We start from the raw sequence: 230686 nt of genomic DNA on the forward strand, positions 1-230686 counted from the left end.
TATAAGAGCCTTTTACTGTTATGGTGTACACACCGCCGGCCTTGGGTGTTTTGATCATTGTTTCCCATTTGGCCAGCGAATTACCTGCAGCATAATAAGTGGTGGTATCCCAGCTGGGTTTGATACTTACTTTTTCTTCCACTTCGCTCCAGCCCCATATTTTCACGGTACTGTTTTGCTGCAGCACCATGTGATCGCTAAAGATGGCAGGAAGATAAACAGTAGCAAAACAAGTAACGGAACATACAATAGAGACTACCGAAAGCAGGAATATTTTTTTCATAACAGTAATGCAAAAGTTAATTAAGATGGAAACAAGATGGCGATAAAATTATGCAATTACTGAAAACGTCAAAGTATTTTTTTATTGTAACATCACTGTTACATCTTTTTTTCTTTCTTCAGGTGTTACTCTTAGGAGTGTGATTTCCCCGTGTTTTATTTCAGCTTCCACTGTAGTATTGTAGGGTGCGTTCAGTTTAAAATGTATATCCGTATTTTTTGGCCATGCAGGGAATAAAAATATTTTCCGGTCGTCCACCTGCAACAACATTTCCTGCAAACCGATCATCGCACTGCCGCCCCAGTTATGATCGGGCACCCAATCAAAGCCCGGTCCCCAGAATGCAGGAAATCTTCTGCCGGAATTCTGCAGTTTCAAGGCGGTGTATTTCCATGCAGAATCAGCTAATCCCAATCTTGCTGCCCATATATTATCCTGCTTCCAGCCAATATAACTCCTGAATTTTAAAGCGAGTGTATCATATTTAAAAGTGTTGACCGCTGTATCCAACCCGGGTTTACCAACACCATAAATACCCCAGGGAAATACCGGATACAATTGGGTGGGCTCTGTATTATTAATTCTTTCCCATGTTTTTGCAGGAGCAATGATGGGCTTGCCATTGTAGGTTGTAAAATTCAATGGAGGGATTCTTTGTGAAAATTCTTCCAGGTATTTTTTATCTTCTTCATTAACGTATTTTGATGACAACAGTACTTTAGTGATCGTATGCAAAGCGGCAATAGTGGAGGTGGAATTATTCGCCATCTTAAAAGTCTCTGCACCACTACCGGGATACAATACCAGTTTACCATTTCCATCCAGCGCTTTTGCACCACGCTGTTTGGCTAAATACTGGTAATGCTCATCAAAAAACTGCAAACAACTTTTTATAAAAGGAATGCGGTCACTGATATCTTTACCGGTATATTTTTCTTCTTCCAGCATCATTAAACAAAATTCCAGCACCGTATCCCATTCGTATTCCAGCCAGGCATTATACTCCAGGCCCTTATCAAAATCAGCAGGACGTTTTTGTCCATACTCTGCAAAATCGGGCAAGCCATAATTTTCCATTTGCTCTGTAAAGCAGGCGCCGCCATGGTTCCAGTAAACCTTGCTCCGCAGTGCTGCATTTTTCAATAACCGTACATAAAAATTCAGCTGTGGTTGCAACAGGTCCCAGTCGCCATTTTTTATCATGGGAAAATAAACGAGTCGTTGGTTTTGCGCAGTATGCAAACCACCGCCCCAGTTACGGTAATCGGGTGTTAATTTATTAGCTGTATCAGTAAAAACAGGATCAACAGTAAACAATCCTCCATTGAATTTAGTAGGCCATTGCCCATTGGCATTACAGGCCAGCATGTACCGGAACAGTTGAAAATTCCTGCCTGCCTCCCATGCTTTTGAATTTGTATTGGCATTGTCGATCTGCACAAAACTTCTGTCCCAGAATTGCTTCCACCATTGTTGTGTTTTTTTAAATCCCACTTCATCGGATACGGTTGTGGTGACCATCGAGTCGATTGAACGTTGCCATAGTTGAATATGATCTACCTGCGAAGTATATAAAAATAAACTGAGTGCATGTTTCTTTGCTGCTTTATTACTTTTTAATACCCATGCTTTAAAATCTGTGCTTACATAAACTCCTTTGCCAATTCCCGCAGGAGAAAAATTATCACCATTGAAAAAGCCACCGAAGGCCAGTTGTTTTAATGGATTGTACAGCTGATCTTTTACAGCATCCATCCCTTGTTGGGCAACTGTTGCATCAAAAATAGTTGGCTCGGTATTGTAATGATAAAATTGTACCCCATCTTTAATAAAATCAATGCTGTCTTTTTTGTACACATTATTCTTAGGGGCTGCCCACTTCCAGGAATTAGCAAAATTCTCTCTCGCTTTAACAACCCTGTCCTGGTAACGCCAGCTTTCATAAGCCGCTTCCACATGTATCTTTTTATTCGCAGTAATGTCAAAATGCGCTACCGAACTGAATATCTCCGTCCATATTTTCACGGTTGCCTTTACACCATTATTTTCTCCCTCTACCGTTACATAACCATCCTGTAAATGCAATTGCTGCCTGAATATTTTTCCATCGAATGGATTAGGCGATAATTTTATTTTTATCCTCCCCGTTTTCATCAGCGCATTGTTCTCATCAAAATTGCCACTTTTAGCTACATACACGTACATGCTACCATCTTCCACCCACACATTCATACCAATATCGCCACCGCCGCAGGGCATCGATTCGGAAGAATTTTTGCTTGGCGTGTTCCATATAATATCATAACTATTGTTGTTTGTTTGCGCAAACAATTGCGGCATACAAAAAACAAGCATTAAAAAAAGAAAGAGAATATGCTTCATTGCAGGAACTAAGTATTGATTATTCGCTCTTCTTTAAAGTGCGGTATTTTTTAGGCGATACGCCAATGATCGTTTTAAAACGTTTGGAAAAATAATAAGGATCATCAAAACCCATACTAAAGGCGATCTGCTTGATGGATTCATTCGTAAAATCAAGTTGCTGGCAGGCTTTCTGCATTTTCATCTGCAAAAAATAATCGATCGGCGCATAACCTGTTTTCTGTTTGAACAAATTAGAAAAACGGGAAACTGAATAATTATAATGCTTGCTCAGGTCATTCAATGAAATATTTTCATCGAGATGCTGCTGCATGTACAAAATGGCGCTGTCTACACAATCAGGTTTATCTGCTTCAACCGCTTCGGTATGCCTGGCATTGTATATGAATAAGGTAAGAAAATGCGTAAGGCACATATTAGCGAACAGTAAATTATCGATACTATAGCCCAACTGCAGCGCTTTGTATATCTTGGTGAATATCGAAATGGTCTCCGCATTATTTTTTATATGAAAAGGCTTGAAGTGTTTCTGCACCGCAAAAGTTTCATTCAATGCTGGCAAGGCATCGCCGCCAAAATGTATCCAGTAAATACTCCAGGGATGCTCCGGGTCATTGCCATAGGCATGCGCTTTGTTTTGCGGCAGTATAAAAAATTCATTCGGTCCCACTTCATAATGCTGGTCTTCAATTTTATACCAGCCATGGCCATCCACGCAGTAAAAAATAAAATTTTCGGGCAAACCTTTTTTGCGGTTGGTATAATGCTCTTTTGCTTTGGGATAATAACCAATGGAACAGATATGCAGGTGCTTGAGCAAAGGGTTGTTCTGCACCCTCGATTTAAGAATGGTTTTGGGAATTTCTATCCGCTGGCGGCCCAGGCCGTACCAGATATTCTTATGCGATCCTTCCTTATTGTCTTTATTATCTTTCATAAATCACAAGAACCGGTTTAAAGAGGAAAATTACATAAATATTCCCGAAGAAAACACTTTGCCGTTGCAGTTTAAATAACAGTACCAGACAGTATGAACCCTGTTTTTTGTTACATTCGTCATTCATAAAACAACCTCTCCAATGATTGCGTGCAAAAAACAATTCCGGGCATTTTCAATTAGCTTTTTAATATTTTTATTATGCTCCGGCAGCCTTTCTGCCAAAGTGCAGTTACCCTCCTTTTTCAGCGACGGCATGGTATTACAGCAGCAGGCCAATGCAGCCATCTGGGGATGGAGCAAGGCAGGCGGCGCCGTTAAGATCACCACATCATGGAATAAAAAAACCTATAGCTTTATTGCGGATGATAAAGGAAAATGGGCAGGCAAACTAGCCACACCAGCAGCCGGTGGCCCTTATACCATCAGCATTTCGGACGGCGAGCCGGTAACGATCAATAATATTTTAATTGGAGAAGTTTGGTTGTGCAGCGGGCAAAGCAATATGGAAATGCCAATGAAGGGTTTTAAAGACCAGCCCATTTATGGCTCCAACGACGCGGTCTTCAATTCCACCAACGATCAGATAAGGACCTATGTTGTTCCCCGTGCGGTGGAACGGTTTACAAAAGACACCAGCAAAACCTCTTCCTGGAAGACGGCTAATCCTGAAAATATCAGCAACTTTTCTGCCACCGCTTATTATTTTGGGCGACTGTTGCAGCAACAATTAAAAGTGCCGGTAGCATTGATCCTCAACAGCTACAGTGGTTCCCCAGCCGAGGCTTTTATGAGTGCGGATGCATTAAAGGCATTTCCTGAAATTGCCATCCCTTCACCCACCGGCACCGAAAAGCTGAGCAATAAGAATGCCACCACTTTATACAATGGTATGATACATCCTTTTGTGGGCTATACCATTAAAGGTTGCCTCTGGTACCAGGGCGAAAGCAATTATGACCGTCCCGACCAGTACGAAAAATTATTCCCTGCTATGGTACAGGAATGGCGTACAGAATGGGGACAGGGCAATTTTCCTTTTTACTTTGCACAAATTGCGCCTTATGCTTACAGCAGCTTACCTGCAGGCAACCGCAACGAAAAATTGAATTCTGCTTATTTAAGAGATGCACAGCGAAGATCATTAGCGTCTATCCCTAACAGTGGCATGGTGGTATTGATGGATGTAGGTGATGAAAAGACCATTCATCCTTTTAATAAAGAGATCGTGGGGAAACGTTTTGCCTACCTCGCTTTGGGTGATACTTATTCTTCCAAAGGGTTTGCTTATCAAAGTCCCTTGTACGATTCCATCAGCGTGACAGGCAATGTAGCCACTATAAAATTTAAAAATGTCCCCAATGGTCTTACGAGTTATACCAAACCACTTACGCAATTTGAAATTGCCGGTGCTGATAAAACATTTTATCCTGCGCAGGCCGTGATCGCAAAAGGCATGATACAGGTATCATCGCCTTTGGTGGCAACCCCCGTTGCAGTGCGTTATGCCTTTAAGGATTTTATTGTAGGGGAATTATTTAGTGTAGAGGGATATCCTGTTTCTTCGTTCAGAACGGATGAATGGTAGAGGCCCTGTCCCCCTCCCGTTTAGGGCAGGATAAATTCCGGGGGACTTAGATTGAAGCAGTTTCCGCTCATTCAACATTCAAAATTATTAACTGTTAATAAACTACAATTTTTACATCTCCTATTATTCCTGCAGGCAACAAAGGTTTATCTTTTAAGCGAAATGGTGCGGTAGTATAAGTTATCCTTTTCTCAACTGGTAATAAATTGTCGCCAATTAAACGGTTGTGCCATGTATTGGAAACTGCAATCTCAATTTTATTTTCGCCTTTTTTTAAAACCTTACTGATATTTAAACTATAAGGAGGCGTCCACAATGTACCACAATCGACACCATTTATTTTTATAGTAGCAATGTTATTAATAGTTTTAAACATGATAAAAGCCGTGTTAAATTCAGCTTCATTTTTTATACTGAAAGTATTGCTGTATACTGCGGTTCCTGAATAATATTTAATACCGGCATCTGTATTATCTGTCCAACTTTGCAATGAGTCAAAAATCACAGGTTGACCGGGTCCTCCATTTTCTTTTTTAAACGCTACCTTCCATTTTCCAGTGAACAAAATATTTATTGATTTACTAACGGGCTGTTTTTTATCTGTTGTACCAGTATCCTTATTTCTAAAAATCAGGAACATTGATTGATTAGGGAATAAAATATCCGATACCTGGGTCTTGTAACTAATATTGCTCCATCCATGTGGTTCGGTTATTTTACCAGTAGCTGGATCCCATATTTCCGGGATACGCCCTGTATTAGGCAAAGAAATTTCCAGCTGCTGTGTGCTGTCTCTCTGGTTGCTAATAAAATAAACATCGTCTTTCCCCACTTTACGGTGTGCGTAGGCAAAATCATCTCTTTTATCAGCAACGATCTCTATATCTTTTGACAGTTGTAATGCTTCAAAATCGTCTGCCCAATAAGGCGTCAAAATAAATTTCCCCTGTCCCCATTTGGATACCATCATACCTTTATCTTCTTTAAAACGAAGTTGGCATCCATTTAAAGCAAAAATATTTTTGTACGCTGAATCTATTAAAACTGTTGCACCATCTCCCGCCAGTGCAATTATTTTCCGTACAGATAAATTACCAATACGGTTGGCAGGATTCATTTTCATATTAGCAGGGATCACTAAAATTTTATAAGAAGCGCCCCCAGGCAAAACCACGCTGCCGTTTTTCACACTCATCATCAGCAGTGCATCGGGATTGAAAGAATCATACGCATACCCATTCAACGGATCTACCCAGTTCTCAGGGTCGGCCATGTTGGCGGAATGTGTAACACCATCGGGAATTTGTCTTAACGGCTGTCCGGTATTTTCCAGGCGTTTATTTTCGGCTTCCACTATTGTTTTACCGAATATACCAGGCAATGTATTCACCAATCTGTCCGGCAACACAGAACGCCTGGGCACTTCCTCTCCTGTAAACACTGCGATATCAACCACCGGCTTTCCTAATTGCAGTAAAGCGCTGCATCTTGTTAAATAATCGATCCATGCTTTACTTTGCTTGAACCAGGTCTGGTCACGTTGAAAATACAAGCCCACACCATCCAGTGTTACACCGGGTTTTTTATCCATGAAAGGATTGTGCGCAAAAACATGCAGCACCATTTTATTGATACCCAATGCAAAATTCCGGTCACCCAATGCTTTTAAATTACCCGGATGTTCGCCCCAGTTCATTCTTACAGAAGTAAAAGATTCTGAGCCGATAATGTTTTTTCCATAGATATGTGCACCGTTGATCGCATCCAGCATATCGTTGGGTTTATCATGTGTAGGACTGTTCAGCCAGAATTCGCCCATGGGCAGGTCCGCATTTTTATAATGCAGCAACCCGTCACTCACCATGGTGGGCGCCACTGATTCTGCACTGAACTGGCAACCCTTTTTATGCGCCAGATCTTTCAGTGTAACATAAAAAATATCGTTGATCAGTTCAGCAATGGTTTGCCGTACGTCCAGCAATACTTTTTCCGAAATAGTGGCATTCTCTACAGGCACACCTGTCATCGTTAAAAGATAAGGCGTAAGGTCATAGCCCCTTCTCTTTTTAAATTCTTTTGTAAAATTATCGCTCCAGTTCTGGCTGCCGCACTCCCAGCTGTCTACATGAAAAACTTTCAGCACTTCTTTTGCAACAGCCGGGTCTGTATTGCTGAATGCTTTTGCAAACCAGTTATCAAACTGCATTTTAATAGCAGCAATATTGAACTTATCACACTCTAAGCCCATGCCGCCTCCACCTGTTGCGTTGGTATGGCCGGTGGATGTATGCCCGATCCTTACAATGGTCCATTGCCCTGCAGGTGGCGCCCAGTCAAGGTTTCCGGATGCGTCCATTTTATTTGTAAGATCGATAATGTTCTTTAATGGAACGGCAACAGTTGCAGGCACTTCATCTTCCGTTGTACTTTTACTGATACGCCACACCGAACCATTCTTACTTTCGTACTGATCGATCACCGGTTCATCCGATAAATAAATCCCTCGTACAGTTAAAGAAGGTTTCCACTTCGCAGCATCCAGGTCTTCCGATCCGGGCTCACTGCCTACCTTATCATACACAAAGCGAAAATAAATTGCAGTAGTGGCGGGAATAGCGCTGGTAACATCTTCATCCGTATCCTGCCAGCCATGGCGTGGCGGCTCCAGTTGTTTGATAGTAGTGAAATGAATACCGTCGTTACTGGACTGCACGATCAGTCGCTGCGCTTCGTAATTATTGCCGCCCACATGAATGGTAACCGAGCGGCAGGTAAATGCCGCAGCATATTTATATTGTATCCAGCAGGCGGTATCGCTTTTAAAACTTTGTTTATTGTTATTATCTGCTGCTGCTAAAAACTGTGGACCGGTACCATTACTCGCCGTTACTGTTGGAGTTATATTTTCCTTACTGAATGCGTTACGACTGTTAGCCGGGTAAGCAAACACAGCAATGTCTTTATAATAACCTTTATAAGATTCCGGTTGCGCCAGTAGTATTTTTTTATCCGCAGCACTCACATAGGTTTTGGTCCACACCAGTTTTTGCATGGAGCGCTCGGGTGTTATCCATGGTCCGCCTGCCAGCGCAAACCCATCACTAACGTGCATGGCTAACTGCAATTTTAAACGCCTGGCTTCCTGCATTGCAAATTTCACCATGGCCCACCATTCGGGTGTTAATTGTCTTACCTGCGGCTGAAATGGAATAGATGAAGTGGTATCCTGTATCGGCATTAAATAAGCGCCGCCAATGCCCACCTCCTTCATCGCTTCCAGATCTGCAGTAATACCCGCTTTGGAAACAGCCCCGTGCATCCAGTACCAGAACACCCAGGGCTTCGCAGACTCAGGAGGGTTTTTGAAAGCATTTTCAATAGCGTTCTTTTGAGCAACAAGTGCATTACTCAAAAAAATAATCCCTATGATTGAAAATAGCTTTTTCATCTTTTGTCTTTGTGTCACTTCGTGCCCTTCGTGTCTTTATGGTTCATGTCTTTAGATGTTGCCACCGCGATACCCCTCACATCTTTCTTATCCACTGCACAATAAAAATGATACACCACACCCTTCCATTTTACCACATAACTTTTGTGTGCATATTTCGCATCGTACGTTTCAGAAGATCGTATAAGATCACCCCCATTCCAGTCCGTCCAGTTTACCAGGTCGTAACTGCAGGCAAAACGGTTAAAGGTTTCATTCTTCCTGTTTTCCCAGAATGCACCGAAGTAGAACATCACCCACACATCCCCGATCTTTTGTATCACACCATCACCGGTAATGCCAATTTTATGATGCACCACCGGGTCTGTTTCAAAACGTTTCCAGTGTATCATATCATAACTAACAGCCATCCCTATACGCTCAAACCAGCGCCATTTCGGCGTATTATGACTAGTATCGCCATTAGCATTATAATACATCACGAAAGGATAGCCGGTTGCTTTTTGCTTGTCCCAGATAATGGAGCTCTTGAACAATTTTTTATTCTCCCACCAGCGTACGGCTGTATCCGTTGCTGTTAAAACCGGGCGATCTACACGGTCCCATTCATGCGGATCAGTAATGCTGCCCTTTGTATAGGCAATACCTATAGCCAGCGGCCCAGCTTCATATCCTTTATCCTTGCCGCCAATATAACTCATCCAGTATTGATCATTATATCGCTGCCATGTATAACTGCCGCCCCATTTAGTATCCTGCAAAGCAATATAACCTGCTTTCTGATTAGCGTCCCAGGGAGTGTTAGCAGCATCAGTGGTATCGCTGAAGCTCATAATGCGGCCCAGTGTTTTCCATGCTAATAAATTCTTGCTTTTCGCCAGCCATGTTTCATAACCCCTGCCGGTAAATTGTATGTAGGTCATATACCAGTTCCTTCCCTTGCGGTATACAGAGGGGCAATCGATCTTTTTCAAACTGTCTGCAGGCGTGATCACCATACCATATTTGTAAGGCGTTTTCACTTCTTCATACACCTGTTGCATTACAGTTTGCGGTACTTGTGATTGAACCACAAAGGCACTAAGTACGCTAAGCAACACGAAGAGGAACTTCATGACACTTCCTGCCTTCGTGTCTTGGTGGTTAAAATTTAATTTCCTTCGCTCTTTCAGCAGCTCTTTTTTCTTTTGCATTATAAGGAACAAAATAAAATGTATAATGATAGTCTTTTGCTTTTACCTGGTATTTTTCCAATGGCGCAGCCACATCACTCCAGCTATCGTTGCCACCTACGCCCATTTGTACCAGGTCAATATTCAATGTTATAAATCCTGCATCCACCAGCTTATTGGTATGTTTTGCATCCTGTATATTCTCTTCGGTATAAGGCCATGCATTCATGCTGAGTAAACTATCGCCCACTACCAGCAGTCCGTCTTTAAACCGGTCGCCTAAAAACATCCAGCGTACATCGGTACGATTACCATTCTCCTGCGGCACCACGTAGTTCTCCATAAATTGCTCCATCGGCAATTTGTACACGCCCTCATCCGCTCCATAATTCTTGTCAATATAATTTTCCATATGCCCCTTACCAAACCATTCAATAGTAGCATATCTTCTTTCAATGCCCATTTGTGCACCCACTTTAGGCATATTCGGTAGCCCTGGCTTTACCTTTAAAGTATACTCTGCTTTTATCACACCTTCATTGCTGATAGCATAGCTCATTTTTACATTGGCGCTGTCATTGATCAAACTGTACATACAGTTAACAATTACACGGTCTGCTTTTTTATCAACAGTTGTATTTACCAGCTTAATATCATTATTATACCACTGTTTCAATTTACGTTGTGGTTTCCATCCCCGCTTATCATTATCTGTTAATGGCCTGGTAAAATGCGGCAGCAAAGTTTGCTTTATTTGTTCCTCACCATTATACACATAAGAATTCAGTCCTCCTTTTTGCTCTTTACTAAACCCTATCGTAAAACCATTGCCTGATACAGTCAATTTATTTTTTTCGTTATTCACTGTAAGCTGTGCCGGCGGTAAAACTATTTTTTGTGGTTGTGCTTTTTGCAACTGCAATTGCTCCGACGCAATATCAAAACCTTCACCAGCCCAGGCAACATCTTTTTTAAGATCGAACAAAAGATCGACATGATATTCCGCATCCGGTTTCAGCTCCGGCAGGTATTCGCCAATGCTGATCACAGAATCTTTGCCCGCTGCTATTGAAAGCGAAGGCAGTTCTTTGGTAAGCACCACATAACCATCTTCTTTTATCAGCAATACAATATTATATGCGTTCGTATTTTTTACCGCACTGCTGTTGCTAATACGTAACATTCTCTTCTCCTGGTTGGCCCAACTGCAATGTATGGTTTGAAAAACTTTCCGGCATTCATTCATTACACCCTTCACTGTACCGTCGGCATTCACAATACCCTTGATGGTAAAATTGTCAAAATATTTTTCACCGAAATCGCCGCCATAAGCGTAGTACTCAACACCGGCAGAATCTTTTTTTAACAAAGCCTGGTCTTTGAATTCCCAGATACAACCACCAATGATACGGGGTGTACTCTTCCACTGATCCCAGAAATCTTTGATATTGCCACCACTGTTACCCATGGCATGTGCGTATTCGCAAAAGAAGATCGGGCGGTGATCACCATTAGGTTGATTGGCCAATAGCGGTGCTGTATAATCGGATGGATACATGCGGCTGATCATATCTACATAATATTGATCCAGCGGGTTCTGAATGCGGTGCGAATGATCATTACTTTTTAAATACCTCGGGTCAGAAGGATCGATATATCCATCTTCTTTCGGTGAACCCATCGCCGGTTCGTAATGCAAAGGCCTTGTAATATCAAAATCATGTATCCAGCCTGCCATAGCTGCATGGTTGGGACCACTGCCTGCTTCATTGCCCAGGCTCCAGAAAATAATGGAAGGATGGTTTTTATCCCGCAATGCCATACGGCTGATGCGTTCCAGGTAAGCGCCGGTCCAGGAAGGATCATGATCAAGCTTGCCACCCAGCCCATGCGTTTCTAAATTCGCTTCATCTATCACCATGATACCAAACTCATCGCAAAGGTCCAGCAGATAAGGATCGCTGGGGTAATGGCTTAAGCGGATGCAGTTGAAATTATATTGCTTGATCGTGGTAACATCTCTTAAAATAATTTCTCTCGTCAGTGCCTTTCCTTTTACAGGATCATGGTCGGGACGGTTAACACCATATAAATACGTGAGCCTGCCATTGATGAGCAACTTGCTGTCGCTCTTCCTGAATTCAATAGAACGGAAACCGAGTTTACAGGTTTTTACTTCAACGATATTTCCAATGCTGTCTTCCAGCGTCAATACCAGCTTGTATAAATTCGGTTCTTCGGTACTCCATTTTTTTGGATTGCTGATCTTTGTTTCCAGTAAGCCAAATTTTACCTGGTCCAGCCGCGGGTGTATCTCGTTGATGATATCATCCACCGGTTTTTGCAAAGGCTTTGCCAATACAGGCTGATCATTTTCATCATACAATTGCGCTTTCAGTTGATAACCCGGCATGGCTTTGCCCGTTAAATTCTCCATGCGGGGCCGTATGCTCAGTGTAGCGTCTTTATACTCTTTATCCAGTCTAGTCTGATAAAAAAAATCAGCGATACGCAGTTTAGGCTCCGCCAGTAAATACACTTCCCGGTGAATACCGCTCATCCGCCACTGGTCCTGGTCTTCCAAAAAACTGCCATCACTCCAGCGTATAACCCACACCGATATAACGTTCTCGCCATCCTGCAGATAAGGCGTGATATTGAATTCACTCGGTAAAAAACTATCTTCTGCATAACCGGTAAACTTACCGTTGATCCATAATTTGTAAGCAGAACTCACGCCACCAAAATGCAGGGTGATGTTTTTATTCTTCCAGTCTGCCGGAACGCTGAATGACCGTTGATAGCAACCCACACCATTATAGTCCTTCGGCACATACGGCGGGTTCACCGGGCGAAAAGGATATACGGCGCTTTTATAAATTGGTTTATCATAACCTTCCATTTCCCAGTTAGAGGGAACGTTAATCTTCTTCCATCCATTTACTTTTGTTTTATAAAAATCAGCAGGCTCATCACCAGGTTTTAAAGCAAAAGAAAAATCCCACTCACCATTCAGCGATATATATCTTCTGCTGCTGTCCCGGTTATTTTTTAATGCAGCCTGTACGGTAGCGTAGGAATATGCCGTTGCCCTCGACGCATCCCGGTTGATACCACTCACCAATGGATCTTCATAAGGCTCTCTGTTATAAATGGAAGGCGCTACAGGAACTGCAGCCGGTGTCTTATCTACCAATTGCGAAAAGGCGGGAACCACCAAGCCACTAAGAATACTAAGTAACACAAATACCCTTCGTGCCCCTCCGTGCCTTCGTGTCTTCGTGGTTCTTATACTATTTTGTTTCATCATTTTTTTTATCATTATCAACCGGTCGTTTTCTCCAGTAATTAGCTAAAATACTACCGCTGATATTCATCCAGGGACTGAACACTGCCGGCGCCAAACCTACTGTACCCAGTTTACCCATGCTGCCCGCAATGCCACTGGCCATACCACCGTTCTGCAAACCTACTTCAAAAGCGATGGTCCTGCTGGAATTTTTATCAATACCAAACAGGCGGCTGAGCCAGTAGCCAAAAAAATAGCCTGCGGTATTGTGTATCACCGAAGCCACAAATAACAGCAGTCCCACTTTCAACAGGTTATCACGCCCGGCTGCCGTGGTAACGGTGGTAAAATAAATAATACCACACATCGATATCAATGGCATTATTTGATCCAGTGCAGGAAATTTTTTATGCAGCCAGTTGTACTGCACACCGGCAATAATTGCACCCGCAAAAAAGCCCGACAGGTTGATGGATTGCAGCACAGCCGCATCACTGATATTTTTTTGCAGGAAGATCACCATACAGGCGATCCAGGCTGCTGCAAGTACTGCTATGATATAAATATTTCTTTTTTGTACCGTTGTTGCCCGTTTTAAATAGTCGTGCAATAAAGCTGCCCCAATCGGCACCAGCACGATCTTTACGATCTCCAGCATCATGTCCACAAATTTTATCTGTATCAGTGTACCGGCAAATGTCTTCATCAGCAAAGGAGTGAGCAAAGGCGCCATTAGTGTAGCCATGGCTGTTACTATCACGCTCAATACCAGGTTGGCTTTTGCTAAATACACCATTACATTACTGGCCAGCCCGCTGCTGCAGCTGCCTATTAAAATAATACCTGCAGCTATCTCCGGTTCAAAATGAAATATCTTTGTCAGCAGCAAACCCATCAGCGGCATTACGGAAAAATGGCAGAACAATCCTACCAGCACACCCTTACCGGTTGATGCAATACCTTTAAAATCTTTCAGGCTCATGTGTGTACCCATGCCAAACATCACCAGCTGAATGATCACCAGTATCAAGGTTTTATCCCGCAGGTTAATACTGCCCCAGTTCTTAAATGCTTCCGGATAGATCATGCCCGCCACCACGGCACTCACGATCCATGCGGTATATTGATACCCCTTCAGCGAGGGAACAGCTGCCAACCCCAATGCAAAACAAACGGCCGTTGCCAACGCCAATGGTTTATATAAAGTTGACTGTTGCAATACAACAGTCACCACCAATGCCAGCGCCAGCAAACCCGACAAGTATAAAAAAGATTTTTTCATATAGTTGTGTAGTACAGCCCTACAGCAATTAAGCCAGTAGCAATTCTTTCAAATATTCCACTGCAATTACCGGGCTCGCCAGTATCGGCACTTTTTTTTCTTCCGCTGTTAATGTATCCACCACCCTTGCCATGCTCGCCTGCGCCAGTACGATCACATCCACTTCTGCTGATAATTGTTTCAACGCATCGCCTACTTTTTTATCATGCGTAGCCGCATCTCCACTCATCAGTGCATCAAATGCACCTTCGCATAACACCGCTTTCAATTCAATTTCTTTATTAGCAACAATGGCCCTTCTTCTTACTAGGTCGCTGGTTGGCTCCAGTGTGGTGGATAAGGTTGCGATCACCCCGATCTTTTTCCCGGTTTGCACTGCCTTATCAGCCATCGGTTGATCCACCCGCAACACCGGCACACCGGTCAATGCAGCCGCAGCCTCTACCGCAGGGCCAATAGAAGAGCAGGTGAATAAAATATAATCCGCACCCGCTTCTTCCGCAGAGCCTGCATAGTTCACCACACGTCTTGATGTCGAAGCAGTCAGCTCACCGCATGCGATCGTATTCTTAATCAAACTGTCATCCACAATATTGAATGTTTTAACACCCGGCAGATATTTATTGCAGAGTTCAGCAAATACCGGCACCAGCGTTGCAGATGTGTGTACCAGTCCTAATGTTTTTTGTGACATATTCTTATTGTATATTTTTATGTTTTACAAACACACCAAACGTTCCTACGGAACGAAACCCCTCCCACATTCCTTTGCTACCTACGAGATGTCCCTACGGGACAAAATACAACCGGTTAATTTGTATCTTGCACAGCCAAATTTCTCACGACTCACGACTCACGACTCACGACTCACGACTCACGACTCACGACTCGCCATTCAGCAACACCTCAAAATAATTCTCACTCCCTACCTGCCCACCTTTAAAATTCACTTCAATTCCATGCATGTATTTATTATCAGAAATTGCTTTACATAATGGCGCACCAATGATGATCGGCGCTATCATTTCTACCGCCTCTATTTCCATCGCCCTTGCAGCATAACTGCTCGTGTCTCCACCTGCAACTACAATTCTTTTTACCAATGAGCCTTCTGCTGCTTTCTTTGCAATAGTCCCCAACGCAGTACCCAGCTTTTCAGAAGAGAGATTATCCGTTTGTTTTTCCCCTGTATGAACGATCACATTTTTTTGTTGCTGCAATAATGCATTAACATTTTTAAACACCGCTTCTTCAACTATACCGTCATTACAAATTTTCACCGCATCAATGATCACTTCCTCAAACCCATTCGCCTTTGCATAAGCGATCTGTGCAGCCGTTACAGGCGAACAGCTTCCGGATATCACCAGCAAAGGATGCACTTTCCCAGGTGCTTTCCATTCATCAACAGGTTGCAGCAATTGTTTTTCATTCCAGTATTTTCCCAATGCCATTTCTACTGACGAACCACCAACAGAAAATAAAATATTGTCTTTCCGCTGCAGCTCCATCCATTCACCCGCTTTCAATAAATGCGCTTCATTCAAAGCATCCAGCAAAACCACTTGCTCCTCCCAACAAATATCCGTTGCTGCTTTTTTCAGTTCAATGATATCGATCAGCCCTATCTTTTTATCCGTTTGCTTTCCTAAATGTAAACGCAGGTCGCTTTCATCAGCAGGCGTAACAGGATGTTTGCTCATCGAAGGATGTCTGTCCAAACGATAGATCTTTCCTTCGCTGCCGATACCCATCTTCGCAAATAAATTTCCGAATACACAAAAACGGCCCAATGCCGGCATACCACCAAGTACAGGAATTGTTTTATTATTAAATACCGTGGCACCGCAATCAATTGCTTTACCTATACTGCCAATTACTGGTGAAGAATCAAATGTGGAACATACTTTATAATGTACATGCCCGGCACCGGTTACTTTCATCTTTTCAAAAGCATCCAGTAAAATACCTTCCATTTCTTTGGGTGGCAGCGAACGTGTTTTACCCGCCACGCCATAAGCATCCAGGTCAGGATATTTTTTTAATTGCTCCGTTGTGGGTGGTTCAATAAATAATATTGCTTTAGCCCCCGCACGGCAAATAAATTCCAGCGCATCCGTGCTGCCCGTAAAATCATCGCCGTAAAAAGCTAACAGTATTTTTTGCATCGCAAATAAGATCCATTTAAATCCGTTTGATCAGTGTCATCCGTGTTCTACTTCCCGAATTTCTTTACCGATCTATTAAATTCCGGGTACATCCTCGCTGCTTCCTCCAATGTCATCCCATCCACTGCACCCTTCCATGCCTGCTGCAAAGCCATCACGCCGGCCGCAGCGCCCATCGGGTGCGCCATGATGCCGCCACCGGCCATGTACAACAGGTCCACCGTTTTTGTTCTTGCATAAGTTTCAAAAGCCTGCCCGCCCCATTGCCCCGATGATACCACCGGCAATACTTTTTTATGATCGAACAACGGCGTTAAACAGGCTTCAATCGAACGCACCACACTGTCATCACTCTCCCAGAATTTATTTTTGATACCATTAACATGCAATTGATCTACACCTGCCAGCCGCCATATTTTTTGATAGGCCCTGAAATCTATTCCTAATAAAGGATGCCTTGTAAGCATACCCCAGCCATTGCGGTGTGCATGAATAGCCAGTTGTTTTTGATCGCATATTTTTTTAGCAGCCGATAATCCAACACTGTTAATGCTGATCATTGCACAGGTACCACCACTGTTCACAATTTTTTCATACCGTGCTTTCATTTCATCAATTTCGCCGCTGATATTAAAAGCAAACATCACTTTCTTACCCGTCTTATCCGCATGCGTATTGATCACTTTCATCACTGCATCCACACGGTCATTAAAAGAACTATTGGCAGAAGAAGATAATAGCTCATCATCTTTTACAAAATCAATTCCCGCTTCGGCCAGCGTTTTTACAATAGCGGCAGTTTGATCAACTGATAAACCAATGGATGGTTTAATAATGGTGCCGATCAATGGCCTGTCGCTTACACCGGTTAATTTTCTGCAGCCCTCAATACCAAAAGCAGGGCCGCTGTACTGTGTACCAAAAGATGCCGGCAATTCAATATCCATTAATTTCAATCCCGTGAATTGCGTGATCTCGTACAAATTACCCTGCAGAGTGGAAACCATCACGGGTAAATTGTACCCGAAGTTTTCAATACTCCAGGAAACTTTTACTATCGCTCGATGATATTTACCATCCTTACTGGTTGCTCCGGGTATGGCAGGTTCTGTAACTGTTTCCAGCATTTCCACACTTTCCACCCTCGCTGCAAAGCGTTGCTTCAGTTCTTCCGTTTCTCCCGGCACTGCTACAAAAGTGCCCGACGATTGTTCGCCTGCCAACACCTGTGCCGCCTGCTCCGGTGCATAAGGCGTTTCAATAAAATAGTTTGCTATTATCCGTTCCATATCCAGTTTTACAAATACTAATAAACAAATTAACCAATCAACTAATTAACCAATTAACGCATTAAATCCATCCACACCGTCATATCCGTCTGCCCCCTGTTGGCCCATGCATAGTAAGGGATCAGTTTTAATTTTACAGGCTTAGTCGTTGTGTTCAGTTCTTTATACAAAGTATTTTTCCAGCTCTTATCTGCAGCAATCCTTGCTTCCCCAGTTAAAGCCATCACATTACCAATATCGATCTTCATTGGCACTGGTTGTAATTTTATTGAAGCAGGAACAATTACATCAAAAACATTTTCATTCGGCAGATCAGCAGATTCCAGGCAATACACAACAGGCCCACGTTTTACCGCCACCTGGTTCTTTGTTTCTTCCACCATGGGGTTGCTTTCCAAAAGTGTCACCGGCATATTCAGTTCCAGTTCTATTTTATCACCCGCTTTCCATTGCCTGCCGGCGATCACATAACCCTGTTCCATATCCCTCACTTTAGGAGAACTGTTATTGATCTTTAAAGTATAACCCTTGCACCAACCCGGTATCCTTAAAAAAATATTTTCCGCTTTCGCAGTTGCTTCTTTTATGGTCACAGTGATCTTTCCATCCCAGGGATAATTGGTCGTCTGCTCAATTTTTATTTTCTGCCCGTCGTGCAATTCCGTATTCAACACATTCCCACCATACAAATTAATATACAAACCCTTTTCACCAATGCTGTACATATAATCACTCACTTCCGCAATAGTGCGGATGGTATTCGGCGGGCAGCAATTACTCTTGCTGATATATTTTTGCCTGCCACCGCTCCATCTCAGGTCGTAAGGATAAGCTGCAGAAGCCGCCAGCGGGTTGGTATAAAAGAATTTATTCCCATCTATACTGATGCCGCTCAGCACACTGTTATACAATTCCAGTTCCACCACATCCGCATATTTCGATTCGCCTGTAAGCTGCAGCATACGCCAGTTCCACAGCACATTGCCAATATTAGCACAGGTTTCATTATGCGCTGTTTTATTCGGCAACTGGTAATCCTTGCCATAAGCCTGTTGTATCTTTTGTATCGAATCGGGTTTATAAGAGATCCCTTCCTGCGACAAACCATCATACAAAGCGCCACAGCCGCCGGTAACATACATTTTATGATTCACCACATCATCCCACATCAAATTCAATGTATGCAATAAACTTTCATCACCAGTTTCTGCATACAGATCAGCAGCGCCTGCAAATAAATAATTCGCCCTTACAGCATGGCCATTCACCGTGGTCATTTTCCTGAAAGGCAAACGGTCGCTGTTATCATCACTGCCTTCCGTTTCGCCCCGCAGATCGATAAGTTTGTTTACCAGCGCTAAATATTTTTTATCCCCGGTGGCACGGTACAATTCTGTTAAGCCCATATAATGCGAGGGACATATAGCATTCCTTGCCTGCTCCGGCGTAGCGGTATTATAAAAACCAATTAAAAAATCAGCCGCCTTTTTAGCCACATTCAGTAAAGTGGTTTTGCCCGTTGCCCGGTAATGCACACAGGCCGCCGTCATCAAATGCCCGAAATTATAGGCTTCAAAACTCAGCTTATCATCAAACATTTTCGTTTGCCCGCTTTTCTTTTGTTCAATAATGGCCTTGGTATAAATATAACCATCATCTTTCTGCGCCTTTGCTATCACAGCAATAGCTTCGTCCATCATCGCATCCAGTTTTTTATCCTGGGTAGATGCGTACAAAGCAGCCACTGCTTCCAGCGTTTTATAAAAATCACCATCATGAAATGAAGGACCACGGAACTTCCCCGTATCCAGCCCCGCCGCTATCCGGAAGTTTTGAAAAGAATAACAAAAGTCCTTACTGGTATACGTTGCCCACAAATGCGGCACCATCGAATCTCTGCACACTTCAAAGCGCTCCGCCCAAAAACCTTTGGTCCATTGCACATCACTCATACCCACGCTGTTCAGCTTTGCATGCGGGCTCTGCATCGTATTGGTCAGCCCATTCTGCGCCAACACTCCCTGCGACAACAAAACATTTATTATGATCAAGTATTTCTTCATGCAATTTTTTTTCACCATTAAGACATTAAAGGATTAAGAGTAGTTAAGCTTAACTATCCTTAACTTCTTAATGTTTATTACTTATATGCAACAACATAACTCTTACCCTTCTCGATCACCAATTCATAATTCCCATTGCCCTTATCAGCTATCACGCCCTCCTTACACACTGGTTTGTTTTTGCTTTTAAACAACAGCGTACCTGTACCACAAGCACCGGTGATCTTAATTTCTTTAACACTCATATATACATCAATATCACCATCCGGTGTAGGCACTTTGCCCTGCATCCATTGCAGGCCGCCCAATTGCGGTTGCACAGTATACGTTTCATAACCCGGCTTAGTGGGGATCACACCCAAATAATATTTTCCCAATAAATAAATAGGGCTGGCACCCCAGGCATGGCACAGGCTCTTGCCAAATTTTCTGCCATACATCGCCAAATGCTCTGCACCCTTCTTATCAGGATTGTACTCCTCCCAAAAACTGGTGGCGCCTAAATTCAGCATACCACCCCAATACGATTTCATCTGGTTCAGCACATACGGTTGTTCTCCCATGGCGCACAACGCTTCCAGTTCATAAAAGCGCATATACGGTGTAGTTATCTTTTGTATAGAATCATTCAGCAGCACATGTTGCTTCACGGCCTGCTTTTGCCCCTCGGTAAAATAATTAAAAAAGATACCAAACATATTGGCATAGCGGGTAACATTTTCCGTTTGTTTACCATCCACACGGCTGTGCACCAGCGCCTGCTTCTGATCGTTCCAGTACAGCGAAAAAACCTTTTGCTTAATATCCGCCGCCAGTTTTTTATACGCCTCCGCATTATTCTTATCATTGGCAATATCCGCACACAACGACATGGTTTCCAAACTTCTTGCAAACAGCATTTGCTCAAAACTTATCTCCCCCTTCTTGCTCAATCCCGCTGCCCAGTCAATAAAGGTCCAGTCGCCGGATAAGCCTTCCATTAAGCCGTTCTTATCGCGTCGGCTCAAACAATAATCCATCATCGACTGCATGCGGGGATAGAACTGCTCAATGAACTTTTTATCTCCCGTGTACAAATAATAATCATACACACTGATGAACCAGTAAAAAGTATAATCGAGTATGGTATTGATATGCGCCGTGACAGGGTCCTTGCCCCGCAGCGCCATCATCGTCCTGGTAACAGTGGGATTATCGAAGTAAGAATAATAATTCATCAAATAACTCTGGTACGCATCACCACTCCATACCCAGCGGTCACGTTTAATACCATCAATAAAAAATTCCCGGGTGTTCAACTCCAGAGTATATTTTGATATATCATAGATCTTATTGATCAATGTATCGGAACAGGTAAAAGCGCCTCTTTGTTTTACATCCGCATATTCATACAGCATGCTCACATCATCAAACGAAACCGATCCTTCTTCCCGAACAATGTTCACATATCGAAAAGCTTTTGATAAAGGCATCACAGAATCTTTCGCTTCTTTTTGATTAATGAATAACCTGTCCAGCGTCATAGCATCCGTTTCGCTCAATGCTTCTTCTTTGCTTTCACCATAATAGATAACCAGGTCGCCAATACCTTTAAGGTTATGCAGTTTTAAAAAGCCAAAAGTTTCTTTTCCAAAATCTACAAGTGTTGAATTCTTGTTTACCGTTTTACTTACTGCAGCAATAAGCCTGGTAGGTAATTTAAATTTAGAAGGCGGCTGCGCAGGATCATTAAAATTCCAGCTGCCGGCATTCAGCCATTTGGTGGCAGAAATATCCGATGTCTTGCCGCTTTCATCTATCCATTCTTTGTCTTCAAAAGTAACCAACCAGCTATTATCACTCACAATGGTTTTTCCCTGCACAAAAATGGCGGGGGCGCTCGCTTCGTTCCACACTTTTACATTGATCTTGTGTTTGCCTGCGGGCACATATAATTGGTGCACCCAACTTTCAACTGCCTGTCCATCCAGCTTCAGGTTAAAAGTTCCTTCGGCATGTACCGTGATCGTTTCCGGTTCTTTCAGATCTACTATTGTATGAAAATCCATCAGCACATAATGCGCATCCATCTTCCAGAAGGGTGGAAAAAATGTATTGCGGTCTGTTCTCCGGTTCTGCATCTTATTGGCCAGGTCAATTTCAAAATCCCCGGGATACCATATCCACGTAGCTTTTTGTGCAAATGCAAACTGTCCCAGTAAAATTGAAAGCAATAATAGCAAGAGGGGTCTTTTTACCGCTGAGAAAAAGAGAAAAGGAGTTTTCCCTGAGTATCTCTGCGAAAACTCATGTCTCTCCTGTTCTCTGCGGTTGTCATTACAACCTTTGATAATAAAAGTTATTCTGTTCATAGATTAATGTCCATTAAAAATGATATATAAAGCAGCGATCACCAAACCCAGTAAAGCAAATAATATTTTTACCTGCTTACTTGTTTTCGGCAGTTCACCTTCTTCAATTGTTGCCTTTACTTTATTCCTGTCCACCAGCGATATCACCACCGCCAGTACAAACAATAAAGCAAACAAATAAAACGATACTAAAAAATAATGCGGCCACCAGGTATTCTCGCCCGTATCCTTATTCGGTGGCAATATCCATAAGTTCAAGGCCCCTGTAAAAAGGCTGATAGCCGAACCAACTGATAAAATAAAATTCACTGCCAGCTTAGTGGTACCTTTCCAGAACACACTCAGCAAAAAAGTAACGGCCAGCGGTGGCGCCAAATAACCCAGTATCGATTGAAAAATATCAAACAGCGTTTTGCCCTTCACGTTATCCAACGCAATGGCCATCAGCACCGCCAGCACACAACCGCCGATCACCACCATACGGCCTACATTTACCTGCTGCTTTACCGTAGCATTTTTATTGATGTTGTTTACATAAATATCTTTAGTGAACACCGTACTCAACGCATTCAAAGAAGAACCGATCGTAGCCACCAGCACCGCTATCAATACACAAATCACCAAACCATTCAGCCCCGCCGGAAATAAATTCGTCACCATCGTCATATACGCCAGCTTATCATCGCCGATATTAGGGAACAACACAAAGCAAATGATCCCCGGCAAAATAAACATCGGCAACGCCAGCACCTTCAGCCAGCCAATAAAATTAATACCCAGTTGCCCTTGTTTTAAATTTCGTGCCCCCAATACACTCTGCACCATACTTTGATCGGTACAAAAAAACGCCACCGCCGAAACAGGATAGCCCAGCAATATCGCCTGCCAGGGATAAGATGGATCTGAGGCAGGTTTGGTCAAATTCCAGAAATGCCCCGGCGTTTTAGCAGCCAGCCCACTCAGCCCGCCAATTTTTTCCAGGCCTAAATAGGTCAGCGTAAGCGACACAATGATCAGCAATATCATCTGGAACACATTCACCTTTGCAATTGCCTTCAATCCGCCCATGTATGTAAACAAACCCGAAAAAGCCACCAGCACAATAGTTGATTGCCACATGGGTATCCCTAATATCTGCCGCACCAAAATACCACCGCTGAACAAACCCAGCGATAGCCAGCTGATCAATATTTTTATCAACGCGTAACCCGCCAAAATATCCTGCGTGCTCTTACCATAACGTTTACCCATATACTCCGGCATCGTACTCACCTTACTGGCAATATACCGCGGTGCAAACACCATGGCCAGCAGTAATAAAAAAACAAAGGCATACCATTCAAAATTGCCGCCCACAATACCTGCCGTGTACCCGATACTGGCAAACGCCAACAATGATGAAGGCCCCACATTGGTACCCCACATATTAAAACCGATATTGTACCAGTTCAATGAATTCTGCGCTAAAAAAAGTGTCTCGTCTTTCTTTTTATTCCTGAAACTGGCAATATATCCTATCACCAATAACGCAACAAGGTATATTGCAACAATTGCAAAATCAAGCGTAGTGAGTTTATCGTAAATCTTATTCAAATTATAAATTATGAATGATGAGTTATGAGTTTTTACGTTTATTTTTAAGGGTTAAGATGCTGCTGCGTATCATTTTTAATAACTCCACTGCATCACCGTAAAGCGAATCGAATTCCTTTGTCGTCAAAAGGCCAATAGAACTTAATATTTCAAGCCAGTACAATGTTTCGTCTGCTTCCTTTTGTGCTATTGCCAGCTTATGAATAAAATCGGCAGCACTCTCCGCATTATTGGCCTCTCTTATATTGGCACCAACTGAAGTTCCGCATCTAAGTAATTGTTTACTTAAAACATATTCCTTTTTTAATTCAGTAAGATGTTTATACAACTTTGCAATTCTTACCGCAAACGCAAAAGACTTATCTTTTAAAACATTTTTTCTTTCACTCATAATTCATCATTCATAGTTCATAGTTCATCATTCATAATTCATAACTCCAAATTAAATTCCCTCAATACCTCTTTCACCTTCACCGGCATCCCCGTTTCCAAACTCTTATCCATCGCCTGCAGCAAAGCCACGGTACCAATACCTTCCTTCAGGTCAGGATAGGCCGTAAAGCCCTGCTCAATACTATCTACAAAATATTCAATGTAATTCTGGTATTCGCCCGCATGATGGCTCTGCCCTTCAAAACGGAAATAATATTTTAAAGTAGCATCCCCCCAGTGAATGATCTTTTCTTCACCTTCCTTAGTTGTTACCGCATACCGCAGTTCATGATAATCCGCCTGCGAAGCGCCCTGCGTGCCCCGGAGGATACAGGTCATACCACTATCCCGCTTTACCGGTTGCGTAGGGCTGGTATAAGTGCCGCTCACTCTGGCAATACGGCCATCGGTGGCTTTAAAAATAAAATGCATGGTGTCTTCATTCTTCAATCCCGCATTTTTACCATTACTGCTGATCATCCCGTAGCCCATCACTTCTTCAATATCCGGTAAATAATATCGTATAAAATCCACCGGGTGGCTCAAGCCACCATACAACCATTTAAACGATTTTTCCAAAGCCCATTTCTTTTCTAAAAACCAGCGGTGATCGGCATTATAATGGCTTTCAATGGTGATCAGGTCGCCGATCACACCGGCCTCAAAATCTTTGCGCTGCCTTTTATACGGCTCAAAAAAACGGGAGCTTTGTCCTACAAAAATTTTCTTGCCCGTCTTTTTTTGTAAATCAATTAATTCCTTGGCCTTGCTTAAGTCATCAATAAAAGGCTTGGTACAGATCACATGTTTATCGTGCAGCAAAGCCTGCTTAATATGCTCCGCATGCAAATGATCGGGCGTATAAATAGCAATGATGTCGATCTCTTTATCATCCAGCATTTCCTGGTAATTAGTAGTATAATCATACATCTTAAATTCATCTGCCCGCTGCACACACAATTCCTTATTGGCATCGCAGATCATTTTAAGATGCACTTTATTACTTTGTATGGCGGCAGACATGGTACTGCGGCCCTCACCCAATCCTAAAATTCCGATGTTCAAAACAGAACCCCTGTCCCCTAAAGGGGAACTTAATTTTGAAGTTGCTACTTTTTTCTCTGCCATTTTTCTAATTATAAAGTCATAAATAATTACGCCATCTTCGCTTCGATCAGCCCCCCCCCTAGGGGGCTAGGGGGCTTAAAAACACCCAACTTTCCCCTTTCTTCGTCCCCTCAATCCCTTCTTGATATTTCGCCATCATCTTATTCCACTCCACCACCCTCGGATTACCCTCCATCGTCTTCGGATTTAGTTTATCCAGGCTCTCCCCCTTCGGTATACTGATCACCAACACCAGCTGCCTGCCATTCCTAAAAATCAATAATTGCTGAAAACTCGCATTACAAAAACCCTTCGACAACTCCGGCCATTTTTCAAACTGCGTGGCATGATAGTTCAGATACTCATCCTGCATTTTTTTATCTGCCACCAAATTGCAGGTAAGTAAAATATGGTCCCACTCCTTCGCTACATTTTTATCATCACAACGGCTGCGGTTAAATTCGTAAAACATATCTGCATACCATTTCACTTCCGCCTGCGGAAAAGCGGCCTGCAGTTTTCCTTTAAAAGCCAACGCGTCTTTCAGTTTATCAAATATCACATAGTGGTTTTTCCATTGGTACACAGCAGTCGTATCCATTTTGTTCTCCCGCAAAAAAGCCTGCAGTTTTTTTACATCCAAAGTATCACCCGCTTTGGTGATCAGCTCAATCACTTCACTATGCTCGGTATTGATAGGTAAATAATGCGGCGCAGTTTTTTCTGCGGCTAAAAATTGAAAGTTGCTTTGCAGCCCTGCATTTAGTTTGATCTTTTCCTTAACCATCGGCCCGTTGTTGATCCATTGATTGCCGGGGCCATTAGCATTCTGCAAATATTTTTGCGAAGGCGTCCAGTTATCCTTCACCGTAAAATAAGAGGAGCCTTCATCCGTATACAGGTAAAACCAATGCGAAGGCAAATGCGCATAAGGCGCTTTGTAAATACTGTCCACATAATTCTCAACAATCCAGGAGTTGGGTTGCGCACTCAAAGTATAAATACCGGCGCAATCGTAATTATGCTTACCGTAATGATGTACTTTATTGGCCACAATAAAATTATTCTTCATGGCATTGGCCGTGGGGCTCCAGCCCCAGCCCATGCTGATGCCCGTGTACGACACATTCTCTACTTCATTATGTTCAACAATAGAGTTTTTCGTGTACCCCAGCCCGATACCCACACAACTCCAGTCCTCATTAGCCGCATCGGTAATAAGGTTATTACTGATCAGCAATTTATCGCACACTTCCCTTGTATCTTTCGGGTTATAAGGCAAATGAATTTCGGTGGCCGCATCGGCAAACACACCGGCCAGCAAAGCCGTACCGCCAATATCTTTAAAAAGATTTCCTTTAATGCGGTTATCCTGCACGCCGGTATTATAATCCAGGCCGGTGCTGGCCAGGTGTTCAAAGCGGCAATTTTCAAAATGAATGTTGTTGGCAAAATTAATTTCCACCGCGGCAGCCGGGCGGCCGATCCATGCCTGGTTCTCCAGTGTTTTTTTATCAGGCGTGCCTGCCGGTTTAAGTTTGTAAGCCTCCGTCATATACATGCCTGCCTGGTGCGGCACATGGCCCTGCTGGCCCGGGCGCAGCCAGCCGGTATACATAAACGCAATGCCGTTAAAGCTGATATTGCTTACCGGAGCATCTGCCGAACCCTGCACCTGCACCAGTGTTTCCAAAAGCGGCGCCACCACGTTGGCGGTGGACAGATCTTCATTGCTGCGGGGCCAGTAATAAATTTTATGTGCATCCATATCCAGGTACCATTCGCCCGGCTCATCTAAAAAAGCAATATCGTTGGTTAAATAAAAAGCGGAGTTGCCGGTTTCTTTATTGATCCACGGTGCAGGCCAGGGATGTTCGTTTTGTATCTTACTCTCCGGCTGCATAAAAAAAAGTTTGGTGCTGTCGCCATGCATCTCCATTTTTTTAATGCGCAGCACCGCAATGGCCCACCATTGATGGATGAACATTTCAACGGTATTATTGCCGGCCAGTAAGGGAAGCCGGGTACCCCGCACCCAGCAGGCCGCATCCTTTTTATCCCAGCTTACAATGCGGTCCATGCTATCACCAGCCGTATTTTTTGCCCGGGTGGCCTTAACACCATTCACCCACAGTTGGCGAAAAGCCAGCTGCCTAATTTCGCCCATGGCGAGCGCCGGTACAGATGCCTCCCATACATTGCCAATAACTTTGGCATTCATCCCTGCCACACCCTTGGTCTTTTTCCAGTTAGTAATGTTGATGCCGCCGCTCAGAATGGGTTGCTCGCCCGGCGCGGCCTGTATAGTGGTGGGGCCATCGGCCGTGCCCGCATCTTCTGGTCTTATGTACAGGGGTTCAAATAAATTGTAAATGCCGCCACTTAGAATGATGCGTATAGTCTCAGTCTCGCCTTTGGCGAGAAGCCGCCGCAGCTCCCTGGCTTTGCGCAGTGCAGCCGCCACGGTGGCCAGTGGTGCATTTTTACTACCATCATTAATATCGCTACCATTGGGGGCCACGTAAATATCCGCCGCCCATGCAGTAAGGTTTAATAGCAATGCCAGCAGGCACAGGGGCAATCGTTTCATTAGCGCTTGTAATTAGTAATATCCTGCTAAAAATTACGCTCAAATTACCCCTGTTTATCAAGCAGAACAAGGTAGGGTATTACTGAAATGATGGAAGATTTTACTACCCTGAGCGGAGCCGAAGGGAAAGGGGCTATAGCCGGGCATAGTCGAGATAGGACAATTTGCTACAATTGAAAAAGGGAAACCGTAATTCAGAGAAATCCAGCTTTCTAACTTGCTGCGTAAACTGAAAATAATTATAGATATTTTGAATATCAAGTTGAATTAATATCTTTAGAAACCTAATAAATCTCTTGTATTAAATGGACTAATGATTTTTTTTATCCGCTTAAAAAATCCATAGTAAAAATAGTGAGAGTTGATTAGCATAAGTGCTTCAAAAATTCAATATTGAAATTGAGATAATCATTTATTCACTTCTACTTGTAAACAATTCAAGACACATTGTTTTAATGAGTATGAACTGTAATTATTTATTTAAATCACTTCGTAATGACTAAAAGAAAATAATATAAGTCAATATTAAAGCCGTTTAAAGGATGGTCTAAAGACATAATTATAAAAAAATGAAAAAGAAAAAGAGAGTTAAAAATTTACAAATTGAAAAACAAAAACCAGTCATAAAGATAAAGTCAGATATAGTAGTGGGTTCTCCCGATGCCGAAACTGATAATATTTTAGGCGATGTATTCATAGATAATGGATCATTTGATGCTTTAATCAATATGAATAACCCTAAATGTATTATTATCGGTAGGACAGGAACAGGAAAATCTGCCTTAATAAAACGGCTAAATGAGTCTGAAGAATATGTTAAGGTAATTGATCCAGAAAGGATGTCGTTATCATTTCTTTCAAATTCTACAATACTTACATATTTAAGATCAGAAGGTGTTAATTTAAATTTCTTTTATAAATTACTTTGGAAACATGTTTTTATTGTTGAAATTATAAAGCTATATTTAAGTGAAAGTGAATCTAAAAAAACAAGTTTTTTTCAAAAGCTCTGGGAAGCTGTATCCAATGGCTCAAAAAGGAGATATTGTAAAAAAGAAAGCCATTGACTACGCTAAAACATGGTCTGATGAATTTTGGTTAAAAACTGAATATAGAATTAAGTCCATTGAATCAGATTTAGAGGCAAAAATTGTAAATGAACTTGGAATTGAATTTCAGGCTGTCAAATCTGGCACAAATATATCTGTAGCCGCAGCAGAAAAAACAATAATAGATGTAAAAACTAAAGCAGAAAATATAATTAGTCAATTACAAGCAAATGATTTGACAACGTTGATTAATATTTTAAGCGAGAATATTTTCAACAACACTCAACGAAAATTTTTTATCGTAATTGATGACCTTGACAAAGAGTGGGTTTCGAGACAACTTGTGTATGATTTAATTGCTTCTATGGTTGAAGTAATCAAGGAATTTCAGCATAAATTTAAAGGGGTAAAAGTGATCATTTCGTTGAGAGAAAATTTACAGATGAAAGTCTTTAGCGGCACCGTTAATCGAGGAGGGCAACGTGAAAAATTTTCTCCTTTATTCTTGGATATGAAATGGAGTATGCAAGAATTAAGAAAAATGATTGATCTAAGAATCCAAAATACCACAAATAAAGAATTAAAATTAGATACACTTTTCGAAAAGAAAAATCAAACTAAATCTATTCTAGATTATATTCTCGAAAGAACGTTTCTACGTCCGAGAGACGTAATTTCTTTTTTTAATAAGATATTCGAGAACGCAATTCAAAGAGACACCATTTCCCTATCAATTGTTAAGCAGGCTGAATTGAAATATTCTATCGAACGCTTAAATGCGATAGAAGATGAATGGAGTGAAAATTATGGTGAGATCGCAAGGATAACAAATTTTTTAAACGGTATTCACGACGGATTTAATTTAAGAAATATAAAAGATGACTCTTTTGCTGAATTATTGATAGAACAAGATTTTATAAATCACTTTAAAGGGGAACTTTATGAAGCATGTTTCAAATGGAAAAATGCAAAAAGCGATAATATTAATTTTCGAGCATTCCTATCTGAACTACTTGAGATATTATATAGATTAGGTATAATTGGTATTAAAAGAAAAGCAAACACTCCTATAGAATTTTACTATAATGAACTTTCCCCATGCTCAAAATCTGATTTTCTTAGCGATGTAAAAATTTATGTCCACAAGGCCTTCCATTCCGTATTTAGGATTAATCACAAAGAAATTGGAGAATAAGAGAAAGTAAAAAAGCAAGTACATTAAAATATAAAACATATACCCCATTTTGAGATCACTTAGAAAGTAAAAAATTCTAAATTGATAATTTATGAAAATAAAACACTACGAAATAGAAATTCCTTCCAATCAACCATTTTCCAACTGCAGGCTACATAGAGAACAATATGCCAAAGTTCTTACGCAAATAGTTAAAAGCTATTCAGATGGTTTTGTTTTAGCTATTAATAATGAATGGGGAACAGGAAAAACTACTTTTGTGAAAATGTGGCAGCAGCAATTAATTAATGAGAATTTTCAGACAATCTATTTTAATGCCTGGGAAAATGATTTCAACAATAATCCGCTAGTAGCCATAATATCCGAATTAAAAACTCTAACCAAAGGAAAAATTAAAATTGAAAGCGCTTTTAAGTCTGTACTTGAGAAAGGAGCTGTATTAACAAAAGAAGTGGCGCCAGTCCTATTGAAATCACTAGTCAAAAAATACCTCATCGACACAGAAGTTATTACTGACGCAATTGAAAATACGACGAAAGCTGCAACAGAAATATTAGAAAAAGAGATAAAAGAATACTCCGATAAGAAAAAGACCATAACAGAATTCAGGCAAGAATTGGAGAAATTTATTGAGAAAAGGGAAAACAGCCAGCCCCTTGTTTTCATTATTGACGAGCTAGATAGATGCAGACCAAACTATGCAGTTGAGACTCTCGAGCAATTAAAACATTTCTTTTCCGTAAATGGGATTATATTTGTTTTATCAATAGATAAAAAGCATTTAGCCAGTTCAGTAAAAGGATTTTATGGTAGCAATGAGATTAATGCAGAAGAATATTTAAGACGCTTTATTGATTTGGAATATTCTATCCCCAAACCCTCCAACAAACAATTTTGCAAATATTTGTTTGATTATTTTTCACTCGACGATTTTTTCTATTCTCAAGAGAGAAGAAAAATTAATGATTTTCGAAATGACGCCCAATTATTATTAGAAATGTCGGAATTATTATTCGATAAAACTTATGTCACATTAAGACAACAAGAAAAAATATTTGGCCAGACTAGGTTAGTTTTAAACTCTTTTCGTTATAATCAGTACACTTTCTCTTTCTTACTTTTTATTTTAATTTACTTAAAAACAATTCAAAATGAGCTCTACCAAAAAATAGAAGATAACATTCTTACAATTCAGCAACTATATGATGAAATTACTAACGTTATACCAATTGGCGTTAGAAATGAGTATGGATTCAATACAATAACCACCGTTGCATTATTATTGCATTTCTATAATAATAATAGAGAGTCTCAAAATAGGTTTAAACTCTTGAATCATACAAATGATGGAATAACTACTCCAATTAAAGTTAAACTAGGAGGACATGTTGATAGCAATGAACTTGCTAGGGCATTTAACAATATTGAGCAACAAAGTAATTTTAGCAATATAAGTTTAAAATATTTGATAAATAAAATAAATCTAACTGAATCCGTCATTCTAAGCTAGGAATAATCATTTTTATTCGCCTCTATTTTTTCATAAAAGAACCTTATATCTCCTAGTTGCTACACCTACCCCAAATCCACCAGCTTCCCCAACCCCACTTCCAGCGCCTCCGCAATCTCCAGCAAAGTAAAAAGGGTGGGGTTCACTTTACCGTTTTCCAGTTTTCAATCGCCTGCCGGCCTTTACTGCATGCCCGGGCCAGGTCACTTTGGCACCAGCCTTTTTGCTCCCGGAGTTGTGCGATCCGCTTGCCATTGAGTTTTTTAATTGATCCCACCTGCTTAGTTTGGCACCACAAACTAAAAAATCATTGCAGGTATTTTAAATACCAAATTGAAATAATATCTTTAATTACCTGATTAAGCCCTTGCGCATTGTGAGTGAGGATAGCGGAGCTTTGGTTTTACTATTGTCATTAACGCAATAAACAATACGAAATGTAGAATAACAAACAATTGATTTTCAATATTACATTTTGACAATACAGAAATAGGATATCGGATATTTATGTGTTGGCAACAACCTTTACCAACCAAGCATCATGACAACTAACAAGCCAGAAACTGAACCTAAAGTTTTTATTATCGAGAGTCTTGAATTTGAAGATGAAGACAAAAATTATTTTGAAGGTGGGATAATTTCAGAAATCTTACGTCTTAGCGAAATTGAAACTAAGTATTATTATGTAAGGACTAAAAAAGAGTTTAAAAAAGTGCTTAGTTTCTTTAAAGAAAGTAATTATCGTTATTTACACATTTCCTGTCATGGTGGCGACAATTCTATTTGGACAACTTTCGATGAGATTAATAATGATAAATTGGGTCTTTTACTTAAAGACCTTCTTTATAAAAAAAGACTTTTTCTTTCTGCATGTTCAGTAGTGAATGAAGAAATTGCTAAAAGCATCATTCCATCAAGTCAATGCAATTCAATTATAGGCCCTAAAAATAACATCGCCTTTAGAGATTCAGCAATAATGTGGGCAGCATTTTATCATTTAATGTTTAATGATGACCAGGACGATTCTATAGTCATGTCAAGAGCAAAACTTTTAAAAAATTTGCAAAAAATCGTTAACACATTTGAGCAGCCGCTTGAATATTTTTCAATTAGCAAAAGTAAGGGTATTAAGAATAGTCTAATAAAGCCAAAGCAATAATTCATTAACAATAAATCGATGGGACAAATAAAAAAAATATTTATTATTCAATCTTTAAAGACAACAGATATTTTGAAATCAGGTGAAGAACTTAATAAAAAGCTATCTACAAAAATCCCAACTGACTTTAAAAATTTAGAAACTAATATTGAGCTTCTTGAACAAATTGACAAAATTAAAGATGATATAACTCTATCGAAGGACACTTACGTCATACATTTTGATTGTCATGGAAATGAAGATGGTATTGGGCTCTTTGACAGGAAGGATAATTTGACTTTTATAAAATGGGAAGACCTTAGAGACAAGTTTAGAGAAATTTATTTAGCAACAAAACGAAAACCAATTATTAGCTTTTCAAGTTGCGAAGGACTTAACGTAGTTAAATTAATAGCAGAATTCAAACCTTGTCCTTACTATTTGATTACAGGCTCATTTAGGAAAATTGGATTTCTAGATAGCGTTAACGGTTACGATGTATTTTACGAATACATCGATAATGGAGAAAGTGCTGACAAAGCAATGGAAGTTACAAGACAGAGGTACCCGAAACTTGAATTTGCCGCATTTACAACAGAAAGACTTGTAGAAATTGGCTGGAACGGCTATTTTAATACTCAACTTACACAAGCAAAAGTAAAAGAACGTAAAGCAGATATTATTTCCCAAATAATTGACATTAAAGGTTCAGTTAGTAAAGAAGAAATAGCGTTTATTGATAAAGGCCTTTCAAAAGAATCTGCAGAAGAAGACCATAAACGCTATATAAAAATCTTCTTTTCATAATGACCAAGGCTGCTGCTAACATTGGGTTTTATGCAAGTTGGGCTTGACCTTGTAACATCAGCTATTTGCAAATCCCAGCTGTAGTTCGAGCGGGACAAACACCTTTCAACTTTAGTTCTTAAATTCAACTTTATATTTTCAACCTACCGGCAGGCAGACAGGTCAGCAGCGGTTGTGTGCAGACGGAATACTAATTCCGAACCTGCATAAAGCCCTGCTCGTTAGTGGCAAGCAAAGCGACACCTCACAATATCTGAACATTCAAATAGACTCAATTTACCTAAAACTAAAAATAGATATGCCCTCATTACTAAAACAAGACTTAACCGAGCAAGACGTTTTATTTCTTATTGAAAAATCTATTGAAGAATCAATTGCAAATGCATCTGTAAAGCCATCCGATATGCAAGTAAGTTATATTAAAGATGTTGCAGCTTCTCTTGTTAAACCTTTTTTCGACCTTACACATTATCACATTCAAAATGATGGAAAAGTTGATGAGGGCATATACACTCAATTCTTTGTCGACAAATTTTATGTGTTTTTAAGCAGCGCTAAGGAAGCTTTACAAAAAACAAGACAAGAACGGTTAGCCTGGTTAATAATAACGTTTGCAATTTTAGCTCCATTTCGACAATTCCAAAGAGACGCTGAACAATTGCAGCAAGAGGATTTGATATTTGCTCTTAACAGATTGGAGTTAGATTTGTTAAAGATGATGAATGAAAGTCGAAAAATGCTTTGATTAGTAACCAGTACTGCTAAAAATCATGGGTGACACATCAAAATATGAAGATTATGAATTTGACGACTATTCTGCTGACGAGGCTTATAGGAAATATTTAAGGGACGCACCCAAGAGGCAATATGAGGAACATTTAAAAAAGTATCCGAAGCCGACTAAAAAGGACGATGAACAAAGTTTCGGTTGTCTTCTTTCTGGAATAGGTGTTATTATTTTTACAGCCGTATTAATCCTTATCATAGCGACAATAATCGGTCAAATAGCCAAAAACGGACATTTATAATAATTGCCATGCTGCTAACATTGGTATTTGCAAAAGCTGGGTGGACGGAAGCCGTGTTTCAACTTTTTGCTTTTCAATTTGGCTTCATATCGGGCTGGCCGTTACTAATTTAGTTATGTGCAAATCATCAACATTTATTTATAAATTTAGCTTCAGGTAGCCGGGGCGGACGGAAGATTATTTCTTCAACTTTAGTTCTTAATTTCATCAGCAGTTTTTCAACCAGCAGCGTTATCGGCAGACGGAATACTATTTCCCAAACTGCATAAAACCCTGCCTGTTGTGCGAAATTTTCTTGGCTTCTGTAAAAAAACTATCTTATAAAACATGCCTAAACCTGATTATCGAAAAGAAATAATTTTCAGCATTATTTTATTTGGGTCATTTTTTATTTCCTACATAAAACTCGGCCCCCTCTCAATATCAGGGTATGAAATTGCTGATAATGCTAAGAGCATTTTTGATTTTGGTAATTTATTGGATGCTAAAGTTTCTGATGAAGCAAAGATTTTTATTTACAAAGCCTACAGCCTTTATTTAATTCCGGTTCTTTCTGGTCTAACAATAATACTTGCGCTGTTAGACGTCAATCCAAAATTCACTGCTGCTTTATCTGGGCTATATGTGGTTGTAGCATTTACTTATTGCTTATTTACTTTCGACAAATTTTTGAACCTCGCAGGCATTGGGACATATATAGGCACAATTTCAGCCATCTTACTTTTAATATTCTCTCTCGCGTCTCCAGTTCAAAAGCAAAACTCAAACGTTATTCAAGGTGAAAAACCTATTTCAGATGAACCTAAGAATACCATTCAAAACGAACAAATAAATACAAAGGGGAAAATGTCTCTTCAAGAATGGAAAATTCAAAATCCAACTAAATCACTTAACGATTACTATAAAGAATTCGGGAGCTAAAATTTCGCACAACAAGGAGTTTACCACAACTAACTTTAACCCTTTCAATATGTAAAAATGAAAAGAAGAACTTTTGTTAAAAACACATCGTTTACCGCATTAGGGATAAGTGTATTTGGAAACATTAGTTGGAATGGTAAACAATTTGTTGGGGACAGCCCAACAACAACAGACATCCTGGGTCCATTTTATCGACCGGGCGCACCGCTTAGAGATAATTTGGTATTACCTGGTAGTAAAGGAACAACATTGGTCCTGAAAGGGGTCATTTTTAAAGAAGATGGAAAGAGCCCGGTTTCAAATGCACTGGTAGAGATCTGGCATTGCGATGAAAATCAACTGTATGATAATACCTCTGATAAATTCAACTATCGTGGAGGACAGATCACGAAGGCCAATGGCGGTTATAAATTTAAGACCATTATACCCGTTCCGTATAAAGCAGACCCTGCTAGCGAAAGCTCCTGGCGTCCGGCGCACATTCATATGAGGGTATCAGTAAAAGGACAACAAGACCTGGTAACGCAGATCTACTTTAAGGAAGGAAAATATGTAGACACGGACAAATGGTCTTCCTCCCCAGGCGCAAAAAACAGGGTACTGGAAATTACAAATTTGCATGGAGTAGATGAAATTACTTTTAATGTGGTGCTTCAAAAAGAATATAAGCTTTCAAAAAACTATTACGACAAAATTGAAGGCGTGTTCGATATAGGTAACGATAATAAAGTGGAATTTAAAATGAATGATGATCTGCTGTTCACAAAATATAATGGACAGCTGTATTCGAGTTTGTCATACAAGGGCAACAATAAATTTGAAGGAGGCCTTGAAGACCCGGTTGTAGAGTTTATACTGCAGGAAAAAGGGGAAACAACTGTAAATATCCAGGTTGATGGAAAGCTGTATAAGGGAACAAGGGTGCTGAAATATTGATGAATTTACCTGTAGCTAACATTGCATTGCCGCCATTCGGCGGCTTCGCATACCACTTCCCGGCATTGGGTCCCGGCCGGGCTGGAAAAACAACTTTCAGCTTTAGTTCTTAATTTCACCGTCAGTTTTTCACTCAGCAGTAGTTGTGGGCGTACGGAATACCAATTCTCAACCTGCGTAAAGCCCTGCCCGTTGTACGCTATTAGACAAAACCTTTTTAACAAAAAAGTTATATAACTATTCAGAAGATTTTCTAAATAATTATAATCCTACCCAATGATGAGAAATTATTTTTCAAATATTTTAACCAACCTTCTTTTTTTATTATGTTTCTACGATAGTCAGGCACAGAATTGTATTTTAAATCAACCTGCACATCAAATAATATGCAATGACAGCATTACCAACCCTGTTAATTTCACCGGTGGGGGCATTGGGACAGTTTATAACTGGACTAATAATACACCATCTATTGGGTTGACAAGTAGTGGATCTGGTAATATTGCTTCATTTGCTGCGATAAATTCCGGTAATTCACCGGTAACAGCAACAATAAACGTAACAGCTTCATCTATTTTGGGGGGCAGTTTCGCTTATATTCCACTAACATCTTTTACTTCCGGAGTATCTGTAATTAGTCTTGCTACAAATTCAGTTGTAACAACCATTCCTACTCCGGTTGGCCCCCTGGGCGTTTCATTAAACGCTGATGGAAGCAGGGCTTATATTACTTGTCGAAATTCGAATGTTGTTTTAATAATTAATACAATTACTAACACTGTACTCAATACTATTAATGTTGGCACAGACCCGATTGGTGTATGGCCAAGTCCTGACGGCAGTAAGTTATATGTTAGTAATTCAACGGCCAATTCTTTGTCAGTGATTAACCTCAACTCCAATTCTGTGGTAGCAACCATCCCTGTTGGAACAAATCCTTGTGGTGTTAATGTGAGCCTTGATGGAGGTCGGGTGTATGTAGCAAATCGGTTTAGTAATAATGTAACGGTGATCGATGCTGCCACCAATTCAGTTTTGACAAATATCATTGTGGGTGCAACACCTATTGGGATATGTCTAAATACTGATGGCAGCAGGCTATATGTTTCAAATCAGCAATCCAATACAATATCTGTTATTAATACAGCAACAAATCTTGTCGTAGCAACAATTAGTGTAGGAACTAATCCTACAGGCTTAGCAACCAGCCACGATGGAGCGAGGCTTTATGTTGCTAACCAAAATTCCAATACCTTGTCAGTAATCAACACAACCTTAAATACAGTAATAGCCACAATTCCTACAACGGGCCTATCGGCTTATGGAGTTTCAGTAAGTCCAGATGACAAGATAGTATTTGTAACTAGTTTTAATTCCAACAATATAAGTGTTATAAATACGGTTACCAATTCTCTCGTTACAACTATATCCCTTTCCTCAAGTCCGTGGGGATTGGGTAATTTTATTACTCCTGGTTGCACGAGTTCCACAACATCTTTTACAATAACAGTTAATCCCAAAAATCATGCAGCCTGTAACAACAATACTATAAACGGAGACAGCCTTTATATAAAATTATTACCCAATGTAATTTCGGGCAATACTATTCTCAGAGTAACCTCAAATTACGCTGCTCAAATTAATTGGAATATTTATGACGCAATCGGTAGAAAAGTAATGCAATTTTTACAACCAATTAGTCCAGGTCAAAATAACCAGGTTTTAAGATTAGATTTTTTAGCTAAAGGCGCCTATTTTCTTCGTGGAACAACAAACAGAAACAAATATTTTACTTTGAGACTTTTACGTCTCTAACTGTAATAGCGGACAATATAGGCTTTTGCACAAGTGTGGCTGAACGAACAAACATCAACTAATTGCAAATCCTGGCTGCGGTTCGAGCGGGACAAACAACTTTAAACTTTAGTTCTTAATTTCATCAAAATATTTTCAACCTGCCGGCAGACGGTCAGCAGCGGTTGTCGGCAGACGGAATAACAATTCCCAACCTGCCTAAAGCCGCGCCCGTTGCTTGCATTTTTTAAAAGCCTAATTCTATAAAAGATAAAATTAAACTAATGGGCTACGACATAAGTTATCATCCAATCTCTGAAGCAGAAATAAACGATTGGTATTTTGACATATTAAACAACGAAGGTAAAATCGACAAATTCGCAACTGACTTTGAAATTGATTTGCAAAATAAAGAACAATACAAACTGGTTATCAAAATAGCCAAAGAAGTGCCTGTGACAGATTTGTTTGACACAAAACATGGCTATTATATCGCCGTAACGCAGGGATTTTTTAGGAAATATTTTTTTACCAGGGGATCTTCTTTTTCATTCCTGATCGACGAAATTCCAGGCTTTAATTCATACACAAAAAAGTGGCAAGACATTGTACACTTTGAGATAAAGAATCCCTTAAATAATAAATTGACCTCAAATTACAGCGCAGGGGTTTATCTTCCATTAAATAAAATAATAGAACTCCTGAATGATTATAAAACAAATATTGAGATAAAGACACAACTCGACAACTGGTTTTCTTTTGGAAGAATTGCTGTATTTTTAAAAGCTTTGAATTTTTGTATAGAAGCCAAAACTGGCTTACTAGAAGCGTCAGAGGTTGTTGAAATAAATCCTTTTGATCTACAAAACTCAGCCTCATACTCAAACTTAGGAAATTGTGACTTAGACGGCCCTTTTTTATATAGAGAGGCTGCATTAGACCAATTAAAAGCTGCCTACAACAATCCAAAATAGCTTAAATCTTTTCTCGCCAAACTGCAGGCAACATAGGGTTTTGCCTCAGTGGAGGCTGAACCCCGCACTCTGGCGCCAGTGTTCCTGCCAAAGGCGGGATCACTGGTGTATATTAATTCCCTCCACATTATCTTTGCTGCAATACTAACAGCATATAACCCGGGAGTAAGTGTAATAACACTCCGCCTTCCGTAATGATGAAAGATGTAATTAAATCAAAGATCACAGCCTATTATAACCGGCAGATCTCAGCAGCAGAACTGCGGGCTAGCCTGAGTGAATATTACCCGGAAAGGAACAACCTGGTGAGGAACACATTTGCGGAGCTCCTGGAGTCAAAAGACTCGAAGGAGGTATACTATGCCCTGGACTTACTCTGGATTTTTGAAGAAAAAAAGGATGAATACATAGATCTTTTACACACCCTGCTGCTGGAGCCATGGCACAGCCAGTATGAAAACCTGGCGCATAACCTGCAATACAGAAAAAATCCATTGAGTATCCCTTACTTAAAAGCCGCCATGCAAAAAAAGTACGATTCCCTGGAATCGTATGGTACCGGAACCCGGCAATTCATCAATCAATGCGGGCATGCGCTATGGAGCATTAATACCAAAGAAGCGATAGATACGATAAGGGAATTGAGTACTGCTGCCGACCCTGTTTTAAAAGACGAAATGTTGTACAGGCTTTCAAGAATTGAAGGCAGGAATGATTACGAAAGAGATTATGACCTAGAATGATTGCCTTGCTCCCAACTTATTAGCAGCAAGCCAAAGCACAGGCACAACCGGAAAATGCGGAAAACCATAATGCAGGCAAACGCAACCTGCTTACATTACAGCACAAACTAAAAAATCATTGCAGGTATTTTAAATACCAAATTGAAATAATATCTTTAAAGACCTAGTAAGCCCTTGCGCATTGTGAGTGAGGATAGCGGAGCTTTGGTTTTAATACTGTTATTGACGCAATAAACAATACGAAATGTATATTACTAGCTTGTTGGTTATCTGCATATATTTAGTTTGATGAATTACGTGTAATAACAGCAATGCTAGTGTTAGCTGTAAATCAGTAACGCCCTTCAATCATGGAAATAACATACAATAGCCAAAATTTTCCCAGACATTACGGACCTTCTCTACGAGGAAGTAATCGTATTACTTTCTCACCACAAGAATTATTTTGGTCAGCAATAACTGTAGGTAGAGCAAATGTTATTGACGTAATTAGTAACGGTATTTATTCTGAATATGAAATTTTATATAGGTCGTCTATTGTTGCTGCTAATATCGCACAAAATGGTAATAACCTAATTAAATCGTCTGCTTACCAAAGCTTAAATCCATCAGAAAAAAGTGCTGTTTCATATTTCCTTGGGCTTACATTTTGCAAATTGCTTTCACATAGACTCCTTAATGTGCCATGGCTACTCCATATTGACGTTTATCGTTCCCATTTCAGAGCTACAGGGCAAGCATTTCGTTTTGGGTCAAGTAGATTAAGACCTGATATGATTGGTTTAGATAACAGAAGACGATGGGTTGTAATGGAAAGCAAAGGAAGGACAAATACATTTGCTCCAAATTTACTTGCTCATGGAAAGTCTCAAACTAGAAATTTAAGACAAATTGGCGGAAGCTATCCAAATCTAAGAGTCGCGGCAGTAACTCATTTTACAAATAACTTTCTGACTGTTGATTGGGAAGACCCGGAAGGAGTTAATGAAGAAAATTTTGATTTAGAAACATCGCTTGGAGATTATCTATTTTATTATTACAAACTCATCGTTAACATCCTTTCAAATAATGAAACAAGAAGAGTAAGTGGTTATACGGTCTATACATTTCAAAATGTAAACTTGACAATTGGACTAGAAACATCAATATTCAATGCGTACAGAAATCGCTCATTAGAAAATGTCCAAAGACAACAGATAGTACCATCAGTTAAATTTCAAGAATTTCCAGAACAAGATTTCTATGCAGGGGCAGACGGAATAATTGTAGGTTTAGGGCAGAATTGGCGAGATTTAATTCGTACAAATGAAAAGTAAAAGCCCTACCGATAACGTTTTATTGGCAATAATTTTAAAGTAACATCCTACTTCTATTTCATAACAGCCAAATACACAAAATGAATAATGAAATTTTACAATCAAAAACAAAAGAAGAAGTTTTCAATTTTATCAGAGAACGACTCACATTTACTAATGGCATTGATAGTCAACTTAGTCACACCGACAAAGAAATTTTTAAAAAAGAGTACAGACGATTTGAAATGTCAGGTTATGAAAGTAAAACAGGGCAATGCACTAAACATAACTTAGCAATCGTAAATAAATTTGCAGACCTTAGCATATATGACTATACGAGTTATTTGTTTCTTGACTTTTACAAAGGACACGGAATTCTATATTTGAAGTATTTCAATGACAATGAAAACTTAGAGTTTGAACTTAGCGGCTATGGGACAACTGAAATAATTTATGAAATATTTCAAAAGAACAATTTTCACGAATAAATCTACAAGACGAAGATTATAATTTATGCCAACACCTAAACGAGAAATTACATTTTCAATTGACACATTATTTGATATGCAATTCAATAAACATCTACATAAATACTTTGGTTTTTTTTGCGAATTAATTGATGACGGGTTCATTTTATCATTTGGCAGACGAGATGAAATATTAACGACAATAAAGGACAAAGATCATTTAGCAAATTTCAAAAAATCGCTACGTCTGACAATTGACTAAGTGTAAGAAAAACTACTGCCAACATTGTATTGCCAATAGTAGGGCTAGACATTAGCAATCAGCATTGGTTACAGGCGGACGGAACACAGTATACCGCCACATCTCCAATGCTTAATCTTGTACGGAATAGGCAAATCCTCAATAAATAAAAGCACATGAACGAATTTAAACCAGAAGAAATCCTTAACAATGATATTGACTTGGCTACCATAGAGTCGTTACCCTCATCATATATTCAGGAAAAAGTCGTTCTTGGCATTGATATATATAAGTATAGTCAATACCCAACTATTGAACAAATATATATTCCTGTTGTATTCGATTGGTTGTATCATATGGCAGCTATAAATACTATAAAACATGAAAAATATTTTTTTGATGGCTACGGAGCAACCGAAGTTGATTTTAAGAAAAAATTTATTAGTACTGGAGATGGAGGTTTTCAAATTTTTGATGATGTTTTGCAAGCAGTAATATTCGCCACTTATTTTCAAACAGCTCTAAGGCGCTATGTTACCGGTGGAGCAACTGGCCCACTTGAAAAAAATCTATACAAAGTTGTAAGCTCTTTAGAATTGAGATATGCAATTTCCAGAGACAAAATATATTCTTATAAATCAAATTATTTTGGACCGGCAATTATTAATAACGCTAGAATACTATCAAAAGACAATCTCAATCGCCTGTTAATAGATTTAAATTCCATATCATGGCTAACTAAGAATCTAAACGCAGCAGAAAATTTATTAGATATTGACAAAGAATCTCTAGCCAAAACAAGTTACTTTAAAGGCCATGACAAGTCGAAAGGCTCTCGTTTATTCGACACATCAGGAAAAATACTTTCCGTGGATTTGCAAAAGGTTGGAGCATTAAAAGCAAAAGAAACCATGTTAGATATATTCAATATGCATTTGCAAGCAAAACTCGAAATAATTGTAGGTCATCACGATTATAAAATTTATGTTGTGACTTTGGGAAACTTGAATACTTCAGGCATAAACACGTAACTGCGTACAAAAAAAGTATTTTCTTCACCGCAGGTGTCACTGCAATCTCCGCCATCGTCTGGTTTTTGACCAACGACTTATACATCAAATGGGTAATAGTCATTTTGGGTATGCAGTCAGGACGATGTACTTAACGTACCAACAATGACAGAAACCTCACTCTGGCACCAGTGATCCCGCCAAAGGCGGGATCACTGGTGTCTGTTAATTCCCCCGGTCTGCGACCGCAGCGTAACATTGCATAAAAAGTACAACCCTCCAACACCACCGCCCGCATTGGCGCCAGTGTTCCCTCATCACTCCCTCATACCCTCCCTACACTTACTCTATACATCCCCCGTACATACCCAGTACATGCCCCTTACCAACTACATACCAACAGCCATCATCTTTCGGACATCCTTCGGACAACCTTCGGACATCGCTCGGATACCTCCCGGTTTATCATCGCTTAAAAAGTCCCGCTATACACAAGCTTAACATTACCAGCTCCTGCCCTACTCTACCACTTTCCGTAACAGTCTGTGTTCCTGTTGAAAAATCTCCGCATTAATGCTTACATTCAATTTTATAATTTACCTGGCACCAAATGGACATTGCACAAATAAGGAAATACTGGATGGACAGCGACGAAGATTTATGTACCTATACCGCTCCACAATTACAAAACCCCGGGCTTTTGCAACAAACCATTGTATACCTAACCGAATGTGGCTTGCCGCAAACCTGTGCACCATTTTTATCCTTTCATGAAAATGATGCACCCGAACTGCAAACGCCTAACCAGGTATACCATATTGATTGGGAAGAACTGCATAACTATTTAGTGATTGGCGGTAACGGCAGCGGCGACCCTGTTTGTATTGACCTGGACAAAGATAACGAGATCGTGTTTTTAAACCACGATAATTTCTTTCAAAGAGTTTTTATTAATACAGATATACATAAGCTGCTGCAGTGTTTAATAATTTACAAAGATTTTATTGAATTGATCAATGCTGCCGACGATTCCAATTTTCTCAATGCTGTGTTTAATGATGCAGATTTTTTAAAGTTAAAGCAAGACCTATATAATGCAGATAGCCACTGCCTGGATGAAAATACGATGTGGCGTTGGGAACTGGATGGATTATTGGCAGAACGGGCTAACACCTAAAGCGCTTTGGACATTGTTTATCTCCGCCGTAGTCCGGGCTTCAACCAACGACGTACGCTGCCACTTAAGATCACCTGTCCAATTCAAAAAATCCTCCCGCCATCAACTTTCAACTTTCAACTTTGAACTTTCAACTTCTAGCTTTCAACTTCCCTAAGCTTTTGTATCTTTAAACCGGCACTGGCGCAAAGCAGCAGCCTGTGGCAATTTTAAAGTAACCCGTAATCAATGACACACCAGGAAATTTTACGAAAAGTGGAGTGGAAAGACTTAAAAAAACTGACCCTCAAAGAAATGCTGATCGAAAACAATCTTACGGTTCCCTGGTTTGCAATTTCATTAACATTGGCGTATTTCGGTTATTACATTTTTGCGTTGCCCTTTTCAGCCCTCTTCTTTTTAACAGGATTGAGACAGGTGCACAATGGTTTTCATAATTCGCTTGGCACAAACCGGTTTCTTACCTGGCTCTCTCTTTACATCAACAGTATTTTCATGATGGTTTCCATTCATGCGGTTAAGTTCAATCATATCCGACATCACAAATATTGTTTAACAGAGGAGGACTACGAAGGCAAATCGGCAGGGATGAGTTGGTATGGCGCCATTTTGTACGGACCTATCCATATTTTTTTAATTCACAAGGTTACACTGCAGCTCGGAAATAAAAATTATAAGCGCAACGTTATTTTAGAATTGGTATCCATCGCCATTTTTGCAGCAATAGTTTGCTGGTTCAACATTCATTTTTTGATCTATCATATCATCGTAATGATCATCGGGGAATTCCTGATGGCATTTTTCGCAGTCTGGACAGTGCATCACGATACACACGATAGCCCGGATTTTGCAAGAACACAGCGAACAGGCTGGAAAAATAAAATAACGTTCAGTATGTTTTATCACCTGGAACATCATTTGTTCCCTGCTGTTCCTACCATTAAGTTACCCGAACTTGCAAAGCGAATAGATGAAGTGCTGCCCGAAATAGACAAAAAGAAAACATTTTAGTAATTAAATCTCCGTCGTCGTCTGGCCTTTGGCCAACGATGTATGATCAGCCACGAAGACACGGAGACACGAAAATAAATCTTAGTGTTACTTCGTGTCTTTACGTCTTCGTGGTTTATCTCGCCCGGCCTTCGACCAACGCCGTACACCGCACCACTAAGCGACGAAAGCAAATAATATATCTTCGTGTTACTTCGCGTCTTCCTGCCTTCGTGGTTTCAAAAACCTGCCTTTCGAGGTACACACTTCTCACCAATTTTCCTTACCTTTTACAGCACCATTATGAAAAATTTATTCCTGTTTTTAATAATACTGAGCTGGCAGACAATAAAATCGCAGAATATCATCCAGCTTTGGCAACCATATACGGTGAATATATTACCCAATTGCGGAGCCCGGGATTTCGAAAAAGAATTCTCCATTACCACTAATTCCAATGAAGCAATTAAGCTATATAACTTTAATACGCACGGTACTGAATACCGTATATTTTATGAAGGGAAGAAGGTGGAAGAAAAAGACAGCATCAGCTTAACCGCTTTAAAGCCGGCAGTATTTAAAATACGGTTTGATACAATGCCCCGGAACCAGGATTCATTGCACCTTACCTACACAACCAGTATTGATAGTATGGAGATATTTAAGCAGGGATACATTCATTTTCTTTTTAAGGGATTTATTATCTCCCGTTTCCCATTTACCGAAAAAGACTATGTGGTTGAATTATCCAAAAGCTGCCTGGATAGTATAAGGGTATATTTTCCCTCTGGCGGAACTGAAACCGGTACCAGGCTGTACAGGTCCGGCAACCTAAAAAAAATGTTCCGTTACATTTGGTACAATTGGGGCGATGATAAAAAAAGTTTTATCACCTTTTACAGAAAGGACATTGGCCGCTATTTGGTACAGCAGGCATCCTGCTGGACAGCCGACTCTTTTTGGTTAACCATAAAATAAACGCCTCCGCTACAGGAAAGGCGAATTTCAAAAAAACACCTTACTAACCCTAAACAATACACGATTTTTTCTTATCTTCACAACAGCTCACAAAACACAATAAAAGCCTGCGCCGTACAGCTTTCACCCACAGAATATCCGCAGGACACTAACAGTACACTCACAGGACATATACGGGACACTCATAGGACCCTTACAGGACACTCACGGGACTTTTGCAGGACTCTATAGTACCGAGAATCCGGGCAGCATTGGGCTACAACAGGCAGTTGAGCCGTACTTACTTTACTCCATCTCTCTACCATACCGGTATCATCCCCGTATCATACCGCTTATATCCTTATACCATCCCCTACTCTACTGGCGCCAGTGTTCCTGCGAAAGGCGGGATCACTGGTGTCTATTAATTCCGCCGGTCTGTCCAAAGGACTCCTTAGGAGTGACCGCAGCATAACATTACATAAAAAGCACAACCCTTCACCACCACCAACAACTCACTGCTTCTGCCTGCTATCCCTTAACTTTGAATAAAACCATCATGCGCATTTTACTACTATCAATATTATTTTTTACTGCAGCCTGCTCCGGCAATCAGTAACCTGCCAGCGAACATGATCAATCCGTTGCTATTGATACTGCTAAACTTTTCGATCCCCAACCCGGTACCCCCGATGAAGTGGGCAACGTATTGACCAACTGTGTAATGCTGGATGACGACAGTATGACCGTTGTTACAGCAGGCGAAAAATATCCCGCAGGTGATAATAATAAAATGAGGGAATTGCTGCAACAAAACAATGCAGCCATCAGCAAACAAAAACTGTACATTGTATATGCAGGCAACGTAGCAACAAAAAAAGATCGTGGATATTATTGATATTGTAAAAGCTGCCAGCATTAATAACTACAAAGTAGTAAAACTGGATACGCTTTTTAAAATGAACGTGCCGAGGTAAAAACAGAATCGGCGGCGTTGCAAATATTGCAAACTTCGATTTACCGCAGAGAAAAAGAGAGGCAGAGTTTACGCTGAGTATCTCTGCGAAGACCTCCATTTTCTCTTTTCTCTGCGGTGTATGCTTACCTCTCAATCAAAACACTTTACAAAACCAAAATACTCACTCCGCAACCAAAGTCATTACAAAATAAAGTACATCTTCCAACTCACTATTCACCACTCACCACTCACTTTACTTTCACCCCCTTTTTATTAATAAAAAAAGTAGCTGTTCCCTTACACACTTCCGCCCTGCCCTTTTCAAAATAAGCAGCGCAGTCATAAATAAAAGGAATCACGGTATTATTTTTATTATCAATAAAGCCCCATTTATCACCTTTCTTAACACTGGCCAGTCCTTCAATAAACCACATGGCATCATCATACATAAACGGCACCACCGTTTTATTATTCAGGTCTATAAAACCATACTTGCCCTTGTAATTTTTTATATCGCCCTTGGCCGCCTGGAAGTAGCCCTCCGCAAAATTATTCATGACGGAATATTCCATCGGTATCACCAGCTCGCCTTTTTTATTAATGGCGCCGTACAGGCTGTTATCATTGTACATATCGGTAGAAGCCACAATAGCATAGCCATTCTTAAAATTATTGGCAATATCAAATTTGTAATCGATCAGCAGCTTGCCGGTTTTATCAATATAACCGTATATCATTACCGCACCGTATACATTTTTTTTATCGCCGGGTTTACCCACGCTGGCCAGCCCTTCCGAAAAAGCATTGGCCACATCAAACTGCGGGGTTATCTGCATCACACCCTTTTCATCAATATAGCCCCATTTATCATCCAGGCTCACAGCGGCCAGCCCTTCGCTAAAGCGCTGAATGGCTTTAAACTGCGCCGGGGCAATAACCTTACCTGACTTATCTTTAAAGCCATAGCGTTTGCTGTCTTTATCAAAAAAACTTTCCGGTGCCTGCGCCAGTGTAATGGTACAGTATAATACAGCGGCTATCAATAACAGTGTTTTCATTTTTTTTGTTTGTAAAATAGTGCAGCAGCGTTGAGCAAACAATACCCAATGGCACGGAGGCGGAAGCTGTTACTGGCGCCAGTGTTCCCGCCAAAGGCGAGATCACTGGTGTCTATTAATTCTGGCGGTCTGTGACCGCTGCACGACCTTTTTAGAAAGCAAACTGTAACTAAGCTTTTTCCCACTTAGTGCCGCACAATTATATACCCAGCTTCAATATCTATTTTAATTTTAACCTTTATCTTTAATAAACAAACTATTAAACATCCTTACACCTGTAAATTTTTCTCATGGCCGTATTTTATAAACTTCTCCCGCTCCTTATCACTATCGCCGTGGCGGCGCTTTTTATTAAAGTGCTTAGTCCATGGTGGTTCAGGTATAAGCTAAAGAAATTGATGAAATTCAGGCCGTCCATTTCGGTTACAGACGCAAGTGGCTTTTCAATATTTGAAGCCGACAACGTAGTAAAAAAATTTCACTGGAAGGATATTGATAAAATAGAATTGACAGGTAGTGAAGTATTGAAGCTGTATTTTAAGGACACGAGCATGCTTACTATGTGGAAAAGGGATTATACAGGATGGTTGGCGCTTATAAAGACTGCTCCCGCAACCCTGCCGGTAAATGATGCATTTGCAAAATACAAAGACGAATATTTCAGTAACCTGTCCTGCTGCAAAGTATGCGGCAAGATTGCGGTAAAGAATGACGAATGCCCGAATTGTATTGCAGATACTTATGAAAAATATTGTAAGGACATGGAAAGTGATGGAGAAAAGATACAAACTGAAAGGGAGTTCCTTAGAGAAAATCAACTGGACTGGTTCACCGCTTTTATTGATGAAGGAAAAGTAGATTTCCATTCCAAAGAAATATTGTATGATGATTGCCCGAACTGGACGCCTTTGGTTACAGCGGCCGAAGTGATACAGTATGATAAGGAAATGGAAGCATAATATTCCTGCGTCTTTCCCATAACATTTTAATATACTTACTATGATAAAACATTTTCATACACTCTTCAAATTTTCTTTATTACTATTGATTTGGAGTTGCAATTCTTCATCTTCTGATTCTAATTTTTCTGTCTACCGGGCTTTATCTGGCAGCCTTATACAATCGAATCGTGAGATTGAAAGAGAGATTAAAGTTCTGCAAGCAGGTTTTGAAAGAGATACATCGAACCCCACTATTTCGTATCATGCAAAGTTATGGCTGCCTAAAGTGCTATTAATCCAGTCAAACTCTACGCAAGTACTCGAATATATTAATACCCTTAAGGTTGATTTGAAAAAAGAAGCAGGTCTTAAACTGGTAGACATGAAAGAGCAATGGGACGAAAATGATATGCAGGCCGTTGATAAGCTTTTTAAAAAAATGGGTAAAGGCGAAGCACTTAAACAAACGATACAAGAATACGAGGCCAAAGTCTTAGCAGTTGACAGAAATATGGATTCTATTTTCACTAGTTCAGTTAACGAAATAATTCGGCTAAAGGATCCACATCAGTCAGAACAAAAGACATTCACCAAAACTTTTTTCACTAATATTCCCGCCGTTGCTGCATTCGCAATATTGCAGAAATTTGAGAATGATATTCGAAACTTAGAAATACAGCTAATAACTTATTGCTACCTTCAAATACCAAGGTAATTTTTTTTCATTGATTTCAATTTTAATGATTGCTTTTCTTCCGAACTCCTCTATTTTTAATTTAACCATAATAATGAAAGCATATACATTTATAAAAACCGGCAACGAATGGTACATCGACCTTCCCGAATACATTGCACAGGGTGGCCACAAAGGCGACCTGCAAATGGTGGAAGGCGCGGATACAATGCTGGATCTTATTGCAGGAAATAACAATTCGGTTGTACTCAATATCGACGCTGTTCAATTTGAAGGTGCAGATGTACTTTTATTAACTGAAAAATGCGATCCCACTATCGGCGGAGGTTATTATTTTTTACAAACTTTCGAGGGGCAGGAAGTAAATATCAATATGTGGCTATGCGGCGTAACGGAATTTGTTTTTGAGGAGATACCGGGGCGGATATTTATAAAGAGGAATTGAACTGCATTTAAGATTCACAGCGTGTATACTATAGCTGCCGCTGTCTTTTCCTTCCTTTTTTATCCCATAGCAATAAAAAGGTTGCCACCAGCATAAATAATATGCCCAGCGCAATAGTACCCCTGTCGTCAATCCTTTGACCGTTTAAACCTCCCACATAAGACTTCTTTCCGAAACCTTTTCCAAATGCCGCTTCACTACTTAATCTCATACATATGCCTATCAATACCAAAATAACGCCACACACAAACAGGCCTTTCAAAGGAAATGTCCAGCGTTTATCTTTTACAGGCATCTATAAATTATTTTAGTCTAAAGCGATCTTAATATTACTAAAACGATGTTTTGCTTTTTAATGCTGCATAAATTTTATCAAACCTTTCAGCAAGTACATAGTATTCAGCCACCCAATCATTGGCAATAGAATGCTCCTGGTAAGCAGCAGTAGGCAAAAAATGCATATTTACCTCGTCTAAATATTCCCGGCTTCCCTTTTCGAACGACGCTATGTATTGATCGATTTCGTTACGCATGTCCTGAGCGGTCTCGTAATACACCCAGTCAAAATTTGTATCATCACGGGCATGAAATTTCACAGCAGTTAGAATTGCTGCAGCTTCTTTAAATAATTTATCATCGGAAGAGCCCATAAAATATTAACTGATATATTTCTTACCTGAAGATAATCCAAAAGCGCTTTTGTTTTATCTTGGAGATCAAAATAAGCATGTAGGTTTTATGCAATCACTTGCGGCAAAAAATATGGAACCTTACCTGGAGCAGGATGAAACTTTATTATGGGCTGGTCAACCCAAAAAGGGTATCGTGTTTGAACCTGCAGATATATTGAATATAATATTTGTTATTGCCCTAATCATCTTTACTTATTTTGCCTGCCATGCATTAGCCAAAATATCTTTACTGCTTGCAATTGTTATCGCGGTGATATTCGGCTCCATTTGTATACTATTGGGATTTGTACGCTTTTTTATTGACGCATCATTGCGCAGTAAAACTTTTTACGGGTTGACCAATAAGCGCATCATCATAAAAGCGCCGGGAAATTATACAACTGTGCAGTCTGTATATTTCAGTTCAAAACCGCGTATAGAATTCTTACCAAACATAGATGATACCTCCACCATTGATATTGGCCTTAAATCACCATCCACGGGCAAAACGGGCATTTCATGGATACCCAATGAAAAAGCCACTATCTCCTTGTACAAGTTAACGGATGCTAACCTGGTACATCAAAAAATAAAGGAGTTGATGAGTGATCTATAACAGCAGCGTAATTTTGCTTAATTTCAATCAACTAAATACAGCACAGTAATTTTATACATCCGTTTATGAAAGTCAGCAATTTGTCTACAAATATTTTTACGATCGATAACTTCTGGACAAAACAGCAGTGTGAAGATTTTATTTCTAAAAGCGAACTGATCGGCTACGAACCTGCTACTGTAGATACTGAAAAAGGACAAATAGTGGTAGACACGGTAAGAAATAATAACCGTGTCATTTACAAAGACCCTGCACTGGCAAACATCCTGTGGCAACAAGCCGAACCATTCGCACCTACACAGATCGGTAACAGCAAAGCGATTGGCCTGAATGAGCTGTTCCGTTTTTATAAATACCAGCCGGGCCAGGAGTTTAAAAAACACCGCGACCAGAGTTATATCCGAAATGAAATTGAAGCCAGTTATTTTACCTTTATGATCTACCTGAATGATGATTATGAAGGAGGCGAAACAAGTTTTACCGATATCATCATTCAACCCAGGCAGGGTATGGCGCTGATCTTTTTTCACGACCTGGAACATGAAGGCAGCCCGGTGCGCCAGGGCATAAAATATGTTTTAAGAACAGATATCATGTACAGGCTGCAGGATGAAAAGGAATGATAGTTTTTACTGTTACACGCTTACACAGGAATAATACCGGAAATAAATTCCGGCACACTGCAAAAATCCCTTTTTTACAGGATAGGTTCACTGGTTGCATACCTGCATTTTTACAGTAAAATTTTTTCCATGAAAAAAGTATTTTTACCCCTTGCAGGTATTATTTTTTCAAGTAGCAGTTTTGCGCAGGTACAAAAAATTGAACGTCCTGAGATAATAAAAAAATTACCGGCCACCACCACGCCTTCCGGTCTTGTACAGGGCAAGGACCTTACCATTCGTATCGCCAGCTTTCAGCTCGATCCCGCCAATGGCTGCGCCATACATGTGAACTACGTGGTAAAGAACAACGGCACCGAAGCGGTTGACCTGAACAATGTGTCGGTACAGGCTTATCTTGATGACCCGCAAACCCGGCCAACAGTTACGCCGCCTACTTATCTCTTCAATGGTAAATACTGTTACGCAGCCGGCGGTCATGCACTGGCTTCGTTTTCCACCATGCTGGGCCCGGGGCAGGAAAAAGAAAACACCCTGCATTGCTTTAACCTGGACAGGGAGCATTATTTTAATACTTCCGACAACTACACGTATACGTTAGTAGTAGATAAAGCCAATATTATAGCAGAAGCGAATGAGAACAACAACACTGCTGTTTCCACTTTCCGCGGTTACCTGGGCCAGTATCCTGCTGCCCTACCGGCAGATCAATACTATCTTTCCAATGCTTTCCTGATCTTAAAAACAGGTGCAGATAACAAAGAAAAAGAATCGGAAGTGAATATCCGTGTTATCCCAAGCACCACAAAAAATCTTACCGATACTTATAACGAGTTCATTAAAAAAGTAGCCAAGAACGAAACCGAATTTTATAGCAACGCATCGCAAACATTGCCACTGGGACTGTTCATGTCCGGCACTTCTTATCTCACCAATCCTGCAACCAGCATGGCTGCTTTTAATCAAAACGGTTTAGGTTTAGTGGTGGAATACAAAGCTAATTTTTTGCTGGATGCCTGGAAGATAGAGCAGGCGCAACTGGTATTGTATTTTAAAGATGTCAATGGTTTGGTGCATCCCACACAAGGCGTTAAAATCATTACATTCAACATGCCTGCCAATACTTTTTTGGATGGCTTTGCAAAGCATTATCTTGTTTGTAAAACAGATAATGCGCTGAATCCGGTTAATATTAAGGTGATAGAGAAGCTGACATCTTACTAAAATGCCTCGCCGGGGTCTTCACAGGAAAGCCGTGAGCGAACAGTGAAGACTCCGACGGTGCCAACCCTTCAACATTAACTGAATATTAAATCTTCGGGCTTAACCCCTGCTTAACATTTGCGTGGTTCTTTTGCACAAACTACAATCATGAACCTACGCTCCATCGCTGCTACTGCTGCAGCACTGGCAACTTTATACAGTTGCAAAAAAGATAAGAACACCGGTACACAGGAACCCAACTATCCTGCTATTGCAACCGACAAACACCCCAAAACATTGACCACCACACCCAGTGGCATTGTATTAAATAATGGTGGTTATGGTTCCTCTATGGCGCAGGACCCTAACGATCATTCCATATTTTACCTGCTGACCGACCGTGGCCCCAATGTAGCAGAAGCTGCCACCAACAGCATCATGATCGCCACACCCGATTTTGTACCACAGATCGGCAAGTTCCGTTTGCAGGGCGATTCATTAACACTGGAATCCGTGATATTATTAAAGAACAGCAGTGGCGCTAACCTGAATGGATTGCCCAATCCTGTTGGCGCAGGTTCTACAGGCGAAAATCCTTTCGATCTTAATAACAACCCGCTGGCACCGAGTGCAGATGGCATCGATTCTGAAGGAATGGCATTGGCATCGGATGGCAGTTTCTGGATCAGTGATGAATATGGTCCGCATATTATTCATGTTGATAAAACCGGCAAAACTTTAGAGAAGATCAATCCTTATACTACCGGCAGAAAATTGCCCTTGGTATTGGCAAAGCGCCGCCCCAACCGTGGCATGGAGGGACTAACGATTACGCCTGACGGAAAAACGCTGGTGGGTATTATGCAATTCCCGCTGTACAATCCTTCGTCAGCTGCTACCAGCGGTTCGCTCGTGATACGCATTGTTACCTTTGATATCGCTTCCGGCGCTACCAAAGAATTTGTGTACATGATGGACAACACCACATTACAGGCCGTGAGTGAGATCACCGCTATTGATAATAATAATTTTTTAGTGCTGGAAAGAGATGGACTCTTTGCAACGGATGCCAACAGGGCAACGGTGTTTAAAAAGATATTTAAGATCAGCCTTACAGGTGCTACCGATATCTCTGATGCAACCAATGGCGCCAATGGAAAATTATTTGGCGGTAAAACGGTGGAAGAATTGAAAGATGCCGCAACACTGGCTGCTAATGGCATTGTACCCGTTACCAAAACACTGGTGGCCGACCTTATGAAAGATATTCCAACTTTATATCCGCATGATAAAGCGGAAGGCATGGCGATCATTAACTCCACCACCATTGCCGTATCCAATGATGATGACTTTGGTATTACCGGCGCTAATAAAGTATACGAGCAAAAGGTTCTGGCCGGTACCGGCAAGGTTGACAGGAACGGTATTTACTTTATCAAACTGGCGACTCCACTTTTTTAAAAATACAAGAACGATGCGTTACCCGCCTGCAATAAAATGCAGGCGGTTTTTTATCGCCATCTTTTAAACGGATACAAAGTGAGGTTGGAATTATAATATTTAGCATCACCTGTAACTTCTGTGCTGGCCCATTCCGGCAGTTCAAATTCTTCATCTTCACTGGCCAGTTCAATTTCTGCAACAATTAATCCCTCATTCTCATCATGAAAAACATCCACTTCCCAAAGCTTTCCTTTGCAGGGAATTTTGTACCGCGTTTTTGATAATTCACTTTCTGCAAGTGTATTCAGCATTTGTATTGCATCTTCGGCAGGAATGCTGTATTCAAATTCACTGCGGGTAGCGCCTGTTGTTTTGCCTTTAATGGTAAGCCAGGCATCAGTACCAGCCAGCCTTATACGGATGGTTTTATTTTCATCGGTGGAAATATATCCTTGCCGGTATAATTTTCCAGCAGATTTATCAGCAGCATTCCATGTCTGATGATCAACAAGATATTTGCGTTCAATTTCTAAGCCCATAAGTAATTTGTTTTACTTTCAATAGTTACACAAAATTACGTTTCTTTAGGTTCTACGAAACTTTGCATCACTTCCTGCAACAATTTTACTCTTTGTAATATTAGTTGCAAATTTTCTTCCGGTTCCGGGCAGCCCGGTTTATACCTGCTGGCAACATAGGCTTTTTGTAAAAGCTGCAAAAGTTGCTTTTCCTTATCATTTTCAAGATTGAACACCTGCTCCACCCCGCAACAAACCATGGAACAATACCGGATGAGTTTATCAATATTGTGCGTATTGATATGCAGCCCGGCGCCTTTTTGTAATACCAGGTGCAAAGCCTGTTCGGTGGCCTGGTGCAGCATAAACAGGGCCATATTGTTTTGCCTTCGCTCTATATATAATTCTGCACCGGCAATAAATTCATTCACCACCTGCTGTTGATGATACAAACTTTTACTGTCACATACATACGCAGACAGATCAGTATTGACGGGTAACCGTATGGGTGTTTTATTGCCATCGTAAATAAGCGTTGCAATTTGGGTCACCGTCTTTGCAAAACGATGGCCTTCATTTAACCAGGTAGTGAACTGCTGCAGGTTAAGCGCAATAATGGTTACCGAAATAAAGGAACGGCAGGTGTTCTCAATCTTATCCTGCACCTGGTTATTATTATAACCGGCATTTTTATCGGTCAGTATCAGCAGGTAATAATGATCTGCATTGCTGTTGCAGCATGCATTGTACATAAAGATAGAATGTACAGGCTGTTGCTGCAGTCTGCTGCCAAGCAGGTATATCTTTTGTACAGGAAGTATACCGGTGATCACGTTCACCAGTTTTGCTTCCTTGGTTTTAAAATCTGCTGTTGGTAAATGCATCCATCATTGTTTAACTGCAGTACAGCAGGCAGCATTCATTGAACCCGCTTACTTTTTTTGCTGTTGCTGCAACAGTGCGTACACGTTTTTAAAGAAGGCTATCGTGTGCTCATACACGAAGATCATGTTGGCACGCATTTGAGAGTTGTTCTCTTCATCATCGGCGATAAGCGCCAGTTTTAAGAGTTGCCATAGGTCATCGGCTGGCCCGTGTTCGCCCATTACTTCAAAGAAATAAGCAACCTGGTCCCATTCGGCAGGTAATGTATTGTTTTCAGTTGTTGGATTTGCGTTAACAGCATTGGCTGTTTTGTTGTTGGAGCCCGACATAACGTACATGTTTTTGTAAACGTTTAAGAATTTAATTATGCCGTTCATTTACTGGCTTATTACCGCATTTTTTATACAGCAGTAAGATGCTTTCAATTAACCGGCAGTGTCAGAAACTGGCCTGGTGGTTATATTCGCGGATGTGGGAGATGTTGCAGCGGGCTGTATAAAGATGTATGTCGGTGTATATTGATGTAATGCTGCTTGCCTTCCAGGTTTTGGTGTTATCGTTTATTTTCGATTACTTTGGCACGTTTCCTTTACTCAGTAAAGATAAATCAACTATTTGACGTTCACAAAATTATTGTCTATTTAGTTATCCACATTTGTTACTAATGCAAAACTATTTTAGTCAGAACCTGCAGATATTAAGAAAGCTTGTTGGCAAGAGTCAAACGACAATCGCCAAGCATACAGGTTTTACACGTACCCAATGGTCTAATTGGGAGTCGGGACTATCCACTCCAACTCTGCAGGATGCTTTGACACTAGCCAAATATTTTGGCGTTACCCTCACTACACTTATTGAAATAGATCATACACAAAATGCATGGCTGATGGAACGGGTAGGCACTATCCGCTACACTTTTAAAAAGCCTAAACCGGATGAATCCAAAGAACCTGCCAACAGTGCCGACCTGGATGAATACCTGAATGTACTCAACGATCCGCAAGCCCCTTACGAAACGGCCATCGACGCACTTAAGAAAAGACTGGAAGAAAAAGAAGAGATCATCGGTGCCTTACGGGGACAAGTAGACGCACTTAAGCTGGCTACCACGCAGATGGAGTTGAGATTGGGAGGTAATGGTAAGTGATCGTTTTAATTGATTTAAAGTAATTACAAATAATACTTAAAAAAAAGATCTCGCCTTTCAGGCGAGATCTTTTTTTACTTAAACCAGGTTCTTTATCCGTAATGCTTTTATTATGGATTAGCATGACTCTCTTTTTTGGGATTTATTTCCCAAACCAAAAATCTATTTCCTTTTTACTGCTGCCTTTATCAAACCAGCCCTGCCATACATCACTTCTTTTAAGCCCTTTCCATTTGGGTGTATTATCTTTTTCGTTGCCATCCTTATCGGTTACTTTGGAGCGGTAAAATCTCCAGCGGTAATGATGGTATACCGACAGCATGTGTACTGCATAACTTTGTGCAAGGGCGCTGTTGCCGGTAATGATATTCAAATTATCATCATTGCTCTCGCTGGCTTTTTTGCCCATATTGTTTGAGCCGGTGATCACCACAGGGTTTTTACCAAACGGATCTATCACGATGGCCTTACTGTGTATCGTTACCGTAGGCCGTGCCAGTTCTGTTTTCCAGAAACCAAAATCCTGTTTGATATTGGCGGGTGTTACAATCGTCATATCACCATCTTCTCTTTTCCCCTTATTCATAAATTGAATGGAAGGTGTTTTAGAACCACCGGGATCGATATTGATAACACCGTTGATAAAGATGGGGTTTTTCTCTTTTGTTCTGTCATAAATGGCTTTGTATAAAAGCGCTGTTTCCATTGAGCCGGGCTGGAACATTAAAAAAAGTATGCCCTGTTTTGCTTTATTGATCAGGTCGATCGCGTCGTTAAGATCAGCAAGCTCTTTTGTAGGATCGAACCAGGTACGAATGTCACCCTTGGTATTTTTTTTAACTGTTGCATTAGCAGTTTTAAATGGCTTGGCATATAAGCCTTTTCCATTAGCGTCACAATCTTCCGATATCTTATGCCATTCCTCCAGGTAATATTTTGCCACAGACACATCATCAATGATCAAGGCATTATTGGCCTGTTTAAATAAACCATTGTGTGTCCAGTTGGTACTGCCCGTTAATACTTTGTAGGGTGAAAATGTATTGCCTTTTTTAGTGGCCAGCACCACAAACTTATTGTGTGCAAAATGGCTGCCGCTTACTATACGCCGTTGCAGGTCTACCTTAGTAAGTTGTTTGGCATTTTCCTTTTGCGGATCAGGATCGCCCGGATCATCTTTGGATGGCTTTTTAAATGCACCGTTAGCCAATATCACATGGGCCCTTTTGCCAAGTTTGTTCAGCTTCTTTATCAACACAGCATCATTCAGTTCATACAGCGCTGTAAAAAGATGTACATCTTTTTTTCCTTCCAGTGTTGGTTCATCCAGTATGCTGTACACAGCTGGTAGCAAAGTGCCGCCCATAAATTCCCGCAGGGGAGATTTTTCATCATTCAGGTGTTCATCCAGTGTTTTTTGTTTTTCCTTTACGGGTAAATTCATTAAGCGCTTTGCCACAAATTGCGATGCCACGGCACCACGGTTAAAATAAGCATCCGTTTTTTTAGAGCTCAGTGTTGTCCAGTTACTCCAGCGGCTTGCATTAGCCTCATCTTTTTCCAGCTTATCATTCTTATGTATCATGGGAATTACCTTGTAGCGCACCGTATCCCCGTTATTCACCAGGTAATCCGTCCAGTTGTATTTCTGTATGGGCCACATAGTGGTATCATGAAATTCAAAATCCTTGTGCGGTTCATCTTCAAAACCTACACTGGATTTAACCCAGTCTGCTGCGGCTTCGCTCTCACCTTTTTTCTGGCGCAGTATGGCAAAACCCCAGCAGTCTTTTATTTTATAATTATACGACCAGGCTATTTCTGCATCGTCGCTGCTGGCCACAGCTACGATATCGATCTTATTAGGCATAACATTGGTTTTTATTATTTTAAAATAGTTGATATAAATAATTTCACAACATCAGCTATACTAACGGCAATGAATAAACTAAAACAGATACAGCAATACTTTTTAAAGCGGCTAAGTGTTGTGCAATAAGAAAATGAATATGCCTGAAGTCAGTTTGGAAGGGGGCGGGCTTATAAAGGTTATCTAAAGTAAACATTTGCCCGAAATAAAAAAATACGTATTTCCCGCAATTTGCGGGGTGTTTTCACCTTTTTAAACAGTTTTACTAAACTGGAATCCTCAAAAGAACAAGAGAGCGCCTTGCGGCACTCCCTATTCATTTAGTATTGCTATATGGGTATAGTTCTTTACAGGCGTATAGCGCCGTTTGTGATTATTTACTGAAATACTTTTTTAAGGTAGGCCGTATTAGCCCCGTAATTATATTTGGTATCCGATGGCTTCTTTGCGTCACGGCTGCGTTCTATTACCAGCCAGCCCGTGTACCCCATTTCATCCAGGCATTTTTTTACTTTGTACATATCTATCTGCGGATCGTTCTCCAGCCACACGCTGTCTTTATTGGTGGCATGTATCATGCAGATACGGTCTTTACCCAATGTCTTTAATTCACTGATAAGATCGCGGCCTTCTTTTAACGGGTTGGAGAAGTTGAAGTAAATTTTTATTGCAGGAGAATTGATCTGTTTCAGCAGCTGCACTTCTTCTTTTGCAGACAACGCCGTTTCTATCCCGATCACCACACCTGCATCCTGCGCCATTTTACCGGCTACTTTTAATCTTGCTATTACAGAATCCCGTACAGCGGGGTTCTTCTTCAGATCGCATTGTACACCCAATGGAAGAAAAGCTGTTTTTACATGCATCAGTTTCATAGTGGTAATGCAATCTTCAATGGATCTTTTATACTCTTCCCGGCCACAGAAAGATTGTGCATAATAACCCGTCATGGCCAGCAAGAATATCTCTACATTATTTTCCTTAGCAGTTTTTAAAAATTGTTCTCGCACCGAATCAGTAAGCAACTGGTTATCGAATGTTGGCCGGGTGCCCAGGCCGCCCATATCCACTTCCACACCATCGGCTTTTAATTGAGCGGTCAATGTTATGGCGCCCAGTTTTTGGCGCTTCAGCAACATCAGGTCTATCAATCCTATTTTATAACGCTGATTTTCTTTTGCTTTTTTTACTTCATCTGCAAATAATTTTTCTACATTCTCGAATCCTTTTACCGCTCTTGCAGGCAGGTTTTCGCCATTATCGCCAAATACATAAAAAGCTTTTTCAGGTTCCACGGTGATAGTGGTATCTACAATACTGCCGTCTGAAGCCTGTATTGCTTTTAAATTAAGATTCAGGTGTTTTGCAAAGAACTCGTACACTGCCTTGCGTTTATTAAAGCCAAAATCATGCTTATCATTGGGTAAATGTACATTGGCGAGATTATCGCTTTTATTGTACCAGCTATACATTTTTTGCAGGTATAACAGGTCGTGTTCGGGCATGTGATCGGTCCAGTCGCCGCCATCACTTACCACCAGCTGTGGTTGTGGCGCAGCCAGTGCAGCAATTTCCACATTATCGGTGCGGCCACCGCAGGCATGCACATCCTCACCGCTTTCGCAGGGGCAGCCACCATAAAAATAAGAGGAAAGGCTTACCACCGGCGCCGATACTTTAATGCGTTTATCCAGTGCCGTTACAAATATGGTATGTGTACCGCCGCCACTGCCCCCTACTATTGCTACGCGGCTGGTATCGGCATCTTTTTGTGCCAGCAGGTAATCCAGTATGCGTATGCTTGCCAGTGTTTGCAATGTCATAGACAGGCTGCGGCGATGATCTTCTCCTTTGAACTGCAGCAGCGATTCGCCCCAGGCAAACATATCATAGTTAAAGAGCATGGCGCCCATTTTAGCGATAGCAGCTGAGGTGTACTGGCAGTCCGCACGGTAGCGGTGTTTATCCCAATGGCCCTGCGGATGCAACACTACGGGTATCTTTCCTTTAAATACTGCAGGTTTGTATAAAGATCCGTTTACCCATACACCCGGCAATATTTCGATGGCCATATTCTCGATGGTATAGCCATTCATTTTGCGGAGATTGGTTTTGATAGGCGCTGTTCCCGGCGAGGCCGGTAATGTGGTTAGTTGCAATGCTTCCCGCAGGCAGGGCACGAGGGCGGCTTTGCGTTTTTCCCATTCTTCCACTGTTTTATATTGCGCTGCGATACGGTCCAGTTCAGCCCATCCTTCGTCTACTGGCCAGCGGTAGTATTCAAATGTGCTGAGTTTATATTGCTTATCTTTTTCTTTTTTTACTTTTAGTTCCAGCGGCTTCAATACATTGTCCAATGTTACTTCCACATCGGGACGGTATTTCCATTCGGCATAGGTAACTTTTTTGTTGGCTACCATGGTATCGGCAAATTTTATTACTACCCCGTATTTTTTTTGTATATCGTTGAGTACTTCTTTGAGAGGTTTGGTGTATTGGTTGTCGCTGTTCACTTGTGAAGCGGCTGTAAACCACAAAGACAGGAAGGCGCAAAGGAGCACGAAGGATTTTCTTAGTGTCGCTTTGTGCCTTAGCGCCTTAGTGGTTCTAAAATAAGCTGGCTGTGTCATAATATTTTTATTAAACATTTTCTGTTTTACGATTCATTTTCCAACTGCTGTACAATAAGTTTTTTTCCAGCACTGGTTTGGGAAAGAATAAGCTGGCTATATATCCCACAATTATCACTACTAAATGACTATATACGCCCAGCATCAATTTATGATGTGTGAAATTAAAATTACCCAGGTCCAATAGTAGTTTAGGATTTTTTATACCAATGGGCGTGCTCGTTAAAAAAGCCCAGGAGGTAAATAAAATGCAGGCGATGATACCGATATTGATACCCTGCCTGTTGGCCCTTGCGCTAAACACACCCAATAAAAATATACCTACAATGCCTCCGGAAAAAATGGCGTATACGGTAAAGATCAGGTCGATGATGCCACCATTGCTGAACTTTAAATAAAAATACCCCATGCCGATGGCGAAAAAGCAAGACAACAGCACCATGATCTTACTTGCAAATAAATTTTCTTTATCCGATCTGCCGGGGCGTATCTTTTTATAATAATCTTCCATGCCTACTGCTGCATTGGAATTGATATCGGCGCTCAAACTGCAGATAGCAGCGCTTATCAATGCTGCAACAATAAAACCAATTACGCCGGTGGGCAGATTGGTCATCATGAAATAGGGAAAAACTGTTTTGGCGCTAACATCGGGTGGTAATGGATTCTGTTTATAGAATACAAACAATGCAGTGCCAATGAACATAAAGATCGTCCATATCGGTACCGTTAAAAAAATACCCATTAAAGATGCTTTGATCGCTGATTTATCGGATTTAGCAGTAAGATAGCGTTGCACCACTGTTTGATCAGTAGCATATTTTTGAATGGCATAAAATGCGCCATTGATAACGAGCACCCAAAATGTAAGCCTGTCCAGTTTAAAATCGTAAGGGCCAAAACCGGTACGGTTATTTTCTCCCGCAACTTTTAATGCTTCGGGTATACCACCTTTTATAGAGAACAATAATATTCCTAAACAGATAAAGCCGCTTGCGAATAACATAAAGCCCTGGAAAACATCCAGCCATATTACTGCCTGCATGCCACCTTTTAAGTTGAGGATGATGAGCACTAACCCTACACATAATAAAATATAAACGGGATCGATATTGGTGAGTTTATAAATTGCCAGTGCCACTAAGGTTAATACCGAGCCCATACCTGCAAACTGCCGGATGATGAATGAGGAGGAGGAATAATAGCGGGCAAATTTTCCGAAACGTTTTTCAAAATATTCATAAGTACTCAGCCCGATCACTTTGCGGAAGAGCGGTACAATAAACCATATAGAACCCAATAATACGATCGGTACCATGTATCCCTGTAACAGGTATATCCAGTTAGATTGATAGCCCTGTTCGGGATAGCCTAAAAACGTATTGCTGCTTATTAATGTAGACAATAACGACAGCCCCAATGCCCATGAAGGAAAATTACCTTTTGATAGAAAATAATTTTCGGTAGTGGTTTGTTTATTGGCAAAACGAAAACCAAGGTATAGTGTAACACCTAATACCAGCAATATGATAAGGTAATCAACAAAATGTAAATGACTCATGTGCAACCGTTAATTTCTGCAATAATTTTTCCCACAAGCGTTAAAAGTCCTGCGAAAGCTTATGAATACAATTGAATTATTTCGTTGGATAATGGATAGCTGCCAGGTTTTACAGTGATGAACAGGCCACCTGCTTTCATACGCACTACGCCGCGTTGCAATTCATTCACCGGTATCAATGTTGTAATTTGCAACTCCTGTAAAATAGCAGCTGCGGTAGATCCTCCTTCAATAAATATTTCCTGTACTTTTTCATTTTCCACTATTTGCTTTACAGCTGCTGCCATTGCAGTTCTTAATGCAAGGGCATCTGCTTTCGGTTCGTCAATTGCCAGCAGCAGTTTTTTTTGTTGCCCCAATTGCTTACCAGCCTCATCTATCCATTCTGCTGTTACTGTTTCAGGCAGGTATGCTACTAAACCGGTTTTATCGTGTAATTCTTTTACAAACGCTTTCCGTTCTGCGTAAGCAGTGCCGCATACATACAGGTGCGGCGATTGTAAGGTTGCTTCCGGTTGCTGTTTGGGTTCATATTGCTTTTGCAGCAATGCATTAAAAAAATCGCCAGCTCCTGCCAGCATCCATGATGTATCGATGGCATTGGCCCAGGCTGTTACATCTTCATTGGTAACCGCCTCTCCCACTACAATGCCTTCAAGCGGCAACCAATCATCGTGTTTTAATACCACTATTGTTTCATCGTGGAGCATGCCTGTTATGGAGGCGCTCTGCACGGGAAATTCAGGATCATTTACAAAACCGGTTGCAGTGATCTTCTCATTTCCAATAAAATATTCTCCCTCCTTTATCGTGCGATGTAATGATGGATTGGCAGGCAGTATAAATGCTTTGCTTTGTTCGCAAAGCTCCATCTGCACTTTTGCTTCATCCAGTACATAGCCTCTTAATACCGAATCGATCTTTTTATACAATAATGCCGGTTGATATTTCAGTACCGCTTCCACCACATCGGCTGTACAATAAATGGCAGCTGCTTTCTGCATGGAACGGCTGTCGGTAGAAATGATCAGTACTTCCGCTTCAGTGCCGGTTACATTCTCCAGGCACACTTCCACAGTCAATCCATACCGCAGGCAGATACCAGCCAGTTCGGCGGCACCTGTAAAATCATCTGCGATCACGGCTATCATCTTGCAAATTATGAGTGATGAGTTATAAGTGATGAGTTTTGTGCCTGTTTAAAAAATTATAACTCATCATTCATAACTTATAATTGATTTTTACTTAATTGTACAGCGCTTTCAATTGCCAATATCATCGCGTCGGCACTGGCAATCCCTTTCCCTGCAATTTCAAATGCAGTTCCATGATCTACTGATGTGCGGATGATCGGCAAGCCCAAGGTAATGTTCACGCCTTTTACACTGTCCATCTGTTGTTTTTCTGCATTCCACTTAAACCCAGCCAGCTTAAATGGTATATGTCCCTGGTCGTGGTACATGGCCACCACGCCGCCGTAAGCGCCCATGGCTGCTTTGGCAAACATGGTATCTGGCGGCACAGGGCCCTCAACGGTATAGCCCAGGCGCTTTGCTTCTTCCACAGCTGGTAATATTTCTTCATCGTCTTCTGTACCAAAAAGGCCACTATCGCCTGCATGCGGATTTAATCCTGCCACACCTATTTTTAAATTTGTTTTACTTAATCTTTTTAAACCATCCACGATAAGCTCTATCACCTGTACAATGCGTTCTTTCTTTACAAGATCACATGCCTGGCGCAGGGATACATGCGTACTCACATGTATCACATTGATATTATCCTCCACCAGAAGCATCGCATATTTTTTTGTGCCAGTGTAATGCGCATATATTTCAGTATGCCCTGCAAAATGATGCCCCGCTTCGTTGATAGATTTTTTATTGATAGGTCCCGTTACAGTTGCATCCACTTCTTTTGCCAGCGCCAGTTCAATTGCTTTTTTTACGGCCTGGAAAGAAGCTTCGCCGCACATGGCATCAACTTTTCCAAACTGCAGTTTGCTGATATCTGTAATTTTCAAGTCAAATACATCTATCACCCCTAATTCAAATTTTGCATCGGCTACTTTGCTAACTGCATTCACTTTGGCATGCAATTGCAGCAATGTGATGATCTGCTCAAATACTGCTGCATCCCCTACCAATAATGGCTGGCATATCTCATGTATCTCTTTCTGCAATAATGCTTTCACGGCAATTTCCGGCCCGATACTGGCAGGATCACCCATGGTAATTGCAATTGTTGGTTTGTTGTTCATATTTTTTTATTACAAAGGTGGCATTACCACCGCTTCGCATAGTCCTTTTTTATGCATTAATCTTTTTAATTCATGCAGGCTTTCCCCCAATGTACGGTTGCTTTGATATAACGCACCGTAATCATCGCTGAGTTTCTGCATGGCGTATAATTTTTCTTTATCGCTGTTTTTAAATGCAGTCATCATATCTGCATAAATTTCCGGATACAAATTTCCTGTACTGGGCACCAGTCCATCGGCACCGAGCAGTAAAGCATCTGCACTTTTTGCTGCCCATCCCAATATGTAATGAAAATCATCCCTGTCTTTCCATAATTGCAATGATCGCTGCATCCGTTCTTCGCTACGCTCGCTGTCTTTGATGCCTACGATATTTTTATGCCTGCTCAATTCATCAATTACGGGCAATGTGATACTCATGTGTGTGGTGGCAGGGATATTATAAATGAATAAGGGTAGCGCAATATTATCTGCCAGTGTTGTAAAATATCGCAGCATTTGCTTTTCCGTAAGTGCATAGTAAGAAGGCAAAGTTGCCACCACCACATCCACTGCATGCAGGCAACAGAATGCAGCAAACTCAATGCTTTCTGCCAATACATTCGAACTGATACCGGCATACAACAACGAGCCCATCTTTTTATTTTTTTCTGCAGCCTGCACGTAATCTTTTTTTACCTGCAGGGGTAAAGATGCTGCTTCGCCCGTTGTACCTAAAATAAAAGGCGCAATATTATTTTGATAGAAAGCAGCAAATATTTTCTGTACTGCCGTCTCGTCCAGTTGTAGCTTTTCTGTCAATGGAGTTACCGCCGGAACGATGACGCCTGTATATTTTTTTTTGTTACTCATTAATACGCTGCTTTATAAATCCCGATCGCATCCTGTTCGGTAATTTCTCTTGGATTGTTTTTTAATAACCGTTGAATCTTCATGGCATCTGTTGCCATTTGTGGTATGGCGGATTCCGGCACATTTACTTCACGCAGGGTAGCAGGTATATTGCAGGCACTGATCAACTGCCTTATTTTTTGCACGCCTGCATAAGCCGTTGCAGTATCATTCGCCTGTCTTTCGCAACCCAGTGCAATCGCTACCTCTGCATATTTTCTTGGAGATGACGGAATATTAAACTGCATCACATAAGGTAATAACAAAGCATTGGATAAGCCATGTGCCAGGTGAAACATACTACCCAACGGGTAGCTTAACGCATGCACCCCGGCCGTATTTACAGGCCCTAAACAAAAACCACCCAGCAAACTGCCCATGGCAACTTTTTCTCTTGCCTCCATATTGTTACCGTCTCTTACAGCGGTTTCAATATAAGCAGCGATCAGGCGCATGCCTTCATAAGCATACATATCAATAAATGGCTGTGCAAATTTATTGGTGTAAGCTTCCAGGCAATGTGTCAATGCATCCAGCCCTGTTGCAGCTGTAATTGCAGGTGGAACACTTATGGTTAACAGCGGATCTACATACACAATATCAGGTACGAGGTAAGGACTGATGATGCCTTTTTTCTGGTTTTCATCATCCACCAGTATGGCATTGGGAGACACTTCGCTGCCGGTGCCGCTTGTTGCAGGCACACAGATCAATTTTTTCTTCCTGCCTTTTAATAAGCCGATGCCCACATAATCTTTTAACTGCTGTTCATTTTCCAATTGTGCGGCAACTAATTTAGCAATATCCAATACACTGCCGCCGCCAATTCCAATCACAATATCAGGATTGAATGGTGTCACCTTCTGCATCAGCTCTTCAAAATCGGCAAAGGAAGGTTCGTTCACAATGGATGTATCGGTCAGTATTTCTATCCGGTTATTTTTTAATGCCGTTGTCAACTCTGCCAATGCCTGCTGCAAGGGCGTTATAGTGGCAATAAAAACACGGGATGGCTTAAATTGCAGTACTTCTTCTGCCAGTTGATGTAAAGTTCCGTTCCCAAAAATTAATTTGCCGGGGAATATTATTTGCAATCGTTGGTTCATTAGTCTTTTACTATCTTATAATATATCTTTCTCTTGGTGATCCTTTGCGCCCTCTGTGCCTTCGTGGTTCAAACGCATAAAGCTTATATCGCTGCATCCAATGGATATTTTGGCAGCATTAACTCTTCTGTATCCACCGGTTTTATCTGCAGCTTTTCGCACCACATTTTAAAACTATCATGTATCTCATCCAGTGTTTTTTTTTGTTCCGGCGTAAGTTCCAACGCTGTTGCACGGCTGATGGTGCGTACCGGCAAACCTCTTTTACGCAGAAAATATTTTGCGCTCATCGGGTAGGCAATATGTATCAACGGGTCCACCCTGCTGATCTCGCCCTGCAACCATTTTACTTCTTCCTGTTTTGCAGGATTGTTGGCATTGTTCACCATCCATACCAATATCTCGGGGTAAAAATTACCGCTGATGGATGACATTCCTTTTGCACCCATCTGCAGGCTGTACATTGCATTGGGAGAATGTGCATCATAAAATTCAAATGAAGGGTTGGCAGTTTTTACCACGTCCAGTTTTGCTTTTACACTTTCCAGACTAATAGAAGTGTCTTTATGATATACAAAACGGTTCGAGGACAACAATGAACGGAAAACTTCTGTGCCCAGTATTCTTTTATAAGGAGCCGGGCACTCATACATACCCAATGGGATATTGCCGGTAAGTTTGAACATGCGGTCGAAGTTCTTCAGCAGTATATCATCACTGTCTTCTATATTGGCATAATGACCGGTGATCAATATTACTGCATCTATTCCTGTATCGTATATTTTTTTGGTGAACTCTGCTTTATCGTTGATGGTTAAACCAAATGATCCCGTGGCAACCACCGGTACACGCCCGTTCACATACCGTACGATATGTTCGGTTAATTCCAGTCTTTCATCTTCGGTAATGCTGTACATTTCGCTGCTGAGGCAATTGGCAAAAAAACCTTTCACTCCTGCAGCCAGGTAAAAATCAACCAGGTTGCTTACCACATCCAGGTCAACTTTTGCTTTTAAATTGAACGGTGTGATCATCACCGGCACAAATTTTTTATCGTTCATATAGTGGGCTTATTTGTTCATCGAAATGCTATTTCGATCATTATCAAATCAGGTTAAGATCTTAGTATTGCAATTTGGCCGAAATACAATTCCGGCGCACTATAAAATTCAATATTCCGGTATAAATAAAAATGTATTATACTACTATTATCCTGTACAATTTTACTGTTTTGACCCTCTTAAGCGGGCTACCAGTATACCTGTTAAAAATATGGTAAGTGTACCCACCACGATGATCATATTACTGTGCAGGCTGCTTTTTACTACGCTGTATTTATCACTGATATTTTCGCTGAATGTCATCCATAAAATTACCAGTACGCCAATGATTGTTGCAGTTATCGCCGCCGCATTTTTCGCCTGCCTGCTGATCAATCCCAGCAGGAACAATCCCAGCATTCCACCTGCAAAAATACCGGAAAGCTTCCACCAGGTATCCAGCAAACTTTTGGCGCCGATCATGGCCAGGCCAGCGCTCAAACCTATTAATCCAAATACAACAGTGGCCAAATGCAGTGAATATAATTGCTGCTTATCGGTGATGCGCGGCTTAAAATACTTTTTATAAATATCCATTGTAAAAACAGTGGCGCTTGCATTCATATTGCTGCTGATGGTGCTCATAGCCGCTGAAAGAATGGCTGCCACAATAAGCCCCAGCAACCCTGTGGGCACTTTGGTTACCATAAAATAGGGCAGCACTTTATCGGCATAATCTACCGGTTTAAAATTAGCAGCCAGGTTTTGTATTTGTTCCTGTGTAGCCAATGCACCTAATTTTTCTGCAGCCAGTTTTAATTTTACCGGCTCAATCATTTGCGGCTGCAGTTGATAAAATGAATACAATGATGTACCAATGATCACAAACAGCAATGATACGGGCACATACATCCAAACGCATAACCATACAGATTTTGCTGCCTGCTTTTCAGACGCTGCTGTATGATACCGCTGGATATAATTCTGGTCCATTCCAAAATTATTCAGGTTAATAAAAAACCCATACAGCAATACCACCCAGAATGTTGGCGTTGTAAAATCAAACGCCGTACTACCCAGGCTGAATTTATTATCTGCTTTTGCTATTGTTATTACTTTATTGAATCCGCCGGGTATTTGTTGGATCACTAAATAAAGGATCAGTAGTGCACCCAATGTTTTAATAATACCTTGTGCCACTTCTGTCCATATTACTGCTGACATGCCGCCCAACACGGTATAGATGATGATACATATCCCCATTACGATCATGATGCTTTGCATCGAAAAGCCGGTGAGTGCCTGTAGGCTTAATGCCATGCCGAAAAATATGGTGCCCATCCTTGCAAACTGTGTTAGTAAAAAACAAACCACCGCATAAGTTCTTGCCCAGGGGCCAAAACGTTTTTCCAGGTTCGTATAAGCTGATATTTCTCCTGTCTTCCTGTAAAAGGGCACAAAATATTTGGTGGCCACCCAGGCGGCCAATGGCATGGAAATGCTGAATACAAAAACGTTCCAGTTGCTGCCGAACGCTTTACCTGGATTGCCCAAAAATGTATTGCTGCTTAAAAAGGTGGCGTAAATAGATAATCCAATGGCCCATCCCGGGATTTTGCCGGATGCTTTGGTGAATTGCTCGGCATTTTTATTTTTTCTGGAAAAATAAAAACCGATCCCCACCATCAACAGGAGATATATAACGATGATGATAATATCGGTGATGGGAAGATTATTCATTTATTACAATCGTATTTTTTTGTTACCGGCTATTGTACCTTGATTGAACTTCATTGGTCCCGATCTTATCGGGACTCCGTTCAACTTCAAATCTTTACTGGGCTTAAATTATGTTTTGCACATACACCAAACGTTCCTACGGAACGAAACACTGTCACATCACTACGTTCTACCGATGAGTCGTCCCTATGGGACGGAATGCAGCCGAATAATTTGAATGCCCAGAATAATTAATACCTTGCACCGCCAATTTTCTCACGTCTCACGTCTCACGTCTCACGTCTCACGTCTCACGTCTCACGTCTCACGTCTCACGTCTCACGTCTCACGTCTCACGTCTCACGTCTCACGTCTCACGTCTCACGTCTCACGTCTCACGTCTCACGTCTCACGTCAATCATCCGTCGTTTTCGCTGCCACTTTCACTGCTCCCGGCCATTGCTTATCCTTGATCTCTTTCAATTTTAATTTTGAAGGATCAACTTTTACATATTTTATCTTTTCTCTTCTCCAGGTATACACGATATGTACCATTCCATCCTTACTTTGTATCACCGAAGGATATGAATACTGGCTGATCGGGGAATCTTCCAATATTAATGCAGCATACCATTTTTTGCCATCTTTTGAAATAGCAACGTTCAATGGTGTGCGTGGCCCCTTGCCTTTCACCCAGCTGGAATCGGGCAGCAGGTGATTATATACCAGTAACTGCCTGCCATCTTTTAATGTTACTGCATCTGTACCGGAATTATTATTGGGCAATGCCGAGGCTTTCATCTCACTCCAGGTTTTACCGCCATCATTACTCCAGCTTTCGTTGAGCGTGGTGTTACGGCTGCGGCAGAGTATCTGCAAACTGCCATCTTTATACTTTAATATGCTGGGCTGTATGGCTTCAATTATTTTGCTGTCGTTGATGTCTGCGCTTTTGGTCCATGTTCTGCCATAATCTGTAGTGTATTCAATATGTGCTTTCCACCCCGTTTTTTCCGTACTGGAAGGGCAAAGCAATACCCCGTTGATCATAACAGGTTTGTTTTTAATCGGCCCCAAGATGCCATCAGGTAATGCTTCCCGTTTACTCCATGTTTTTCCATTATCGTTACTGCGCATCATCCAGCCAGTCCAGCCTGCTACATTTGGTCCTATCTTATAAAACAGCAACAATTCTTTATTATCAGCATAGTATAACACAGGATTATAACAAGCATACCTCGTGGTATCATTGATAATTCCTTCTGCAACTTTTTCTGGTGCGGTCCATTTATTTTTCACCAGGCGGCTTGTCCAGATACAAACATCTTTATTACCTTCTTTTGTACCGCCGAACCAGGCTGCGATCAATCCCTCCGGTGTTTCTGCTATGGTACTGGCATGGCATTGAGGAAAAGGAGCGGTATCATAAATAAATTCATCTACCAGTATCCCTTGCTTCCATTTGTTTTGTCCAGTAACTTGGTTGATACACAGGGTTAGTAAAAAAATAAAAAACAATTTATATTTCATTGTATAAGATTTATTGAGGTTGTTTTGCCGCTTCTTTTTCCGCTTTTACTTTATCTACATAAGCTTTAAATAACTGGCGCCAGTTGCGGCCATTGTTGTTCAGGTATTGTTCGCATTTGGTTTTATAAATTTCAAATATAGCAGATACCTCTTTGATGCTTTTGTAATCAATTGCCTGCTCCCTGGCCTGCTTCAAATTCCTGAGTATCTCAGCTTCTTCTTTTGCAGTAAGATCAGGCACTATTGCACGGTATCCCTGCAAAGTAAAAGCTACTTTACCAATGGTATATTTATCCAGTATCATTTCCACCTGGTTCGAATCCAGTTCTGCTTTCAATACAGTCATCAGGTTTTCGTGAATAGACTTTGGTTTTGCAGAACAAATAATCACCTGCCGGTCCATTTCGGATAATTTATTCCCTGTGGCAGGGTTAATGCCTTCGGGCACCATTGTAAAGGGGTTATTATTGTGCCAATCCCTTACTGCGGTAAGATGTGTAAGAATTGCATCCTGTACTTTTTTTGCTTTTGCCGGGTCGCTTAACTGCAATGCCGCCGTCCAGCTGCGGGCTTTGTTCTCTAAGGCTGTATCTACCTGTGCAGATGCCATAATCGTCGTCAACAAGAAGGCAGTAATTATAAAGAATTTTTTTTTCATTTTATTTTCGATTTGAAATGATAAGCACCGCTGGGTATCTCAATTGTGGCAATACCATCTTTAAACTGTACCAGTTTTATATTTTCTACTTTGGATAATATCGTTGCGGACTCCTGCACATCATCAACACTAAGAGCGGGTATGTATATTTTTGCTGAACTGTTCGCAGGCACTTCTATATCCCATTCAAATGTGGAAGCGCTTTTTTTCCACCTGCTTTTTATGGTGCCATAAGAGCTGTTATAAGATGCATTTACAAACTGTAATCCTTCCGGCAATGATGGCTTCATGATTATTTTTTTAAACCCAACATCTGTTTTATCAGTTCTTATACCGGCAAGATTTTCGTAATACCATATCAACAGGTCGCCCAACATCATTACATGGTTCTGGCTGTTCATATTAGGGTCTGCTGTATTACCATTCCAAAGTTCCCATATTGTAGTGGCGCCATTGGCGATCATATAGCCGTAGCTGGGATAAGTGGTATTGGATGCCAGTTTAAAAGCGAGATCGGCATTGTTGTATTCTGTCAGGCCCCGCATTAAATATTGTGTTCCAATCAACCCAGTACTGATATGATCGTTACTCTCAACGTGTATCTTCTGGTAAATATTTTCAAATACTTTTTCTTTTACAGAATCAGGGCAAATGCCGAAGTACAGTGGTAACAGGTTTGCAGTAATGGTATTATTGGAATAACTATGTTCCTGCGGATCATAAAATTTCTTTTGAAAAGCCTTGCTGATCATATCAGCCCATGAGCTGTATTCTTTTATATCGGCTTCATTACCGGTCAGCTTTGCAAAGCGTTGCATATAGCTGAGTAGTTTATAATAGTATGCCGTAGCGATCAGTTTGCCATCTGTTAACCTTGAAGAATCCTTTGCATGTATGAGTTGTAAATTTTCGGGTGGCACACACCAGTCGCCGTACTTATCTTTTGTCATGATGCCATCCACTAAATATTTATCTTTCATATACAGTATCCATTTTTTCATGGCTGTATAATTCTTCTGTATCGGCTTTATATCTCCGTACTGATTGTATAAATGATTACTGATGGTCATAAATGCAGCTGGCCATGTTACATCATCAGAATAATAATTCCAGAACGCAGGCGCAACATCCGGGATGGCGCCATTTTCTGTTTGTGATTGTTCTATATCATCCATCCATTTGGCATACAATGTTGCATTGTCAAAGAGAAAACTTTCTCCCTGTGCACCGATCACCCTGTCTCCCAGCCAGGGTTGACGTTCGTTACGTTGTGGGCAATCTATCGGCATACCTTTATAATTGGATGCAATGCCCCACCAGGCATTTTTATAGATTGCATTGATGGTTTTGTCGGATGTTTCAAATACACCCGTTGTCTGCAGATCGTCATAGATCAACTGTCCCTCAAAATTATTCAGTGTGGGTGTGCCGGGAAAGCCACTTACTTCAACATACCGAAATCCATGGTATACAAAAGATGGATGCCACGATTCCGTTCCGGTACCCTTTAGTGTGTAACAATCAGTAACTCTTGCATCCCGTAGATTAGCTGTAAATAATTCCCCGTTTGTCTTCAGGCTTTCAGCAAATCTCAATGTGATCTTTGCGCCTTTTTTCCCTCTCAAGTCCTGCAACTTCAACCATCCTGCAAAATTCTGTCCCATGTCCAGGATATATTTTCCATCACCCATATTTTTTATTGACAATGGTTTTATCAGCTGCTTCACCTTCATCGGTTCAGAAAATTGCGCTATCATTTTACCTGCCGGAGCCTGCACTATTTCAGGTTGCATCCATTTTTTATCATAAAACCCCGCATTGATCCAGTTACCCAATTCTTTTGTTGCATCATATTCTTCGCCATCATATTCATTGTTGGTTCTGATCGGGCCATCTACATTCAGTTTCCAGCTTTCATCACTCGCTATTATTTTTTTGGTACCGTTGGCATATTCAATTTCTAATTGCACTAACAGTTTAGGATAACCGAAATTATTTATTTTATAGGTTTTATAATTCTGCCGCATAGTAAAATAACGCCCGTTACCCAATACAGCAGCGATGGCATTGCTACCATTTTTTACCTGTGCCGTTACATCGTAGGTATTATAAAAAAAAGACTTCCTGTAATCAGTTGGATTGGGCGCCAGTACCTGGTCGCCGACCCTTTTCCCATTTACATACAGCTCATACATACCCAGCCCGGCAAGATAAACCGTTGCTCTTTTTACGACGGTAACACTTTGAAATTCTTTTCTCAAATACCTCGCAGATAATCTCGACCATGTAGTGATACTGTCCCATGGAGAAGCTTTATCATAGCCGATCCATTTTCCTTTCCAATCAGTTGCCTGTAACAATCCCGTAGAAAAAAAGGCTGTTGCAGTCGGGGTCGCCTCTCCTTTATTGGTAATTACCTTTACTTTCCAGAAGTATTTTGTAGCTGATCGCAATGGTTTACCGGAATAACTAACCAGGAGTGAGCGGCTATCATTAACAACACCTGAACTCCATATATCCCCTTCACCAGCCTTTAGCTTGTCTTCGCTGCTGCTTACTATAAGCTGGTAAGATTGCTGTATTACATTGCGCTGGTTGCTTTCCAGTTGCCAGCTGAATCTTGGTTGCGGCACATCAATGCCCAAAGGATTATCCAGCATTTCGCAACGCAGGTTTTTTATATTTACCTGGGCTTGCGTACTTATGATAAGTAGCAGGCAAAGGATATGTAATATTGTTTTTTTCATTCTTAAATCCTATTTCAATAGTTTTTTCAAGGCTATTTCATCCGGTAATATGCCTTTATATTTCCTGGGTAATGCCTTACTCGTTTTATATGTAGCAACACCCATTGCTTTATTAAAATCCCTGAAAGAGTATTCAACCACTTTATCAGTTTTATTGCTGCAAAGTATAATACCGATCGATGGATTTTCATGTGGTTGTTTCACCATTTCATCCAGTGCCGATAAATAGAAATTCATCTTACCCAGGTATTCCGGTTTAAATTTACCTCTCTTTAATTCAAAAACCACCAGGCATTGCAGCCTCCGATTATAGAATAGCAGGTCAATAAAATACTCTTCGTCTTCCACAACCAGCCGGTATTGATTTCCTATAAATGCAAAATCAGTACCGATAGACAAAATAAATTTTCTTATGTTCCGGATGATTCCTGCTCAAATTCCTTTTCGTCTGCGTTATCTTCATCTTTGATATTTATAAAATCCAACAGGTATTCATCTTTAAAAGATTGTAACGCTTTCTCTCTTAATTTTTCATCAGTAATTGCTTTTGAAAAATTATTCGGCAATTTTCCCTGCCTGCGAAATAAACGGCTTTTTATCTTATGCTCCAGAGTTGCCAAACTCCAGATTTCTTCCGCAGATCTTACAATATAAAAACATCTTTCTTCTATACTTTTTGCCTTTGCAAGTATCTCGGAATGATGCGAAAAAGATAAGGATAAAAATGCTTTCTTTAATTCGTCCGACAGTGTCGGACGAATTAGGGAATTGGCCTTTCTTTTTACCTTTTTAGAAGCTTTTTTCAAATCGTCCGACAGTGTCGGACGAAATTCAAAATCGGCTTCCCAGGCCTCATAAAAAATGCGCATCCGCTTTAAATTTGTTGAACCAAATCCGCGTAAGCCGGGCAATTCTTTTTGCAGATCATCTGATAGTTTTGTCAATACACCTGCTCCCCATTCTCCCTTTCTTGTTTTATCGCTGATCAGTTTTCCGACCGAAAAATAAAGCGTCAAAAGTTCCTTATTGGCCAATGCAGCTGCCTTGTAGCGGCTTGCCAGGATCATCGACTTCAACTCTTTGATAGCACCCTTGTAATACTTTAAGATCATAAAAGCGTTTACTATCAAGACTGGCCGGGGACTGAAACGGTTGCGCTTTTATCGCTATCATTTACTAAAATCAAAATACAAGACCATTTTCAAGGCCCTTGCCGGGTCTTTTTCATAATCGTAAAATATATTTTTCATTCCCATGGGACCAGTAGTTTCATTACGCTGTGTCTTGGTTCCAATACTGCTGATGCCCTGCATAAAAGAGATATCTCCCGATGGGAAGATGGGCTCATAATTATGCCATTGATCTGTTTTCCAGGCTGGAGTAAACAGGCGTAAAAACATATCTTCTGTTGCTGTAATTACCGTAAAACTATTATTTGTCGTAATGAACTGGGCCTTGTAAAAATTGCTGTAATACCCTTTAAATTCGGGATATACCCATGGAGCTTCGCCTGTTTCTGTATTGTTGTATGTTTTATTCCATATACCGAATTGTCCTCCCTTCATGCGATTTTTCCAAACACGGTAAGGGCCATTACCCATGTAGTTGACGGATCGTATTTCTTTTTCAGGAAAAGAAAAATTAATACCGTCAAAGCTCGTAAAATAGGCTCCTGGAAAATATTGTATTTCCAGTTTGATCCAACCGGAAGGATAGATCGTCCATTTAAGTGTATTGCAGCTTTCTTTTTTATCAAAAGTGGATTCAATTATAAAATTAGCTCCATCATTATACCTTTTGATGCGCTTGAAATTATTTTCTCCTTCCTGTACTACAGGGCCATTGCTAAAAGGTAGGGCTCCATTCTTGTTACGTACACTGGTAAGCATTCCGTTAACTTCATTAAAGACAAGTTGCAGATCTTTTACATTTACCAGGATAGCTGTCGTATCTGCAATGGGCACCTGTATCGCATCTTTTCCTTCGCGTACAATGATCCTTTCACTCATTTTGTCAGGACTGGTTACAGGAAAACTCCATGTAAATATTTCTTTCCCAACTTTATCTTTTACTGTTATATACAATACATCAAAATCCATCCAGTTGCTGGGTAAATTCAGTTGCAGTACGCCTTTTGCTCCCGGTAAAATATCAGGGGCCGCAGCAGTTCCATTTATTTCATTTGTAGCATCAAAGCGTTTCAGTTTCCAGGCAAACGAGCAAGTATTTATATTAGTAAAATGATAGCGATTCTCAATATGTAGTTTTCCATCGAAGGCACTGGTCAACTTTCTTTTTTCAAAATACACCGGGCTCCATATTTCTTTAATGGCATAAAAGCTACCCTCCTTTTCATGATGAGGCCCCAATATGCCATCAGCTGCACGAAACTTATCAGTGTCCAGTGAATCATTTTTATCTTTCCGCATTATACCCTGGTCAGTAAAATCCCATAAAAATCCACCTGCACTTAAAGGATCATGCCACATCTTTTCCCAATAATCTTCCAGCCCTGCACCATGCCCGCCATCAAATTGTCCGTGTAAAAATTCTGTTGGCATTACGATCTCATTTCCATTTTCATAATTACCAATACCATAATTGTATTCACGGTAATGTTGTGTTTCAATGCCGTTAAATAATTGCCAGGGATGTATTACGGGTCTTTTTTGTATATCAAATTCTGTAAAATATTTATCCAGGTCAAGATTATGGCCACCTTCATTGCCATTAGCCCACATAATGATAGAAGGATGCAACCGGTCATGATCGATCATTTCTTTCACCAATTTTATTCCGGTGGGTGTATCGTAATGTCCATGCCAACCCGCCAGTTCATCTATCACAAATAAACCCAAAGAATCGCAGGCATCTAAAAAATGATCGTCAGGAGGATAATGACTGCAACGTACAGCATTCATATTCATTTCCTTTATCAGCGCCACATCTTCAATGCTGTTCTGTTTACTTAAAGCTCTCCCCGTTTCTGGTCTAAAAGGGCTGCGGTTCACTCCTTTCATTTTTACTTTTATGCCATTCACATAAATACCGTCGCGTTGTTTCACTTCAACGGTACGAAAGCCGAACTTTTTTGTGACCGTATGCAATATTTTTCCTTTATACGAAATCGTGAACACAGCTTTGTATAAAGCGGGAGATTCAGGAGTCCATAATTTTGCCTTGGGAAATTTTTGCTGCGCTAAAAAACTATTCCATGCATTATCATTGAGATTTTTTGCCTTTATACTTCCATATATTTTTCCTTTATCATCATAGATGTTTGCGTTTACATCAAACTTTACATTAGCATCAGTGGTATTTATCCATGCCGCAAAACCTCCTTTTGCATCCGCATCAATGCTGATATCGGTAAAATGAGTTCCGGGCAAGGCTTCCAGGTACACCGGCCTGAAGATTCCGCCAAACAACCAAAAATCAGCTTTGCGTTCTGCTTCATTCACTGATTGATTGGCTGAATGCTTTGCAACAGTGACTTCGAGTAAATTCTTTGCATCATATTTCAATAACTTACTCACATCGTATTTAAAAGCATAGAATGCTCCCTGGTGGATTTCACCAGCGGAAATACCATTCACTTTTACTGCTGCATCTGTCATCACCCCTTCAAATACAAGATTCACGTTTTTATTTTTCCATGAAGGATCAACCGAAAATTCATATTTATACAACCCCTTTTCTTTTCCTCTTATGCTGTCTTTAGCAAAGCCGTAATCATATTTTCCAAAGCCCTGCAATTCCCAGCAGGAAGGAACTGGGATGCTGGTCCATTTATTGGCATTCATTCCACCGGTACAAAAGAACTGCCAGTCTACAGTATGATCACTTCCGGTGCCGGACAAATATTTTATCTCCGTTTGCTGGCTGTACACTGCAAATGGTAACGATAAAAAGAAAGCCAATAATATTTTTTGCAACTGGTGGTTCATTACTGTTTAAACTTTTCTGCAAGCGGGTTATTGGTTCTGAAAGGCAATGCAGGTAATCCATTCTTATTATACAGGTTGGAGTGATCCGCTTCGTTCCATCCAAAACGTGCTGCAACAGGATGATCTACACCTGCAGCAAATACTTCTACTGTATTATTTTTTATTGCCGCTGTGGCAGGAACAAATTTTCCATCTGCAGCAGCAATTTCAAAATTACTCAAAGGTTTATTGTCATTGCTTATCAAGCCATTGCCAGTGTATTTAAAACTAAGCACTATTTTATTCTGCTGCAGTTTCATTTTATCATACACTGGCCCCATCGGTACCAATTCTTTTTTACCATACACATTTGATAAAGCTGCAATTGCTAAACGTTTTCCTATTTCCCATTTAAAATGCGGATGCAGGTCATCAATTTTAAAGTTCAGATCAGTGGTTGTGATCATTGCTGTATGCGGTATTTTTAAAGCCAATGCCTGCGCCTCCCAGAATTCCGGCTCACTTTCTTCTGTATAAGGCACCTGTCCTTTTTGCTTGGAATACGCAAAAGGTGCGATCTGCACATAATAAAAAGGCATAGTTGTATTGTTCCATATTTTTCTCCACTGATCCATCAATGCTTTCATCTTATAGCTGTATTGCAAACGTTCGCCTAAAAAACAATTCGACTCTCCCTGGTACCATAAAAAACCTTTGAGTGCAAATGGCGCCAACGGAGCGATCATTGTTTCATAAAACTTGCCGGGCTCACCATCGATCTTATGAGTAGTATCGGTTTGATCACGAAAAAAAGGCAATGCAGTAAATGCTTCTCTTGGCATCCAGGGCTCTATCCTGCTGCCGGGAATAGAGGAGGCGATGACACCAACCGGCACCTGTAACTCTTCATAAATTTTCTTTGCAAAAAAATATCCCACGGCAGAAAATGAGCGCAACGCAGAATCTTCTGCAATATCCCATCCGGAATGCGTGGGATTGGGTTTCATTTTTTTTCTGTCCACTAAAAAAATACGGATATTCTTATTGTGAGCAGTTTGTAATTCATTCACTGGCCAGTCCTTTACACTGTCCGGCATTTCCACCTTACTGTTTTTTCGCATGGTATATTCCATGTTCGATTGACCGGAACATAACCACACTTCACCTACCAGGATATTCTCCAGAGTAATGGAATTATTGAGTGTTTTAATGACCAATTTTTGTGGTGTGGCAGAAGCAGGCATTGCATCCAGCATCACTTTCCAATTGCCTGCTGCGTCAGTAGTTGTTTTTTCTCCTGCCCGTTAAACATTACAGTAACCCCATCGCCTGCATTTGCATAGCCCCATATGGGTACCTGCTGGTTACGTTGCAGCACCATATCATTGCCGATCACTTTAGGTAATGATAATTGTGCAACCCCACTCATACTAATGAGCAGTATACATTGCAGTAACCATATTTTCTTATTGCCGTTCATTTACAATTTGCCGGTTATTTTTTTCAGTTTAGCATCGGAAGCAACTTTCTTCCCATTTGCCCATACGCTTAAACCTTTCCCTTTTTTATATTTTGTCCCGTTCTTGTCCCATATAATCGTAATGAGTTTTCCGTGATACAGAACATTATCAAGACAGAACCAATCCCATTTGTTTGCTGGCAACAAAGGATTTACTTCGATAACATCATCTGCCCTTGGACGTAATCCAACCAATCCTGTAATAATGAGATCATTAAATGTAGAGTGATTGTAATAGCGGCTCCGTTCTTCTCCTTTTAACCATACGCCGGTCTTTTCATCCAGGTATTCACCGATGTAGGGCTTGCCATTTACGTATTGAGATTTTACCAACGTCTCCAATTGATCAAAATAATCTTTGCTGCTCACATATTTTTGCGGTGAATTATTTATCAGGTTAGCCATTGCCGTTAGTGTCTGTGCAGTGGCAAATGGCCATACAGCACCATCCCATTCGCATTTGCAACAACCGTGTGTGCGGAATAATGGATGGCTCCTGTCGGCTGTGGTAATGCCGTAAGGTGCACAAAAGGTTTTAATATCGGTCAGATTTCTCCAGGCCACATTAAAGCTGCTGTCGGGCATATTGAAATACCAGGGTATAAATCCTATCTCCTCTCTTACATTTGCCAGCGTATCGCCCTGCTCTTTTCTTACTTCAAAAAAATTATGCCCGCTGTTCCATAGTTTATCCTGTACCAATTGTTTTATACTATCTGCTTTATCATTATACAATTTTGCTGCATCATTTTTTTCTGCCAGTTTTTCTATAGTAGCTATTGCCTTTGCATTACCGTACATATACCCGTTAATACTGGGCCTGGGATTTTTTTCTTTCCTCCCACCGCTGATCGTTTCTTCCATCGCATCCCTTACGTCATATTGCCAGAATAAACCATTCGCTGATTTCTTTTCCTGTTCCCAACCAGCATAATCTGCTTCCAGGTCGGGTATGAGATCAGTAATAAATTTTTTATCCGCATTTACAAGGTAGCGGTTATAAACAGCATCCTCATTCCAGCCACTATAAGCACGAAGTTTTTTCATTGCCTTGCCTTCATTGCCACGGAACCAGATGTGCAGGTTATCATCCAGGTATTTTTGATCATGCAGCCATCTTGCCTCATAAATGTGATGCCCCAGTGCACTCGAAATCAAATTATATTTATCAGCATATGTGCGTTGCACCAAAAATTCAGTGAACGCAAAACCTTGTTCTGTTTGTTTAATATGCTTGCGCAGCGTCCACCAGCGGTAATAAAAAAGTTCTTCGAAATTTTTCTGCGGGCATTCAAACAGCGGAATATTTTTTTGCATCCATGACCATGCACTGTCATTGGGGACGGCCTGTTTGATGTTCTCATCTTCCATTGTATTAAAGCGATCAACATAATGTTTAAAAGAAGCCTGCTTTAATACCAACGGTTTAACTTGTGCTAATATAGAATGCCGCATGAGAACGCACCATGCAAAAAAAGAAATATACCTGGTCAATCTATTCATTGTTTATTTATTGCTTTACACCAGCCGTTATAATATGTATTTACTTTTACAGTATCAGCCGCCGGATGGTATTTTGTTTTTGTTGTATTTAAATCACGAAGGGCGTTGATGCTGTCATATACTCCCGCTTTCAATCCCGCCAGGTAAGCAGCGCCCAATGCAGATACATCCGGCATACCAATGGCAGCTACCTCCTTATCCAAAACATCTGCTGTAAACTGCATTACAAATTTATTGGCAGTTATGCCTCCATCTGCATTCAATGCTGTTAATGATATTGCGGCATCATTCTCCATCGCCACTATCACATCTTTTACCTGGTAGGGTATCGATTCGAGTGCGGCCCTTATTATATGCTCTTTAGTGCTGCCAAAGCTGATGCCTGTTAAAGAAGCCTTGCGCTCCATATCCCAATGCGGCGATCCTAAGCCGCTGAATGCGGGCACCAGGTACACGCCGCCATTATCAGCTACAGCATTAGCCATTTGTTCTGTTTGTTCACTATTGTTAAAAAGACCCAGTTTATTCTTCAACCATTCAATGGTAGCGCCGCAACTCACTATCACTCCTTCCAGTGCATAGTCTATGCGGCCATCCATACTCCAGCAAATAGTGGTCACCATTCCATTGGTAGAGGCAACCGGTTTATCACCAATATTCATTAATATACTGCACCCTGTGCCCATCGTAGCTTTGGCGGTTCCCTTTTCAAAACAACCTTCACCAAATGCAGCCGCATGCGAATCGCCGATCAATGCGGTAACAGGTACTTCGTTATCAAACAGGCCATCCAGGGTTGTTGTGCCAAACATTTGCGATGATGATTTGATCTCCGGCAGGTTGATACCTGTCAGGCCAAATATGTCGACCAGGTCTGTATCCCATTGTAGCGTATGCAGGTTAAATAATAAAGTGCGGGAAGCATTGGTATAATCCGTTGCATATACTTTTCCATTGGTAAATTGATACAGCAACCAGGTATCGATGGTACCGAAATATGCTTCACCATTTTGTATAGCAGATCTTACCATTTCGTTGTTGCGGAAAAGCCAGATCAGTTTGGTGGCAGAAAAATAAGGATCGATGACCAATCCCGTTTTTTGTGAGATCATCTGCGAAAGCCCCTGTTGTTTTAATTCCTCACATACCTGTACGCTTCGTTTACATTGCCATACTACCGCATTATACAAAGGCTTACCATCCTTATCCCATACCACAAATGTTTCCCGTTGGTTAGAAATACCAATGGCAGCAGTATCATTCCTGTTCATTCCTTTTTCTGTAAACTGCTGCAGGCATTTTTTTACCGATGCTATTACATTCTCCAAGATCACCATAGGTTCCTGTTCCACAAATCCTGCTGCGAAGTAATGTGTATGCAAATTTTCAGTGCCTTTGGCAACAGCCTGTCCCTGGTCATCAAATATCAATGACTTGGTAGAGCTGGTGCCCTGGTCGATGGCCAATATGTATTTTTTGTTTGACATTTTTATTATCGTTCAGGCCGCTTGGAGCGTCCCGATCTTAATCTCTCTTCTCACCTATTTTATCAATGATCACTGCCAGTAATATCACGGCTCCTTTTACCACCTGTTGCCAGAATGGTGAAACATTCAGCAGCACGAGGCCGTTGTTCAGCACCCCGATGATGATAGCTCCTATAACGGTTCCCCATACACTACCTTTTCCACCACTCAATGATGTACCACCGATCACTACCGCCGCTATCGCATCCAGCTCATAACTCACACCCGCATTGGGTTGGGCAGAATCGAGTCTTGCCGTCACTATCAAACCGCCCAATGCCGCCAGCGCCCCGGCAATGGCATACACCGTAAGCTTTACTTTTTTTATATTGATACCCGAAAGCTTTGCAGCCTGTTCATTACCGCCAATTGCATAAATGTATCTGCCCAGTTTTGTTTTTTGGGTAATGAATACCGCGATCAGTGTTACCACTACCGCCATCCATACCGGAACAGGAATGCCGAGCAATGAGCCGGAACCGATAAATGCAAAATCTTTCCCCAGATTACTGATAGGATGTCCCTTTGTGTACAACATCGTAAATCCTCTTGCGATGGTAAGCATCGCCAGTGTTGCCACAAATGGCGGCACATTGAATTTAGTTACTGTAAATCCATTGAACCAACCCAGCACTGCACCCAATAACAAACCTCCTATTATTGCACCGAGTACGGTGAAGGTAGCGTGAAGATCAAGTGATACAAACGACAGCCCATTTTTATACAGCCCGGCAGTTACTGCACCGCATAAGGCCAATACAGAACCTACTGACAGATCAATGCCGGCCGTCAACACCACCAGTGTCATACCAGTGGCGATACAGATATTTACGGCCACCTGCCGTAATACATTCAGCCCGTTGTCAGCAGTAAAAAATTTATCGGTAAGCACACTGAGTACAATACACAGCAACAGCAACGCAATAAGCGACTGAAATTTCTTAATGTCGAATTTTTGAATAGCAATTCCTTCTTTCATGCAGCAGGTTCGTTTTAATTTTTATGTATCGCATGTTTAAGTATCCCGGCTTCAGTTGCTTCTTCAATTGGCAGCGAAGCTGTTAATTGCCCTTCGCACATTACCAGCACACGGTCTGATACTGCTAGTATCTCGGGCAATTCAGATGACACCATTACAATCCCCATGCCCTCAGCTGCCAGCGATTTCATCAGCTTATATATTTCTGCTTTGGCATTCACATCAATGCCCCTGGTAGGCTCATCCAGTAATAATACCTGCGGATGCGTGGCCAGCCATTTTGCAAGTACTATCTTTTGCTGGTTACCCCCGCTCAGGTTCTTTGCAGCAGCTGTATCCGACGAGGTTTTAATGCCCAATTGATTGATAAAACCTTTCGTAAGTTCTTTTTCCTTTTTGGCATTCAATAGCAATCCCCATTTTTCCAGTTGCTTCAGTACGGTGATACTGATATTCGATTTAATGGTTTGATTCAAAACAAGGCCATGCAGTTTCCGGTCTTCGGGCACCAATGCGATGCCTGCATTGATGGCTTGTGCAGGTGACTTGATCTTTACCGTTTTATTGTTCACTGTAATATTGCCGCTGCCATTTTTGGGATGCAGTCCGAATATCACTTCCATTAATTCTGTGCGACCAGCTCCCATCAACCCATACAGCCCGATGATCTCGCCTTTATGTAAATTGAATGAAACATCTTTTATAATATTGCTGAAGCGGAATAAAGGATGCTTCAGGTTGCAATTTTCCACTGATAATAAAACCGGGGCATCACATATTGTTTTGCCGCTTTTTTCAAAACCCAGTTGCCTCCCCGTCATTTTCTGGATCAACACATCGGGTGAAACTGCTCTCAGTTCTCCTGCATCAACAGTTTTCCCATCACGAAGAATTACATAGTTATCAGCGATGGTAAACAATTCTTTCAGCTTATGTGAGATGTATACAATTGTTTTTCCTTCTTGTTTTAATTGTGTGATGATAGCAAACAGGTTGTCCACTTCTTTATCACTGATGGCGGATGTTGGTTCATCCATGATGATAACAGCTGCATTGCAGTACAGTGCTTTGGCAATTTCCACCAGCTGCTGTTGTCCCACTTTCAATGCCGCGATCTTTGTAGCCGGATCAACCTGTAGATTTACTTTATTCAACAGCGCTTGGGTTTGCTGTTGCATGGCAGCTTTATTTAGTATACCTAAACTATTGGTAATTTCTCTGCCTAAAAAAATATTTTCTGTTATCGATAAGTAGGGCACTAAATTCAGTTCCTGGTGAATGATGGCGATACCGGCTGCTTCAGCTTCTTTTGTATTTTTAAATCGTTGCACTTTCCCATCCAGTACAATCTCCCCTTCGTATTGCGTGTGCACACCGGAGAATATTTTCATCAGAGTGGATTTGCCGGCGCCGTTCTCCCCGATCAAGGCATTTACTTTACCCGGATACAACATCATGTTCACATCACTTAATGCAGCAATGCCGCCAAAGTTTTTACAGATATGCCGGGCTTCCAGTATCATGGTTGCATGCTGATTCGTAAGGGTAATAGTTCCAGTCCCTGCCAGTGAATATGTTTTTATTCAGTTCCACCGCTGCAACAATATTCAGCTGATCTCCTTTTTTAACGGTTGATCTAAATGAAGGCAGCAATTCTGTTCGTACTATTTTATTCAGCGATTCTGAAATATTATTCAGGTCGCTGGTGTTGGGATAATCTTTTACCTGCACCAATCCTGATGCATCACGGATGGCATTGCCATAGATATATTCGGTAGCAAGTGTTGCTGTTCCGGATGTGTCTCCGGGTTGATCAGCACCATAATTTACTTTCAGCTGGATATCGTCTTCATTTACCTGTGCTACGGTGCCTGTAACTTTTACCAGGCAATAGCGGTAATTGCCAATGCTGAGCGAATTGCCTAATTGATCTATTGCAGAGCTGCCCTTAGCTTCAACAGCGGCTTTGAGTTGTTGCAGGCTGATAGCACTATCGAGCTTTACAGGCATTTTTTCTTTCCACAATTTCTGACTGAATGCGGTGGCGTCAAATTTTTCTGTCACAGCATTTTTCATGGCACTTAATTTTTCAAAATGCACGGACTTGTATGCAAGTAATGCAACTACAGCGATGATCAAACAGTATTTAATGTATTTATTCACGCCTGTTATTTTTTTCCGTAAGCAATATAATCGTTGATATTTTTTGCAGTTACCAGTTCCACAGCCACGGGTACTTTCTGCGGAAAATCACGACGGCCTTTTATATATTCATCTGCATATTGCGCTGCTGTTTCCGCCATCACTTTTGGGAACTGCATGCCGGTTGCTGCCACTTTATTTGCTCCTATAGAAGTGATCACATCTTCTGCACCATCAAAACCAAACACTTTTACTTTATTGGCTTTACCAGCAGCCAGTAATGCCTGGTAAGCGCCCAGGGCCATGCCATCATTACCGCAAAACACGCCGTCAATATCAGGATGTGCCTGCAATATCGACTCCATTACTTCCATCGCTTTGTTCTGATCAAAATCGGCACTTTGCTGCGCCACCATTTTAAATCCTTTGTAATTATCCACCACGCTGTGAAATCCTTTGCTTCTTGCCCAGGTATTATTATCGCCTACAATGCCCAGTATCTCTACATAATTCCCTTTTTTATTTAATTGTTGTGTAAAATATTTCCCTATTGCAACAGCACCGGAATAACTATCACTCAGTATCTGCGAAGTAGCCGTGGTCAATGAATTGATCTCCCGGTCCATACAAAACACCGGTATACCTGCATCTTTTGCTTTTTGTACATTGGCGATAGAACCGTCTGCATCGGTGGAGTTGAATAATATTGCATCAAAGCCTGCTACGATTATATTTTCAAAATGATCGCTTTCCAGCGCCGTGTTATTCTGCGAATCAAAGATCTTGGCTTCGTAGCCCAATGCTTTTGCCTTGGCTGCTGCTGTTTCTGCCAAAAAAACGAACCAGGGATTATTGAGCGTAGATACGACTACGGCCATTTTCCCCGTCTTCTTTTTTTCCGGCGCTTTACTGTTACAGGCATATAGTGCAACTGCAACGAGTAATAGCATTGAAATTATTTTTTTCATCAGCAAGATGTTTTATACGTTTTGAACCACTAAGACACTAAGGGCACAAAGAGTCACGAAGTTTTTTTCTACCTATTTAATAGCCTTATCGCTTCTGCAGCAATACCTTCTCCACTGATGCCATAATGTTTAAAAATATCCATCTGAGGACCGGTAACGGTATACTCATCCGGGATACCCATTATTTTAAATGGTTTTGCTATTCCTTCCTGCATTAAAAAGGAGGCTACAGCTTCCCCGAGGCCACCGTACACACTGTGCTCTTCCACGGTTATAACTGCTTTGCATTTTTTGGCGAGCGATGAGATCAATGTCGTATCAAGCGGTTTAATGGTATGCATACTTATCACTGTTGCGGCAATACCATTTGCCTGTAATTTTTCCGCTGCCTGTATTGCGGGCTGTACCGTTTCCCCGTTAGCAATAATCGCAATATCGTCGCCTGTTGTAATTATACGCCCCTTGCCAAATGCAAAACCATCACTGTTATCTTTTTTTAAAGCCGGCATTATTTTTTTTCCAAAACGCAGGTATACCGGCACATCGCTTGCCGCAGCAAGTTCTGTTGCCTGCTGTGTTTCAAAATTATCAGCCGGGGCAACAATGATGATATTATTGATAGCACGCAATACTGCAAAATCATGCAGGCTGTGATGCGTACTGCCGAGTGCACCATAACTTACGCCTGCGCTGATGCCCACTACAGTTGCAGCATTATTGCTGTAACAGATATCGTTCTTTATCTGCTCCAGCGATCGGGCTGTTAAAAAACAAGCAGGCGATACCGCAAATACTTTTTTGCCACAACTTGCTAATCCTGCAGCCACACCTACTAAATTCTGTTCTGCAATGCCTACTTCCACGATCTGTTTTGGAAACTTTTTTCCAAACGGCACCAGTTTACCGGAACCTCTTGAGTCGCTGGTAACTGCTATGATGCTTGTATCTGTTTCAGCCAGCCGCTGCAGTGTTTCCGAAAACTCATCCTGGTTCGGTTTATCTGCATCTGCGCTGTACTTAACTTCCTCTGCCATTATTTGTAATTAATTATTGGTAATTGTTTGCATTGCAGCATCCAGTTCCTGCTGCGCCTGTTCGTATTGCTCTTTATTCGGCACACCATGGTGCCATTTCAATTCATTTTCCATAAAGCTTACACCTTTGCCTTTTGTTGTGTGTGCAATGATGACGGATGGTTTATCTTTTTCAAATGGCAATGCCGCAAATGCTGCACGCAGTTCATCAATATCATTGCCATTCACTTCTTTTACAGCCCATCCGAATGCTTTCCATTTTTCATCCAGCGGATCGGTATTCATCACATCTGTTGTTGCAGCTGTTATCTGCAGACTGTTCTTATCCACGATGGCGCACAGGTTATCCAGTTTATAATGCGCCGCGCTTAACGCTGCTTCCCAGTTGCTGCCTTCGGGTAATTCACCATCACCCATCAGTGTAAATACTTTATAATCTTTAGCATCCATTTTTGCAGCAATAGCCATGCCTGTGCATATTGGTAATCCATGTCCTAATGCGCCGGTATTTTGCTCTACACCTTTTACTTTTTTGGTTGGATGACCAATATAATGCGATTGATACTTGCATAATGTTTCCAGGTCGCTCTCAGGAAAAAATCCTTTATCCGCCAGCACTACAAATAATGCTTCGACGCAATGCCCTTTACTTTGTACATAACGGTCACGGTCATTCGAAGTAAAGTTTTCCGGGGAAACATTCAATACATCATTATAGAGTACATTCAAAATATCCGTACAGGATAAACTTCCCCCGGTATGCCCGGCGTTGGCACCAACGATATATTTGAGTATCTTTTTGCGATACTGTATGGATCTTTGTTTCAGTTCTTTTGTTGTCATACTAATTGTGACTATAGGTTTCCCATCCTAAGTAATTTTCAAAAGCTTCTCTTAATATGCCGGCCGTTTTACTGGCGTTCATCACCACGTGATGCTCAAAGCCGTTGCGGCATACATAATTCATCAGGCCCTGCAGGTTATTGATCTGTGCTACTGCACGGTTACCAAATGTATCCAGTGCATCATTTGTCAGTTCACCTTCTCCCACATAAGCTTTAACAATGCCTTTATTATCATCGGTACTGATGCGGCCATAAGTCAGTGGCATTGCCGGTGTTCTTCCATCCAATGCACCATAAGTATTTTCGGTTCCAACACTAGTGCCCAGTATCGGCGCTGTGCTGATCGTGATATCAGGCAAAAACGATTTGGCCCAGTTGCCACAATGGAACAGTACACACTTGGTATCATCATCTGCATAATTATTATTCCAGTCCACTAACGCTGACGGAGACCCGCTGGCCAGCTGCATGGCATACATACTTAATGTTCCCGTTACATCCACTTCGCAGGCGCTGGGCAGCATGTTCTCACTCATCATACTCATGCTGGTGCATACATTGCAGCCATAATTTTTTTGCAGCGATGTCCAGCATTGAATGGCAGTGGCATCCAGGCAATTCTCTTCCATAAAGTTTGCCAGCACCACATCCAGTTTTGCAATTTGAACCAGGCGGTCAGGCGGTGTTTTGCCGGTGCTGGTATAAGCATGTATCTTCTCCAGCTTTTCTTTTACCGCTTTATCATCTGCAGTGAGTTTATTGGCATTGCCTAATATTTCTGACAGATCAACTGTAGTTACAGAAATGCCATTACGTTGTAATAATTTTTCACTGTAACGTACCGTATTAAATGCTGTTGGCCTTGCGCCTACTGCGCCAATACGTACTTTGCGCAATCCATTCACCACCCTGCAGGTTGCAATAAAATTCGTAAGATCAGTAATGAATGATACATCTTTTGGACTTACCACATGCTTTGTGGTAAGTGAATATTTTATACCGTATTGATACAAATTATTGCATACCGATATCTTGCCACACCATGCATCCCTCCTGTTCACCACATCCATTTTTCCAAGATCATCGGGGTAGCCCTGTATTAATACCGGCACATGCAGTCCTGATAATTTAATGGTATCCGCTACTCCTTTCTCATCGCCAAAGTTGGGCAATACCACCAGTATGCCATCGATCTCATCTGCATGTTTTCTAAACAGCGCTGCACATTTCTGTGCTTCCGCAAATGTTTCCACACCGCCCAGCTTACTATCTGCATCACTTAGCATTACGGGAGTAATGTTCAATTTTTTAAACAGGTCCAGTATCTCTGTTCTTGCTTCGGCAACCAGTTTATCAGGAAAAAAATCCCTGTTACCAATGATCACGCCTAACGTGCTGTTCTTTATTGCTGGCATAGTATTATAATGAGTTTGTTGTTAAATAATGAATGTAGTATACGGCTTCTTTATCTTTCCTGTTGGGATTGGGCAGATCATAATCCTGGTCGGTAGGTGTATCTGCATCCGGGAAACGACGCACATCCCCTGTGCGGAATGTGATACGTTCCACACTTTGAACAGGCGCAAAGCATAAATTACTGGAAGGTTTGCCACCATTGATGGTTACTGTATAAAACCGGGTCGCAGTATTCAATTCAATCTTAAAAGCAAGTACTTCGCCTGCATTGTATTTTCCGAGCGATTTATTACGGTAGCCTTGTTTGGTAAGTATACTACCGGTTGAATCGAGCATGATGCGCAGGCAAGGTGTACCTTTCGCATCTATTAATTCTATTTCCAGTTCTCCGTTGCTGGTTTGCTGTGGCGTAACAGAAAAAGAAAGATTTACTTTTTTTGCAACAGGAAAAACACGTTCTGCTTTTGCATAATCAAATGGATCACTGTCGTGCAAAGCCACCGCATCAAGATTCTTATACTGTTCAGTAAGCACTTTGCATAATAAAGGGCTATAAATGTTCCATGACTTGAGTTGTTCGCCATGATTCATCAATGCAAATGTTTCATTTACATCTTTAGTTTCTTTTTCTTTTACCGGCACCGGTATTTCACTGATCCAGATATCTTCTTTATTCATGCTATAGGTAACCCACATATTACCGCCTGGCACAACGCCATCCATTTCCTGTATGCCACGTACGTATTGCGGTCCATAACTTTTATAAGCACCTCCGTAACGAAGCGAAGTGATCTCTCCATTTACCAGTAATAAATTTTTATAGTTCAATCCGTCATCGCTTACACTGATGGCCAGCGGCCAGCGGAATTCGGAAGGATTATACACGGTTGCATATCTTCCATCGCTGGTTTTTTGTCCCCATATCTTTGCATTAGCATTTACAAATCCCGGCGCTCTTAATGGTCCATACTGCCATGTTTTGCCTTCGTCTTTACTGATACTTGTTAACGCATATTTCCAAAGTCCAACAACATTGCCATTGGGTAAATGATAATAATTAAAAGCTTTAAAATCTTTTTGTAATGGAATTAAAGGATCGTTACGGTCCGCTTCCTCCACCATCTGCTGCATCAGCAATGGTGTGGCAAGTATCTCTTCGCAGGCTTTTACAAATGCTGCATCTTTGGCGGTTTTATAAAAAGGATATAAAGTATTTTTTTCGTTAAACGCATGATTGTAGCGTAAGAAATAAATGGGCCCAAAACTTCCGTCTGCTTTAATTTCCCTGATCACCCTGCCGATGCCATTGCCATCATTCGGATCATCGTGTGCGCCCAAAACAATCCCGTAATATCCCAGGGCAAAGAGTTTTTTACTTTTGGATGTATAGAATCCAATGCGCTGGTGCATTACCGCAAAAGTATTTTTAGCAGTATCCTTTCTTCCTTCTTTTACTGTTCCATCCGGAATTTTATATTCAGGAAATATCACAACAGGCGCATCCCAGTTATACCCATCTTTTGAACGCTGCAACACAGTTCTTCCCGGCGGCACATGCTCGCCCACAGGTGTACATAAATATTCCAGGTAAAAACTATTGTTCCAGTAAGCCAGCATGGGCTGATGGTTGTAGGTCCAGTTTGTAGTGCCGGTGTCCCCACGGTTGGCACGCATTACCTGTATATTGTGCACGCCAATAGCGGGAGATAATTGTCCATGATGATAATCTACATTGGATAATGTATTGCCGGTATAGTGCACCGTATCCTGGGCAATTAATAATGAATAATTGATAATGAATAATATGGTAATGACAATCCTCATTTGTTTATTTTTTTGCTGCTCATTTTGCCGGCAGTATTTTTTGAGCTGCTTTTCTTTTTACAATTAGAACTGTTCCGTGCTTATGGCCTTCCGGTATACTCACCAAACTATCCGCTTTTATAAATGTTTTAAAATCTTTTGTAAATGATGCTTCGTAAGTTTTCTTTTGATAAGCATCATAATAAATAAGCCAACCTTTTTTTACTTTGGCTACTGAAGGCCCTTCTGTGAATTTTTCTGTAAAGGGCGCCGACATATTTTCATAAGGGCCTAGCGGGTCTTTTGCAAATGCCACTTTAATATTTCTTTCCGGCCTTGTATTGTCTTTCACCACTAATACATAATCTTTTGATCCTCTCTTTATAATTTCGGCATCGATCGAACTGAATTTTGGATCGAGGAATAATTTTGTATCACTGTATGTTTTAAAATCTTTTGTGGTGGTATAATACAGGCGGTGATTATTGTTCTCATCTTCAATGCCTTTTTCAAACCGATTGGGAATGCAGGAGGCAAATACAATGATGTATTCCTTCTTTTCATCATCATAAAATAATTCCGGCGCCCACACATTTTTCACCGTTGGTTCATTTTGCATTACAGGTACATATTGCTGTTCGCTCCAGTAAATGAGGTCTTTGCTGGAAGCATAACCAAACCCATTGCCATCTTTCCATTCCGTTGTCCATACCAGGTGAAAAGTGCCATCGGGTCCCTGCAACATGGATGGGTCCCGCATTATTTTATCTTTCCCTATCAAGGGCTTTAAATAAATACTGTCAATTGCCTTCCAGTGATAACCATCTTTGCTGTACAGCATTCTTAGCCCTTCGTTGGCCGGCTCATGAAATGAAGTGAAGAGATATACTTTATGGGAACAGGCGGTTAAAAGAACAATAAGGCTCAATATGGTGTATACTTTCCGGTTCATTATTTTTCCAGTATTAATACCCAGTCATTACCATTTCCTTTTTCGCCGGGTGGAGTGAATGTGCTGGCCAGCGGATTGAATTTAAAATCCTTTACAGGGATCACCTGGCTGTCTGATGGACTGAACCAGGTTGCTTTTGTTGGTTTGAAATTCAGTTTTTTTGTTAACACATTTATGTTCCTCGCATTGTACACATAGAACATGGCATAGCCTTTTCCTTTGGTGGCCAGTACCCGGTTGTATTTATCGCCATTGTCAATCACCAGTTCCTGCGCAGGTGTGCGGTCAAAATAACTTTTGCTAAGTATCAGTTCTTTTAAATATTGCATTTGTCCTGCACCGGGTGCATTGATCTCATCATCCCAGTTTTTATTGGCGCCAAAACTTGACCCTTTATCAGTCGTTCTGTAAAACTGCATTACAGAATTATTACCATAAGTAAAACCACATCCGCCTGCAAATACACTCCAGTAAGCGTAGCGGCGCACATCAGCTGCCGTCCATCTTTTTTCTGATGAATCATGCAGGCCATGCGGAATATTTTCATAAGATGGTTCTCCGTCTAATGTTGGTTTAACAGGTGTCAATTTATAATCATCATTCACATATTTCCAGTTATCCTCTCCGTAGTGCAATGTTTCTGTTGACACAGTATCCTGTTCATAACGCTTATGGCCGCTCTGGAACATATTAAAATCCAGCCATGCTTCATTGTGAAACCAGGCAGAAGAGGAATTCCTTCCCCGCGGGTGAAAACCAATTAAATGATCTTTATCGATAGAACGGAGTGTATTGCCGATCATATTCCATTTATCCAGTGCATCACTACCCTTGATATCACCGCCATTCAGCCAGATGATATTGCTGTGCTGTTTATAGTGGTTCGCCAAAAAGGTAGCATAAGCCTTACATTGATCTACTGAAACATGCTTGATGTTTCCTCCCCAGATAGGTACCAGTGCTATATAAATTCCCCGCTTAGCTGCTTCTCGAATAACAAAATCTGCATTGGTCCAGTAGTTGTTGACAAAATTCTGATTGGGTTTCGAAATATCTTTATTTACCAAAGCCGAATCTCCATAAGCATTGGTGATATTCAATTCGTGCAACAGCATTACCTGTATCACATTAAAACCCTTGGCCTTTCTATCGTCCAGGTATTTAATAGCTTCTTCCCGCTTGCATTTTTTAAACAGCAGCCAGCCGGTATCTCCCATCCAAAAAAATGGTTTGCCATCTTTGGTTTGAAAATATCTTTTATTGGCAGATATCTTTAACTGCTGCAGTTGCGCATGGGAAGCAAATACAACCAATAATAATGCTATGGTAAAATACTTTTTCATTATTTTATTTTTCACGCAAAGGCGCAAAGCAAGAATAGGCAAAGGCATTCGCATCTTTGCCTGAAAATTCCCGGTTTATTTTTTCTCCAGTTTTTTTGTTTCGGTATTATAAATGATACTATTCTTTCCGTCACTCAAAATATACTCATTCTTATTTTCAGACGCAACAGGTTTCATCGTAGCTGCTGCTTTTAATAAACCTGCATCAATTGTTGCAGGTAATACCGGCAAACTTCCCCCGGCCATAAATGCAGCCATACCAAAATCAGTATAGCTATCTCCTGAATAACTTACTGCCTTCGTGGGATATTTTTCCCGGTATTCTTTTACAGCCCTGTATACCTGTTCAAAAGAGGCTTTCTTAGGTTTTAATAATCTTGCATGCTGGCGGGGTGCTAAATTCTGTCCGCCCTTTGGTTCGTAAGTAGTTCCGTCTGCCTGGTAATGCCAATAGCGGATATCGATCAGGTCAACTACAGCTGCATAAGCGGGATTGCTTAATATCGAATCCTGTACATCTTTTGTAACGCATAATCCAATGATAGGATGTTTACCGGTTTCTTTTTCCCAATCCTTTACCACATCCAGCCAGAATTTTACAAAATGCAATGGCCCGGTAAATTCTTCACCAATGAATTGTATCACACCATTGTTGTCTTTAAAATTATTCAGACATTGGCGGATGAATTTTTTATGCAGTTCCCTTCTTACAGGATTAGAGATATCATAGAACTGTTCTGCCAAAAATATTCTTTTATCACCCGCAAATGGTGGTGGCTCAGGAAAACCAGTATTATTAATATTGTTGGCAGTGCGCCAGGGAAAATCAACATAGTGTGCGCCTGCTTCAATAATATTGTGCTGAAAATAATCCTGGTGCACCAGCACTAATCCTTTCTGATCTGCCAGGTCCGCAAATTGTTTTAAGCGGGTCCAGTAAAATAAATTGTATTTGGTAAGATCGTATTTGCTCAATCCATCCCAGGCAGTATCCTTACCGCTTCTTGCAAAAGGCAATTCATAAAACGGTGGCCATACATCTCCATCCATCCTTCTTATGCGTTCATGATTGTCCCTGCGCAGGTCGTACCATAATCCATAATTATGTTCCATTGCAATGATATGTTTTGCCTTCATATCATCTGTTACTTCATTCAGGTCATCTGTCAACCCATTACCTGTTCTGCCCGGAACAAAACGGGTGATATGCGGTTTGGCTGTTACCAGGTCGTTACCTTGTACACCGCCATTCCACCAGGGCACAATATTCCTTGCTCCCGCCAACACTTCATCACCCCGTATCAGCCAGCCATTCTTTACCTGCATGGGTGGTGCCAATACGGGTACCGGTATCTTTTTTATTCCAACTTCGTCTACAGTCTTAACATTTGCAGCGTTAGTGGGAATATTGTTTCTTTTATACGCTTCGTCTATCCATTGCTGTAATAACACCCGTGGTTTCGCTGATTGTTTTGTCAACTCTGCCGCTACTTCCACCGAAGGACTGCTGGATGCATCCGTAGGTACATTTAATATCTGCGCCTGTGCATCCACGTTTTTATTGAGCCTTGCTGCCAGTTGCCCGTAATACAGGCTTCTTGGATTAATAGCATTGTTCGATTCTGCCCAATATCCATCACCGCTGAACTGCGCCCAACTACCGAAGGACCAGTTTTGCGCTGTTGGCGGTTTATAACAATCTATCACCGCAGCAGTACAGTTCCAGAACAAACTGTTAGCAGCTGACCAACCGGCGCCATTACCATACTGGCCACGGTTGCCAAAACGCAATGCATTGCCATCTACATTCACAATATCAAATAAAACGCCGGAAGCCCAGCTATCGATACCGCCGCTGAAATTATAAGGCCTGATGGATTCGCATTGCACAAAAGCATTCGGACCCGGTGCACAATAACCTACCGCAAAATCATGATAGCCATATTCTGCATAGCAGCGTTGAAATAATGTCTGCTGGCCCGTAGTTAAAAAAGTATAACGTCTTTGTCCTCCTATTTCCGATACAGGATGCAATGATTTACAATCCTCCACCGTAATCCTTTTGGATGTTTCCAGCACACTCACTGCTGAGCCAGCAAAATTCTCGAAGCTTATTTGCCTTACCCAGCAATCTTCGGCAGCTTCCACGTTAATGGCGTTCCAGCGATGATCTTCGTCTTTTACATTTGCTTTATCATAAGTGGATACACAACGGATATTTTCAATACCACAGTTATTGATCCTGCCATTACCGGTATAAAAATAAATAGTAGCACCACCGTAAGTAGTATCCAGCGCAGTAGTAATCGGCGCATCAATGGTGATAGTAGTGCCTTCAATTTTTGTAATCTTTCTGTCGAAGAAAATATCTCGGTCGCCGGGTTTCCAACCCAATGCAGAAATACCGCCACCAAACATATCGGTACCGAGCGTTTCGATCCATTTTTTTGTGGATGGACGACGGATGATTATTTTATCAGAATGTTCTTTAGTTAAAATAGCATCACTTACATTAAAGCTGGTGCCGTTCACCGGCACATAAGCATCTGTAATTTTTAAACCATATAGGTCTTTTGGAATATCGTTTTTACCAATAATTTTAATCAAGGCCAATCTTCCTGTGCCAGCTCCAATCAAAGTGGTACCGTTACTACCGGCACCGCATCCACGAAGTACAACTCCTGATGCAGTAATTCTTAATTGTTCGTACACTTCATAAGTGCCTTTCTGCAATAACACCGCACCGCGAAAGCCATTGGCATCAGGTGTTAATGAAGCCACATAATCCAGTGCTGATTGTATGCGCAATGTGGCATCGCCTTTTGTTACCGGTACGGTGATCTTTATGTCAACATTGGGGATGGGCTGTTCGGATGCTTTATAACCGCAGTAAGAAAAATCAGGAATGCGGTTGCCCAGGGAGTCGGGCGTGTAGATGATTTTTCCTTTGTCGACAGCTAAAGGAGCAGGCCTTAAAGGTTTTTGCGCCAATAAAGCCTGCTGTACACTAAAAACTACTGCTGATATGAGAAAAAATCTTTGATATATTTTTTTTTGTTCACTGCAAAGCCGGTATTATTTAAGGATGAGTAAAGTTACTGATTACAGTAATTTTCACCCGGTTAATAAAGTTAATTCCGCACCACTACTGGCCTTACGTTCTTAATATCCACCACACTGTTCAGGTACACTTCAATATTGCTATACCCGCTCTTGGTGATCTTTACTGCATCGCTGGCATCATGCGGATTCAGCTTGTTTTTCACTTCATATTCATCCGGCATACCATCATTATCACTGTCTTTATAAGGGTTGCCTTTATATGCAGGATAACCGCCTACCTGGCTGATATCCGAAATGATACCGTCTTTATAAGAATCTGCCGGCAAACGGCGTTTTACATACTTTGCTACGTAAGGCACTGCATCGGGGCTGTAAGTGATCTTGCCCGTCTTTACTTCTTCCACGATCCTTTTATCCACCGCATCACGTACCGGTAAAGTAGCCCCAGCATTGCTCAGTACATAAGCATAAGCGTCTTTTGCATCAATGATAGCTACCGGAGCCATTGGAAATGGTTGATCCACTTTTATCTGGTCGGTAAATTTTCCTGCATCGGGCCCATCCTGTACCTGTACACCACCTGCCCAGTTATCGTTGGTTACTTTTTCGTTGCCTTCTACAATATTACCATGCACATAGGCTTGACCAAATACCAATGTATCCTTATGCGATCTGCCGGATTCAGGTTTTAAAATACGGTAACTGATCGGTTTATCTTTTGGTGTGATGGGCCCGGGCTTATAATAGTTGTTGATAAAATTGAAAAATGATTTATCATCACCACCATCCGCACTACGGTTCCACCAGTTGAAAACAACATTATTGGCAAAACCAAAATCACCATCCATTCCTATCGACGGGCTTCTTGCTACATTATTGGCCCAGAGGTTACGCATAAAAGTACTGTTCCTTCCACCGATCGTACTTCCGAATGCATGGTTATAAGTATCCAGTCCTTCAGAAAAAATGGAATTTTGTATCGTAACATTTACGGTAGGTAATTTCTCCCCTTTGCCATCACTCTTCCGGTCGTATACATGGCGGTAGATGGACATATTCTCATCCAATCCCCAGCTGCCTGACACATGATCGATGATGATATTGCCTACAGGGTTACCACCCAGGCCATCATCTCTTCTCGTAACTTCTGTTTGCCCACGGCGGAAACGCATGAAGCGGATAATAACATCATGTGTGTCTATCAATACAGATTCGCCTGCTACACAAACTCCATCGCCCGGTGCTGTTTGCCCCGCAATGGTAATATACGGTGCCCTTATATTGATCGGGCTTTTTAAACGAATGATACCTGCCACATTGAAAACAATGATCCTTGCACCGCCCTGTTCGCATGCTTCCCGCAATGTACCCGGTCCACGATCTTCTAAACTTGTAACCACGTATACCTTACCCCCACGGCCACCCGAAGTATAAGCGCCACCACCTTCTGCACCCGGGAACGCAGGAATTTTTGCCTGCGGCAGGTCCGAAGATTTGGAAGCCCATGGCACAAACGGTTTGCCATTTTTTTCATCCGCTTCAATAATGGGCAATGCTTTTTTCCACGCTTCGTCGGAAATATCCTGGAAGCGTTTCATTTCTTTATTGGCAGAATCTTCCATTGCCGGTGGAATGGTGGGATATTGCGCCGCAGCATGCTGCACCGAAGCAAGCAATATGCCTGTAAGAATGTATGACGAAATTATTTTCACTTTTATTTTTTTATTGCAGCTGGTGTTACATTTTTAATATCCACCACGCTGTTCAGGTATAATTCAATATTGCTGTAGCCACTTTTAGTGATCTTTCCTGCATCGGCTGCATCATTTGGATTTAATCCATGTGCAGTTTCCCATGTATCAGGTATACCATCATTATCACTGTCTTTATACGCATTGCCTTTGTAATCGGGATAACCACCTACCTGTATTGGATCGGTAATGATGCCCTGCTTGTAAGAATCGATCGGCATACGGCGGTGCTTGAATTGTGTTTCAGGTAATTTTACATTGGGATCAAATTCGATCTTGCCGGTTGTAACCTGTTTTACAATTCTTGTATCTACTGCATCTCTTTTAGGTAATGTAGCGCCGGCATTGGCCAATACATATTTTCTTGCATCTGTTGCGCTGATGATGGTGAGCTGTGGCATCGGCAATGGCTTAGGCCATTTGATATTTGCTGTATAGGCACCGGCATTTTCTTCTTCCTCCACCTGTACGCCGCCATTCCAGTTATCTTTTGTGATGGCAGGATATCCTTCCATGATATTACCGTTCACATAAGCACGACCATAAAATTTTTCTTTCAGTTTGCTTCGGCCACTTTCAGGTTTCAATATGCGGTGACCCACATTATTTTTTGGTGTGGCCGGACCAGGTTGAAAATAGTTATTGATGATGTTGAACTGCGCCCTGTAATCGCCCCCATCTATTGAACGATGCACCCAGTTAAATACAACGTTATTGGCAAAATTAAAAATACCATTCCAGCCTACAGATGGATTGCGGCCTGCATTGTTGGCCCAGAGGTTACGTACAAATGCACAGTTCTCCCCACCCAATGTACTACCGAATGCATGGTTCCATGTATCGAGTGATTCACCAAAGATTGAATTCTGTATGGTGATATTTACCGTAGGAAATTTATCTTCTATCTTACCGGTACTGTCATTATACATGTGTCGGTACATGCTCATGTTCTCATCCAGTCCCCAGCTGGCACTTACATGATCGATCATGATATTGCCGATAGGATTACCGCCTATTGCATCATCCCTTCTGCCCACCCATGTTTCACCACGGCGGAAACGCATAAAGCGGATGATCACATCATGTGTGTTGATCCACACGGTTTCGCCGGCGATACAAACACCATCGCCTGGCGCCGTCTGCCCTTCAATAGTAATATAAGGCGCCCTGATAATTAACGGAGATTTTAAACGTATGATACCTGCTACATTAAAAACAATAATTCTTGCACCACCCTGCTCGCAGGCATAGCGCAAACTTCCGGGGCCATCATCATTTAGATTAGTTACTACAATTGTTTTTCCGCCACGTCCGCCAAATGAAAATTTACCACCACCTTCTGCACCGGGAAAAGCAGGAATATCCGACTGCGGTAATTCATCCACTCTTGAAGCCCATGGAATAAATGGTTTTCCTTCTTTGGCTTCTTTTTCAATGATGGGTAATGCTACCAGCCATGCTGAATCAGAATGTTTGTTAGCCGCCGCGATCAACGAATCGGAAGATTTTTTTACATCGGCAGGGATATCGGGATATTGTGCATTTGCAGATGCGACAATATTTAAAACAACAACCGCACAGAATAATTTTTTAAAGACACTTTTTCATTATGATGATTATTTGAATACTATTAGACGACAGTTGTTAAAAATATTGTTGGTTATTTCTTACTATTTTGATGTACAATTTCTTTATTTTTTTGATAAAAAAAGAGAAAGCGAATAACTCTCTCTTTTCCCATTTAAAATTCAATGACCACTAAACTTAACTGCTGTATTCCGATGCCCCATTCAAACAAAACTTCCCATTTATTGATCCAAACTTTTGGTTTTTCATTTCAAATTCCGGGAAAAACAGGGGCCCAATATATACAGGTATATGTTGTATGTATTGGGCCCGGGTTAGTGTAAATCTTATTCAGTTGGATTGAATGTACCGGCAACGCCGCTATAATCATTCCAGCCAATATTTTGTTTTAACCATGGATTGCTGCTTAATGGAGAAGCTGCAAGACCTGACAGGTAATAGTTAGGACGGAAAAGTATTCCACCTAAATTTATCAGGTCGGTGCTATTCACCCTGTCAAGCCCCTGGTCTAATTTTGTCATCACCAATTTATTTTTATAGACAGTTTTCAAACTTGCGATCTGTGTTGCAAAGTTTGCAGCATCCGGATCTACCAGGATGTTCCTGTCTGCCGCAGTTAATGGATCTGCACCATAGGTCAAAGACTGCCAGTAATATCCATTGCGTACAGAGCCGTTCAATGGTTTAACACCGAGTTTTGTTACAGAATTACCGCTGTTTGCGTCATCTGCATACAACATCCAGCGTTGTACATCCCAAAAACGTTTTCCTTCATACGCCAGTTCCACACGGCGTTCGTATAAGCAGGCTTCCAGCGCTGCATATTTATTTGCTAATGTTCCAATACCATAATTATTGGCAGAAGGGATACCTACACGTGCACGTACTTTACCAAGATAAACAGTTGCATTGGCAATATCACCTTTAGCAGCATAGCATTCTGCAATATTCAATAACAGTTCTGCATAGCGGTATTCAAAAATGCTGGTGTTAGAGTAAGCATATCCTACTGCACTATCCGCATTCGGGTTCGACATTTTTGATACGATAGCCGGGCTGGTGGTTTGGTTATTACCATAGTAAGTAACAGTACCTGTAGCGCTTGCCCTCCACCTGTACAACCAGGTAGATTTATTGGCATTTGATTTAATAGGCCATTTAGAACCTGAGAATACAAAGGTGCGGTAGAAACGTGGATCCCTGTTCTCAAAGAAGAAGGTATCTACATATCCATTGGCCGGCAGCGGACGGGCTCCGCTTGCCAGTGGGAACAGGTCTAACATTTCTTTAGTTGCAGAAAGACCACCGGTGCCTTTATAATCAACCGGCCTTAATGAGTTTTCCCAAGTATTGTTATACCCTGCAGATGTTGTAGAAGTAACATTGAACAGGAACACCATAATAGCTTCCTTATTGAAAGTGGTATTACCGGTTGCATAGGTCATAGCTCCCCAGTCTTTAGCGCTGCTGCCATACAAACCGTAACCTGCTGTGGTCAATTTGGTTTCTGCGTCTAGCCCTGCCTGTAAGGCAGCCTGCCATTTGGCGCTACCCTGGTTATCCCAGTCTTTATTATACAAAGGACTTGCAGCTGTCAATAATACACGGCTCTTCATAGCCAGTGCAGCAGCTCCGGTCATCCTGCCATAATTCGTGGTTGGGTTATCCCATATCATCGGAAGCAAGGCCGCAGCAGAATCCAGGTCTTTTACGATCTGGGTAAAGCATTCAGATGCTTTGGCACGTGGCAACTGGATGGTTTCATCTGTAGTGCTTGCATTTTGTACAGTTGTTACAATGGGCACACCACCATATACCCTTACCAGGTCAAAGTATTGTAAAGCTCTTAAAAAATACATCTGCCCTTTTGCAGTCTGACGGAATGCAGCGGATAAATTAGCCGCAATAGGCTGATCCATTTTTGCTATCACGTCATTTGCAAAGCGGATACGTGTGTATGGATAGTTCTGTACACTGGATGCAGTAACACCATAATAAGTATCAGCATCAGTAGCCAGCTGTAAAGTTTTGGTTGGATCAAGATAATTGATGATAGTACCGCCACCCAGTTCTTCTGTCATATACGACCTGTTGGTATTGTACAATCCAACCACCTGTTTCAACGGGCTGTTGTAGGTTACAAAATAATAGTTGTACAACCTGTCGATATATTGACCGGCGAGTGTTTCGTTTGCATATACTGCATCCTCACCATATTGGTTATACGGCTTCGTATCCTCCAAGAAGTCTTTACTGCACCCGGTGGCTGCAAGCAGCGTTATTGAAGTAATGAGATATAATATTTTATTTTTCATATAGTTTTTTTATTGTAATAAGATTATACAGTTTTTAGAATCCTACGTTAAGGCCGATCGCCCAGGTTCGCATTGTTGGATAAGCCGCTTTAGGATCATCATACATATTGCGGTATTTGTTGGGATAAGGATTATACAGATCCCACAGGTTGTTTCCTGAAAGATAGATCCTTGCACTTTCGAATTTTGCTTTTTTAACCCATGCTGTAGGTACTGTATAACCAATACTCAGGTTACGCACCACCATCCTGAAAGATGGTAACAGGAAGAAATCTGAATTGGTACCACCGAAGTTATCGTAGTAAGCCAGGTTAGGATATTTTCCGTTAGGATTGCTTGCTGAATCGTACATATCAGTCAGGTAAATTGGCTGAGACCATGTAGCACTTGTACTTGAAGTAGCTTGTTTTACATAATCCAGGTAGTTTGCACCGCCCCATGATGTAGCGATCTGTGCCAGCATGGTGATACCTTTATAACCAAAGCTCAGGTTGGTTGTAAAACCATAGGTCCTGTTTGATTTTTTCAACTTCACATAATCTTCACTTGCTGCGATCCTGCCATTAGCACCTGCGATAGATTTAGTATTTGCATTCAGGTCTCCTGCCACATCTTCATATACCAGCATACCTTTTTTAAGACCTGATTTTGTAGTAACACCCAGGAAGTTTGGTGTAGCACCGGATACACCTGAGTTAGCTGCATTCTGGGTTAAGTAATTCCAGTAGTTATCAATATCAGCATCGGTACGCAACATACCATCGCCGGCTGAAGTTTGTTTCCATGTTCTGAAGCCCCATACCGGTGCAAGCAGGGTATTACCCAATGCTCTCCTGGTAGTGCTGGTAGATGGATAAGTGAAAGGCAGATCAAAATAAGTGGTTGTTTTATAATTGCTGAAGCCGGTATTTACGCCTACAGAATAAGTGAAATCTTTACCGATCTTATCTCTCCAGGTAAGTGATATTTCTGTACCCCACTCCTTTACAGCTGAATAGTTTTGTTCAGCAAACGCACCACCAACACTAATTGGAGAAAGTAATGCGCTTGACATATCGGTCAGCATGTTAGTGTGTGTATTGAAATATTGATCAAATGAAACAGAAAGACGGTTCTTTAAGAAAGACACATCAAAACCCATATTTCTCTGCAGATCCTGGTCCCACTCAACATTGCGGTTAGGCGTAACACCTGGTGTAAGACCAGTAGTGTACAGACCACCGTTGCTGCCGAAACCAAAACCTTTATCGGTTGCTGCTGTATATAACTGTAACCATTTCCATGCAGTGATGTTGTTGTTACCTGTTTTACCAACGTTAGCTCTTAATTTCAGGTAATTAACCCATGGAACATTAAAGAATTTTTCGTCAGAAATTATCCAGCCTGCAGAAAGTGCAGGGAAGAAACCCCAGTAGTTTTCAGGAGCAAATACGGTTGACGCATCTGAACGGAAAACAAATTGCAGGAAGTACCTGTTCTTATAATTATAACTCACCCTACCCAGGTAAGATAAAGAACCACCTGCATAACGGTAAGTGATGGTGTTACCCGTATTCAATGTACCTGCAGATACTGAAGTTCCGTTATAGATATCCGCAGTTGGGTTATCATATATCTGGTACCTGTCTTCCAGCATATTGGTAGCTTTTTCTACAGAAGCCATTGCAGATATGCTGTGTTCACCAAACTGGTGATAGTAACTAACAAAGAAGTTGGTCTGTTCGTTCTTTGAAGTAGTGTTATCATAAGTAACCCTGGTATTTGATTTGTTGGTAGTTGCTACCCAGTCAGCAGCGGCTGTTTCAGAATACAAGTGTTTACCCACTGCATTGATCTTGCTTGCCTGGTACAACAGTTGCGGGAACATATTTGCTTCTGTGTTAGTAGCAGCCTGGGATAAGCCGTAGTTCAATTTAAATGATAAACCTTTTACAAAAGGCACATCATATTGTAATGTAAAAGCTGCATTGTAGTTGAAGTTCTTGTTAGTAGAAATAGATCCGTTATTCAACAATGCATAGTAATTATAGTTACTCAATGAGTTGTTACCGGAAGCACTTCCCACCCTGTTTGAACCCAGTGCTGGAGAAATATACCTGTCTACACCATTGATATTATATACCCATGGAATGTATTTAGGCATGTGTAATAAAACGCTGTAATCGTTCTGTTCACCACCCACTGCATAACCATCACTGAAGTTGATCTTAGTAAATGATTTTGCAACATTGGTATTAGATGCAGCAAGTGTAGCTGAAAAACGCAGGCCACTTAATAACTTCACATCAGTACCGGCCCTGTAGGTCCAGCGTTTAAAATTTTGCGTACCTAAGTTAGCGCCTTGTGTATAATAAGAAGCACCGGTAAAATAAGTAGCCCTTTCAGAACCGCCACTTACTTCCAGTGAATGCTGCATTACATTGGCCGCTCTCCAGTCGTTGCCTAACCAGTCGTAATTTAAAGAATCCATGCTAGCCAGTTCAGCAGCAGAATACTGGTAATCCACACTCTGTCCCAATGCTCTCTGGAATATGTTAGAGAATTCGCCATACTGCCTTGCATTCATTACTTTACCATGGCTTACAGCGTTATTGGTTTCAAATTTTGCACTGTAGCTGATGCGTGGGGCACCTGCTTTACCTCTTTTGGTTTTTACGATGATAGCTCCCTGCGATCCACGTGCACCATAAATGGCAGCAGCAGCATCACGTACTACAGTGATACTTTCTACCTCAGATAGATCCAATTGATTGAACCTGTCCAAAGAAGACCAGCCAGTTTGCGGATCAACCTGTATCACATCATCTATCACGATCAGCGGTATCACGTTACCATTATCTTTACCCCAGTTAAACTGCTGACGTATATTCAATGATGCCATCAGGCCGGGCCTTGTAGCACCACCGGTCACGTTCAATCCCGGTACCTGTCCTCTCAACATTTCTGTGATGGAAGCAACCGGGAGGTTTTCAATTTTTTTGGTGTCAACAGTAGTAATAGCACCGGTAATGGCCCTCGTTTTTTGCGTACCATAACCTACTACCACCACATCTTCCATTTGCTTGGTATCTTTTTGCAGGGTGATTGCAAAAGTGGTTTTGGTACCCACTATGATCTCCTGGTAAAGAAAAGTGGCGCTTGAAATTTTAAGCACCGATTGATTGGCAGGAACAGAGATAGAAAAATTACCGCTTGCATCTGTAACAGTAGTAACGGTAGTTCCTTTAATGCCAATATTAACCCCCTGCAATGGTTTACCATCAGCATCCGTTACCTTACCGGTAACAGTTTTTTGCTGTGCAAATAATATGCAGCTGAGCAGTAAGGAAAATTGAAGGAGCAATGCCTTCTTTAAGATTTGCTTTATCATATAGCGTTGGTTTTGAAAAATTATAACAGTTTTTATAGCTTAGTTCTGGTTTTGCTTGGCCTCTTTTGCTGCAGCTATTCTTTTAGCCCATTCCTCACCTTCTTTTTTCATATCATAACCGGCAGCAGATAAATAATTATTGATCCGTCCTTTATACTTTCCAAACACAGCATGTTTCTTATCGCTCGAATCCTTCATCCATTGCCAGTTCCCTTGCTTCTACCAGCCATGCATACATCTGGTCTTTTTGTTCTTTGGTAAGATGTTGCAGCATGTCCAGGTAAGCCGTCCAGGTAACAGGAAGGATATTATAGGTCATGCCATCTTTTATTTTTACGATCTGGTCTTCAGACAAATGCTCTTTTAATTGAGCGATAAAATTTGCATGCAGCTGCTTCAGTGCGGCAGATTTTTTATTTTCTTCTTCTTTTACTGCGGCATCGGTCTCTTCTTTCGACAGGCCTTTTGCTTTAATGCCTGTTACTACAGCCTTGCTTTTATCCTGTATATCATTCAGGTTAAAATATTGATCTGCTAATTGTTGTTGTACTTTTTTATATACTGCTGCATCGGTAAGATTCAATGTATTAACGATCTTGGCAGTACGTTCTGCTATCACTCTTTGATAAGCAGTATCGGTTGCAGATTGTGCATGAGTATTAATGCCCCAGAATAATAAGGCGATGAACGAAAGGAAACGCATATTTAAAAAACCGGAATGAATGATGGAAGAAAAAGACAAAACAGGCTGAATATCACCTGCAAACAAACCATTCTCATTAACAAGCCTGAACCTTTTCATGAAGTGCATTTTAATCGTTAGACAAATGAGCGGGTAGAACTATCATTTATCAGACTAAAGGTACAGGTACCCTATAGGCACAACAATGTAAGGTTTTGCTAAAATGATGTAAGATTTTACTATTTGGGGAAAATAAATAATTGCTTTTCAAGGGGCAAAAACGTTCTCAATCAGCTATTTTCAGCCGGATGCTGGCAGCAGGTAAACCGGCACTGCGAACGGTTAATGTACTATTTCCCTTTTTTGCACCTGTTTTTATGATAGCCAGGGCCATACCTTTCCAGGCAGTTCGTTTTGTACTGCCAAAAGAAACCGTATCAGCCTCATATCCATTATCGGTGGCAGCAATGCCTGCGTTGCCTGCAATGGAAAATTGCAGCAGATTTTGTGCACCGGGTACAATATTGCCTTTACTGTCCACTATCGTTGCAGTGATGAATGCAAGATCATCACTATTGGCTTTCAACACATTCTTATCCGTACCCAATACGATCTTTGCAGGCGCTCCTGCTGTTTGTATTTGTTTTACCAAAACAGTTGCTCCATTTTTTTTAGCAACAGCTTTTACGATACCTGGTTCATAAGGCACCCGCCACATTACATGCAATGCCTCACCTGTTTTTTTTCTGCTGCCCAGTGATCGGCCGTTTAAGAACAATTCCACTTCATCGGCATTATTGTAATAAGCCCATACATCCACGGTGTCGCCTTTATTCCAGTTCCAGTGCGGAAAAATATGTAGTACAGGTTTTGTAGTCCATTCACTTTGATACATATAGTACACATCTTTTGGAAAACCAGCCAGGTCGATGATGCCATAGTAACTGCTGCGTGCAGGCCATTGATAAGGCACAGGCTCTCCAATAAAATCAAAACCGCTCCATACAAAAGTACCTGCAATAAAATCGCGTTTTTTTACAGCGGCCCATGCTTTTTCATGCGTATTACCCCAGTAAGCATAGGTATTATCATAAGCTGCACAGGTAAGATCTTTATTGGCTTTAAAAGTATCCTGCACTTTGTAATTGGGTGGCCATATACGATCCGTATCCGAAGTAAATTGATAAACACCCCTGGTTGCCAACCCTGATACCGTTTCGGATGCGATCAATTTCTGTCCGGCAAAACGCTGGGGCAAACTGTCGTAATCATAATCCTTGTAATTAAAACCCAGCACATCCAGCGCATTGGATTGTGCAATAAAATTCTTTGCAAAAACAGTTTCCGTCATAGCCGAAGTAACAGGTCTTGTTGGATCATTTGCTTTAACAATGCTTACCAGTTCTTTGGTAAAGTTTACCGCGGCAGAATCAAACTGTTCTCTTATCTCGTTACCAATGCTCCACATAAAAACAGAAGGGTGATTCCGGTCTCTTTGCACCATATCTGCAAGATCTGTTGCATACCATGCTTTAAAATCTTTGCTGTAATCAAACTTGTTTTTCTTTTTATTCCACATATCAAACGCTTCGTCCATCACTAAAAAACCCATTTCATCACAAAGGTCTAAAAACTGTGGCGCCGGCGGATTGTGTGCGGTGCGGATGGCATTGCAACCCATTGCCTTCAACAATTGTAATTGCCGCTTCGCTGCTGCAATATTGAACGCAGCCCCTAAAGCGCCTAAATCGTGGTGCATACAAACACCTTTAATTTTATAGTGCTGTTCATTCAGAAAAAAGCCTTTATCGGTTTTAAACTCCGTGCTCCTGAACCCGATCGAAGTGGTTACTTCATCCACCATTTTATTTTCAAAATATATTTTTGCAATTGCTTTGTACAGGTAAGGATTTTCCGGCGACCACAAAATTGGTTTGGGCACTCCCCACAATCCATCTGTTCTGTCAAACCTGATTAGGCTGCCCCAGCCGGTATCTGCACGCACGGTATATTTACAGCTGTTCAGCAGCTGGCCGTTTGCATCTTTTATAAGGAATTCAATTTGTACCTTTTCATTTTTATGAGAAAAATTACTGATAGCGATCGTACCCATATGCACATCACCATAGATAACCCCGGTATCTGCATATTCATATTTTTTCCATTGCCCGTGTTCGGGAGTAAATAAACCAGTAGTGTAAAAAGGTAACTGTTCAAAAGATATTACATTCCTGCAGGTCAATCGCACATCCCTGTAAATACCACTGCCACTGTACCACCTGGAATTGGGTTGTTGCGAATTGTCTACTTTAACCACAATTACATTTTTCTCATTACCGGGTCTTAAATACCTGGTAAGATCATAACTGAAAGAAATATATCCATAAGGCCGCTTACCGAGATAATGTCCATTGATCCACACTTCACTGTTCCTGTATACACCATCAAACTCAATGCTTACATTTTTATTTTGATCAGCAGCGGGCAGCGTAAACGTTTTACGGTACCAGCCAATGCCACCGGGCAATGCACCACCCTGGTTAGTAGCAGGATGCTCCTTCGAAAAATTGCCTTCAATACTCCAGTCGTGCGGTAAATTCAGTGAGCGCCATTTGGTATCATCATAGTTACTATTTACGGCAAGACTATCATTACCTAAATTGAATTTCCAGTCTTTATTAAAGTTAATGGTAGCACGTTGCGCCTGCAGCAGTTGAGTGAGCAGGATGAGGGCTATAAGAAGGTATTTTTTCATTTCGAATTTCGTTGTTACAAAAGCACAAGTCGTGCCTACAGCACGCTGTTACCTTTTATAGTTTGTTGTTACCAACAATTTGTACCTACGGTACAGAAAGACCAGTTTTCCTTGTTACCACAAATGATGCACAGCAGGTTTTATATATTGTTCATATACTTCCTGCACCGCCTTCAACTGCTCTTGCATTAAAGCAGGTATATCCATTGCACTGAGATTGGAATCCACCTGGTTTACAGTAGATGCTCCGGGAATAATGCAGCTCACTGCATCAAACTGCAGTATCCACTTTAATGCAATGGGTGCTAAATTGGTTTGTCCCGGGAATATTTTTTTAAGCGCTTCCACAGCAGCAATCCCTTTTTCATATTCAATACCGGAAAAAGTTTCGCCTTTATCAAATGCTTCGCCATTGCGGTTGAACTGGCGGTGATCGCCGGATGCAAAATCTGTGGATGCAGAAAATTTTCCGGTAAGCAACCCGCTGGCCAATGGCACCCGTACAATGATGCCGACATTTTTCTTCTTTGCTTCATTGAAAAATAATTGCGCCGGTCTTTGACGGAACATATTGAAGATGATCTGCACCGTTGTTACATTATCATATTCAATGGCCTTCAAAGCTTCTTCTACTTTTTCAACGCTCACACCCAGGTGTTGTATCTTTCCTTCCTGTTTTAATTTATCAAACAGTTCAAAAATTTCGGGGCGGTAATACACCGCTGTAGGCGGGCAATGCAATTGAATAAGATCAAGGGTTTCCAATTGCATATTGGCAAGACTGTTCTCTACAAATTTTCTTAACGCTTCAACCGTGTATCCTTCGTTCACATGCGGCTGTATCTGCCGGCCACATTTGGTAGCCACATAAATTTTTTCTTTGCGGTTTTTCACCAACCTGCCGACAGCTTTTTCACTTAGTCCATCACCATACACATCGGCCGTGTCAATAAAATTGATGCCGCTGTCAATAGCCTTATTCAATATCTCATCTGCATTATTATCGCTGAAAGCAGCGCCCCATTTGCCGCCTACCTGCCAGGTTCCTAAACTGATGGCGGAAATGTTGAATCCCGTTTTTCCTAATGTTCTGAATTGCATAGTTATTTTATTTTGACATGGTCAGACGAGGCGTCAGACCATGTTTATGATAACTTTCAAGGTCTGACGCCCACGTCTGACCTTGTTACTGAATATCCAAACCTGAAACACCCACACCAACCGCATCATCTGCAATCATCCCACAAGGTCTGACGCCCACGTCTGACCTTGTTGCTGAATGTCCAAACCTGGAATACCCACACCAACCGCATCATCCACAAAAATCCTCACAAGGTCTGACGCCCACGTCTGACCTTGTTACTGAATATCCAAACCCGAAACACCCACACCAACCGCATCATCTGCAACAATCCTGATCACATAATTCCCCGCATTGATCATCGATCCACTATTAGTAGCAATATAATTCCACTTGCCTGGTTTAGAAGGCGTAAAAATAATTTTTTCGCTCTTCATAACCGTACCGTCTGCCATAATTATTTGCAGGGTACCGTTTAAATTTTTCTCCGCAGGATTCGCATAACGGATGTTCAGGGAATAAATATCTGCGGCACCGATATTGATATTCCAGTCGATGGAAGTTTTATTTTGCTTAAATGTGATCGTTTCCTTTTCATTAACGGTCGATCTTACAAATCCATCGCCATTCAATTTTGCTTTATCAGGACGATAAGAAGCCGTTGGTTTAAGATCGTAAGCAGGCTGCATATTATTTACCGCCTGCATGCAAACGAGCACATGCTCATTGACGGAAAAAGATTTCTTTTCAGTATCTGCAAACCGTTTTGAATATACCCGGTACCTCGTGCCTCCATTTTGATCTGTTACAATATAATTTTTTTTATCTGTAAAACCTTCCAATAATAACTTGTCCTCATATCCATCTTCTATGCCAATAAACAATTCCGTTTTCCCTTCAGAAACATAGGACAGTTCTTTTACAGCTTTCAGCGAATCCAGTTGCACCCAGTAAGCGCCAAACAATTCCGGGGGTAATGAATTGAACTGAATATCGTTATGCGCAAAAACGGCATCACCGATATCCAGCCATGCATTCATTTCAGCGCCTCTTTTAACATCTATTTTAATTCCCTCGTGATTTATTTCAGCGATCGCGATTGCTGAAATGAGACTTTCGCCTGCTTTACCCGGTGGAAAGTCAATATTCAATATGCCGTCCTTCACCTGTACTTCAACAGTTTTTTTCAATACGGTATTATTACCTGCTTCATGCCATATATCAAGGTCTTTAATAACCACCTTATTATTTATTGTCACATCAAACAAACGCATTCCTGCAGCATCAACAGTTCCGCCAACACCCAGCCAGGGCTCAATAAAATATAACTCTACCAGGTAATCCCCATTCTTTACTTTAAAGTTGTACCTGAGCTTTTTTCCATAACGAAAAGATTGAAACAGCTTCCAGTCCTTCGTTCCTTTTACCGGTGTAAAAACCCTTCGCTGGTTAGCAAAATTCTTTGGCACCTCCGGAAAATCATTTCCCCACGACTGGAGATTTTCTATATCCGGCCACCATTGATTCCCATGCTCGTCAAAATAAATACCACCACCGCAATTCAACCTGTACATATAATTATAAGAAGCAGAAGTTCCCTCAACGGGTTTTGTAACCGGTTTTGTGCCTGTATATAATTTATCAAAGCCCGGGGCCTGCGGTAAATGAAATAAGGTGAGCGTATCTCTTGCCACCGCTTTACCATCTATATATCCAACAGCATACAAAACATTGTATTTTATATCCGCTTTATCCCATTGAAAATGCGTACCGATGCCATTTCTTTTTCTTTTACCCAGTGAAGCATTATCAATATCATTAAACAGTTCCACTTCATCACAATTGGAATACACAATGATGCTGTCTTTGATCCCCGGCCGCATCCAGCGGTTGGGCCATGTATGCGAAACAATATAGACCATCGGGTCTTTTTTACCCGGCACATAATTACTGCGGAACATGTAATAAGCATCGGTGGGTTCTTCCCAGGGCGTCAGCAAACCTTTATAGTTCACCGGGCCAACCCTGTCCAGTTCCCGCAAACCTTCGCCGCCCTGTGCCCTGCCCGGGTTATCGTGCGAAGTAAGCAACCAGAAGAACTGGCCCGCAACACTGTCTCTAACGCTTTCGGCTAAACGAATTTTTTGTTCTATCAGCAAGGTCATCCGGTCTTCGCTTACAGGGCCGTTTTGCACAAATCCACCTTCGGTATGCAGGTCTAATGTACGCCAGGCGCCATATTCACCCACTAATACCTGTTTCTTCAGATCATTGCCATAAGTACCCGGATTACCACCATAAGTGCCCGTCCAGTTCTGCGGCACATCCCAGTCAGTACCTTCGCCGCCATTACAGGTGGTGATCAAGCGTTGTGATGATGCAGTAGGATCGAGCGAGCGGATGATGGCAGTACATTCCGCGGCAAAATCTTTGGGTAGTTTGCTTTCATTCTGCAATCCCCATAATATCACTGCAGGGTCATTCCTTCTTTCTATTACCCATTCCCTCAGCAGCGTTTTAAAATTTTCGCGGAATGCTTTTGTATCATACCAGATATGTGCAGAAAATTGTGTCCACCACAGTATCCCTTTTTCATCGCACAATTTTCCATATAATAAATTATGCGGCTGATGTGCATCTCTGAAAGCGTTAAAGCCCGCCGATTGTATCCATTTCATTCTCGCAACGATCTCTTCATTGCTGAACGCATGGCTTCCCCCCAGCAAATGTTCATATTCAGCTATACCGTTTATAAAAACCGGTTTATCGTTCAATAAAAACTGGTGCGACGCCGTTTTCCAGTTGATAGTTCTAAAGCCGAAATCTGTTTCCGCTTTATCAACGATCAGGTTATTTTCTTTAATGAGTGAAATAATTTTATAGAGATAAGGATTACCCACGCTCCATAAGTTGGGGTTTGTTACAACAATTTCATTTTGTAAAACAGTAATGGAATCTTTTATTTTTAGTTCTTGTTGCATGGCAACTTCTTTCACAAGTTTTCCCGTTGCATCAATCAATTGCTGTACAATTGTAAGTTTTCTATTTTGCTGCGAATAATTCTTTATCGTTGTGTTGACAGATAAAATGGCGTTATTATTTTTTATCTCAGCCCATGCATGAACACCAAATGGTTCTATACGTACATCATTGGTTACAATTAAATGCACCGCACGAAAAATGCCCATCGGCTGTGAACCTTCCGAAAAACCTCTTTCATCACTGCAGCCGCCGCAAACCCAGGGCAGGTCTTTAATATTTGCAGGATGTTTGGCTTCCACTAAAATTTCATTATAAGTGCCATTGGTTTTTAATATCTCGGTTACATCAATAGTGAATGTTGTTCTTCCTCCTGCATGTTCACCAACCAGTACGTCATTCACATATACTTTTGCATAAGAACCTACGCCTTCGAAAAATAAAAAATTTCTGCGCTTTTTATTCGGCTGCACTATCCGTAACATTTTTCTGTACCAGACAGTGCCGTGCTCGTTACCATGTAATAATCTCCTGTAACCTCCATAGGTATCCTTGTTATCGGGCAAATCTACCGGCGACCAATAGTAGTTACCGAGATCGTATGGAAATTTTTTCAATGGCTGTGTTGGCGTAGTTGTATGCCAATCTTCGTTAAGCAAAATATCTTCGCGGATATTTTGTTGTGCATGTATTGATGAGCAGAAAAAGAAAAGTACAAGTGTGGGTATCACACAAAGACGCAAAGAAGCAAACAAGCAAAGTTGGCGAAATGTATTTCTTTGCACCTTTGCCGCTTTGCGTGAAAAAAATTCGTTATAATTTATTAAGCGCCTCATCAAATGTATAAACCCCGTTTTTAACTGTTACCAGATTTTTCTCTTTACCTCTATATCGCAACAACAATGGCATCCCCGCTTTTGATGTTACTTTAAGTTTTTCAAGCTGACCGTTCTTCCATTTCATATTCATCACAAAGCCTCCTCTTGCGCAAATACCTTTTACTTCTCCATTTGCAAATGCTGCAGGCAATGCAGGTAAGATATCAATGTACTGTGTATGCGATTGCAGCAGCATTTCGCCAATACCTGCAGCGCCACCAAAATTCCCATCTATCTGGAATGGTGGATGAGCATCAAACAGGTTGGGATAACTACCGGCTCCTGTTGTTACCGGGCTCAGCAACATTTTTATCATGGTATACGTATGCTCCGCATCTTTAAACCTCGCCCAGCAATTGATCTTCCAGGCAAGGCTCCAACCGGTGGCCTCATCGCCGCGGAACAATAAAGATTGCTTCGCTGCATTCATCATTTCCGGCGTGGCATCGTAATTAATTTCACTGCCCGGATACATGCCCCATAAATGAGAGATATGCCGGTGTTTATCATTACGGTCATCTACATCATTCATCCATTCCTGCAACTGACCATATTTGCCAATCTTATTGGGCGCTATCTGTTTGGTTTTTTCTTTTAAAGTATTACTCAGATCAGCATCCGTATTTAAAAGCGCCGCTGCAGCTATTACATTACTGAATAGATTCCGGATGATCTGGTGATCCATCGTGGGTCCGGCAACCAACCCACCATGCTCGGGCGAATTACCGGGCGCACTGATCAAATAACCTGTTACAGGATCCTTCACTAAAAAACTATTAAAGAACAATGCAGCTTCCTTCATAACAGGATAAGCTTTGTTCTTTAAAAAAACTTTATCCTGCGTAAATAAATAATGTTCCCACAAATGCAAACACAACCAGGCTCCGCCGGTTACCCAGATGCCATGATTGGCAGCATTGATCGGCGCCGTGCCTCTCCATTCGTCTGTATTATGATGCAATACCCAACCCGGTGCATTGTAATGATCTTTAGCCGTCTGCTTTCCTGTTACAGATAATTCTTCGATCATTTTGAACAATGGCTCTGTCATAGGCGACATATTCAATAACTCTGCAGGCCAGTAATTCATTTCCAGGTTGATATTTGTGGTGTATTTACTACCCCATGGTGGATTGGTAAGATCATTCCAGATGCCCTGCAGGTTAGCAGGGCCTGTTCCCGGCCTTGATGAAGAGATGAGCAGGTATCTTCCATACTGAACATACAAAGCCGCAAATGCAGGATCACCACCATTCGTGAAATTATTCAACCGCAGATCTGTTGGCAAAGAACTGTTCTTATCTTCTCCTAACTGAATAGAAAAAGTGCTGAACCATTTTTTATATTCATTGATATGGGCCGTTTTTAATTGACTGTATGTTTTTCCTTTAACTGATTGCAATGCCGCAATGCATGGCTTTGCAGCATCGGCAGTAACATCGTGATAATTTTTAAACGTGGTACCGGCAGTTAAATAGACCGTAGCTTCGTCGGCATTGCTTACCTGCAATTTTCCATTATCGATTTTTAAACTGCCGCCTTTCAAGACTACCTGCAGGTAGCTTTTCCCCTGCAATACGCCTGTTCTAACTTTTACAGAAAGTACGAGGGTATTGTCGTCCAGTTTTACAACGCTGTAATTCCGGTGAGGGCTGCTCAACAATGCACTGAAACTCAGGCTGGCTTTTTTACTGGCTGTAAGACCGATCACCAATGCCTGGTTGGGCGCTGATACAAAATATTCTCTTTTATAATCCACTCCATTCAGTGAATAGGATGTTGCAGCCACAGCATTGGCAATATCGAGTTCTCTTTTATAATTCGTGTATCCATTGCTGTTATCAAACTGCAGGTACAGGTCACCAAAGGGCTGATAGTCGGCCTGGTAAGCGCCTACCAGTGGAGGATCATCATCCACCACGGTATATTTCCATTGCCCGTTCAGCGAAATTTTTGTTTTTTCATTTCCTGCAGGATAAATACCGATATGATTAGCCGTATCCTTGTATCCATAAATACCGCCTTTATTAGAAAAATTCAACACCAGTATGGCTACAGTATTCGTGCCCTTGTGTAAGATATTTTTTGCTACTGTATACTTTCTTCCTTCCGTATTTTGTTGGCTGCCTACCAACTGCCCATTTATAAAACTGTAATCATTATCCCTGATACGGTTAAAATCTGCTACCATATCCGTGGCTTCCCAGTTATCCGGTAATACAAAACTTGTTCTTAACCACACTGCACCATCCAATCCTTCAAAACCTACCGTTTCCCAGCCATCCCAACTGGGTACAGTCATGGTTTTCCATTTGCTGTCATCAAAATTTTCAGCTGCATACTTTTTTTCTGCTGTTACCTTATTGATCCAGCTTGTTTTTTCAGCTTCAAAACTTTTCAGCCCCATAAATTCTTTTTCACCCAGCGCTTCTGCTTCTTTCTGTTTACCGGCAAAAAGCAAGTGGCGGATGCTGTCCAGATATTTATAGGCGCCCGGCCTGCTATAACTCCTCGGCCCTCCCGACCATAATGTTGCTTCATTGAACTGGATGCGGTCACTCTCTACTCCTCCAAATAACATGGCGCCGATACGGCCATTGCCAACCGGCAATGCTTCCGTCCATTTCATGGCTGGTTGTTGGTACCATAATTTTAATTGCTGCGCCCGACAAATGTTTGCAACCACCAATATTAAAATGGCAATCCAATATTTTTTTTTGTTCATCATCATTGTAATACTGTTACGTTGTATTATGTTCTGCACAAACACCAAACGTTCCTACGGAACGAAAACCCACCCACACTCCATCGTTCTACCCATGAATCGTCCCTACGGGACGGGATGCATTCGGAAAGGAAGTTATTATGACTTTGTACCTTGCATTTCCAAAAAATCAATCTAAAATCTAAAATCTAAAATCTAAAATCTAAAATCTAAAATCACCTCTTCACCTCATCTCCCCAAACCACCATCGCATCTCCCAATTCATTATTCATTAATTTCACATTCTTCGTATCCGTCCCGTTGATCAATGCAAATTGTCTGGTGCCTGCAAAAGGCCAGCAATTGCGTATCAACACTTCCTGCACATTATTCAGTTTTATCAACGGCGCATCGGCAATGGGCTTTGCAGCGGTCACGCCATCAATATCCAGCCGTTGCGTTTTTTCTGCCTGTACAGCGCTGCCGCTTTTGGTGTTTACTCTTACATTATGCAATTCAATGTCTCTCGCATTTTTGATCGTGATGCCCGTCTCTGCTTCAAATACGATATCGTTCAGGCTTATTTCCTGCACCGGCATTTCATCCAGCCCATTAATATACATTGCCTGCTTCGTGTATGCGGTAATGTTACTTAACCGTATATTCCTGAATACAGGCGTACGCTCACTTACCGGTTCTGGAGGCACTTTACTGTATTGCATATCCAGTACTATTGCCTGTAGTTTAATATTTTTCATTACAATATTATCCACACGGATATCTTCTACCACATTACCACGGCCACGGGTTGTTTTGATACGGATCCCTCTGTCGGTACCATCAAATACACAATTGCTGATCACGATCTTTTTTACGCCACCACTCATTTCGCTGCCGATCACCACACCGCCATGTCCGTTCAGCATGGTACAATTGGTAATGGTATAATTTTCAGCCGGTGCATTCTTTAACCTGCCCGGCAGGTCTTTACCTGATTTGATCGTAATGCAATCATCACCCACACTGATATGACAATTAGATACATGCACATATTTACAAGACTCTGCATTCACTCCGTCTGTATTGGGAGAAAGCGGGTTGTCAATGGTCACTCCATTCACAGTAATATTCTCACAAAATTCAGGATTGATCGTCCAGAAAGGAGAATTGGTGATGGTGATACCTTCTATCAGCACATTTTTACAATACATCGGTTGAATAAATGGCGGACGCAGAAACCCTCTTTTCATCTGGGCAGAATCATCCGTCAGCAGTATGTTTTTATTAGCGGCATCAAATGCCAGCTGCCACTTATTCCTGGGTTGGTCTTTTGGAAAATTCAAAACATAGTTCCACCATTTTTGGCCATGTCCGTTTATTTTTCCTCTTCCCCTGATCGTAATATTCTCTGCTTTGTAAGCATAGAACAAAGGGGAAAAACTATACACATCCACCCCTTCATAGCGGCTTTCCACCATCGGCAGGTAATCATCATAATCATCACTGAAATGCAGTTCCGCGCCGGCATCTATAAAAATGGTGATATTACTTTTTAAATGGATCGGCCCGGTCAGGTATTTTCCAGCAGGGAAATACACGGTACCACCGCCTGCTTTAGAGGCTGCATCGATAGCTTTTTTTATAGCGGCTGTTGCCTTGGCACTGCTGTCTTTTTTGGCTCCGAATTTTGTTACGTCGTAAAATTGTTGTGCATGGGATGCTGTGTAAAAACAGGCGGACAGTAAAACGATCATCCATCTTTTCATCATGTATATCTTTTTATTAAGTAAGTTTTTACCACAAAGACACGATGCCTCCAAGAAACACAAAGTAGCATGTAACTTTGTGACGCTTTTCAATCTTAGTGCCTTGGTGGTTATTCAAATAACCAATCTATTTCTTTTTTAGCACCGCTTTCGGTCAATCCTGCATCGTACAATGGTATAGCCTGTTCCCCATCTACAAATCCCAATATCAAACAAATGCCTTTGGGTAATTGCAGCGTATTATTGCCTGCAGCAAAGCTATAGCTGTGTACATTCACTGGTGGCATTCCTTTTACTACCAGGGCATTGGCAATTTTAATTTCAGCCTGCCCGTAATCATTGGCACTGGCATTGGTTTCCAGTTCGGGCGCTTTTAAAAAAGTGGTATCCTTTGAAAAAGCCGCTTTAACCGGGTTAAAATAGCCCACTAAAAGTTTTACCGGCTTACTGTTAGTAAACTGGACAGTAGTGCCATTTTTCAATTGTTGCTGGAAAGACCATTGCAGCCCCTGCAGATTTTTCAATTCTTTTGCTGCGGCCGCGATCACCAAAGCAGAATCTGCAAATGGTTGCGACAAACTATCAATACCATACCATTTATTGCTGTTATTCAATATCTGTACCGTAGCTTTTGATAAAACATTTTGCTGCGCAGCAATTTTTACCGGTGCTTTTTTCAAAGAATCGATCTTATGCTTAAAATGCTGCAACTCATTTTCAAAGGGCACTAATACTTCTGCCCATGTTTTAAAAGTACCGTTGGAACCGCGGATAGGGATTTTTCGCTGCTGCGTTTGCATACTGTTAGCGTACAGGTAAGTCCCTTTGGTTAGATCAACCAACACTTTGTAATCTGTCACACTTTTTTCCAATAATGGCAATGCTTTTTCAAGATCTTTTACATCATCAGAATATTTGTAACGCAGTATACCAAGCGCAGCCATTGCTTTTTCAGCATAATGATAAGCGAGCGCTTTATAGCAAAGCATATCATTTTTTATCCTGGCAAATTCTTCTTTGTTTTTAGTGATGCCTTTTTCTGCATCTGTAATGGCTTTTACAGCTTTATCACCATGCGCCTCCACTTCATTGATGATCTGCACCGGCGTTTCTCCAATATGTTTTTCCTGCTTCCATTCTTTTTCTGCGTATTGTATCAGCATTTCACCTTCGGGACTTTCTGCATCATACAATAAAGTAAATAATCCATAGCGGTAAGGATTGATGAGCTGCGTCATCAGCATACCTAAAGTTAATGTTTGCCGGTTGCCATCCGTGATACCAAAGCGACGTAATAATTTGGGCGCTATTTCTCCACTTTGTTCATAAGCTTCCAGTATTTTTTTTCCATCCGCATTACTGCAACCAAATTTTGTTGCGAGGGCATTGGCCCAGTAATTGATCTCATCTGCACGGTTTCGTTGCGCCGTCCATGCATAACGGCTCCATGCCTTATACCATATCCAGTCTCTTTCAATTTGTAATAAACGTTTTCCTTTTACACTATCAGCGCTGTAAGGCCAATCCCAGTAAGATGCCTGCGGATATAAATGCAAACCGTTACCGCCCATCACTTCGTGCATACCAATAACACTTTGCTGTATAAAATCCGGCGAACCATAACGGAATGGTTCCAGGTTGGCCATAATATGTACGTTCTCTATCTGTACACTGCCCAGGTGCGCTAATGTTTGATGCAGCTTTGCCCATTCCCCTCTTGGTCTCGGATCGGTCAATGCTTCACCATTGAATTTTGCTTCAGTATATAGATTCTTATAAATAGGCAATGTAGCTTCCATCACGGAAGGGGCATCGGTATCGTGTGCACGAAGAACGATCGGTGGCTCTTCACTTTTACCCAATACTTTTAATCCATCCTGCACACCAGGTATAATGGTTTTGGTAAACCATTCAATATCATCCTTACCCGTTCCTTCCATTGCTTCGCCCAGGCAAACCATCAGGCCGACGTTCGGATATTTTTCTACAAATGCTGCAATGGATTTCCTCGTATAATCTGCTATTATCGGAACAATATGCCGTTCCCGATCTTGTGTTTTAATGTGATTGTATTCCGCAAATGGTTTGGATACAATAATATTATAGAACATCTGTATCACCCAGATGCCCCGTTTATCCGCTTCCGTGGTAATAAAGTGATAGATCTCCTCGTTCTTCTTAAAAGTAGCATCATCCACTTCTACCGCATAAGGGTAATCTTTTAATTTTACCAATGATGCAAAGGGATGCCCGTTCCAGAGATATAAAGAATTCATCCGGTTCTCCACCATTGAATCCAGCACCTGCAGCCACAATTTTTTATCGTAGAACCAGGGAAAAGTTTCAGGTGTATAAGGATATTCATATACATTTCTGCCGGGGAGATACGTTGATTTTTGCAGGCCGATGCATTGGCCACGTAACACCATTTCCGGCGCTTGTGTAATATTAAGATCTTTTGGATACGCTTTTAACTTTTTCAGCTGATCGGCAAATTCAAGGCAACCGTACATCAAACCAGTCATATCACTGCCTTTGATATAAGTTTTATTCCCCTTAGTAGTAATAGAAAAACCTTCTTTCTTTCCCGGTTGAAGATCGTAGTAAATGCTATGATCTTTTTTCGACAGTCCCAGTTTTTTTTCTACCGCAGCTATTCTGTCCATCCCAAATACTACTCTTGGTGGCGTAACCATATCGCCAAAACCAACCTGTCCCCAAACAAGTTGATTCAAAAAAAGAAATACTATGAAGATATATTTATTCATTATTAATTACCTGTAAAACCTATTCTTAAAAGATCATTTTACTGTTGCAAGCTCATTCAAATATTTTTCCAGCATGGTAAATCCATCTGTTCCAACTTTATTGCTGTCATTTGCATCATTAGGATTTAAACCATTTTTCTTTTCCCATTCATCCGGCATTCCATCTTCATCAGTATCTACTGGTGCAGCTCCACTTTTAAACTCACCCCAACCGCCGACTGCAGCAGGTGAATCAATAATGCCTGCTTTACCAAACACGCCCATCCCGGTGGCTTTACCTGTTCTTGTTTCATTCACTACCCTTTCATCCACCGCATCTCTTTTAGGCAACACCGCTCCTGCATTTTTTAATACCGCTTCATAAGCTTCTTTAGCGTTCTGCACCGGGATGTTAAGAGTAATATCAAAAGCTTTTTCAACTATAGCATCTTTTGGATAATTCTGTTCTGATAAGTCTACTCCTTTTGAATTGTTTTTTGTTAATGACTTATCACCTTCCATTATATTTCCATCCAGGTACCATTGCCCGGTTCCTTTGGCTTCCTTTACATTGTAATTGGCGTGCACAAATTTTAATTCACTGGCAGTGGCAGGTCCTGGCTTGTAATAATTGTTCACCATATTCACCTGCGATACACCACCTGCAATATTCACTTCGCCGCCATAACAGGCATTGGCATTGCCCCAGTTATAAATCACATTGTTGCGGTAATCGATGATCGCCATTGTATCATGCGCCCTTGCACCATCAAAGCGAACCGCACGGCTGTTCTGGTGTGCAATTAAATTATGATGATACGTTGCATACTGCCCACCCCATACACCGCCATACGAGCGATGCCCTTTCTGATGACCGGCTTCGTACAATCCTTCGCTTACAATACACCATTGCACCGTTACATTTTTGGTATCGTACATAGCAGCACATTCTTCATTGGCCCAGCTAAAGCTGCAATGATCAATGATCACATCATGGCAGTTCTCCATATCAAATCCATACAGGCCGGTCTTTAAAGTACCGCCGGGACGTGAGCGGATATAGCGGATGATAATATTTCCATGATTACCTTTTGCAGATGCGCCATTCAAAATAAGCGACTGATCTTTTAAACAGATACCATCACCCGGCGCCGTTTGTCCTGCAATAGTAAGGTTACTGCGTTTGATCTGGATCTTCGTTTTCAGTTCAATGATACCCGATACTTTAAAGAATAACTATCAAGGGCTCACCCGGAAATTGTTCCAGCGCATTGCGGAAACTGCCTGCACCGTCATCATTCAGATTAGTAACTGCCACCACTTTCCCACCGCGACCACCTGTGGCATATTTACCAAAACCCTCTGCACCGGGAAAAGCGATTTGTTGTGCAGACACGATTTGCTGCAGGAACAGTAATGATATGATAGAAAATAATTTCACTTTATTTTTTTTAAAATATTGTATCGAATTTAATAGTGGTTTTATAAAATCTTATAAAGTAACAATCAAAGTTCCCCGGAATTTATCCCGCCCTATGCGGGAGGGGGCAGGGGCACTCCTCCTTCTTCACTACTCTTATAAGCTGCTTCCATACATGCCATCGTATCAATACAATCCTCCACACTATTATCCGGCTGTTCGATCTTTCCTTCTGCCGCCTGCATCATTTGATCCATACTACCAATAAAAGCATGCGGGAACCAACTCCCTTCAATTTCTTTTTTCTGCCATTGTGCTTCTTTTCCTTCTTCCAGTAATATAAATTCAAAACTATCCGCTGCTCCTCTTGGATAGTTGATCAACGCCCCGAAGTTGATAATAACAGCGCCTTTGCTGCCTTCGATCTTGATATAGGATTGCTGCTTGGGTATGCCGTAATTATGGCAATGATTGGTCAATATATTCGCCCTTATCATATCGCCATAGTCCATAATGATATTACTTCGTACGGAAGATAACTGCGGCATGGCAGGATGTTTCGTGGTCTTGGCATACACCGATTGCGGGTTACCCAGCAAATTTCTTACAAGGTCGATATAATGAATACTATGGTACAATATCTCCACCCTCGGCGCAGCCTGTAAAAAATCCCATATATGCCACGGCGTGTACACGTTCACGTTAATTTCAATATCATTCAATTCACCCAGCAGGCCTTTATGTATAAGATCTTTTACCGCTAATATATAAGGCGCATAACGCAATTGAAAATTAATACCTGCACGGATCTTTTTTTGCCTGGTAAGGTCCAGTATTTCTTTTGCCGCAGTATAATTTTCGCCCATAGGTTTTTGCAATAATACGGTGGCGCCTTCCGGCAACTGGTTTAATATCGGGATGGTTTGCGAACCGGGAACAGCTACATCAAAAACAGCATTTGCCGGTGCATGTTTCACCATTTCTTCCACACTGAAAAAAACATGGGGGATATTAAAATTGGCCGCAGTGGCAACCGCTTTTGTATGATCGATATCATAAATACCCAGTACGGTAAAGCCCGCAATTTGGTAAGCGGGTAAATGCGCCGCATTGATAATGCTACCTGCACCAATGATATAAATGGGTAATTGTTTTGAAGATAAAGGCTTGTTATACTGCATTGTTTGTTCCAATTATTTAACTCCTCCCAGGTAATTACCATAAGTTAGCAATAATACGGCAGTAATTAAAACCAGTAATGCAAGAATTAACAAACGCATAGTATTTGCGCTGCAGTTTTTCCATTCCTTCATGGCAAGGCCTGCAATGGTACTGAATAATACCAGCATCACCATGTGTATGGCCCAGCTGGAAAAATCGTATTTGCCCATGCGCACATGTCCCAGTCCGTAAAAGAAAAACTGCCCGTACCACAGCAAGCCTGTTAATGCAGACATCAGGTAATTAATGATCAATCCTTTGTTTTCTACAGCGAAATATTCTTTAAAGGTCTTTTGTTTATTATGCAGGTACAAACAATATAATAAGGTTGTTACAAATGCCCCGGAGTTGGAAAAAATATAGATCACATTGCCTTGCAGATCGCCTGCACCATACTTTGCTGCAACCTCGGCAATGGGCTGACCGCGGTCAATGGAAAATCCATAGAGTGCAGATAAGATACCAGCCAGTAAACAAAGCGGCAATCCTTTTGCCAATGAAAATGTCGACCTGGTGGCATCTGCAGATCCGGCGCTGTTATTACCTCCAATATTTTCTACCGCGATCTTATCAGCAATATTTTTTTCAATATCCTTTTCTTTATTCCTCCCGGCCATGCCGCACAATGCAATACCAAAAGCACCCAACACAATTCCCGAGATCAGGAAACCGGAACCGTAACTTTCTAATATGGTTCCAAGTTTGCCATCCACCAATGGTGGTAATAAAGTACCGAGTACACAACTGATACCTACTGCAATGGCATAAGTGAGTGAAAAACCAACATATCTTATTGCGATACCGAATGCTGTACCCCCAATGCCATAGGCCATACCCAATAAAAAAGAATGGATCATAGCAGATGAAGGCGCTTCCTGCAATACCGTGAACAGGTTGGGAATGGTTGCCAGTGCCAACACCACCGGCAATGCCAGCCAGCATACAAATGCCTGTGCCAGCCAGTAAGTTTGCCAGCTCCAGCCAATCACTTTTTTTTGCGGCGTATAACACAATGCAGCGCTGGAAGCTCCTGTAGCATGTAATAAAACCCCGTTGATCAATTCCATTTTATAGCTGCGTTGTTTTTATAGATGGTAAAATTGCTGTGCGTTATTGTAAAAAATTTGCTCGCTTTCCTGTTGATCCACCAGGCTGTTCACCACCGTGGTATAAATGTTCCACAATTTGCTGTAACTGCCCGCCAGCTGCGATACCGGCCAGTCGCCACCGCAAAAGCAACGCTGTGTGCCAAAATGCTCCAGCGCAAATGCTATATAAGGCTTTACATCTTCTGCAGACCAACTGTCATGGCTACCCGAAGTAGTACCTAATCCTGATATTTTTGCATAGAAATTTTTATGTTGCGCCGCCGTCCGCATCAATTCGCCCCAAATACCAAATTTTTCTTTTGTTTTAATAGGTGGCTGGCTCAAATGATCGAATACCATTTTTAAAGCGGGTATCTTGTGCGCCACTTCCAGCGCCGTTTCAATATGAGCAGGTAAAACGGCCACTACATCAAAAGGGATATCTTTTTCTGCCAGCAGTTTTAAACTGTCCAGCACCGCAGGTTGCAGCAACCATTTGGTATTGGGCTCATCATGCACCTGGTGCCGGATACCTTTAAAATATTTTTCCTGCAGGAATTTTTCTTCTAAAAGCTGCTGTGTTTTGGCAGTATCCATCAATGGCAACCAGGCCACCACACCGCTTATCCAGTTGGTGTTGCGTGCAGTATCCAGCATCAGTTCAGTATCTTCCATATTACTGCTGGCCTGTACCAGTACACCACTGGTAATCCCCACCGTATCTATTTCAGGAGTTAATTGTTCGATCTGCCAGGTTTTATTGAGGATAGAGGTATCATTTTGCAACCATGGGTATGCAGCTTTCTGCAGATCCCATACATGAATATGTGTGTCAATTATCTTTTGCATTTCATCGCAAGAATAAAACCGTTGTACTTATTTTTCCTGGAAAACTTTTTCCAGTTCAAATTGTTTATCGATCACTTCATTGTGTTCGCCCAGTTGCGGCGCCCCCCTGTCAGCACTTAAAATATTCCCATCCACCCGCAAAGGGCACCGGGTAGTGGTTACTTCCAAACCGTTACTCGTTGTAACAGTTATTTCCATATTCAGCACTTTATATCCTTCCTGCTGCATTAATTTATCATAATCCATCACAGGCGCACACCATATATCCGCTTTTTCCAGCACGCCCAACCAGGTTGATGTGCTGTTGGTCAATAAGTGATTGGCCAGTATCTTCTTTATATCATCCCTTTTGTTGAACCAGTCGTTGCTGTCGTTAAACTGTTTCAATGGTTCGCATTGCAATAATGTTCCCAGCAAAACAATATCACTCATCGCCAATGCTATATAGCCATCGTTGGTTTTATAGATACCGTATGGCGCTGCAATATACGCATGAGCACTGTTCACTGCTCCACGTACCGGCAGTTGTTTGCCATCATTATAATAGGCAGTCAATACCTCGAACTGGAAATCTAAAATGCTCTCCAGCATATTCACCTGCACTAATGCGCCCTGGCCGCTCACAGCCCGTTTGTACAGGGTGGCTAAAATACCCTGTGCAATATGTGTGCCTGCCATGATATCCACTACGGCCACCCCCATCGGTGTTGGGCTTTCATTGTTATTATTACTCAACCATGTTAAGCCCGATGCAGCCTGCAGCAACAGGTCTTGCCCCGGCAGGTCTTTCCACGGCCCTTCATTGCCAAAACCACTGATCTCTGCATAAATAATCGAAGGATTGATCTGCTTCACAGTTTCATAATCCAACCCGATACGTTCCATCACCCCGGGACGAAAATTGTGCATCATCACATCGGCCTTCGTGAGTAACTGTTTTATTTTTTCCAGGTCGTCCGCATCTTTAAGGTCGGCTGCATAGCTTTGTTTGTTACGGTTGATCGCATGAAAAATAGTAGATTCTCCTTCTATCATCACATCCGAAACATACAATTGCCGGCAGATATCGCCGGTACCCGGTTTCTCGATTTTTATTACCTGTGCCCCCATATCTGCCAGGCGCAATGCTGCAGAAGGGCCGGATAAAAACTGGCTGAAATCAATTACAATAATATCGTCTAATAAGTTCATTGTTTATTGTAACGAAAGATCGTTGATAATTTTTTTATTGTGTTCCCCCACCTGTGCCGCCTGCTTATCTGCATATAGCCTTTCCCCATTGATCCTTATCGGGCAGCGGGTGGTGATCAATTGTTTACTGCCGGTATGGATCACCTGTTCCATCTCCAGCACTTTATAAGCTTCGTGCTCCAGCATCTTTTCCCAATCCAGCACTTCCATCGCCCACATGCCTTTTGCCTGCAGCAATAATAACCAATGTGCCGAATGCTGCGTGATCATAAAATCAGCGAGTACCTGTTTGATCTCATCTCTCTTTTTAAAAGCATCTTCCTGCACAAAATGCGCTAATGCAGTGCATTGAATGGCTTCCGCCAATTTCGGTATCTCCATCATAGCTAATGCAATATAGCCATCTGCCGTTTGATAGATGCCATAAGGTGCACTTAATAAAGGATTACCATTATTTACTTTACTGCGCTGCGGCTGCTGCTTGCTGGCATAGTAAGTGGTCAATAATTCAAACTGGAAATCAAGCAATGATTCCATCAAACTTATTTCAATTAATGCACCAATATTCTTTTTCTGTCTTCTTATCAATGCGGCCAGTATACCCTGCACCAGTTGTGCACCGCATAAAATATCCGCAATGGAAATACCAAATGGCACAGGCCCATTGGTACCATTACCGGTTGTAAATGCAAGGCCGGTGATGGATTGCAGCAAAAGATCCTGTCCCGGTTTATTCTTCCACGGACCTTCTTTGCCATAACCGGATATCACTGCATAAATGATCCGCGGATTGATCTGCTTCAACGCTTCGTAACCCAGCCCCGTTTTTTCCATTACACCGGGCCGGAAATTATGTATCACCACATCCGCCTTTGCCACCAGTTTTTTTACGAGTGCAATATCTGCTTCATTTTTAAGGTCGGCAGTAAAACTTTCTTTATTGCGGTTAATGGTATGAAAGAGTAATGAATTATCATCCACCCATAAATTCTTAATGGCCAGTTTTCTGCCGGCATCACCTTTACCAGGTCTTTCAATTTTTATAACCCTTGCACCAAGATCTGCCAAACGCAGCCCTGCCGAGGGACCGGAGAGATATTGGCTGAATTCCAATACCACTAATCCTTGTAGCGGCAGTTCCATCATAAGGCAGCAATTGTTTTTTTATTGATCCTGCTTTGTTGGTATATCCTGTTCATTTCTTTTATGGTATTAACAGCATCGTTGTTATTCATCAGGCATTGCTGTAAGGGCGCCCCTGCATGATCCTGGAAATGTAAGTAACCATTGTACCGTGGCCTTATATAACCATTGTCCATCACAGGCAACACAGTTGTAAAAAAATCGTTGGTCAGTGCATTGGCAGCTGCATCGGTCCAGGCACTGCGGTGCCCCGGTTGCCCGCCATGCTGCACATACATCGTACGTTGCATGGATGGCGATACGATCCATGCTGCAAAATCCACCGCAGTATCTTTATGTTGACTGAAAGCGGAAACAGCAATACCCGTTCCGCCAATAGTAGTTTGTAATTTTTTATTGTTCACCTGCACCACATCTGCATAGTGCAATAGTTTTTTTGCATAGCCCGTTCTTGAATAATTAGAATAGCAATAAGCAAAAGGACAATACCAATAATCATCCGTACTGCTCATCAGTTCTGCTACAGCAATGGGATTGCAGCTGAACATTTTTTTATCTACCAGCGAGTACAATTCCTTCATCGTTTCAATGGCCTGCACGCCGGTTTCCATATCGATCACTTCTTCTTCGTTTTCAAAAGGCGTTTTGCCGCAGGCGATGCAGCAACTGTAAAAATTCATCAGCAGGTCAATGGGGATTGCGGGTACCGCCACTTTACCCATTTTTGCCAATGCAATTACATCTTCCCATGTCTGCGGGATAGCGGTATTATTTTGTTGCAGCAGGTCTTTACGAAAACTGGCCGCAGGCGTGGCCGCATCAATGGCCAACGCCCACTGTTTATTCTTATAATTATAACTTTCGTGTGAGCGGCCTACAGAATGATCCAGCTGATCCTGCAAATATTCAGGAGCAAGATATTCATCCAATGGCAATACACAATTGGTTGCGGCTGCACAGCCCACCCATGGATGATCGATGATCAAAAGATCGTATTGCTCTGTTAATTTTTCTATCGGGAAATCGGCAAACTCCTGCAGCGTACGTTTCTTCCATTGTATCTCCACACCGGGATGCAGTTCGCTGTAACGCTGTGCAGCAGCCAGCAGGGGTGTGATGCCCCGGCTATGCCCCCATGTTATGCCCTGCAATACAATTGCCATTACGCTTCTTTTTTGTTTACCAGTAAAATATGTTCGCAAACCATTACCAGTTCATTATGCTGGTTATAGGTTTCTACTAATTCTGTCACCAAACCATACCCCGGTTTTTTATGGTCCTTTTTATCTTTTATGGTGATAGTGACCTTTATCGTATCATTAATGAACACCGGTTTTATAAAACGCAGTCTTTCGTAACCGTATGTCATCGACACTTCGTTGATTACATTGGCAGTAAGGCCCACCGCAATGGTAAATATCAAAGTACCATGAGCGATACGCTTTTTAAAAGGTTGGGTCTTGCACCATTCTTCATCCATGTGGTGGGGGAAAAAATCGCCGGACTGGCCTGCATGAATTACAATATCAGTTTCGGTAACTGTGCGCCCGTTGGTGTGGCGTATATCATTCAGTTCAAATTCTTCAAAATACTTTTTTACAAACATGTCGGGTCTGTTGCCTGCAGTTTAGTTATGGCGTCTTTAACCAGGCTAAGATCGTATGCTGTATAATAAGCGATGTTTCAGGTACGGAAGCAATATGAATGATCCAGTCATACAGCAATTTTACTCCATAAACACAACAGTTATACAATCGTTGGCCTGCAAAGTTTTTAATATAAAAAACACCTGCAAAACAGAACTTCAAATTAAAACCATACCGCCCGATTTTCAATGTAAGGTTTTACTGTAATGATGGCAGATTTTACTATATAAGCACGGTCCCCGTTAAGTTGTTAGGAGGCAAAGCCGTATTTTCACGGTCGCAATCAATATATTTGTTGAAAGCATCCCTCGTATATGAAATACCTGAAGCTGTTATATGTGCAAGTATTGATCGGCATTGCAGCCGGTGTGCTGGTGGGACATTATTTCCCCGAATTTGCACCCAAGGCCAAGATCATCAGCGATACTTTTATCAATGGTATCAAGATGATGATCGGCCCCATCATATTCATCAGCATTGTACTGGGCATTGCGGGTTCAGGCAGCCTTAAAAAAGTGGGTCGTGTAGGCGGCAAAGGTTTGCTCTATTTTGAGATCGTGACCACGCTGGCCATCATTGTGGGCGTGATAGCTGCCAATGTCATCAAACCGGGTGCCGGCGTGCCATTACCGCATGATGCAAAACCAGTGGTAACAGGCGATGCACAAAGCATGGACTGGCTGGAATTCCTTTCGCATATCGTACCTTCTAACATCGTGGAATCATTTGCCAAAGGCGAAATTGTGCAGATACTTTTCTTCGGGGTATTATTTGCGATTGGTTTGCAAAAACTGGGCGAAAATGGAAGATCCATCACTGCCGGTTTTGAAAAGATCAATAAGATACTCTTCAACGTCCTGCACATCATCATAAAAGTAAGCCCCCTTGGTGCATTTGGCGGTATGGCATTCACTGTAGGCAAATATGGTTTTGCAAGCCTGGGCGTGCTCGGCAAATTACTGGTCACCTATTATTTGACCAGTCTTATATTCATCTTTGTTATTTTAAATCTTATTGCAAAATTCTATGGTTTCAGCCTCTGGAAACTACTGGTATATATAAAAGAAGAATTACTGATCGTATTGGGCGCCAGCAGCAGCGAATCGGTATTGCCCAATATTATGGAAAAGCTGGAAAAGGCAGGATGCTCCAAAAGCGTCGTAGGCTTGATCATTCCCGCAGGCTATAGTTTTAACCTCGACGGCAGCAGTATTTATTTAAGCCTGGCCACCATTTTTTTAGCACAGGTTTTTAATGTTGATATGAGCATTGGCCAACAGTTAAGCGTGATCGCCATTTTAATGATCACCAGCAAAGGTGCAGCAGGAGTAACGGGCAGTGGTTTTTTAGTACTTACATCGACCTTAACAGCATTAAAAATAATTCCCGTGGAAGGATTGGCATTGCTGGTAGGTGTAGACCGCTTTATGAGCGAAGGAAGGGCGCTTACCAATATCATTGGCAATACAGTTGCAACCGTGGTGATCGCCAAAAGCGAAAAAGCCATCAACACCGATCAATACAGCATCGTGGTGGAAAAGAAAAAAGCGGTTACAGGCTGAAATGTATCGACTTGAAATTGCAGCCACCCTCGTCTACTTTCAGGCGGATGACATGTTTTCCTTTTTTCAACGTGTAATTACCAGCGCTTAGTTTTTGCCAGTTGTTGGCAACCGGTATCACAGGCACATCAACATTTGTCCCGATCATTTTATCGTCGCAATACAGCGAAACCTTTGCAGCAGATTTTCCTGTCATTAATAACTCCAGCTTATAATTCCCTGCTTTTTTTACGACTACAGTGTATTGCAGCCATTCGCCTTTGTCCATATTATTTACAAAGTATCCGCCGGTACTATCCCTTGTAATATCCACACCGTCGTTGCGGTAAACGCCGCCTTTATTACCCACACTTCTTACACCCGATACATGATAATCGGCAGTATCATTGTCCATATAAGCAGCGCCATTTCTGCCCAGGTCATAATCAGCCGCATCAATGCTGCTGCTGCCACTCACTTCATTATTTTTAAAAGGAATGGCTTGCATTGTAAAAGGCTGGCGGAACATGGCGTCGATCACATCTTTATGAAAAACAACTGATCCTGTTTTTAAACCAGCTGCTAATTGCATTAATCCATTGTAAGCTTCATCAGCCGAGGGTTTGGCAGCGCCGCTGTTGAAATAAGCCAGTATCTTTTCATAACCGGGGTTCATCTTTACTTCAAAAGGATTGTTGTTGCCGATCTTTTTCAATGGCCACCAGGCCCAGCCGATATTATTGGTCTCAAATAAATGAATGGCCTGTGTATACCATACATTCGAGTTCTCGCCCGTTTCGCCTACCCATACCGGTACATTATACGTATTGCGTGCATCCAGTATATGCTGTATTGAAGCCGTGTTATTATAGTTCCAGTATTTATGAAAACTCAACACCATATTATTATCCCAGGGCGGCAAAATACCTTTATAATTATTACCCCAGCCATTGCCTTCAATGATGATGATATGCTTTTTATCCACTTGCCTGATGGCCGCAGTGATTTCTTCCATTAATTTTTTGAGTGGAGCATTGTGTTGTTCTTTAGTACCATTAGCATCATTCTTCAGATCATCAAAACCCCAGTTGGGTTCGTTGATGATATCATAACCACCAATATAAGGTTCGTTCACATAATGCTCCGCCAGTTTTTTCCATAATGCGATCATTTTTTTCTGGTCCGCTTCACTATCCCATAAAGAAGGTTGCATATTATCCCTGTCGGCAATATTCAGGTCATTGCCCTGGCCGCCCGGTGCAGCATGCAGGTCCAGTATCAAATACATACCATTGCTTTTACACCAGCTCAGTAAACTATCGGTCATTTCAAAACCTTTGTTCAGCCAGGTATTTTCGCCGGCTACTTTTTCGTCTTTAACCGCCAAAGTGTACAGGTTATAGTGCATGGGCAGCCGCACCGAATTGAAGCCCCATTCTTTCAGCGAATCAATATCCGCCTTAGTAGTATGATTGGCCAACCAGGCATCATAAAATTCCTTGGTTCTTTCAGGGCCAATTAAAGAATCGATGCGCTGCCTTATTTTATGCTGGCGGCCATCGCGGTACACTTTCAGCATATAACCTTCCTGCAGCATCCATCCGCCCAGGCCAATACCTCTCAGCAATACATTCTCTCCTTTTTCATTCACGATACGTTGCCCATCGGTCTTTAAAAAACCCTGGGCCTGCGAATGAACATTCGCCAATACCAGTAATACTGCAATAAAAATTTTAGGTAAGATCAGCAGGCAATTATTTTTTCTTTTCATAAAAGCAACATCGTTAATTATAAAACGGTTCGTGATACAAATAAAATCATTGGCTATTAAAAAACTGTTTTAAACACTACATCATTAATACGTCAGTATATCTTTTCCAGCTTAATAGAGGCAACAACACTACATCATCAATGATTATAACAATTATCGGCCATGTTTCAACCTTTCTTTCAGCTGTGCCATGAACAGCGAAACAGGTTGCAGTTCTTTATCATTCTGCAACTCCCACTTTGTTGCAGGCCTTCCTTTGAACCTGCCTTCGTAAGCCACCGCTTTTAAACCAATGCAGTAATTCTTTCCCGATACCCATGGATCCTGTATCGCCGCTTTGGATGCTGTGCAGTTCCAGATCACTTGTGTTACACCTGCCCAGCCATGACCCGTGCCCCAGTTGCCACGGTCCTGCACATTGATCTCTCCATCCGTTACAATATTATCATACAAAGTGCCCATGGCCCAGCGGTGATGCGGACCAATATCGGCATGCGCATTCTTTGCAGTGCAATGATAAAAAACATTCGGCCCCGCTACTTTTGCGCCGGTCACATAATCGTGCCTGCCTTCAGTAGCATGGCAGTTCATGAACAAATTCATCTGCCCGTCGTTATTGAATGAATAGCGGCGGCCACCGATGATCTGCGATTTTGCATCGAAGCAATTACAGCTGTCCACCGTGATCCATTTACTGAAATTGCCCAGGTTGACACAAGAATATCCGAAATACCTGGAAGTAACATTCTTGATCCAGCCATTTTCAATGCGGTTAAAACTGATGGCATCCCATCCATGATTTTCCGCCGTATCTGATGCAAACTCCGATTCCATATACAGATCTTCCACTGCACATTTCGATATTCTTCCTTCAAAACTGTATTTATATATTTCGCCACCGCCATATTTTGTTTCCATCTGCATCACTACCGGGTTATCAATATAGATAGTGTTGCCGGAAATTTTAGTAATGATCCTTTCAAAACTCAGGTCATATTCAGCAGCCGTCCATTGCTTGGTATCTTCTTTAGGAACAATTTTATTCATCTGCAGGTCATTGATCCATTGATCGGTGCCCGGCCTTAACAAAATAATAGCATCACCTGCTTTTAATCCCTCTACGCTATTCAATGTAAAAGACTTTGCTCCTGTCGGCACATAACTATCTGTGATCTTTTTCCTGGTAGAAGGCAACTCCTTTACAGATCCTGTTCCTGAAACAGCGATCAAACTATGCTGACTGTTACCAACAGCTATCAATTTTGTTTCATTGCCCTCACCACGCAACACAATACCCGAAGCGTTGATCCTAATAGTACCATTAATTTTATACAGCCCTTTTTTCAACAAAACAGTTCCACGAAAGCCTTCTTTATTAAGACTCATTTTTGAAAGTTCATCAATAGCAGCCTGTATAGCCAGTTCATCATTATTACCCGTAGCTGTTACTGTTTTTACAACAGGTACACGGGGTATGGCAGCATCACCCCTGTAATAACCCACCCTGCTGAAATCGGGAATAGTATTGCACATCGAATCGGGTATGTACTGCAGTTCCCCATTAGTTTTTACTTTAACTACAGCAGATTGCCAACTCTTCTGTGCGGTCGCATGTATCGAACAAAATGCAGCAATAACAAATAGTACGCTAATTTTTTTATAGTAACGCATGCAATACACTATTTCATTTGTTTAGAACGCAGCAGCGCTTCCAGGAAATAATAATCAGCATAGATCAATGGCACATCAATTTCGCTTTTAGCAGGTTTGTGCCCGGTGCTGTGCAATAAGATAAAACCACCATTCTGTTTTTGTGGAGAAAGATAAGAAGCACATAATTTTTCCAGTATCCCGTTGGCTACGGCACGGTAATGCTTGTCATTACTATATGTATGCAGCTCGTACAATGCTGATGCCGCGATTGCTGCCGCAGATGCATCCATCGGTTCATTGGGTATCAACGGCGCATCATAATCCCAATAAGGAATTTTATCTTTGGGTAAGCGACTGATGATATAAGCGGCAATTTTTTCTGCCTGCTGCAGGTAAACAATATTCTTTGTTTCACGATAGCACATAGTGAATCCATATAACCCCCACGCCTGTCCGCGGGCCCATGCCGAAGAATCACTGTAACCCTGTGCTGTGATCCTTTGCCTTACTGCACCTGTTTCAGGATCGTAATCCACCACATGATAAGAACTGTTATTGGGCCTGTAATGATTTTTAATCGTATTATTGGCATGGCTCACCGCTATCTTATAAAAAGAAGAATCACCGGTTAGTTTGGTGGCTTCAAAAAGCAATTCCAGGTTCATCATATTATCAATGATCACAGGATATTTCCATTTGCTGTCACTTGCAAAATCCCAGGATTTAATTACGCCTGCAACAGGATTGAACCGGCCAGCCAGTGTTTTTGCAGATTGAATGATCACATTCCTGTAACCTGTATCACCGGTCAATCGGTAAGCATTGCCAAAACTGCAATACATCATAAAACCAAGATCGTGTGTGCCGCCAAAAAATTGCACCGGCGTCAACGCAGCCGTATATTTTTTTGCAGGAGGTAACCATTTTTTATCCTTCGTAAACTCGTACAGGAACCAAAGTTCTCCCGGGAAAAAACCGCTGGTCCAGTCCTGCCCTTTCACCAGTTTTAATTTACCCTTATCCAAAGTTCTCGGGCTCACCAGTTCTGCACCTGCTCCGGCAGCTCTTAAAGAATCAATTACCGAAAGCATATAACCTGCCTGTACACCCGCATTATCAAACTGCTTACTTACATTTATTTTTTGTGCAGCACAACTCTGCATCAACAGCAGCGCAGGTAAAATAATTCCTGCACAGCACAAACTTCTTTTCATTCTCATATGCATATTCTTCATTTAATCGATCCTGATCAATTGTATGGCATTTAAAACCGGCTCGCCTTCCACTGCCTTAAAGCTTACGGTAATACCGGAATTATTCACCACGTTCACCACCGTTCGTTTAGTAATGGCCTTTGCAGCGCCATACTGTTTGGCAATATTAAAATGCTCTAAAAATGGTACATTATTCACATTTACATTAAAGATACGTTTCACATTATCTTCTTCCCGCCCTGTATCAGATAAATTATAAGGAGGCGTTCTTACAACACCGCCCTGCAATTCTGCAAAATGAAGCACCAGTTCGTATTTGCCCGCAGGCACATCAAAACAATATTCTTTAATACCCACCAATTGTGTTTGATAGATAGGATCATCATCCGTATCTAAAATATTTTTGTCGGTACCATAAGGCAACCGTCCGTTGTTATCAATAATAAAAGGTTTACCACCCACGCAACCCCAGCTGCCTGCACGGTAAGGCTGATCCGGTATCCATAATTGTTTGGAAGAATCAGTAAAATATCTTTTAGCACCCAGCAGCACATTCAATTGTTTGAACACTGTTTTTTTATCATCGAGGTTATAAGGTTGTAATTGAAAATGAATATTCATAACATCCTTATACAATTTACCATTGCTGTAACCACTCACTTCAACCCTGTTTGCACCATTTACAAAGGGCACATTCCAGGTCGCCAGGTAATTACGCACATTGACATTTCCAATTTCTTTGTCATTTACTTTTAAAGACAATACCTGGAGGTTACTGGCTACCTGTAACGGTTGTACGCAGAAATTTCCGGCGCTGTCAGCAACACCTGCCCTGTTCTCCCAGCCGGATGAAGCGATCTTCACAAAAGGCGTTTTTAAAAAACTGGCCTGGTATAAAAAATAAGGATCTTTCGGTACCCTGTCCCAGGTAAGCAAACCTTTGTTATTGATATGCGGCATGGATTCTGTCCTCGTCTCCGAATTAAAATCTGCCAGGTTCCACACCACCGCCCCTGCCACAAATGGGCGCTTCATGATCTCGGTGATATAGAACTGGTGAAATTGAGTGGTGTACTCTACACTCTTATCAAAACGCAAAGGCTCCATACTCCTGATCCTGTTATCCGCATCCGCACCATACTCCGTTATCATGAAAGGCTGGTTGGGTAATTTTTCATGATGCCTGTCTAAAAATGCAGGAAAATCTTCCTGCTTGGCGCTATACCAGCCCGAATATAAATTCCATCCTGTTATCATGGCAATGGTCGTCAGACCATTCTCCTGGTAGCGGTTAAAATCAGCATGATTGGCGATCATGGTATAGCGGTAAGGATCTTCCTTGCGGGTAATACTGTCCAGCGAACGTGCCAAAGCTGCGATCGCAGCAAAATATGTTTTTTGTTTATCCTTGTCGTTGGTATAATGCGGTTTTAAAAATATCTCGTTCATATAGCACCAGATGATCACAGAAGGATGATTATAATTCTGCCGTATCATTTCCACCTGCATATCCATACAGTTGCGATAGAAATTTGCAGATTCTGTGATCTCATTTACCACCGGTATTTCTACAGAAGTAAGCAAACCGATACTGTCGCAGGCATCCATTACAGCCGGGTCTTGCGGGTAATGCGCCACCCTGAAAAAATTGGAGCCTGCATTTTTAATAAAGCGTACATCCTCCACCGATACCTTCTTGCTCACCGCATTCCCCATTCCTTCATAATCCTGGTGGCGGCTGGTGCCGATGAGTTTATAACTTTTCCCATTCAGAAAAAAACCTTGCCCCGCATCAAATTTAAACCAGCGCAGGCCCAATGGGTTTTTCACTTCATCCAGCACAATGCCTGTTGCTGCATCAGTGATTGTGGTAATTACACTGTACAAATAAGGATCTTCCGGCGACCATAAATGCGGCGTGCCCACATCATTCAGCTGTTGCGAAAAACTACCCTCCTGTTTTGCATTCACAGCAATTACAGAGGAAATGGTGGCCACTTGTTTATGTGATCGGTCCAGCACAACAGAACTGATCTTAAGATTTTTTTTCTGTGATGTGGTATTGATAAATTTTCCTTTAACAGCCGCCATGGCTTTTTTTTCTGAAACGGATGGCGTGGAAATATAAACACCCTTGCTGGCATTATCTGACAATGAAAAATGCACGTCACTGGTGGCAATTAAATTTACACAACGATAAATACCGCCATAAAAAGTAAAATCAGCGGATAAGGGAGGGATATTTTCATTAAAACTATTATCTACCTTAACAACGATCTCCGCTTTATTGGAACCCGTTTTTATAAAAGGAGATACCGGTACACAGAATGCGGTATAACCACCCGTATGACTGCCGGCTTTTTGCCCATTCACATAAACTTCCGTTTGTTGATTGGCGCCTTCAAAATAAAGAAAGAGATTTTTGTTTTTCAGCGCAGCGCTGATATTGATCGTTTTTTTATACCATCCTGCACCACGGTAATAACCCGGTACATCATCCATCACATCATCAATATTCCAGGTATGCGGTAAATTAACTGCCTGCCATTTTACAGCAGCATTGGCAGCATTCACCGTATAATTATCTTTGGAGAATTGCCACGCATCATTCAAAGGCAGAACCGTTCGCTGGGCATGTACCGAAACAGCCACGAAAAGCATAAGGGAGGATATAATATTTTTCAATGGCATAGTTTCAAAGTATGCCGGAGCAGCGATCGCTGCCCCGGCAATGTGTTTATAAATATTTAGTTGATCTGAACCGGTCTCCTGTAAGCTGTTGAAAATATATCCACGTCAAATTGCGTGGTGATATTATCCAGCATCTGTATCTCGAACTTGCGCACACCCGGCGCTGTATTGTTCAGCAGCTTTACATAAATGGTGTCCATTGCCTGCACCGCTTTTGGAAAGATCATGGTGTAAGTGGTGTCCGAAGAAGGAAGGGTATTACCATTCTTATCCACGATATTATAATCAACACCCCTCACTGCAGGTGGAGTGATACCGGATGTGGTAACAGCATATTTTGCTACTGCATCATAATCCCTTACAAAAGTGGAATAGAATTGCACCGGCAGTTTCAGCAAAGTGGTTTGCGATCTAGTAACCGTTACACCGGTATTATTATTGGGCACAAAAATGGCATAGTAATGATGTGCCAGTTCGTCTACGCCTGCAGGTGTGTCCCGGTTCTTTTCGCAGGCGGTAAATAATATCACGCCAAAAAGCGCAACCATGATATATTGTAATGATCTCATTGTTTTACGGTTTTAGTTAATTACCAGTTAGGATTTTGTGTTACGTTACCGCCACTCAGCGCAATTTCGTTAATGGGAACAGGATACAGGTAATCCCTGTCTACCCTGAAACTCCTGGTGCTGGATGGTTCTACTATCAGCACGTTATCACTATTCAGGTTCAGGCTCGATTGAGAAGTACCCACCCATTCAGCAGCAATGAATTTGGCGCCCAGCAAGGTTTGTGGCAATACGGTCTCTGCTGTTTTCCAGCGGATAAGGTCATCATAACGGAAACCCTCCAAAGCCAGTTCCACCGTTCTTTCCCTCCTGATCTCTTCCCGCATGCTTAAACTATTTGTAGTAACAAAAGCATTGGTCAGTTTGGCTGTAAAGCCCGCCCTTGTTCTCAATGCATTAACAGTAAGATTAAGATCAGCATCGCTGATGCTGCCGTTCAACTCAAATTTTGCTTCGGCATAGATCAGTAACACTTCAGCATAACGGATCAATATCCTGTCCACCGTTCCCGCATTCACAATATTCTGGTCGATGGTATTGAACATTTTTTTAGGCGCAATAGCCGTTCTGATACCCAAAGATGTTTTAGGTATCCACGGACCCTGGTACGCCACATCTCCGGCACGGAAATAGGTCATGCTCACACGGGGGTCCCTGTTGTCCAGGATCGTGTTATAGCTGGTTTCATTGGCTTCCGGTACAAATAACGGGGATCGTGTAGCCGATGCCGTTGTACCATCCACATTGAAGGCAGGAAGGCCATCGCTGTATAAATACTCCCGCAACAGGTTACGGGTAGGCGCCAGCTGGCCGTTCTCAATATTCCTCGACTGGTTGTGACCCAGTAACAGGTTAGCATTACTTACACCATAAATTTTTACAAAAATATTTTCGGTATTCGTAGGGCCTTCACCCGCCTGTATGAACAAACCATTGTAATTAGAGAACAACACATGCCCTTCTCCCATCACGTTGGTGGCAGCCGCAATAGCAACATTCAAATGATCCTGCCAGTTGGCAACCGTGTTATGAAATTTTCCCCTGGTACCTTCATACAAAGCAACCCTTGCTTTTAAAGCCCATGCGGTGCTCCTGGTAACTCTTCCCCATTGTGCAGTAGGCAGGTCGGCCCTTTTAGGCAACCACTGCGCTGCAAAATCAAGGTCATCATAAATTTGTTTTACCACATCCACCCTTGCAGTACGCGGCATGGTCAATTCAGGAGAAGTAACCAGTAATGTTTTCAGTAGCAAAGGAACATCTCCATACAGTTTTACCAGTTTGGAGTAAGCATAAGCCCTGAAGAAACGGGCTTCGCCATAATAACGGTTCCTGATAGCATCCGTAACTTTTGCCTTGCCTGCTTTTTCTAAAATATTATTGGCAGTAAAAATTTCATTGTAACGGTCATTCCAGTCGCCGCTGGTATTGGGCACCGACCTGTTGCCGGTACTTACAGAATTGGGCGCTGTATTAAGTGCATCATCGGCCCTGTTATCGATCCAGTCGCCGGGAAGCTGCTGGTACAAACGGTTACAGGCATTCATCAGGTCCGTTTCGGTATTCCAGAAATCAGCATCACTGAATTTTGTTTCCGGCAAACGGTCGATCTTACAACTGCTGAACATCAGTATTGTCAGCAGCATGTATATGGATAAATTATGTAGCTTTTTCATTGTTGTAATTTGATTAAAGTGAAATATTAAGACCAAACGCCACACTGCGGTAGAAAGGATAAGTAGTGGCACCCACGTTGTTGCCCACTTCAGGATCAAACACGCTCAGCACCTTGGTGCTTTCCCACAGGTCCTGTCCTGATACATACACTTTCAGTTCCCGCATATATTTTTTTCTAACCGGTATCGTATAACTCACCTGTATGTTTTTCAAACGTAGGTAACTGCCGTTTTGCACCCACCTGTCTGATGGTTTGTAGTTATGCGAACTGGTTTGATACATTCTTGGAAAGAAAGCATTGGGGTTGGTTGGTGTCCATCGGTCCATGTGAATGGTCCATGGCATATCAGCTGTACCCAGTATTGGTGACAGTGTTCCTTCACTGATCAAAAAACTTCTTTTTAAAGCGCCCTGGAAGAAAACAGAAAAATCAAAACCTTTCCAGGAAGTACCCAGGTCAAAACCATAGGTATAGCGGGCATTGGTGGTACCCAGCATCACCAGGTCTCCCGGATCTTCAGGTGTACCTTTACCTGCATCGATCTTACCATCACCATTCAGGTCAAGGTATTTGATATCACCAGCTTTAGGATTGGCGAAGAAAGGATAATTAACTTTTGCTTTGTAAGCAGTTGCTTCCGCATCGCTTTGGAAGAATCCATCTGTTTTATAACCCCAAACCGTGTTCATGGCATAGCCTTCCATCAATGATACCACACCACCTGTTCCGATAGAATTCTTTCCATCGTATCGAACCAAACGGTTCTGGTTATCCGAAATATTAAATCCAACACGGTACTCAATTTTTTTGCCGATCCTGTCCCTCCACCTGATCTCTAACTCACTGCCCCAGCTTTTCAATTCACCCACATTGGCCATCGGTGTATTGATACCAATGATATTCGGAACATTCAAAGTAGCCAGCATATCCTTATTACGCTTTACATAATAATCAGCAGTAACGGTAAGGCGGTTCTTTAAAAGTCCCAGGTCGAAACCAATATTCGATTGCTGTACTGTTTCCCAGGTAATATCCGGTGCACCCAATACATCCTGGTACAGGTACTGTGTACGCACACCATTGAATACAAGATTACTTGAAGTAGACAAACCACTGGTAAGCAATGAAAGGTAATCGTAGTAACCGATAGCGCCGATATTACCCAGCTGACCCCACGAACCCCTGATCTTTAAATTGCTGATCATCGGGATATCTTTCATGAATCTTTCTTCACTCAGCCTCCATGCTGCAGATACAGACGGGAACAACTGCCAGCGGTTATCAGGATTCAGTCTTGAGCTTCCATCATAACGGTAAGAAGCTTCTAAAAAATATTTGCTTTTGTAGTTATAATTCAAACGGCCGAAAGCAGAGCCCAGCGCCCATGTTTCCACGTTATCTTTCGCTGTAATAGTTAAAGGATCTGCATAGTTCAGGCTGAAGAAATCGTTGGTGATCATCGATTTTCCGCTCGCAGTAAATTCATCCTTACGGTACTCCTCAAACGAAGCGCCCTGCAATAAAGTCAACGAATGATCCCTGTATTTGAAATTATAAGTAAGATAACCCTGCAGGTTATTCTGGTAGGCTTTGTTCTTTTGAACCGTGATACCATTCGGCGTATTGATACTGAAACGTACCGTAGCAGTACTGCGGCCATACCAGTATAAAGTACGGGCATCGTTCTCCATATTGTACATGCTCTGGTTGCGCCAGCCGATCACATCCAGCGTTAAACCTTTCACTACATTCTTAACCTGCAGGTTTATTTTGCCGGTAAAAGTTTCGTAATTGCGGGTTTCCTTACCGGCATTCTTTTCAATATCCACTGCATTTACCTGCAGGTCGCCATTGTAAATATTACCAGTAACATCTTCTTTAGGTACATACAATGATTGACGGGTACGGCTGCGGTACAACCGGTCAATGATCTGGTCGGTACCATAACTGTTCTCGTTGGTGAACGAACCGATATAACCGGCATTCACTTTCAGGCTCACATATTTGCTCAGTTCAGCATTTACATTCAGCTTGAAATTGTAACGGTAGTTATCATCGGGACCATAACGCAATACACCATCACGTTGATAATAACTTCCGGATACGAGGTAGTTCAATTTTTGTTCGCCACCGCCAACAGAAATAGAATGGTTCTGCTGGTGGTTTATTTTATCCATCCCTTCTTTGATCCAGTTGTTGTTGCCATAATATTCCCAGCGGTCAGCAGTTGGATTGGGACGATAGGAGAAATTTGGATTTTTCAGCCACTCGATCTGTTCATCACTGAATTCTCTTGCACCGGTAGCATTAAAGCGGGCTTCATCGATCAGTGTCTGCTCGTCCCAGGAGTTCAAACGCTCCGGCTGGCGTGCAGTAATATTGATCCCATAATAAGTAGTAAAATTCACGTTTGTTTTACCGGCACGTCCTTGCTTGGTAGTAACCAGTATCACCCCGGCAGCTGCCCTTGCTCCATAAATAGCCGAAGCAGAAGCATCTTTTAATACCGTGATCGTTTCCACATCATTCGGATCAAGCAGGTTGATATCCTGTTCCACACCATCCACCAGCACCAAAGCATTGGCATTATTGGCAGATGTAAAACCACGCACCCGGATACCATAACCTTCGGAACCGGGTTTACCGCTGCCCCTTAACACCGTTACGCCGGGCATCACACCCTGCAAAGCGCCGGTCACGTTAGGAACGGGGCGATTGATCAATTCTTTACCGCTTACCTGTGCCACAGCACCACTAAGATTTACTTTACGTTGGGTGCCATAACCCACCACCACAACCGCATCAATGGTTTGAGAGGAGGAAGACAACCAGATATCAATAGTGTTATTATTTCCTACCACGGCAGTTCTTGTAACAAAACCGGTGGAAGAAAAACTAAGGATAGCGCCGGGCTCCACGCTAATAGAGTAATGGCCCTTACTATCCGTGGTAACGCCCTTTTTAGAGTTACCAATGGTTACACTCACTTTTTCAAGCGGTGCACCGGTAGAATCTTTTACAACACCTTCCACCGTTTTGGCCTGGGCAAATAAAGATTGCCCGCCAAACTGGAGCAGGAGCAAAAGTGAAAACAGCCGGAGCCATTTTCCAAGGTTTAATTTTTTTTGTACGCTCATACAGCATTCGTTTTAGCAGATGAAGAAATTGGTTGATTTAGAATAAACAAACAGTTCTGCAGGGATACCCTGGTAGTACATGTTATGTTTTGGGGAGAAGCGGTAGACGGATTGTCGGTAAAAAATATTTTGCAATTGGCGCCGGTTGGCAGCCTTTTAGGCAATTTTGTAAATTTCATATAGCAGCAGTTTAGCTTTGCCCTACAAAATTGCAGCATCAACCCCTCCTTCTCCTAATAAATGAGTACGCCAAAACCTCTACAAAAAAAATAATAGTTATTGAAATTCAAATAGTTGCGTAAATTATCGCTTACGTCAATAAATTTTTTGTACCCATTCAGGGTTTCGGAAGCCTTCTTCCAAAACTTAAAAGAAAGATAACAGGGCATCAAAAATCTGCGTAGTACATATATATGTATCAAATTGGCGGAGATCATCGCTCCCGGGTACGCATTTCGGGTTTCTGCAGGCTAAGAATTTACCTTAACAACTAATATTTTAGGGCTGAAATGGACAATTATGGTAAAAAAACTATTGTTTTTCACTACGTCAATTATACACCAGCACTACTACAGTTTTGCAAAAACTCAACGCCGTGAACGTTCCCGCTCACTTCGTCATTAAAATTGTTCTAAATTGCCCCATATTGTTTCGCTGTAAGATTGCTTGTATGAGATTGTTGCCCCTCCTGTTAATTAGTTTTTTAATGCATTGTGCTGTCATTGCCCAAAATGCAATGGGGATACCCGATATTATCAATTATCCCAAACAGGTATATAACGCCGGTACCCAAAGCTGGGATGTAAAGCAGGATAAGAACGGCATCCTCTATTTTGCCAATAACGACGGCCTCCTCACTTTTGACGGCTATTACTGGAAGACCACCCACCTGCCCTCCAAGACCCATGCCCGCTGCCTGGAGGTAGGGAAAGACAATCGTTTATACCTGGGCGCCCAGGATGATATTGGTTATTTTATCCCCGCAGCAAATGGCAAGCTGTTGTATAAATCGTTGAAGAATCTGCTGCCCGAAAATGAGCAGTCGCTGGGCGAAGTGTGGGACATTGTAAGCTATGGCGGCGATATCTTTTTCCGTTCCGATGTGAAGATACTCCAGTATAAGAACAACAGCTTTATCATCCACAAACCATTCTCGCAATGGCGCTTTATGGGCGTAAGCAACAACCTGCTGCTGGCACAGGATCGCAAGAACGGCCTTTTCTGTTTTAAGAACGGCAAATGGGAACCGTTGATAGACGCTGCTAAATTTCCGCCCGAGTTTTATGTGAGCGCATTGCTGCCCCTGGGGAAAGACAGTTCCCTTATCACCACCACCAAGAACGGCCTGTACATATTGAGTGGTAACACCGCCACGCCTTTGCAAACCCCTGATCTTTCACTGATAACTGATAAGCTGGTGTTTGGCGCCTGCCTGGTGGACAATGGTAATATTGCGCTGGCCACAAGATTGAATGGCTGTTATATTATTGACCGGAAAGGTACCATCATCAATCATTTTTCCATCCGGGAAGGATTGCAGAACAGCAATATCTACAATATATTTTCAGATAAAAGCAGCAACCTGTGGCTCTGCCTGGATAATGGTATCGATTTTATTGCTTACAACAATGCCATCAAACATATTTATCCAGAAACACAAAATAACGGTTCCGGGTACACGTCGTTGATATATAAGAACGCCTTATACCTTGGCAGCTCCAACGGGTTGTTTAAAACACCGCTCACCAATGTGAACGACCTGAGTTTTGAGAATGGCGCCTTTACACCCGTAGCCAATACAGGCGGCCAGGTATGGAGCCTTACCGAACTCAACGGCCAGTTATTAATGGGCCACCACGAAGGCGCTTTTATTATTGAGAATGATAAAGCACAATTGCTAAGTAACTGGACAGGTTACTGGGCCTTTAAACCCATTTCCAATATTCCGCCCAGCCCGGTGATAGTGGCCGGTAATTACCGCGGCATCAGTTTTTTCCGGTACCAGGATAAGACCTTTAAGAATATCGACTCCAACCTGTTAATGGAATCGGCCCGTTTTTTAGCCGTGGACAATGATGATAAAACCGTATGGATCGGGCATCCTTACAAAGGCATGTACAAACTGCAATGGGATGCCAATAATAAAATAAATATCAAACAATACACGGTAAAGAATGCTCCACTCGGCATCAATAATAATTTCCTCTTCAAGGTCAGGAACAATATTGTGCTTACTACCGAAAAAGGCATTTATGAATACAACGCCAAAACAGATGCTTTCGAAGAATCAAAATTCTTCAGCGGCATTTTAAAGAATATACCGGTAAGCTATTTAAAAGAAGATGCGGCAGGCAATATCTGGTTTGTAAGCGGCGCCAGTGTAGGTGTTATAGATGTATCGGCCGGTCAGCCGCAGGTGGTCTTTATACCCGAACTGAATCATCATATTGTAAGCGGTTTTGAGCATATCAATCCCATCGACAACCATAATATTTTAATTGGCGGCGAAAAAGGTTTTTATCATATCGATTTTGAAAAATATAAAAAGAACAACAACAAGATCATCGAAGTGCATCTTTCCACCGTATTGTCAATTGGTGAAAAAGACAGTTTATTATTCGGTGGCTACTTCGGTAATGTAAATAACAGCAAGCAGGATGCGGCTGCATTTCCCGATATTCCTTACAACAGCAATTCATTTCATTTTGAATACTCCTCTACATTATATGGGCAACAGGCTAATATCGAGTTCAGTTATTTTTTAAAAGGCTTTGATAATGAATGGTCGGCCTGGCAAAAGAAAACAGAAAAGGATTATACCAATTTACCGGCGGGCACTTATACCTTTTCCATCAAATGCCGCAATGGCGCAGGCAACGAATCGGCCATCAGCAGTTATACCTTCCATGTGTTGCCGCCCTGGTACCAAACCTGGTGGGCCTATTGTATCTATACATTATTGTTTGCCGCCTGTATCTATATCTGGTACAAACAGCAGCAAAAAAAATTCCTGCGCCAACAGAAAGAAAAATTAAAGATCCAGCAGCAAAAACACCAGGAAGAGCAACGCGACCTGCAATACCAGCACCAGCTGGAAATTGAAAAGAATGAGAACGAGATCATTAAATTAAAGAATGAGAACCTGCAGACGCAGATAGAAAACAAGAATTCCGAACTGGCCACCAATGCTATGAGCCTGGTGCAGAAGAGTGAATTACTGTCCCGTATCAAGGAAGAATTAATGACCATGCGGAATAATTCCGAACCGGGTAAAGAATCGAAAGACCTGAAAAAAGTGATCTCCATCATTAACAAAGAACTGGAGATCAATAATGACTGGGACCAGTTTGCCGTGCATTTTGATGAAGTGCATACCAATTTTTTAACCACGTTGAAGAAACAATATCCCACACTCACATCCTCCGAATTAAAATTGTGCGCCTACCTGCGGCTGAACCTGACCACCAAGGAAATTGCACAGCTGATGAATATCTCCATCCGGGGTGTTGAAACCAGCAGATACAGAATAAGAAAGAAATTCGGCCTCACCGGCGATCAGAATCTTTTCGACCTGCTGTTCACCATTGGTTCGGGTGCACCGGAAAAATAAGAAGCCCTCCTGCATATTATGTTTGAATTAAATAATCGTTACCCCGAACCTTTCCGGCATTGCATTGTTTGAATTTTGCAATCAAATGTTTGAATCTGGCAACTGCTTTAAAAACGGCCCGACTTAGCTTTGTATTGTAATATTCAAACAACAGTAAAATCAACGATATATGAAGTACAATCTTTTAGGAAACACCGGGTTAAAAGTATCAGAACTTTGCCTGGGCACTATGACCTTTGGCGGCAAAGGCATCTGGACAGCAATAGGAACTTTACCACAGGCCGAAGTGGATGCACTGGTAAAAAGATCGGTGGATGCCGGCATTAATTTTATTGATACCGCCAACGTTTACAGCGAAGGCCTAAGCGAACAACTAACAGGACAGGCTATACGCAATTTAGGTCTGCACCGTGACGACCTGGTAATAGCCACCAAGGTACGCGGCAAAATGAGCGAAGGCCCCAACGGCAGCGGCCTCACCCGCAAACACATACTGCAGCAGGCCGACGAAAGCCTGAAAAGATTGCAGATAGATTACATCGATCTTTACCAGATACACGGCTTTGATGCATTAACACCCATGGAAGAAACATTGGCTGCACTGGACAACCTGGTGAACAGTAGCAAAGTGCGTTATATCGGCTGCAGCAACCTCGCCGCCTGGCAGATCATGAAGGCGTTGGGCATCAGCGACCTGAAAGGATATGCCAAATTTGTATCACTGCAGGCCTATTACACCATTGCCGGCCGCGACCTGGAAAGAGAACTCGTACCCTTACTGAAAGATCAGAAAGTAGGATTGATGGTATGGAGCCCGCTGGCAGGCGGTTTCCTCAGTGGTAAATATACCCGCCAGTCTGCCGCAGAAGATGGCAGGCGTACTAATTTTGATTTCCCTCCCATCAACAAAGAAAAGGCTTATGATATCATCGACGTGATGCAGGAAATTGCCACTGCAAAAAATGTATCGGTAGCACAGATCGCACTGGCCTGGTTACTGCACCAGCCCGTGGTAAGCTCCATCATCATCGGTGCAAAAAAACCGGAGCAGCTGGAAGATAATTTAAAAGCAACGGAAATACAATTAAGTACAGAAGAACTGTTACGCTTAGACGAAATAAGTAAACTGCCTGCCGAATACCCCGCCTGGATGATAGAAAGGCAGGGCGCCGACCGCAAAGTTTCTTCTTAAAAAATAGTATATGCAGAAAACAGAAACACTGGAAGATTTTTATGCCAGCAAATTCAACTGGATGCCACCGGGCCTGAAACAGGACCTGGGCCATTTCAATGTTTTTAATATTGAAGATTGTGTTGGCCCCGGCAAACAACCGGTGCAATACAGCCGCAGGGATTTTTACAAAGTATCATTGATACGGGGAAAGGGTCGTTATCATTATGCAGACAAAAGCATTGAGGTTAATGGAACAACATTGATATTTTTCAATCCCAATGTGCCTTACCAGATGGAATCGCTGTGCGAACAGCCAACCGGTCATTTCTGCATTTTCAAGGATGCCTTTTTTACCGAGCATATACGGGGAGGATTAAAAGACCTGCCTATGTTCACACAGGGAGGTATGCCTGCTTATGTGCTGGATAAAAAACAGGATAAACATATCACCGGCATTTTTGAAAAAATGAAAGAAGAATTGCAATCGGATTACCGTTTTAAATTCGACCTGATCAGGAACTATATCATGGAAGTGGTGCATTATGCGCTCAAAATGCGGCCATCCGAAAACCTGTACGAACATACAGATGCCAATTCAAGAATAACAGCCGTATTCACGGAATTGCTGGAAAGACAATTTCCTATTGAAACGCCTGCACAGCAATACACTTTAAGAAGTGCTAAAGATTTTGCAAAGCAACTCAATATTCATGTCAATCACCTGAACAGGGCCATACGCACCACCACCGGCAAAACCACCACCGAGCATATCTTTGCCCGGCTGATGGTGGAAGCCAAAGCATTATTGAAACATACGGACTGGAATATCTCCGAGATCAGCTACAGCCTTGGGTTTGAAGAGCCGGCCCACTTCAATCATTTTTTTAAAAAACTCAGCAGCACTACGCCTTCCTCATTCAGAAGTTAAAAAATAAATTATTCTCAATTTTCAAAAGCCATCTTTCCGGGTGGCTTTTTATTTATTGTTGACATTTCGTTTCGAACAGCAGTGTTATTGTGTAAGTGCAGCGTTAACATCATCTCCAAAATCTTTCATATTTATGCGCATCCATTTAATACGCCTGTTTTGTATTGCATCTTTAATTAGCTGCTGCCTTTTGGATAAAGTAGACGTCCCTGTTTTCACTTCTATAAAATAAATCACAACTTCATCCTTTTTTAGTTCTTCAGCTCCATCAAATACAATCAAATCGATAGGGCTACCAATAAACCTAACATCTTTCGGATTAAACTGCCTCATAGCTTCGCTAAACGGGATTAAATGTTCTGTTACCTTGCCTAGTACATTTCTTACGCTTCTATTTGCTGCATCTTTCCTTATTCTTTCTTCATTATCTATTTTCCACCTTTGCAATAAAGCTTGTGCAGTTTCAACCCCTGCATCTTCAATTACCTTTTGATATTTCTCTAATTCTTCTTTTTTCCATCTGTCAAAATGTATTGCAGCAATATCCTGAGCTTTACCATCGATTTCTGTTTTTATATTCTGAATCATTAAATCCTTTTCTCGCAATAAGCCATCAGACATTATACTATCTTTCTCTTTTTGATTAACTTTTTTCTTTAGATTCTCTATTGTTATCCATAGATAAATAAGCACTATAACTGAAGCGACAACTATCAAATACACATAGAGTTTTTCCATGTAATAATATCCTTCATCCATAGACAGAGTTTTTTGAGTAAAACAAAGTAGTAAAAAAGTCCCATTTAACAGACTTTTTTATTATCGTTACTTATGGCCAACTCCCTTCAATACCCCCTCATACAAAAGGTCAGAATTGAAGCAAAGACCTCCAAAAAAATGTTGTTTGAATTATACAATTATTAGTTTGAAATCCGCTAACACAACCGTGCAGGTGAAAGTAATTTTGTGTTATCAATCAACCATAAAAATTATAAACATGAACAACAAAGTATGGTATATCACCGGCGCCTCCAAAGGACTGGGACTGGCCCTGGTGAAAAAATTATTACAACAGGGTTATAAAGTAGCCGCCACCACCCGAAACCTCGATGATCTGAAAAATGCCGTGGGCAGCGGATCAGCAAACTTTCTGCCTTTAACTGTAGCACTTACCGAAGAAGCAAGTGTGGCAAAAAGCATTAATGAAACCATCAAACATTTTGGCAGCATTGATGTAGTGGTGAACAACGCCGGTTATGGCCTGGTAGGCGCACTGGAAGAATTGAGTGATGCAGAATCCAGGACAAATTTTGAAGTGAATGTATTTGGTACGCTCAACGTGATACGCCAGGTAATGCCGCATTTACGCAAGCAACAATCAGGGCATATCTTCAACATCGCTTCTATCGGTGGTTTTACCGGCAACTTCCCCGGCTTTGGCATTTACTGCGCTACTAAATTTGCCGTGCATGGTCTTACCGAATCATTGGCTGCAGAAGCACAACTGTTTGGCATACACGCAACGGTGGTATCGCCCGGTTATTTCCGTACCAATTTCCTCGACAGTGGTTCACTGGCAGTTCCTAAAGCGCCTATTGCCGATTATGTGAACGTACGTTCCGTACAGGATACACACCAGCAAAGTATCAACGCTAACCAGCCCGGCGACCCGGATAAAGCCGCGGATGTAATGATCGAAGTCGCTGCAATGCAAAATCCGCCCATACATTTATTCCTGGGCCAGGATGCTTATGATATTGCCGCACAAAAAATAGCTGCTGTACAAAGCGACCTCAGCCTGATGCAGGAAGCCGCTACCAGCACCGCTTTTGAAGAAGTAATGATGAATTGATCCTGTGTAAAACAATTTAAAAAGCCATCCTCAACCGGTTGGGGATGGCTTTCATTCTTTGTATGAATTAGGGGGTTGTAAGTTATCCTGCTATCCTCACCTGCTTGAATTTAATTTCCCGGTTGTTGATGATATTGAACTGGTAGATCACATTCGATTCCCCTGTTTCATATACAGGTTTGCCATTCTCTTCATCTATCTTGAATCGGGTATGGATGGAAAAGTTCAACGTTAAAGTATGTTCTTTTTTATCGGCTTCTGTATACAGCCGGTAAGTATCGTTCTTATCTTTTACAGTCTCGGTATCGAAGCTGCCCTTTGTATAAAGCTCCTCTGCTTTTACTTTCAGCAATACCGTAATGAATATTTTAGAGAAGATCTTGGTGTAGTGTTTATCAAAATCAGCTTCGGTAAAAGGCTTTATCTTATCTGGTAGCTGGCTGATATCTTTTTCACTATTGCTGGCGAGGTACCATATTTCATTGGCCTCATTCATGATCGGGAAATTGATGAAGGTCTTCACTTTTTCTTTATCGCCCTGGTACAATGCATCCCTGAAATCGCGGAAGCTGGCTATCCATGTTAAAGTATCTTTTGCTGCTGTAACCGGTGCTGAAGGCTTAGGACTATCTATAGCAGCAGGTTGGGGAGCAAGACTATCTTTACCGGCTTGATTTTTTGTATCATTGCCGGAGTTGCATGATAACAGTAAAGCATACACGACAATAAAGGGATATAGCATTCTTTTCATGGAGGCAGTTTTTTCAGTTGCGCCAAGTTAAAAGTTTTCGTTTACAAACACAAACTGTTATTGTTTTTGGGTAGCGCCGATCATTACACCAAAATCTCCACTGGTTTGCAGCCAGTTCTTTTCGGGTAGGTAAGTGCGGCTTACAAAACCATCCAGGTATAAGGCATTGCTGCAGCCGGCCTGTTTAAAAAAGTTGGCAAAATCATAAAAATTAACGGGCGCTTTGCTCATGGCAAACAGCAGCCTGTTACCGGGCAGCAGCCCTACCCCATTGCGGATATTGGTATTAACAGAGCCACTTGTAAAAACCGTATTGATCTGCCCGTTCACCAACAGCATGGGGCCCGATTGTGTGGCATACAGCACATTACTGCCATTGCCGAATTGAGCCGTAGTGCAGATACGCACCGTTTGATCTTTATTGATATACAGGATGCCGTTAGGCTGCAGGTAAAAATTACCACTGCCGGTTCTTTTATTGATCGCATGAAGTGTTTTACCATTCTCAATATATAAACCCAGTGGCTGCCTGTCTTCCGTGTACATACCGCCATTCATAGCGAATAATAATTTTTCGCCTTTGCTGGCGCAATAGTCTTTTAATGCCTGCAGGCTGCGTAAAGGTTCATTTTTATCATTCCTCCAGTAAAGTTTCAGGGTGCTTTTGGAAGGATCGATGGTATAGCTGATAAAAGTATCATCAGAATTGACCGGCCGGGTAAAAGACAAGGATAATACCGCTATAATAAGCGTAAAAAAGGATAGTATCAGCAGCTGTAATGGACGCATGCTTAAAAGATGCAGGGGAAAATAATTTCCATAAATCATTGTTTTTCAATACCAAAAAATTTTTTCAAAAAAAGATTTGGCGGTTAAAAAGAAATGATATTAACTTTGCCTAACGGTGTTAAATTATTTTACACCCGAAAAAAAATGGCAAGTAAAGATCGCATACAAAAATTAAAGGACGACACAAGGTGCAATATCCTTACAGCTTCCCTCGACATAGTGAAGGAAGAAGGATGGCCTGCATTGAGTATGCGCAAGATCGCCGACAAGATCGACTATACTGCTCCCATCATCTACGAATACTTCAGTAACAAAGACGCTATTCTGCAGGAACTGACCCGTATGGGTTATGTAAAACTGGCCAAACAAATGGAAGAGGCCAAAAGCAGGTTCACCGATCCGGCTCAGCAGCTGGAAGCTATGTGGCTGGCCTACTGGAATTTTGCCTTTGCCGATAAGGAACTGTACAAAGTAATGTACGGCGTGGAAGTGAACTGTTGCGCCCTGCAGAATACCTGCGATGATCTGAATGCGCCCAGCAACATGCTTTGGGATAAGATACAGGAACTGGTGCCCGCTGATAAAAAAAATGATGAACAATTCATCGATACCAAATACTATACATTTTGGTCAGTAGTACACGGGCTCATATCTATCAATCTTACCAGGCAGATCACTTCAGAAGATCTGAACAGGCAGGTATTAAAAGATGCTATCAGTGGTATCATCAACTCTATTAAAAACTAAGTGAGATCGTCTTGTATGTGAAGGCTTTTTTTTGGCCCATTTACTTAACGTTGTTAAATCATCTAACCACGTTATAGAAACTAAGGCTGTAAACCAGGTAAACCGGGATACCTGCAGCAGCCTGTTATTCAACAGTTTAAAAACTGTTTTTTTTAAAACCATTACTTAACAGTGTTAAAAAATTTAATTCAGTTATGAAAAAGTATTTGATCTATGGAGTGGTGCTGTATTTAGTAGCCTGTGCCGGAAAACTCAACCGCCAGCAGGATGCACCACCAGCACAAACATTACCGGTTGTAAAATTAGAATCCGGTTCGGTTACCACCTGGCAGGAATATCCTGCTAATATACAAGGCACCGTAAATGTTGATATCCGTCCGCAGGTAAGCGGCTATCTCGAAAAAATCTATGTGGAAGACGGCGCCTGGGTAACCAAAGGCCAGCCCCTGTTCCGCATCAACAGTAAAGAGTACAGCCAGTTCAGCAACAGCGCCGGCGCCAATGTACAGTTAGCAAAAGCCAATGTAGAAAAAGCGCAACTGGAAGTAGACAGGCTGCAGCCACTGGTTGCTAATAATGTGATCGCTGAAGTACAGTTAAAAACTGCCAAAGCAGCTTTGCACGAAGCACAGGCCGCTTATGCACAGGCAGTATCTGGCAAAGGAAGTGCCGATATAACGTTGGGGTATACACTAATTACCGCTCCGGTAAGTGGCTATGTAGGACATATCAATTTTAAACAGGGCAGCCTTATCGGTAAAGGAGAAGTTGATCCGTTGACCGTATTGAGTGAAGTGAATGATGTACATGCATATTTCTCTATGAGCGAAGCAGATTTCCTGGGCTTTTTTGCAGCCGTGCAGGGTAAAACAACCGAAGAAAAAATAAAAAACATCCCTCCTGTTGAACTGGAACTCGCTGATAACAGTATTTACAAGAATAAAGGAAAAGTAGAACTGGTACAGGGACAATTCGACCGCAGCTCCGGCAGTATCGCCTTCAGGGCTGTATTTGCCAACGGCGAAAAATTACTCCGTTCTGGTATCACCGGCAAAGTGCGCATTCCATTTGCACAGCAAAATAAACTGATGGTACCGCAGCAATCCACTTACGAACTGCAGGACAGGGTGTATGTATTTGCTTTGGGCGACAGCAATAAAGTGATCAGCAAACAGATCAGCATTGCAGGCAAAAGCGAAGGCAACTACATTGTTGAAAAAGGTATCAGTAGCGGCGAAACCATTGTGTACAGCGGCTTACAGCGTTTACGTGACGGTGCTGTTATTACTCCGCAGGTTCTCGCAGCTGATAGTGTGCTGAAAGCGGTAGCAATGGCGCATTAATGCTTTCCCTACTTGAACATTGAAAATTGAACATTGAGAATTGAGCATTCGGCAGAATGCCACGCACAAAAAAATGTTCAATGCTCAACAAACAACGCTCAATGTTCAAGTAAAGATAACAGCCATCAATACACTATTTTAATTCACCAATCCTGGAATTATTTTTTCCGGCCTTTCCGCCGGCAGGGGATCCTTTATTCTTAAAAAACCAACAAGGCATCAAACTGACAAAACAATTATTTTATGTTACAGAAATTTATAAAACGCCCGGTACTGTCCACAGTTATTTCTATACTGCTGGTATTACTCGGCATCGTATCACTCACCAAATTACCGATCACACAGTTCCCGGATATTGCGCCACCAGCAGTACTGGTAACAGCAGCCTATCCCGGTGCCAGCGCCGAAGTAGTGGCCCGTTCGGTAGCCACCCCGCTGGAAGAAGCCATCAATGGTGTGGAGAACATGACCTACATGACCTCTAACAGCAATAATGATGGCACCATGACGCTGAGTGTTTTCTTTAAAGCAGGTACCGATCCGGATATCGCATCGGTGAACGTGCAGAACCGTGTGGCAAAAGCCAGCAGCCTTATTCCTCAGGAAGTATTGCAGGCCGGTATTACCACGCAGAAACAACAGAACAGTATCATCATGGCCATTGCTATGTACAGCGACAGCACTTATGATGAAGCATTTTTACAGAACTACGCCAAAATAAATATCGTACCGGAGATACAGCGGGTACATGGTGTGGGCCAGGCCACTATATTCGGCTCAAAGGATTATGCCATGCGTATCTGGTTAAAGCCTGATCGCCTTGCAGCTTATGATCTTTCTGCACAGGATGTGCTGGCTTCTATCAAAGAACAAAACCTGGAAGCGGCGCCTGGCAAATTCGGCGAAGGCAGTAAAGAATCTTTTGAATACGTGATCAAATACAAAGGCAAACTGAGCCAGAATGAAGATTACGAGAACATCATTTTAAAAAGTAACAATGATGGCAGTACAATAAGATTAAAAGATGTGGCAAGGGTTGAGCTCGGTTCTTTTAATTACAGCGCCGAAGCAAAAGTGGATAAAGGCCCTTCAACAGGTATATTGATCTACCAGACCGCAGGCTCCAATGCCAATGATATTTTAACAGAAGTAAACACCATTATGGAAAGGGTGAATAAAGACCTGCCCAAAGGTGTAAAGACTTTTGTTCCCTATTCTTCCAAAGAATTCCTGGATGCTTCTATCGAAAAAGTAAAACGCACTTTAGTGGAAGCCTTCATCCTGGTGTTCATCGTGGTATTTCTTTTCTTACAGGATTTCCGCTCTACATTAATTCCTGCAATTGCAGTACCGGTAGCGATATTGGGCACTTTCTTCTTTATGCAGTTGTTTGGATTTACCATCAACCTGCTCACGCTGTTTGCATTGATACTCGCCATCGGCATCGTGGTGGATGATGCGATAGTAGTGATGGAAGCCGTGCATACCAAGATGGCTAAAGAACATCTGCCGGCAAAAGCCGCCACGCTTAAAAGCATGAGCGAGATATCCGGCGCTATTATATCGATCACATTAGTAATGGCTGCCGTTTTTGTACCTGTAGGATTCATGCAGGGACCGGCTGGTATCTTTTATAAACAGTTCGCCTTTACACTGGCCATCGCCATCTTGATTTCTGCATTGAATGCGTTAACGTTAAGTCCCGCATTGGCAGCATTGTTCTTAAAACACAATCATACTGCACCAGGAGAAAAATCAAAGAGCTTCAGCAAAAGATTTTTCAATGCCTTTAATGCAGGTTTCGAAAATCTTACCAACCGCTACAGCCGCAGCCTGCGTTTTTTAATTAAAACAAAATGGGTGGCATTGACTGGTTTGGTAGCGATCACACTCACTACTATTTTCCTGGTAAAGAAAACACCTACCGGTTTTATCCCGACAGAAGACCAGAGTATATTTCTTTACTCCCTCAATATGCCCGCAGGCGCTTCGTTGGAGCGTACCAAGGCCGTGGTTAAGAATGTAGACAGTATTATCAATACCGTGGAAGCAGTAGAAAAATCTTACAGCGTAGCCGGTATGAATATCATCACCAACGCCACCAGTCCTATCAGTGCTTTGGCATTTGTAAAATTAAAAAAGCCCGGCACCCGTGGACATACAGAAGATATCAATAAGATACTGGGCGAAGTGAACCAGAAGCTGACTGCGATCTCTGCAGCCGATCTCTTCACTTTTACATTGCCTACCGTGCAGGGTTTTGGTAACACCAATGGTTTTGAATTGATATTACAGGACCGTGCCGGTGGTAAACTGGAAGACCTGAGCGCAACCGCTTATGGTTTTATCGGCGAATTAATGAAACGTCCCGAGATCATGTATGGTTTTACCACCTTTAACACGGGTAACCCGCAATATAAACTGAATATTGATGAAAGTAAAGCAAAACAGTTAGGCGTATCCGTTAGTGATCTGTTGCAAACATTACAGGTGTACTACGGCAGTTTCCAGGCAGGTGATTTTAACCGTTTTGGAAAACAATACAAAGTGATACTGCAATCAGATATCAGCTACCGGGTGGATCCTTCCACATTGAATGATGTACAGGTAAAAAACAACCTGGGGCAAATGGTACCGATAAAAACACTCATCAGTTTAGAGAAAGTGTATGGTCCGGAAACAGTTACCCGCAATAATCTTTTCAATGCAGTAACCATCAATGGCGCTCCCAAACCGGGCTACAGTTCCGGCCAGGCATTAAAAGCCATACAGGAAGTGGCAGCCACTTATTTACCCCGTGGCTATGCCATTGAGTGGGGTGGCTTAACAAGAGAAGAAGAAGGCGCAGGTTCACAAACCACCTGGATATTCGTGATGTCAGTGATCTTCGTGTACTTCTTACTCTCAGCCCAGTATGAAAGTTATATTCTGCCACTGGCGGTGATACTTTCTGTACCAACCGGCTTACTGGGTGTATTTGCCTTTATCAATATTGCAGGTATAGAAAATAACATTTATGTACAAGTGGGTATTATCATGCTCATCGGTTTATTGGCGAAGAATGCCATCCTTATTGTAGAGTATGCGGTGCAGAGAAGGCGTGCAGGATTATCCATCCGCCATGCAGCCATTGAAGCAGCAAGATTAAGGTTGCGCCCTATTCTTATGACCTCCTTTGCATTCATTGCCGGCTTGATACCATTACTCACTGCCACAGGTGCATCAGCAATGGGCAACCGTTCCATTGGTACTGGTGCTGTAGGCGGTATGTTAACGGGTGTGATACTCGGCATCTTCATCATACCGGTACTGTTTGCCATCTTCCAGTATTTACAGGAAAAGATCAGCAGCAAAAAAGTTGCAGAGCACGACGAATGGATCATCGACAAACTGGAACTGGCTCACTAATCATTAAATAGCATCAAAATGAGAACAACTAATTTCTTTACAGCACTGCTTATATTATTAAGCGCCTGTAAAGTATCCAAAGACATAGCAACGCCGAAGGCAGACCTGCCCGGCACTTACAGGAACGATAATGCGGCTGATACAGCCAGCATTGCCACTGTTCCTTACAAACAATTTTTCAGCAACCAAAACCTGCTGCAGCTGATCGACAGCGCCATTGCACACAATTACGATATGCAGGCTGCTGTAAAAAATATAGAAGCGGCACAACTGGTGGTTAAACAAAGCAAACTGGGTTATTTACCCGATGCAAAATTACAGGCAACGGGCAGCATCAACCGGCCATCGGATAACAGTTTGAATGGCCTCAGCCTGAGCCAGTTTTTAGGCAAGTCTTACGTAGAAGACTACACGGTAAGTGCAGCGCTGAGCTGGGAAGCCGATATCTGGGGCAAGATAAAGAACCAGCAATCGAAAGCGGCAGCGGCTTACCTGCAAACCAACGAAGCGAAAAAAGCGGTGCAGACCAACCTGATTGCTTATATCGCTAAAGGCTATTACAATCTGCTGATGCTGGATGCGCAGGTGGCCATTGCCAAAAAGAACCTGTTGCTGAACGACAGCACTTTGAACATCATCAAACTGCAGTACAATGCAGGACAGGTAACGGCCCTGGCTATTCAGCAGGCAGAAGCACAACGCCTAGTGGCGGCACAGCTCATTCCATTGCTGGAACAGGAAATTACATTACAGGAGAATGCGATCAGTATTTTATCCGGCGTAAACCCTGCAGCAGTAAAAAGAACCGGTGATGTGAATGATGCAGTTTCTAACAGCGCTGTTACAGCAGGCATCCCCTCCGCATTATTACAAAACAGGCCCGATGTAAGAAGCAAGGAACTGGAACTTACCATTGCCAATGCCAATACCGGTATTGCCAAAGCCAATATGTATCCTTCGCTGGTGATCACGGCTGCAGGTGGTATCAATTCTTTTAAAGCAAGCAACTGGTTCAATATCCCGGCTTCCTTATTTGCCTCCGGCGCTGCAGGCATTACACAGCCCTTGTTTCAGCGCAGGCAATTAAAAACACAATACGAATTATCCAAAGTGGAAAGAGAAAAAACCGTGATCGCATTCCGTCAATCAGTATTGAATGCAGCAGGCGAAGTTTCGGATGCGTTGGTACAGATCGAAAAAATAAAGGAACAGGAAACCATTGCTGTAAACCGTACCGGCATTTTGCAACAGGCTACCGGTAACGCCAACCTTCTTTTTAAAAATGGTATGGCCAACTACCTGGAAGTGATCACGGCCCAAAGTAATGTATTGCAGGGTGAATTGCAATTAGCCGTATTACAGCAGCAACGCTCCGTGGCGATGGTGGAATTATATCGTTCGCTGGGTGGTGGATGGAGATAAGTAACCTAAGTTTCACGCAAAGAAACAAAGGAAGCAAAGAAGCAAAGAACAAATTTTCAAACTTTCAAACTATAAAACATGTCAAAATTAAAAAACAAAGTAGCAATTGTAACCGGTGCATCCAAAGGTATTGGAGCCGGTATCGCCAAAGCCTATGGTGCTGAAGGCGCTTCAGTAGTGGTGAATTATTCTTCTGATAAAGCTGGAGCAGAAAAAGTGGTGAGCGAGATCACCGCCAATGGTGGTAAAGCTATTGCCGTACAGGGTAATGTATCTTCCGCAGCCGATGTAAAAAAATTATTTGCCGAAGCAAAAACCACTTATGGTCATATTGATGTACTGGTAAACAATGCCGGTGTATTCAAATTCGATCCGCTGGAAGCGATAACAGAAGAAGAATTTCACCGCCAGTTCAATACCAATGTGCTGGGTACCATTTTAGCTACGCAGGAAGCTGTTAAACATTTTAACGGCAATGGCGGCAGCGTCATCAATTTAAGTTCTATTGTAAGCGATAACCCATTGGCCAACTCCGTGGTATATTCTGCCACTAAAGGTGCAGTGGATACCATTGCAGTAGCCTTATCAAAAGAACTGGGTGCTAAAAATATCCGTGTTAATACCATCGCTCCCGGTGGTGTGGAAACTGAAGGTACACATACCATGGGTATGATCGGCAGCGATTTTGAAAAACACCTGGTGGCAGGCACTCCCCTGGGAAGGATCGGTCAACCCGGCGATATAGCAAGAGTTGCTGTATTCCTCGCTTCTGACGATGCAGAATGGGTGAATGGCGAAAAGATCAGCGTATCAGGAGGATTCAGATAATAAGCTTCTTGTTGGTTGCGATGCAGTTGCCGGCCCGGGATATCCTGGTGTCGGCAACTTTCGTTTGCAGCATAGTGCAAAACAAAGGGAGCCATTTATGAAATGATCATCTCATCTCTAAAACAGCTCCCTTTTTTATCAGTTTACTAAGAACAGGTCAGGAATATTGAATATTCAAAACGGGTCAAATCGTTCTCCCTATTGTTTCACAAATTTTGCATTATACAGTGCAGTACCATTTTCCATTATCCTGATATAATAAATGCCCTTACTAAAAGTGGATACTGGTAATAATATCGTCTGTACATTACCGGTAGCTTTACTGTACACCAGCTCGCCGTCATTGCTGTACACATTCAGTATAGTATGTGTGGTGCCTGGCTTAGGTAACCATATATTCAGCAGGTAATGAACGGGATTTGGATAAGCACTGATCACCAGGTCAGTACTGCCGCTCATTTTTATTACAGCTACCGTGCTGTAAACAAAACGATCGTCTATATCCACCATTTTAAGCCGGTAGTAATTATTGCCCGCAACAGGGCTGCTATGTATCCATGTATAATTCACCGGTATGCTGCTGTTGCCTGTTGCGGCAACGGTTGCAATGGCATTAAAGTTGATACCATCTGTGGAGTACTCTATAATAAACCTGCTTACATTCTGTTCAGTAAGTGTTCTCCATGTTAGCTGAACCTGGTCATTTTCTTTAGTGGCAGAAAAACGCTCCAGTGTTACCGGCAAGGCGCCCGTCCAGCTTATTGTATAATTGGCCGGAGTGGGGTCCTGCTTACCTGCTGCATCCACAAATGCATATTTAAATACAACGGAAGTGGAACCATTTGTGATACCGCCAAATGAAACCAGTGCAGGATTGAAATTGGTGATCTGCTGATTGAGTGTTACAGACACACCATTATAATACATGGTGGCATTGCCCGGTATGTTGGTGATCACAATTTTATTGGCATTGCCCAGTATACCGTCTTCTGCATCAGCCCCACTTACAGCAGTGTTTATTTTTCCGGCTGAGATCACGCCGCCGGAAGGATAATTTACTGTTTGTGTTTTCAGGATCGGTGTCTGGTAATTTTTCAATACCAAAATTCTGTACCGTTAAACCATTGGTACCGGTATTGACAGTGATCACAGCAGTGGTATTCGCCACACTTGCAGCACCACTAAGGTTAGTACCTGTTGCCGTATATCCCGTTGGTAAAGCGGCGCTGGTAAGGTTGGTATTACCGGTTTGATCTGTAGCGGTAAGTATTACCTGGTAATTGGTATTTTGTGGTAAGCCACTAAAACTATAATTACCTGAAGCATCTACCTGTACCGATTGCAGCACGGCATGTGTTACAGGGTCTACTAAGTTTACCCATACACCACTGGTGATTGAATTTTCACCACTATTAACCGCATTGCCATTAGCATCATCCCATATCTTTCCGCAGATGGTTGCGCCTACCATGTTTGTTTTAGTAACCACGCAACCGGTGGTACCTGTAAATCTTGCATAAATAGTGTAAGTGCCCGGCGCAAGGTTATTGAATGCCGTGGAAGATTGCCATGTTGTGTTATCCTTGCTGTATTCATAGGAAGCGCCTAACGGTGATGTAACGGTGATGCTACCCGATGTACCACAGCCACCGCTTATTACAGTTGTTATTGGAATGGTGGGAGGCGTCATGGAAAAAGATATATCATCAATAGCAAGGTCATTGCCACTACCGCCAACAGAATTATTCAGCAATAACAGATCTATATCGGTATTAGTGGCTGTAAAGGTAAAACCATATTGATTCCATTGTGAAGTAGCAGTATTGATGTTTCCAGTAGTGAAAGTACCCAGTACTGCCTGGCTGCTGTGATCTACCACCTGGAACAATATATTGGGTTTAATAGGGGCGCCAGGTGTAAGATTGGCTGCCCATGCAGAGAAAGTGTAAGTTGCCCCAATCTTGATACCTGTAAATCTTCTTCTGAAAAATTCACCCAGGTCGTAACCTGCATTCACACAATACATCCTGCCCGTACCATTGCCGGATGTGTGATCATAAAACGGAGTTACCTGCCAGGTATTAAAATCCGGGAAAGCTGTGCTCACAATTTTGCAATAGCCATCTTCGGCACGAACGCTGTTATTTAAAAAGTGATAACTGGTTTGCCCCGGCACCAATGAACCAAAGGTGCCTACAGCCCCGGTTCCAAAATCTTCAAGGTAGCTGCTGCTGCAACTGTTGGTCATGGCTACAGGATTCAGTTCTCCATTTTGAAATATAGCGTTAACGATCTCCCCCGGGGCGATATTTAGTGTAGCCGTTCTTGATACCTTGTCAGCGCTGCTGTTATTAGTAGGATCATCCACCGTTATTGTTTGCAGGTCCCATCCGCTGGAAGCCGCCTCGGTAATGGTATATGTACCGGGTATCACCGGTATCAATATCGAATTGCCTGCAGTTGTTCTCACCCTTTCATCATCAATATAAAATATGTTGGTACCGTCTGTTGCCCTTGTAAAAATATTATAGTAGGGAACAGTAGGTTGCCCTGGGCCCTGTCCACCGCTGTTCATAGTGCTCCAGAGCTCGCCGCCTACACCTCCCGTAAGACTGTTTACATCAAAAGATGCATCTTCTTTAGCAGACCAGGAACCATTGTATTTGAACACATACCAGCCATCGGCATTTTTAAAAGCGGATAAATACACTTCTCCTTTATCATTCACTGCAACATCCCTTGGAAAAGTGGCGCTGGAAGCAGTTAACCCGGGTGGAGTTCCAATGTTGGTAACCACACCTGCAGCAGTTACTTCAATTACGCTGACAGCATTCGTACTAATATTTTTTACAGCAACATAGGCATCGCCTGTTAAAGGGTTTGCGTCAATTGCAAAAGACAAATAAGTAGCCGATTGATCTGACACGGTATTCCATGTTGTACCTGTACCGCTGTATTGATAGATGATACCGCTTTTAATAAGGTAAGGCAACCCATTCCAGGCAGAACCGATATCGGTGGCTCCTAAAAATGCTCCAACGGTTGATATTGCGGTAGCAGTTGTTCCATTGTAAGAATATACGGTACCTGTTGTGCTGATATATACTGCATTGCCATTGACGCCCCCGTCTACACGGCTGACGTTTGTAATGCTTGTAGCCGTCCAAATATTGCTGTTGGCATCACGGTAGTACAATGTGCTGGTAGTCTCATCAATGGCCCATAGCCTTCCGTTTTGTGAAGCACCGATATCTTTTACCCGCAATTGACCAGCCTGGTCATTTAATGAGAAGGGCGCAACTGCTGTGGTACCTGCCCCGCCACTTACAGTAAAAGGAAAATCAATACTGGCACTTTCATTCAGCGCTTTTTTATGCACATACATATAGCCTACTGATGGCGCTGCAAAAAAGAATTCAGCAGTACCCGATGAAGCAAGGTTGCCCGGGCTGGCGATCTGCGTGATCCTTACCTGCCTTATCAAACCGCTGTTGATAACAAAATCACTCAGCGATTCCTGGTAGTTATTATTGTCAGTTGCAGTAACAGTAAGATTGGTTGAATTAAAAGTTGCAGCAGAGCGTGCAGGATTAGAAAGATTATAAGTGCCCAAGGTGGCCGGGTTAAGCAAATTGCCGGATGCATCCAGGAATTCGATCCTGAAAGATTCCTGCGCATCCACATCCTCTATGAACATGACCGTGCCCGGCGTCAAGTTGGAAGTAAAAGTATAAGTGGCTACCGGGAAAGGGCCGGTAATGAACATGCCCAGCTCCAGCATGCTGGATGGCACCGTATAATTGGTTAGCCCCAAAGGCTTATCAATTGCAGTAAAGGCTTTATTGGTACTGGTGGTCCAGGTGGTGCCGGAATACGTTACGGTAAAAGGATTGGAAAGCCCGCTGTAATTCCAGTTACCTCCATTAACACTGGTATAAGCAGTGTATGCGTAACCAGCTACATTTTGAGCAAATGCGGAAGCAGAAAATAACAGCATTGCTGATACCAGCATGACTACTAAAGCATATTTGATCTTCATTTTTTGAAATAAAATTTTCATTGTACTATTCTTCTTTTTCTTGTGATCGTCTGGAAAGCTGGCATGTTTTAAAGTGGCCGGCAGCTGCAAACATTGTTGTAAAAAATTCATCATGACCTTTTTGTTGTTGCATTACATTAAACTTTCCTTTTGGGAAATATAAAAATGTAATACCCGTTTTTTTTAAATTGGTTTCACAGCAGTGATGGTGGCGCTTTTTACAGGATCAGATTTTGGTTTTTACAAGAGAGTGATTTAGTTTCAAGGGTTGCATGCTTATATTTAAATCTCCTGCTTGTAAAACGCACGCAAATATTCTGCGTATTTAACCAATAGCCCCTCGCTATTTTAGGTGCTGGCCCCCACTAAAAATAGGGGGCCTAGTACCACCCAATAAGCATGGCTATAACCTAAAGATATTTACAGGGCAAAACAGGGTCTTTACCGGAACGAGGCTTGAAGCAATGCAGAATAATTAATATTTATCAATGCCCGGCAAACTTATACTAATAAAACGGTTAGGGATAGCTGCTTTGCATCAATAAGCCCATTCACTTTATGAATACCCTTCTTTATTTTACAAAGCAAAAAAAAGCAGTAAAATTACCCGACCCATCTGCCAATAAAAAAGCGGCTTTTATAATAAGCCGCTGCCGATAAGGATAATTAAAAAGATGCGATTATTTTTCGTTGAGCGCCGCAAGTGCTATCACCAGTGCTTTAATGTGCTCTTTGGTAATAGGCACTTCTACACCTCCCGTTAATATCACATCCCCGCTTCTTACGATCTCTACCACATGCTCGAGATTTACCAGGAAAGACCGGTGCACCCTGAAAAAACATTCGTTGTGAAACAACCTGCCATACATTGCTATCGGCAGGGAAGACAATACTTCCTGCCGGTTGGTTAATACAAAAACGGAATAAGATGCTTTTGCCCTTATATATAATACATCCGCTCCGTTCAGTATATGTATACGGTCGCTGGTATTTATAATTATTTTCCTGATATCTAAACGATTGAAATTTACTCAGCTGCAAGGTCATCATTTTACTTAATTGCGCTGACTCCTAATTACGTGGTTATTCCCGCTATTTTTTGTGTCGCATTACAAAGTCAGGTAATATTTTTTGCCGGGCATACAACCCTCCAGGTAGCTTTTACATCTTACCGCATAGTTTAAACTATTTACGCTATTGCAATTGTTGAATATAATCACTACCTTATACACAGCATCCAGTACCCGGCTTAGGATTTTTCACGAACCGCCAACCGCTTTTGCATCCTGATGAACCCGGGCAGAACGATATTATTGCTATTATCCTTCTTTGTTGCTGGCATACATATATCCTGTAATAATGGCAAATCACAAGACCTCACCAAACATTATAGCGAGGATATGCTGTTGCATTTTGAAAAGATCTGTGAGAAGGAGCACCGGCGTGATACAGGCATTTACCTGTTGGATTCTGTGTACCGTACTTTTCCCTATCAAACCATTCCCGACAAATACCGCTATTATAATTTTAAGAGAGACCTGCATGAATTGATACGCTACGGTGATGCCAGTTATGATACCGCCATTACTTATCTCGACAGCATGATCGCTGTTATTGAAGCCAATGATCTGCAAGATCCAATGCACCATGATTATGTATGGGCCTTCAATAAAAGAAGCGATTATTTTACGCGGCGGCAGCGGTATAAGGAAGCGATCGAAGATCTTACCCGCTGTAAACAATTGAACCAGGCGGCTGGCGACTCCTGCCTGATGGCGGACAATACAAGGACCATGTGTATGATCGCTATCAATCAATCCGATTTTTCGTTGGCTGCCTCCTTACAAAAAGAAGCATTGCGCCTGGAAAACACCTGCATTAAGGATTGGCAACACTATGTGCGTATGCAGCGCTACCTGGATGACCTGGGATACATTTATGCCAATATTAAAAATTATGATAGTTCACTGTATTATCATTTCGAAGCGGTAAAGTTCCTGGAGGCCAATAAAGCGGTGTTTCAGAAAAATGACAGTGCATTTTATGATATTGCCTTGAGTAATATTTATGGCAATATTGCTGTAGCCTACGAATTTCTTGAAAATTACAAGGCTGCAGAAAACTATATCAACAAGGCTATTGTGCTTGTAAAAGATACTATAGAACTGGCTAAGAGCAGGTTAATACTTGGAAAGGCATTATTTGAAAGTGGCAGGATAAATGAAGCTTATGAAGTATCCAAATTATCGATGCCGCAACTGGATAATTTTGATCTTTTTTTTAAAGCCGACCTGCTGCAATTAAAATACAAAATTGCCCGTGCACGAAATGATTATAAAGAAGCTTCCGAATACCAGTTGCAAATTCAGTTGATTAAAGATTCCGTATCCAAAAACAGGATCAACCTGTTAAAGAAAAATCCTTTTACAGAATATGAACGGCTGGATAAAAAATACCAGGTGGAGTTGCTGGAAAAAGACAACCGCAACCAGCGCAATAAGACCAGCGCTGCTATCATCATCGGGGTATTGGCCATGTTGCTCGTGATCATTTCCGTTTTCCTGCTGCAGCGCTTAAGAAGGGTGATGAAGAAAAGGGCCATTGCTTATAAAAACTGCTGGCAAGCGAAAAGGCGCTTACAGAAACGATGGAGCAAAAAGAGATCGCTCAAAAAGAACTTCGGGAGAAAGAATTATTTGCGCAGGAGATGCGCCTGCAGATGGAATTGAATGAAGCCATCCTTCAGCAGCGGCAGCAGATATCCGACGATATGCATGATGAACTCAGCAGTTCCCTTGCTGCATTGAAATTTTATTCGGAGGATGTGAAGCGCCGTACGCAGGGCAGCGCCGCCGAGCAACCCATGAAGGAGATAGCCGACGAAATAAAAACAGTGTATGAAAATGCCCGCAGGTATATGCACAATCTTAAATCCAGTAACCATGAAACGGCATTGAGCGTTACCGGATTTTTAAAAGAGATACAACAAAAGTTTACTGAAAAGGGCCTGATGAAAGTAACCCTTCGCATTGATGAAGAAGATATAAAGGCCAGCCTCTCCCCGCTTCAGCACAACCAGCTGTATCATATTATGAAGGAAGCGGTATCCAACATCATAAAACATTCCAATGCCAGCGCTATCTGCATTTCCATTTCAATGGACCGCTTTAACTGTCACTTCAGCATTGCAGATGATGGCAAGGGATTCAGTAAAGACCATATTGTTCACGGCATCGGCATCAACAGTATGCGCAACCGGGTAAAAGAACTGGATGGCGTGCTGGATATTGAGTGTTCAGAAAACGGCACTTCTATCAAAGGAAATTTCCCTATTTAGTGAAACTGGTGTATGCAGGGATATGTTCTCGCCCAAGGCGAGATCACTTGTGTCTATTGATGGTAGCGGTTTATAACCGCGGCATAAACTTCCGTAAAAGCAGTAACCTGCCACTTAAAATATTTCCATATCTCCGGCGCAACCATCTTTCTGTTATCTACATCTACTCTCTTACGGTCTCTTTCTTTTAAGATATAATGCTATTCCATAATTTTTGCAATGGCAGCGTATCGGCATATCATTATCAGCTACAACTATTGTTTATGATGCGCTTTGAGCAATTGAACACAGTGGTTTCTTCCATCATCAACTGGAGCAATGCAGAGCGGGCTTCCTTTTTTGCCATGCTGCATACCGCCCGGTACCAGGCTGGCGAATACCTGATCAAAAAAGGCGAATCCAGGGACGCTGTCTTTTTTATTGTAAAGGGCCTTACCGGAAATATCATAGAAGACAAACATGGCAACCAGTTTCCTGTACACCTCTGCTTCGAGAACGACCATGTTTCCAGCATGGTAGGTTTTTTAAATGATCCTTCCACCACTACCAACCTGGTAGCGTTGGAAGATACCGACTGTATTGTGATACCAAGGGCCGCCCTGCAATGGCTGTACGACAATGTAGAAGATGGCAATAAATTTGGCCGCATACAGCACGAACGCATCCTTTCACTGTTAGTAAAAAGGCAGCGCATCAATTATATAAAAGACCCGCTGGAACGCCTTGGGCTACTGCAGGAAATTTATCCCGGTATAGAAAAAAGGATCTCGCAACGTTTTATCAGCGCGCTGCTTAAAATTGACCAGGCGCATTTTTCCCGCCTTAAAACAGCCATTGAAAAAAATACCCTATAGATCAATATGCAGTTACATTCTTCCTTTACGCAATTAATGAAAGTGTTTTCGGCGCCCATACAATGGACCGATGCACAGGTACAAAATTTTACCGGCCAGCTGATCGTAAAAAAATATAAAAAAGGCGAATTCCTGCTACAGCCCCCACAGGTATGCGAACACCTGTTCTTTATCAACAGCGGCTTTTGCAAGGCCTGTATCAAAGAAGAAAAAGGAAGAAGCAGGATCATTTATTTTTCCGGCGAAAATGAGTTTACCACCGATATGATCAGCTTTCTTGCTGCAGCGCCGATGCAATGTAATATCTATTGCAAAGCGCTGGAGCATATGGAAGTGGTACTGGTGCCGCGTACAGCGCTGGAGTGGATATACGAAAATGTGGCAGAGGGTAACAAACTGGGCAGGGTACTGTACCGGCAATATGCAATGGTAAAGATGCAGGACATGTACGACAGCTACAGGCCCGACCCATTGGAACGCTACAAAAGCCTGGTGTTGAAATTCCCGGATATTGAACAGCGTTTATCCCAAAAGCTGATCGCATCTTACCTGAACATTACACCGGAATATTTTAGTATGCTGAAAGCAAAAAACAAGCGGTCATGAGGTTCTTTTCGACAAAATCTTAAACTATATCAATGACCTGCTTCCAAATTATTAAACTTTATCAAGCCCGTTTTATTTCTGTGGACGCATCTTTGCATGACTAAATCCATAGTAAAAATACGGTCAATAAAGCATTTATACGTAACCGTTATCCTCCCAAAAGACCAGGCTTCTTAGATGAAGCAACCATGCCGGAATACGGGTGCACACGTAATGCCGGCGGGTTAACCAAACACACCTTCCCAAGTTTAACCAACAAATTTACCAGGATCTGCAACCGATCAAAATAGTATGGTAACGCTTACCCGTAACCGGAATATTTTTTTTTGTAAGGATGCTGTATTTAATAATACCGGGCACAAACGATTGTTGCCTTTGCCGGTAACCTGAAAAATAATGAGAAGAAAATTTTTTACTAAACAGAACAATATGATCACACAAAGACAAGTACAGCCCGTAGATGGGCAAAAAGGATGCTGGCATATAGCCATACGATCCCTGCGGCGAAAGATCAAGGCTGCGCTGCTTTTATCTGGTGGTATACTGGCAGCAGGCCATGCGGCCCAGGCCCAGGCACCCACCATCACCTACCCCGCTGCAGCGCAGGACATCACCCGTGCCTACAGCCAAAGCAATCTCACCGTCAAGCTCGTCTTCAACGGCGCCTGTACGGGCGCCACCACGGTAAAGGTTGCGCTGCCGGCATCGGTAACCTATGTGGCCGGTACAGTGGCCAAAACATCAGGCACGGCGGGCCTCAGCATCAGCGAAGGCAGCATTGCCGACCTAAGCAACCCCGTGTTCAACATCGGCGGCAGCATTGCCACCGGTAGCGACATCACGTTTACCATTGCCCGAAGCGCCGCCTGCGGCAGCCTGGCCACGGCTAAAGACAGTGTATATGTATTCACCAGCGGTGGCTGCAGCAACGGCAGCGAAACAGCCAATACAGTAAATACATACAATCTTCTTTCACCTTCATTGGCCATTACACCACCACCGGCATTAACCAATGCAGTGGTGGGCACCACAGCTACACGTACCACCACGGTAACCAATGGTGGTAATGGTGTATTGGATACCCTGCGCTATTATGTAGTGTACACAGCAGGAGGTATCATTAATACAAGTGGTACCAATACCATTACAGCAAATGGTGTTGCATTTACGCCCAGCAGTACCAATGGTGATACCTTGTTTTATAAAATATATGGTGCCTCTTTATTTGGTGGCGATAACTTATTGAGCAATGGCGAAACCGTTACCATTACCGAACCCATAAAAGTGGTAAAATGCAATACCGCCACGACTTACGGGGCCGGATGGGGCAAAACCAAAGCCACCCAATGCCAGGTAGCAACCGGAACCAGTGCGGTGACCATGGCTACCGGTGTGACCAACCTTGGCATTGTTACCAGCGATGTTACCCTTGTGGGTGCATGCGCATCTGCGCCCGGTCTTTCCAAATCGGTGTTTACCAACAATGGTACCGGCGGCAATGCCGGGGCTATGTACAATGTAATTGCCAACCTTGGTTTTATTGATAATTCACAGATTCTGTTTGTTTCCAGTAATGGCGAATACCTGAGCAACTTTACCTTTGGCGCAGCGCCGGGCACAGGCACCGCATTGGTGGTAGATACCCTCGGCACCGCCTACACGAGCAATGCCAGTGTGCGTGCCCGCCTCAGCCAGTTTACAACCGACCCCGATGGGGCCGGTGTGGGGCTGGACGACCTGGATGGCGATGGCCAGTACGACGACCTTGCCCCCGGCAAAAGCTTTACCATTTTCTTCTATCGCAATTATAAAACAAGCACACTTTGCCCTAGAGCCAGTTACGCCCATTTTGTAGGTGCTACGGCTACTTATAATGATATGTGCGGTACATTGGCTACCAGCCTTCCCTCCAATGGCGTTGGCGGTCAGCGTACTTTATATACCGTACCCAATCGTGACATCAACACCGTGCCGCAAATTTTTAACGGGGTACCCTTTACCGTTACCATCAGCCATTATTCAGCAATGATAACGGCCGTAAACCAATCGGTAGACAGTATGGAACTGACGCTTACATTGCCAGCAGGTGTTACTTATGTGCCCGGTACCTTCTATTTTAGAGGATTTGCCCGGCCCGATGCTGCCAATGTCACCGTTTCAGGTTCTACCGTTCAGTTCCGTACCAAACTCAATGGAACCAATAACCTCTGGTACCAGGATGATTTTACTTTTGATTTGGTGTACGATTGCAGCGGTGGTAGCCTGGTAAACCTTTCGTGGGAAATGGATTATGTAAACACCCGTAGTTGTGGCGATATTGTAGAACGGCTCTATTGTGGTTCCAAAACAATACCTGCTGTTTGCCCGGCGTCATGCCCCGGTGGCCTGGCCAATATATTTACCAAGGCAGAGCGCACTTCGCTGGGCTTTACCGATGCCACGTTGGCCACAAGGATAAACCCAGGCAGCATACCGGCCGTGCAACTGGCCACTGTATTGCCTTACGACACCGTGGTGGTTACCAACAGCGCACAGCAATCGTCGGTAGCGTACAGCAATGTGCATTTTAATTTTGAGCTGGATAAAGTAAGCGGGCAAAACACACTGGTATTCATCAGCGGCACGTACAACCATAAGGCGGCGGGCACCGGCACCATTACCACAGTGGCCATGCCTGCACCAACCGACCTGAGCACCGCCACCCACACGCAGTGGGACTGGAACCTTACCGGCCTGGGCGGATTGCCCGCCACACTTTCGGCTGGCGATAGTGTATGGGTAGCCGTTACTTATCTTGTTAGCAATGCTGCCAGCGGGCAGTTATATGGCATCATACCTACGTATGCACCCAACGCCAATTCTTATTTTTATAGTAATGATGCCAGTGCTGTTAGGCAGTATTGCCTGAACCTCGTACCCCTAATCCGTTTTGTGGGTTATGCAAATTATGGAACCGGGTATTGGGGCGGCGGGCCCAACACGCTAGTGGGTTGTGGTGCAGCCTCACCCCGTGCTTCTTACTACAATGGATATGGTGTAAACTACCGGATATTCAATAACGAATTCCGCCCCAGCCACCGTGTAGATTCTGTAGTAATAATATTACCCCCTGGTGTGGAATATGATGCCAGCGCTACCCCCACGATAAACTATACAAGGTGGGCAGATGTATATAACCAAAGTGTCGCAACATTTAATATTGGTGCGCCTGTTATCAACGGGCAAAGGCTTACGTTTATCAACCCCGGGAACTGGCCGCTAAATGATGTTGGTGCTAATGGAAGTCAATCAGACAGTCGCATTACCTACAGCCTCAAATCTACCTGCGAGGCAGGCAACACCACCGGCCCATTGCCTTTGCTGCAACAGTATTATGGTAAGACATATTATTACGATAATACCACTGTACCCATGACCGTTACCACCGCCTATGCCATTGGTGCCAGCTTCTTTGGTATTGACGGCAGCAAGCGCCCCAGCGTAGCGGTGCAAAACAATACCGGTGTGGTGCAGGGTGTACAACCGCAGCAATATTGGGATGTGCAGGTGGCCAACCCCAGCACCCAAACAGCGCCTTACCTGTGGCTGGCTTTAGAAAAAGCAGCCGCCAGCGGCATCACCATCGATAGTGTGGTACTGAAACCCAGCAACCTGGTACTGACCACCGCCTCTACCTATGGCACCGGCAACAAATGGTACCAGGTAAGCGCCGCAGGCTTAACAACGGGAAGCACACAACAGGCAAGAGTATATTTTAAGTATACCAATTGTACTCCGGATAGTATTCTTTTGAAAGCAGGATGGAATTGTACGGGTTATCCTAATGCAGACCCTACTGCATATGCCTGTACCGCCGCACAGACTTACTTAAAAGTTGTGCCACAACCCAGCCAGGTGCAGCTAAGCGTGGCCCGTCAACCCGGCGGTGGCAGCAGCATCAACCTGTGCACCACCGACAGCACTTTGCTGATTGTAAACAGTGCGCAGGCGGCCAACCTGGTGAGTCCTTATGTAACGTTCTACCCGCCGGCGGGTGTTACCCCGGCATCCACCATACAGGTAGAGTATCCGCTGGGCAGTGGCAATTACCAGCCGGCCACCGTTACCAGCATTGGCGGTGGCGGTTATAAGATAGACCTTAGCGCCCACACCGCCATTGGCAGCAATGGCATGCTGGGCACCGCTTCCAGCAATCCGGCCTTCACTCCTTTGGGTGGCGACAGGCAGGCCAAAATAAAGCTGGACTTTACCACCAGTTGCGGTTTTGTATCGGGTTCTTCTTTCAACTTTAATGCCTATGGCAATATGCCTTGCGGCGCAGCCGCTACCGGCAATGGTGTAAGCGCCAGCACCAGCGCATTAAATATTACGGGGGCAACAGCAGCCGGCAGCGCCGGTGTGCTCATGAGCTTTGGCGCCGCTACTGCAGTTAGTTGTGGTACCAATATCAGCTTCTCACAAACCATCACGCCTACAGGTATGCCTTCCGCCGCCGGTGATACCATGGTGTACACCTTACCGTTAGGTATGGCCTATGCGGGTAACCTTACCACAGGCTTTACGGCAACCGTATCCGGCCAAATAGTAAAAGTAGCCATGCCTGCAGGCGTAGCAGCAGCAACGCCCATCAACTTCAGCTTTGATGTAACCGCAGCAGGCGGTGGTTGCGGCAGCGGCAGCGTAAGCGCTGCTTACCAGCGCAGCATTGCACCATTGAGCTGTGGTGGCACACCCTGTGCCAGCAGTAGTGCGGTGATTGCGAATGGGGCGTCGCCGGTGATTGCGATGAATAAGCCTGACCTGAGCATTACGGCTGTAACAAAAACCAGCGGTGCTTTTGTGCCGGGTGGTACTGTAAATGTAAATGTAACTGTTGCCAACAGCGGCACGGTGGATGCACCTGCAGCTACTTATATAGTAGAAGTATTCTGCGGTAGCAGCAGCATTCCGTTTGCAACAGATTATTTTCCTTCGGCCATAACAGCCGGCAGCAATGCCACCGCTGCTATGACGTTTACCATTCCTGCAGGTGGCAGCAGTTGTACAGTAGGCGCTACCACCACTTACAAGATACTTCCTGTAACGGCGTTGGGTACTTCGCAATGTATATGCAGTGCAACGACGTTCACACCGCTGATGGTATTGCCGGTAACTTTTACCAGTACAGATGCCACCGCAGATAATTGTGCCGTGGATGTAAAATGGTCGTACGAACTGAGTAATGCCTGGACCTTACAGCAGTTCGTTGTAGAGCGCAGCAGTGATAATACCAATTTTACTGCTGTAGCTACATTGGCTGCAACTGCGGTTCACTATACCGATGTGGTGCCTGCCAGCGGCAATTGGTACTACCGCATTAAAGCGGTGGAAGTAAATGGTAATATCACTTACAGTAAAACAGTAGTGGTAAAAGCCAGCAGCTGCCAAGGCACGGGATTGAAAGTATATCCTAATCCTGCACATGGACAGTTACAAATAGTATTGCAGGGCAACAGCAATACCAATAATTATCAATTGATAGATGCTATTGGACGCATCATTCAGAATGGTTCATTACGATCCAATACCAACAACACCATCAACATCAGCAAAATTGCTTCGGGTATTTATATCCTTAAAGTATGGATGGATGGTGTGGTGCAAACCAAACAGGTTCATATAGTGCCATAATAAGGTTTGGTTTTTAATAGGGTAGATGGGCGGCATGTTTTTACATGCTGCCCTTTTTTTGTGCCGTTAATTTTACTGTATAATAAAATGATGGTTGTAGATACTGCTATGGTGTGCAGCTTATTACTTTACAAATGCAAGTACAGCATCAGCAAATTCGGCAGGCGCTTCCTGTGGTACATTATGCCCCACTTTTACTATGCTTCTTTTATAGCCGCCTTTAAAATAATGCGCATCTTTACCCGTTCCTGCAAAGGGCTCTACGCCATCGGCTGTTGCGTCTACTATAATGGCGGGCACCTGTATAGCGGGTTGTTGTTGCAAAGCCTGTTCCATGGCTTCAAATTGCGGATCGCCGTTCACTAATCCATAACGGTGCCGGTATGAATGTACCACCACCTCCACAAAATCAGGATTATTGAATGATACGGCTGATGCGTCAAATGTTGCATCATCAAAATTCCAGGTAGGCGACCAGTTGCGCCATAAAAGTTTGCAGAGTTCATACCGGTATTGCGTCAAGCCAAGGCGGCCCCGCTCGTGATGAAAATAAAACTGGTACCAGTTCAGCATTTCAATTTCCGGAAGCGCAGGCACTGCATACCCCGGAATATTTTGAATATTATATCCTGCTGCCGAAACAAGCCCAATAACACGTTCCGGAAAAAGCGCTGCAACAATACAGCAGGCCCTTCCACCCCAGTCGTAACCACCAACAATTGCTTTTGGTATCAGCAATGCATCCATCAACGCTTTCAGGTCGTGCGCCAATGCGGCCTGCTGACCGGAACGGATGGTATCGGCCGATAAAAATTTTGTTGGTCCATAGCCCCGCAGGTAAGGCACTATCACACGGCAGTTCTTTGCCTGTAAATAATTTACCACTCCATCATAAGTCCTGGTGTCGTAAGGAAAACCATGCATCAGTATAACGGGTATACCATCAGCATTACCACTTTCTTCATAAGCGATGCAAAGGTCTCCTGCGTTAATGTATTTTAAGATGCCCATGTTGATGGATGTGCTGAAGTTGATTTGCACAAAAGTACAATAGTATTGCTGATGGTAATTTTTGGGCTTTGCCGGAACGATCTTTTAAATATTTATTGATTTGTCGGTTGATTGCGTTTCAAGATAAACGGTAAGGCAATCAGCCCGATGCCTATCCCAAACAAAAGTCCTTGAAGCATATCCGGCATGTTTTTAAATTGCGAAACGGCTATTGTTGTTGTAAGAAAGAAAAGCCCAGGAGGAATTAAGAGGTAGGATTTTGCAAATTTTTGTTTGATGGTTTTTGTGATACTGAATTTTCTATTATTTTTTTTAAAATGCGTGCATTCAATACATTGTTATAAAACACGAATTTCATTTAGTTCTAATGCTGAATAATTTTCATTTGAAAATATCTTAAAAGTAGCAGTAAGGTCACTCCAGTTTCCGTTAAGAGGCAAATCAAAAAAAGCTTCGCCTACCAGGAACAGATCACCTTTTCTTAAGCCAGAAGGCCGATCAACAAATTCTACATCTTTATATATATGCTGTCCATTAGCAATAACACTGTCTTCGGCCTTTGTTACTTTATAAACATTTTCTATTTCGTCCGGCAAACCATATCCCTCAATTACTTTTTTTAATAATTCAGGTGTCCATTGATAATAAGGATCATGCAGTGTTAAATCAAATGCTCCCGTATAGTCTTCCACTGCCAATAGTTCTATCCATTGCAGTATAGCAGTTTCAATCTCGAACTTTGAAACAGGACTTGGTAATCGTAGTTCCATACAATCAGTTCAGTATTTTAATTTGTTACGAAAGTTAGAATTGGCTGCCTTTTATCAGCGCTGTTTTTATATTCGCTGCATTTTTAAATTTAAACCCGTCAATTCTTTTACCCGCTTGCCGAAGATATTTAAGTCTTTGGAATTTTGTAGAAAAGTCCCATATCGGCCTGTTGTTGCTTTCAGACCTATCGCATTGGTTTTTTCAACCCATTCTTTTACACTTAGTTTATAACTGTTCAGCCCTACTTGGCTTTTAATTATGGCAAATTCGCCATAATTAAAAGCAGGATTATAAACTGCTTCCCAAATTCCCAGGTATTCAACTGTATTTCTGTTGCGAAGCCAATCCGAAATAAAAAAGTCCCCATCTTTTGCCTTCAACATATCAGTTAAAGAAATATACTCTCCCCCATTCTCTGTAATTATCGTGATCTCTTTACCCTGAACCTCTATCTTTTTGTTTTTTGCCATAGTCCTATTTCCAGTTATTTTATTTATGATTTGATAAATAACATTTATTAGGAAAGGCAATTTCCTGAGCCTTGGATTGGGAGGGTATAAAATAAAAAAGCCTCAACATTTATCATGTTAAGGCTTAAACTGTGCGGACCGGACGGGACTCGAACCCGCGACCTCTGCCGTGACAGGGCAGCATTCTAACCAACTGAACTACCGATCCTCCTGTCTCAAAAACCGGGGAAAATTGCTTTTCCCGTTTTTGGGAGGGCAAAGATAGGTTTTTGATTTTCTCATTCCAAAACTTTTATTAAAATATTGTAATCCCTAATTTTACATTCTGTGTTACAACCAACCAAAAGCATTTGAAACTAAAATAAATCTACATGCCTGAACTTAAAAACCGCCAGTTCCTCGATTTTGAAAAGCCGATCAAAGACCTGTACGACCAGATCGAGGTACAAAAAGCCAGCGCAGAAAAAAGTAAAGTAGACCTGAGCGATTCCATTGCCAAACTGGAAGAGAAAGTGACCGAGGTAAAACGGGAACTGACCAGCCACCTTACCCCCTGGCAAAAAGTGCAGCTGAGCCGTCATCCCGACAGGCCTTATACCCTCAAGTATATCGAAAAAATGTGTACCAACTTCATCGAACTGCATGGCGACCGCAATGTAAAAGATGATAAAGCCATGGTGGGCGGCTTTGCGCAGCTGGATGGTGAAACGGTGATGATCATTGGCCAGCAAAAAGGTATCAACACCAAAATGAGGCAGTTACGCAACTTTGGTATGGCCAATCCGGAAGGCTATCGTAAGGCCCTACGCCTGATGCGCCTGGCAGAAAAATTCAACAAACCTATTATTACATTAATTGATACCCCCGGCGCTTATCCAGGGCTGGAAGCGGAAGAAAGAGGCCAGGGCGAGGCCATTGCCCGTAATATTTACGAAATGATCCGCCTGAAAGTGCCCGTGATATGTGTGATCATTGGCGAGGGCGCCAGTGGTGGAGCATTGGGTATTGGCGTGGGCGACAAGGTTTTTATGCTGGAAAACACCTGGTATACCGTAATATCGCCGGAAAGCTGCAGCAGTATTTTGTGGCGTACCTGGGATAAAAAAGAAACTGCGGCCGAACAATTGCGATTGACCGGCGAAAACATGCTGCATTTTGGCCTGGTGGATGGTGTGATACCCGAACCCCTGGGTGGCAGCCACTGGAATTATGACGAGGCGGCCCAGATACTTAAAAATTATCTTTTACCTGTACTGGCCGAACTGAAAAAGATACCTGCCGAAGAAAGGATTCAGCAGCGGATCGAAAAATTTGGAAAGATGGGTTTTTGGGAAGAATGATTATTACAATCAACTATTTATAATAAAAAGAGGCTCAGCAAAAAGCCTCTTTTTTATTGACAAACTGTTAAATACTAATTTTCAATCACTTGCAATAATCCAGTAACTTTGAGCAAACATTTGCTTTTATGCTTAAAGTTGGAGTTATTGGCGCCGGCCATTTAGGAAAATTTCACCTGAATAACTGGGCCGAAATTGATGGCGTTCAACTGGTGGGATTTTGCGATTCCGATGACGCCAATGCCAAACTGGTTGCTGAAAAATATAACCTCCCCCGCTATACTGATGCTGAACAACTGATAGATGCCTGCGATGCGCTGGATATTGTGGCCCCTACCAGCTTTCATTATGAATTATGCGAAGCCGCTATAAAAAAAGGCAAACATGTTTTTGTGGAAAAGCCTTTGGCCAATACCATGGACGAAGCGAGGATACTGGTAAAATTGGCCAAGGAAGCCAATATCAAATTCCAGGTAGGGCATGTGGAAAGATTCAATCCCGCTTTTCTTGCACTGAAAGAATATAATTTGAACCCCATGTTCATTGAAGTGCACCGCCTGGCGCAATTCAATCCGCGGGGTACCGATGTAAGCGTGATACTGGACCTGATGATACATGATATCGATATCATTTTAAGCCTGGTAAAAAGCAATGTAAATTATATCAGCGCCAACGGCGTATCGGTGATGAGCGATACACCTGATATTGCCAACGTAAGGATCGAGTTTGACAATGGCTGTGTGGCCAATCTTACCAGCAGCAGGATATCGATGAAGAAGATGCGTAAAATGCGTTTGTTTCAAAAAGATGCCTACATCGGCATCGACTTTTTAGAAAAGAAGACCGAGATCATCAAACTGAATACACCGGGCGATAAAAATGTTTTTACGTTTGATATAGAGACCAACAGCGGTAAAAAAACCATTGCTATTGCCAACCCGGGTGTACCCGAAGTGAATGCTATAAAAATGGAGCTGGAAGAATTCCGCAATGCCATCGTGAACAACAGCGATACACCGGTTAGTGTGGTGGATGGTTTCAGGGCAATGGATGTGGCCCACCAGATACTGGAAAAGATCAGCAAGGCCATTCATAATTGACCAGGTTCCTTTTATAATTCTTAACCCCAATCTTTTTACAGATTAATTGAAACAGTCCCGGATTCATACAGGATGGTACGTTGCAGGCGATCTTATTGCTGCAGTGATAGCATGGATGATCTTTTATTTTGTGCGTAAAAAAATCATCGCCGAACCTTTTTTAGTAGGGCATAAATTTTACATCGGTTTATTGCTGTATCCTGTTGCATGGGTAATGCTCTATCATCTTGCAGGAAGCTACAAGAATATCTACACCAAATCCAGGGTGTTGGAATTGTCGAATACTTTCAGTTATTCTTTTGCAGGAAGTATTATGATCCTCTTCCTGTTTTTATTGTACGATGCCACAGGTGATTACAATATTTATTACAAGGAATTTTTATCGTTGCTGGGTATACAGACCGTTGTTACGTTTATTGTACGCCTGTTCTTTTTAAACAAAGCAAAAACGCAGCTGGAAAAAGGCAGTGTGTTCTTCAATACATTGATCGTTGGTTCCGGCGATAATGCAGCCGCGTTGTACCGATCCATTACCGGCAATACCGAAAAGACCGGTTACATGGTAAAAGGATTTGTGGATACCAATGGTAACCATGCTCATTTACCTGCCGCTCTGATCAATTTTGGCAGAACAGAAAATTTGCCGCAAATAATTACGGAAAATAAAATTGAGGAAGTGATCATAGCGGTAGAAAAAAAAGAAAGAGAAAAAATAGAAAAGATATTACAGCAACTGAGCGACAGGAATGTGAACATAAAGATCACACCCGATACCGTGGATATTTTGAGTGGCGCCGTGCAAACCAGTAATGTATTGGGTATCCCGCTCATCGACCTGCATTCGGGCCTGTTACAATCCTGGCAGCAAAATATTAAAAGGCTGCTGGATATAATGGTGGCAGTATTGGCGTTGATATTACTTTCGCCCCTTATCATTTATACTGCTTTAAGGGTGATCGCTTCCTCCAAGGGACCGTTGTTCTTTTTACAGGAAAGAGTGGGTTATAAAGGTGAGCCTTTTACCATGTTCAAGTTCAGGAGTATGGTGGAAGATGCAGAAAAAAATGGCCCGCAATTAAGTTTTGATGATGACCCCCGCATTACCAAATGGGGCAAGGTAATGCGCAAATGGCGGCTGGATGAATTGCCGCAATTGTGGAATATCATTATAGGAGAAATGAGCCTGGTAGGCCCAAGGCCCGAAAGAAAATTCTATGTAGACCAGATCATACAACAACACCCGGAGTACAATTATCTTTTCAGGGTAAAGCCGGGGCTCAGCAGCTGGGGCATGGTGAAATTTGGGTATGCTTCGTCGGTAACTGAAATGATAGAACGCATGCGTTACGACCTGGTATATATCGAAAATATCTCCCTGGCACTCGATTTTAAGATCATGCTGCATACCATCAAGATCATCTTCAGCGGGAAAGGCAAATAACAATTTTTTATTCTATATAATGGTGCATTCATTCAGCTTTTAAGTGCTGCGTAATGCAACGTTTTGTTTATTTTTGAAGAAACCAAATGGATTTGAAAAAGATCGCCGCTTTTATTGCCTTGCTTTATTGTCAACTGTCAACGGGTTATTGCCAGCAATCATCGTATTGGCAGCAACGTGTCAATTACAAAATTGATGTTACGCTGAATGATGTGGATAACACGCTGGACGGTTATGTAAAAATGGATTACTTTAATAACTCCCCGGATACGCTTTATTTTATCTGGATCCATTTATGGCCCAATGCTTATAAGAACGATCGCACTGCTTTCAGCGACCAGATGCTGGAGAACGGCAGCACCAAATTTTATTTTTCCAACAACGATGAACGGGGTTATATCAATCATCTCAGCTTCCGGGTAAATACGGTGAATGCAAAAACGGAAGACCATCCGCAGCACCAGGATATTGTGAAACTGGTATTACCCACACCATTGGCGCCTAAAAGCAGTTGTAAAATAGAAACACCTTTTCGTGTAAAACTTCCCCTGGTATTTTCGAGAAGCGGGCATAATGAACAATCTTACCAGGTAACACAATGGTATCCCAAACCGGCAGTGTATGATAGTAAAGGATGGCATCCTATCCCCTATCTTGACCAGGGAGAATTTTACAGCGAGTTTGGCAATTTTGATGTGCAGATAACCCTTCCGGAAAATTATGTACTGGCTGCCACCGGCAACCTGCAGGAAGATAAGGAACGTTTGTGGTTGCAGAAAAGAAAGGTTTTTGACCGCAGCGGTACAGATGCCAAAAAGAAAAAAACAATTACGCTTTCCAAACAAATAGCTTCTTCCAAAAATTTAAAAACACTGCACTACCAACAGGATAATGTACACGATTTTGCATGGTTTGCAGATAAAACATTTTCAGTAAAAACTGATACCCTCAAATTGCCTTCGGGTAAAGTGATCAGTGTGTATGCATATTATTTTTCGGAGAATGAAGATGTATGGGCCAACAGTATTCAATATACCAAGCAGGCCATTCTTACTAAAAGCAGGTGGCTGGGCGAATACCCTTACAATGTGGTAAGCGTGGTGGATGGCGGCATTGGCGGTGGTATGGAATATCCCACCATTACAGTGCTGGAATCGGGTGGCACTGAAAAAATGCTGGACTTTGTGATCAATCACGAAGTGGGGCATAACTGGTTTTACGGTATACTGGCCAGTAATGAACGCCTGCATCCCTGGATGGATGAAGGCATGAATACCTATTACGACAACCGCTACCTGGTACAGCAATATGGGAATACTTCTGTTGATTTTGTAGGATTACCCAATTTTCTAAAAAAGAAAATGCCGCTGGATTACCAGGATCTTTATTTACGTTCCCTGATCGCTGTAAAAAAAGACCAGCCGATCGAAACGCCTTCTGAAAAATTCAATGAATCCAACTATAACATGGTAGCCTACACGAAAACAGGCGAGTGGATGTCTGTACTGGAAAAGCAACTCGGTCAACCATTGTTCGACAGTTGTATGAAAGAATATTACCGCCGCTGGAGTTTTAAACATCCTTATCCCGAAGATGTGAAACAAACCTTTGAACAGGTAAGCGGCAAAAACCTGGATGCAGATTTTGCTTTACTGGATAAAAAAGGAGCGCTGCCCGATCAGCCCATAAAAAAAGATATCCGCTTTACCAGCTTCTTCAATCTGAAGGAAACTGATAAGCACCATTATATTTCACTGGCGCCTGCAATTGGTTATAATTTTTATGACAAATACATGCTGGGCATTTTAGCACACAATTACAGCTTGCCGGCCACTAAATTTAAATTTTTTGTGGCTTCGCTGTTCGGTTCCAAAGCCGGGCAGATAAGTGGTGTGGGAAGATTGAGTTACAGCTGGTTCCCCGGCAGTAACGGGCAAAAAGCGGAACTGAGTGCTTCCGGTGCCTCCTTCAGCGGTGATACGTATGCTGATTCCACCGGCAAACTCAACTACCTGCACGTTTATAAATTCACCCCTTCTTTTAAATTCGTTTTTGGCAATAAAGATCCCCGCAGTACCATCACCAAATTCGTACAATGGAAAACTTTTATCATCAACGAGCAGCAGGTGTTGTTTACAAGAGATGATATACGGCAGATCGATATTATTACTTACCCTATACAAACAAGGTATGTGAACCAGCTGCAGTTTGTAGTGGAAAATAAAAGGGTATTATATCCGTACAAAGGAGCATTACAGGTGGAGCAGGGCAATGGTTTTGTACGCACGAATTTTACCGGTAATTATTTTTTCAATTATCCAAAAGGCGGTGGACTTAACCTGCGGTTCTTTGCAGGTAAATTCTTTTATACCACCGATAAGACCTTCTTAAAACAATTTGAGACTGATATCTATCATTTGAATATGACCGGGCCAAAAGGATACGAGGATTATACCTACAGTAATTATTTTGTTGGCCGTAATGAATTTGACAAATTCTCTTCGCAGCAGATCATGATACGTGATGGCGCCTTTAAAGTAAGGACCGACCTGCTGAGCAGCAAGATCGGTAAAACAGATGACTGGTTGACGGCGGTTAATCTTACAACAGATATTCCGAAAGATATCAATCCGCTGCAGGTATTACCAATAAAAATTCCTTTAAAAGCATTCCTCGATATCGGCACCTATTCCGAAGCATGGAAAAAAGATGCACCATCCGGTCGTTTTTTATATGATGCCGGCCTGCAGCTTTCCCTGTTCAAAGACCTGGTGAATATTTATATCCCGATATTATACAGCAAAGTATACCGGGATTATTTTAAATCAACCATTCCTGAAAAAATGTTCGTGAAGAATATTGCATTCAGTATAGATATTCAAAATACATCATTGAGAAAATGGATCCCTCAAATTCCTTTTTGATGGAACAGCCGCGATACCTTTTACATGAGCAGATTGATAAAAAAAAATGGGACGACCGTATTGCAACTGCCGCCAATGGCCTGGTCTATGCCTGCAGCGGCTACCTGGATGCAATGGCAGGGCAATGGGATGCACTGGTGTTAAATGATTACGAAATAGTGATGCCGCTTACTTCCCGCAAAAAAATGGGCATCCGGTATCTGTTCCAGCCTTCTATTACACCGGCGTTGGGTGTTTTTGGCGATAATATTTCTGTAGCAATGATCCGGGATTTTCTTAATGCCATTCCCCGTAAGTTCAAAGTACAGGACATTAGTTTTAACAGTAGTAATCAATTAAGCGGCAACAGAGGTACTATCATTCCAAGAAGCAATTATATACTTGCTCTTTCCGGTGAATATGCATTTGTGCAGCAGGGCTATTCAGAAAATATACAGCGCAATATTACCCGTGCGGTTAAAGCAGGATGTACCGTAAGCAAAGATGTTTCATTTGAACAGGTAGCAACTATCTGTAAAAAAGAATTCCCCAAATTCACCACGGTAGAAAATGGCTTGTTCGAAAAACTGGAGATGGTATACGATACATTCCGTCAGCAGAGCGAAACATACGGTGTTTATTCAAAAGAAGGCATGTTACTGGCTTCCTGTATTTTTCTTTTTTTTAAGAACAGGGCTTATTACTGGCTGGTGGGTAATGCGGTGGAGAGTAAACAGTTTGGCGCTTCTTCTTTACTGGTAGATAGTTTTATTAAGGATCATGCCGGAAAAGATCTTGTACTGGATTTTGAAGGCAGCGATACGCCTTCTGTTGCTGATTTTTATAAAAAATTCGGCAGTACACCCGAACCCTACAGCAGTTTGTATATCAATGACCTCCCCTTCCCCATCAGTCTTTTAAAACCGTTGCCGGAATATTACCGCCGGCTTATTTCAAAATAGACAAAAATACTTCTTCCGGTTGTATAGCATTTTTATAATAAGGCGCCAGCTCTTTATAGCCCGTAACAGTTACTTTAAAACCACATTGCTGCAAACGATCGATATAATCCTGTAAAAGATAGATACGCACATGGTCTTTTTGCCCGAATAACGCTGATTGTCTTTCCGGATCATTAATGCCCGGCTCTTCAATTGTGGTAAGTATACTAGCGGAATAGGGTACCTGCAGTATCGCACGGCCGCCCGGTTTTAATACCCGCCTTATTTCCTGCATAGCTTTGATATCATTGGGTATATGCTCCAGGATATGATTGCCGATCACCAGGTCAAAACTATTATCGCTGAATGATAAAGCCGTGGCATCTTCCGTCTTAATATGATCGTCGATACGTTTGTAAAACAGTGGTTCAATATCAGCAGTAATTATTTCGTTGGATGAATGGAGGTAATTATAGATATTCTTTTCAGGAGAAAAATGCAATACTTTTTTGCCGGAGATCAGCAGTTCTTTTTGCATAACTGCTATCAGCAATCTTTCCCTCGCTGTACTGAGACAATGAGGGCATAAAATATTTTCTCCATACCCTGCGATCACTTTATTTTTTTCCAGCGCCGCAGCATTTTCTGCTGATGGATGATCGGGCACAAATTTGCTGTATACAGCGCCACAACAATTACATTCAAAGCCACTGCCTTTATATTTTGCGTAGCTGATACGGCAACGGGCTCTTTTAACTGCAAATAAAAATTGGCGGTAGCTGCCCTGTAAAATATAATAGAGCCCTGCTTTCTTTAAAATATCTTTTAAAAATTCTTTCAATGAAAATTATTGTGCGGCAACGATTGATTCAGCAAGAACTAGATCGAGGGGCTGCGTGATCTTTATATTGTCTTCTTCCCCTTCCACTAAATTTACCCTTAATCCAAAAGCTTCCACCACCGTAGCTTCATCGGTGAATTTATCTTTATAATCAATATTAAAAGCGGGTAATAATATTTTACTGTGAAAGGTTTGTGGTGTCTGCACCAGTCTTACGCGGCTGCGTTCCACTGCTTCGTTATCTTCGCCATCCACCAGCCTTACACTGTCTTTACTGTTAATAACGGGAATGGCTGAGCCAAATTCCATGGCGGCTTCATAACAACGTTTTACAAGATCAATGGTCAGGAGGCAACGCACCGCATCGTGTACAAACACTATGCTTTCATCTTTTATCATGCGTAAACCATTCTGTACCGAATGAAACCTTGTTCTTCCTCCTGTGGTGATCTTGATGCGGTTGTAATCAAAAAATGCATCAATGATCTCCTGCCCTGCTGCCACATGTTCTTCCGGCAGCACCAGTATCACCTGCATATCTTTGTATGCTTTCAAAAATGTATCAAGGGTGTAATACAGAACGGGTTTATGGTTCAGTAACAAAAACTGCTTGGGTACAGCATTGTTCATACGGGTGCCTATGCCACCGGCTACTATTACGGCTATCTTCTTAAGTTGTACCTGTTCTGCTTCCATCGTATATAAACTAACGGTACAAAAATACGATTCTGTATCTATAAAAGTAATAGTAAAATAGCGGGGATGTTTTCAGTATAGCGCCCAAAAACATTTCAGTAAGTGTGTAAGCTTTTTTCTACATCAATCGTGGTATATTTTCACATAGCTTTCGCCATCACTGTTCCGTGCACCACGGTACATACCGGCGCTGTTCAGCACCATGGCCACATTTCCTTTTGCATCCACGCCTATCATGCCGCCTTCACCATCCATGTTCTTTAATTTATTGTTCACCACTTCATTCATTGCATCGTGTATGTTCATGCCTTTGTATTCCATCAGGCAGCTTACATCGTAAGCGGCAACAGCACGTATAAAGGGTTCGCCATGGCCGGTGCAGCTGATGGCGCAGGTTTTATTATTGGCATAAGTACCGCAGCCTATCAATGGACTGTCGCCAATGCGGCCGTATTTTTTATTGGTCATACCACCGGTACTGGTGGCAGCAGCAATATTGCCGTCACCATCGCAGGCAACAGCTCCCACGGTACCAAATTTTTTATCCTTGAACAATTCTTCCAGGCCCTGGTGTGTATGATCGAGTGAATAGTTATCGCTATCCCTTATTGCTTTCCACTGGTCGTACCGGAACTGCGAAAAGAAGAATTCATCCGGTTCCAGTTTAATGCCTTGCTTTATTGCAAAATCATTGGCCCCCTTACCACTTAAAAAAACGTGGTTGCTGTTGATCATTACTTCTGCAGCCAGTTCTATCGGGTTGCGCACATTACGCACCGCAGCTACAGCGCCGGCGCTCAGGTCTTTACCATTCATGATAGCGGCATCCATTTCCTGTACACCTTTTTTAGTAAATACGGAACCGCGGCCGGCATTGAACATCAGGTTATCTTCCAGTATCACTATGGCGGCTTTTACCGCATTAATGGCGGTACCGCCTTCTTCCAATACAGCATAGCCTGCATTGAGTGCATCATTCAATCCTTTAAGGTAAGCGGCTTCCAGTTCCGGCGTCATATCTTCTTTCAGGATGGTTCCTGCGCCGCCATGAATTGCAATCGAGAGCTTTTGCATACGTGTTGGTGGGTATTAGTTATAAGTCCAAAAGTATTTAATTTACTGCCATAAAACTTCTACAATTTTCAGCCAATGTTTAAACGTGCATTAACGAAAAGTGATTTCCTTTTAATAGTCGTCAATCTCATTCCGCTGTATGGTGTGTGGTTTGAAGGATGGGATCCCAAAACGATGTTCCTGGTGTATTGCATGGAAACCGTGATCATTGGTTTGATCAACGTTATAAAGATGGCTTGTGTAACCCTGTTTGTAAAAAGTACCGATGTATGGGAGAATAACGGCAGTAGCACCATGCAAAGCGGCTGGTTCTTTATTTTCTTTTTTATAATTCATTATGGCTTTTTTGTGTTCATACAAACGCAAATGTTTTTTGGTGTTACCGGTATGATACCCGAAGGAAATATGTTGATGAAATATTCCAGTATACCAAAATTACTGGGCGATAATGGCATGCTGATGCTGCTGATATTTATCGCTTATTATACGGTACAGAATATATTCAGCTTTTTTAGTTCCGGCTTATATAAAATCATCAGCCTGGGCCGCCTGATGTTTGAGCCTTACCTGAGAATATTTGTGCAGCAGGTGGTGGTGATACTGGGCAGCATGTTCCTGAGTTTTGGCGCCGGAAAAATATTCATGCTGGTGTTTGTGGCTGTAAAAATATTCTTTGAGTTATTTATAAATTTCGATAGGTATTTAGCTATTGCTGAAAAAAAACAACGATTGAAGGAGCGTTTTAAAAAATGACGAATTTATATACAAGGGACTGCTTCAGTCCACCGTTTAAATTCCAAAAATCATTTTTAAATGGCATTTGTATCTCGGTTATAGCTGGTATTGCTGATTGAAGAACGTTCTTTATGGAGTCATACTTACCACTTGTTAAGAATGTCTCTTTTAAGGTAAGCTCAATTGATGCCGGCAATGGATTGGCTTTTACAAATCCTTTCCATTCAATGTCCTTATTATCCTCCGTAAATTTCTCCAATGCCTTTTCTGAATTCACCAATTCAATTGACTTAAAGAAGCTCATTGCTGCCAGTTTTAAAGAATCTTCTTTCATCGACTTATCAGTATAAGCGCCATTAAAATACAGGATATAATGTTTGATCTCTGCAAAATTTTCTGCAAAAAAAACCGTGCTGTTAACGCTGATAAAACCTTTGCTTCCTTCAGGCAATTGTTTGATTGCATCTTTATCAGCAACCATTGGGGTAATCATCAGCTCGGGAATAAACTGTATTCCTTCAGCAGAATCCAGGATCAGCTTATCATTTTCCATACGGCCAATATATTTTATAGAAACATCACCGCGTTCTCCTCTGCCTTTTTCGCTTAGCTTATAGCTGATGCCGTGTGCACTATCCAGTTGCAGCCATTGGCCTTTATCAGCAGCATTTTTATTGTTGCAGGAATAAATGAAAAAAAGAAGAAGAATAAGACAAAGTTTATTCATCGGGCAATTTATTGAAGCAGTTGCTTACACTCCTGTAATAATTTTGCTTTGTCAATGGCCACCGTTCCCACTTCCTCACAAACCAGGCCACCGGCAATATTGGCTATCTCTGCCATCAGGTGTACATCTTTTGTAGCGGCATATACCAGCGAGGCTACGGCTATAACGGTATCGCCTGCACCGCTTACATCTGCAATGCTGCGTATATGAGTAGGTATCAATGCCGCATCACTTGCATTATTGTAGAACACCCCTTTTTCTGATAAAGTGATGAAAGATATTTTATGCTGCAGTTTTTCCTGCAACTGCAGGTGTATATTTTTTAATGCATCCGCATTCACTTCGTCTGACAAAATATTCAACCCTTCTTTTACTTCTTTTAAATTGGGTTTAAATATATCCACGCCTTTGTAAGAGAAAAAGTTTTTCCGTTTGGGATCCACCGTAGTGATGATACCCTGCTTACTGCATAAAGCAACAACAGCATTGATACAGCTTTCGGTAAGTACTCCTTTGTTGTAATCTTCCAGCACCACCACTGCAGGTTTTTCGGTATTTATAAATTTTTCTACAGCTTCCAGTAATGCTGCTTCATCGGCGCTACTGATATCGGTAGTGTATTCAGCATCCAGGCGCATCATGTGCTGGTTGCGGCTGATGATGCGGATCTTATTGGTAGTGATACGCTGCTGGCTGTACACGAGGTATTTTGTGCCGATATTATTATCGTTGAATAACTGCGTAAGCTGTGCGCCATCTTCATCTTTACCCAGCACGCTCAGTACATTCACCTGTGCCCCCAGCGATTGCAGGTTCAATGCCACATTACCGGCACCGCCTATACGCTGTTCTTTTTTACTTACTGCCACTACGGGTACCGGCGCTTCGGGGGAGATACGGTCCACCTTGCCCCACCAGTAGGTATCCAGCATTACATCGCCAATAACAGCGACTTTTACATTTTTAAACCCGGAAAATAGCTGATCAAAATCCATGAAACTTAAACATTTTTTTTATTGCCGATAGCAATATAATAAACAGGTATGCCCAACAGCACAATGCCTAATCCATATCCTGCAAATTTTGGACTCATTTTAATAAGAAATACACAGAAAGTGATGGCAAGAATAATATAAATAATCGGTAACACAGGGTAGCCGAAAGCCTTGTAAGGTCGCTCAGCATCGGGCCTGTCCTTACGCAATTTGAATATACCGATGATGGTAAGTGCATAGAACAGTACCACTACGAATGAGATCATGTCCAATAAATTACCATAAGACCCGCTCAGACACAATCCACAGGCCCAAATACATTGTGCCCACAAGGCAAATTCAGGCACTACATTTTTATTTAATGATGCGGCTTTTTTAAAGAACAATCCATCTTTTGCCATGGTATTGTACACCCTTGCACCGGCCAGTATCAAACCATTATTGCAACCAAATGTGGATACCATGATGAGTACCGCGATCACGTAAGTACCGGCGCCCCCAAATATCTCTTTGGCTGCAGCTACTGCCACACGATCATTCTCGGCTGAGGCAATGCCATTCAGCGGCAGTACATTCAGGTACATCAGGTTGGCACAAACATATATCACGGTTACGATGAGTGTTCCCAAAAAAAGGCTCATGCCGATATTCTTTTTGGGATTCTTTATTTCGCCTGCTATAAAGGTCACGTTGTTCCAGGCATCGCTGCTGAAGATGGAGCCCGACATAGAAGCCGCTACAGCGCCTACCAATGCTGCCCCGCCAATAGAAAGCCAGTTGCTGTTGCCCGGGCTGCTGTCCAGTTTCATAGCATTCATACCGGTAAACCAGTTCTCTTCCCAAAAGCTATGCTTGGCCAGTATAAAACCAAAAACGATCAAACCAAATAATGCCAGCAGCTTGGCAGATGTAAATACCCGTTGTATCAGTTTACCGCCTTCAATGCCCTTGGTGTTGATATACGTAAGGAATATGATAAGTATGATGGAAACCACCTGCGCCGCCGATATCGTCACGATACCCAGATCGAGCAGGATATTCTTTTCGCTGAGGGCCGGGAAGATATAAGCCGCAAATTTGCTGAAGGCCACGCCCACTGCAGCAATAGTGGCTGTTTGAATTACCGTGAAAAAGCTCCAGCCGTATAAAAAACCTGCCAGTGGGTTAAACGCTTCTTTTAAATACACATACTGGCCGCCCGCCTTGGGAAACATAGCGCTCAGCTCACCATAACTCAATGCTGCTGTCAGCGTCATGAACCCGGTTATCAGCCATACGGCTATCAGCCAGCCGGCACTGCCCACATTGCGGGTAATATCGGCGCTTACAATAAAAATACCGGAGCCTATCATGCTTCCGGCAACTACCATAGTGGCATCAAATAATCCCAGGCTGGGTTTGAACGAGTTGGTTTGTTCTGTCATAAAAAAGTTCCGGTTTATTATACCGGAACAAGATAAATAATTTTATTGGATTGAATTACTTAATGGCGTCAGGCTTCAGCCTTTCGTTCATACCTACTATCACATCTTTGGTAATATCCAGGGTGCTGTCTTTATAGATCAGGTAATCGATACCGGCACCTGTGGTAAGTATGTACTGGAATTTATTATCCTTATTGTATTCACTTATAAATGCCTTCAGCTCTTTCTGGATCTTCTCCATCAGGGTAAAGCCCCGCTTGCTGAAAATCTCTGATTGTTTTTGCCTTTCTGCTTCTATCCCCTGCTGCTCCTGCATCAATATGGCCTGCATATTCTGTATATCTTCCGGCCTGGGATTGGGATTCTTTTCCTTAAAATTTTCCTGTTTTGCTTCCAGCGACTTGTATTGGGCGGCTATTCTCGCTTCCACCTCTTTTTGATCGGCATCCATCAGCTTCCGGTTCTGTTTCAGGTATACCAGGTGCTCATTCAGCGAATCAAGGTCAATATAGGCTATCCGATGCTTCGTGGTGCAACTGTCTTTACCGGTTTTGCTCTCCGCAAGTGTTTTACCAGCCCCTTTTTTTGTGGAAAAATTATTGTAGTACAAATAACCAACCGCCGCCAGCAGGATAAGGTTCAGGGCAATCGATAACTTATTATTCATCACGTTCCTTTTGTTTCAACTGGCAAGATAACGACAAATTCAGGTTCTACAATCGACCGGGGGCAAGATTTAGGAAAGGGTTAACGGTAAAAGCAGTTTTTTAAAAAGAAGCTGCTTAACCCGCTGATATGCTGTAAATACCCCTGCTGAATACCCGAATGAACGGCCCGTTTTGCCATGTAAGACTTGCCGGAACAGTTTGCAATTGCTCACCGTCCGACAAGTCTTTTGGCAATTTTTCAAAAGATTGGATCATAAAATGAAAGGATCATTTTTGCTTGCTAATGACCAGTTTTATTAGTTTTTCCTGCCCGCTATTCCCGGATATTTTCAGCATATATACCCCATCAGGCAGGCCTGCAGTATTCAACAGGTTGGTGCCGTTCACAAAGGTCTTTTTGCTGATCAGCTGCCCGGTTGCGTTGTATAACTGCCCCTCTATAATGCCTTTGAAACCGGTTATCATCACCATGGCATTATTGATCACGGGATTGGGATACACTACTGCCGACATGTCATTACAGGTACCTTTTACCACCAGTGTGGTACTGTATGTAGCGACACCGTCTGCGTCAATTATTTTTAACCGATAAAACATTTTTCCGCTTATAGTGCCTGCAACCGTATAGTCATATTTTTTTACCCCGCTTCCTGGATCGCCCAAGTTGGTGACCGCAGCGATCGTCTGCCAGTCGTTGCCGTTGGCGGTAGTACTGTATTGTATCTCGTAACGACTGGTATTGGTTTCGTAAGAACTTTGCCAGTGTAATATTGGTTCGCAACGCTCATTCAACTGTGCGCTGAAATTGGTAAGTATAACGGGCAATACTGCATAGCAGTTCCTGATCAGCATCGTTCTTGATACCAAAGTAGAGCAACCGGACACAGAATAGGTTACTGTATAATTACCATATTGTGCAGCGGTCAATGATGGTATGGATAAGATACGTGTGTTGGATATCACCGTTGTGCTTCCCCCACCGGCTGGCGTAAATTGCCAGCTATAGCTTGCATCGTAAATACTGTCTGCTGTAAGTAGCAGGGGGTTACCGGGCGTAGGACAACTGGTGCTGGATACTATGTTGATGTTTTTAAGTGTATCCACCTGGTAACTGAAAATAGTTGCATTACCACAATTATCTTTTACCCTGAAATTGTAGGTACCTTTCGGCAATCCCGTAAATGTACTATCAGTTTGATAAGGCGTCAACGCATTACCCGAGCCATCGATCCGCTGAAACTGGTAAGGCCGTATCCCTGCCTTTGCAAATAAAGTTACTTTACCATCATTGCCGCCGGGCGTACATACATAACCGTAAGCAGAGTCAAGCACCGGCAACAGGTATTTCAGTGTATCATAATGCATCCACAGTGTGTCGCAACCCGATGATATGGGCCCTTTACTGTAAGCAGAAGAAATGATAGGCAGCCAGACAATTTTATAATTGCCATCTGCAAGTGCCGATGCGGTATAACTCGGGAGAAATGAAGAGGTATTTGCATTTACGCCGCTGCCACTGCCCACATCGGTATAAACTCCTCCTGATTGTTTTTTGAACGATAATGATCCTGCCACATGCTGGTAAGTGCCATTGAAGGTGATACTGCTGGCACCATTACACTGCTGGTTCACCACAACGGATGCTGATATTTTTGCCACATCAGCCGGGCCAATGGTAAATGTTTTGGTGAATGCATTGCCGCACTGGTCGGTAAAGTTTATAGTGTAAGTACCCTGCGGAAAATTTCGTATATAAACATTTGCCTGTGTGCTGCCAGCCGTTGAAATACTATCCGTAATGGGGTATGTGATCGCATATACATTACCGGTAGTATCTGTAAAACTACTAGGACCGCTTACGATATTATATTTGATATACCCGTTAGTAACAGCAAGGTTGGTAAAGCTAAATACAACTGAAGCGGTATTGATTTTGCAGGCCACGTCATTAATGGTGGCGTTGCTGACTGCTGCAGCGGCGGGGGCCGTAGTTTTTACAGTGATGGTATAAGTAGAGCACAGTGTTTTAACCTGCAGGGTATAAGTAGTTCCGATAGAAACACCGGGCATGGTCAATGCCTGGGATAGGGCAAAGTCCTCATAATTCTGTATCACCTGCTTGCCCACCATAGTATCTCCCGCAACAGATGAACTGATGATCGTAACCGTATCATGCGGACTGTTATATTTATTGATCGTATTCCAATCTGAGGGATGGGAGATATTTAAAATATAACCGGAGCAGGTTTTTAAAGGAGAAGAGCTGACACTATAATTATCAGAATTGTTATAATTATAATTCCTGTCGGCAGAATCTTTATCATTGCACAGGTCGTCGAAATAAAAACGGTAAGGCGTATTTATTTTTAAATGAACGGATGGGCTGGAGTTAGCGGCAAAATCAGCAGGCTTGTAGGTATTGTCCCACACAATTGTTCCTGTATTCAGATCTTTGATATATACCCTGCGCAAAGTTGACTGGGGCGCTCCCCCATTGCCCAAAAGTGTATTATACATTCTGAATGTAATAGAATCACAGGTAAATAATAAAGGGCCGTCATAAACGAAAGATTGTTTTGTGGAATCAAAAGGCGTTGCCCCGTTCAATGTCCTGGCACCGCTGGTAATAAACCCATTATCAAATGTTTTTACATTGAGCCATTTATAATCAATTAAAGGAACGGTGGTACTGAACGTACGTACCTCACCGCAGGCATCCGTTACCTGGGCAGTATACGTTCCATCTGCAATGCCTGTAAAAGCATTGCTTGATTGAGGCCCATACACAACTGTTGCTCCCTGCAGCAATGAATAACTAAAAGGCGCTTTACCGCCTGTTATAGATACATTAGCGAGACCATCGGGGCTGAGCGGACAATGATTAGCAGTAGTTGTTACACTATTTAAAATAAGGTTGACATAACTGGTTGTAACCGTAACTGAGGTGGATGCCAGGCTACCCAGGTTGTCTTTTACCTGCAGCGTGTAAGAACCGGCTTTTAATCCCGAAAAATTAGTGCCGCTTTGGTAAGCTGTTGGATAAGTGATACCGGCCGGGCCTGCTGTTAAACGGTACTGGTACGGGGTTGTTCCCCCTGCGCCCGATGCATTGATCTGCGCATTGCTTACGCAGCTACCGGCAATGGGAGTGGCGGTTACGCTTAACTGTGACATGATCTTCCCGATCCCTAAAAAGAATAAAAAAATAAATACTGATCCCTTTTTCATTTGCTTGATTTAAGTATACAGGGTTTGTAAAAATTACCCCTGCCCTATATGTCGTACCATTCAAATGAAAAGTTGCAAAAGATGAATTGAATACTCGGCAAACAGGTTCATAAAACAATTACCAGAGGTACAGCAAGTAAATAGCCCTGTAAATTTTTATCAGTGAATCACTTATGCGTTATAAAAATCTTCAACGAATTATTATTACCCTGGCTTTATTTTTATAAAAAAGGATCGCAATACTGCGATCCTTTTTTATATGATCCATTACGGCATTAATTATTTTACCATCAGTATGATCGTTCTTGGGCTTGAAGTGATATCATAACCCATCAACTGCGTGCTGCTGAGTAGGCTGATCTGGCTGGTAGTGGTTGAACTGGTACCGGAAGCGGTAGTGGTTACCAGCAGTTGCTGATCGTTGCTTTGCAACTGCCATGTAAAACTGCTGGTGGTGGTTACTCCGCTATTAACAAGGGTTGCACTGCCGCTGTGATCTGCATTAAATGTTTCGGTAAGGGAACTGCCGGCCGGTATCGGGTCGTACTCTGATACTTCCAGTGTGCCGTTCATATTGTCATCCTGCCCCATGGCACTTACATGCCATGTTCCCTGCAATAGTTCGGACCTGCTGGCTTCCTTATCTTTTTTACAGGAACTGGTGAACATTAAACACACCGCTGCAGTCATAATCAAAAATGTCTTTTTCATAAATGCTTTTTTAGTTAATTAATAAGGGTTCGTCTACCCGTGATATCAGCACTATTACAAAGAGCGGGCCTTGCAGCATTTAAGTTGTATGGGGAGGGTTCATTGAAATAAAAAAAGGGCAATATAGTAGATGAACTTATAAAAGCATATTGATCAAGTGTTAAACAGTAAGAACAATTAATTATTTTCCAGGATTTCTTCAATCGTACTTCCTGCTGCCAGCCTGTTTTTTATTACCGCCGGTAAATAGCCGGTTATTGCAACGCAGTATTTATTTAAAGTGGTCTTTGAGTTAAAGCCTGCCATTTGACCCAGAGTCTGAAGCGTATAGATATCATACTCCTTGTTTTGCAACAGCTCAATAAAATACCAAAGACGGTAGGTATTGATATATTTATAAAAATTGCTTTGCGGGGAACAAGTTCGTATCGCCTGCGAAATATTGAAAACATTGCTGTCCAGCCGCGTAGCGAATGTATTCAGATCGAGGTGCGGATTTTTATATAACTGTTCCTTTTTAAGCAGCAGTTCTATCTTTTCAAAAAGTAATTGTGCTGCAGTAGTATTGCTGCCGGAAGCATTTTTACCCGGCGCATCTTTCTGGCCGGTTGCATGCTCCGGCACCGGTACTTCCTTATTCCCTGCCCCATCTTCATTACCGGGTTGTTCCAATTCCTCTTCAACAGGAGGCTTTTTTATCAGGCGTAATTTTTTTTGCACCGACAGGTAATACAATGGCAGGTAAGGTTTGAATGCAGCGAAATAACCAAATATCAACACAACCAGCGCAAGTGTTACGTACAAGGGAAAATACATCCAGTATAATAAATAACTGCTGCCGCTCCATGCCAATTCCATTACGAAAAGAACCAGCCAGAAATACCACAATGCGATAGATACATACAGTATCGACCTGATCCATAAAAAATTAAGCGGTTTAAAATTCGAGACCACGTTGTACAACCCTTTTGAAAATTTAGTTATTCTTTTAAAAGTTGTAACAGCAATTGCAAGATTGAATAGTATTGCCAATGATGTACGGATAAAATAATAAGTACCATTTGCAATGGCCACCCGCTCTTTTACCGGGTAATGATGTATGGAAAAATAAATGCAAAATCCAATGAACACAAATATCTCCAACAGCGCCGGGCCAAATAAAATAAGCAGCCTTGTACGGGAAGGTTTATACGCCGGATCAAGATAAGTAGCAGTGTATAAAAATACAAAGGGAGAAAAAAGAAACCGGACCGGCATATCCGGGTAACAATAAAATGGCAGTTGCCATATTTTATTTACAAAAGCAAATTCACCGATGGTAACCAGCAATACCAAATAATTGAAGAAGTAATACCTGATCGCTTTCGACTTTTTAAGATCAGGAAGCTTGATAAGCAGTAATACAATGCCGTTTAAAAAACAGAAGAGATAGAAGCCGTAAATTATTTTCAACATAGTTATAAACCTTTCAAATCCGCAATTAAAAAACAGCTTTCAGTGGAAAAGTTTAAAAATATGTAGTACAAAAATAGGGGTATTTTATTTTAAAAAGAGTTTCATCTGCAGCGCTGTCCCTACACGATCTTCCTAAAAGATCATACAATAAAAAAGGGGCAGTTAATACTGCCCCTTTGTATAACGCTTCTGAATCGTAATTACTCTTCGTCATCAAAGCTCATCGCTTCTTTGGTGGTCATCAACAGTTCGTATTCTTCTTTGCTTCCTACAATCATGTTTTCAAACTCACGCAAGCCGGTACCCGCTGGTATGTGGTGACCTGTGATAACGTTCTCTTTCAGACCCAGCATTTCATCTGTTTTACCCTGTATGGCCGCAGATGACAATACTTTGGTGGTTTCCTGGAACGATGCAGCAGATATCCAGCTGTGTGTACCCAGTGATGCTTTGGTGATACCCAGCAACAACGGTGAAGAAGTTGCAGGTTTTGCGTCACGGAATTCCACCAGTTTCTTATCAGCCCTTCTTAAAACAGAATTCTCTTCACGCACATCACGCAATGTAACGATCTGGCCTGTTTTCAGTTTAGTGCTGTCACCTGCTTCTGTAATTACTTTCTTATCAAAGATGTAATCATTTTCCAGGTTAAAGTCGTACCTGTCTTCTGTATCTCCTTCCAGGAATTTAGTATCGCCGGCATCTTCAACTGTTACTTTACGCATCATCTGCCTTACGATCACTTCCACGTGTTTATCATTGATCTTCACACCCTGTAAACGGTATACTTCCTGTATCTCATTTACCACGTATTCCTGTACTGCAAATGGTCCTTTAATGGCCAGGATATCTGCCGGTGATGTCTGACCATCACTTAATGCAGCGCCTGCTTTTACAAAGTCACCATCCTGTACCAGGATCTGGCGGCTCAATGGAACCAGATATTTCTTCACTACGCTGTCTTTCGCTTCTACAATGATCTCCCTGTTACCACGCTTGATAGCACCGAAAGTAACCACACCATCAATTTCGCAAACAACCGCAGGGTTGCTTGGGTTCCTTGCCTCGAACAATTCTGTTACACGAGGCAGACCACCCGTGATATCTTTCAGTTTGCTTAATACCCTTGGAATTTTCACCAGTACCTGGCCGCTCTTCACATCATCCCCTTCTTCCACCACTACGTGTGAGCCTACCGGTAAGTTGTATGATTTCCTTTCTTTACCTTCTACAATGATAGTAGGTAACTTGGTTTTATCTTTTGTTTCGATAACCACTTTTTCACGGTGACCGGTCTGTTCATCCGATTCATCACGGTAGGTGATACCGTCCAGTAATGATTCAAATTTGATCTGGCCGCTTACTTCAGCAACAATTACGTTGTTGAACGGATCCCATGTACAGATCACTTCGCCCTTGCTTACTTTCTGTCCGTCTTTCACGTTCAGTGTAGCACCGTAAGGAACGTTGTTGGTGATCAGCAAACGGTCGTTTTTCACATCCATGATCCTTACCTCACCGGTACGGCCGATAACCACCTGTACTTTTTTACCTTCATGATCTTCGGTGGTTACTGTACGTAAACCGTCGAACTGGATAGTACCATCGAATTTAGCAGGCAATGTAGATTCTACTGATGCAGAACCTGCCACACCACCCACGTGGAAGGTACGTAATGTTAACTGTGTACCCGGTTCACCGATAGACTGTGCAGCGATGATACCTACTGCATCACCACGCTGTGCCAGCATACCGCTTGCCAGGTTCTTACCATAACATTTTACACATACACCACGCTTGCTTTCGCAAGTCAATACGGAACGTATCTCAACGGTTTCGATACCGCTTTCTTCAATTCTTTTCGCCATATCTGCACTGATCTCTTCACCTGCATTGATCAGCAATTCTTCGCTAACCGGGTGGAAGATATCATGTAAAGAAGTACGGCCTTCTATCCTGTCGCTCAATGGTTCAATCACATCTTCGTTATCTTTTAATGCAGAAGTTGCAATACCACGCAATGTGCCGCAATCTTCTTCATTGATAACAACATCCTGAGAAACGTCTACCAAACGACGGGTTAAGTAACCGGCATCCGCTGTTTTCAAAGCCGTATCCGCCAAACCTTTACGGGCACCGTGCGTAGAGATAAAGTACTCCAATACACTTAAGCCGTCTTTAAAGTTTGCCAGGATCGGGTTCTCAATGATCTCAGAACCTGATGAACCACTCTTACGAGGTTTAGCCATCAGACCCCTTAAACCAGCCAGCTGCTTGATCTGTTGTTTACTACCACGGGCACCCGAATCCAGCATCATGTACACAGAGTTGAAGCCCTGTTTGTCTGCAGCCAGTTCACGGATCAAAGTTTCTGTAACCTTGGTATCCACACGGCTCCAGATATCGATGATCTGGTTGTAACGCTCGTTATTGGTGATCAAACCCATGTTGTAGTTATCCCATACTTCACCTACTTCGGTCTGTGCATTGTCGATCATTTCTTCCTTGATATCCGGGATGATCAGATCGTTGATGTTGAACGATAATCCACCACGGAATGCCATACGGTATCCCAAGGTCTTGATATCATCCAGGAATTTTGCAGTGGTAGGTACATTGGTCCATTTAAGGATATCACCTACAATTTCACGCAAAGATTTTTTGGTCAATAATGCATTGATGAAGCCTACTTCTTTTGGTACGTGCTGGTTGAATATCACACGGCCCACAGTAGTATCGATCAGTTTGTTTTGCAAAGAACCATCTGCTTTACGCACATTGGCCTTTACTTTTATATTGGCATGAAGATCGATCTGCTTTTCGTTGTAAGCAATGATCACTTCTTCCGCAGAATAAAATGCTTTGCCTTCGCCTTTTACTTTTTCTTCGCCTGCAGATTTTTTACCCTTGGTAATGTAGTACAAACCAAGCACCATGTCCTGCGAAGGAAGCGTGATCGGCGTACCGTTCTGCGGGTTCAGGATGTTGTGAGAAGATAACATCAGTAATTGCGCTTCCAGTATTGCAGCGTTGCTCAAAGGTACGTGTACCGCCATCTGGTCACCGTCAAAATCGGCGTTGAAAGAGGTGGTTACCAATGGGTGCAATTGTATCGCTTTACCTTCGATCAGTTTTGGCTGGAAGGCCTGGATTGAAAGCCTGTGCAATGTTGGGGCCCTGTTCAACATTACAGGGTGACCTTTTAATATATTTTCCAGGATATCCCAGATGATCGCTTCTTTTTTATCCACCAGTTTTCGTGCACTCTTCACCGTTTTAACGATACCCCTTTCGATCAGCTTGCGGATGATAAATGGTTTAAACAGTTCTGCCGCCATATCTTTTGGCAGACCGCATTCGTGCATTTTCAATTCAGGACCTACCACGATAACCGAACGACCAGAGTAGTCAACACGTTTACCCAATAAGTTCTGACGGAAACGTCCTTGTTTACCTTTCAGTACATCGCTCAGTGATTTCAATGCACGGCCACCTTCTGCTTTTACAGCATTTGATTTACGGCTGTTATCAAACAATGAGTCGATCGCTTCCTGCAACATACGTTTTTCGTTACGCAGGATCACTTCAGGCGCTTTAATTTCCAACAACCTTTTTAAACGGTTGTTACGGATAATAACACGACGATACAGGTCATTCAGATCAGATGATGCAAAACGGCCGCCATCCAGTGGCACCAATGGACGTAATTCCGGTGGAATTACAGGAATGTATTGCATTACCATCCATTCAGGACGGTTGTTGATCCTTGTATTGGCATCACGGAAGCCTTCCACCACGCTCAAACGTTTTAAAGCGTCTGCTTTACGTTGCTGAGAAGTTTCGTTGGCTGCCGAGTGACGCAGATCGAATGATAATTGATCCAGGTCGATGCGCTGCAGCATATCATGCACTGCCTGTGCACCCATCCTGGCGATGAATTTATTCGGATCCTCATCCGGTAAATGCTGGTTATCTTTTGGTAAAGTATCCAGTATATCCAGGTATTCTTCTTCCGTCAACAGGTCGCCGTAGTTCTGGCCTTTATCGGTACGGATACCGGGCTGGATCACCACAAACCTTTCGTAGTAAACAATGCTCTCTAATTTCTTAGAGCTCATGCCCAATAAATAACCGATTTTGTTAGGTAAAGATTTAAAGTACCAGATATGCACTACAGGCACCACCAGTTTAATGTGGCCCATTCTTTCCCTACGTACTTTCTTTTCTGTTACTTCCACACCGCAACGGTCGCACACAATGCCTTTATAACGGATACGCTTATACTTACCGCAGGCACATTCGTAATCTTTTACCGGCCCAAAGATCCTTTCGCAGAACAAACCATCCCTTTCAGGCTTGTACGTACGGTAGTTGATCGTTTCAGGCTTTAATATTTCGCCATAGCTTTTTTCTAAAATACTATCCGGGGAAGCCAGACCAATAGTGATCTGTGAAAATGTTGCCCTCGGACGGTTTTCTTTTTTGAATGCCATATGATAATTAATAATTAGTAATTAATAATGAATACCGTGAGTTGTCAGTGGTGAGTGGTGAGTTGCAGCTTACTGTAAGCGCATTCACTACTCACTATTCACTTATTCGAATTTCAGATCAAGGCCCAAACCTCTCAATTCATGTACCAATACATTGAATGATTCAGGGATACCTGCTCTTGGAACGTTGTCACCTTTTACAATTGCTTCGTATGTTTTAGCACGTCCGATGATATCATCCGATTTAAGCGTCAACAATTCCTGCAATATGTTAGAGGCGCCATAAGCTTCCAGTGCCCAAACCTCCATCTCACCAAACCTTTGACCACCAAACTGAGCTTTACCACCCAGCGGCTGTTGTGTAATGAGAGAGTATGGCCCGATAGAACGTGCGTGCATCTTATCATCCACCATGTGGTGTAATTTGATGATGTAGATGATACCCACGGTTGCTTTCTGGTCAAAACGTTCACCGGTTTCACCATCATATAAATAAGTGTGACCGAACTTAGGTAAACCTGCAGCAGTGATCTTTTCATCAATTTCTGATACGCTTGCACCATCGAAGATCGGTGTTGCAAAACGAACGCCCAGTTTTTCACCTGCCCAGCCCAATGCTGTTTCGTAGATCTGTCCCAGGTTCATACGACTAGGTACACCCAATGGATTCAGTACAATATCAACCGGTGTTCCGTCTTCCAGGAAAGGCATATCTTCCTGGCGAACGATCTTGGCAACAATACCTTTGTTACCGTGACGACCCGCCATTTTATCGCCCACTTTCAGTTTACGTTTCACCGCTAAATACACTTTCGCTAATTTCAATACACCTGCTGGTAATTCATCACCAATAGAGATATTGAATTTTTCCCTCTTGTACCTTCCTAATTCTTCGTTGTATTTAATGTTGTAGTTGTGCAACAGGATGTTGATCAGTTCATCTGTTTTAGCATCACCGGTCCAGCCCAACGGATTAACGTTCTGGTAATCGATGTTTGCTAAATTCTTCGCATTGAACTTGGCACCTTTACCGATCAGCACTTCGCCGAAGTTGTTGCTTACACCCGCACTGCTCTTATCTTTCAATAAGGTCTGCAGTTTGTTGATCAGCAATTCCAACAGGTCAGCTTCGTTCTTTTCGTGTGTTTTTTCGATCTTATCCAGCTGTGCTTTTTCACGCACTTTCGCATTCTTATCTTTCTTAGCCCTCTGGAATAATTTCTTATCAATTACCACACCTTCTGTACCAGATGGTGCTTTTAAAGAAGCATCTTTTGCATCACCGGCTTTATCACCAAAGATGGCACGTAACAACTTCTCTTCCGGAGTTGGATCGCTTTCACCTTTTGGAGTGATCTTACCAATAATGATATCGCCTTCTTTAATATGTGCACCGATACGGATGATACCGTTCTGATCCAGGTCCTTAGTAGCTTCTTCAGATACATTCGGGATATCCGGTGTCAGTTCTTCTTCACCCAGCTTGGTATCACGCACTTCAATTTCAAACTCACTGATATGGATAGACGTAAACAGATCTTCTTTCACCACTTTTTCAGAGATCACGATCGCATCCTCGAAGTTGTAACCTTTCCATGGCATGAAGGCCACTTTCATGTTACGGCCCAGGGCCAGCTCACCACCCTTGGTTGCATAACCTTCGGTAAGGAAGTCGCCTTCGCTCACTTTCTGTCCTTTAGAAACTGCAGGACGCAGGTTGATACAGGTTTCCTGGTTGGTACGAACGAACTTGGTTAATTTATACACCACCAGGTCTTCTTCAAAAGAAACCAGTTGCTGTGTTTCGTTCCTCTTATATCTTACATGAATTTCATTTGCATCCACAAATTCTATCACACCTTCACCATCTGCATGGATCTGGATCCTTGCATCACGGGCAGCTTTTGCTTCCAAACCGGTACCTACGATCGGCACTTCAGGTTTGATCAATGGAACTGCCTGGCGTTGCATGTTCGATCCCATCAGTGCACGGTTGGCATCATCATGCTCCAGGAACGGAATGAGTGATGCAGACAAACCAACGATCTGGTTGGGCGCTACGTCCATGTATTCCACTTCTGTTTTAGGCAGAATCGGGAAGTCACCGGTCTGGCGGCTCTTGATCATGTCTTCAACGAAGTTTCCTTTATCATCCAGGTCAATATTTGCCTGTGCAATTTTTGCTGTATCTTCTTCTTCTGCACTCAGGAAAGTGATCTTCTTCATATCCACTTTACCTTCCGTTACTTTACGGTAAGGTGTTTCAATGAAGCCCATATCGTTGATCTTAGCGTGTACGCATAAGGTAGAGATCAAACCGATGTTTGGCCCTTCCGGCGTTTCAATGGTACATAAACGGCCGTAGTGAGAATAGTGAACGTCACGTACCTCGAAACCTGCTCTTTCACGACTTAAACCACCGGGTCCGAGTGCGGAGATACGACGCTTGTGCGTGATCTCACTCAAAGGATTGGTTTGATCTAAGAACTGTGACAATTGAGAAGTACCGAAGAAAGAGTTGATCACTGATGACAATGTTTTTGCATTGATCAGGTCAACTGGTGTGAACACCTCGTTGTCACGTACGTTCATCCTTTCGCGGATGGTACGTGCCATACGTGCCAGACCTACACCGAACTGAGCATATAACTGCTCACCCACTGTACGTACACGACGGTTGCTCAAGTGATCGATATCATCAATTTCTGATTTACCGTTGGTCAGTAATACCAGTGTTTTAATGATGGCGATGATATCGTCTTTGGTCAATACTTTTTTCTCGATAGGGAAGTTGAGACCAAGGCGGCGGTTAATTTTATAACGGCCTACTTCGCCTAAATCGTAACGTTTATCAGAGAAGAATAATTTATCAATGATACCACGTGCAGTTTCATCATCCGGAGCATCAGCACCACGCAATTGCTTGTAGATGTGCTGTACCGCTTCCAGTTCACTGTTAGAAGTATCTTTATTCAATGTGTTGTAGATAATGGCATAATCACCGCTCACTTCTTCTTTCTGGATGAACACGCTCTTCACTTCCATTTCCAGGATCATCGCGATGTTAGATTCATCTAACAAAGTATCCCTTTCCAGTACGATCTCGTTCCTTTCGATAGAAACCACCTCACCGGTATCTTCATCCACAAAATCTTCCACCCATGTACGTAATACACGTGCAGCAAGACGTTTGCCGATATAATTAGCCAAAGTTTTTTTATCCGCTTTCACTTCATCGGCCATACCGAACAATTCCAGGATGTCCTTATCAGTTTCGTAACCGATAGAACGTAACAGGGTTGTTACCGGGAATTTTTTCTTACGGTCGATGTAAGCATACATCACGTTATTGATATCTGTTGCAAATTCCATCCAGGCTCCTTTAAAAGGAATTACCCTTGCAGAGTAGATCTTGGTTCCGTTGGGATGGATAGACTGACCAAAGAATACACCGGGTGAACGGTGCAGCTGGCTTACCACCACCCTTTCAGCACCATTGATAACAAAGGTACCACGAGGGGTCATGTAAGGAATATTGCCCAGGAACACATCCTGAACAATGGTCTGGAAATCGACGTGCTCTTCATCGTTACAACTTAAACGCAGTTTTGCTTTTAAAGGCACAGCGTAAGTCAATCCCCTTTCGATACACTCTTCAATGGTGTAACGTGGAGGATCTACGAAGTAATCCAGGAATTCCAATACGAAGATGTTACGGGTATCCGTGATAGGAAAATTTTCCTTGAACACACGGAATAATCCTTCTACGTTCCTCTTGTCAGGTGTTGTTTCCAACTGGAAAAAGTCTCTGAAAGATTGGATCTGGATTCCGAGCAAATCGGGTTGTTCCGCCAGGAGTTCAACTTTTCCAAAATTGATACGCTTGGCAGCGGGAGTTTTTGTTGCAGACATATTTGTAATTAAGACTTTTAAGTGTGCAGAAGATCCTTTTTCAGTAAGTCTTAGCAACCTATTAGTGCCACTAAGCCTAAATTAAAGGAGGGCAAAGTTACGGAATTATTTTATAATTTTAATTTGCGATTTTGGATTTTTTACAATTTTGGAAGGGTTTTTGTGGATAAGGCCGTTTTTTTGACTTTTCGATAACAGTAACTGTCAATTTTGAAAGAATTTAAGCCACTGAGAGAATACCCTGTAAAGGGTTGAGTAACGCTTAACCACCTTATATACTACTCATTTACAACAACTTATAAGTAAATTACAGCAATACTACTCCAACCAGGTAGCCGTAGCCCACACCAAGCGGTTGTTTTACTGATGCATAATGTATTCAATGTCAGCCAGATGAACCTTATTGTGGGCTGTTTTTATCGTTTAAATACAGCTCATCCTAATAATGTAATGTATAAGTAAACCCAAGGCTTACACCGGCACGGTGAATATTTTTGTACTCGATCATACCAGGCATATTATATTTTACCAGGTTCAGCTGCAATGTTGGCTCTGCAAAAAACTGCCAGTTTTTATCCAGCTTCTTTGTCAATCGCATACCAGCAAAAAAATCTATGGTTGTTTTACTATTCTTAGTTGCGGTATTATTTGAAGCAGTATTGTTTGCTACCAGGTTTCCTTCAATGCTGTTCTTATACACTGTATTGATATTAAAACATATTCCTCCATTCAATAACAACGACCATGTTGGCTTTTCAGTCAACTTGTATTGAACCATTAAAGGCAGGCTGATAAAATCATAGCTGTTACGTGCCTTGATCGTTCTGTTGCCGGTGGTTACCGTTGCTATGGTGTCGTCTATTAAAGCATTACCTCCAGGAGCCAGTCTTTTCAATACCGTATAATTGGTATTCACTTCCTTGCCCGATAACCTGATCGCTTCTTTAATTTTTGCATACTGAATACCGGTTCCTATCAACCAGTTTTTTCCTATGTTCTTACGCAATGTAATAGTATAGCTGACTGCCGGGTCCACATTATTTTTTATTTGATCGGCAGTAAATTCCGCTTTGCCGGTGGGTGTGATTGTAGTTCTGCTTATAGTTGATGCATTGTCCATTTTTTGAACTGCGGCAAACGGCATGGCACTGATATCTATCCATAAGCTTTTCTTTTTGACTGCTTTTTTATCCGCATTTTCTGTAACTCCTGCAGCAGTTTCCTTCAAACCTGCCTTACCGTTTTCCAGTTTGATGGCAGGGTGCACATTGATGCTGCTATCTGTTTTTATAGCAGTGATATCACCAGGTATTGACTCTATTTTATCAACCCACTGGGTCGTCGTTTCGTTTATTGCTGTCGCTTCCATCGTTTCGGTTGCAGCCGCTCCTTTAATAGCAATGTTTGTTTTACTCTTACCATTTCTTTCACGCCGTTTGGGTATTGCCTGTTTATCCATATCACCCGGTGAAGTATAATAATCATTTCGTTCTTTATTGAAAGCCGCCGTTCTTTCATCATCAGCTGGTATATTCCTGATTCCTTTTTTATTGCTATCCCGTTTTTGTGTACTTAAATTGCTGTTTGTTTTTACAATATCTTTTTTATTGACTGGTAGTACAGGTGCTGCATTATTATCCGCCGGTTTTACATTGTCTTCCTTCTTTATTGAACCTGCATCCTGCAGCTGCTCTCTGTTCGTTACATTTCTTCCTGCCGGCATTTGCACAGTATCCGGCTCCTGTAGTTGATTATTTAAAGCATTGTTAGTGGTAGTGGTGCCAGCTGTAGTTGTTTCTTTTTTATTCATTTCAGCCCTGGTCTGCCCTGCTGCTGCAATTGCACCTGCACCTGCGTTAACTGTATGCCTGCTGTATTCATACACACCGAACAACCCGAGACCAATAGCAACCAATATGCCTGCCAGCCACCACCATGCGCCAGCCCTCCTCTTCCTTTTGTTGTTTTCAATATTACTCCATGCATCAGCAGGCACTGCAGCCTGGTGTTGCAGTGCTTTTTCCTTTATGGCTTTATCAAAGAAATCATTTTTCATATCACTATTAAATTAAAACATTTGGAGATGAGGCCTTGCAACATTTTGCGTGCTTTTAATAATTGAGAACGGGATGTAGCTGATTGTATTTTTAACAGCACAGCTATTTCTTCGTGGCTGTATCCTTCTATCACATGCAGGTTAAACACTGTTCTGTAACCATCAGGCAGTTCACGTATCAGCTTATGTATTTCCGCTTCTGATATTTTTGAGATCACTTCCGGATCATCTGCCGGGATCGTCATATTATGTTCAACAATTTCATCAAACCTCAATTTTTTCTTTCTTAATTTCCTGATAGCAACGCTTACAAATACCCTTCTCATCCATCCTTCCAGGCTGCCTTCATTTTTAAACTGGTGGATATAGTCAAACACTTTTACAAAGCCCTCCTGTAAAATATCCTGGGCTAAATGCTGATCGTTGGTATAGCGCAAGCATACCGACATCATGCTGCCTGCGTACTTTTCAAAAAGCATACGCTGGCAATCACTCACCTTTTTTATACAGCCTTTTATCAATTCCGTTTCTGACAAATCACTTATTTTAACGTATCAACCCTGGTTATTTTTAAAACAGTAAAAGAGCAGTTCTGTTACTGCTCTTTTACGATCTTTTTTTGCTATCAATTATATCTTTTTATCCTGAAACTATAATTAACGTTGTATATCGCATTGCTTACAAAATCCAGCATCATCCCGCTAAAGCTGCCACTTATAAAGCCTCCCGCATTTCCATATTCCGTTATTGTAACGGTAAGGGGTACCGGTGCATAGCCCCTGCCGCTAGCAAATCCTTCGGACCAGACATCTGTTACTTTATGATTTGCCCCCAACGTTAATCCTCCATCAAATTGTAATGTAAGTGAGGGACTTCCATTTTGCACACCGGATAATTTTACCAAAGTAGTGTAAGGAGCAAATGAAAAGGCACCTAAAGTATCCACAGGTTCTATAAATGTTTTAGTGATGCTGCTACCGGTTGCGACTGTTGTAATAGTATAGCTGATGGTGCCGATAGTACTGGTACCGCAGGCGCTGATATTACCCAGGTTGTTTACTCCTGTAACCAATGTAATGCTCTGCGGGTTATTTTGCTGATGTGTACTATTATCTATTGCCACATAACTAACCGCTGTATTAATGCAGGCCAAGCCGGTAAAATTAAAGTTGCCGTTGTTAATGTAGATCCTGTTGTAAAAACCATTGTCGTAGGTTTGAACGTACCCATCTGTAACAGGTTGCCCGCTGCAATTGGTAGCGGTACCCGTAATGGTTACCATGCCCTGGCCAAGGTTACCGGTTACAGTACCCAGGTCGATATTACTATTAGTGGTAGTAAAATTTTGTGAATAGGCAGCTATTGCGCAGGGTGTTACCACATCCAGCGTGAGGTTTGCATTGGCAGGAACAGCACCACTTACATTACCATTGGCATCTGTATATGCAAATTTTCCATATCCTGCATTCCAGGGCATATTGGCATAAGTTACCATCACTGCTACATTGGCTAAAGGTTGCAATGCGGTGTTCAGTACCTGTACTTTAAGGTTAACCAATGCTATGCCGGCAGCGCCATCCCAAAATGAAAAGTGTGGTACTGTTCCTTCGTAATTGTTGCCTGTTTTGGTGGCTTTACTTTCCTCCTTCCACAGTCCGTTTGTTTCATCAAACGACCATAGTGCAATAGATGCAGGCGCTTTTGAAAGCAATGCAGCGGGAATAGGCAGGCTTAAAGCAGCTTTACTATTGGCTGCCAGCTGTAACTTTTCTCCGTTACTGCCACTTAACTCTACTGCCACGGTACTATAGGAATTTAATAATTTAAGATAGCCGGATGCGTCAATGCCACGTCCATCACCGGGTGTTGCTGATTGAAAATCGCTGGTGGTGGTCATGTCTAACGCCCTGGCATACACGGTTACAGTACCGGTGTAAGCTGCGCCACTGGATTCTACTATCACTCCATTAGCAGGTAATGTTATTTTTGCTGCTTCTGTGGTGGTTACGGTGCCGCCTGTTGCCCCATTAATGGTGCCGGCCTGTATTTTGGCAAGCATTTTAGCACGCACAAAACTTTCCTTATTTTCTGCGGCAATAAAAGTTTTAAATGCTTTAAAATATCCTGCCTTTTCCATTTTTACAAAACCGGCCGTTTTACCTACTGCTGTATTACTGATCCTGAAATACCCATATTCATCAGTAGTCACCGATTTATCACCGGCTGTTACCAGCGCCCCGGCAATCGCTGCGTTATTTTCATCACTAACAAATCCTGTAATGGTAGCATTGATAGTGACAGCAATATCAGGTTTTATGCTGTCCTGTGTTGCTACATATTGTTCTTCGGAAAAATTTTTTCTGCAGGAGGTTACTGCCAGCAATAGTGCAGCAGTAAAAAGGATAAAGATTTTTTTTGTGGTCATAATGTAATGGTTTTCCTTACAAGAGACCAAATTTACAAGTAGTCGTTGCCTGGGGTTGTTTTATTTTTATAGCAGGGGGGATAACCTAAAAGCAAAAAGCCGGCTACCAAAGGCAGACCGGCTTTTAAAGCTATTTCAGAACAACTGAAAATTAAGCAATCTCAACTTCAGCACCAGCTTCAGTTAATTTTGTTTTTAATTCTTCAGCAGTTGCTTTATCAACACCTTCTTTAACTGGTTTTGGAGCGCCATCCACTAAATCTTTAGCTTCTTTCAGACCCAAACCGGTTAATTCTTTAACGATCTTAACAACCGCTAATTTGTTAGCGCCACCGCTTTTCAAAATAACGTTGAAAGATGTTTTTTCTTCAGCAGCAGCAGCACCGCCACCACCGTCGCCACTTACTACAACTGCAGCAGCAGCTGGTTCAATGCCGTATTCTGATTTTAAGAATTCAGCTAATTCCTGAACTTCTTTTACTGTTAAGCTTACTAATGATTCAGCTAAAACTTTTACGTCTGCCATAATGATTAAATTTTTTCCGCCTTCACAGTTTTACCTCCAGCGGAGTGTTATTAAAAAAATTGTTTCCTGATTTAATTTGTCAATTTGATAATTTGAAGATTTGGCAATCAGGAAATTCATTTCCAAATTGTCTCATTTCCAAATCAACTAATTAACCTTCTACCGGTGCAGCAGCTGCAACTTCAGCAGCAGCTTCAGGCCTGTTTTGCAAAGCACCAATAACGCGTTGTATTGGAGACTGCAGTAAGCCGATCACTTCACCGATCATTTCGTTCTTGGTCTTGATCTTCGTAAGCGCTTTCAGTTGATTGTCGCCTACAAATACATCGCCATTGATGAATGCCGCTTTCAGCTCAGGTTTTTCGCCTTTGCTTTCTGTACGGAAACCACTTAAGATCAATGCTGGATCTTTAGGGTTTTCACTGAACAGTAATGCAGTTACTTTATGCAGTGAATCGTATACACCGGCATATTTTTCAGCATCAATGCTTTCCAGCGCTTTGCGGATCAGGGTATTTTTAGCCACCCTCATTTCCACTTTCTTATCAAAGCAAACACGGCGCAGTTTAGAAACCTGTGCTACCGTCAAGCTTTCTGTATCGGTAATGTAGAAGTTATTATATTGACCAAATTTCTCTTTAAGAAAATCGATCACTTCGTTTTTTTCCTGTTTTGTCATAAAAAATATTTTAATCGCTCCGATAGTTCCCCCTTTAGGGGGCTAGGGGGCTTTAGTTTTGAACAGATTTAGTGTCAATTGCAATACCCGGGCTCATAGTGCTTGCCATGCTTACACCTTTCAGGTAAGTACCTTTAGATGAAGATGGTTTTAATTTAATGATAGCATTGATGAGTTCCTGGCTGTTTTCAGCTATTTTTTCAGGAGCAAAACTTACACGGCCGATCGATGCGTGGATGATACCCACTTTATCAACTTTAAATGCAATTTTACCACCTTTCAGGTCTGTGATAGCTGCTGCCACATCGTTGGTAACCGTACCGGTCTTAGGATTCGGCATCAGGTTACGTGGACCTAATACTTTACCCAGTTTACCGATCTTAGGCATTACAGATGGAGTGGCTACAATAACATCGATATCTGTCCAGCCACCTTCAATTTTTGTGATGAATTCTTCCAGGCCAACAAAATCAGCGCCTGCAGCGGTTGCTTCGGCTGTTTTATCGGGTGTACATAATACCAGTACACGTTTTGTTTTACCGGTACCGTGTGGTAATGATACAGTACCACGGATAGCCTGGTCTGCTTTCTTAGGGTCAACGCCTAATTTAATGTGCAGGTCAACAGAGCTATCGAATTTAGTAGTGTTTACTTCTTTAACCAGGGCTGAAGCTTCTTTCAGGGAATAAGCTTTATTAATATCAACCTTGGAATTTGCTGCTTTTCTTTTTTTCGTAATCATGTCTTACAAATTTTTCGGTTAATAATTAATTGTCCCATGGCGCTTTACCTTCCACAGTTAAACCCATACTGCGTGCAGTACCGGCCACCATGCTCATTGCGCTGTTTAATGTGAATGCATTCAGATCGGGCATTTTATCTTCGGCAATTGCCTGTACCTGTGCCCAGGTAACTTTACCTACTTTAGAACGGTTAGGTTCTTTACTACCACTTTGTAATTTGGCAGCTTCCAGTAATTGTACTGCAGCAGGTGGAGTTTTAATAACGAAGTCGAAAGACTTGTCCGCATAAACGGTGATCAAAACCGGAAGTACTTTTCCTTGTTTATCCTGGGTTCTTGCATTGAACTGCTTACAGAACTCCATGATGTTGATACCTTTAGAACCTAAGGCAGGTCCGATCGGCGGTGCTGGATTGGCTTGTCCTCCTTTACATTGGAGCTTAACATAGCCAGTAATTTCTTTAGCCATTGTTTAAATTTTTGGTGATAACGTCCAGGCATTTTACCCAAACTCCCAAGTCTATAATATTCCTAAGAACTATTTTGGGACGGCAAAGGTAGTATTTTATTTTGGATTTTAGATTGCAGATTGCGGATTTTTGTAATCTTTGATACTAAATAGATGATTATCAATCCATCTGAAGCCTTACCAATGCCTTTTTTCCCGTTTATTGGTAAGCATGTTATCGCCGATCTGCTTTAGATCATATCCTAAGGGAAGCATCTTCTTTATGGTATCTATATCCAACTTTGCTTTATTAAACACTATTATATAACTATAGTACTTCCCGCTATCGTCATTTTCTATCTTTATTTTTTTGAGTGGTATAATTACAAGGTCATTCAGAAATGCAGTATTATTAAGTTCGAACTGGCCGGGAAATGCAGGCTTCAGCTGAGCTGATAACCTAAGCATGCCGGATATCATTGCCCTGGTTTCGGTTTCCTGTAATGGATAACGTTGTATATATTTTACCCAAAGTTCATTTTTTGTTGTACCTGCAGTATCAAAAAAGCCGGATTTGATTTCATTCGGCCACATTTGTTCATAACCATATTTGTTAGGCTCTCTCGCCACAGCTGCATAATCAACTACGGCTTTGGTCGAACTCAGCAGCAGCATCGAATCTATTATAGTTTTGTTATCAGCATAATACTTCAATTTCTTCTTATCACTGCAATCTTTATAGTACGTGTATTTTTGATAAAGCGTCCAGCCTATTATTTTACACGAACTAATACTTACGAGTAATAGTACCGTACCTACATTTTTTATAGAAAGGATTTTCATAAGGCAGTGTTTAATTTGCCGGCTTATTTTACCCGTTTCAGATCCAGGTCTTGAAAATCAAAACTGAAATCGGTCAAAGGTGAAATAGCAGCCATCTTGAATCCTGATGCTTTACCATTCTCATCCAGGTCGAATTTTACATAGGCATCGGCATCCATGCTCCTGTCGCCCCATTTGGCAACAAACGTATTGCCTTTGTAGGGCAATAATATACCATTGAGTTTGGGCGACATTTTACTTTCAAACCAGGGCTGGCCATTTTTTACGGAGATGATCACATCGCCGAACCATTGGTCCCGGTAAGTGCCGGTGAAATTATTGATATCGATCCGGGCCGCATTATTTTTTTGCTGTGCATTGATGGTGGCCCAGATACTGTCGGTTATTTTTTTAGCATCCGCTTCATTCTTCACTACCCTGTCGTGCATTTGCTTTACTCGGTCGGCGCCCTTTACACCCAGGTAACTGTCTTTAATGGTATTGGTAATAGCGGTAAATGCGGCACCCGATTGCTGGTTGGTGAGTACAATAATACCTAGCTTTAATTCGGGTATCAATGTTATTTGTGTAACAATGCCCGCCAGTCCACCGGTGTGCGAAGCCTGCTTATATCCTTTTACATCCGTCAGCACCCAACCCAGCCCGTATGCTGCAAAATGGCTGTTGTAGGCACCGGGCCCTGCCAAATTGATGATGGTTTGCGGCGCCCAGAAATCTTCGTGTACGCCTTCGCTGAAAAGTCTTTTATTATCGCCATACTTGCCATTGTCCATCTGCATCATCAGCCATTTGCTCAGGTCGGTGATATTGCTCACGATGCCACCGGCAGCATTGGCGTCTTCGTCCCACTCAATATCAATAGCAGTTACTTTGCCATTCACCGGTGCATGCGGCATTACAATATTATTGCGGTTGGCCAGGCGGCTGATGGAAGCCTTACTGGCCGTCATGCCCAGCGGTTGCATGATGCGTTGCTCTATAAAATCCTCCCAGCTTTTACCGCTTACCCTTGCTATCACTTCGCCGGCAACAATGTACAGGTTGTTATCATAATCGTATTTAGTGCGGAAAGATGAGACCGGTTTTAAATAGCGCAGGTTATGAATGATATCTTTCTTGGTAAAATTATTCGAGTCCGGGAACATCATCAGATCGCCGGCGCCGAGGCCCAGCCCGCTGCGGTGTGTCAGCAGGTCCCGTATCGTAAACTCACTGGTAACATACGGATCGAACATTTTAAACTCCGGAATATAGTCGGTTACTTTATCATCCCATTTCAGTTTGCCTTCATCTATCAACATGCCCAATGCCGCCGTGGTAAAGGCTTTGCTGTTGCTGGCAATACCAAACAAGGTATTCTCGTCCACTTTCTGCATGGTGCGTAATGATCTTACACCGTAGCCTTTTGCATGAATCAGCTTGCCATCTTTTATTACGCCTACGGCGATGCCGGGTACATCAAAGGTTTTTAATACCAGTTCGGTAAGGGAATCTATTTGTGGGGAAGTGATGACCTGGGCATTTGTTTTAAAGGAAATAATTGCCAGGAAAACTATGCAGCATGCAGCGATCTTTTTCATATTGAATGATTTGGTGTTTCAAATGTAGTGGATTTTGGTTTGCAAAGTATGAGGGAGGTTTAGTGCCCACTTTTACCTTTTGCTTAACAACAAGGGGTTGACCACATAGGCACATAGGATACATAGATGATACATAGGAATGTTTTTTTGATGTGCGTATAGGGTTAAAACATTAAAGGATGGTGTTTACTAACTTATGTTATTGTTTGTAAGAATCAATAGCTTTTAACTGTTAAAATGATCAGTCAACTATTTTTAAGCTGCCAATATTCTTTTGAGTAAAAATTGATTTTCTTTAATTTTAAGTAGCATAGTTGCTGAGCGTTTTGATGAGGGCAAGCGAAAAAAATTAAATTTGAGTTTAGGTTAAAATCAACAAAAACCGAAGGTCAATGAAAAGATTGTATGCGATCACAATTTTATTTTTATTGACAGCATGTAAACACACTATAGAACGGGCTGAGTATAGGTTTATTAATTCTCAAATATTAGTCACATCAGATACTGAGGATAAAATAGAATTGTTGAACAACTGTAAAGATGCACGTATTTATTGCTCAGCTGATTCTATAGAGATGGATGTTGAATGCCTTTTTGAAAAGCCTGTACAATCTAAAATTACTACTATAGAAAATGTGGACTCTGTTTACCTGGCAAGGCAATATGCTCTTTTAACATCCAGGATTGAACTACCAGGAAATACGACTTACAAAAAAATGAATGTCACTTTTATTACAGGTGCTTCGGAAAAGGATTCGTTGACACTATTATGCACCAAAAACAAATTGCTCTTATTGTATGAGCCTTATTTGCTTACATTTCAGAAAAATTAACTGTTATAATATTTGCGAACTGTAATTGCTACTGGTACCGGCAACTGAAGGGTTGACCACATAGACACATAGGATACATAGATGATACATAGGAATGTTTTTTCGATGTGCTTATAGTGTAAAATGTAAAGGATTTTATGCCTGTTGTATGATAGCTGAACAGGTTGGTATGCGCAGCGGGTTTATTATTTAAAATCCGGGCTAAGCATTGATTTGAATTGGTATACCACCGGGGTAGCTATGAAGTGTGGTCTGGCAAGTGACCGGCAAGGGTCCCGTGAGTGTCCCGCAAAGGTCCTGTTGATGTCCTGTAAATATCCTGTTTGTATCCCGGTGTGGTCCTGCTGCTGTTGATGTGCAGCAATAATACTGGCGAATGATTGTTATAAAGGAAAGATACAAATAAAATCGATAGCATGTTGAAAGGGTTTTATATTTCGGGTATATGTAAGCGTTATTAAATTTACAGTAAGTGAATTTTGTCAAAAGTATTTGATCTTAGAAGACCACCATCCTAATTGCAAAAAGACACCCTATTCCTTATAATTATTTTATGCCACTTCAATAAGCCGGTTAAATACCTGGTCCATTTCATTATCCAAATAGCTTTGCACCAGGTTCACATAGCGGTAAAAAGATTTGCTATCAGCTGAGTGGCCACTGATCTTTTTTACCACATGCTCCTTCATGCCCAGCATCAGCATGGTGGTGATGGCTGTTTTGCGCATGGTGTGGGAAGACACGAGATCGCAAAAACGGTATTGTTTATTGGCAGCATTCAGCAAAGGCTTTGCATCGATGCCTCTTTTTTTGCGCTGCTTGCCCACTTCTTTTGTCCAACCCGCCCGCTCGGCAATTTGTTTCATCTGGTTGTTGAACCGGGTGCGGGGTATGGGCGGAAAGATGGTCTTTCTTTTTTTTGCTGCCAGTCTGAATTTTTCTACTATCGCTACCGCATACACGGGTAATTTTATCCTTACTTCTGTATCCGTCTTAATGGTCTTTACCTGCAGGTAATATTGCTCGCCCGTTTTTTCTATATCGGTGAATTTAATGGCAAACAAATCAGACACCCTTAATGCCACCGTGCAGCCGAATACCATAATGTCTTTTGCCTTCTGCAAAGTGCGGGGCAATTGTTCATGAAAATGCTGGTCATTGATGAGGAACTGCAGTTGTTCCGGCAAAAAAGTAATCACCGGTATTTCTTCTTTGCAGATATAGAATTTTTTATAAAAATCGCCGGTGCGTATCAGCAGTTCTTTATTTACATAGTTAAAGAACATGCGGATGATCTTGATCACAGCGCCTACATAATTATCATAGCAATCCTTATCCCGGTATAAAAAATCGGTGAACTGGTGGTAGAATTTTTTCCAGTAAGCCGCTTCCGCTTTCTGGCTGCGCTTGTTATTGCCGGTAACCGGTTTTATTACCAGGCTGGTGCTGAATTTCTGCTCGTAGTCTTTTAAATACTGCAGCACATAATCGTAATTGCCTACAGTTTGTTTTTTTATCCTGCTGCCATCGGCTTTCAGCCTGCGGCCGCTATGCGTTTGCCGGATGAATTTTTCAAATAGCGGGATGAGGGGGTACTGTTTTGCTGACATAATTTAATAGTTTTTTTACCGGTAAAAAAAGCAATTTTAAGCGATAATTGGTTAATTTTCCTTTACAAAAGTTCTTTGATTTTTCAGGCGGGGTGATAGTTTGCGGAAGAGTGACTATTATCCTTTCGGAATGAGTATGCCAGGGAGAAAGTTTAGTGCGGGAAGTGACTATAGGTATGGGTTTAATGGAAAAGAGAATGATAAGGATGCTGGTGAAGGAGTGCAGGATTATGGAATGAGGATTTATGATGCGAGGTTGGGGAGGTTTTTAAGTGTGGATCCGTTGACGAAAAAATTTGCTTTTTATACACCGTATCAATTTGCAGGTAATAAAGTTATTTGGTGTATTGATCTAGATGGTCTCGAGGACATCCCTTCAACTGAATTAAATAAATACGGTGAAAAACAAGTCTATAAAATTTCTGTTCAAGATGATTTCATTGATGCTGATATATTTGGCAATAGAATGTATCATGACAAGAAAATAGAGCCAAAAAATGCTACTCCGGCGACTAGTAAGATGACTGACATTGAAGTTTACCAACTAGCTTTTAATCGTTTTGTAGAACCTGGTAAACACCTGATTAATTCAAATCAATATATTGACGAAAGACTAATGAAAGCTGATCAACAAGTTGAGTATTTTTTTACTCATCAGGTGCCAACATATAGTAAATCTAATGTAGCCTCGAGAACCATCCATGCAATTATCGCAGCGTCCTTATTTCATGGTAATAATAAGCAAGATGCAGTAAACCAAATTCAGAAATCTGACGATTTTCTGTATCGGCATGATATTGCTACCTTAATAGTAGCAGCAGCGCCAATAGGAGCTGCTTTAAATATCAGAAGTGCATTAGCAACTTTAGCGAAAATTCAAACACGAAGTTTGGAGTTGTTAGCAAATGGGTATAAAGCTGGCTGGGCAGCCGCTGACCTGACAGGAGCAATTGAAAAATTTGTTGGAAAAAATGCAGAATTTGAAGTATCTGAGACTGGGAAAATTATATGGAAATCGGCCAGTAGTGATATTCAGGTTATTCAAGACCCGTTAAATAAATATTTTAGAATACAAAATATAAAATTACCTGGGCGGCGGACATATTTAGATACACAAGGCAATGTTCCTAATAATAAAGTTGTAAATGGCAGAACAACTGGGAACTCACAGGACGAGTATAATCAACTGACTCATTTTAATTATTAATATTTTATGCGGAAAATTATAGCTGGTCATTCGAAGGAAGATTTAATAAATGCCTCTAATGATATTAATTATGAAATTGTAGGCAAAGAAATTATAGTTAAGGACACTGAGTTTACATCTTTCTGGGAGTCCGATTTAGTAAGTAAATTTTATAAAAAAAGAGGAGTGCTCATTGACGATTATGAGACAACGATTATAACTAGCGAAGATGATTTGTATATTCTTAAAGAAACTATTGAACAATCCTCTGCATTTAAACTTAAAAAAAACTTGCTTGAGCTTGTTACTTATGCAATTGTAAAAAAATCGGGAATAATATTTATTTTTTAGAGGACATCTCTTTTGCCTTTGTTGATTGCCACTCTAACCTCCGGCTTGAGCCGTTGTTGGTATCGAAGGGTTAGATAAAGAAGCTCAGCCGTACCAATAACATTGCCACCAAATGTTGTAGCAAATTTAATGCAGCCACTGTAACAATATAATAAAAATTACAAAAGCAAATACTTCGCTTAGCCTTCGTTGGTAGCCCACTCTCACCGCCAACAACGGCTCAGAATTGGAAAATTACAGTCATGCGATCAACTTTTTTATCAACAGAAAATCAATCCCAAATAATCCAATTGTAAAAAAGGATTCTCATTAAAATAGAATACTTCCAATAATCTCCATAAGCATCCAATACTATTGAATTATTTGGCATTTTTTCATCAATCCAAATTTTATACTCTGTTCCAATAGTAGGCTTTTTCAAAGATGAAAATTTGTGTTTTAATTGATGTTTGTTTGTTGTACTAGAAAAGCAAAATTCAATAACGCCCTCATATGTATGAACATCATTCTTCTTGGCCTTTAATTACACGATATTCGGTTAAATAGCCTGTTGTATAAGTGCCAGTTTTTATTTTTTTTGAGGTCTTTATATCCTTAAAAACTGCTAACATAAAAAAAAATTGAATAAATATAGAAAAGCATAGCATAGCTACTGTCATATTTATGGCAGCTATTATAAAAAGTATTACGCCAAATATAAATACTCGATTCTTGTACATCAGCTTAACTTATTTAGATCATCTATTCATTCCATGCGTCTATTAGGGCTTGAACTAGTGGCGGAGTTTGCAAATCTACTCTTGCACCAGCAACAACTTCTGCACTCCACCCATTGAACTTTGGTGTTTCTAGTTTGCCTCTTAAACCGATAGCAGGTTTTGATCCCATTACAACTTCACTTTGTACTGTAACACCTTTATAAATAAAAAGGTCATTTATTACTCGGAATTGGGGAGCATAATCACCAAATTTAGGCTGCTTGCCGTCTAGCGGTATAGTTACCCCTAACCCTCTAAAAGGTATTCCTCTAAACTCGGTTCCGAGTTTTCCACCTGGTACATATTCTTTTTTATAAGCTAGATATGAATTGTCTGCAGTTACAATATTTCCATAAAAACCTTGGTTGTCTGCCGTTGTAAATCCAAACTGTGCTCCCATCCATACTAATGTCCCACTTCCTTTCCCTCCTTTAATATCACCTTCAACCTTATGTTTAATATTTCCACTTGCATAAACATCCACGTTTTTAATAGGACAAAAAGCACCAATTGTTGCATCATAGAAAATTGTTTTAAGCGGATTGGGGTCATAATATGATGGTTTAGGCCGAGCATTATATGCATCCCTATCCGCTTGTGTAACATTGCTAACTTGTAGCATTCTTTCCATTAAAGAGTTATCCTTTTTTGTCCTTTCCCAACAACGACAACAACAGATAATAAATCATTAGGGCCACTTTGCAAAATATCTCCTTTACCATGGCCATATAAATAACTAAAACCTCTTGAGTTGCGTTTTGTCCATGAGCCTGTGATATTTTTATACCCTTTATGATTGGCATTTCCCTCCATAAATACAACATCACCTTTGTTTTTTCCCTTTGTATCTCTATACCAATCACTACCATCTGGATCTATCAGTAATATAGGGTTCCCTCCGAATGTAGCATAAGGGCTTTCAAACTCTTTAACAACTGGATCCACATTCCATCTTCTTCCTATCCTGCTATCATATTCCCAATACAATGCGGTTGTGAGTCCAGTTGCAATGTCATCGCTTTTTTCCTGTCCATTAAACCCATACCTATAGTCACTTCCCGCACTAAACTTTCTCCCTGGCATACTCATTCCGAAAGGATAATAGTCAGTTGCTGTAATTACATCTGCTTTATAGTATTCGGCAATGCCATCGTTGTTGGCATCGTACACAATACGTTTGTCGGAGATGGTTACCAATACATTGCCCAGGTGGTTGGTCAATTCAAAGAACTTGTTGCCGGTGGTAAAGGTAGTTAATTCGCCGTTACCGCCGGGTACGCCGCTCATGCTGATAAAGGTGCGACTTTCGGTTTGCACATTGGTTTTAACATTGTACACACCCAGGCGGCTGCTGCCGTACAGGTGTAGTTCGGTTTGGGTAAGCTGGCCGGTATTCAGTTCGTTATTGCCCGCTTCGTATACACTCATTACATTACCGCTGGCATCCCTTACATAGTAAGTGGTGCGTACCTGCGGCACTCCCCTGTCGGGGGTATAGCCCACCGATTTGCTGATGCGATTGCCGGAAGCATCATAGGTATAAGTGATATCCGTTTGTGTACCGCTTTTTACTTTATGTATGGCGGCTATTTTACCGTATACATTCCATTCAATACCGGTAATACCTTCTGCTTTGTCTTCCACCAGGTTGCCTATTTCGTCGTACACATAATTATCGGCGTCGGTTTGGTTATCTATATCATCGGGATAGTTACTGCTGTAAGCAGGGTTATCGGTCACTCTTTTCAGCTTGTTGCTGTTGGGTATGTATTCATAGGCCAGGTCGTCCATATTAAGGCCGCCGGCACCGTTGAGCACCACGCTGCTTACACCATTGCGTTTGTAGGTTAGTATATTGCCATTGGCATCGTAGGTCACTTTTTCTTTATAATCATCAATGGCTATTGCGGTAAAGGTATTGCTGGCTGTATTGATACCTTTAAAGGCGTACATATTGGTAATGCGGTTCAGTTGATCGTAATTATAGCCGTATACCCTTGCTGTACCCAACTTGGGCATGCTTACTACCATGGTACCTATATTGCCGTTAAATAATTCGTTGGCCGTATATGGATTACCGGCTTCGCCGGTGGCCAGGTGCATGTTCAGTGCTGCAAAGGGGTTGGCTGCCGATTGATTGATACGGCTGTAATCGCCGTTGTAGTAATTAAGGCTGTAGCCATAAGCATCCGTAGTGCGTATATTATTACCATACAGGTTGGTGTTACTGCTGTTTACAGGGTTACCTGCCAGGTCGGTCATACCATCCTGTCCCATATCAAATGCGGCATTGTTGGATGGGGAGTTGATCTCATCCCCTGCTGTGCCATCCATTTCGCAACCTGTAAGTGAAGGATCGATATAGGCTTCAAAATTATCCGGCGTATTGCTTTCAAATGTAGAAGGCATAAAATTGATACTGTTTCGTGCTACGTAAGTGGATGGATAAGGTGAGAGCCTGTTATATACATACAGGTTATCTACTGCGCTGTTGGGGGTACCGCAGTCCTCACCATTGCCGATCGTGCTGCCTCCCTGCAATGCAGTAGTGTTAACACCCTTGAGCCAGCCCTGCAGCGTGTATGCATAGTCGATACCCTGCACTTCCATCAATGGCTCACCCAGCACGGTACGGGCCAGTGGTCCATGTCGGTAATAGCTGTACTTTGCTTCGCGTTTCCAGTAAGCATAATCCCTGCTGGTAAATACTTCTGTCAGTTTATTTTCAGCATCGTATTGGTAGCGGTGGTAAAATGCATCGGCATAGCCGGGCTGATATGCCACTTCGTTCACCTTGCCACTTATAAGATCGTACTGGTAAGTGACTTTTTTATACCGGTTACCGCCAGGCAATGCGCCCAGGGTGGCTTTATAATCCTGCAGCAATACATCTACATTACCATGTATATCATAGGTATAGAAAGTAGCTGTTTGCCATGGCGCCTCTGTTGGTGCAGAGCCATCATCGGTAGCCTGTACATAGGTATAGCTTACACGGTTGCGCAGGTTTTGCTGGCAAAGATAATTCTGTGTGCAAACAGGATCGTATTTAACATCGTATACCGTTTTGGTAATGCTGGTATTGGGTTCGTTGCTGCTTGCGTTTAGCCATGACTGTAAGTTACCCGGGTTTTGCGCTATGGTTTGCGACATTACAGTGCTGCCTGCCAGTTTATTCTTTTCTCCAACTTCTGATATCCTGCCGAGCCCATCATACAAAGTGTAACTGTATTTCCTGGTTACTTTCTGTTTGGCATTCTGGCTTACCACTAATCTTCCCAGCTTATCATACCAGAAATTGCTTTCGCCACCATCCGGGCTTTTTTGCGTTGTTACCTGGTTAAGGGCATTGTACCGGTACTGTGTAGGCAGGTTATGCTGTATGGTAAGATCGGTACCGTTTTGACGGGCCGTTTTGACATTCGCTAAAAAGGTCTGCGAAAAATTGGGTTGTACTCCCGCAGGTGGTACTGTTTTTACCAGGTTACCTGCCTGGTCGTAATAATACAATGTGTAATGGTATTCGGCCACAGGCGCCACTACGGTAAATATTTCGTGATCTTTTGCTTCCAGGCATTTACTGAGGTAAGTATTCTCAAATTCGTCCTTCTTTTGTTCCAGGTAGGCCTGGTATTGTTCGGTTGCTTTATTTAAAGCCAGTGTGGGCAGGTAGCCATTGCAGGTATCTACTTCACTGATAGTTGGGAACATCAGGTCGCCGCAAAGTTTAGGGCCGGATGGTGGTAATGCATTACAAGCATGGAGGCAGTATATAGTTGTGCTCATTGTTCGCACAGAGTCCGTTAGTGTAACATCTGCACCAAAACTTATAGAGCTCACCGTATTCCATACAAAAGAGGAATCTACATTATAAGCAGGGGACCCGATTGTGGTAGTGGAAGTAGCCGTACTGCAATTGTCTGTATTGCCGCTGGCATCAGTTTTTATAAAATAAATATCGTTGGTATTATTTCCAGACTGCTGGCTGTTATCCATACCCGCCATTGCGTAACCACCGTCCGGAGTTTGAATAACACTGCCGGCCACCTGAAGGTTTGTTCTGATGTATTTTTTTGTCCATTGTACTGTGCCGCTGCTGTTTACTTTTACCAGGTGTATATCGCCACTGCTGGTAAAATCATGCTGTGTTACCACATATCCTGCATCGGATGTAGTTCTATACGCATCACCAACACGTACTGCATCGCCGTTTATTTTATTGAGTGATACAGGCATACCGTTGTTGTTGGCATTCACCACCACAAATTCTGGATGGGTGGTATACCAGTCGGTGTCGTCATTTACTGCAAAGCTGTAACCCGTTGCTGTTTTATATACCGTATTGGGCGTATTGCTGAGGTTCTCGATATTATAATTCCTTGCCCACTCAACATTACCGTTGCTCGTGGTCAATTTCATTATCACAGCATCATATTTTGAAGAGCCTGATGCAAAATTAGCCTGCGTGGTATCCGGTGCCGATATCGAATTTACAGTAGAACTGCTTTGACCATACTGGTATGCAGTAACCACCAGGCTGGTACCGTCTTCGATGATACCAATACCGGCATCGGAATTTTGGCTATCGAAACTTTTGGCCCATGTAGCCACACCACTGCCGTTGGTTTTTATTACCATTGCATTGGCATAACCCGGTGCTGCGTGGTTCATCCCTGTAAAGGCATAACCTCCATCACTTGTTTGTACCACTTCATAGCCAGCCGAACCATTTGTATCGCCATCGTCAAATCTCCTCGTCCACTGTTCATTGCCATTGGCATCGGTTTTTACCAGCCATGCAACGCCATTCGTACTTCCTCCAAACGATTTCGTGTAGCCGGTCATTATATATCCACCATCAGCAGTTTTTTTAACACTGTAGACAGCATCATCATTGGGTCCTCCATATGTTTTACTCCATATTATATTACCGTTCACATCCATTTTCTGGAGATATGCGTCGTAGCCGTTATTTCCGAAACTATTGGAATAACCTGCTATTACATAAGTACCATCTGTGTTATACAAAGTTCTTGCACCTATATCAGCCTTGCCTCCATTATAGGTTTTTTGCATGGTCACAATACAGGTTGCGGGCGTCTGCACATTTTCGCCTGCAATGGGCAAAGCCAATGTACAGGTGTCTTCAAAGTGCAGGTACTCTCCCCAGGTTTTAGTGAAGCCTGTTTTATTATTCATGAATTTGGCAAATGCCTTATTCATGTTCAGCTCATTATCATTTTGAGGATTTGCATAAATAACATACGCTGATCCGGGTAGTATCGAATCTTTAAACTCTTCCTTATAAGCATAATATTCACTGCATTCAATACAGTTCCTGATAGGGTTATTACAGCTGAGTAATGCCGGCACTTCGATTGCAGGATCCCAGAAACTGCAGCTGCCATTACAACCCCCGATCAACGAATCCAGCAGGCTTTGGCGAATAGTAACGTTGTGCCTGTAAAAAATATACTGGCTTAAACTATTACCCGAAGGATAAGTATTGTCGGAATTTTTTTCTGCTATCAGCTCTGTAATCCTTGCGCAAACACAGGAGTCTTTTAATGTCACCACCGTTTCGTTACTTAACGGGGTTTGTTTATCGTAAGGTTGTGGAAAGTCGATGATATCTTTATGACAAATAGCGGTAGGATTGATACCATGTGCATTAAATACAGTTGTTATTACATCCTGGAAGGAGGATGGAACAGTTAAAGGCGTACCTGGCTTTACAGTTGAGGAACCCATTGGATGGTTTTCGTCGCTGCCGTTAATACAAACATTTTTAAGACCGTCTGTAATTTCTTTCACCACTACGTTAGTGATGTAATTACCATCATTATCTATGTATGTGTAATTAGTGGGAGAACCCGTAGTATTAAATGCCGCTACCAGGTCGCATTGCTGCAATTGCTGTATCCATACACGCTTATAGCTTTCGCAATTATCCTCATATTGCTTCTCCATTTCATCATCTACCGAAGCATCATGCGTATTATTTACCTGGTCCAGTATATTTTGCATGTATCCGCCACTGGTATAATAATCTTCCGGCTTACCAAATCTTCTTTCGTAGTGATTTGCGTTCAGTTCTGTATAATTTACGGCACACTGGTTCTGCAACCAGTCGTTCACCATTCTTTCTTTTTCTGACAGGTACAGGCTGCGGAAGATACGCCATACATAATTCCAGTCGCCGGCACAGTTATTATTTAAATTAGTGAACTGGCTGGGCTTAACGGGTGCATCACTGGCGCAGGTAGTACCAGTATTATTCTGGCAAAATACGGTCAGCCAGGCCAGCTTCCATAAAGTGGTGTTGGTACCATTGTAAACGGGCAGGCGGTTAAAACTGCTTTTAATATAGCTGATCATGGTATTTTTATACCCGCTGCCAACTCCTGTAAAGAAAGGATCATTAGTAACAATACCGGCACCATCTGCATCTGTAACATAACCGGCTGTTACTGCAGCCGACCAATCATGTATGTCTTCCAGTAAAGCGTCCCTCTTATAACTTTCAGCAAGAGAAGTTTCTGCCAGATGAAGTTTGCAATATTCAGGATGATACATTATCAATGCATTTGCCCAGGATGTTTTAAACACTTTTGAGAAATCTTCAGGCAAAAGGCCCAATCCTGTTATATCTTTTCGGCCTACTTCATCCGAATAGTAGTCATTACCTTTTTCATCTTTTGGATTTTGAAATTTTGCTATACCGCCCGAAAAATCTTTGAAGATATTATAGGGTTTGTTCATGTTTGATTCGTACATATCCGCCTCCTCATTAAAAGGGGCATTAGGATCAATAACACCATCTTCGTTCAGGTCAAAGTTGAGGCGTGCATATTGTCCGCGGTCCGGCGTCATATCTTCGAGCATGATATCGCGGATGGCAGCCAAAGTATTTTTAGTATCAGGGTTACACAACTCATCGCACTGCATTTTGGCATCATTATAAGATTTCGCTATCTCATCTTCGTAAGGAACCTTAAAGTTGGGATTATTTATATCCGTCAACGAATAGCCCTGTTGTTGCAGGAAAGAGGAGCGGTACGTTGCGAAAGAACCCAATGCTGCATTACATTGTGTGCAGGTGATCTCACAAGCACTGGTATTCAGCATCAAGGCGTAATTCTCATTATAGAAATCCTCCAGTGTTTTGCAGATATTTTTCTGATTGAATACATTTTCCCGGTACCAATCCTGCACCGCTTTATTTACGGTAAGCGTTTTGGTGATGTTGTATTCTCCTTCAGGAAGCGGGTCGGTGGTAAAATCAACCACTATCGGTGCCGGTAATGTATTACAGTTTTGATCTACTATTGGTGTGCCCGTATTATTGAAACTGAGATTGGTGGCTGTTTTTACAAGACTAAATCCACAATTACCGGTTATCCTTATTTCAAGGTCGTAATAACAGTCATAACAAACGGTTTGCCCTTCGGGATTACAGGCTACTATTTCTGCGCTTAATGGGCTTAACTGGTAATGAAACTGGTGCGGTGCATTTTTTGTTACAATGAGCGTAGTGGAAGAAACTACGCTCCTGCCCTGCACCGTATTGTTCAATGGAGACAAAAGATTCTTTGTTCTTGTTTGTTCCCCTGCGGCATAAGAGTCCAGTGCTTTTACATTTGCCGGTGGTGTGCCTGCTAAAGCAGTAGCCACTGTTCGGCCGTGCATATCTACATAGCTTACACTATATTGTCCATTGGCATCCCTCACCATATTCTTGGAGTAATGCGTGGCATCACCTGCTTCGGTTCCAAATAATGCATCCAGTTCATCCTGGTCCGGCTTTCCGTAATAATACTTTGTATCATGGTCTGTAGTACCATTGCCTTTACCTAATTGAAAAGTGTTGCCTACGCCTCCCTGTGCTTCTATACGGCCGGTAGCATCCGGGGTATACCGTGTTTCTGTATAAGGATAACCACCTGCATCCGGTATGAATTTATTAAAGCCGTCATTCTTTTGCGGGTTATTCGTAGAATAATACTGGGCTGCACCACTTGTATTATCCAGTTGAGGTGTACTGTAGGAACAGGAACTGGCATTAGTGGGCATAAGATCGAACGCATCCTTAGGCGTTACATAACTGCCAACAAATTTGTTGAAGCTCTCGGTATACTTTATTATGGAGTTCATTGTAGGCGCCGGTAAAATATTGATCGCAGGGCGCCCCTGGTAATCGTAAAAGGTTTCTGCAACCACTGTTTTCTCTGTTACATTATCTTTAGTTACAGTTTGTCTTCCTCTCAATGTTCCATCAAAATACTGTACTACTGTTTTGCGCTTGCCATCCTCTGCAAATGAAGTGGTGGTTTGCCAGTTCAGCCGCTCTTCATGTCCTTCTCCTGTTGTTCTGTCATAGTAAGTAATACCACCAAATGCCAGGGCGCTCCAGGCTCCGTTTACAACCTGCCCATTTTCTTTATATTGCACCGGGCGTATCCTGTAAAAAAGCAAACCGAGCCCATCAT

168 protein-coding genes and 1 tRNA gene (2 of these 169 cut by a window edge) are annotated in these 230686 nt (G+C 42.0%); 52 read left to right on the plus strand and 117 right to left on the minus strand.

The genetic code is table 11. From position 1 onward, the window contains the following. The 3 genes from QM738_RS16000 to QM738_RS16010 all read right to left on the minus strand — a co-directional run. A protein-coding gene (locus QM738_RS16000) for a sialate O-acetylesterase (protein WP_462277733.1) crosses the window boundary here: on the minus strand, positions 1-283 show its beginning. The gene continues 1133 nt to the left of window position 1, outside the view; 283 of the gene's 1416 nt are visible here — the first part of the coding sequence; the start codon lies at positions 281-283; its stop codon lies beyond the left edge, outside the window. Positions 284-364: 81 nt separating this feature from the next. Then, the gene (locus QM738_RS16005) at positions 365-2665 is read right to left on the minus strand and encodes a DUF5703 domain-containing protein (RefSeq protein WP_462277734.1); all 2301 of its coding nucleotides are present in this window, start codon (positions 2663-2665) and stop codon (positions 365-367) included. Between the two features lie 19 nt (positions 2666-2684). Then, entirely contained in the window at positions 2685-3602 is a 918-nt protein-coding gene (locus tag QM738_RS16010) for a helix-turn-helix domain-containing protein (protein ID WP_462277735.1), read from the minus strand. 142 nt (positions 3603-3744) lie between these two features. Here QM738_RS16010 and QM738_RS16015 point away from each other — a divergent pair, with 142 nt between their 5' ends. Continuing rightward, positions 3745-5190 carry a sialate O-acetylesterase gene (locus tag QM738_RS16015; RefSeq protein ID WP_462277736.1) on the plus strand — a complete coding sequence of 482 codons (1446 nt, stop codon included), beginning with the start codon at positions 3745-3747 and terminating at the stop codon, positions 5188-5190. Between the two features lie 94 nt (positions 5191-5284). Here the strand turns inward: QM738_RS16015 and QM738_RS16020 are convergent, their stop codons facing one another. The 13 genes from QM738_RS16020 to QM738_RS16080 all read right to left on the minus strand — a co-directional run bounded on the left by QM738_RS16020 (position 5285) and on the right by QM738_RS16080 (position 27974). Continuing rightward, positions 5285-8638 (minus strand): glycosyl hydrolase, encoded by a 3354-nt coding sequence (locus QM738_RS16020; protein ID WP_462277737.1) that lies wholly within the window; start codon positions 8636-8638, stop codon positions 5285-5287. Positions 8639-8652: 14 nt separating this feature from the next. Next, entirely contained in the window at positions 8653-9681 is a 1029-nt protein-coding gene (locus QM738_RS16025; protein ID WP_462277738.1) for a glycoside hydrolase family protein, read from the minus strand. A gap of 100 nt (positions 9682-9781) precedes the next feature. Beyond that, a complete protein-coding gene (locus tag QM738_RS16030; protein WP_462277739.1) occupies positions 9782-13120 on the minus strand; it encodes a glycoside hydrolase family 2 TIM barrel-domain containing protein in 3339 nt (1112 codons plus the stop codon). After that, complete coding sequence (locus tag QM738_RS16035; protein WP_462277740.1) at positions 13104-14381, minus strand: bile acid:sodium symporter family protein; 1278 nt, start codon at positions 14379-14381, stop codon at positions 13104-13106. Before QM738_RS16035 ends, QM738_RS16030 begins: the two co-directional genes overlap by 17 nt. Before the next feature lie 28 nt (positions 14382-14409). Further along, positions 14410-15075 (minus strand): aspartate/glutamate racemase family protein, encoded by a 666-nt coding sequence (locus QM738_RS16040; RefSeq protein ID WP_462277741.1) that lies wholly within the window; start codon positions 15073-15075, stop codon positions 14410-14412. Positions 15076-15262: 187 nt separating this feature from the next. Then, entirely contained in the window at positions 15263-16549 is a 1287-nt protein-coding gene (locus QM738_RS16045) for a four-carbon acid sugar kinase family protein (protein WP_462277742.1), read from the minus strand. 47 nt (positions 16550-16596) lie between these two features. Next, the gene (locus QM738_RS16050; RefSeq protein WP_462277743.1) at positions 16597-17838 is read right to left on the minus strand and encodes a ribulose-bisphosphate carboxylase large subunit family protein; all 1242 of its coding nucleotides are present in this window, start codon (positions 17836-17838) and stop codon (positions 16597-16599) included. Positions 17839-17891: 53 nt separating this feature from the next. Further along, the gene (locus QM738_RS16055) at positions 17892-19901 is read right to left on the minus strand and encodes an aceric acid hydrolase (protein WP_462277744.1); all 2010 of its coding nucleotides are present in this window, start codon (positions 19899-19901) and stop codon (positions 17892-17894) included. A 77-nt stretch (positions 19902-19978) separates the two neighbouring features. Next, entirely contained in the window at positions 19979-22123 is a 2145-nt protein-coding gene (locus QM738_RS16060) for an alpha-L-rhamnosidase-related protein (RefSeq protein WP_462277745.1), read from the minus strand. A 132-nt stretch (positions 22124-22255) separates the two neighbouring features. Next, positions 22256-23845, minus strand: a complete 1590-nt coding sequence (locus QM738_RS16065; protein WP_462277746.1) for a sodium:solute symporter family transporter — start codon at positions 23843-23845, stop codon at positions 22256-22258. 22 nt (positions 23846-23867) lie between these two features. Then, entirely contained in the window at positions 23868-24236 is a 369-nt protein-coding gene (locus QM738_RS16070) for a four helix bundle protein (protein ID WP_462277747.1), read from the minus strand. Positions 24237-24274: 38 nt separating this feature from the next. Further along, positions 24275-25405, minus strand: coding sequence for a Gfo/Idh/MocA family protein (locus tag QM738_RS16075; protein ID WP_462277748.1), 1131 nt, complete (start codon positions 25403-25405; stop codon positions 24275-24277). Positions 25406-25463: 58 nt separating this feature from the next. Next, complete coding sequence (locus tag QM738_RS16080; protein WP_462277749.1) at positions 25464-27974, minus strand: L-rhamnose mutarotase; 2511 nt, start codon at positions 27972-27974, stop codon at positions 25464-25466. A gap of 569 nt (positions 27975-28543) precedes the next feature. On the opposite strand from QM738_RS16080, the gene QM738_RS16085 reads away from it, so the two are divergent. The 3 genes from QM738_RS16085 (at position 28544) to QM738_RS16095 (ending at position 31728) form a co-directional block, all read left to right on the plus strand. Then, on the plus strand, positions 28544-29041 hold the full coding sequence (locus QM738_RS16085) for a hypothetical protein (protein WP_462277750.1): 498 nt from the start codon (positions 28544-28546) through the stop codon (positions 29039-29041). Next, the gene (locus QM738_RS16090) at positions 29001-30218 is read left to right on the plus strand and encodes a P-loop ATPase, Sll1717 family (RefSeq protein WP_462277751.1); all 1218 of its coding nucleotides are present in this window, start codon (positions 29001-29003) and stop codon (positions 30216-30218) included. The genes QM738_RS16085 and QM738_RS16090 overlap by 41 nt, the downstream gene beginning before the upstream one ends. Before the next feature lie 91 nt (positions 30219-30309). Beyond that, entirely contained in the window at positions 30310-31728 is a 1419-nt protein-coding gene (locus QM738_RS16095) for a KAP family P-loop NTPase fold protein (RefSeq protein ID WP_462277752.1), read from the plus strand. A 65-nt stretch (positions 31729-31793) separates the two neighbouring features. Here QM738_RS16095 and QM738_RS16100 read toward each other — a convergent pair whose 3' ends face one another. Both QM738_RS16100 and QM738_RS16105 read right to left on the minus strand, forming a co-directional pair. Beyond that, positions 31794-31874, minus strand: a complete 81-nt coding sequence (locus QM738_RS16100) for a hypothetical protein (protein WP_462278197.1) — start codon at positions 31872-31874, stop codon at positions 31794-31796. Next, complete coding sequence (locus tag QM738_RS16105) at positions 31871-32005, minus strand: hypothetical protein (protein ID WP_462277753.1); 135 nt, start codon at positions 32003-32005, stop codon at positions 31871-31873. The genes QM738_RS16100 and QM738_RS16105 overlap by 4 nt, the downstream gene beginning before the upstream one ends. 264 nt (positions 32006-32269) lie before the next feature. Between QM738_RS16105 and QM738_RS16110 the strand changes: the two genes are divergently transcribed. The 16 genes from QM738_RS16110 to QM738_RS16185 all read left to right on the plus strand — a co-directional run bounded on the left by QM738_RS16110 (position 32270) and on the right by QM738_RS16185 (position 47104). Continuing rightward, entirely contained in the window at positions 32270-32887 is a 618-nt protein-coding gene (locus QM738_RS16110; RefSeq protein WP_462277754.1) for a hypothetical protein, read from the plus strand. An 18-nt stretch (positions 32888-32905) separates the two neighbouring features. Beyond that, positions 32906-33673: a hypothetical protein gene (locus tag QM738_RS16115; protein ID WP_462277755.1), complete on the plus strand. Its 768-nt coding sequence runs from the start codon at positions 32906-32908 to the stop codon at positions 33671-33673. Between the two features lie 298 nt (positions 33674-33971). Then, positions 33972-34418, plus strand: a complete 447-nt coding sequence (locus QM738_RS16120; RefSeq protein ID WP_462277756.1) for a hypothetical protein — start codon at positions 33972-33974, stop codon at positions 34416-34418. Positions 34419-34443: 25 nt separating this feature from the next. Further along, a complete protein-coding gene (locus QM738_RS16125; protein ID WP_462277757.1) occupies positions 34444-34701 on the plus strand; it encodes a hypothetical protein in 258 nt (85 codons plus the stop codon). A gap of 327 nt (positions 34702-35028) precedes the next feature. Continuing rightward, on the plus strand, positions 35029-35622 hold the full coding sequence (locus QM738_RS16130) for a hypothetical protein (RefSeq protein ID WP_462277758.1): 594 nt from the start codon (positions 35029-35031) through the stop codon (positions 35620-35622). A 57-nt stretch (positions 35623-35679) separates the two neighbouring features. Continuing rightward, positions 35680-36558, plus strand: a complete 879-nt coding sequence (locus QM738_RS16135; protein ID WP_462277759.1) for a dioxygenase family protein — start codon at positions 35680-35682, stop codon at positions 36556-36558. A 276-nt stretch (positions 36559-36834) separates the two neighbouring features. Beyond that, complete coding sequence (locus QM738_RS16140; protein ID WP_462277760.1) at positions 36835-38373, plus strand: YVTN family beta-propeller repeat protein; 1539 nt, start codon at positions 36835-36837, stop codon at positions 38371-38373. 263 nt (positions 38374-38636) lie between these two features. Next, on the plus strand, positions 38637-39326 hold the full coding sequence (locus QM738_RS16145; RefSeq protein ID WP_462277761.1) for a hypothetical protein: 690 nt from the start codon (positions 38637-38639) through the stop codon (positions 39324-39326). A 194-nt stretch (positions 39327-39520) separates the two neighbouring features. Further along, positions 39521-40069 carry a hypothetical protein gene (locus QM738_RS16150; RefSeq protein WP_462277762.1) on the plus strand — a complete coding sequence of 183 codons (549 nt, stop codon included), beginning with the start codon at positions 39521-39523 and terminating at the stop codon, positions 40067-40069. 350 nt (positions 40070-40419) lie between these two features. Beyond that, entirely contained in the window at positions 40420-41385 is a 966-nt protein-coding gene (locus tag QM738_RS16155; protein WP_462277763.1) for a hypothetical protein, read from the plus strand. A gap of 80 nt (positions 41386-41465) precedes the next feature. Then, positions 41466-41852 carry a hypothetical protein gene (locus QM738_RS16160; RefSeq protein WP_462277764.1) on the plus strand — a complete coding sequence of 129 codons (387 nt, stop codon included), beginning with the start codon at positions 41466-41468 and terminating at the stop codon, positions 41850-41852. Between the two features lie 396 nt (positions 41853-42248). Further along, positions 42249-43103 (plus strand): hypothetical protein, encoded by an 855-nt coding sequence (locus QM738_RS16165; RefSeq protein ID WP_462277765.1) that lies wholly within the window; start codon positions 42249-42251, stop codon positions 43101-43103. Positions 43104-43692: 589 nt separating this feature from the next. Then, the gene (locus QM738_RS16170; protein WP_462277766.1) at positions 43693-44259 is read left to right on the plus strand and encodes a hypothetical protein; all 567 of its coding nucleotides are present in this window, start codon (positions 43693-43695) and stop codon (positions 44257-44259) included. A gap of 228 nt (positions 44260-44487) precedes the next feature. After that, positions 44488-45270 carry a fatty acid desaturase family protein gene (locus tag QM738_RS16175; protein WP_462277767.1) on the plus strand — a complete coding sequence of 261 codons (783 nt, stop codon included), beginning with the start codon at positions 44488-44490 and terminating at the stop codon, positions 45268-45270. A 282-nt stretch (positions 45271-45552) separates the two neighbouring features. After that, a complete protein-coding gene (locus QM738_RS16180; protein ID WP_462277768.1) occupies positions 45553-46227 on the plus strand; it encodes a hypothetical protein in 675 nt (224 codons plus the stop codon). A gap of 676 nt (positions 46228-46903) precedes the next feature. Next, entirely contained in the window at positions 46904-47104 is a 201-nt protein-coding gene (locus QM738_RS16185; protein ID WP_462277769.1) for a hypothetical protein, read from the plus strand. A 308-nt stretch (positions 47105-47412) separates the two neighbouring features. On the opposite strand, the gene QM738_RS16190 is transcribed toward QM738_RS16185, so the two are convergent. Beyond that, a complete protein-coding gene (locus tag QM738_RS16190) occupies positions 47413-48222 on the minus strand; it encodes a WG repeat-containing protein (RefSeq protein WP_462277770.1) in 810 nt (269 codons plus the stop codon). 290 nt (positions 48223-48512) lie between these two features. Between QM738_RS16190 and QM738_RS16195 the strand changes: the two genes are divergently transcribed. The 3 genes from QM738_RS16195 (at position 48513) to QM738_RS16205 (ending at position 50302) form a co-directional block, all read left to right on the plus strand. Continuing rightward, on the plus strand, positions 48513-49181 hold the full coding sequence (locus QM738_RS16195) for a hypothetical protein (protein ID WP_462277771.1): 669 nt from the start codon (positions 48513-48515) through the stop codon (positions 49179-49181). Positions 49182-49221: 40 nt separating this feature from the next. Beyond that, positions 49222-49878 (plus strand): hypothetical protein, encoded by a 657-nt coding sequence (locus QM738_RS16200; protein ID WP_462277772.1) that lies wholly within the window; start codon positions 49222-49224, stop codon positions 49876-49878. A gap of 73 nt (positions 49879-49951) precedes the next feature. Further along, positions 49952-50302, plus strand: a complete 351-nt coding sequence (locus QM738_RS16205) for a DUF6717 family protein (RefSeq protein WP_462277773.1) — start codon at positions 49952-49954, stop codon at positions 50300-50302. Between the two features lie 28 nt (positions 50303-50330). On the opposite strand, the gene QM738_RS16210 is transcribed toward QM738_RS16205, so the two are convergent. Beyond that, positions 50331-50597 (minus strand): hypothetical protein, encoded by a 267-nt coding sequence (locus tag QM738_RS16210; RefSeq protein WP_462277774.1) that lies wholly within the window; start codon positions 50595-50597, stop codon positions 50331-50333. A 37-nt stretch (positions 50598-50634) separates the two neighbouring features. Then, the gene (locus tag QM738_RS16215; protein WP_462277775.1) at positions 50635-50952 is read right to left on the minus strand and encodes a hypothetical protein; all 318 of its coding nucleotides are present in this window, start codon (positions 50950-50952) and stop codon (positions 50635-50637) included. A gap of 88 nt (positions 50953-51040) precedes the next feature. Here QM738_RS16215 and QM738_RS16220 point away from each other — a divergent pair, with 88 nt between their 5' ends. The 4 genes from QM738_RS16220 to QM738_RS16235 all read left to right on the plus strand — a co-directional run bounded on the left by QM738_RS16220 (position 51041) and on the right by QM738_RS16235 (position 54876). After that, a complete protein-coding gene (locus tag QM738_RS16220; protein ID WP_462277776.1) occupies positions 51041-51589 on the plus strand; it encodes a hypothetical protein in 549 nt (182 codons plus the stop codon). Between the two features lie 65 nt (positions 51590-51654). Then, positions 51655-52212, plus strand: coding sequence for a prolyl hydroxylase family protein (locus QM738_RS16225; protein ID WP_462277777.1), 558 nt, complete (start codon positions 51655-51657; stop codon positions 52210-52212). Between the two features lie 129 nt (positions 52213-52341). Continuing rightward, positions 52342-53436 carry a CARDB domain-containing protein gene (locus tag QM738_RS16230; RefSeq protein ID WP_462277778.1) on the plus strand — a complete coding sequence of 365 codons (1095 nt, stop codon included), beginning with the start codon at positions 52342-52344 and terminating at the stop codon, positions 53434-53436. Between the two features lie 147 nt (positions 53437-53583). Beyond that, complete coding sequence (locus tag QM738_RS16235) at positions 53584-54876, plus strand: esterase-like activity of phytase family protein (RefSeq protein WP_462277779.1); 1293 nt, start codon at positions 53584-53586, stop codon at positions 54874-54876. Positions 54877-54926: 50 nt separating this feature from the next. On the opposite strand, the gene QM738_RS16240 is transcribed toward QM738_RS16235, so the two are convergent. From QM738_RS16240 to QM738_RS16250, 3 genes are read right to left on the minus strand one after another with little or no spacing between them, the layout of a single operon-like run. Further along, entirely contained in the window at positions 54927-55397 is a 471-nt protein-coding gene (locus QM738_RS16240; RefSeq protein ID WP_462277780.1) for a CYTH domain-containing protein, read from the minus strand. A 35-nt stretch (positions 55398-55432) separates the two neighbouring features. Further along, the gene (locus QM738_RS16245) at positions 55433-56260 is read right to left on the minus strand and encodes a HEPN domain-containing protein (RefSeq protein ID WP_462277781.1); all 828 of its coding nucleotides are present in this window, start codon (positions 56258-56260) and stop codon (positions 55433-55435) included. A gap of 48 nt (positions 56261-56308) precedes the next feature. Beyond that, on the minus strand, positions 56309-56590 hold the full coding sequence (locus tag QM738_RS16250; protein WP_462277782.1) for a hypothetical protein: 282 nt from the start codon (positions 56588-56590) through the stop codon (positions 56309-56311). 335 nt (positions 56591-56925) lie between these two features. On the opposite strand from QM738_RS16250, the gene QM738_RS16255 reads away from it, so the two are divergent. Continuing rightward, positions 56926-57408 carry a helix-turn-helix transcriptional regulator gene (locus QM738_RS16255; RefSeq protein WP_462277783.1) on the plus strand — a complete coding sequence of 161 codons (483 nt, stop codon included), beginning with the start codon at positions 56926-56928 and terminating at the stop codon, positions 57406-57408. 142 nt (positions 57409-57550) lie between these two features. On the opposite strand, the gene QM738_RS16260 is transcribed toward QM738_RS16255, so the two are convergent. The 51 genes from QM738_RS16260 to QM738_RS16510 all read right to left on the minus strand — a co-directional run bounded on the left by QM738_RS16260 (position 57551) and on the right by QM738_RS16510 (position 131572). After that, positions 57551-59278, minus strand: coding sequence for a phospholipase D-like domain-containing protein (locus QM738_RS16260; RefSeq protein ID WP_462277784.1), 1728 nt, complete (start codon positions 59276-59278; stop codon positions 57551-57553). Positions 59279-59655: 377 nt separating this feature from the next. Next, entirely contained in the window at positions 59656-61908 is a 2253-nt protein-coding gene (locus QM738_RS16265) for a TIM barrel protein (RefSeq protein WP_462277785.1), read from the minus strand. A gap of 10 nt (positions 61909-61918) precedes the next feature. Beyond that, complete coding sequence (locus tag QM738_RS16270; protein ID WP_462277786.1) at positions 61919-63469, minus strand: sodium:solute symporter family protein; 1551 nt, start codon at positions 63467-63469, stop codon at positions 61919-61921. Positions 63470-63528: 59 nt separating this feature from the next. Then, positions 63529-64620 carry a four-carbon acid sugar kinase family protein gene (locus QM738_RS16275; protein WP_462277787.1) on the minus strand — a complete coding sequence of 364 codons (1092 nt, stop codon included), beginning with the start codon at positions 64618-64620 and terminating at the stop codon, positions 63529-63531. Positions 64621-64697: 77 nt separating this feature from the next. After that, positions 64698-65729: a 4-hydroxythreonine-4-phosphate dehydrogenase PdxA gene (pdxA, locus tag QM738_RS16280; RefSeq protein WP_462277788.1), complete on the minus strand. Its 1032-nt coding sequence runs from the start codon at positions 65727-65729 to the stop codon at positions 64698-64700. 9 nt (positions 65730-65738) lie between these two features. Continuing rightward, positions 65739-66581, minus strand: a complete 843-nt coding sequence (locus tag QM738_RS16285; protein WP_462277789.1) for a dihydrodipicolinate synthase family protein — start codon at positions 66579-66581, stop codon at positions 65739-65741. Continuing rightward, positions 66581-67726, minus strand: coding sequence for an iron-containing alcohol dehydrogenase (locus tag QM738_RS16290; RefSeq protein WP_462277790.1), 1146 nt, complete (start codon positions 67724-67726; stop codon positions 66581-66583). The genes QM738_RS16285 and QM738_RS16290 overlap by 1 nt, the downstream gene beginning before the upstream one ends. Positions 67727-67809: 83 nt before the next feature. Next, on the minus strand, positions 67810-68787 hold the full coding sequence (locus QM738_RS16295; protein ID WP_462277791.1) for a dihydrodipicolinate synthase family protein: 978 nt from the start codon (positions 68785-68787) through the stop codon (positions 67810-67812). A 162-nt stretch (positions 68788-68949) separates the two neighbouring features. After that, on the minus strand, positions 68950-70506 hold the full coding sequence (locus QM738_RS16300; RefSeq protein ID WP_462277792.1) for a sodium:solute symporter family protein: 1557 nt from the start codon (positions 70504-70506) through the stop codon (positions 68950-68952). Between the two features lie 393 nt (positions 70507-70899). Beyond that, positions 70900-72015 (minus strand): sialidase family protein, encoded by a 1116-nt coding sequence (locus QM738_RS16305; protein ID WP_462277793.1) that lies wholly within the window; start codon positions 72013-72015, stop codon positions 70900-70902. A 10-nt stretch (positions 72016-72025) separates the two neighbouring features. Beyond that, complete coding sequence (locus tag QM738_RS16310; protein WP_462277794.1) at positions 72026-72673, minus strand: DUF3826 domain-containing protein; 648 nt, start codon at positions 72671-72673, stop codon at positions 72026-72028. Beyond that, on the minus strand, positions 72670-75420 hold the full coding sequence (locus QM738_RS16315) for an alpha-L-rhamnosidase (RefSeq protein ID WP_462277795.1): 2751 nt from the start codon (positions 75418-75420) through the stop codon (positions 72670-72672). The genes QM738_RS16310 and QM738_RS16315 overlap by 4 nt, the downstream gene beginning before the upstream one ends. Positions 75421-75429: 9 nt before the next feature. After that, a complete protein-coding gene (locus QM738_RS16320; RefSeq protein WP_462277796.1) occupies positions 75430-75819 on the minus strand; it encodes a PDDEXK nuclease domain-containing protein in 390 nt (129 codons plus the stop codon). A gap of 11 nt (positions 75820-75830) precedes the next feature. Then, entirely contained in the window at positions 75831-76454 is a 624-nt protein-coding gene (locus tag QM738_RS16325; protein ID WP_462277797.1) for a DUF1016 N-terminal domain-containing protein, read from the minus strand. A gap of 135 nt (positions 76455-76589) precedes the next feature. Continuing rightward, positions 76590-79367 (minus strand): glycoside hydrolase family 2 protein, encoded by a 2778-nt coding sequence (locus QM738_RS16330; RefSeq protein WP_462277798.1) that lies wholly within the window; start codon positions 79365-79367, stop codon positions 76590-76592. Further along, complete coding sequence (locus tag QM738_RS16335; protein ID WP_462277799.1) at positions 79367-80602, minus strand: sialate O-acetylesterase; 1236 nt, start codon at positions 80600-80602, stop codon at positions 79367-79369. Before QM738_RS16335 ends, QM738_RS16330 begins: the two co-directional genes overlap by 1 nt. Beyond that, positions 80602-80826 (minus strand): hypothetical protein, encoded by a 225-nt coding sequence (locus QM738_RS16340; protein WP_462277800.1) that lies wholly within the window; start codon positions 80824-80826, stop codon positions 80602-80604. Before QM738_RS16340 ends, QM738_RS16335 begins: the two co-directional genes overlap by 1 nt. Continuing rightward, positions 80827-82368 (minus strand): MGH1-like glycoside hydrolase domain-containing protein, encoded by a 1542-nt coding sequence (locus tag QM738_RS16345; protein WP_462277801.1) that lies wholly within the window; start codon positions 82366-82368, stop codon positions 80827-80829. Continuing rightward, complete coding sequence (locus QM738_RS16350) at positions 82365-83855, minus strand: FGGY family carbohydrate kinase (RefSeq protein ID WP_462277802.1); 1491 nt, start codon at positions 83853-83855, stop codon at positions 82365-82367. Before QM738_RS16350 ends, QM738_RS16345 begins: the two co-directional genes overlap by 4 nt. Before the next feature lie 37 nt (positions 83856-83892). Then, on the minus strand, positions 83893-84873 hold the full coding sequence (locus tag QM738_RS16355; protein WP_462277803.1) for an ABC transporter permease: 981 nt from the start codon (positions 84871-84873) through the stop codon (positions 83893-83895). A 14-nt stretch (positions 84874-84887) separates the two neighbouring features. Next, positions 84888-86396 (minus strand): sugar ABC transporter ATP-binding protein, encoded by a 1509-nt coding sequence (locus QM738_RS16360; protein WP_462277804.1) that lies wholly within the window; start codon positions 86394-86396, stop codon positions 84888-84890. Further along, entirely contained in the window at positions 86368-87036 is a 669-nt protein-coding gene (locus QM738_RS16365; RefSeq protein WP_462277805.1) for a DUF2291 domain-containing protein, read from the minus strand. The genes QM738_RS16360 and QM738_RS16365 overlap by 29 nt, the downstream gene beginning before the upstream one ends. A 5-nt stretch (positions 87037-87041) precedes the next feature. Then, positions 87042-87983, minus strand: coding sequence for a substrate-binding domain-containing protein (locus QM738_RS16370; protein ID WP_462277806.1), 942 nt, complete (start codon positions 87981-87983; stop codon positions 87042-87044). A gap of 68 nt (positions 87984-88051) precedes the next feature. Then, positions 88052-89017: a transketolase family protein gene (locus QM738_RS16375; protein ID WP_462277807.1), complete on the minus strand. Its 966-nt coding sequence runs from the start codon at positions 89015-89017 to the stop codon at positions 88052-88054. A gap of 9 nt (positions 89018-89026) precedes the next feature. Beyond that, positions 89027-89860 (minus strand): transketolase, encoded by an 834-nt coding sequence (locus QM738_RS16380; RefSeq protein ID WP_462277808.1) that lies wholly within the window; start codon positions 89858-89860, stop codon positions 89027-89029. A 1-nt stretch (position 89861) separates the two neighbouring features. After that, positions 89862-91277: an L-fucose/L-arabinose isomerase family protein gene (locus QM738_RS16385; RefSeq protein WP_462277809.1), complete on the minus strand. Its 1416-nt coding sequence runs from the start codon at positions 91275-91277 to the stop codon at positions 89862-89864. Positions 91278-91281: 4 nt separating this feature from the next. After that, the gene (locus QM738_RS16390; RefSeq protein ID WP_462277810.1) at positions 91282-93102 is read right to left on the minus strand and encodes an exo-alpha-sialidase; all 1821 of its coding nucleotides are present in this window, start codon (positions 93100-93102) and stop codon (positions 91282-91284) included. A 19-nt stretch (positions 93103-93121) separates the two neighbouring features. Next, a complete protein-coding gene (locus QM738_RS16395; protein WP_462277811.1) occupies positions 93122-94033 on the minus strand; it encodes a glycoside hydrolase family 43 protein in 912 nt (303 codons plus the stop codon). Then, the gene (locus tag QM738_RS16400) at positions 94033-95376 is read right to left on the minus strand and encodes a glycoside hydrolase family 140 protein (protein WP_462277812.1); all 1344 of its coding nucleotides are present in this window, start codon (positions 95374-95376) and stop codon (positions 94033-94035) included. Before QM738_RS16400 ends, QM738_RS16395 begins: the two co-directional genes overlap by 1 nt. A gap of 75 nt (positions 95377-95451) precedes the next feature. Further along, the gene (locus QM738_RS16405; protein ID WP_462277813.1) at positions 95452-98367 is read right to left on the minus strand and encodes a DUF6298 domain-containing protein; all 2916 of its coding nucleotides are present in this window, start codon (positions 98365-98367) and stop codon (positions 95452-95454) included. A 140-nt stretch (positions 98368-98507) separates the two neighbouring features. Continuing rightward, positions 98508-100142, minus strand: a complete 1635-nt coding sequence (locus QM738_RS16410) for a pectate lyase family protein (RefSeq protein WP_462278198.1) — start codon at positions 100140-100142, stop codon at positions 98508-98510. 11 nt (positions 100143-100153) lie between these two features. Continuing rightward, complete coding sequence (locus tag QM738_RS16415; RefSeq protein ID WP_462277814.1) at positions 100154-101683, minus strand: polysaccharide lyase; 1530 nt, start codon at positions 101681-101683, stop codon at positions 100154-100156. 420 nt (positions 101684-102103) lie between these two features. Next, a complete protein-coding gene (locus QM738_RS16420) occupies positions 102104-104092 on the minus strand; it encodes a RagB/SusD family nutrient uptake outer membrane protein (RefSeq protein WP_462277815.1) in 1989 nt (662 codons plus the stop codon). 34 nt (positions 104093-104126) lie between these two features. Continuing rightward, the gene (locus QM738_RS16425) at positions 104127-107462 is read right to left on the minus strand and encodes a SusC/RagA family TonB-linked outer membrane protein (RefSeq protein ID WP_462277816.1); all 3336 of its coding nucleotides are present in this window, start codon (positions 107460-107462) and stop codon (positions 104127-104129) included. Positions 107463-107501: 39 nt separating this feature from the next. After that, entirely contained in the window at positions 107502-107660 is a 159-nt protein-coding gene (locus QM738_RS16430) for a DUF3826 domain-containing protein (RefSeq protein ID WP_462277817.1), read from the minus strand. Next, complete coding sequence (locus tag QM738_RS16435; protein WP_462277818.1) at positions 107641-108264, minus strand: DUF3826 domain-containing protein; 624 nt, start codon at positions 108262-108264, stop codon at positions 107641-107643. Before QM738_RS16435 ends, QM738_RS16430 begins: the two co-directional genes overlap by 20 nt. 166 nt (positions 108265-108430) lie before the next feature. After that, positions 108431-110899 (minus strand): sugar-binding domain-containing protein, encoded by a 2469-nt coding sequence (locus QM738_RS16440; RefSeq protein ID WP_462277819.1) that lies wholly within the window; start codon positions 110897-110899, stop codon positions 108431-108433. 114 nt (positions 110900-111013) lie between these two features. Continuing rightward, positions 111014-112000, minus strand: a complete 987-nt coding sequence (locus tag QM738_RS16445) for an aldo/keto reductase (protein WP_462277820.1) — start codon at positions 111998-112000, stop codon at positions 111014-111016. A gap of 258 nt (positions 112001-112258) precedes the next feature. Further along, entirely contained in the window at positions 112259-115618 is a 3360-nt protein-coding gene (locus QM738_RS16450) for a malectin domain-containing carbohydrate-binding protein (RefSeq protein WP_462277821.1), read from the minus strand. Between the two features lie 154 nt (positions 115619-115772). Then, positions 115773-118568 carry a glycoside hydrolase family 95 protein gene (locus tag QM738_RS16455; protein ID WP_462277822.1) on the minus strand — a complete coding sequence of 932 codons (2796 nt, stop codon included), beginning with the start codon at positions 118566-118568 and terminating at the stop codon, positions 115773-115775. 209 nt (positions 118569-118777) lie between these two features. Next, the gene (locus QM738_RS16460) at positions 118778-120310 is read right to left on the minus strand and encodes a glycoside hydrolase family 28 protein (protein WP_462277823.1); all 1533 of its coding nucleotides are present in this window, start codon (positions 120308-120310) and stop codon (positions 118778-118780) included. Positions 120311-120417: 107 nt separating this feature from the next. After that, positions 120418-123075 carry an alpha-d-galacturonidase gene (locus QM738_RS16465; RefSeq protein ID WP_462277824.1) on the minus strand — a complete coding sequence of 886 codons (2658 nt, stop codon included), beginning with the start codon at positions 123073-123075 and terminating at the stop codon, positions 120418-120420. 33 nt (positions 123076-123108) lie between these two features. After that, positions 123109-124164, minus strand: a complete 1056-nt coding sequence (locus tag QM738_RS16470) for a hypothetical protein (RefSeq protein WP_462277825.1) — start codon at positions 124162-124164, stop codon at positions 123109-123111. Positions 124165-124279: 115 nt separating this feature from the next. Next, the gene (locus tag QM738_RS16475; RefSeq protein WP_462277826.1) at positions 124280-124495 is read right to left on the minus strand and encodes a hypothetical protein; all 216 of its coding nucleotides are present in this window, start codon (positions 124493-124495) and stop codon (positions 124280-124282) included. 92 nt (positions 124496-124587) lie between these two features. Continuing rightward, on the minus strand, positions 124588-125655 hold the full coding sequence (locus QM738_RS16480; protein WP_462277827.1) for a Gfo/Idh/MocA family protein: 1068 nt from the start codon (positions 125653-125655) through the stop codon (positions 124588-124590). A gap of 12 nt (positions 125656-125667) precedes the next feature. Beyond that, entirely contained in the window at positions 125668-126762 is a 1095-nt protein-coding gene (locus QM738_RS16485; RefSeq protein ID WP_462277828.1) for an L-rhamnose/proton symporter RhaT, read from the minus strand. Positions 126763-126780: 18 nt separating this feature from the next. Further along, a complete protein-coding gene (locus tag QM738_RS16490; RefSeq protein WP_462277829.1) occupies positions 126781-127632 on the minus strand; it encodes an amidohydrolase family protein in 852 nt (283 codons plus the stop codon). A gap of 27 nt (positions 127633-127659) precedes the next feature. Continuing rightward, positions 127660-128823, minus strand: a complete 1164-nt coding sequence (locus QM738_RS16495) for a CaiB/BaiF CoA transferase family protein (protein ID WP_462277830.1) — start codon at positions 128821-128823, stop codon at positions 127660-127662. Positions 128824-128826: 3 nt separating this feature from the next. Further along, entirely contained in the window at positions 128827-129969 is a 1143-nt protein-coding gene (locus tag QM738_RS16500) for a CaiB/BaiF CoA transferase family protein (protein WP_462277831.1), read from the minus strand. Next, positions 129966-131129, minus strand: coding sequence for an extracellular solute-binding protein (locus QM738_RS16505; RefSeq protein ID WP_462277832.1), 1164 nt, complete (start codon positions 131127-131129; stop codon positions 129966-129968). Before QM738_RS16505 ends, QM738_RS16500 begins: the two co-directional genes overlap by 4 nt. Beyond that, a complete protein-coding gene (locus tag QM738_RS16510; protein ID WP_462277833.1) occupies positions 131129-131572 on the minus strand; it encodes a MaoC family dehydratase in 444 nt (147 codons plus the stop codon). Before QM738_RS16510 ends, QM738_RS16505 begins: the two co-directional genes overlap by 1 nt. Positions 131573-131926: 354 nt before the next feature. Between QM738_RS16510 and dctA the strand changes: the two genes are divergently transcribed. Next, positions 131927-133174, plus strand: coding sequence for a C4-dicarboxylate transporter DctA (dctA, locus tag QM738_RS16515; RefSeq protein WP_462277834.1), 1248 nt, complete (start codon positions 131927-131929; stop codon positions 133172-133174). Here the strand turns inward: dctA and QM738_RS16520 are convergent. From QM738_RS16520 to QM738_RS16550, 7 genes are all read right to left on the minus strand, one after another. Then, positions 133164-134924, minus strand: coding sequence for a cellulase family glycosylhydrolase (locus QM738_RS16520; RefSeq protein WP_462277835.1), 1761 nt, complete (start codon positions 134922-134924; stop codon positions 133164-133166). The two genes, dctA and QM738_RS16520, sit on opposite strands and share 11 nt — an antisense overlap. A gap of 153 nt (positions 134925-135077) precedes the next feature. Then, complete coding sequence (locus QM738_RS16525; RefSeq protein ID WP_462277836.1) at positions 135078-136595, minus strand: hypothetical protein; 1518 nt, start codon at positions 136593-136595, stop codon at positions 135078-135080. Between the two features lie 8 nt (positions 136596-136603). Then, positions 136604-137803: a glycoside hydrolase family 88 protein gene (locus tag QM738_RS16530; protein ID WP_462277837.1), complete on the minus strand. Its 1200-nt coding sequence runs from the start codon at positions 137801-137803 to the stop codon at positions 136604-136606. Between the two features lie 9 nt (positions 137804-137812). After that, entirely contained in the window at positions 137813-140452 is a 2640-nt protein-coding gene (locus QM738_RS16535) for a glycoside hydrolase family 2 TIM barrel-domain containing protein (protein WP_462277838.1), read from the minus strand. A gap of 86 nt (positions 140453-140538) precedes the next feature. Next, positions 140539-141051 carry a hypothetical protein gene (locus tag QM738_RS16540; RefSeq protein ID WP_462277839.1) on the minus strand — a complete coding sequence of 171 codons (513 nt, stop codon included), beginning with the start codon at positions 141049-141051 and terminating at the stop codon, positions 140539-140541. A gap of 20 nt (positions 141052-141071) precedes the next feature. Next, a complete protein-coding gene (locus tag QM738_RS16545; protein ID WP_462277840.1) occupies positions 141072-142727 on the minus strand; it encodes a RagB/SusD family nutrient uptake outer membrane protein in 1656 nt (551 codons plus the stop codon). 13 nt (positions 142728-142740) lie between these two features. Next, positions 142741-145866, minus strand: a complete 3126-nt coding sequence (locus tag QM738_RS16550; protein WP_462277841.1) for a SusC/RagA family TonB-linked outer membrane protein — start codon at positions 145864-145866, stop codon at positions 142741-142743. Between the two features lie 736 nt (positions 145867-146602). Here QM738_RS16550 and QM738_RS16555 point away from each other — a divergent pair. The 3 genes from QM738_RS16555 (at position 146603) to QM738_RS16565 (ending at position 151578) form a co-directional block, all read left to right on the plus strand. After that, complete coding sequence (locus QM738_RS16555) at positions 146603-149476, plus strand: ligand-binding sensor domain-containing protein (protein ID WP_462277842.1); 2874 nt, start codon at positions 146603-146605, stop codon at positions 149474-149476. 169 nt (positions 149477-149645) lie between these two features. After that, positions 149646-150668, plus strand: a complete 1023-nt coding sequence (locus QM738_RS16560) for an aldo/keto reductase (RefSeq protein ID WP_462277843.1) — start codon at positions 149646-149648, stop codon at positions 150666-150668. A gap of 10 nt (positions 150669-150678) precedes the next feature. Further along, positions 150679-151578 carry a helix-turn-helix domain-containing protein gene (locus QM738_RS16565; protein WP_462277844.1) on the plus strand — a complete coding sequence of 300 codons (900 nt, stop codon included), beginning with the start codon at positions 150679-150681 and terminating at the stop codon, positions 151576-151578. Positions 151579-151662: 84 nt separating this feature from the next. On the opposite strand, the gene QM738_RS16570 is transcribed toward QM738_RS16565, so the two are convergent. Then, positions 151663-152337, minus strand: a complete 675-nt coding sequence (locus QM738_RS16570) for a Holliday junction resolvase-like protein (RefSeq protein ID WP_462277845.1) — start codon at positions 152335-152337, stop codon at positions 151663-151665. Between the two features lie 238 nt (positions 152338-152575). Between QM738_RS16570 and QM738_RS16575 the strand changes: the two genes are divergently transcribed. Continuing rightward, entirely contained in the window at positions 152576-153430 is an 855-nt protein-coding gene (locus QM738_RS16575) for an SDR family oxidoreductase (protein ID WP_462277846.1), read from the plus strand. A gap of 82 nt (positions 153431-153512) precedes the next feature. Here QM738_RS16575 and QM738_RS16580 read toward each other — a convergent pair whose 3' ends face one another. After that, positions 153513-154181, minus strand: coding sequence for a hypothetical protein (locus tag QM738_RS16580; RefSeq protein ID WP_462277847.1), 669 nt, complete (start codon positions 154179-154181; stop codon positions 153513-153515). A gap of 57 nt (positions 154182-154238) precedes the next feature. After that, positions 154239-155009, minus strand: a complete 771-nt coding sequence (locus QM738_RS16585; RefSeq protein WP_462277848.1) for a phosphodiester glycosidase family protein — start codon at positions 155007-155009, stop codon at positions 154239-154241. Positions 155010-155114: 105 nt separating this feature from the next. On the opposite strand from QM738_RS16585, the gene QM738_RS16590 reads away from it, so the two are divergent. From QM738_RS16590 to QM738_RS16610, 5 genes are all read left to right on the plus strand, one after another. Then, positions 155115-155717: a TetR/AcrR family transcriptional regulator gene (locus tag QM738_RS16590; protein WP_462277849.1), complete on the plus strand. Its 603-nt coding sequence runs from the start codon at positions 155115-155117 to the stop codon at positions 155715-155717. Between the two features lie 194 nt (positions 155718-155911). After that, entirely contained in the window at positions 155912-157060 is a 1149-nt protein-coding gene (locus QM738_RS16595; protein WP_462277850.1) for an efflux RND transporter periplasmic adaptor subunit, read from the plus strand. Positions 157061-157303: 243 nt separating this feature from the next. Beyond that, positions 157304-160468: an efflux RND transporter permease subunit gene (locus QM738_RS16600; RefSeq protein ID WP_462277851.1), complete on the plus strand. Its 3165-nt coding sequence runs from the start codon at positions 157304-157306 to the stop codon at positions 160466-160468. Between the two features lie 18 nt (positions 160469-160486). After that, the gene (locus tag QM738_RS16605; protein WP_462277852.1) at positions 160487-161890 is read left to right on the plus strand and encodes a TolC family protein; all 1404 of its coding nucleotides are present in this window, start codon (positions 160487-160489) and stop codon (positions 161888-161890) included. A 78-nt stretch (positions 161891-161968) separates the two neighbouring features. Next, positions 161969-162718 (plus strand): SDR family NAD(P)-dependent oxidoreductase, encoded by a 750-nt coding sequence (locus QM738_RS16610; protein ID WP_462277853.1) that lies wholly within the window; start codon positions 161969-161971, stop codon positions 162716-162718. A 198-nt stretch (positions 162719-162916) separates the two neighbouring features. Here the strand turns inward: QM738_RS16610 and QM738_RS16615 are convergent, their stop codons facing one another. The 3 genes from QM738_RS16615 to QM738_RS16625 all read right to left on the minus strand — a co-directional run bounded on the left by QM738_RS16615 (position 162917) and on the right by QM738_RS16625 (position 167767). Next, the gene (locus tag QM738_RS16615; protein WP_462277854.1) at positions 162917-163756 is read right to left on the minus strand and encodes a T9SS type A sorting domain-containing protein; all 840 of its coding nucleotides are present in this window, start codon (positions 163754-163756) and stop codon (positions 162917-162919) included. Then, positions 163713-166871 carry a hypothetical protein gene (locus tag QM738_RS16620; protein WP_462277855.1) on the minus strand — a complete coding sequence of 1053 codons (3159 nt, stop codon included), beginning with the start codon at positions 166869-166871 and terminating at the stop codon, positions 163713-163715. The genes QM738_RS16615 and QM738_RS16620 overlap by 44 nt, the downstream gene beginning before the upstream one ends. A 566-nt stretch (positions 166872-167437) precedes the next feature. Beyond that, positions 167438-167767, minus strand: coding sequence for a LytR/AlgR family response regulator transcription factor (locus tag QM738_RS16625; protein ID WP_462278199.1), 330 nt, complete (start codon positions 167765-167767; stop codon positions 167438-167440). 279 nt (positions 167768-168046) lie between these two features. Between QM738_RS16625 and QM738_RS16630 the strand changes: the two genes are divergently transcribed. The 5 genes from QM738_RS16630 to QM738_RS16650 all read left to right on the plus strand — a co-directional run bounded on the left by QM738_RS16630 (position 168047) and on the right by QM738_RS16650 (position 177224). After that, the gene (locus tag QM738_RS16630) at positions 168047-169486 is read left to right on the plus strand and encodes a hypothetical protein (RefSeq protein ID WP_462277856.1); all 1440 of its coding nucleotides are present in this window, start codon (positions 168047-168049) and stop codon (positions 169484-169486) included. Then, complete coding sequence (locus QM738_RS16635; protein WP_462277857.1) at positions 169405-170094, plus strand: sensor histidine kinase; 690 nt, start codon at positions 169405-169407, stop codon at positions 170092-170094. The genes QM738_RS16630 and QM738_RS16635 overlap by 82 nt, the downstream gene beginning before the upstream one ends. A gap of 263 nt (positions 170095-170357) precedes the next feature. Continuing rightward, a complete protein-coding gene (locus QM738_RS16640) occupies positions 170358-170948 on the plus strand; it encodes a Crp/Fnr family transcriptional regulator (RefSeq protein ID WP_462277858.1) in 591 nt (196 codons plus the stop codon). Between the two features lie 6 nt (positions 170949-170954). After that, positions 170955-171554, plus strand: a complete 600-nt coding sequence (locus tag QM738_RS16645) for a Crp/Fnr family transcriptional regulator (protein WP_462277859.1) — start codon at positions 170955-170957, stop codon at positions 171552-171554. Between the two features lie 396 nt (positions 171555-171950). Further along, on the plus strand, positions 171951-177224 hold the full coding sequence (locus tag QM738_RS16650) for a T9SS type A sorting domain-containing protein (RefSeq protein ID WP_462277860.1): 5274 nt from the start codon (positions 171951-171953) through the stop codon (positions 177222-177224). A gap of 123 nt (positions 177225-177347) precedes the next feature. On the opposite strand, the gene QM738_RS16655 is transcribed toward QM738_RS16650, so the two are convergent. The 4 genes from QM738_RS16655 to QM738_RS16670 form a co-directional block, all read right to left on the minus strand. After that, a complete protein-coding gene (locus tag QM738_RS16655; RefSeq protein WP_462277861.1) occupies positions 177348-178265 on the minus strand; it encodes an alpha/beta fold hydrolase in 918 nt (305 codons plus the stop codon). Between the two features lie 308 nt (positions 178266-178573). Continuing rightward, positions 178574-179005 carry a hypothetical protein gene (locus QM738_RS16660; RefSeq protein WP_462277862.1) on the minus strand — a complete coding sequence of 144 codons (432 nt, stop codon included), beginning with the start codon at positions 179003-179005 and terminating at the stop codon, positions 178574-178576. 66 nt (positions 179006-179071) lie between these two features. Further along, positions 179072-179476, minus strand: a complete 405-nt coding sequence (locus tag QM738_RS16665; protein WP_462277863.1) for a KilA-N domain-containing protein — start codon at positions 179474-179476, stop codon at positions 179072-179074. A gap of 134 nt (positions 179477-179610) precedes the next feature. Then, positions 179611-179684: transfer RNA gene (locus QM738_RS16670), tRNA-Asp, on the minus strand. Positions 179685-179847: 163 nt separating this feature from the next. Here QM738_RS16670 and QM738_RS16675 point away from each other — a divergent pair. The 5 genes from QM738_RS16675 (at position 179848) to QM738_RS16695 (ending at position 187222) form a co-directional block, all read left to right on the plus strand. Next, on the plus strand, positions 179848-180816 hold the full coding sequence (locus QM738_RS16675) for an acetyl-CoA carboxylase carboxyltransferase subunit alpha (protein ID WP_462277864.1): 969 nt from the start codon (positions 179848-179850) through the stop codon (positions 180814-180816). 128 nt (positions 180817-180944) lie between these two features. Then, positions 180945-181916, plus strand: coding sequence for a Gfo/Idh/MocA family protein (locus QM738_RS16680; RefSeq protein ID WP_462277865.1), 972 nt, complete (start codon positions 180945-180947; stop codon positions 181914-181916). A 46-nt stretch (positions 181917-181962) separates the two neighbouring features. Beyond that, on the plus strand, positions 181963-183357 hold the full coding sequence (locus QM738_RS16685) for a sugar transferase (RefSeq protein ID WP_462277866.1): 1395 nt from the start codon (positions 181963-181965) through the stop codon (positions 183355-183357). A gap of 92 nt (positions 183358-183449) precedes the next feature. Beyond that, a complete protein-coding gene (locus QM738_RS16690; protein ID WP_462277867.1) occupies positions 183450-186281 on the plus strand; it encodes a M1 family metallopeptidase in 2832 nt (943 codons plus the stop codon). Next, complete coding sequence (locus tag QM738_RS16695) at positions 186281-187222, plus strand: hypothetical protein (protein WP_462277868.1); 942 nt, start codon at positions 186281-186283, stop codon at positions 187220-187222. The genes QM738_RS16690 and QM738_RS16695 overlap by 1 nt, the downstream gene beginning before the upstream one ends. Here the strand turns inward: QM738_RS16695 and QM738_RS16700 are convergent. The 3 genes from QM738_RS16700 to QM738_RS16710 form a co-directional block, all read right to left on the minus strand. Then, entirely contained in the window at positions 187209-188042 is an 834-nt protein-coding gene (locus tag QM738_RS16700) for a class I SAM-dependent methyltransferase (protein WP_462277869.1), read from the minus strand. The two genes, QM738_RS16695 and QM738_RS16700, sit on opposite strands and share 14 nt — an antisense overlap. 6 nt (positions 188043-188048) lie before the next feature. Beyond that, the gene (locus QM738_RS16705; RefSeq protein ID WP_462277870.1) at positions 188049-188738 is read right to left on the minus strand and encodes a 2-C-methyl-D-erythritol 4-phosphate cytidylyltransferase; all 690 of its coding nucleotides are present in this window, start codon (positions 188736-188738) and stop codon (positions 188049-188051) included. 123 nt (positions 188739-188861) lie between these two features. Beyond that, positions 188862-189812 carry an isoaspartyl peptidase/L-asparaginase family protein gene (locus tag QM738_RS16710; RefSeq protein ID WP_462277871.1) on the minus strand — a complete coding sequence of 317 codons (951 nt, stop codon included), beginning with the start codon at positions 189810-189812 and terminating at the stop codon, positions 188862-188864. A 75-nt stretch (positions 189813-189887) separates the two neighbouring features. On the opposite strand from QM738_RS16710, the gene QM738_RS16715 reads away from it, so the two are divergent. Next, positions 189888-190565: a DUF6498-containing protein gene (locus QM738_RS16715; RefSeq protein WP_462277872.1), complete on the plus strand. Its 678-nt coding sequence runs from the start codon at positions 189888-189890 to the stop codon at positions 190563-190565. Here QM738_RS16715 and QM738_RS16720 read toward each other — a convergent pair. The 18 genes from QM738_RS16720 to QM738_RS16805 form a co-directional block, all read right to left on the minus strand. Then, complete coding sequence (locus tag QM738_RS16720; protein WP_462277873.1) at positions 190555-191274, minus strand: permease-like cell division protein FtsX; 720 nt, start codon at positions 191272-191274, stop codon at positions 190555-190557. The two genes, QM738_RS16715 and QM738_RS16720, sit on opposite strands and share 11 nt — an antisense overlap. Before the next feature lie 8 nt (positions 191275-191282). Then, complete coding sequence (locus tag QM738_RS16725) at positions 191283-192269, minus strand: bifunctional heptose 7-phosphate kinase/heptose 1-phosphate adenyltransferase (protein WP_462277874.1); 987 nt, start codon at positions 192267-192269, stop codon at positions 191283-191285. A gap of 5 nt (positions 192270-192274) precedes the next feature. After that, complete coding sequence (locus tag QM738_RS16730; protein ID WP_462277875.1) at positions 192275-193693, minus strand: APC family permease; 1419 nt, start codon at positions 193691-193693, stop codon at positions 192275-192277. 55 nt (positions 193694-193748) lie between these two features. After that, positions 193749-194360 carry an OmpH/Skp family outer membrane protein gene (locus tag QM738_RS16735; RefSeq protein ID WP_462277876.1) on the minus strand — a complete coding sequence of 204 codons (612 nt, stop codon included), beginning with the start codon at positions 194358-194360 and terminating at the stop codon, positions 193749-193751. Between the two features lie 268 nt (positions 194361-194628). Continuing rightward, a complete protein-coding gene (locus QM738_RS16740) occupies positions 194629-197589 on the minus strand; it encodes a T9SS type A sorting domain-containing protein (protein WP_462277877.1) in 2961 nt (986 codons plus the stop codon). 279 nt (positions 197590-197868) lie between these two features. Then, positions 197869-198300, minus strand: coding sequence for a lipocalin family protein (locus QM738_RS16745; protein ID WP_462277878.1), 432 nt, complete (start codon positions 198298-198300; stop codon positions 197869-197871). A gap of 177 nt (positions 198301-198477) precedes the next feature. Further along, positions 198478-199755 (minus strand): hypothetical protein, encoded by a 1278-nt coding sequence (locus QM738_RS16750; protein ID WP_462277879.1) that lies wholly within the window; start codon positions 199753-199755, stop codon positions 198478-198480. 200 nt (positions 199756-199955) lie between these two features. After that, on the minus strand, positions 199956-204248 hold the full coding sequence (gene rpoC, locus QM738_RS16755; RefSeq protein WP_462277880.1) for a DNA-directed RNA polymerase subunit beta': 4293 nt from the start codon (positions 204246-204248) through the stop codon (positions 199956-199958). Positions 204249-204350: 102 nt separating this feature from the next. Next, positions 204351-208160: a DNA-directed RNA polymerase subunit beta gene (gene rpoB / locus QM738_RS16760; protein ID WP_462277881.1), complete on the minus strand. Its 3810-nt coding sequence runs from the start codon at positions 208158-208160 to the stop codon at positions 204351-204353. Between the two features lie 439 nt (positions 208161-208599). Continuing rightward, positions 208600-210216: a hypothetical protein gene (locus QM738_RS16765; RefSeq protein ID WP_462277882.1), complete on the minus strand. Its 1617-nt coding sequence runs from the start codon at positions 210214-210216 to the stop codon at positions 208600-208602. Further along, the gene (locus tag QM738_RS16770) at positions 210213-210752 is read right to left on the minus strand and encodes an RNA polymerase sigma factor (protein ID WP_462277883.1); all 540 of its coding nucleotides are present in this window, start codon (positions 210750-210752) and stop codon (positions 210213-210215) included. Before QM738_RS16770 ends, QM738_RS16765 begins: the two co-directional genes overlap by 4 nt. Positions 210753-210841: 89 nt before the next feature. After that, on the minus strand, positions 210842-212641 hold the full coding sequence (locus QM738_RS16775) for a carboxypeptidase-like regulatory domain-containing protein (protein WP_462277884.1): 1800 nt from the start codon (positions 212639-212641) through the stop codon (positions 210842-210844). 151 nt (positions 212642-212792) lie between these two features. Beyond that, positions 212793-213167 (minus strand): 50S ribosomal protein L7/L12, encoded by a 375-nt coding sequence (rplL, locus tag QM738_RS16780; RefSeq protein WP_462277885.1) that lies wholly within the window; start codon positions 213165-213167, stop codon positions 212793-212795. A gap of 151 nt (positions 213168-213318) precedes the next feature. After that, complete coding sequence (gene rplJ, locus QM738_RS16785) at positions 213319-213846, minus strand: 50S ribosomal protein L10 (RefSeq protein WP_462277886.1); 528 nt, start codon at positions 213844-213846, stop codon at positions 213319-213321. Between the two features lie 52 nt (positions 213847-213898). Then, the gene (gene rplA, locus QM738_RS16790; protein ID WP_462277887.1) at positions 213899-214588 is read right to left on the minus strand and encodes a 50S ribosomal protein L1; all 690 of its coding nucleotides are present in this window, start codon (positions 214586-214588) and stop codon (positions 213899-213901) included. A 25-nt stretch (positions 214589-214613) separates the two neighbouring features. Further along, positions 214614-215057: a 50S ribosomal protein L11 gene (gene rplK, locus QM738_RS16795; RefSeq protein WP_462277888.1), complete on the minus strand. Its 444-nt coding sequence runs from the start codon at positions 215055-215057 to the stop codon at positions 214614-214616. Between the two features lie 177 nt (positions 215058-215234). Then, positions 215235-215879, minus strand: coding sequence for a hypothetical protein (locus QM738_RS16800; RefSeq protein WP_462277889.1), 645 nt, complete (start codon positions 215877-215879; stop codon positions 215235-215237). Between the two features lie 23 nt (positions 215880-215902). Continuing rightward, entirely contained in the window at positions 215903-217459 is a 1557-nt protein-coding gene (locus QM738_RS16805; RefSeq protein WP_462277890.1) for a serine hydrolase, read from the minus strand. A 392-nt stretch (positions 217460-217851) separates the two neighbouring features. On the opposite strand from QM738_RS16805, the gene QM738_RS16810 reads away from it, so the two are divergent. After that, complete coding sequence (locus QM738_RS16810; RefSeq protein WP_462277891.1) at positions 217852-218292, plus strand: hypothetical protein; 441 nt, start codon at positions 217852-217854, stop codon at positions 218290-218292. Positions 218293-218843: 551 nt separating this feature from the next. On the opposite strand, the gene QM738_RS16815 is transcribed toward QM738_RS16810, so the two are convergent. Then, positions 218844-219902 carry a tyrosine-type recombinase/integrase gene (locus tag QM738_RS16815; protein WP_462277892.1) on the minus strand — a complete coding sequence of 353 codons (1059 nt, stop codon included), beginning with the start codon at positions 219900-219902 and terminating at the stop codon, positions 218844-218846. 100 nt (positions 219903-220002) lie between these two features. Between QM738_RS16815 and QM738_RS16820 the strand changes: the two genes are divergently transcribed. Next, a complete protein-coding gene (locus QM738_RS16820) occupies positions 220003-221109 on the plus strand; it encodes an RHS repeat domain-containing protein (RefSeq protein WP_462277893.1) in 1107 nt (368 codons plus the stop codon). Positions 221110-221115: 6 nt separating this feature from the next. Further along, positions 221116-221439 (plus strand): hypothetical protein, encoded by a 324-nt coding sequence (locus QM738_RS16825; RefSeq protein WP_462277894.1) that lies wholly within the window; start codon positions 221116-221118, stop codon positions 221437-221439. A gap of 271 nt (positions 221440-221710) precedes the next feature. Here QM738_RS16825 and QM738_RS16830 read toward each other — a convergent pair whose 3' ends face one another. From QM738_RS16830 to QM738_RS16840, 3 genes are all read right to left on the minus strand, one after another. Continuing rightward, positions 221711-221860 (minus strand): hypothetical protein, encoded by a 150-nt coding sequence (locus tag QM738_RS16830; RefSeq protein WP_462277895.1) that lies wholly within the window; start codon positions 221858-221860, stop codon positions 221711-221713. A 320-nt stretch (positions 221861-222180) separates the two neighbouring features. Further along, positions 222181-222828, minus strand: coding sequence for a hypothetical protein (locus QM738_RS16835; protein ID WP_462277896.1), 648 nt, complete (start codon positions 222826-222828; stop codon positions 222181-222183). Beyond that, positions 222828-230686, minus strand: the 3' portion of a protein-coding gene (locus tag QM738_RS16840; RefSeq protein WP_462277897.1) for a DUF6443 domain-containing protein. 823 nt of this gene lie beyond the right edge of the window; the window shows 7859 of its 8682 coding nt (coding positions 824-8682); the start codon falls outside the window, past its right edge — the gene reads right to left on this strand; the stop codon is at positions 222828-222830. Before QM738_RS16840 ends, QM738_RS16835 begins: the two co-directional genes overlap by 1 nt.

It is taken from the genome of Ferruginibacter sp., assembly GCF_049840995.1.
Classification (GTDB): Bacteria; Bacteroidota; Bacteroidia; order Chitinophagales; family Chitinophagaceae; genus Ferruginibacter.

Excerpts from the sequence above, each read along its gene's own strand:
- QM738_RS16005 (WP_462277734.1), bottom strand. The coding sequence starts at position 2,665 with ATGAAGCATATTCTCTTTCTTTTTTTAATGCTTGTTTTTTGTATGCCG.
- QM738_RS16010 (WP_462277735.1), bottom strand. The coding sequence starts at position 3,602 with ATGAAAGATAATAAAGACAATAAGGAAGGATCGCATAAGAATATCTGG.
- QM738_RS16015 (WP_462277736.1), top strand. The coding sequence starts at position 3,745 with ATGATTGCGTGCAAAAAACAATTCCGGGCATTTTCAATTAGCTTTTTA.
- QM738_RS16020 (WP_462277737.1), bottom strand. The coding sequence starts at position 8,638 with ATGAAAAAGCTATTTTCAATCATAGGGATTATTTTTTTGAGTAATGCA.
- QM738_RS16025 (WP_462277738.1), bottom strand. The coding sequence starts at position 9,681 with ATGCAACAGGTGTATGAAGAAGTGAAAACGCCTTACAAATATGGTATG.
- QM738_RS16030 (WP_462277739.1), bottom strand. The coding sequence starts at position 13,120 with ATGATGAAACAAAATAGTATAAGAACCACGAAGACACGAAGGCACGGA.
- QM738_RS16035 (WP_462277740.1), bottom strand. The coding sequence starts at position 14,381 with ATGAAAAAATCTTTTTTATACTTGTCGGGTTTGCTGGCGCTGGCATTG.
- QM738_RS16040 (WP_462277741.1), bottom strand. The coding sequence starts at position 15,075 with ATGTCACAAAAAACATTAGGACTGGTACACACATCTGCAACGCTGGTG.
- QM738_RS16045 (WP_462277742.1), bottom strand. The coding sequence starts at position 16,549 with ATGCAAAAAATACTGTTAGCTTTTTACGGCGATGATTTTACGGGCAGC.
- QM738_RS16050 (WP_462277743.1), bottom strand. The coding sequence starts at position 17,838 with ATGGAACGGATAATAGCAAACTATTTTATTGAAACGCCTTATGCACCG.
- QM738_RS16055 (WP_462277744.1), bottom strand. The coding sequence starts at position 19,901 with ATGAAGAAATACTTGATCATAATAAATGTTTTGTTGTCGCAGGGAGTG.
- QM738_RS16070 (WP_462277747.1), bottom strand. The coding sequence starts at position 24,236 with ATGAGTGAAAGAAAAAATGTTTTAAAAGATAAGTCTTTTGCGTTTGCG.
- QM738_RS16075 (WP_462277748.1), bottom strand. The coding sequence starts at position 25,405 with ATGGCAGAGAAAAAAGTAGCAACTTCAAAATTAAGTTCCCCTTTAGGG.
- QM738_RS16080 (WP_462277749.1), bottom strand. The coding sequence starts at position 27,974 with ATGAAACGATTGCCCCTGTGCCTGCTGGCATTGCTATTAAACCTTACT.
- QM738_RS16085 (WP_462277750.1), top strand. The coding sequence starts at position 28,544 with ATGAAAAAGAAAAAGAGAGTTAAAAATTTACAAATTGAAAAACAAAAA.
- QM738_RS16090 (WP_462277751.1), top strand. The coding sequence starts at position 29,001 with ATGGCTCAAAAAGGAGATATTGTAAAAAAGAAAGCCATTGACTACGCT.
- QM738_RS16095 (WP_462277752.1), top strand. The coding sequence starts at position 30,310 with ATGAAAATAAAACACTACGAAATAGAAATTCCTTCCAATCAACCATTT.
- QM738_RS16110 (WP_462277754.1), top strand. The coding sequence starts at position 32,270 with ATGACAACTAACAAGCCAGAAACTGAACCTAAAGTTTTTATTATCGAG.
- QM738_RS16115 (WP_462277755.1), top strand. The coding sequence starts at position 32,906 with ATGGGACAAATAAAAAAAATATTTATTATTCAATCTTTAAAGACAACA.
- QM738_RS16120 (WP_462277756.1), top strand. The coding sequence starts at position 33,972 with ATGCCCTCATTACTAAAACAAGACTTAACCGAGCAAGACGTTTTATTT.
- QM738_RS16125 (WP_462277757.1), top strand. The coding sequence starts at position 34,444 with ATGGGTGACACATCAAAATATGAAGATTATGAATTTGACGACTATTCT.
- QM738_RS16130 (WP_462277758.1), top strand. The coding sequence starts at position 35,029 with ATGCCTAAACCTGATTATCGAAAAGAAATAATTTTCAGCATTATTTTA.
- QM738_RS16135 (WP_462277759.1), top strand. The coding sequence starts at position 35,680 with ATGAAAAGAAGAACTTTTGTTAAAAACACATCGTTTACCGCATTAGGG.
- QM738_RS16140 (WP_462277760.1), top strand. The coding sequence starts at position 36,835 with ATGATGAGAAATTATTTTTCAAATATTTTAACCAACCTTCTTTTTTTA.
- QM738_RS16145 (WP_462277761.1), top strand. The coding sequence starts at position 38,637 with ATGGGCTACGACATAAGTTATCATCCAATCTCTGAAGCAGAAATAAAC.
- QM738_RS16150 (WP_462277762.1), top strand. The coding sequence starts at position 39,521 with ATGATGAAAGATGTAATTAAATCAAAGATCACAGCCTATTATAACCGG.
- QM738_RS16155 (WP_462277763.1), top strand. The coding sequence starts at position 40,420 with ATGGAAATAACATACAATAGCCAAAATTTTCCCAGACATTACGGACCT.
- QM738_RS16160 (WP_462277764.1), top strand. The coding sequence starts at position 41,466 with ATGAATAATGAAATTTTACAATCAAAAACAAAAGAAGAAGTTTTCAAT.
- QM738_RS16165 (WP_462277765.1), top strand. The coding sequence starts at position 42,249 with ATGAACGAATTTAAACCAGAAGAAATCCTTAACAATGATATTGACTTG.
- QM738_RS16170 (WP_462277766.1), top strand. The coding sequence starts at position 43,693 with ATGGACATTGCACAAATAAGGAAATACTGGATGGACAGCGACGAAGAT.
- QM738_RS16175 (WP_462277767.1), top strand. The coding sequence starts at position 44,488 with ATGACACACCAGGAAATTTTACGAAAAGTGGAGTGGAAAGACTTAAAA.
- QM738_RS16180 (WP_462277768.1), top strand. The coding sequence starts at position 45,553 with ATGAAAAATTTATTCCTGTTTTTAATAATACTGAGCTGGCAGACAATA.
- QM738_RS16190 (WP_462277770.1), bottom strand. The coding sequence starts at position 48,222 with ATGAAAACACTGTTATTGATAGCCGCTGTATTATACTGTACCATTACA.
- QM738_RS16195 (WP_462277771.1), top strand. The coding sequence starts at position 48,513 with ATGGCCGTATTTTATAAACTTCTCCCGCTCCTTATCACTATCGCCGTG.
- QM738_RS16200 (WP_462277772.1), top strand. The coding sequence starts at position 49,222 with ATGATAAAACATTTTCATACACTCTTCAAATTTTCTTTATTACTATTG.
- QM738_RS16205 (WP_462277773.1), top strand. The coding sequence starts at position 49,952 with ATGAAAGCATATACATTTATAAAAACCGGCAACGAATGGTACATCGAC.
- QM738_RS16210 (WP_462277774.1), bottom strand. The coding sequence starts at position 50,597 with ATGCCTGTAAAAGATAAACGCTGGACATTTCCTTTGAAAGGCCTGTTT.
- QM738_RS16215 (WP_462277775.1), bottom strand. The coding sequence starts at position 50,952 with ATGGGCTCTTCCGATGATAAATTATTTAAAGAAGCTGCAGCAATTCTA.
- QM738_RS16220 (WP_462277776.1), top strand. The coding sequence starts at position 51,041 with ATGCAATCACTTGCGGCAAAAAATATGGAACCTTACCTGGAGCAGGAT.
- QM738_RS16225 (WP_462277777.1), top strand. The coding sequence starts at position 51,655 with ATGAAAGTCAGCAATTTGTCTACAAATATTTTTACGATCGATAACTTC.
- QM738_RS16230 (WP_462277778.1), top strand. The coding sequence starts at position 52,342 with ATGAAAAAAGTATTTTTACCCCTTGCAGGTATTATTTTTTCAAGTAGC.
- QM738_RS16235 (WP_462277779.1), top strand. The coding sequence starts at position 53,584 with ATGAACCTACGCTCCATCGCTGCTACTGCTGCAGCACTGGCAACTTTA.
- QM738_RS16240 (WP_462277780.1), bottom strand. The coding sequence starts at position 55,397 with ATGGGCTTAGAAATTGAACGCAAATATCTTGTTGATCATCAGACATGG.
- QM738_RS16245 (WP_462277781.1), bottom strand. The coding sequence starts at position 56,260 with ATGCATTTACCAACAGCAGATTTTAAAACCAAGGAAGCAAAACTGGTG.
- QM738_RS16250 (WP_462277782.1), bottom strand. The coding sequence starts at position 56,590 with ATGTCGGGCTCCAACAACAAAACAGCCAATGCTGTTAACGCAAATCCA.
- QM738_RS16255 (WP_462277783.1), top strand. The coding sequence starts at position 56,926 with ATGCAAAACTATTTTAGTCAGAACCTGCAGATATTAAGAAAGCTTGTT.
- QM738_RS16260 (WP_462277784.1), bottom strand. The coding sequence starts at position 59,278 with ATGCCTAATAAGATCGATATCGTAGCTGTGGCCAGCAGCGACGATGCA.
- QM738_RS16265 (WP_462277785.1), bottom strand. The coding sequence starts at position 61,908 with ATGACACAGCCAGCTTATTTTAGAACCACTAAGGCGCTAAGGCACAAA.
- QM738_RS16270 (WP_462277786.1), bottom strand. The coding sequence starts at position 63,469 with ATGAGTCATTTACATTTTGTTGATTACCTTATCATATTGCTGGTATTA.
- QM738_RS16275 (WP_462277787.1), bottom strand. The coding sequence starts at position 64,620 with ATGATAGCCGTGATCGCAGATGATTTTACAGGTGCCGCCGAACTGGCT.
- pdxA (WP_462277788.1), bottom strand. The coding sequence starts at position 65,729 with ATGAACAACAAACCAACAATTGCAATTACCATGGGTGATCCTGCCAGT.
- QM738_RS16285 (WP_462277789.1), bottom strand. The coding sequence starts at position 66,581 with ATGAGTAACAAAAAAAAATATACAGGCGTCATCGTTCCGGCGGTAACT.
- QM738_RS16290 (WP_462277790.1), bottom strand. The coding sequence starts at position 67,726 with ATGAACCAACGATTGCAAATAATATTCCCCGGCAAATTAATTTTTGGG.
- QM738_RS16295 (WP_462277791.1), bottom strand. The coding sequence starts at position 68,787 with ATGAACGATAAAAAATTTGTGCCGGTGATGATCACACCGTTCAATTTA.
- QM738_RS16300 (WP_462277792.1), bottom strand. The coding sequence starts at position 70,506 with ATGAATAATCTTCCCATCACCGATATTATCATCATCGTTATATATCTC.
- QM738_RS16305 (WP_462277793.1), bottom strand. The coding sequence starts at position 72,015 with ATGAAATATAAATTGTTTTTTATTTTTTTACTAACCCTGTGTATCAAC.
- QM738_RS16310 (WP_462277794.1), bottom strand. The coding sequence starts at position 72,673 with ATGAAAAAAAAATTCTTTATAATTACTGCCTTCTTGTTGACGACGATT.
- QM738_RS16315 (WP_462277795.1), bottom strand. The coding sequence starts at position 75,420 with ATGAAAAAAACAATATTACATATCCTTTGCCTGCTACTTATCATAAGT.
- QM738_RS16330 (WP_462277798.1), bottom strand. The coding sequence starts at position 79,367 with ATGAACCACCAGTTGCAAAAAATATTATTGGCTTTCTTTTTATCGTTA.
- QM738_RS16335 (WP_462277799.1), bottom strand. The coding sequence starts at position 80,602 with ATGCTGGATGCAATGCCTGCTTCTGCCACACCACAAAAATTGGTCATT.
- QM738_RS16340 (WP_462277800.1), bottom strand. The coding sequence starts at position 80,826 with ATGAACGGCAATAAGAAAATATGGTTACTGCAATGTATACTGCTCATT.
- QM738_RS16345 (WP_462277801.1), bottom strand. The coding sequence starts at position 82,368 with ATGAATAGATTGACCAGGTATATTTCTTTTTTTGCATGGTGCGTTCTC.
- QM738_RS16350 (WP_462277802.1), bottom strand. The coding sequence starts at position 83,855 with ATGTCAAACAAAAAATACATATTGGCCATCGACCAGGGCACCAGCTCT.
- QM738_RS16355 (WP_462277803.1), bottom strand. The coding sequence starts at position 84,873 with ATGAAAGAAGGAATTGCTATTCAAAAATTCGACATTAAGAAATTTCAG.
- QM738_RS16360 (WP_462277804.1), bottom strand. The coding sequence starts at position 86,396 with ATGATACTGGAAGCCCGGCATATCTGTAAAAACTTTGGCGGCATTGCT.
- QM738_RS16370 (WP_462277806.1), bottom strand. The coding sequence starts at position 87,983 with ATGAAAAAAATAATTTCAATGCTATTACTCGTTGCAGTTGCACTATAT.
- QM738_RS16375 (WP_462277807.1), bottom strand. The coding sequence starts at position 89,017 with ATGGCAGAGGAAGTTAAGTACAGCGCAGATGCAGATAAACCGAACCAG.
- QM738_RS16380 (WP_462277808.1), bottom strand. The coding sequence starts at position 89,860 with ATGACAACAAAAGAACTGAAACAAAGATCCATACAGTATCGCAAAAAG.
- QM738_RS16385 (WP_462277809.1), bottom strand. The coding sequence starts at position 91,277 with ATGCCAGCAATAAAGAACAGCACGTTAGGCGTGATCATTGGTAACAGG.
- QM738_RS16390 (WP_462277810.1), bottom strand. The coding sequence starts at position 93,102 with ATGAGGATTGTCATTACCATATTATTCATTATCAATTATTCATTATTA.
- QM738_RS16395 (WP_462277811.1), bottom strand. The coding sequence starts at position 94,033 with ATGAACCGGAAAGTATACACCATATTGAGCCTTATTGTTCTTTTAACC.
- QM738_RS16400 (WP_462277812.1), bottom strand. The coding sequence starts at position 95,376 with ATGAAAAAGTATTTTACCATAGCATTATTATTGGTTGTATTTGCTTCC.
- QM738_RS16420 (WP_462277815.1), bottom strand. The coding sequence starts at position 104,092 with ATGAAAAATAAAATATTATATCTCATTACTTCAATAACGCTGCTTGCA.
- QM738_RS16425 (WP_462277816.1), bottom strand. The coding sequence starts at position 107,462 with ATGATAAAGCAAATCTTAAAGAAGGCATTGCTCCTTCAATTTTCCTTA.
- QM738_RS16430 (WP_462277817.1), bottom strand. The coding sequence starts at position 107,660 with ATGAAGGATTCGAGCGATAAGAAACATGCTGTGTTTGGAAAGTATAAA.
- QM738_RS16435 (WP_462277818.1), bottom strand. The coding sequence starts at position 108,264 with ATGAAAAGGTTCAGGCTTGTTAATGAGAATGGTTTGTTTGCAGGTGAT.
- QM738_RS16440 (WP_462277819.1), bottom strand. The coding sequence starts at position 110,899 with ATGAAAAAATACCTTCTTATAGCCCTCATCCTGCTCACTCAACTGCTG.
- QM738_RS16445 (WP_462277820.1), bottom strand. The coding sequence starts at position 112,000 with ATGCAATTCAGAACATTAGGAAAAACGGGATTCAACATTTCCGCCATC.
- QM738_RS16455 (WP_462277822.1), bottom strand. The coding sequence starts at position 118,568 with ATGATGATGAACAAAAAAAAATATTGGATTGCCATTTTAATATTGGTG.
- QM738_RS16460 (WP_462277823.1), bottom strand. The coding sequence starts at position 120,310 with ATGATGAAAAGATGGATGATCGTTTTACTGTCCGCCTGTTTTTACACA.
- QM738_RS16465 (WP_462277824.1), bottom strand. The coding sequence starts at position 123,075 with ATGAATAAATATATCTTCATAGTATTTCTTTTTTTGAATCAACTTGTT.
- QM738_RS16480 (WP_462277827.1), bottom strand. The coding sequence starts at position 125,655 with ATGCAGTATAACAAGCCTTTATCTTCAAAACAATTACCCATTTATATC.
- QM738_RS16485 (WP_462277828.1), bottom strand. The coding sequence starts at position 126,762 with ATGGAATTGATCAACGGGGTTTTATTACATGCTACAGGAGCTTCCAGC.
- QM738_RS16490 (WP_462277829.1), bottom strand. The coding sequence starts at position 127,632 with ATGCAAAAGATAATTGACACACATATTCATGTATGGGATCTGCAGAAA.
- QM738_RS16495 (WP_462277830.1), bottom strand. The coding sequence starts at position 128,823 with ATGAACTTATTAGACGATATTATTGTAATTGATTTCAGCCAGTTTTTA.
- QM738_RS16500 (WP_462277831.1), bottom strand. The coding sequence starts at position 129,969 with ATGATGGAACTGCCGCTACAAGGATTAGTGGTATTGGAATTCAGCCAA.
- QM738_RS16505 (WP_462277832.1), bottom strand. The coding sequence starts at position 131,129 with ATGGCAATTGTATTGCAGGGCATAACATGGGGGCATAGCCGGGGCATC.
- QM738_RS16510 (WP_462277833.1), bottom strand. The coding sequence starts at position 131,572 with ATGTTTGTAAAAAAGTATTTTGAAGAATTTGAACTGAATGATATACGC.
- dctA (WP_462277834.1), top strand. The coding sequence starts at position 131,927 with ATGAAATACCTGAAGCTGTTATATGTGCAAGTATTGATCGGCATTGCA.
- QM738_RS16520 (WP_462277835.1), bottom strand. The coding sequence starts at position 134,924 with ATGAAAAGAAAAAATAATTGCCTGCTGATCTTACCTAAAATTTTTATT.
- QM738_RS16525 (WP_462277836.1), bottom strand. The coding sequence starts at position 136,595 with ATGCGTTACTATAAAAAAATTAGCGTACTATTTGTTATTGCTGCATTT.
- QM738_RS16530 (WP_462277837.1), bottom strand. The coding sequence starts at position 137,803 with ATGCATATGAGAATGAAAAGAAGTTTGTGCTGTGCAGGAATTATTTTA.
- QM738_RS16535 (WP_462277838.1), bottom strand. The coding sequence starts at position 140,452 with ATGCTTTTCGTGGCTGTTTCGGTACATGCCCAGCGAACGGTTCTGCCT.
- QM738_RS16540 (WP_462277839.1), bottom strand. The coding sequence starts at position 141,051 with ATGAGATCATTACAATATATCATGGTTGCGCTTTTTGGCGTGATATTA.
- QM738_RS16545 (WP_462277840.1), bottom strand. The coding sequence starts at position 142,727 with ATGAAAAAGCTACATAATTTATCCATATACATGCTGCTGACAATACTG.
- QM738_RS16550 (WP_462277841.1), bottom strand. The coding sequence starts at position 145,866 with ATGAGCGTACAAAAAAAATTAAACCTTGGAAAATGGCTCCGGCTGTTT.
- QM738_RS16555 (WP_462277842.1), top strand. The coding sequence starts at position 146,603 with ATGGGGATACCCGATATTATCAATTATCCCAAACAGGTATATAACGCC.
- QM738_RS16560 (WP_462277843.1), top strand. The coding sequence starts at position 149,646 with ATGAAGTACAATCTTTTAGGAAACACCGGGTTAAAAGTATCAGAACTT.
- QM738_RS16565 (WP_462277844.1), top strand. The coding sequence starts at position 150,679 with ATGCAGAAAACAGAAACACTGGAAGATTTTTATGCCAGCAAATTCAAC.
- QM738_RS16570 (WP_462277845.1), bottom strand. The coding sequence starts at position 152,337 with ATGGATGAAGGATATTATTACATGGAAAAACTCTATGTGTATTTGATA.
- QM738_RS16575 (WP_462277846.1), top strand. The coding sequence starts at position 152,576 with ATGAACAACAAAGTATGGTATATCACCGGCGCCTCCAAAGGACTGGGA.
- QM738_RS16580 (WP_462277847.1), bottom strand. The coding sequence starts at position 154,181 with ATGAAAAGAATGCTATATCCCTTTATTGTCGTGTATGCTTTACTGTTA.
- QM738_RS16585 (WP_462277848.1), bottom strand. The coding sequence starts at position 155,009 with ATGATTTATGGAAATTATTTTCCCCTGCATCTTTTAAGCATGCGTCCA.
- QM738_RS16590 (WP_462277849.1), top strand. The coding sequence starts at position 155,115 with ATGGCAAGTAAAGATCGCATACAAAAATTAAAGGACGACACAAGGTGC.
- QM738_RS16595 (WP_462277850.1), top strand. The coding sequence starts at position 155,912 with ATGAAAAAGTATTTGATCTATGGAGTGGTGCTGTATTTAGTAGCCTGT.
- QM738_RS16600 (WP_462277851.1), top strand. The coding sequence starts at position 157,304 with ATGTTACAGAAATTTATAAAACGCCCGGTACTGTCCACAGTTATTTCT.
- QM738_RS16605 (WP_462277852.1), top strand. The coding sequence starts at position 160,487 with ATGAGAACAACTAATTTCTTTACAGCACTGCTTATATTATTAAGCGCC.
- QM738_RS16610 (WP_462277853.1), top strand. The coding sequence starts at position 161,969 with ATGTCAAAATTAAAAAACAAAGTAGCAATTGTAACCGGTGCATCCAAA.
- QM738_RS16620 (WP_462277855.1), bottom strand. The coding sequence starts at position 166,871 with ATGATGAATTTTTTACAACAATGTTTGCAGCTGCCGGCCACTTTAAAA.
- QM738_RS16630 (WP_462277856.1), top strand. The coding sequence starts at position 168,047 with ATGAACCCGGGCAGAACGATATTATTGCTATTATCCTTCTTTGTTGCT.
- QM738_RS16635 (WP_462277857.1), top strand. The coding sequence starts at position 169,405 with ATGGAGCAAAAAGAGATCGCTCAAAAAGAACTTCGGGAGAAAGAATTA.
- QM738_RS16640 (WP_462277858.1), top strand. The coding sequence starts at position 170,358 with ATGATGCGCTTTGAGCAATTGAACACAGTGGTTTCTTCCATCATCAAC.
- QM738_RS16645 (WP_462277859.1), top strand. The coding sequence starts at position 170,955 with ATGCAGTTACATTCTTCCTTTACGCAATTAATGAAAGTGTTTTCGGCG.
- QM738_RS16650 (WP_462277860.1), top strand. The coding sequence starts at position 171,951 with ATGAGAAGAAAATTTTTTACTAAACAGAACAATATGATCACACAAAGA.
- QM738_RS16660 (WP_462277862.1), bottom strand. The coding sequence starts at position 179,005 with ATGGAACTACGATTACCAAGTCCTGTTTCAAAGTTCGAGATTGAAACT.
- QM738_RS16665 (WP_462277863.1), bottom strand. The coding sequence starts at position 179,476 with ATGGCAAAAAACAAAAAGATAGAGGTTCAGGGTAAAGAGATCACGATA.
- QM738_RS16675 (WP_462277864.1), top strand. The coding sequence starts at position 179,848 with ATGCCTGAACTTAAAAACCGCCAGTTCCTCGATTTTGAAAAGCCGATC.
- QM738_RS16680 (WP_462277865.1), top strand. The coding sequence starts at position 180,945 with ATGCTTAAAGTTGGAGTTATTGGCGCCGGCCATTTAGGAAAATTTCAC.
- QM738_RS16695 (WP_462277868.1), top strand. The coding sequence starts at position 186,281 with ATGGAACAGCCGCGATACCTTTTACATGAGCAGATTGATAAAAAAAAA.
- QM738_RS16705 (WP_462277870.1), bottom strand. The coding sequence starts at position 188,738 with ATGGAAGCAGAACAGGTACAACTTAAGAAGATAGCCGTAATAGTAGCC.
- QM738_RS16710 (WP_462277871.1), bottom strand. The coding sequence starts at position 189,812 with ATGCAAAAGCTCTCGATTGCAATTCATGGCGGCGCAGGAACCATCCTG.
- QM738_RS16715 (WP_462277872.1), top strand. The coding sequence starts at position 189,888 with ATGTTTAAACGTGCATTAACGAAAAGTGATTTCCTTTTAATAGTCGTC.
- QM738_RS16720 (WP_462277873.1), bottom strand. The coding sequence starts at position 191,274 with ATGAATAAACTTTGTCTTATTCTTCTTCTTTTTTTCATTTATTCCTGC.
- QM738_RS16725 (WP_462277874.1), bottom strand. The coding sequence starts at position 192,269 with ATGGATTTTGATCAGCTATTTTCCGGGTTTAAAAATGTAAAAGTCGCT.
- QM738_RS16730 (WP_462277875.1), bottom strand. The coding sequence starts at position 193,693 with ATGACAGAACAAACCAACTCGTTCAAACCCAGCCTGGGATTATTTGAT.
- QM738_RS16735 (WP_462277876.1), bottom strand. The coding sequence starts at position 194,360 with ATGAATAATAAGTTATCGATTGCCCTGAACCTTATCCTGCTGGCGGCG.
- QM738_RS16740 (WP_462277877.1), bottom strand. The coding sequence starts at position 197,589 with ATGAAAAAGGGATCAGTATTTATTTTTTTATTCTTTTTAGGGATCGGG.
- QM738_RS16745 (WP_462277878.1), bottom strand. The coding sequence starts at position 198,300 with ATGAAAAAGACATTTTTGATTATGACTGCAGCGGTGTGTTTAATGTTC.
- QM738_RS16750 (WP_462277879.1), bottom strand. The coding sequence starts at position 199,755 with ATGTTGAAAATAATTTACGGCTTCTATCTCTTCTGTTTTTTAAACGGC.
- rpoC (WP_462277880.1), bottom strand. The coding sequence starts at position 204,248 with ATGGCATTCAAAAAAGAAAACCGTCCGAGGGCAACATTTTCACAGATC.
- rpoB (WP_462277881.1), bottom strand. The coding sequence starts at position 208,160 with ATGTCTGCAACAAAAACTCCCGCTGCCAAGCGTATCAATTTTGGAAAA.
- QM738_RS16765 (WP_462277882.1), bottom strand. The coding sequence starts at position 210,216 with ATGAAAAATGATTTCTTTGATAAAGCCATAAAGGAAAAAGCACTGCAA.
- QM738_RS16775 (WP_462277884.1), bottom strand. The coding sequence starts at position 212,641 with ATGACCACAAAAAAAATCTTTATCCTTTTTACTGCTGCACTATTGCTG.
- rplL (WP_462277885.1), bottom strand. The coding sequence starts at position 213,167 with ATGGCAGACGTAAAAGTTTTAGCTGAATCATTAGTAAGCTTAACAGTA.
- rplJ (WP_462277886.1), bottom strand. The coding sequence starts at position 213,846 with ATGACAAAACAGGAAAAAAACGAAGTGATCGATTTTCTTAAAGAGAAA.
- rplA (WP_462277887.1), bottom strand. The coding sequence starts at position 214,588 with ATGATTACGAAAAAAAGAAAAGCAGCAAATTCCAAGGTTGATATTAAT.
- rplK (WP_462277888.1), bottom strand. The coding sequence starts at position 215,057 with ATGGCTAAAGAAATTACTGGCTATGTTAAGCTCCAATGTAAAGGAGGA.
- QM738_RS16800 (WP_462277889.1), bottom strand. The coding sequence starts at position 215,879 with ATGAAAATCCTTTCTATAAAAAATGTAGGTACGGTACTATTACTCGTA.
- QM738_RS16805 (WP_462277890.1), bottom strand. The coding sequence starts at position 217,459 with ATGAAAAAGATCGCTGCATGCTGCATAGTTTTCCTGGCAATTATTTCC.
- QM738_RS16810 (WP_462277891.1), top strand. The coding sequence starts at position 217,852 with ATGAAAAGATTGTATGCGATCACAATTTTATTTTTATTGACAGCATGT.
- QM738_RS16815 (WP_462277892.1), bottom strand. The coding sequence starts at position 219,902 with ATGTCAGCAAAACAGTACCCCCTCATCCCGCTATTTGAAAAATTCATC.
- QM738_RS16825 (WP_462277894.1), top strand. The coding sequence starts at position 221,116 with ATGCGGAAAATTATAGCTGGTCATTCGAAGGAAGATTTAATAAATGCC.
- QM738_RS16835 (WP_462277896.1), bottom strand. The coding sequence starts at position 222,828 with ATGGAAAGAATGCTACAAGTTAGCAATGTTACACAAGCGGATAGGGAT.